Annotated in this window: 215 protein-coding genes, 5 tRNA genes and 1 other RNA gene (2 of these 221 running past the window's edge); 140 read left to right on the plus strand and 81 right to left on the minus strand. The window is 66.4% G+C overall.

Features of this window, described 5'->3' with window-relative positions:
- Positions 1–1,121 carry the 5' portion of a DNA topoisomerase IV subunit B gene (parE, locus tag AC3ITN_RS07295; RefSeq protein WP_313343830.1) on the minus strand. 769 nt of this gene lie to the left of the window's left edge, so 1,121 of the gene's 1,890 nt are visible here — the first part of the coding sequence; its start codon is at positions 1,119–1,121; the stop codon falls past the left edge of the window.
- A 163-nt stretch (positions 1,122–1,284) separates the two neighbouring features.
- Here parE and AC3ITN_RS07300 point away from each other — a divergent pair, with 163 nt between their 5' ends.
- From AC3ITN_RS07300 to truD, 8 genes are all read left to right on the plus strand, one after another.
- Positions 1,285–1,527: a hypothetical protein gene (locus AC3ITN_RS07300; protein WP_313343833.1), complete on the plus strand. Its 243-nt coding sequence runs from the start codon at positions 1,285–1,287 to the stop codon at positions 1,525–1,527.
- 369 nt (positions 1,528–1,896) lie between these two features.
- Positions 1,897–3,552 carry a CTP synthase gene (pyrG, locus tag AC3ITN_RS07305; RefSeq protein WP_313343836.1) on the plus strand — a complete coding sequence of 552 codons (1,656 nt, stop codon included), beginning with the start codon at positions 1,897–1,899 and terminating at the stop codon, positions 3,550–3,552.
- Complete coding sequence (locus tag AC3ITN_RS07310) at positions 3,549–3,974, plus strand: hypothetical protein (RefSeq protein WP_313343839.1); 426 nt, start codon at positions 3,549–3,551, stop codon at positions 3,972–3,974. Before pyrG ends, AC3ITN_RS07310 begins: the two co-directional genes overlap by 4 nt.
- Positions 3,975–4,039: 65 nt before the next feature.
- Positions 4,040–5,332 carry a phosphopyruvate hydratase gene (gene eno, locus AC3ITN_RS07315; protein ID WP_489392497.1) on the plus strand — a complete coding sequence of 431 codons (1,293 nt, stop codon included), beginning with the start codon at positions 4,040–4,042 and terminating at the stop codon, positions 5,330–5,332.
- Between the two features lie 5 nt (positions 5,333–5,337).
- On the plus strand, positions 5,338–5,688 hold the full coding sequence (gene ftsB / locus AC3ITN_RS07320; protein ID WP_313343845.1) for a cell division protein FtsB: 351 nt from the start codon (positions 5,338–5,340) through the stop codon (positions 5,686–5,688).
- The gene (gene ispD, locus AC3ITN_RS07325) at positions 5,685–6,383 is read left to right on the plus strand and encodes a 2-C-methyl-D-erythritol 4-phosphate cytidylyltransferase (protein WP_489392888.1); all 699 of its coding nucleotides are present in this window, start codon (positions 5,685–5,687) and stop codon (positions 6,381–6,383) included. The genes ftsB and ispD overlap by 4 nt, the downstream gene beginning before the upstream one ends.
- Before the next feature lie 36 nt (positions 6,384–6,419).
- Entirely contained in the window at positions 6,420–6,914 is a 495-nt protein-coding gene (gene ispF / locus AC3ITN_RS07330) for a 2-C-methyl-D-erythritol 2,4-cyclodiphosphate synthase (RefSeq protein WP_489392498.1), read from the plus strand.
- The gene (truD, locus tag AC3ITN_RS07335; protein ID WP_489392499.1) at positions 6,911–7,954 is read left to right on the plus strand and encodes a tRNA pseudouridine(13) synthase TruD; all 1,044 of its coding nucleotides are present in this window, start codon (positions 6,911–6,913) and stop codon (positions 7,952–7,954) included. The genes ispF and truD overlap by 4 nt, the downstream gene beginning before the upstream one ends.
- A 365-nt stretch (positions 7,955–8,319) precedes the next feature.
- Here truD and AC3ITN_RS07340 read toward each other — a convergent pair whose 3' ends face one another.
- On the minus strand, positions 8,320–8,859 hold the full coding sequence (locus AC3ITN_RS07340; RefSeq protein WP_489392500.1) for a Smr/MutS family protein: 540 nt from the start codon (positions 8,857–8,859) through the stop codon (positions 8,320–8,322).
- 187 nt (positions 8,860–9,046) lie between these two features.
- On the opposite strand from AC3ITN_RS07340, the gene surE reads away from it, so the two are divergent.
- Genes surE through AC3ITN_RS07360 form a run of 4 tightly spaced genes read left to right on the plus strand, consistent with a single transcriptional unit; the run spans position 9,047 to position 11,905 of the window.
- Complete coding sequence (gene surE, locus AC3ITN_RS07345) at positions 9,047–9,826, plus strand: 5'/3'-nucleotidase SurE (RefSeq protein WP_489392501.1); 780 nt, start codon at positions 9,047–9,049, stop codon at positions 9,824–9,826.
- Entirely contained in the window at positions 9,823–10,500 is a 678-nt protein-coding gene (locus AC3ITN_RS07350) for a protein-L-isoaspartate(D-aspartate) O-methyltransferase (protein ID WP_313343856.1), read from the plus strand. The genes surE and AC3ITN_RS07350 overlap by 4 nt, the downstream gene beginning before the upstream one ends.
- A gap of 20 nt (positions 10,501–10,520) precedes the next feature.
- Complete coding sequence (locus AC3ITN_RS07355) at positions 10,521–11,135, plus strand: YqaA family protein (protein WP_313343859.1); 615 nt, start codon at positions 10,521–10,523, stop codon at positions 11,133–11,135.
- A complete protein-coding gene (locus tag AC3ITN_RS07360) occupies positions 11,132–11,905 on the plus strand; it encodes a peptidoglycan DD-metalloendopeptidase family protein (RefSeq protein ID WP_489392502.1) in 774 nt (257 codons plus the stop codon). Before AC3ITN_RS07355 ends, AC3ITN_RS07360 begins: the two co-directional genes overlap by 4 nt.
- Before the next feature lie 185 nt (positions 11,906–12,090).
- Here the strand turns inward: AC3ITN_RS07360 and AC3ITN_RS07365 are convergent, their stop codons facing one another.
- Complete coding sequence (locus tag AC3ITN_RS07365) at positions 12,091–12,486, minus strand: Mth938-like domain-containing protein (protein ID WP_313343866.1); 396 nt, start codon at positions 12,484–12,486, stop codon at positions 12,091–12,093.
- Positions 12,487–12,493: 7 nt separating this feature from the next.
- On the minus strand, positions 12,494–12,799 hold the full coding sequence (gene yhbY, locus AC3ITN_RS07370) for a ribosome assembly RNA-binding protein YhbY (protein WP_313343868.1): 306 nt from the start codon (positions 12,797–12,799) through the stop codon (positions 12,494–12,496).
- Between the two features lie 65 nt (positions 12,800–12,864).
- Here yhbY and rlmE point away from each other — a divergent pair, with 65 nt between their 5' ends.
- From rlmE to AC3ITN_RS07460, 18 genes are all read left to right on the plus strand, one after another.
- Positions 12,865–13,497 carry a 23S rRNA (uridine(2552)-2'-O)-methyltransferase RlmE gene (gene rlmE / locus AC3ITN_RS07375; RefSeq protein ID WP_489392503.1) on the plus strand — a complete coding sequence of 211 codons (633 nt, stop codon included), beginning with the start codon at positions 12,865–12,867 and terminating at the stop codon, positions 13,495–13,497.
- A 53-nt stretch (positions 13,498–13,550) separates the two neighbouring features.
- A complete protein-coding gene (ftsH, locus tag AC3ITN_RS07380; RefSeq protein ID WP_489392504.1) occupies positions 13,551–15,491 on the plus strand; it encodes an ATP-dependent zinc metalloprotease FtsH in 1,941 nt (646 codons plus the stop codon).
- A 109-nt stretch (positions 15,492–15,600) separates the two neighbouring features.
- Positions 15,601–15,786: a hypothetical protein gene (locus AC3ITN_RS07385; protein ID WP_313343875.1), complete on the plus strand. Its 186-nt coding sequence runs from the start codon at positions 15,601–15,603 to the stop codon at positions 15,784–15,786.
- Positions 15,787–15,871: 85 nt separating this feature from the next.
- The gene (locus AC3ITN_RS07390; protein ID WP_489392505.1) at positions 15,872–16,369 is read left to right on the plus strand and encodes a hypothetical protein; all 498 of its coding nucleotides are present in this window, start codon (positions 15,872–15,874) and stop codon (positions 16,367–16,369) included.
- A gap of 158 nt (positions 16,370–16,527) precedes the next feature.
- Positions 16,528–17,427, plus strand: a complete 900-nt coding sequence (folP, locus tag AC3ITN_RS07395; RefSeq protein ID WP_489392506.1) for a dihydropteroate synthase — start codon at positions 16,528–16,530, stop codon at positions 17,425–17,427.
- Positions 17,427–18,380 (plus strand): tRNA (adenosine(37)-N6)-dimethylallyltransferase MiaA, encoded by a 954-nt coding sequence (gene miaA, locus AC3ITN_RS07400; RefSeq protein WP_489392507.1) that lies wholly within the window; start codon positions 17,427–17,429, stop codon positions 18,378–18,380. Before folP ends, miaA begins: the two co-directional genes overlap by 1 nt.
- A gap of 102 nt (positions 18,381–18,482) precedes the next feature.
- The gene (gene hfq, locus AC3ITN_RS07405) at positions 18,483–18,767 is read left to right on the plus strand and encodes an RNA chaperone Hfq (protein WP_313343887.1); all 285 of its coding nucleotides are present in this window, start codon (positions 18,483–18,485) and stop codon (positions 18,765–18,767) included.
- Between the two features lie 23 nt (positions 18,768–18,790).
- Entirely contained in the window at positions 18,791–20,101 is a 1,311-nt protein-coding gene (hflX, locus tag AC3ITN_RS07410; RefSeq protein ID WP_313343890.1) for a ribosome rescue GTPase HflX, read from the plus strand.
- 98 nt (positions 20,102–20,199) lie between these two features.
- Positions 20,200–20,694, plus strand: coding sequence for a CinA family protein (locus AC3ITN_RS07415; RefSeq protein WP_313343892.1), 495 nt, complete (start codon positions 20,200–20,202; stop codon positions 20,692–20,694).
- A 36-nt stretch (positions 20,695–20,730) separates the two neighbouring features.
- On the plus strand, positions 20,731–22,410 hold the full coding sequence (gene ubiB / locus AC3ITN_RS07420; protein WP_489392508.1) for a 2-polyprenylphenol 6-hydroxylase: 1,680 nt from the start codon (positions 20,731–20,733) through the stop codon (positions 22,408–22,410).
- Between the two features lie 533 nt (positions 22,411–22,943).
- Complete coding sequence (gene lexA, locus AC3ITN_RS07425) at positions 22,944–23,594, plus strand: transcriptional repressor LexA (protein ID WP_313343894.1); 651 nt, start codon at positions 22,944–22,946, stop codon at positions 23,592–23,594.
- A 202-nt stretch (positions 23,595–23,796) separates the two neighbouring features.
- Positions 23,797–24,840 (plus strand): recombinase RecA, encoded by a 1,044-nt coding sequence (recA, locus tag AC3ITN_RS07430; protein WP_313343897.1) that lies wholly within the window; start codon positions 23,797–23,799, stop codon positions 24,838–24,840.
- A gap of 111 nt (positions 24,841–24,951) precedes the next feature.
- Positions 24,952–25,443: a recombination regulator RecX gene (gene recX / locus AC3ITN_RS07435; protein ID WP_489392509.1), complete on the plus strand. Its 492-nt coding sequence runs from the start codon at positions 24,952–24,954 to the stop codon at positions 25,441–25,443.
- A 129-nt stretch (positions 25,444–25,572) separates the two neighbouring features.
- A complete protein-coding gene (gene alaS, locus AC3ITN_RS07440) occupies positions 25,573–28,221 on the plus strand; it encodes an alanine--tRNA ligase (protein ID WP_489392510.1) in 2,649 nt (882 codons plus the stop codon).
- Positions 28,222–28,362: 141 nt separating this feature from the next.
- Entirely contained in the window at positions 28,363–28,566 is a 204-nt protein-coding gene (csrA, locus tag AC3ITN_RS07445; RefSeq protein ID WP_019183311.1) for a carbon storage regulator CsrA, read from the plus strand.
- An 81-nt stretch (positions 28,567–28,647) separates the two neighbouring features.
- Positions 28,648–28,740, plus strand: a tRNA-Ser gene (locus AC3ITN_RS07450).
- A gap of 170 nt (positions 28,741–28,910) precedes the next feature.
- Entirely contained in the window at positions 28,911–30,059 is a 1,149-nt protein-coding gene (locus tag AC3ITN_RS07455; protein WP_489392511.1) for an aldo/keto reductase, read from the plus strand.
- A gap of 178 nt (positions 30,060–30,237) precedes the next feature.
- A complete protein-coding gene (locus tag AC3ITN_RS07460) occupies positions 30,238–30,540 on the plus strand; it encodes a hypothetical protein (protein ID WP_489392977.1) in 303 nt (100 codons plus the stop codon).
- 57 nt (positions 30,541–30,597) lie between these two features.
- Here the strand turns inward: AC3ITN_RS07460 and AC3ITN_RS07465 are convergent, their stop codons facing one another.
- On the minus strand, positions 30,598–31,299 hold the full coding sequence (locus AC3ITN_RS07465) for a pirin family protein (RefSeq protein WP_489392512.1): 702 nt from the start codon (positions 31,297–31,299) through the stop codon (positions 30,598–30,600).
- 139 nt (positions 31,300–31,438) lie between these two features.
- On the opposite strand from AC3ITN_RS07465, the gene AC3ITN_RS07470 reads away from it, so the two are divergent.
- The 3 genes from AC3ITN_RS07470 (at position 31,439) to AC3ITN_RS07480 (ending at position 35,302) form a co-directional block, all read left to right on the plus strand.
- Positions 31,439–32,362 carry a LysR family transcriptional regulator gene (locus AC3ITN_RS07470; protein WP_489392513.1) on the plus strand — a complete coding sequence of 308 codons (924 nt, stop codon included), beginning with the start codon at positions 31,439–31,441 and terminating at the stop codon, positions 32,360–32,362.
- 312 nt (positions 32,363–32,674) lie between these two features.
- Entirely contained in the window at positions 32,675–33,823 is a 1,149-nt protein-coding gene (locus AC3ITN_RS07475; RefSeq protein ID WP_489392514.1) for an alpha/beta hydrolase family protein, read from the plus strand.
- A 133-nt stretch (positions 33,824–33,956) separates the two neighbouring features.
- A protein-coding gene (locus tag AC3ITN_RS07480; RefSeq protein ID WP_489392515.1) for an IS3 family transposase occupies positions 33,957–35,302 on the plus strand; the annotation gives its coding sequence in 2 pieces (ribosomal slippage) (positions 33,957–34,425 and positions 34,425–35,302; 1,347 coding nt in all).
- Positions 35,303–35,446: 144 nt separating this feature from the next.
- Here the strand turns inward: AC3ITN_RS07480 and AC3ITN_RS07485 are convergent.
- The 9 genes from AC3ITN_RS07485 to AC3ITN_RS07525 form a co-directional block, all read right to left on the minus strand.
- Positions 35,447–35,523: transfer RNA gene (locus AC3ITN_RS07485), tRNA-Arg, on the minus strand.
- Between the two features lie 36 nt (positions 35,524–35,559).
- A tRNA-Arg gene (locus tag AC3ITN_RS07490) sits at positions 35,560–35,636 on the minus strand.
- 57 nt (positions 35,637–35,693) lie between these two features.
- Positions 35,694–35,770: transfer RNA gene (locus tag AC3ITN_RS07495), tRNA-Arg, on the minus strand.
- 61 nt (positions 35,771–35,831) lie between these two features.
- Positions 35,832–36,671, minus strand: a complete 840-nt coding sequence (locus AC3ITN_RS07500; RefSeq protein ID WP_489392516.1) for an alpha/beta hydrolase family protein — start codon at positions 36,669–36,671, stop codon at positions 35,832–35,834.
- The gene (thiD, locus tag AC3ITN_RS07505) at positions 36,668–37,477 is read right to left on the minus strand and encodes a bifunctional hydroxymethylpyrimidine kinase/phosphomethylpyrimidine kinase (protein ID WP_489392517.1); all 810 of its coding nucleotides are present in this window, start codon (positions 37,475–37,477) and stop codon (positions 36,668–36,670) included. The genes AC3ITN_RS07500 and thiD overlap by 4 nt, the downstream gene beginning before the upstream one ends.
- 70 nt (positions 37,478–37,547) lie before the next feature.
- Positions 37,548–38,051: a hypothetical protein gene (locus tag AC3ITN_RS07510; RefSeq protein WP_489392518.1), complete on the minus strand. Its 504-nt coding sequence runs from the start codon at positions 38,049–38,051 to the stop codon at positions 37,548–37,550.
- The gene (locus AC3ITN_RS07515) at positions 38,048–39,445 is read right to left on the minus strand and encodes a PhoH family protein (RefSeq protein WP_313343922.1); all 1,398 of its coding nucleotides are present in this window, start codon (positions 39,443–39,445) and stop codon (positions 38,048–38,050) included. Before AC3ITN_RS07515 ends, AC3ITN_RS07510 begins: the two co-directional genes overlap by 4 nt.
- Before the next feature lie 81 nt (positions 39,446–39,526).
- Positions 39,527–40,006, minus strand: a complete 480-nt coding sequence (locus AC3ITN_RS07520) for a peroxiredoxin (protein WP_313343924.1) — start codon at positions 40,004–40,006, stop codon at positions 39,527–39,529.
- Positions 40,007–40,087: 81 nt separating this feature from the next.
- Positions 40,088–40,648, minus strand: coding sequence for a glycine cleavage system transcriptional repressor (locus tag AC3ITN_RS07525; protein ID WP_019183297.1), 561 nt, complete (start codon positions 40,646–40,648; stop codon positions 40,088–40,090).
- A 163-nt stretch (positions 40,649–40,811) separates the two neighbouring features.
- Here AC3ITN_RS07525 and dapA point away from each other — a divergent pair, with 163 nt between their 5' ends.
- Both dapA and AC3ITN_RS07535 read left to right on the plus strand, forming a co-directional pair.
- Positions 40,812–41,705: a 4-hydroxy-tetrahydrodipicolinate synthase gene (gene dapA / locus AC3ITN_RS07530; RefSeq protein WP_313343927.1), complete on the plus strand. Its 894-nt coding sequence runs from the start codon at positions 40,812–40,814 to the stop codon at positions 41,703–41,705.
- A gap of 29 nt (positions 41,706–41,734) precedes the next feature.
- Complete coding sequence (locus tag AC3ITN_RS07535; protein ID WP_489392519.1) at positions 41,735–42,244, plus strand: hypothetical protein; 510 nt, start codon at positions 41,735–41,737, stop codon at positions 42,242–42,244.
- A gap of 992 nt (positions 42,245–43,236) precedes the next feature.
- On the opposite strand, the gene fdxA is transcribed toward AC3ITN_RS07535, so the two are convergent.
- The 6 genes from fdxA to AC3ITN_RS07565 form a co-directional block, all read right to left on the minus strand.
- Positions 43,237–43,560, minus strand: a complete 324-nt coding sequence (gene fdxA / locus AC3ITN_RS07540) for a ferredoxin FdxA (RefSeq protein ID WP_313343933.1) — start codon at positions 43,558–43,560, stop codon at positions 43,237–43,239.
- Between the two features lie 66 nt (positions 43,561–43,626).
- Positions 43,627–44,502 carry a 2-dehydro-3-deoxygalactonokinase gene (locus AC3ITN_RS07545; protein ID WP_489392520.1) on the minus strand — a complete coding sequence of 292 codons (876 nt, stop codon included), beginning with the start codon at positions 44,500–44,502 and terminating at the stop codon, positions 43,627–43,629.
- Entirely contained in the window at positions 44,499–45,404 is a 906-nt protein-coding gene (locus AC3ITN_RS07550; protein ID WP_489392521.1) for an SMP-30/gluconolactonase/LRE family protein, read from the minus strand. Before AC3ITN_RS07550 ends, AC3ITN_RS07545 begins: the two co-directional genes overlap by 4 nt.
- Positions 45,405–45,410: 6 nt before the next feature.
- Positions 45,411–46,559, minus strand: coding sequence for a galactonate dehydratase (dgoD, locus tag AC3ITN_RS07555; protein WP_489392522.1), 1,149 nt, complete (start codon positions 46,557–46,559; stop codon positions 45,411–45,413).
- A complete protein-coding gene (locus AC3ITN_RS07560; RefSeq protein WP_489392523.1) occupies positions 46,556–47,176 on the minus strand; it encodes a 2-dehydro-3-deoxy-6-phosphogalactonate aldolase in 621 nt (206 codons plus the stop codon). Before AC3ITN_RS07560 ends, dgoD begins: the two co-directional genes overlap by 4 nt.
- Before the next feature lie 2 nt (positions 47,177–47,178).
- On the minus strand, positions 47,179–47,928 hold the full coding sequence (locus tag AC3ITN_RS07565) for an SDR family oxidoreductase (RefSeq protein WP_489392524.1): 750 nt from the start codon (positions 47,926–47,928) through the stop codon (positions 47,179–47,181).
- A 218-nt stretch (positions 47,929–48,146) separates the two neighbouring features.
- Here AC3ITN_RS07565 and AC3ITN_RS07570 point away from each other — a divergent pair, with 218 nt between their 5' ends.
- The 10 genes from AC3ITN_RS07570 to AC3ITN_RS07615 all read left to right on the plus strand — a co-directional run bounded on the left by AC3ITN_RS07570 (position 48,147) and on the right by AC3ITN_RS07615 (position 67,708).
- Positions 48,147–49,109, plus strand: coding sequence for a LysR substrate-binding domain-containing protein (locus AC3ITN_RS07570; protein WP_489392525.1), 963 nt, complete (start codon positions 48,147–48,149; stop codon positions 49,107–49,109).
- A 220-nt stretch (positions 49,110–49,329) separates the two neighbouring features.
- Positions 49,330–52,032, plus strand: a complete 2,703-nt coding sequence (locus tag AC3ITN_RS07575) for a TonB-dependent receptor (RefSeq protein ID WP_489392526.1) — start codon at positions 49,330–49,332, stop codon at positions 52,030–52,032.
- Between the two features lie 122 nt (positions 52,033–52,154).
- The gene (locus AC3ITN_RS07580) at positions 52,155–54,383 is read left to right on the plus strand and encodes a WD40/YVTN/BNR-like repeat-containing protein (protein ID WP_489392889.1); all 2,229 of its coding nucleotides are present in this window, start codon (positions 52,155–52,157) and stop codon (positions 54,381–54,383) included.
- A complete protein-coding gene (locus AC3ITN_RS07585) occupies positions 54,380–56,293 on the plus strand; it encodes a sialate O-acetylesterase (RefSeq protein ID WP_489392527.1) in 1,914 nt (637 codons plus the stop codon). The genes AC3ITN_RS07580 and AC3ITN_RS07585 overlap by 4 nt, the downstream gene beginning before the upstream one ends.
- Before the next feature lie 17 nt (positions 56,294–56,310).
- A complete protein-coding gene (locus tag AC3ITN_RS07590) occupies positions 56,311–58,011 on the plus strand; it encodes a DUF5597 domain-containing protein (RefSeq protein WP_489392528.1) in 1,701 nt (566 codons plus the stop codon).
- 48 nt (positions 58,012–58,059) lie between these two features.
- On the plus strand, positions 58,060–60,906 hold the full coding sequence (locus AC3ITN_RS07595) for a TIM-barrel domain-containing protein (protein WP_489392529.1): 2,847 nt from the start codon (positions 58,060–58,062) through the stop codon (positions 60,904–60,906).
- A gap of 101 nt (positions 60,907–61,007) precedes the next feature.
- On the plus strand, positions 61,008–63,389 hold the full coding sequence (locus AC3ITN_RS07600) for a glycoside hydrolase family 95 protein (protein WP_489392530.1): 2,382 nt from the start codon (positions 61,008–61,010) through the stop codon (positions 63,387–63,389).
- Positions 63,386–64,879, plus strand: a complete 1,494-nt coding sequence (gene xylB, locus AC3ITN_RS07605) for a xylulokinase (RefSeq protein WP_489392531.1) — start codon at positions 63,386–63,388, stop codon at positions 64,877–64,879. Before AC3ITN_RS07600 ends, xylB begins: the two co-directional genes overlap by 4 nt.
- A gap of 26 nt (positions 64,880–64,905) precedes the next feature.
- A complete protein-coding gene (xylA, locus tag AC3ITN_RS07610; protein ID WP_489392532.1) occupies positions 64,906–66,246 on the plus strand; it encodes a xylose isomerase in 1,341 nt (446 codons plus the stop codon).
- 31 nt (positions 66,247–66,277) lie between these two features.
- Positions 66,278–67,708, plus strand: coding sequence for a sugar porter family MFS transporter (locus AC3ITN_RS07615; RefSeq protein WP_489392533.1), 1,431 nt, complete (start codon positions 66,278–66,280; stop codon positions 67,706–67,708).
- A gap of 132 nt (positions 67,709–67,840) precedes the next feature.
- Here the strand turns inward: AC3ITN_RS07615 and AC3ITN_RS07620 are convergent.
- Positions 67,841–67,915, minus strand: a tRNA-Glu gene (locus AC3ITN_RS07620).
- Between the two features lie 50 nt (positions 67,916–67,965).
- Between AC3ITN_RS07620 and pcnB the strand changes: the two genes are divergently transcribed.
- The 4 genes from pcnB to panC are packed head-to-tail and all read left to right on the plus strand — an operon-like array spanning position 67,966 to position 71,514.
- On the plus strand, positions 67,966–69,336 hold the full coding sequence (pcnB, locus tag AC3ITN_RS07625) for a polynucleotide adenylyltransferase PcnB (protein ID WP_489392890.1): 1,371 nt from the start codon (positions 67,966–67,968) through the stop codon (positions 69,334–69,336).
- A gap of 3 nt (positions 69,337–69,339) precedes the next feature.
- Positions 69,340–69,828, plus strand: coding sequence for a 2-amino-4-hydroxy-6-hydroxymethyldihydropteridine diphosphokinase (gene folK, locus AC3ITN_RS07630; RefSeq protein ID WP_313343978.1), 489 nt, complete (start codon positions 69,340–69,342; stop codon positions 69,826–69,828).
- A gap of 31 nt (positions 69,829–69,859) precedes the next feature.
- Positions 69,860–70,675, plus strand: a complete 816-nt coding sequence (panB, locus tag AC3ITN_RS07635) for a 3-methyl-2-oxobutanoate hydroxymethyltransferase (protein ID WP_489392534.1) — start codon at positions 69,860–69,862, stop codon at positions 70,673–70,675.
- Complete coding sequence (panC, locus tag AC3ITN_RS07640) at positions 70,672–71,514, plus strand: pantoate--beta-alanine ligase (protein WP_489392535.1); 843 nt, start codon at positions 70,672–70,674, stop codon at positions 71,512–71,514. The genes panB and panC overlap by 4 nt, the downstream gene beginning before the upstream one ends.
- Positions 71,515–71,557: 43 nt before the next feature.
- On the opposite strand, the gene AC3ITN_RS07645 is transcribed toward panC, so the two are convergent.
- Positions 71,558–72,202, minus strand: coding sequence for a hypothetical protein (locus AC3ITN_RS07645; protein WP_489392536.1), 645 nt, complete (start codon positions 72,200–72,202; stop codon positions 71,558–71,560).
- A 181-nt stretch (positions 72,203–72,383) separates the two neighbouring features.
- Between AC3ITN_RS07645 and panD the strand changes: the two genes are divergently transcribed.
- From panD to AC3ITN_RS07665, 4 genes are all read left to right on the plus strand, one after another.
- The gene (gene panD, locus AC3ITN_RS07650) at positions 72,384–72,764 is read left to right on the plus strand and encodes an aspartate 1-decarboxylase (RefSeq protein WP_313343985.1); all 381 of its coding nucleotides are present in this window, start codon (positions 72,384–72,386) and stop codon (positions 72,762–72,764) included.
- Positions 72,761–74,275 (plus strand): glucose-6-phosphate isomerase, encoded by a 1,515-nt coding sequence (pgi, locus tag AC3ITN_RS07655; protein ID WP_489392537.1) that lies wholly within the window; start codon positions 72,761–72,763, stop codon positions 74,273–74,275. Before panD ends, pgi begins: the two co-directional genes overlap by 4 nt.
- Before the next feature lie 315 nt (positions 74,276–74,590).
- Positions 74,591–77,188: a glycoside hydrolase family 3 protein gene (locus AC3ITN_RS07660; protein WP_489392538.1), complete on the plus strand. Its 2,598-nt coding sequence runs from the start codon at positions 74,591–74,593 to the stop codon at positions 77,186–77,188.
- A 93-nt stretch (positions 77,189–77,281) separates the two neighbouring features.
- Positions 77,282–78,844, plus strand: a complete 1,563-nt coding sequence (locus AC3ITN_RS07665) for a sodium/sugar symporter (protein ID WP_313343992.1) — start codon at positions 77,282–77,284, stop codon at positions 78,842–78,844.
- A gap of 4 nt (positions 78,845–78,848) precedes the next feature.
- Here AC3ITN_RS07665 and AC3ITN_RS07670 read toward each other — a convergent pair whose 3' ends face one another.
- Both AC3ITN_RS07670 and AC3ITN_RS07675 read right to left on the minus strand, forming a co-directional pair.
- Positions 78,849–79,427, minus strand: coding sequence for a response regulator transcription factor (locus AC3ITN_RS07670; protein ID WP_313343995.1), 579 nt, complete (start codon positions 79,425–79,427; stop codon positions 78,849–78,851).
- On the minus strand, positions 79,424–80,650 hold the full coding sequence (locus AC3ITN_RS07675; RefSeq protein WP_489392539.1) for a sensor histidine kinase: 1,227 nt from the start codon (positions 80,648–80,650) through the stop codon (positions 79,424–79,426). The genes AC3ITN_RS07670 and AC3ITN_RS07675 overlap by 4 nt, the downstream gene beginning before the upstream one ends.
- Before the next feature lie 144 nt (positions 80,651–80,794).
- Between AC3ITN_RS07675 and ispG the strand changes: the two genes are divergently transcribed.
- From ispG to AC3ITN_RS07690, 3 genes are all read left to right on the plus strand, one after another.
- A complete protein-coding gene (gene ispG, locus AC3ITN_RS07680) occupies positions 80,795–82,060 on the plus strand; it encodes a flavodoxin-dependent (E)-4-hydroxy-3-methylbut-2-enyl-diphosphate synthase (protein WP_489392540.1) in 1,266 nt (421 codons plus the stop codon).
- A complete protein-coding gene (locus tag AC3ITN_RS07685; protein WP_489392541.1) occupies positions 82,041–82,748 on the plus strand; it encodes a phosphatase PAP2 family protein in 708 nt (235 codons plus the stop codon). Before ispG ends, AC3ITN_RS07685 begins: the two co-directional genes overlap by 20 nt.
- 224 nt (positions 82,749–82,972) lie before the next feature.
- A complete protein-coding gene (locus AC3ITN_RS07690; RefSeq protein WP_313344005.1) occupies positions 82,973–83,620 on the plus strand; it encodes a response regulator in 648 nt (215 codons plus the stop codon).
- A gap of 260 nt (positions 83,621–83,880) precedes the next feature.
- Here AC3ITN_RS07690 and eda read toward each other — a convergent pair whose 3' ends face one another.
- The 5 genes from eda to zwf form a co-directional block, all read right to left on the minus strand.
- A complete protein-coding gene (gene eda / locus AC3ITN_RS07695) occupies positions 83,881–84,540 on the minus strand; it encodes a bifunctional 4-hydroxy-2-oxoglutarate aldolase/2-dehydro-3-deoxy-phosphogluconate aldolase (RefSeq protein ID WP_489392542.1) in 660 nt (219 codons plus the stop codon).
- A 465-nt stretch (positions 84,541–85,005) separates the two neighbouring features.
- Positions 85,006–86,922 carry a phosphogluconate dehydratase gene (edd, locus tag AC3ITN_RS07700; protein WP_489392543.1) on the minus strand — a complete coding sequence of 639 codons (1,917 nt, stop codon included), beginning with the start codon at positions 86,920–86,922 and terminating at the stop codon, positions 85,006–85,008.
- 46 nt (positions 86,923–86,968) lie between these two features.
- Positions 86,969–87,691 (minus strand): 6-phosphogluconolactonase, encoded by a 723-nt coding sequence (gene pgl, locus AC3ITN_RS07705; protein ID WP_489392544.1) that lies wholly within the window; start codon positions 87,689–87,691, stop codon positions 86,969–86,971.
- On the minus strand, positions 87,688–88,695 hold the full coding sequence (gene glk / locus AC3ITN_RS07710) for a glucokinase (RefSeq protein ID WP_313344017.1): 1,008 nt from the start codon (positions 88,693–88,695) through the stop codon (positions 87,688–87,690). Before glk ends, pgl begins: the two co-directional genes overlap by 4 nt.
- Positions 88,692–90,131, minus strand: coding sequence for a glucose-6-phosphate dehydrogenase (zwf, locus tag AC3ITN_RS07715; RefSeq protein WP_489392545.1), 1,440 nt, complete (start codon positions 90,129–90,131; stop codon positions 88,692–88,694). Before zwf ends, glk begins: the two co-directional genes overlap by 4 nt.
- A gap of 352 nt (positions 90,132–90,483) precedes the next feature.
- Between zwf and AC3ITN_RS07720 the strand changes: the two genes are divergently transcribed.
- Positions 90,484–91,578 carry an ABC transporter ATP-binding protein gene (locus AC3ITN_RS07720; protein ID WP_489392546.1) on the plus strand — a complete coding sequence of 365 codons (1,095 nt, stop codon included), beginning with the start codon at positions 90,484–90,486 and terminating at the stop codon, positions 91,576–91,578.
- A 482-nt stretch (positions 91,579–92,060) separates the two neighbouring features.
- Here AC3ITN_RS07720 and ygfZ read toward each other — a convergent pair whose 3' ends face one another.
- Positions 92,061–92,924, minus strand: a complete 864-nt coding sequence (gene ygfZ / locus AC3ITN_RS07725; RefSeq protein WP_489392547.1) for a CAF17-like 4Fe-4S cluster assembly/insertion protein YgfZ — start codon at positions 92,922–92,924, stop codon at positions 92,061–92,063.
- Between the two features lie 39 nt (positions 92,925–92,963).
- On the opposite strand from ygfZ, the gene AC3ITN_RS07730 reads away from it, so the two are divergent.
- The 10 genes from AC3ITN_RS07730 to AC3ITN_RS07775 all read left to right on the plus strand — a co-directional run bounded on the left by AC3ITN_RS07730 (position 92,964) and on the right by AC3ITN_RS07775 (position 100,160).
- Entirely contained in the window at positions 92,964–93,137 is a 174-nt protein-coding gene (locus AC3ITN_RS07730; RefSeq protein WP_313344026.1) for a DUF1674 domain-containing protein, read from the plus strand.
- 56 nt (positions 93,138–93,193) lie between these two features.
- Positions 93,194–93,586: a succinate dehydrogenase, cytochrome b556 subunit gene (gene sdhC, locus AC3ITN_RS07735; protein WP_313344027.1), complete on the plus strand. Its 393-nt coding sequence runs from the start codon at positions 93,194–93,196 to the stop codon at positions 93,584–93,586.
- Positions 93,583–93,969: a succinate dehydrogenase, hydrophobic membrane anchor protein gene (sdhD, locus tag AC3ITN_RS07740; protein ID WP_313344030.1), complete on the plus strand. Its 387-nt coding sequence runs from the start codon at positions 93,583–93,585 to the stop codon at positions 93,967–93,969. Before sdhC ends, sdhD begins: the two co-directional genes overlap by 4 nt.
- A 31-nt stretch (positions 93,970–94,000) precedes the next feature.
- Positions 94,001–95,791 (plus strand): succinate dehydrogenase flavoprotein subunit, encoded by a 1,791-nt coding sequence (gene sdhA, locus AC3ITN_RS07745; protein WP_313344033.1) that lies wholly within the window; start codon positions 94,001–94,003, stop codon positions 95,789–95,791.
- A gap of 163 nt (positions 95,792–95,954) precedes the next feature.
- Complete coding sequence (locus AC3ITN_RS07750; protein ID WP_489392548.1) at positions 95,955–96,740, plus strand: succinate dehydrogenase iron-sulfur subunit; 786 nt, start codon at positions 95,955–95,957, stop codon at positions 96,738–96,740.
- 284 nt (positions 96,741–97,024) lie between these two features.
- Positions 97,025–97,273 (plus strand): FAD assembly factor SdhE, encoded by a 249-nt coding sequence (locus AC3ITN_RS07755; protein WP_489392549.1) that lies wholly within the window; start codon positions 97,025–97,027, stop codon positions 97,271–97,273.
- Positions 97,224–97,661, plus strand: coding sequence for a hypothetical protein (locus tag AC3ITN_RS07760; RefSeq protein ID WP_489392550.1), 438 nt, complete (start codon positions 97,224–97,226; stop codon positions 97,659–97,661). The genes AC3ITN_RS07755 and AC3ITN_RS07760 overlap by 50 nt, the downstream gene beginning before the upstream one ends.
- A gap of 34 nt (positions 97,662–97,695) precedes the next feature.
- Positions 97,696–98,937 carry a lipoprotein-releasing ABC transporter permease subunit gene (locus tag AC3ITN_RS07765; protein WP_313344044.1) on the plus strand — a complete coding sequence of 414 codons (1,242 nt, stop codon included), beginning with the start codon at positions 97,696–97,698 and terminating at the stop codon, positions 98,935–98,937.
- The gene (gene lolD, locus AC3ITN_RS07770) at positions 98,930–99,643 is read left to right on the plus strand and encodes a lipoprotein-releasing ABC transporter ATP-binding protein LolD (RefSeq protein ID WP_313344046.1); all 714 of its coding nucleotides are present in this window, start codon (positions 98,930–98,932) and stop codon (positions 99,641–99,643) included. The genes AC3ITN_RS07765 and lolD overlap by 8 nt, the downstream gene beginning before the upstream one ends.
- 88 nt (positions 99,644–99,731) lie before the next feature.
- Positions 99,732–100,160, plus strand: a complete 429-nt coding sequence (locus AC3ITN_RS07775; RefSeq protein WP_489392551.1) for a DUF6491 family protein — start codon at positions 99,732–99,734, stop codon at positions 100,158–100,160.
- Positions 100,161–100,274: 114 nt separating this feature from the next.
- Here AC3ITN_RS07775 and AC3ITN_RS07780 read toward each other — a convergent pair whose 3' ends face one another.
- The 3 genes from AC3ITN_RS07780 to ftsY all read right to left on the minus strand — a co-directional run bounded on the left by AC3ITN_RS07780 (position 100,275) and on the right by ftsY (position 103,365).
- On the minus strand, positions 100,275–100,544 hold the full coding sequence (locus tag AC3ITN_RS07780) for an oxidative damage protection protein (protein ID WP_489392552.1): 270 nt from the start codon (positions 100,542–100,544) through the stop codon (positions 100,275–100,277).
- 4 nt (positions 100,545–100,548) lie between these two features.
- Positions 100,549–101,688: an A/G-specific adenine glycosylase gene (gene mutY / locus AC3ITN_RS07785; RefSeq protein WP_489392553.1), complete on the minus strand. Its 1,140-nt coding sequence runs from the start codon at positions 101,686–101,688 to the stop codon at positions 100,549–100,551.
- A 177-nt stretch (positions 101,689–101,865) separates the two neighbouring features.
- Positions 101,866–103,365: a signal recognition particle-docking protein FtsY gene (gene ftsY, locus AC3ITN_RS07790; RefSeq protein WP_489392554.1), complete on the minus strand. Its 1,500-nt coding sequence runs from the start codon at positions 103,363–103,365 to the stop codon at positions 101,866–101,868.
- A gap of 200 nt (positions 103,366–103,565) precedes the next feature.
- Here ftsY and AC3ITN_RS07795 point away from each other — a divergent pair, with 200 nt between their 5' ends.
- Complete coding sequence (locus AC3ITN_RS07795) at positions 103,566–103,865, plus strand: hypothetical protein (protein WP_489392555.1); 300 nt, start codon at positions 103,566–103,568, stop codon at positions 103,863–103,865.
- Between the two features lie 294 nt (positions 103,866–104,159).
- Here the strand turns inward: AC3ITN_RS07795 and htpG are convergent, their stop codons facing one another.
- Positions 104,160–106,058: a molecular chaperone HtpG gene (gene htpG / locus AC3ITN_RS07800; RefSeq protein WP_489392556.1), complete on the minus strand. Its 1,899-nt coding sequence runs from the start codon at positions 106,056–106,058 to the stop codon at positions 104,160–104,162.
- 63 nt (positions 106,059–106,121) lie between these two features.
- Here htpG and rsmD point away from each other — a divergent pair, with 63 nt between their 5' ends.
- From rsmD to AC3ITN_RS07830, 6 genes are all read left to right on the plus strand, one after another.
- Positions 106,122–106,802, plus strand: a complete 681-nt coding sequence (gene rsmD, locus AC3ITN_RS07805) for a 16S rRNA (guanine(966)-N(2))-methyltransferase RsmD (RefSeq protein ID WP_489392557.1) — start codon at positions 106,122–106,124, stop codon at positions 106,800–106,802.
- 7 nt (positions 106,803–106,809) lie between these two features.
- Complete coding sequence (gene coaD / locus AC3ITN_RS07810; RefSeq protein WP_313344065.1) at positions 106,810–107,319, plus strand: pantetheine-phosphate adenylyltransferase; 510 nt, start codon at positions 106,810–106,812, stop codon at positions 107,317–107,319.
- A gap of 49 nt (positions 107,320–107,368) precedes the next feature.
- Positions 107,369–107,860 carry a hypothetical protein gene (locus tag AC3ITN_RS07815; RefSeq protein WP_313344067.1) on the plus strand — a complete coding sequence of 164 codons (492 nt, stop codon included), beginning with the start codon at positions 107,369–107,371 and terminating at the stop codon, positions 107,858–107,860.
- A 127-nt stretch (positions 107,861–107,987) separates the two neighbouring features.
- Positions 107,988–108,269 carry a YfhL family 4Fe-4S dicluster ferredoxin gene (locus AC3ITN_RS07820; protein WP_313344069.1) on the plus strand — a complete coding sequence of 94 codons (282 nt, stop codon included), beginning with the start codon at positions 107,988–107,990 and terminating at the stop codon, positions 108,267–108,269.
- A complete protein-coding gene (gene ggt, locus AC3ITN_RS07825; RefSeq protein ID WP_489392558.1) occupies positions 108,266–110,002 on the plus strand; it encodes a gamma-glutamyltransferase in 1,737 nt (578 codons plus the stop codon). The genes AC3ITN_RS07820 and ggt overlap by 4 nt, the downstream gene beginning before the upstream one ends.
- Positions 110,003–110,116: 114 nt before the next feature.
- A complete protein-coding gene (locus AC3ITN_RS07830; protein ID WP_489392559.1) occupies positions 110,117–111,004 on the plus strand; it encodes an MBL fold metallo-hydrolase in 888 nt (295 codons plus the stop codon).
- Positions 111,005–111,045: 41 nt separating this feature from the next.
- Here AC3ITN_RS07830 and upp read toward each other — a convergent pair whose 3' ends face one another.
- Entirely contained in the window at positions 111,046–111,681 is a 636-nt protein-coding gene (upp, locus tag AC3ITN_RS07835) for a uracil phosphoribosyltransferase (protein WP_489392560.1), read from the minus strand.
- A 199-nt stretch (positions 111,682–111,880) separates the two neighbouring features.
- Between upp and AC3ITN_RS07840 the strand changes: the two genes are divergently transcribed.
- The 5 genes from AC3ITN_RS07840 (at position 111,881) to AC3ITN_RS07860 (ending at position 117,806) form a co-directional block, all read left to right on the plus strand.
- The gene (locus tag AC3ITN_RS07840; protein WP_489392891.1) at positions 111,881–114,388 is read left to right on the plus strand and encodes a TonB-dependent receptor; all 2,508 of its coding nucleotides are present in this window, start codon (positions 111,881–111,883) and stop codon (positions 114,386–114,388) included.
- Positions 114,388–115,476: an NHL repeat-containing protein gene (locus tag AC3ITN_RS07845; RefSeq protein WP_313344082.1), complete on the plus strand. Its 1,089-nt coding sequence runs from the start codon at positions 114,388–114,390 to the stop codon at positions 115,474–115,476. The genes AC3ITN_RS07840 and AC3ITN_RS07845 overlap by 1 nt, the downstream gene beginning before the upstream one ends.
- 5 nt (positions 115,477–115,481) lie before the next feature.
- Positions 115,482–116,852 carry a purple acid phosphatase family protein gene (locus AC3ITN_RS07850; RefSeq protein WP_489392892.1) on the plus strand — a complete coding sequence of 457 codons (1,371 nt, stop codon included), beginning with the start codon at positions 115,482–115,484 and terminating at the stop codon, positions 116,850–116,852.
- A gap of 20 nt (positions 116,853–116,872) precedes the next feature.
- Positions 116,873–117,502 carry an inorganic diphosphatase gene (locus tag AC3ITN_RS07855; RefSeq protein ID WP_489392561.1) on the plus strand — a complete coding sequence of 210 codons (630 nt, stop codon included), beginning with the start codon at positions 116,873–116,875 and terminating at the stop codon, positions 117,500–117,502.
- A gap of 79 nt (positions 117,503–117,581) precedes the next feature.
- Complete coding sequence (locus tag AC3ITN_RS07860; protein ID WP_489392562.1) at positions 117,582–117,806, plus strand: amidohydrolase family protein; 225 nt, start codon at positions 117,582–117,584, stop codon at positions 117,804–117,806.
- A gap of 211 nt (positions 117,807–118,017) precedes the next feature.
- Here the strand turns inward: AC3ITN_RS07860 and AC3ITN_RS07865 are convergent, their stop codons facing one another.
- Entirely contained in the window at positions 118,018–119,094 is a 1,077-nt protein-coding gene (locus AC3ITN_RS07865; protein ID WP_489392563.1) for a catalase family protein, read from the minus strand.
- A 207-nt stretch (positions 119,095–119,301) separates the two neighbouring features.
- On the opposite strand from AC3ITN_RS07865, the gene AC3ITN_RS07870 reads away from it, so the two are divergent.
- Together AC3ITN_RS07870 and AC3ITN_RS07875 are read left to right on the plus strand one after the other, a co-directional pair.
- On the plus strand, positions 119,302–120,711 hold the full coding sequence (locus AC3ITN_RS07870) for a cryptochrome/photolyase family protein (RefSeq protein WP_489392564.1): 1,410 nt from the start codon (positions 119,302–119,304) through the stop codon (positions 120,709–120,711).
- A gap of 117 nt (positions 120,712–120,828) precedes the next feature.
- Positions 120,829–121,524, plus strand: a complete 696-nt coding sequence (locus AC3ITN_RS07875; protein WP_313344091.1) for a YiaD family glycine zipper/OmpA-like lipoprotein — start codon at positions 120,829–120,831, stop codon at positions 121,522–121,524.
- 216 nt (positions 121,525–121,740) lie between these two features.
- Here the strand turns inward: AC3ITN_RS07875 and AC3ITN_RS07880 are convergent, their stop codons facing one another.
- Positions 121,741–122,763 (minus strand): LysR family transcriptional regulator, encoded by a 1,023-nt coding sequence (locus AC3ITN_RS07880; RefSeq protein WP_313344093.1) that lies wholly within the window; start codon positions 122,761–122,763, stop codon positions 121,741–121,743.
- A 141-nt stretch (positions 122,764–122,904) separates the two neighbouring features.
- On the opposite strand from AC3ITN_RS07880, the gene AC3ITN_RS07885 reads away from it, so the two are divergent.
- The 7 genes from AC3ITN_RS07885 (at position 122,905) to AC3ITN_RS07915 (ending at position 131,233) form a co-directional block, all read left to right on the plus strand.
- On the plus strand, positions 122,905–123,132 hold the full coding sequence (locus tag AC3ITN_RS07885) for a hypothetical protein (RefSeq protein ID WP_313344096.1): 228 nt from the start codon (positions 122,905–122,907) through the stop codon (positions 123,130–123,132).
- Positions 123,129–123,902, plus strand: a complete 774-nt coding sequence (locus tag AC3ITN_RS07890; RefSeq protein ID WP_313344099.1) for an SDR family NAD(P)-dependent oxidoreductase — start codon at positions 123,129–123,131, stop codon at positions 123,900–123,902. Before AC3ITN_RS07885 ends, AC3ITN_RS07890 begins: the two co-directional genes overlap by 4 nt.
- Before the next feature lie 97 nt (positions 123,903–123,999).
- Positions 124,000–125,205 (plus strand): efflux RND transporter periplasmic adaptor subunit, encoded by a 1,206-nt coding sequence (locus tag AC3ITN_RS07895; RefSeq protein ID WP_313344101.1) that lies wholly within the window; start codon positions 124,000–124,002, stop codon positions 125,203–125,205.
- A gap of 153 nt (positions 125,206–125,358) precedes the next feature.
- Positions 125,359–128,529 carry an efflux RND transporter permease subunit gene (locus tag AC3ITN_RS07900; RefSeq protein WP_489392565.1) on the plus strand — a complete coding sequence of 1,057 codons (3,171 nt, stop codon included), beginning with the start codon at positions 125,359–125,361 and terminating at the stop codon, positions 128,527–128,529.
- A 25-nt stretch (positions 128,530–128,554) separates the two neighbouring features.
- Positions 128,555–129,292 (plus strand): SDR family oxidoreductase, encoded by a 738-nt coding sequence (locus tag AC3ITN_RS07905; RefSeq protein WP_313344107.1) that lies wholly within the window; start codon positions 128,555–128,557, stop codon positions 129,290–129,292.
- Entirely contained in the window at positions 129,286–130,716 is a 1,431-nt protein-coding gene (locus AC3ITN_RS07910) for an efflux transporter outer membrane subunit (protein WP_489392566.1), read from the plus strand. The genes AC3ITN_RS07905 and AC3ITN_RS07910 overlap by 7 nt, the downstream gene beginning before the upstream one ends.
- A 151-nt stretch (positions 130,717–130,867) precedes the next feature.
- Positions 130,868–131,233, plus strand: a complete 366-nt coding sequence (locus AC3ITN_RS07915; RefSeq protein ID WP_313344112.1) for a hypothetical protein — start codon at positions 130,868–130,870, stop codon at positions 131,231–131,233.
- Between the two features lie 39 nt (positions 131,234–131,272).
- Here AC3ITN_RS07915 and AC3ITN_RS07920 read toward each other — a convergent pair whose 3' ends face one another.
- The 3 genes from AC3ITN_RS07920 to AC3ITN_RS07930 form a co-directional block, all read right to left on the minus strand.
- Positions 131,273–132,139: an endonuclease/exonuclease/phosphatase family protein gene (locus tag AC3ITN_RS07920; RefSeq protein ID WP_489392567.1), complete on the minus strand. Its 867-nt coding sequence runs from the start codon at positions 132,137–132,139 to the stop codon at positions 131,273–131,275.
- Between the two features lie 94 nt (positions 132,140–132,233).
- Positions 132,234–132,902: a hypothetical protein gene (locus AC3ITN_RS07925; RefSeq protein WP_489392568.1), complete on the minus strand. Its 669-nt coding sequence runs from the start codon at positions 132,900–132,902 to the stop codon at positions 132,234–132,236.
- Positions 132,903–133,029: 127 nt separating this feature from the next.
- Entirely contained in the window at positions 133,030–140,112 is a 7,083-nt protein-coding gene (locus AC3ITN_RS07930) for a deaminase domain-containing protein (protein WP_489392569.1), read from the minus strand.
- A 495-nt stretch (positions 140,113–140,607) separates the two neighbouring features.
- On the opposite strand from AC3ITN_RS07930, the gene AC3ITN_RS07935 reads away from it, so the two are divergent.
- Positions 140,608–140,919 (plus strand): hypothetical protein, encoded by a 312-nt coding sequence (locus AC3ITN_RS07935; RefSeq protein WP_313344122.1) that lies wholly within the window; start codon positions 140,608–140,610, stop codon positions 140,917–140,919.
- Between the two features lie 50 nt (positions 140,920–140,969).
- Here AC3ITN_RS07935 and AC3ITN_RS07940 read toward each other — a convergent pair whose 3' ends face one another.
- Positions 140,970–141,533, minus strand: a complete 564-nt coding sequence (locus tag AC3ITN_RS07940) for a TetR/AcrR family transcriptional regulator (RefSeq protein ID WP_489392570.1) — start codon at positions 141,531–141,533, stop codon at positions 140,970–140,972.
- The gene (locus AC3ITN_RS07945) at positions 141,530–141,874 is read right to left on the minus strand and encodes a DMT family transporter (RefSeq protein ID WP_489392571.1); all 345 of its coding nucleotides are present in this window, start codon (positions 141,872–141,874) and stop codon (positions 141,530–141,532) included. The genes AC3ITN_RS07940 and AC3ITN_RS07945 overlap by 4 nt, the downstream gene beginning before the upstream one ends.
- A 1,018-nt stretch (positions 141,875–142,892) precedes the next feature.
- Between AC3ITN_RS07945 and AC3ITN_RS07950 the strand changes: the two genes are divergently transcribed.
- The gene (locus AC3ITN_RS07950; protein WP_489392572.1) at positions 142,893–143,261 is read left to right on the plus strand and encodes a hypothetical protein; all 369 of its coding nucleotides are present in this window, start codon (positions 142,893–142,895) and stop codon (positions 143,259–143,261) included.
- Between the two features lie 127 nt (positions 143,262–143,388).
- Here the strand turns inward: AC3ITN_RS07950 and AC3ITN_RS07955 are convergent, their stop codons facing one another.
- The 6 genes from AC3ITN_RS07955 to AC3ITN_RS07980 all read right to left on the minus strand — a co-directional run bounded on the left by AC3ITN_RS07955 (position 143,389) and on the right by AC3ITN_RS07980 (position 146,309).
- Positions 143,389–143,859: a hypothetical protein gene (locus AC3ITN_RS07955; protein ID WP_489392573.1), complete on the minus strand. Its 471-nt coding sequence runs from the start codon at positions 143,857–143,859 to the stop codon at positions 143,389–143,391.
- Positions 143,860–144,033: 174 nt separating this feature from the next.
- A complete protein-coding gene (locus AC3ITN_RS07960; RefSeq protein WP_489392574.1) occupies positions 144,034–144,468 on the minus strand; it encodes a hypothetical protein in 435 nt (144 codons plus the stop codon).
- A gap of 8 nt (positions 144,469–144,476) precedes the next feature.
- A complete protein-coding gene (locus tag AC3ITN_RS07965; RefSeq protein ID WP_489392575.1) occupies positions 144,477–145,019 on the minus strand; it encodes a hypothetical protein in 543 nt (180 codons plus the stop codon).
- 232 nt (positions 145,020–145,251) lie between these two features.
- Positions 145,252–145,539, minus strand: a complete 288-nt coding sequence (locus AC3ITN_RS07970; protein ID WP_489392893.1) for a helix-turn-helix transcriptional regulator — start codon at positions 145,537–145,539, stop codon at positions 145,252–145,254.
- Between the two features lie 198 nt (positions 145,540–145,737).
- Entirely contained in the window at positions 145,738–146,022 is a 285-nt protein-coding gene (locus AC3ITN_RS07975) for a hypothetical protein (RefSeq protein ID WP_489392576.1), read from the minus strand.
- On the minus strand, positions 146,019–146,309 hold the full coding sequence (locus AC3ITN_RS07980; RefSeq protein WP_489392577.1) for a hypothetical protein: 291 nt from the start codon (positions 146,307–146,309) through the stop codon (positions 146,019–146,021). Before AC3ITN_RS07980 ends, AC3ITN_RS07975 begins: the two co-directional genes overlap by 4 nt.
- A gap of 476 nt (positions 146,310–146,785) precedes the next feature.
- On the opposite strand from AC3ITN_RS07980, the gene AC3ITN_RS07985 reads away from it, so the two are divergent.
- Positions 146,786–147,724 carry a DUF4760 domain-containing protein gene (locus tag AC3ITN_RS07985; protein ID WP_489392578.1) on the plus strand — a complete coding sequence of 313 codons (939 nt, stop codon included), beginning with the start codon at positions 146,786–146,788 and terminating at the stop codon, positions 147,722–147,724.
- A 46-nt stretch (positions 147,725–147,770) separates the two neighbouring features.
- A complete protein-coding gene (locus tag AC3ITN_RS07990; RefSeq protein WP_489392579.1) occupies positions 147,771–148,331 on the plus strand; it encodes a hypothetical protein in 561 nt (186 codons plus the stop codon).
- A gap of 733 nt (positions 148,332–149,064) precedes the next feature.
- On the opposite strand, the gene AC3ITN_RS07995 is transcribed toward AC3ITN_RS07990, so the two are convergent.
- From AC3ITN_RS07995 to AC3ITN_RS08015, 5 genes are all read right to left on the minus strand, one after another.
- The gene (locus AC3ITN_RS07995) at positions 149,065–149,544 is read right to left on the minus strand and encodes a hypothetical protein (protein WP_489392580.1); all 480 of its coding nucleotides are present in this window, start codon (positions 149,542–149,544) and stop codon (positions 149,065–149,067) included.
- Between the two features lie 327 nt (positions 149,545–149,871).
- Entirely contained in the window at positions 149,872–150,774 is a 903-nt protein-coding gene (locus tag AC3ITN_RS08000; RefSeq protein ID WP_489392581.1) for a DUF2971 domain-containing protein, read from the minus strand.
- Positions 150,775–150,892: 118 nt separating this feature from the next.
- On the minus strand, positions 150,893–152,164 hold the full coding sequence (locus AC3ITN_RS08005; protein WP_489392582.1) for a tyrosine-type recombinase/integrase: 1,272 nt from the start codon (positions 152,162–152,164) through the stop codon (positions 150,893–150,895).
- Positions 152,165–152,307: 143 nt separating this feature from the next.
- Positions 152,308–152,583, minus strand: coding sequence for a helix-turn-helix transcriptional regulator (locus AC3ITN_RS08010; RefSeq protein WP_489392583.1), 276 nt, complete (start codon positions 152,581–152,583; stop codon positions 152,308–152,310).
- Between the two features lie 78 nt (positions 152,584–152,661).
- Entirely contained in the window at positions 152,662–152,958 is a 297-nt protein-coding gene (locus AC3ITN_RS08015) for a hypothetical protein (RefSeq protein ID WP_489392894.1), read from the minus strand.
- Between the two features lie 605 nt (positions 152,959–153,563).
- Here AC3ITN_RS08015 and AC3ITN_RS08020 point away from each other — a divergent pair.
- Positions 153,564–153,794, plus strand: a complete 231-nt coding sequence (locus AC3ITN_RS08020) for a hypothetical protein (protein ID WP_489392584.1) — start codon at positions 153,564–153,566, stop codon at positions 153,792–153,794.
- Between the two features lie 4 nt (positions 153,795–153,798).
- On the opposite strand, the gene AC3ITN_RS08025 is transcribed toward AC3ITN_RS08020, so the two are convergent.
- From AC3ITN_RS08025 to AC3ITN_RS08035, 3 genes are read right to left on the minus strand one after another with little or no spacing between them, the layout of a single operon-like run.
- Positions 153,799–154,107 (minus strand): hypothetical protein, encoded by a 309-nt coding sequence (locus AC3ITN_RS08025; RefSeq protein WP_489392585.1) that lies wholly within the window; start codon positions 154,105–154,107, stop codon positions 153,799–153,801.
- Positions 154,100–154,396 (minus strand): hypothetical protein, encoded by a 297-nt coding sequence (locus AC3ITN_RS08030; RefSeq protein ID WP_489392586.1) that lies wholly within the window; start codon positions 154,394–154,396, stop codon positions 154,100–154,102. Before AC3ITN_RS08030 ends, AC3ITN_RS08025 begins: the two co-directional genes overlap by 8 nt.
- Complete coding sequence (locus tag AC3ITN_RS08035) at positions 154,393–155,334, minus strand: DNA cytosine methyltransferase (RefSeq protein WP_489392587.1); 942 nt, start codon at positions 155,332–155,334, stop codon at positions 154,393–154,395. The genes AC3ITN_RS08030 and AC3ITN_RS08035 overlap by 4 nt, the downstream gene beginning before the upstream one ends.
- A gap of 26 nt (positions 155,335–155,360) precedes the next feature.
- On the opposite strand from AC3ITN_RS08035, the gene AC3ITN_RS08040 reads away from it, so the two are divergent.
- Positions 155,361–155,873 (plus strand): hypothetical protein, encoded by a 513-nt coding sequence (locus tag AC3ITN_RS08040; RefSeq protein WP_489392588.1) that lies wholly within the window; start codon positions 155,361–155,363, stop codon positions 155,871–155,873.
- Between the two features lie 60 nt (positions 155,874–155,933).
- Here AC3ITN_RS08040 and AC3ITN_RS08045 read toward each other — a convergent pair whose 3' ends face one another.
- The 5 genes from AC3ITN_RS08045 to AC3ITN_RS08065 all read right to left on the minus strand — a co-directional run bounded on the left by AC3ITN_RS08045 (position 155,934) and on the right by AC3ITN_RS08065 (position 158,636).
- Entirely contained in the window at positions 155,934–156,704 is a 771-nt protein-coding gene (locus tag AC3ITN_RS08045) for a hypothetical protein (RefSeq protein ID WP_489392589.1), read from the minus strand.
- A complete protein-coding gene (locus AC3ITN_RS08050) occupies positions 156,701–157,204 on the minus strand; it encodes a hypothetical protein (RefSeq protein ID WP_489392590.1) in 504 nt (167 codons plus the stop codon). Before AC3ITN_RS08050 ends, AC3ITN_RS08045 begins: the two co-directional genes overlap by 4 nt.
- A gap of 289 nt (positions 157,205–157,493) precedes the next feature.
- The gene (locus AC3ITN_RS08055) at positions 157,494–157,676 is read right to left on the minus strand and encodes a hypothetical protein (protein ID WP_489392591.1); all 183 of its coding nucleotides are present in this window, start codon (positions 157,674–157,676) and stop codon (positions 157,494–157,496) included.
- Positions 157,673–157,945, minus strand: a complete 273-nt coding sequence (locus AC3ITN_RS08060) for a hypothetical protein (protein WP_489392592.1) — start codon at positions 157,943–157,945, stop codon at positions 157,673–157,675. Before AC3ITN_RS08060 ends, AC3ITN_RS08055 begins: the two co-directional genes overlap by 4 nt.
- A gap of 460 nt (positions 157,946–158,405) precedes the next feature.
- Positions 158,406–158,636: a hypothetical protein gene (locus AC3ITN_RS08065; protein WP_489392593.1), complete on the minus strand. Its 231-nt coding sequence runs from the start codon at positions 158,634–158,636 to the stop codon at positions 158,406–158,408.
- 335 nt (positions 158,637–158,971) lie between these two features.
- On the opposite strand from AC3ITN_RS08065, the gene AC3ITN_RS08070 reads away from it, so the two are divergent.
- A complete protein-coding gene (locus tag AC3ITN_RS08070; RefSeq protein ID WP_489392594.1) occupies positions 158,972–159,394 on the plus strand; it encodes a hypothetical protein in 423 nt (140 codons plus the stop codon).
- A 16-nt stretch (positions 159,395–159,410) separates the two neighbouring features.
- On the opposite strand, the gene AC3ITN_RS08075 is transcribed toward AC3ITN_RS08070, so the two are convergent.
- The 3 genes from AC3ITN_RS08075 to AC3ITN_RS08085 form a co-directional block, all read right to left on the minus strand.
- On the minus strand, positions 159,411–159,779 hold the full coding sequence (locus AC3ITN_RS08075; RefSeq protein WP_489392595.1) for a hypothetical protein: 369 nt from the start codon (positions 159,777–159,779) through the stop codon (positions 159,411–159,413).
- A 24-nt stretch (positions 159,780–159,803) separates the two neighbouring features.
- Positions 159,804–160,241 carry a helix-turn-helix domain-containing protein gene (locus AC3ITN_RS08080; protein ID WP_489392596.1) on the minus strand — a complete coding sequence of 146 codons (438 nt, stop codon included), beginning with the start codon at positions 160,239–160,241 and terminating at the stop codon, positions 159,804–159,806.
- Positions 160,242–160,583: 342 nt separating this feature from the next.
- Complete coding sequence (locus AC3ITN_RS08085; RefSeq protein WP_489392597.1) at positions 160,584–160,817, minus strand: hypothetical protein; 234 nt, start codon at positions 160,815–160,817, stop codon at positions 160,584–160,586.
- Positions 160,818–160,861: 44 nt separating this feature from the next.
- Here AC3ITN_RS08085 and AC3ITN_RS08090 point away from each other — a divergent pair, with 44 nt between their 5' ends.
- The 23 genes from AC3ITN_RS08090 (at position 160,862) to AC3ITN_RS08200 (ending at position 186,720) form a co-directional block, all read left to right on the plus strand.
- A complete protein-coding gene (locus AC3ITN_RS08090; protein ID WP_489392598.1) occupies positions 160,862–161,419 on the plus strand; it encodes a hypothetical protein in 558 nt (185 codons plus the stop codon).
- Positions 161,420–161,453: 34 nt separating this feature from the next.
- Positions 161,454–161,654, plus strand: coding sequence for a hypothetical protein (locus tag AC3ITN_RS08095; protein WP_489392599.1), 201 nt, complete (start codon positions 161,454–161,456; stop codon positions 161,652–161,654).
- A gap of 181 nt (positions 161,655–161,835) precedes the next feature.
- Positions 161,836–164,247: a DUF5906 domain-containing protein gene (locus AC3ITN_RS08100; protein WP_489392600.1), complete on the plus strand. Its 2,412-nt coding sequence runs from the start codon at positions 161,836–161,838 to the stop codon at positions 164,245–164,247.
- A 360-nt stretch (positions 164,248–164,607) separates the two neighbouring features.
- A complete protein-coding gene (locus AC3ITN_RS08105; protein ID WP_489392601.1) occupies positions 164,608–165,225 on the plus strand; it encodes a hypothetical protein in 618 nt (205 codons plus the stop codon).
- On the plus strand, positions 165,222–167,156 hold the full coding sequence (locus AC3ITN_RS08110; protein ID WP_489392602.1) for a phage terminase large subunit family protein: 1,935 nt from the start codon (positions 165,222–165,224) through the stop codon (positions 167,154–167,156). The genes AC3ITN_RS08105 and AC3ITN_RS08110 overlap by 4 nt, the downstream gene beginning before the upstream one ends.
- Positions 167,156–167,488 carry a hypothetical protein gene (locus AC3ITN_RS08115; protein WP_489392603.1) on the plus strand — a complete coding sequence of 111 codons (333 nt, stop codon included), beginning with the start codon at positions 167,156–167,158 and terminating at the stop codon, positions 167,486–167,488. Before AC3ITN_RS08110 ends, AC3ITN_RS08115 begins: the two co-directional genes overlap by 1 nt.
- 92 nt (positions 167,489–167,580) lie before the next feature.
- A complete protein-coding gene (locus AC3ITN_RS08120; RefSeq protein WP_489392604.1) occupies positions 167,581–167,796 on the plus strand; it encodes a DUF6148 family protein in 216 nt (71 codons plus the stop codon).
- Positions 167,796–169,328, plus strand: a complete 1,533-nt coding sequence (locus tag AC3ITN_RS08125; protein ID WP_489392605.1) for a phage portal protein — start codon at positions 167,796–167,798, stop codon at positions 169,326–169,328. Before AC3ITN_RS08120 ends, AC3ITN_RS08125 begins: the two co-directional genes overlap by 1 nt.
- A 2-nt stretch (positions 169,329–169,330) precedes the next feature.
- Positions 169,331–171,568, plus strand: a complete 2,238-nt coding sequence (locus tag AC3ITN_RS08130; RefSeq protein WP_489392606.1) for a ClpP-like prohead protease/major capsid protein fusion protein — start codon at positions 169,331–169,333, stop codon at positions 171,566–171,568.
- Positions 171,569–171,640: 72 nt separating this feature from the next.
- A complete protein-coding gene (locus AC3ITN_RS08135) occupies positions 171,641–172,006 on the plus strand; it encodes a DUF2190 family protein (protein ID WP_489392607.1) in 366 nt (121 codons plus the stop codon).
- Between the two features lie 78 nt (positions 172,007–172,084).
- Positions 172,085–172,516 (plus strand): structural protein P5, encoded by a 432-nt coding sequence (locus AC3ITN_RS08140; protein ID WP_489392608.1) that lies wholly within the window; start codon positions 172,085–172,087, stop codon positions 172,514–172,516.
- On the plus strand, positions 172,516–172,854 hold the full coding sequence (locus tag AC3ITN_RS08145; RefSeq protein ID WP_449325116.1) for a hypothetical protein: 339 nt from the start codon (positions 172,516–172,518) through the stop codon (positions 172,852–172,854). The genes AC3ITN_RS08140 and AC3ITN_RS08145 overlap by 1 nt, the downstream gene beginning before the upstream one ends.
- On the plus strand, positions 172,851–173,339 hold the full coding sequence (locus tag AC3ITN_RS08150; protein ID WP_489392609.1) for a lysis system i-spanin subunit Rz: 489 nt from the start codon (positions 172,851–172,853) through the stop codon (positions 173,337–173,339). The genes AC3ITN_RS08145 and AC3ITN_RS08150 overlap by 4 nt, the downstream gene beginning before the upstream one ends.
- An 88-nt stretch (positions 173,340–173,427) precedes the next feature.
- Positions 173,428–173,769, plus strand: a complete 342-nt coding sequence (locus tag AC3ITN_RS08155; protein ID WP_489392610.1) for a head-tail joining protein — start codon at positions 173,428–173,430, stop codon at positions 173,767–173,769.
- Positions 173,756–174,226, plus strand: coding sequence for a hypothetical protein (locus AC3ITN_RS08160; RefSeq protein WP_489392611.1), 471 nt, complete (start codon positions 173,756–173,758; stop codon positions 174,224–174,226). Before AC3ITN_RS08155 ends, AC3ITN_RS08160 begins: the two co-directional genes overlap by 14 nt.
- Positions 174,227–174,254: 28 nt before the next feature.
- Positions 174,255–175,058, plus strand: coding sequence for a phage tail tube protein (locus AC3ITN_RS08165; protein WP_489392612.1), 804 nt, complete (start codon positions 174,255–174,257; stop codon positions 175,056–175,058).
- A gap of 79 nt (positions 175,059–175,137) precedes the next feature.
- Entirely contained in the window at positions 175,138–175,746 is a 609-nt protein-coding gene (locus AC3ITN_RS08170; RefSeq protein ID WP_489392613.1) for a hypothetical protein, read from the plus strand.
- Positions 175,746–179,507: a tape measure protein gene (locus AC3ITN_RS08175; RefSeq protein WP_489392614.1), complete on the plus strand. Its 3,762-nt coding sequence runs from the start codon at positions 175,746–175,748 to the stop codon at positions 179,505–179,507. The genes AC3ITN_RS08170 and AC3ITN_RS08175 overlap by 1 nt, the downstream gene beginning before the upstream one ends.
- Positions 179,504–179,920: a hypothetical protein gene (locus AC3ITN_RS08180; RefSeq protein WP_489392615.1), complete on the plus strand. Its 417-nt coding sequence runs from the start codon at positions 179,504–179,506 to the stop codon at positions 179,918–179,920. Before AC3ITN_RS08175 ends, AC3ITN_RS08180 begins: the two co-directional genes overlap by 4 nt.
- Positions 179,921–179,923: 3 nt before the next feature.
- A complete protein-coding gene (locus AC3ITN_RS08185; protein ID WP_489392616.1) occupies positions 179,924–183,532 on the plus strand; it encodes a hypothetical protein in 3,609 nt (1,202 codons plus the stop codon).
- Positions 183,529–184,521 (plus strand): hypothetical protein, encoded by a 993-nt coding sequence (locus AC3ITN_RS08190; RefSeq protein WP_489392617.1) that lies wholly within the window; start codon positions 183,529–183,531, stop codon positions 184,519–184,521. Before AC3ITN_RS08185 ends, AC3ITN_RS08190 begins: the two co-directional genes overlap by 4 nt.
- Before the next feature lie 3 nt (positions 184,522–184,524).
- Positions 184,525–184,911 (plus strand): hypothetical protein, encoded by a 387-nt coding sequence (locus tag AC3ITN_RS08195; RefSeq protein WP_489392618.1) that lies wholly within the window; start codon positions 184,525–184,527, stop codon positions 184,909–184,911.
- A gap of 783 nt (positions 184,912–185,694) precedes the next feature.
- Positions 185,695–186,720: a hypothetical protein gene (locus AC3ITN_RS08200; RefSeq protein ID WP_489392619.1), complete on the plus strand. Its 1,026-nt coding sequence runs from the start codon at positions 185,695–185,697 to the stop codon at positions 186,718–186,720.
- Between the two features lie 252 nt (positions 186,721–186,972).
- On the opposite strand, the gene AC3ITN_RS08205 is transcribed toward AC3ITN_RS08200, so the two are convergent.
- From AC3ITN_RS08205 to AC3ITN_RS08215, 3 genes are all read right to left on the minus strand, one after another.
- Entirely contained in the window at positions 186,973–188,202 is a 1,230-nt protein-coding gene (locus AC3ITN_RS08205) for a hypothetical protein (RefSeq protein ID WP_489392620.1), read from the minus strand.
- A 177-nt stretch (positions 188,203–188,379) separates the two neighbouring features.
- Complete coding sequence (locus AC3ITN_RS08210) at positions 188,380–189,183, minus strand: DUF4145 domain-containing protein (protein ID WP_489392621.1); 804 nt, start codon at positions 189,181–189,183, stop codon at positions 188,380–188,382.
- A gap of 126 nt (positions 189,184–189,309) precedes the next feature.
- Entirely contained in the window at positions 189,310–189,975 is a 666-nt protein-coding gene (locus AC3ITN_RS08215) for an SOS response-associated peptidase (protein ID WP_489392622.1), read from the minus strand.
- 717 nt (positions 189,976–190,692) lie between these two features.
- Here AC3ITN_RS08215 and AC3ITN_RS08220 point away from each other — a divergent pair.
- The 4 genes from AC3ITN_RS08220 to AC3ITN_RS08235 all read left to right on the plus strand — a co-directional run bounded on the left by AC3ITN_RS08220 (position 190,693) and on the right by AC3ITN_RS08235 (position 192,670).
- Positions 190,693–190,875, plus strand: coding sequence for a hypothetical protein (locus AC3ITN_RS08220; protein WP_489392623.1), 183 nt, complete (start codon positions 190,693–190,695; stop codon positions 190,873–190,875).
- A gap of 409 nt (positions 190,876–191,284) precedes the next feature.
- A complete protein-coding gene (locus tag AC3ITN_RS08225) occupies positions 191,285–191,683 on the plus strand; it encodes a hypothetical protein (protein ID WP_489392624.1) in 399 nt (132 codons plus the stop codon).
- A gap of 76 nt (positions 191,684–191,759) precedes the next feature.
- Positions 191,760–192,179, plus strand: coding sequence for a helix-turn-helix transcriptional regulator (locus AC3ITN_RS08230; RefSeq protein WP_489392625.1), 420 nt, complete (start codon positions 191,760–191,762; stop codon positions 192,177–192,179).
- Positions 192,176–192,670, plus strand: coding sequence for a DUF6941 family protein (locus tag AC3ITN_RS08235; RefSeq protein ID WP_489392626.1), 495 nt, complete (start codon positions 192,176–192,178; stop codon positions 192,668–192,670). Before AC3ITN_RS08230 ends, AC3ITN_RS08235 begins: the two co-directional genes overlap by 4 nt.
- 223 nt (positions 192,671–192,893) lie before the next feature.
- Here the strand turns inward: AC3ITN_RS08235 and AC3ITN_RS08240 are convergent, their stop codons facing one another.
- The 3 genes from AC3ITN_RS08240 to AC3ITN_RS08250 form a co-directional block, all read right to left on the minus strand.
- On the minus strand, positions 192,894–194,108 hold the full coding sequence (locus AC3ITN_RS08240; protein ID WP_489392627.1) for a tyrosine-type recombinase/integrase: 1,215 nt from the start codon (positions 194,106–194,108) through the stop codon (positions 192,894–192,896).
- A 162-nt stretch (positions 194,109–194,270) separates the two neighbouring features.
- Positions 194,271–194,671: a transfer-messenger RNA gene (gene ssrA / locus AC3ITN_RS08245) on the minus strand.
- Between the two features lie 113 nt (positions 194,672–194,784).
- Positions 194,785–195,141: a hypothetical protein gene (locus AC3ITN_RS08250; RefSeq protein WP_313344129.1), complete on the minus strand. Its 357-nt coding sequence runs from the start codon at positions 195,139–195,141 to the stop codon at positions 194,785–194,787.
- 218 nt (positions 195,142–195,359) lie between these two features.
- On the opposite strand from AC3ITN_RS08250, the gene AC3ITN_RS08255 reads away from it, so the two are divergent.
- Positions 195,360–196,577 carry a hypothetical protein gene (locus tag AC3ITN_RS08255; protein ID WP_489392628.1) on the plus strand — a complete coding sequence of 406 codons (1,218 nt, stop codon included), beginning with the start codon at positions 195,360–195,362 and terminating at the stop codon, positions 196,575–196,577.
- Between the two features lie 65 nt (positions 196,578–196,642).
- Here AC3ITN_RS08255 and smpB read toward each other — a convergent pair whose 3' ends face one another.
- On the minus strand, positions 196,643–197,146 hold the full coding sequence (smpB, locus tag AC3ITN_RS08260) for an SsrA-binding protein SmpB (protein ID WP_313344133.1): 504 nt from the start codon (positions 197,144–197,146) through the stop codon (positions 196,643–196,645).
- Between the two features lie 56 nt (positions 197,147–197,202).
- On the opposite strand from smpB, the gene AC3ITN_RS08265 reads away from it, so the two are divergent.
- Together AC3ITN_RS08265 and AC3ITN_RS08270 are read left to right on the plus strand one after the other, a co-directional pair.
- Entirely contained in the window at positions 197,203–197,631 is a 429-nt protein-coding gene (locus AC3ITN_RS08265; RefSeq protein WP_313344135.1) for a type II toxin-antitoxin system RatA family toxin, read from the plus strand.
- A 3-nt stretch (positions 197,632–197,634) separates the two neighbouring features.
- Entirely contained in the window at positions 197,635–197,904 is a 270-nt protein-coding gene (locus AC3ITN_RS08270; RefSeq protein ID WP_489392629.1) for an RnfH family protein, read from the plus strand.
- A gap of 66 nt (positions 197,905–197,970) precedes the next feature.
- On the opposite strand, the gene AC3ITN_RS08275 is transcribed toward AC3ITN_RS08270, so the two are convergent.
- Positions 197,971–198,366, minus strand: coding sequence for an outer membrane protein assembly factor BamE (locus AC3ITN_RS08275; protein WP_313344139.1), 396 nt, complete (start codon positions 198,364–198,366; stop codon positions 197,971–197,973).
- Positions 198,367–198,469: 103 nt separating this feature from the next.
- Between AC3ITN_RS08275 and fur the strand changes: the two genes are divergently transcribed.
- On the plus strand, positions 198,470–198,886 hold the full coding sequence (fur, locus tag AC3ITN_RS08280) for a ferric iron uptake transcriptional regulator (RefSeq protein WP_313344142.1): 417 nt from the start codon (positions 198,470–198,472) through the stop codon (positions 198,884–198,886).
- Positions 198,887–199,004: 118 nt separating this feature from the next.
- Here fur and AC3ITN_RS08285 read toward each other — a convergent pair whose 3' ends face one another.
- Complete coding sequence (locus AC3ITN_RS08285) at positions 199,005–200,228, minus strand: SGNH/GDSL hydrolase family protein (RefSeq protein ID WP_489392630.1); 1,224 nt, start codon at positions 200,226–200,228, stop codon at positions 199,005–199,007.
- A 96-nt stretch (positions 200,229–200,324) separates the two neighbouring features.
- Here AC3ITN_RS08285 and AC3ITN_RS08290 point away from each other — a divergent pair, with 96 nt between their 5' ends.
- Positions 200,325–201,242: a LysR family transcriptional regulator gene (locus tag AC3ITN_RS08290; protein ID WP_489392631.1), complete on the plus strand. Its 918-nt coding sequence runs from the start codon at positions 200,325–200,327 to the stop codon at positions 201,240–201,242.
- A 99-nt stretch (positions 201,243–201,341) separates the two neighbouring features.
- Here AC3ITN_RS08290 and recN read toward each other — a convergent pair whose 3' ends face one another.
- A complete protein-coding gene (recN, locus tag AC3ITN_RS08295; RefSeq protein ID WP_489392632.1) occupies positions 201,342–203,006 on the minus strand; it encodes a DNA repair protein RecN in 1,665 nt (554 codons plus the stop codon).
- 153 nt (positions 203,007–203,159) lie between these two features.
- Between recN and hrcA the strand changes: the two genes are divergently transcribed.
- The 6 genes from hrcA to AC3ITN_RS08325 all read left to right on the plus strand — a co-directional run bounded on the left by hrcA (position 203,160) and on the right by AC3ITN_RS08325 (position 210,680).
- Positions 203,160–204,227, plus strand: coding sequence for a heat-inducible transcriptional repressor HrcA (gene hrcA / locus AC3ITN_RS08300; RefSeq protein WP_313344154.1), 1,068 nt, complete (start codon positions 203,160–203,162; stop codon positions 204,225–204,227).
- Positions 204,228–204,309: 82 nt separating this feature from the next.
- Positions 204,310–204,825: a nucleotide exchange factor GrpE gene (grpE, locus tag AC3ITN_RS08305; protein ID WP_313344157.1), complete on the plus strand. Its 516-nt coding sequence runs from the start codon at positions 204,310–204,312 to the stop codon at positions 204,823–204,825.
- 127 nt (positions 204,826–204,952) lie between these two features.
- Complete coding sequence (dnaK, locus tag AC3ITN_RS08310; protein WP_489392633.1) at positions 204,953–206,887, plus strand: molecular chaperone DnaK; 1,935 nt, start codon at positions 204,953–204,955, stop codon at positions 206,885–206,887.
- Positions 206,888–207,006: 119 nt separating this feature from the next.
- On the plus strand, positions 207,007–208,140 hold the full coding sequence (gene dnaJ / locus AC3ITN_RS08315) for a molecular chaperone DnaJ (protein ID WP_313344161.1): 1,134 nt from the start codon (positions 207,007–207,009) through the stop codon (positions 208,138–208,140).
- 522 nt (positions 208,141–208,662) lie between these two features.
- A complete protein-coding gene (gene pdxY / locus AC3ITN_RS08320) occupies positions 208,663–209,571 on the plus strand; it encodes a pyridoxal kinase (protein WP_489392634.1) in 909 nt (302 codons plus the stop codon).
- Positions 209,568–210,680 carry a prephenate dehydrogenase gene (locus AC3ITN_RS08325; protein WP_489392635.1) on the plus strand — a complete coding sequence of 371 codons (1,113 nt, stop codon included), beginning with the start codon at positions 209,568–209,570 and terminating at the stop codon, positions 210,678–210,680. The genes pdxY and AC3ITN_RS08325 overlap by 4 nt, the downstream gene beginning before the upstream one ends.
- Positions 210,681–210,817: 137 nt before the next feature.
- Here AC3ITN_RS08325 and AC3ITN_RS08330 read toward each other — a convergent pair whose 3' ends face one another.
- The 5 genes from AC3ITN_RS08330 to AC3ITN_RS08350 all read right to left on the minus strand — a co-directional run bounded on the left by AC3ITN_RS08330 (position 210,818) and on the right by AC3ITN_RS08350 (position 214,971).
- Complete coding sequence (locus AC3ITN_RS08330) at positions 210,818–211,015, minus strand: hypothetical protein (RefSeq protein ID WP_313342482.1); 198 nt, start codon at positions 211,013–211,015, stop codon at positions 210,818–210,820.
- Positions 211,016–211,086: 71 nt separating this feature from the next.
- Positions 211,087–212,853 (minus strand): ABC transporter transmembrane domain-containing protein, encoded by a 1,767-nt coding sequence (locus tag AC3ITN_RS08335; RefSeq protein WP_489392636.1) that lies wholly within the window; start codon positions 212,851–212,853, stop codon positions 211,087–211,089.
- Positions 212,846–213,454, minus strand: a complete 609-nt coding sequence (locus tag AC3ITN_RS08340) for an IMPACT family protein (RefSeq protein WP_313342487.1) — start codon at positions 213,452–213,454, stop codon at positions 212,846–212,848. The genes AC3ITN_RS08335 and AC3ITN_RS08340 overlap by 8 nt, the downstream gene beginning before the upstream one ends.
- A gap of 39 nt (positions 213,455–213,493) precedes the next feature.
- A complete protein-coding gene (locus AC3ITN_RS08345) occupies positions 213,494–214,420 on the minus strand; it encodes a hypothetical protein (RefSeq protein WP_489392637.1) in 927 nt (308 codons plus the stop codon).
- Positions 214,417–214,971 (minus strand): RNA polymerase sigma factor, encoded by a 555-nt coding sequence (locus AC3ITN_RS08350; RefSeq protein WP_489392895.1) that lies wholly within the window; start codon positions 214,969–214,971, stop codon positions 214,417–214,419. The genes AC3ITN_RS08345 and AC3ITN_RS08350 overlap by 4 nt, the downstream gene beginning before the upstream one ends.
- A gap of 242 nt (positions 214,972–215,213) precedes the next feature.
- On the opposite strand from AC3ITN_RS08350, the gene AC3ITN_RS08355 reads away from it, so the two are divergent.
- Positions 215,214–218,084, plus strand: coding sequence for a bifunctional diguanylate cyclase/phosphodiesterase (locus AC3ITN_RS08355; RefSeq protein ID WP_489392638.1), 2,871 nt, complete (start codon positions 215,214–215,216; stop codon positions 218,082–218,084).
- A gap of 1 nt (position 218,085) precedes the next feature.
- Here the strand turns inward: AC3ITN_RS08355 and AC3ITN_RS08360 are convergent, their stop codons facing one another.
- Both AC3ITN_RS08360 and AC3ITN_RS08365 read right to left on the minus strand, forming a co-directional pair.
- On the minus strand, positions 218,086–218,679 hold the full coding sequence (locus AC3ITN_RS08360) for an LOG family protein (RefSeq protein ID WP_313342495.1): 594 nt from the start codon (positions 218,677–218,679) through the stop codon (positions 218,086–218,088).
- 133 nt (positions 218,680–218,812) lie between these two features.
- On the minus strand, positions 218,813–220,309 hold the full coding sequence (locus AC3ITN_RS08365; protein WP_489392639.1) for an aminotransferase class III-fold pyridoxal phosphate-dependent enzyme: 1,497 nt from the start codon (positions 220,307–220,309) through the stop codon (positions 218,813–218,815).
- A 212-nt stretch (positions 220,310–220,521) separates the two neighbouring features.
- Here AC3ITN_RS08365 and queA point away from each other — a divergent pair, with 212 nt between their 5' ends.
- The 6 genes from queA to fabV form a co-directional block, all read left to right on the plus strand.
- Positions 220,522–221,589: a tRNA preQ1(34) S-adenosylmethionine ribosyltransferase-isomerase QueA gene (queA, locus tag AC3ITN_RS08370; RefSeq protein WP_489392640.1), complete on the plus strand. Its 1,068-nt coding sequence runs from the start codon at positions 220,522–220,524 to the stop codon at positions 221,587–221,589.
- A 58-nt stretch (positions 221,590–221,647) separates the two neighbouring features.
- The gene (gene tgt, locus AC3ITN_RS08375; RefSeq protein ID WP_313342502.1) at positions 221,648–222,778 is read left to right on the plus strand and encodes a tRNA guanosine(34) transglycosylase Tgt; all 1,131 of its coding nucleotides are present in this window, start codon (positions 221,648–221,650) and stop codon (positions 222,776–222,778) included.
- Positions 222,779–222,930: 152 nt separating this feature from the next.
- The gene (yajC, locus tag AC3ITN_RS08380; RefSeq protein ID WP_313342504.1) at positions 222,931–223,275 is read left to right on the plus strand and encodes a preprotein translocase subunit YajC; all 345 of its coding nucleotides are present in this window, start codon (positions 222,931–222,933) and stop codon (positions 223,273–223,275) included.
- A 61-nt stretch (positions 223,276–223,336) separates the two neighbouring features.
- Positions 223,337–225,193 carry a protein translocase subunit SecD gene (gene secD / locus AC3ITN_RS08385; protein WP_313342507.1) on the plus strand — a complete coding sequence of 619 codons (1,857 nt, stop codon included), beginning with the start codon at positions 223,337–223,339 and terminating at the stop codon, positions 225,191–225,193.
- Between the two features lie 16 nt (positions 225,194–225,209).
- Positions 225,210–226,190 (plus strand): protein translocase subunit SecF, encoded by a 981-nt coding sequence (gene secF / locus AC3ITN_RS08390; RefSeq protein WP_313342510.1) that lies wholly within the window; start codon positions 225,210–225,212, stop codon positions 226,188–226,190.
- A 241-nt stretch (positions 226,191–226,431) separates the two neighbouring features.
- On the plus strand, positions 226,432–227,062 hold the 5' portion of the coding sequence (fabV, locus tag AC3ITN_RS08395) for an enoyl-ACP reductase FabV (RefSeq protein WP_489392641.1). Its footprint extends 626 nt past the window's final position; 631 of the gene's 1,257 nt are visible here — the first part of the coding sequence; its start codon is at positions 226,432–226,434; the stop codon falls past the right edge of the window.

The following is a 227,062-nucleotide window of genomic DNA, read 5'->3' on the forward strand; positions in this document are numbered from 1 at the left end:
CGTTCGATGGCCAGCTGGGCAATCTGCTCGCCCAGCGCCACGTTCTGGTTCAGCAGCAGACTGAAGGCGTCATGCGCCGCACCCTCCACGAAGCCGGCCGCCTGGCGCGACGACAGGCGTTCCTTGGTCTGGCCACTGAACTGCGGATCCGTCATCTTCAGCGACAACACGAACGAGACCCGGTCCCACACGTCTTCCGGGGCCAGCTTCACGCCGCGCGGCAGCAGGTTGCGGAAATCGCAGAACTCGCGCAACGCCTCGGTCAGGCCCGTGCGCAGACCGTTGGCGTGCGTGCCGTGCTGCGCGGTGGGGATCAGGTTGACGTAGCTTTCCTGCACCAGCTCGCCTTCCGGCAGCCACGCCACCGCCCAGTCGACCACCTCGGTGTCCTTCTTCAGCTGGCCCACGAACAGGTCGGCCGGCAGCATCTCGCGCTCGCCCAGCTCCGCCTTCAGGTAGTCGCTCAGCCCGTCCTCGAAGTACCAGTTGTCCTGCTCGCCCGTGGCTTCATCGTGAAGCTTCACGGTCAGGCCCGGGCACAGCACCGCCTTGGCGCGCAGCAGATGGCGCAGTGCGCGCAGGTTGTACTTGGGTGTGTCGAAGTACTTCGGATCGGCCCAGAAGCGCACCCGCGTACCGGTGTTCTTCCTGCCGACGCTGCCCACCACTTCGAGCGGCGTGGCACGGTCGCCATTGCGGAACGTGATGCGGTGTTCGCTGCCGTCGCGTTTGATGTGCACCTCGACCAGCGTCGACAGCGCATTGACCACGCTCACGCCCACGCCATGCAGGCCGCCGGAGAAGGTGTAGTTCTTGTTGTTGAATTTACCGCCCGCATGCAGCCGGGTCAGGATCAGCTCCACGCCGGGGATCTTCTCCTCCGGGTGGATGTCCACCGGCATGCCGCGGCCGTCATCGCTGACCTCGCAGCTGCCGTCCTTGTACAGCGTGACCTCGACCGTCCGGGCATGCCCGGCCAGGGCTTCGTCCACGGCGTTGTCGATCACTTCCTGCGCCAGGTGGTTCGGGCGCGCGGTGTCGGTATACATGCCCGGGCGGCGCTTGACCGGGTCAAGGCCGGACAGGACTTCAATATCGGCGGCGTTATAGCGGGTGTTCATCTGTCTTCAAGAAGCGCAAAGCGACGGCGAAGTTTGCGGTCTGGCCGGTTTTTTTGCACGCCACACGTTCAGGGGCCGGCCGACCAGCCCGCGATAGACTGTAGGCGATGGCAAAAGCCGGACCCCCGGCCACCCCATCCCCAGCCACATGCGAGGAGACCCCATGAAGAAGTTGCTGACCATCGTTGCCATTGCCGCCGCCGTCCTGGCCGTGCCGCTGGCAATGGCGCAGAACGCCGGACAGGGCCAGTCCACCGCGCAGCAGGGCGACCAGGCCGACGCCAAGGCCCAGTCCGAGGCGGAAGCCAAGGCCAAGCGCCGTGCCGCCGCCGCCGCCGAAATGAAGGCCAAGGGCCAGCCGGCCCCGCAGCAGGAAGAGGAAGAAGAGGCCAAAAAGAAGCGCTGATCCCGCTTCCCGGGCCCTTCGACGCCCCGGCTTGTCCGGGGCGTCTTCGTTCGTGCCCCTTGGGCTTGGGGCCCTCAATCTGTAAACTATGGCTTTCCGGGAGCAGTGCGTGTCATCCATCAGCGAATGGACTGGTCTGGTCGTGCGCGGCCGCCAGCAGGGTAGGCAGGAGGTGACGGTCCCAACGGCGACCGGCACGGCCGACCCGACCTCGCAGACCGGAACGCGCTCCGCACATCCCCCGATCCCGGCCCCGGCGCGTGAACGTCCCGCTGCCGCCGTCCGGATCACCCCCGATTTCCCCTTCACGTCGTCCGTCGCCTCCCGCGCCGGCGTCGTTTCCCCCTTCCTGACAGGACACCCCCAGCCATGACTCCCTTGATCTTCGTAACCGGCGGCGTGGTTTCCTCGCTCGGCAAAGGCATTGCCGCCGCGTCACTCGCGTCCATCCTCGAAGCCCGCGGCCTCACGGTCACGATGATGAAGCTCGACCCGTACATCAACGTCGATCCCGGCACCATGAGCCCGTTCCAGCACGGCGAGGTGTATGTCACCGACGACGGCGCCGAGACCGACCTGGACCTCGGCCACTACGAGCGCTTCGTGCGCACCCGCCTGAGCCGCAAGAATTCGGTCACCACCGGCCGCATCTACGAGAACGTGATCCGAAAGGAGCGCCGCGGCGATTACCTGGGCGCCACCGTGCAGGTCATTCCGCACATCACCGACGAGATCCGCCGCTGCATGGACGAGGCCACCGAAGGCTTCGACGTGGCGCTGGTCGAGATCGGCGGCACCGTGGGCGACATCGAATCGCTGCCGTTCCTGGAAGCCATCCGCCAGGTGCGCACCGAGCGTGGCCCGGAGAAGGCGCTGTTCATGCACCTCACCCTGGTGCCGTACATCGCCGCCGCCGGTGAGCTCAAGACCAAGCCCACCCAGCACTCGGTGAAGGAACTGCGCTCGATCGGCATCCAGCCGGATGTGCTGCTGTGCCGCTCCGAGCAGGTCGTGCCGGATTCCGAGCGCCGCAAGATCGCCCAGTTCACCAACGTGTCCGAGCGCGCCGTCATCAGCGTGCCCGACGTGGACGTGCTGTACCGCATTCCGATGGGCCTGCATGAGCAGGGCCTGGACGAGATCGTCATCAACCAGCTCAAGCTGGGCGACAAGGCGGGCCCGGCCGACCTGCACGAGTGGGAAGCCGCCGTGGACGCCACCCTGCACCCGCTCGACGAAGTCACCATCGCCGTGGTCGGCAAGTATGTCGACCACCAGGATGCCTACAAGTCGGTCGGCGAGGCGCTCAAGCACGGCGGGCTGCGCCAGCGCACCAAGGTCAACCTGAAGTGGCTGGAGGCGCAGGACCTGGAGGGCACCGACATGGCCGCGCTCAAGGATGTGGACGGCATCCTGGTGCCGGGCGGCTTCGGTGACCGCGGTTTCGAAGGCAAGGTGCTCACCTCGCAGTTCGCCCGCGAGCAGAGCATGCCGTACTTCGGCATCTGCTACGGCATGCAGGCCGCCGTGGTCGATTTCGCCCGCCACGTGGCCGGGCTGGAGGGGGCAAACAGCACCGAGAACGACCGCCAGTCGCCGAATCCGGTGATCGGCCTGATCACCGAATGGCGCACCGCCACCGGCGATGTCGAGAAGCGTGACGACAAGAGCGACCTGGGCGGCACCATGCGCCTGGGCCTGCAGGAGCAGCGCCTGAAGCCGGGCACGCTGGCCCGCGAGCTGTACGGCAAGGACGTGGTCTCCGAGCGCCACCGCCACCGCTACGAATTCAACAACCGCTACCGCACCCAGCTGGAAGATGCCGGCCTGGTGATTGCGGGCAAATCGATGGACGACACCCTGGTGGAAGTGGTGGAGCTGCCGCGTGACCAGCATCCGTGGTTCCTGGCCTGCCAGGCGCACCCCGAGTTCCTGTCCACCCCGCGCGAGGGCCACCCGCTGTTCATCGGCTTCATCCGGGCCGCGCGCGAGCGCAAGGCCGGTGGCGCGCCGCTGCAGGCATGACGCAGGACCCGTGGACGGCGCTGGAGGCGCGCCGCCAGCGGCGCCACTGGCGCGCATGGCCGTGGGGCTGGGCGGCGCTGGGACTCGGTATCGGTGCCTGGGGCTGTGCGTTCCTGCTGACACTCCTGGTGTGGGCCAGCGTGGGCATGCCCGGTGACGGCAACCATGCCATGCGGGCCACGCAGCCCTACCTGGTGGGCACCCTGGTGCTCTCCGCAGCGGTGGTGCTGGCCACGCTGGTCGCCAGCGTGTTGTCGTTCCGGCTGCGCCGACAACCGGCGGGCGGGTTCCTCGGCCTGGCCCTGCTGGGACTGCTGGCGGCGATTCTGCTGCTGCCCAGCCTGCTGTCCCGCGCCGCGACCACGCAGGTACTGATCGGCCATGTCACGCCGATTTGGCAAGCGGGGGGCTGGCAGGGATAATCACGCGGCACGTTTTCGGCGCTACTGTTTGGCGTTCCCCCTTTCTGACTGGTAACCGGCCCGCTATGACCACGATCCGCAGCATCCACGCCCGTGAAATCCTCGACAGCCGTGGCAACCCCACGCTGGAAGCCGACGTCATCCTCGAGGACGGTTCATTCGGCCGCGCCGCGGTTCCCTCGGGCGCCTCGACCGGCTCCAAGGAAGCGGTGGAGCTGCGTGACGGCGACAAGACCCGTTACCTGGGCAAGGGCGTGCGCAATGCCGTCAACAACGTCAACACCACCATCGCGACCGCGCTGAAGGGCTACGACGCGGCCGACCAGGAAGCGCTCGACCGCCGCCTGATCGATCTGGACGGCACCGAGAACAAGGGTCGGCTGGGCGCCAATGCGCTGCTCGCCGTGTCCATGGCCACCGCGCACGCCGCCGCCGCCGCGAACAAGCAGGCCCTGTGGCAGTACCTGGCCGGCAAGACCGGCGTGAGCCCGTCGCTGCCGGTGCCGATGATGAACATCATCAACGGCGGCGCGCATGCCGACAACAACGTCGACTTCCAGGAGTTCATGGTGCTGCCGGTCGGCTTCACCTCGTTCTCTGAAGCGTTGCGTGCCGGCACCGAAATCTTCCATTCGCTCAAGTCGGTGCTCAAGGGCCACGGCCTCAGCACGGCGGTGGGCGACGAAGGCGGTTTCGCGCCGGACTTCCGCAGCAACGTCGAAGCGCTGGACACCATCCTCGAGGCGATCGGCAAGGCCGGTTACACCGCCGGTGAAGACGTGCTGCTGGGCCTGGACGTGGCCTCCACCGAGTTCTACGAAAACGGCAAATACAACCTGGTCGGCGAGAACAAGCGCCTGACCTCCGAGCAGTTCGTCGACTTCCTGGCCGACTGGGCCGCGCAGTACCCGATCATCACCATCGAAGACGGCCTGGCCGAGAACGACTGGGCGGGCTGGAAGCTGCTCACCGACCGCATCGGCAACAAGGTGCAGCTGGTCGGCGACGACCTGTTCGTGACCAACCCGAAGATCTTCAAGGAAGGCATCGAGTCGGGCACCGCCAATGCGATCCTGATCAAGGTCAACCAGATCGGCACCCTGACCGAGACCCTGGAAGCGATCGCGATGGCGCACAACGCCAACTACGCTGCCGTGGTCTCGCACCGTTCGGGCGAAACCGAAGACACCACCATCGCCGACATCGCCGTGGCCACCACCGCCACCCAGATCAAGACCGGCTCGCTGTGCCGCAGCGATCGCGTGGCCAAGTACAACCAGCTGCTGCGCATCGAAGAAGCCCTCGGTGCCGGCGCGCGTTACGCCGGGCGTGACGCGTTCGTGTCGCTGAAGCGCTGACCCGCATGCGCAGTTGGCGCTGGCTGCTGCTGGTGCTCGCGGTACTGCTGGCATGGCTGCAGTACCGCTTCTGGTTCGGCCCGGGCAATTCGGGAGAAGTGATGATGCTCGAAGCCCAGGTCGAGGCCCAGCGTCGCGACAACGCCGGCCTGCAGCAGCGCAACGATGCGCTTGCGGCCGAGGTCAAGGACCTCAAGGAAGGCGAGGCCGCCATTGAAGAACGCGCGCGCAGCGAACTGGGCATGATCAAGCCCGGCGAGACGTTCTACCGCGTCGTTGAAAATGCGCCGGTCGCCGCACCGCGGGCACCGGCGCTGGCCGCCGACCCGGACGCCCCTCACCAGGAAGTACCCTGATGGGCAGCGTCTGGGCCGTGGTTCCGGCTGCCGGCCGTGGCACCCGGTTCGGCGGGCAGATTCCCAAGCAGTATCTGGTCGCCGGCGACCGGGTGTTGCTGGCACATACGCTGGAAGCGCTGCTCTCGCACCCGGTCGTGGCCGGGGTGATGGTGGTCATCGCCGACGGCGATGCCGACTGGCCGGGCTGGCAGTCGCTGGCCGACAAGCCGATCCTCACCTGCACCGGCGGCGCCACCCGTGCCGAGTCGGTGCTGGCCGGTCTGCAGGCATTGCCCGAGAGCGTGCGCGCCGACGATTTCGTCCTGGTGCACGACGCCGCGCGGCCCAACCTGGCGGCTACCGACCTGGGCCGCCTGCTGGAAGTGGGGCGCAACGATCCGGTCGGCGCGATCCTGGCGTCGCCGGTGCGCGATACGCTCAAGCGTGCCGGCGACGATGGTGGCATCGACGCCACCGAGCCGCGTGCGCGCCTGTGGCGTGCGCTGACCCCGCAGCTGTTCCGCCGCCACCAGCTGGCGCGCGCGCTGCAGGAAGCGGCGGCCGCCGGTGTCGAGGTCACCGACGAGGCCATGGCGATGGAGCGGCAGGGACTGCGCCCTTTGCTGGTCGAGGGCAACGAAGACAACTTCAAGGTCACCACCCCGGCCGACCTGTCCCGATTCGAATTCGAGCTGTCGCGCCGCGGACCCTGATTCCGCGCGTGCCGGCCTTCACTGCAGGTTTTTGCCATGAACACCCCGTTTCCTCCGGTCCGCATCGGACAGGGCTATGACGTCCACGCCTTCGGCGAGGGCGACCACATCATGCTGGGCGGCATCCGCGTCGCGCACAGCCGCGGCGTGCTGGCGCACAGCGATGGCGATGTGATCCTGCATGCACTGTGCGATGCCATGCTCGGCGCGCTGTCGCTGGGCGACATCGGCCAGCACTTTCCGCCCTCGGACATGCGCTGGAAGGACGCCGACAGCAGCCGTTTCCTCGCGCACTGCAACGGCCTGCTGCGCGAACGCGGCTGGCAGGTCGGCAATACCGATATCACCGTGATCTGCGAACGGCCCAAGGTCGGTCCGCATGCGCTGGCCATGCGCGAGCGCATGGCCGGGCTGCTTGGCGTCGCGCTGGACGCGGTGAGCGTCAAGGCCACCACCTCCGAAACGCTGGGCTTCACCGGGCGTGGCGAAGGCATCGCCGCCCAGGCCGTCGTGCTGCTGGTGGCGCTGTGATCCCGCTGCCGCTGGCCTTCGGCGCGCCGCTGCTCAGCGCGAAGATCCGCACCACGCCCGAGGACTTCCAGGTCGACGAGCTGCCGTCCTTCGAGCCGAGCGGGGAGGGCGAGCACCTGCTGCTGACCCTTCGTAAACGGGGTGCCAACACCGTGCACGTGGCCAAGCTGCTGGCCAGGTGGGCGGGCCTGCCGGACATGGGCGTCAGCTACGCCGGCATGAAGGACCGCCATGCGGTCACCACCCAGCGCTTCAGCGTGCACCTGCCCAAGCGCATCGCGCCGGATATCGCGCTGCTGGCCTCCGACGAGGTCGAGGTGCTCGAGTCGACCTGGCACAACCGCAAGCTGCAGCGCGGTGCGCTGGCCGGCAACCGCTTCCGGCTGGTGTTGCGTGATGTACAGGGGGATGCGAAGGCGATCGACGAGCGCGTGTCGCTGATCGCCGCGCGCGGCCTGCCCAACTGGTTTGGTGAGCAGCGTTTCGGCCGCGATGGCGGCAACGTACCGGCAGCCTTGGCGATGTTCGGCGGCCGACGGGTACGCCCCGACCAGCGTTCGCTGCTGCTGTCGGCCGCGCGCTCGGCGCTGTTCAACCAGGTGCTGGCCGAACGCGTCACCCAGGGCAACTGGGACAGTCCGCTGGAGGGCGAGGTGTGGATGCTGGACGGCAGCCGCAGCGTGTTCGGTCCCGAACCGTGGACCGACCTGCTGGCCGACCGCCTGGGTCGCTTCGACATCCATCCCAGCGGCCCGTTGTGGGGCGAGGGCGAGCTGCGCAGCAGCGGTGCCGCTGCGGAACTGGAGCTGGGCGCGGTGAGCGACGAACAGTCGCTGCAGCTGCGCACGGGCCTGGAAGGCGCGCGCCTGAAGCAGGAGCGGCGTGCGCTGCGCCTGCGCCCGGCCAACCTGCAGCACCGCTGGCTGGCGCCGGACGTGCTGGAGCTGACCTTCGCGTTGCCGCCGGGGTGTTATGCCACCGCCGTGTTGCATGAGCTGGGGCCGGTGCAGGATGTGGGCGGGGCCGTCTCGAACGATTGAGCGCCGCGCAGCCACGCAGGGCGTGGCTCTACCGGCGCCTGCACCGCGCAGCCACGCAGGGCGTGGCTCTACCGGCGCCTGCACCGCGCAGCCACGCAGGGCGTGGCTCTACCGGCGCCTGCACCGCGCAGCCACGCAGGGCGTGGCTCTACCGGCGCCTGCACCGCGCAGCCACGCAGGGCGTGGCTCTACCGGCGCCTATACCGCGCAGCCACGCAGGGCGTGGCTCTACCGGCGCCTATACCGCGCAGCCACGCAGGGCGTGGCTCTACCGGCGCCTATACCGCGCAGCCACGCAGGGCGTGGCTCTACCGGCGCCTATACCCCGTAGAGCCACGCCCTGCGTGGCTGCGCGGTGCAGGCAATCACCGGTTCGCCAACAACACCAATACCGCGCCCGTCCCGCCTTGCCCGGCCGGTGCCGAATGGAAGGCCAGCACATCGTTGCGCTGGCGCAACAGGCGATCGACCAGGTTCTTCAGCACCGGCGCGCCACCATCGGACTGCAGCCCCTTGCCGTGGATGATGCGCACGCAGCCGTGCTCATGCGCGTGCGCCTCCAGCAGGAACTGGCGCAGCAGCGTCTCGGCCTGGGCGACGGTGGCGCCGTGCAGGTCCAGTTCGTCCTGCACCGAGTACTGGCCGCGCTTGAGCCGCTGGAACATCCGGGCCGGCAGGTTGTCCCGGCGGTAGCTGGCGGTGTCGCCGGCCTCCAGCGGAGCGCTGTCGCGCAGCAGCCGGGCGAATTCCCCGCGCGCGGCGTCCTCGTCCAGCTCGGCCATGCGCGCCCGCGGCTTCGGCCGGGGCGTGGCGGGCGGCGCGGTCACCGGCTTGCGCAGCGGCTTCACCTCGCCGATGGCGGCGCGGAACAACGCGGCCGGATCTTCGTCTTCAGGATGTGACATGCGTACAGCCTAATGCGCGGGAACGGTCGTGCCTACCTCCACCCGGGGTAGGCCGATCTGCCCGCTTGCGGCACAATAGCTGACGCACTTGCGCGGTCGGTGATCCCGGAACGGGTGAAGGCCGGCCCCGCCAACGCTGGAAAGTGATGGAAATGAAGTCTTGAATAATCAAGCGGTTAAATCGCAGATGCGGATCCTGGTCAGCAACGACGACGGTGTCGATGCCCCCGGCATCAAGATGCTCGCCTCGGTATTGCGTGACGCCGGTCATGAAGTGATGGTGGTCGCACCCGACCGCGACCGATCCGGCGCCAGCAACTCGCTGACCCTGGACCTGCCGGTGCGGGTCAAGCGCATCGACCACTACACCTGTTCGGTCGCAGGCACGCCGACGGACTGCGTGCACCTGGCGCTGACCGGCATGCTCGAATACGACCCCGACATCGTGGTCTCGGGCATCAACAACGCGGCCAACCTCGGCGACGACGTCATCTACTCCGGCACCGTATCGGCAGCGATGGAAGGGCGTTTCCTCGGCCTGCCTGCGGTGGCGATGTCGCTGGTCACGCACAACCATGACCCGCGCAATTTCGAAACCGCCGCGCGTGCCGCGGTGGAGATCGTCACCCGGCTCAACGCCGACCCGCTGCCGGCCGACACCATCCTCAATGTCAACGTGCCCGACCTGCCGTGGTCGGAGGTGCGTGGCTTCGAAGTGACCCGGCTGGGCAACCGCCACCGCGCCGAAGGCTGCATTGCCCAGCGCGACCCGCGCGGCAACGAAGTGTTCTGGATCGGCCCGGCCGGGCGCGAACAGGATTCCGGCCCGGGCACGGACTTCCACGCCGTGCGCAACGGCTACATCTCCATCACCCCGATCCAGGTGGATCTGACCCGGTACCAGGCGCTGGAAAAGGTCGCCAGCTGGGTAGGTGGCCTGACCGCCGCCCTGGACCGGCCGGCATGAGCCAGCGCCTGCGCCTGCAGCCTGAAGCGGTGGGGATCGGCATGACCTCCCAGCGCGTGCGCGATCGCCTGGTCGAGCGCCTGCGCGAAAGCGGCATTGCCGACGAGGCCACGCTCAACGCCATCCGCGTGGTTCCGCGCCATCTGTTCATCGACGAGGCCCTGGCCTCGCGTGCCTACGAAGACACCGCGCTGCCGATCGGGCATGGCCAGACCATCTCGCAACCCTGGGTGGTGGCGCGGATGACCGAAGCGGTGCTGCAGTCGGGGCCGAAGAAGGTACTGGAAGTCGGTACCGGCTCCGGTTACCAGGCCGCCGTGCTCGGCGCGCTGGGGCTGGAGGTCTACACCGTCGAGCGCATCGGCGACCTGCTGCGGCAGGCGCGCAAGCGCTTCCGTGCGCTGGGCATGAACATCCGCAGCAAGCATGACGACGGCCGCATCGGCTGGGCCGAGCACGGTCCGTTCGACGCCATCGTGGTCACCGCGGCCGCGCCGGCGCTGGTCGATGCGCTGGTCGAACAGCTGGCCGTGGGCGGCCGCCTGGTCGCGCCGGTGGGCGGGGCAGGGGCGCAGTCGCTGATCCAGCTGACCCGTCGCGAGGACGGCAGTGTCGAACAGCAGGTACTGGCACCGGTCACGTTCGTCCCGCTGCTGTCTGGCATGCTGGACTGATTCCAAGGAGCGTTTGCGTCATGAAGATTTTTGGTCCGCTGTACGAGCGGGCAATGAAGTGGGCCGCGCATGAGCGCGCGCCGACCTACCTGACGGTGCTGAGCTTCATCGAGGCGATCATCTTCCCGGTGATGCCCGAGGTCATGCTGGCCCCGATGTGCGTGGCCCAGCCCAAGCGCGGCTGGTGGTTCGCCACGCTGAGCCTGTCCGGTTCGATGGCCGGTGCGCTGGTCGGCTATGCGCTGGGACACTATGCATTCGAAGCACTCAAGCCGCTGTTCGCGGCGCTGGGCATGTTGTCGAGCATTGAAGGCGGTATCGCGATCGTGCAGGCCAAGATGGCCGAGTCGCCGTGGGCAGTGTTCACCTTCCTGGTCCTGGGCGGCTTCATGCCGATCCCGATGAAGGTCTTCACGTGGGCGTCGGGTATCGTCGGCGTGCCGCTGCCGCAGTACTTCCTGAGCATGTTGATTGGCCGTGGCAAGCGCGTGTTCGTGCTGGCGGCGGTCATCCGTATTGGCGGCGCGCGCGCGGAAGCGGCGCTGCGGCGTTGGATTGAACCGCTGGGCTGGGTCGCGACCGCACTTGTGGTCGGCCTGGTGGCCTGGCTTGTCTGGAGGTCGAAGTTCGCATGAGTGCTGATCGTTTGAGTGGAGGAGCGCGGTTGGCCGCACTGCTGCTGGTGGCAACCACGCTGAGTGCCTGTGGCACCGCCACGGTGGTCAAGCCGTCCACCGGTGGCCGGCCGACGGCGCACACCACGCCGCAGAGCTCGGTAGCCAAGCCCGGCCAGACCGCCGTCGTGCGTCGCGGAGACACCCTGTACGCGCTGGCCCGCATCCACAACATCACGCCCCGTGACCTGGCGGCGTGGAACGGGCTGGCCGAGCCGTACACGATCTATCCGGGCCAGACCCTGCGCCTGTACCCCGGCAACGGCCCGGCCCGCGCGCCGACCACGGTGGTGACCGCGCCGCGCCCCGGCACCACGGCACCCGCGCCGACCCCGTCGCCGACGACCGCCATCAAGAGCAACATCGACTGGCGCTGGCCAGCCGATGGCGCGCTTGTCGGCCGCTTCGTCGGTGCCGACGTCACCAAGCAGGGCGTGGACATCGCCGGCAGCAGCGGCCAGCCGGTGCGCGCCACCGCGTCGGGCGTGGTGGTGTACTCCGGTGCCGGCCTTGTCGGGTTTGGCGAGCTGATCATCATCAAGCACAGCGATCAGTGGCTGTCGGCCTACGGCCACAACCGCAAGCGGCTGGTCAACGAAGGCCAGAGCGTCAAGGCCGGCGAGCAGATCGCGGAAATGGGCCGCACCGGTACCACCCGCGACATGCTGCACTTCGAGATCCGCTACAACGGCAAGCCGGTGGATCCGTTGTTGTACCTGCCGCCCCGATAACCGGGCACCCGCGCAGGGCGTGGCTCTACCCCCGGCGTAGAGCCACGCCCTGCGTGGCTGCCGTACATCGCCGTGCCGCGTACGACGTGTTGCCACCCCGTAGGGGACTGCCACGTAGAACCGGCCGAACCCGCCCACAAAAAAGGCCGCCAACGGCAGCCTTTCCTGAACGAATCCGGGTGTCTTCAGCCGACCAGCAGGATCGCCGCCGCCACCTTGCGGCCTTCGCTGGCCAGCAGGTTGAAGGTCCGCGCGGCGGCCGCGTTGGCCATCACTTCCAGGCCGATGCCGCGGGTCAGGCAGGCGCCCATGACGGCGGCCGACGGGAACTGCTGCGTTTCCCCGGTACCCAGGATCACCAGCTCCGGCTCCAGCGCAAGGACCGGCGCCAGGTCGTCCGGCGTCAACGCGCGCGCGCCACCGTTCACGGCCCAGTCCTGCACCAGCGTCTGCGGGGTCAGGATGAAGCTCTGGCTCAGCTCGCGGGTACGCACCAGCTCGCGGTCCTCGATGACCACCGAGCGTCCACCCGCAGCGCGGAACGCGTAAGCGAAATCCGGGATCTCGTGGTTCAGCTGCATGGGGCGATCAGCCGCGCGGAAGCACGATCTGGCGCATTTCCTTGCTCGGGCGGTACAGCACGGCGACGTGGCCGATGCGCTGCACGAGGGCGCTTCCGGAGGCTTGGACCAGCTCGGCGATCATGGCGTCGCGGGTATCGCGGTCTTCCGCGCCCACCTTCACCTTGATCAGCTCGTGGCGCTCCAGCACCTCGTTCAGCTCGGTCAGGAAGGCCGGCGTGACCCCCTTGCCGCCGATCTGCAGCAGGGCTTTCAGATCATGGGCTTGGCCGCGGAGGAAGCGGGTCTGGGACGAGGTCAGGGCAATAGACATTCAGGAACAAGCGGTTAACTGGGGCGATCAGGGTATCATGACCACCCCGTCCGGCCCTATCTCCAATGGTTTCCCGTAGCAAGAGCAGTCAACGCTGGTTGAAAGAACACTTTGCCGACCCCTTCGTGAAGAAGGCCCAGGCCGAGGGCATGCGCTCGCGCGCGGCCTACAAGCTGGAGGAGCTGCTCGAGCGTGACCGGCTGCTGAAGCCGCATATGGTCGTGGTCGACCTCGGCGCCGCCCCCGGGGGCTGGTCGCAGCAGGTTCGGCGACAGATCGGCGACACCGGCCGGGTGCTGGCCCTGGACATCCTGGAGATGCCGCCGCTCGCCGGTGTGGAGTTCCTTCACGGTGACTTCAGGGAGCAAACCGTCCTATCGGAGTTCGAAGCCATGCTGGGGGATCAGCCGGTAGACCTTGTGCTCTCGGATATGGCCCCCAATAAAAGTGGCATGGACGCGATTGACCAGCCGCGGATGATGCACCTGGCGGAGTTGGCGTTGGAGTTTGCCGACAATCACCTCAAGCCGGGTGGCGCGTTCCTGATCAAGCTGTTCCAGGGCGTGGGCTTTGACGACTACGTGCGCGAGATGCGCCGCCGGTACGACAAGGTCGCTATCCGCAAGCCTGAAGCGTCCCGTAAGCGCTCGCCCGAGGTGTATGCCTTGGGGCAGGGCAAACGTGCACAGATCAAGTAAGCTCAACCATACCAATTGCGTCAGGCATTAGAGGAACACCGGAGCCAATGAGGATGAACGACTTGACCAAGAACCTCCTGCTATGGGTGGTCGTCGCCGTGGTGCTGATGGTGGTGTTCCAGAGCTTCTCGCCAAAGAGCAGCGGCGCGAACGCCCAGGGCGCAACCTATTCCCAGTTCCTCGACCAGGTGGACAGCGGCAACGTCCAGAAGGTGACCTTCAGCGGCGACCTGCGCGGCGGCACCAACCAGATCAGCTACACCACCCGGGGCGGCCAGTCGGCCACCATCACCGCGCCGCTCGATCGTGACCTGATCAACGTGCTGCGCGGCAAGAACGTGGAAATCGTCCAGGAAGAGCCGTCCAGCGGCATCTCGCTGGGCGCGATCCTGATGAACTTCCTCCCGGTGATCCTGATCATCGGCTTCTGGCTGTTCATCATGCGCCAGATGCAGGGCGGTGGCGGCGGCGCCAAGGGCGCGATGTCCTTCGGCAAGTCGCGCGCCAAGCTGCAGGGCGAAGACCAGGTCAAGGTCACCTTCGCCGACGTTGCCGGTTGCGACGAGGCCAAGGAAGAAGTCAGCGAGCTGGTCGACTTCCTGCGCGACCCGACCAAGTTCACCAAGCTGGGCGGCAAGATTCCGCGCGGCGTGCTGATGGTCGGCCCGCCCGGTACCGGCAAGACCCTGCTGGCCCGTGCCATTGCCGGCGAGGCCAAGGTGCCGTTCTTTTCGATCTCCGGTTCGGACTTCGTGGAAATGTTCGTCGGCGTCGGCGCGAGCCGCGTGCGCGACATGTTCGAGCAGGCCAAGAAGCAGGCCCCGTGCATCATCTTCATCGATGAAATCGACGCCGTCGGCCGCCACCGCGGTGCCGGCCTGGGCGGCGGTCATGACGAGCGCGAGCAGACCCTGAACCAGCTGCTGGTCGAAATGGACGGCTTCGAGGGAGGCGAGGGCGTGATCGTCATCGCCGCCACCAACCGTCCCGACGTGCTGGACCCGGCCCTGCTGCGCCCGGGCCGCTTCGACCGCCAGGTGGTGGTCGGCCTGGCCGACGTCCGTGGCCGCGAGCAGATCCTCAAGGTGCACATGCGCAAGCTGCCGCTGGCCGACGATGTCGAGCCGATGGTGATCGCGCGCGGTACCCCGGGCTTCTCCGGTGCCGACCTGGCCAACCTGTGCAACGAGGCGGCCCTGTTCGCCGCGCGCAACAGCGAGAAGGAAGTGCGCATGGAGCACTTCGACCGCGCCCGCGACAAGATCCTGATGGGCGCCGAGCGCCGCTCGATGGCCATGAGCGAGGAAGAGAAGACCCTCACCGCGTACCACGAGGCAGGCCATGCCATCGTCGGCCGTCTGGTGCCCGAGCATGATCCGGTCTACAAGGTCACGATCATCCCGCGCGGTCGCGCGCTCGGTGTGACCATGTACCTGCCGGAAGGCGACAAGTACTCGATGAACCGCGTGGCGATCGAATCGCAGCTGTGCTCGCTGTATGGCGGCCGTGTTGCCGAAGAGCTGATCTTCGGCGCCGACAAGGTCACCACCGGCGCGTCGAACGACATCGAGCGTGCCACCAAGATGGCCCGCAACATGGTCACCAAGTGGGGCCTGTCCGACGAGCTGGGTCCGATCGCCTACGGCGAAGAGGACGACGAAGTGTTCCTGGGCCGTTCGGTGACCCAGCACAAGAGCGTGTCCGACGATACCGCCCGCCGCATCGACGAAGTGGTGCGCAGCATCCTGGACAAGGCCTACGCCCGTACCACCGAGCTGGTCACCGCCAACCTCGACAAGCTGCACACGATGTCCCAGCTGCTGCTGCAGTACGAGACCATCGACGCGCCGCAGATCGACGCCATCATGGAAGGCCGCGATCCGCCGCCGCCGATGGGCTGGGGCAAGTCCAACAAGGACGGTGGCAACAACAACGACAAGGGTGGCGACGCCCGTCCGTTGCCGCCGATCGCCGGGCCTGCCGAGCAGGTCTGACGGTGAACAGGTAGAACACGAAGGCCGGGGCAACCCGGCCTTCGTCGTTTCTGCCGCCTCGTTCTGGGCGACAATGGCACCCCTGCCAGTACGCTGTTCCGGAGTCGCCATGTCCACGCCGCCGCCCCCGATTTCGCACACCACCGAAATGGTGATCGCCACGGTGGTCGGTGTCGCTATAGGCCTGACCCGTGACAATTTCCTGCTCGGTGCCATCGTCGGCATCGTGCTTGGCATCGGCCTGAGCGTCGGCAAGACCCTGTACCTGGATTACAAGCGCCGCAACAGGCGCTGACCCTTGCGCGCGTGCCCCGCAATAGGCACGATGCGCGGGCGCGGCTGCATGAGGCGGCCGCCAACACTGTTCCAGGGGGAATACCATGCGTCATTCGATGCGCGCGGCGGCTGCCGTGCTGCTGTGCTGTGCCTCGCCCGCGTTCGCGGCCACCGTCCACGTGCAGGATCCGGTGCCGTTCTCCGATTCGGCCTATATCGCCGACAACATCAAGACCGAATGCCGCATCGGCGCGCAGCTGGCCACCGCGCTGGGCGCCAGTGCAGGCAAGTTCGGCAACACGATTGCCTTCGGTACCGAACCGGTGGAGCAGGGCCGTGTGCTGAAGCTGGAGCTGGTGGAAGCACAGAGCGCCGGCAATGCCTTCACCGGGCACTTCAAGTCGGCCACCGTGCGTGGCGTGCTGCTGGATGATGGCCAGAAGGTCGCCGTCGTGACCGCGCGGCGCACCTCGCGCGGCGGTGCGTTCGCCGGCTTCAAGGGCTCCTGCGACGTGCTCGAGCGCGTGGTCACCGCGATCGGTGGCGACCTGGCCGAATGGCTGGGCAACCCGGTCGACAACGCGAAGCTGGGCGATCTCTGAGGCCTGGGCCGGCGCCGCGCAGCCACGCAGGGCGTGGCTCTACGACCGTTTCCCTGCCGTAGAGCCACGCCCTGCGTGGCTGCGCAATCCCGCAACGACCGACGGCCAACCTGATCTGCCGGCGTAAACTATGCGCTGACGCATTCCGTGGGTGGCCCATGTTCGACATTTCTCCCCAACTCGATTGTGGCGGCCGCCTGCTGCGGCTGGACCGCCCACGCGTGATGGGCATCGTGAACGTCACCCCGGATTCGTTCTCCGACGGTGGCGCGCACGACAGCACCGAGGCAGCCGTCGCGCATGGCCTGCAGCTGGTGGCCGAAGGCGCCGACCTGCTGGACATCGGCGGCGAATCCACCCGCCCGGGCAGCGCCCCGGTGCCGCTGGAGGAAGAGCTGCGCCGGGTGATTCCGGTGATCGAGGCGCTGGCGGCCCGCACCCAGGTGCCGATCAGCATCGATACCTTCAAGCCCGACGTGATGCGCGCCGCTGTCGCCGCCGGTGCCGGGATGATCAACGACATCCATGCGCTGCGCCAGGACGGCGCACTCGCCGCCGCCGCCGAACTGGGCGTGCCGGTGGTGCTGATGCACATGCAGGGCGAGCCGGGCAGCATGCAGGACACCCCGCAGTACGACGATGTCGTGGCCGAGGTGCACCGCTTCCTGGCCGACCGCATGTTCTCGGCCGAGATGGCCGGTATCGCGAAGAAGAACCTGGTCATCGACCTGGGCTTCGGCTTCGGCAAGAGCACCGAACACAACATGATCCTGCTGGCCCGTTCGGCGCGGTTCCTGGAGCTGGGCGTGCCGATGCTGGCCGGCCTGTCGCGCAAGCGCAGCATCGGCGAACTGACCGGACGCGACGTGCCGCGCGAACGGCTGGCCGGGTCGGTCGCCGCGCACCTCATCGCCGCCCAGCGCGGCGCGGCGATCCTGCGGGTGCATGACGTCGCCGCGACCGTGGACGCGCTGAAGGTGTGGGCCGCGGTGGATGCGGTGCCGATGCCGCGCGTGGATGCCGCCCCGGCGATGCCGCGCTGGCCGGACGAGGGCTGATGGGCGCCGACCAGCGACCGCTCGCGATCGCCGTGATGGGCCCGACCGCGTCGGGCAAGACCGCTACGGCCATCGCCCTGGCGCAGCAGCTGGGCGGGGAGATCGTGAGCGTCGACTCGGCGCTGGTCTACCGTGGCCTGGATATCGGCTCGGCCAAGCCCGATGCCGCCGAGCGCGCACAGGCGCCGCATCACCTGCTGGACCTGCGCGACCCATGGCAGACCTATTCAGCGGCCGAGTTTGCCGCCGATGCGGCGCGCGCCGTGGCCGATATCGTCGCGCGTGGCCGCATGCCGATCCTGGCCGGCGGCACCGGGTTGTACTTCCGCGCGTTGCTGCAGGGGCTGTCGCCGATGCCGCCCGCCGACCCGGCCACCCGTGGGCGGATCGGCGCCGAGGCGGCCGCACAGGGCTGGCCGGCGCTGCACGCGCAGCTGGCCCAGGTTGATCCCGTCGCAGCGGCGCGCATCCATGCGACCGACCCGCAGCGCATCCAGCGGGCGCTGGAGGTCTACCGCCTGACCGGCACCCCGATCACTGAATGGCAGAAACTGCCGGGCGTGGACCGCCTGCCGGTGCGCTGCCTGAAACTGGTGCTGGCGCCGCGCGAGCGCGCGGTGCTGCACCAGCGCATCGAAGCGCGGTTCGACGGCATGCTCGACCAGGGGTTTCTGGACGAGGTGCGCGCGCTGCGTGCACTGCCGGCGATGGCCGACGTGGCCGCGCCGCTGGACCTGCCCGCGATCCGCGCCGTGGGCTACCGCCAGGCCTGGGCGTTCCTGGACGGGCAGGGCACTGCCAGCGAGTTCCGCGACCGTGGCATTTACGCCACCCGCCAGCTGGCCAAGCGCCAGCTGACCTGGTTGCGCGGCGAGCTTGATGCACGCTGGTTCGACCCCCATCTAGACAAGGCTTCCCTGGCGGATGCGGTTGCGGCCTTTGTGGCCCGCTGAGCCACAGCGCCGTCCCCCCGGCCCGTGTACCATCGGGGGTTCCGGTGGCGGGGGCCGTGGCAACTGCCGGAAGACCATAAAAACAATAATCAGGAGTGTGCAATGTCCAAGGGGCAATCGCTGCAGGATCCGTTTCTGAATGCACTTCGGCGCGAACGCGTGCCGGTGTCGGTGTATCTGGTGAATGGCATCAAGTTGCAGGGAACGATTGAATCGTTCGATCAGTTCGTTGTCCTGCTGCGCAATACGGTCAGCCAGATGGTGTACAAGCACGCCATTTCGACCGTGGTGCCGGCGCGCAACGTCCGGGTCGGGCCCGGCGGTGGCTATGTACAGTCCAATGAAGGTGGCGCCGATGGCGTCCAGGAAGAAGACGACGTTGAATGAAGTAAGCAACAGCGGAGAAGCGCGTGTTTGACCGTTCCAAGCGAGGCGAACACGCGATCCTGATCCAGCCGCACTCCGGCCGGCTGGAAGAAGATGTGCTGGAGGAGTTCACCGATCTGGCCCGCTCGGCAGGGGCCAGCATTGCAGCGACCCTCACCGCGCGCATCGATCGGCCCAATCCCTCCATCCTGATCGGCTCCGGCAAGCTGGATGAGATCAAGGCCGCGGCCGACGCCACGGGCGCCGACCTGGTGCTGGTCAACCATGCGCTGTCGCCGTCGCAGGAGCGCAACCTGGAACGGTTCCTCGAGCGCCGGGTGATCGACCGGACCGGGTTGATCCTGGACATTTTCGCCCAGCGTGCGCACAGCCACGAAGGCAAGCTGCAGGTCGAGCTGGCGCAGCTGCGCCACATGGCCACGCGGCTGGTTCGCGGCTGGACCCACCTGGAGCGTCAGCGCGGTGGTGCCATCGGGCTGCGCGGCCCGGGTGAAACCCAGCTGGAAACCGATCGCCGCCTGCTGCAGAAGCGGGTGGAGCAGCTGCAGAAGCGGCTCGAGAAGGTCGAAGTGCAGCGCACCCAGATGCGCCGTGCCCGTGTCCGCAGCGAACTGCCGCGCGTGGCGCTGGTGGGGTATACCAATGCCGGCAAGTCGACCCTGTTCAACGCGTTGACCGGCGCGGAAGCCTATGCCGCGGACCAGCTGTTCGCGACCTTGGACCCCACCGTGCGCCGCATTGCGGTGCCGGGCGGCAACGTGGTGCTGGCCGACACCGTCGGCTTCGTGCGCGACCTGCCGCATGAGCTGGTGGCCGCGTTCCGCGCGACCCTGAGCGAAGCGCGCGAGGCCGACTTCCTGCTGCACATCGTCGACGCGGCCGATCCGCATCGCGAAGAGCGTATCGCCCAGGTGGACGAAGTGTTGAACGAAGTCGGTGCGGGCGAGTTGCCGCAGCTGCTGGTGTTCAACAAGATCGACCGCATCGAAGGCAGCGAGGTCCGCCACGATGGCCAGGACGGCATCCCGGACACCGCGCGCCGCGAACGCGTCTGGATCTCCGCCCGCGACGGGCTGGGGCTGGAGCTGCTGCAGTCGGTACTGGGCAAGCGCCTGGGCCTGCAGCATGTCAGCGGCGACCTGCGCCTGCCGCCCTCTGCCGGTCGCCTGCGCTCGCGCCTGCACCAGCTGGAAGTGGTGCGCGGCGAGCAGAGCGACGAGGAGGGTTGGCTGCTGCAGGTCGAGATTCCGATCGCCGAAGCCGAGAAGCTGGCGGCAGGCGATGACGGTGCCCCGATCCGCGCGATGCTGCCGGAGAAGATTCCGGAGTGGTGAGCGCCCGGCTGCGACACACCGTCGCACGGAACGGACACGACAGCACGGCGAAATTCCGCTAAAACGGGGGGCGTATTCCCCCCCGATCCAGGATCCCCATGACCGTCCCCACCGATGCCGAGCTCGGCGTCCTTGCCCGCGACGTCGGCCAGCGCCTGCAGCAGGCCGGGCTGCAGCTGGTCACCGCCGAGAGCTGCAGCGGCGGCTGGATCGCCAAGGCGATGACCGATATCGCCGGCTCCTCGGCCTTCTTCGACTGCGGCATGGTGGTCTACAGCTACGAGGCCAAGCAGCGCCTGCTCGGCGTGCGTGCGCAGACCTTGGAGCAGTTCGGCGCCGTCAGCCGCGAAACCGTGCTGGAAATGGTGTCCGGTGCGCTGGTCAATGCCGGCGCCGGCATCGCGGTGGCGGTGACCGGCATTGCCGGCCCCGGCGGTGGCAGCCCGGACAAACCCGTTGGCAGCGTCTGGATCGGCTGGAAGCATCGCGGGGGCTACGCCCGCGCGCAGCTGTTCCAGTTCGACGGCGACCGCGACGCCATCCGCCGGCAGACCGTGCAGCAGGCACTGACGGGAATTTTCGCACCGGTGTGACATCCTGCCCCCGAGTGTTGAAACGAGGGTGTGCCGATGTGGGAAACGCTGGGAACCGTCCGTGACCTGGGACGCCTGCAGGAAATCGCCTCGGTCCTGATCCGCTACGGGTTCGGCGACCTGGTGCGCCGGATCGGCCTGGCCGACGTGCTTGAACGTGCCGGCCGCCTGCTGCACTGGAACGATACCCAGCAGATCCTGCGCATGACCGCCCCGGTGCGGGTCCGCCGCGCCATGGAAGACCTGGGTCCCACCTTCGTCAAGCTGGGCCAGGTGCTGGCCACGCGCGTCGACCTGTTCCCGCCGGACTGGATCGTCGAGTTCACCGAGCTGCAGAACGCGGTGCCGGCGTTGCCCTATGCGCAGATCCGCGACCAGCTCGAGGCCGACCTCGGGGCGCCGCCCACCGAGGTCTTCGCCTGGCTGGACGAAACCCCGATGGCCGCCGCATCGCTGGCCCAGGCGCACCGCGCCACCCTGCATGATGGCAGTGCGGTGGTGTTGAAGATCCGCCGTCCCGGCATCCGCGAGGTCATCGAGGCCGACCTGAGGCTGCTGGCGCGACTGGCGGAGATCGTCGAAGCGCGCCTGCCGGACATGCGGCGCTATCGCCCGGCCGAGGTCGTGCAGCAGTTCCAGGTGTCGCTGCGGCGCGAGCTCGACTTCGCCGCCGAGTGCCGCAACGCCGAACGCATCGCGCGGAATTTTGCCGGGCGCAATGACATCCTGATTCCGCGCGTGCACTGGCAGTGGACCTGCGAGAGCCTGAACGTGCAGGACTTCGTTGACGGCATTGCCGGCCGCGACCTGGCTGGCGTCGATGCGGCCGGCCTGGACCGCGTGCGGCTGGCCCGGACCGGTGCGCGCATCGTGCTCAAGATGGTGCTTGAGGACGGCTGTTTCCATGCCGACCCGCACCCGGGCAACATCATCTACCTGCGCGATGGCCGGATCGGTGTGATCGATTTCGGCATGGTCGGTGCCATTTCCGAACAGCGCCGTTTCCAGGTCGCGCAGCTGCTGCACGGGCTGGTCAGCCAGGAACCCGAATCGGTGACCGACGTGCTGCTGGACTGGTCCGGCGGCATCGAGGTGGACGAGTCGCGCCTGCAACAGGACATCAGCGCCTTCGTGGACCAGTACCGGGGCGTGCCGCTGAAGGACCTGCACATGGGCCTGATGCTGGGCAACATCACCCAGCTGCTGCGCCAGCACGCGCTGACCCTGCCGGCCGACCTGGCGCTGATGATCAAGACCTTCCTCACCCTGGAAGGCATGGGCCGGCAGCTTGACCCGCAGTTCGACATGGCCACCGCGGCGCGCCCGTTCCTGGAACGGGTGATGTGGCAGCGCTACTCGCCGGGCGCCATGCTCAAGCGCGGCAAGCGCAGCCTGGTCGGGATGATGGACCTGGTCGGCGATCTGCCCCGCGACGTGCGCCAGCTGCTGCAGATGGCCCGTCGCGGCCGGCTCCAGCTGAAGGTGGAGACCACCGCGCTGCAGGGCTTCGGCGAGCAGGTCAACCGCGCCGCCAACCGCCTGGTGGTCGGGATCGTCACTGCGGCGCTGATCATCGGTTCATCGATCGTGATGCACAGCGTGGGCGGGCTCTCCAGCCGCTGGTTGCTGGCGCTGGGTGTGGCGGGGTTCGTGGGCGCGGGATTCTGCGGGGTGTGGATCCTGGTGTCGATATGGCGGTCGGGCAGGAATTCGTGAGGGTGGAGGGCGACAGGTGTAGAGCCACGCCCTGCGTGGCTGCCCTCCGTTCGGGGGTCATGACGCCTGGCAGGCGGCTTCGGCAGGTTTAAAGATCGGCGTAGAGCCACGCCCTGCGTGGCTGCCCTCCGTTCCGGGCTCATGACGCCTGGCAGGCGGCTTCGGCAGGTCTAAAGATCGGCGAAGAGCCACGCCCTGCGTGGCTGCCCTCCGTTCCGGGCTCATGACGCCTGGCAGGCGGCTTCGGCGGGTCTAAACGTCGGTTGGTGGACAGTGGCCGATGCCGGTGCGGCTTCGGGTAGTTGTGCCGCGCTGCGCGCGGTTGCCACGCTACCAAGCGTGCCCCGTGCCAAGCGGCCGGAGGTGGGCGCGTGGCGACGCGTTCAACGCATCGGCGCCTGCAGGTCTCGAGGCGCGGCGTGGCACTACGACCTTTTACTGGCTTCGTTGGGATACGGATACGGAGGCGTTGTCTTCGCTTTTTTTGTCTGGGCACTTGTGGAGGCTGGGTGTTAGTAGTAATACTACTAACCATGGACCTTACCGACACCCAGCAGGCGATCCTGCAGTTGATCGCCGAGCGTATCGAGACCGATGGCGCGCCGCCGTCGCAGACGGAAATCGCCCGCGCCTTTGGCTTCAAGGGCGTCCGTGCCGCGCAGTACCACCTGGAAGCGCTGGAGCAGGCCGGGGCGATCCGTCGCATTCCGGGCCAGGCCCGCGGCATCCGGCTGGTGCAGGTGCCGCCGCTGCAGGATGGCCTGCCGGCCTCGCTGTCGGTGCCCGCGCTGCCCGACCACGTGCTGCGCCTGCCGGTGCTGGGCCGGGTCGCGGCCGGTCTGCCGATCGGTGCGGACATCGGCTCGGACGACTTCGTGGTCCTGGACCGGGTGTTCTTCTCGCCCGCGCCGGACTACCTGCTCAAGGTCCAGGGCGACTCGATGATCGACGAGGGCATCTTCGACGGCGACCTGATCGGCGTCCATCGCACCCGCGACGCCCGCTCCGGCCAGATCGTGGTGGCGCGTATCGATGACGAGATCACCGTCAAGCTGCTGAAGATGGGCAAGGACCGGATCCGCCTGCTGCCGCGCAACCCCGATTACAAGCCGATCGAAGTCCTCCCGGATCAGGACTTCGCCATTGAAGGTCTCTATTGCGGCCTGTTGCGTCCGAACCGCTGATCTTCCTGCTGCACTACATGCACGGTCTTTTGTGGCGATTCTCTGGTTCCGCTGAGGTTGGTACGGATGTCCGATAATTTTTTTCCGAGCGCCGGGCAGAATCTCAGCCTGTGCGATACGCCAGCCTTAAAGTGAACCCATGGCCAAGAAGACTTCCAAAGACAGCACCTCCACCGACACGACCTCTGCAAGGACCCATCCTATGGACGAGAACAAAAAGCGTGCCCTCACCGCCGCGCTGAGCCAGATCGAAAAGCAGTTCGGCAAGGGCGCCGTGATGCGCATGGGCGACCGTGTCGTCGAAGCGGTCGAGGTCATCCCCACCGGCTCGCTGATGCTGGACATCGCGCTCGGCATCGGTGGCCTGCCCAAGGGGCGTGTCGTTGAGATCTACGGTCCGGAATCCTCCGGCAAGACCACCCTGACCCTGCAGGCCATTGCCGAATGCCAGAAGAAGGGCGGCACCGCCGCCTTCATCGACGCCGAGCATGCCCTGGACCCGATCTACGCCGCCAAGCTGGGCGTGAACGTGGACGACCTGCTGCTGTCGCAGCCGGACACCGGTGAGCAGGCGCTGGAAATCGCCGACATGCTGGTGCGTTCCAGCTCCGTGGACATCGTGGTGGTCGACTCGGTCGCCGCGCTGACCCCCAAGGCTGAAATCGAAGGCGAGATGGGCGACCAGCTGCCGGGCCTGCAGGCCCGCCTGATGAGCCAGGCGCTGCGCAAGCTGACCGGCAACATCAAGCGCTCCAACACCCTGGTGGTCTTCATCAACCAGTTGCGCCACAAGATTGGCGTGATGATGCCGGGCCAGAGCCCGGAAGTGACCACCGGCGGCAATGCCCTGAAGTTCTACGCCTCGGTCCGCCTGGACATCCGCCGCATCGGTGCGATCAAGAAGGGCGACGAGATCATTGGCAACCAGACCAAGATCAAGGTCGTCAAGAACAAGCTGGCGCCCCCGTTCAAGCAGGTCATCACCGAGATCCTGTACGGCGAAGGCATCAGCCGCGAAGGCGAACTGATCGACATGGGCGTGGAAGCCAAGCTGGTCGAGAAGGCGGGCGCCTGGTACAGCTACGGTGAAGAGCGTATTGGCCAGGGCAAGGACAACGCCCGCGGTTACCTGCGCGACAACCCGCAGATCGCCCAGCGCCTGGAAGCCGAGCTGCGCGAGAAGTTCCAGCCGGCCGAAGCCGCCCGTGAGGGTGGTGAGGACGACGGCGAAGACGACGCCGAGTGAGTTTCCTGCGGGGCAGGGCAGCGCCGTCAGTGACGCTTGCCCTGTCCCGCGGTTTCAGTATTCCCCCGACGGGGGGAGCGCCAGGGACGGCGCATTTCATCGAGAGCCGCCATGCAAGACGCCGACGCCCCGGCACCCGGCCGCAAGCGCCGTGTCCGTGAACAGACTCCCGTCCAGCGTGCGCTGGGCCTGCTGGTGCGCCGTGAGCACTCGCGCAAGGAGCTGACCCGCAAGCTGAAGGCCCGTGGCATCGAGACCGATGCGGCCGAAGCCGCGGTCAACAAACTTACCGAGGCCGGCTGGCAGGACGACACCCGCTTTGCCGAGAACCTGGTGCGGGTCCGCGCCAATACCGGTTACGGACCCCTGCATATCCGCGCCGAGCTGGGCACCCATGGGCTGGACAGCGAGCAGATCGCCGCCGCCATGGAGACCTTCGAGGGCGACTGGACCGAGAACGCGCGGGACCTGATCTGCCGCCGTTTCGGCGAGGCCGGGCCCCAGGAGCTGCCCCAGCGCCGCAAAGCGGCCGATCTGCTGGCCCGGCGGGGGTTCGATGGCGACAGCATCCGCCGTGCCACCCGCTACGACCCGGATGACTGATGGACGCATGCCGCGTGTCCCTGCGGCCCGGGCCTGATACCCTTTGTGGTTTCGGCGGTCCTGCTGTCGACACCCGGCCATTGGGGCTGTGTGCGAGGGACCGGCCGGCCCGCATGAAGCCAGCCCCCAATGAACGCACCCGTCAAATTCACCACCTCCCAGATCCGCAGCGATTTCCTTGAGTTCTTCAAGGGCAAGGGCCACACCATCGTGCCGTCGGCACCGCTGGTGCCGGGCAATGACCCGACCCTGCTGTTCACCAATTCCGGCATGGTGCAGTTCAAGGACGTGTTCCTTGGCGCCGAGAAGCGCAGCTACGTGCGCGCGGCCGACGTCCAGCGCTGCCTGCGCGCCGGCGGCAAGCACAACGACCTGGACCAGGTCGGCTACACCGCGCGCCACCACACCTTCTTCGAAATGCTCGGCAACTGGTCGTTCGGCGATTACTTCAAGAAGGACGCCATCGCCTGGGCGTGGGAGCTGCTGACCCAGGTCTGGAAGCTGCCGGCCGAGCGCCTGCTGGTCACCGTCTACCAGACCGATGACGAAGCCTACGCGCTGTGGCGCGACATGGTGGGCATTCCGGAAGCGCGCATCGTGCGCATCGGCGACAACAAGGGCGCGCCGTTTGCCTCGGACAACTTCTGGCAGATGGCCGACACCGGCCCGTGCGGTCCGTGCACCGAGATCTTCTACGACCACGGCGACCACATCGCCGGTGGCCCGCCGGGCTCGCCGGATGAGGATGGCGACCGCTACATCGAAATCTGGAACCTGGTGTTCATGCAGTTCGACCGCCAGCCCGACGGCACCCTGGTGCCGCTGCCGGCGCCGTGCGTCGACACCGGCATGGGCCTCGAGCGCCTGGCCGCGATCCTGCAGCACGTGCACACCAACTATGAAATCGACCTGTTCCAGGCGCTGATCCGCAAGGCCAGCGAACTGACCGGCATGGCCGACCTGGAAAACAAGTCGCTGCGCGTGATCGCCGATCACATCCGCGCGTGCTCGTTCCTGGTCGTCGACGGCGTGCTGCCGTCCAACGAAGGTCGCGGCTACGTGCTGCGCCGGATCATCCGCCGTGCATTGCGCCACGGCTGGATGCTGGGCGTGCGCCAGCCGTTCTTCAGCAAGCTGGTGCCGACCCTGGTCGAGCAGATGGGCGAGGCCTATCCGGACCTGCCGGCGCAGGCCGACATCGTCGTGCGCGCGCTGCAGGCCGAAGAGGAACGTTTCGCCCAGACCCTCGATTCGGGCATGAAGATCTTCGATGATGTTGCCGCCCAGGTGACCAACGGGATCATCCCCGGCGTGGACGCATTCCGCCTGTACGACACCTATGGCTTCCCGCTCGACCTGACCCAGGACATCGCGCGCGAGCGCGACCTGGTCGTGGACATCGAAGGCTTCGATGCGGCGATGAAGGAGCAGCGTGACAGTGGCCGCAAGGCAGGCAAGGGCGGCGCCGGCGTGGTGCTGTCCGCCGAACTGGTCGCCACCCTCACGCCGACCGTGTTCCTGGGCTACGACCGCCTGCAGGCCGACGGACTGACCGTGCTGGCCCTGCTCAAGGACGGCCGCCCCGTGGAAAGCGCGCAGGCCGGTGACGACGTCATCGTGCTGACTGACCAGACCCCGTTCTACGCGGAATCCGGTGGCCAGGTCGGCGATACCGGCACGCTCGCTGGCAACGGCGTGCAGCTGCAGGTCAGCGACACCCACAAGTTCGCGGGCCAGTACCACGGCCACGTCGCCCGGATCGCCAGCGGCAGCGTCAAGGTAGGTGACGTGCTCAGCGGCCAGATCGACGGTGATCGCCGTGGCGCCACCATCCTCAACCACTCGGCCACCCACCTGCTGCACGCCGCGCTGCGTGAAGTGCTGGGCACGCATGTGCATCAGAAGGGCTCGCTGGTCGCGCCGGACCGCCTGCGCTTCGACTTCTCGCACTTCGAACCGATCAGCGCGCACGATCTGGCGGTGATCGAGCGCAAGGTCAACGAGCAGGTGCGCGTCAACAACGCGGTCGAAGTGCACAACATGGCCATGCAGGAAGCGCTGGACTTCGGCGCGATGGCGCTGTTCGGCGAGAAGTACGGCGAAAACGTGCGCGTGCTGAAGATGGGGGACTACTCCACCGAACTCTGCGGCGGCACCCACGTGTCGCGTACCGGCGACATCGGCCTGTTCAAGATCACCTCCGAAGGCGGTGTGTCCTCCGGCGTGCGCCGTATCGAAGCGGTGACCGGGCAGGGCGCATTGGATCACGTGGCCCACGAAGAGGCGCAGCTCACCGAGGCAGCGGCGCTGCTGGGCGGCAGTGCCGGCGACGTGGTCGAGAAGATCCGCCAGCTCGGTGAGCGCCAGAAGAAGCTGGAACGTGAGCTGGAGGCGCTCAAGGCCAAACAGGCCGCCGGTGCCACCTCCGACCTGGGCGCCAGCGCAGTAGAGGTCAAGGGCGTCAAGGTCCTGGCCGCGCGGTTGGAAGGCTTCGACGCCAAGGCCCTCCGTGACGCAATCGACCGCCTCAAGCAGCAGCTGGGCGACGCGGTGATCGTGTTGGCCGGCACCCAGGACGGCAAGGCCGCCCTGGTCGCAGGCGTGAACGGCAGCGCAATGGGCAAGGTAAAGGCCGGGGAACTGTTGTCCCACATCGCCAGTCAGACCGGGGGCAAGGGCGGCGGCCGCCCGGATCTCGCCCAGGGTGGTGGTGAGGACGGGCCCGCCCTTGCTTCTGCACTGGCCGCCGTCGTGGACTGGGTTACCCCCCGTATCTGAACGCCTGAATCCTCCTGCTCCTTGATGGGGCAGGAGAGCTGACGGTACTATGGCGAATCTTTCCCCTTTGTCGTGTGGCGTTCCTTGGCTGGGCGCCGAGCCGGTGGGGAAAATCCACCGGTTCCCTGGAGACTTGAAAAAATGTTGATCCTGACTCGCCGTGTTGGCGAAACCCTGATGATCGGTGACTCGGTCAGCGTGACCGTGCTCGGCGTCAAGGGCAACCAGGTGCGTATTGGTATCACCGCTCCGAAGGACGTGGCCGTGCACCGCGAAGAGATTTACCAGCGGATCCAGCGAGGCGATGAGCCGAATGCATCCGGAAGTGAAAATTCTTCCGATTAAGGCTTTACCTCGGGGTGTGAAAAAAGTTATTCTTCGCGCCCCCGCTGAGAAGAAACACCGCAGCGACGGAACGAAAATATTGGAGCGGTGCCCGAGTGGCTGAAGGGGCTCCCCTGCTAAGGGAGTATAGGGCTTAAAACTCTATCGAGGGTTCGAATCCCTCCCGCTCCGCCAGTAATAGAAAAGGCCTTCGTACGAATGTACGAAGGCCTTTTTCTTTGCGTGATGCATGGGTCAACGATGCAGGAAGGGAAGGCGCTGTTGCCGCCACGTTGACGCCACCGCCGCGCTTCGTGCACCGGCCACCTGCGAGGGTAGATGCTTCCCCCGCAGCAGGAGCCGTCGTGAACGCACGCCGACACTTCCTTTCCGCCGCCGCCGCCGGCACCGCCGCACTCGCCAGCGCGCCGCTGATGGCGCAGTCCGCAGGTCCCGGCAGCGTGTTGCCCACCCGCGGCCGCGCCGCAGCGCAGGCATTGCCCACCAACGCGGCCAGCAAAGGCGGCCGCTTCCGGCCGCACACGCGCCTGGGCCTGGGGGGCGCGGCCGTCGGCAACGGCTTCGCGCCCGCCACCGATGCACAGAGCGAGCAGACCCTCGCTGCGGCCTACGCGGCGGGCGTGCGCTACTTCGATACGTCGCCCTGGTACGGGCTGGGACTGAGCGAGCGACGCTACGGTCACCACCTGCACACGCATCCCGCGCGCGAGTACACGCTGTCGACCAAGGTCGGCCGCCTGCTCACCGCCACGGCGGGGCAACTGCAGGACACGATGTGGAAAGCGCCGTCGCCGTTCCACTATCGCTATGACTATTCGGCCGACGGCGTGCGCCGTTCGATCGAAGACAGTCTCAACCGGCTGGGCGTTGCGCAGCTGGACGTGGTGTTCATCCACGATCTGTCGCCGGACAACGAGAAGGACCTGGGCATGCCCTGGGAGCAGCGCTTCGCCGAAGCGGCCACGGGTGCGATGCCCGCGCTGACGAAGATGCGCGAGGAGGGCCTGATCAAGGCGTGGGGCTTCGGCGTCAATCGTCCGGAGCCTGCGTTGCGTGCGATCCAGGAGGCCGATCCGGACATCTTCCTGCTCGCCTGCCAGTACTCGCTGCTCGACCATGAAGAAGCGCTGCATGACACCTTCCCCGCGATTGCGAGGCACGGTGCCTCGGTCGTGGTCGGCGCGCCGCTGCTGGCCGGCTACCTGGCCGGGCGCGACCGCTATCTTTACGACGGCAACGTGCCCGAGTGGGCACCGAAGAAGCGTGCGGCGGTGCAGGCGATCTGCGATCGCCACGGCGTCGACCTGCGCACCGCCGCACTCCAGTTCGCCGATGCCCCCGAGGTGGTGTCTGCGGTGATTCCGGGTGCACGCACGCCGGAACAGGTGCAGGCGAACGTGGCCTCGATGTCGGTGGCCGTGCCCGCCGCACTCTGGGCTGACCTCAGGCAGGCCGGCCTGATCGCCGCGGACGCCCCGGTGCCCGGCGGCTGAGTCCGCCCGCGGGGTGCGGGCCGGCAGGGTCGGCACCCCGCGGACGAAGGCGACGCACGCGCACGGCCCTGCGGTTGCGACCCGCAACGTCCGGTACGGGCGAAGATGCGCGATCATGGCGCCCATTCCTGCCTCCAGCCGCCGCCAGAGGATTCCCGTCCTGTCTGGAGGCGTTGCCGTGTCCGTTGCTTCACTGCGTGTTGTTTCCCCCCGTCCGTTCGTCCGTATGCGAGGTGTGCGGCTCTCCCCGCTGATGAAGGCGATCACCGGCGTATTGGGCCTGGTCGTCTCCGCAGGTGCCGCGCAGCCGTACTGGTTGCTGGACGCGATGGCGCGCTATGAATTCAACGACCGCCTCGCCGCGACGGTGAACGTCAACAACCTGCTCGACAAGCACTACTACACGATCTTCAGCTGGTACAGCACCTACACCTGGGGTGAGCCGCGCAATGTGCGGCTGTCACTGACGTACAGGTTCTGAGCCGCCTGCGCCCCGGTCACGCCGCCTGGCGGGATGACCGGGGTGCTGCCTCGCGGTTTACAGCGGCAGGTCGAACACCAGCAGTTCGGCGTCGTTGGCGTTCTCCAGCGTCAGCTGGGACTCGTCGCTGATCTGCAGGGCATCGCCGGTGTCCAGGGTGATGCCGTTGACCTGCAGCTGGCCACGGGCCACCTGGACATAGGCGCCTCGCTGCGGAGCGAGGGCCAGGTGCACGCGGTCGTCGCCGTCGAGGATGGTCGCGTAGATGTTGGCATCCTGGTGGATCAGCAGCGAGCCGTCGCGGCCGTCCTTCGAGGCGACCAGGCGCAGCTGGCCGCGCTTGGTTTCAGGGGCGAAATGCGATTCCTGGTAGCTGGGGGTGATGTTCTCGGCATCCGGGAACAGCCAGATCTGCAGGAAGTGCACGGTTTCATCGGCCGAGTGGTTGAACTCGCTGTGGCTGACCCCGCTGCCGGCACTCATGCGCTGCACGTCGCCGTAGCGCAGCACCGAGCCGGTGCCCATCGAGTCCTTGTGTTCCAGCGCGCCGCCCAGCACGTAGGAGATGATCTCCATGTTGCTGTGGCTGTGGGTGCCAAAGCCCTGGCCGCCGGTCACCTTGTCTTCGTTGATCACGCGCAGCGGGCCGAAGCTGGTGTAGCGCGGGTCGTAGTAGCCGGCGAAGGAGAAGGTGTGCTGGGAGTTCAGCCAGCCATGGTTGGCCTGGCCACGGGTAGCGCTCTTGCGGATCTGCAGCATGGTGTTCTCCTGGGTGTTCGATCGTTTCGATGGCGGTCCGGGGCGGTGTCTGCTGCCCCTTTCCTGTTGGCGCCAGTATCCGCTTGCACCTCCGGGTTGAAAAACGGATAGTTTTGCAAGCCATCATCGAAAAATTCGAATGCTCAAGCTCAGCCTCGATGCCCTGCAGATACTGGACTCCATCGACCGCCGCGGCTCGTTTGCCTCGGCCGGCAAGGAGCTGCACAAGGTGCCCTCGACGATCTCCTACACCGTCTCCAAGCTGGAGCAGGACCTGGGCGTGCAGCTGTTCGACCGGATCGGGCCGCGCGCCCACCTCACCGAGGCCGGGGTGGCGTTGCTGGAGGAGGGGCGGCACCTGCTGCGCGCAGCGCGGGAACTGGAGATGCGGGTGCGGCGGGTGGCGTCGGGGTGGGAGGCCGAGCTGACCGTGGCGGTTGATTCGATGTTCCAGCCGGCGCTGCTGGCCGAGGAGGTCCGCGCCTTCAGTGCGGTGGCCGAACAGACCCGCGTGCGGTTGATCAGCGAGGCGTTGTCCGGCACGTGGGAGGCCTTGCTGGACCGGCGTGCGGACCTGCTGGTCGGCGCGGCAGGCGAGGGGCCGAGCGGCGGGGGCTATGTGGTGGAGCCCCTGGGCGTGGTGCGCTTCGTATTCGCCGTGGCGCCCGACCACCCGCTGGCGTCGGTGCCCGGCGCGCTGACCCGCGAGCAGCTGGGCACCCATTGCGCGATCGCCGTGGCCGATTCGGCGCGGCGGCTGCTGCCGCGCACGGTCGGGCTGCTGATGGGGCAGGAGACGGTGACGGTGCCCGATACGGTGAGCAAGTTCCGGCTGCAGTGCGCCGGACTGGGGTTCGGGTTCCTGCCCGAACCCTACGTGCAGGCCGCCGTCGCCCAGGGGCGCCTGGTGCTGAAGCAGGTGGAGGAGCCCAAGCCTGATGAGACGTTCTGGCTGGCCTGGCGGACCGGCGAAGAGGGCGCGGCATTGCGCTGGTGGCGGGCGCGGATGCAGCAACCGGGACTGATGGAGCGGTGGTGGGGGCAGATGCAGGGGTGGTTGTAGAGCCGCACCCTGCGTGGCTGCGCTTCGTTCCGGGGTCATGAACACCTGACGCGTGGCTTCGGATCGTCTAAACGTCGGACGGATTGATGCGTGCGGGGGGCTCCGGTCTTCGGATGCTTGTGCCGCGCTGCGCGCGGTCTCCACGCAGGGCGTGGATCTACGCCCATTGCTGGGGGCTTCGGTACGCCCGCCGTAGCCCCACCTTGGAATCCTGAACGGTGGCTGGTGTGTCATGGATCGGTCATGTGGATGCGGTAGAGGGGGCTTCGGGCGGGCGCTAATCTGCGCGGCTTCATTGATCTTTTGTGCGCCATGAAACGCCTCCTGCTGCTGTTGCTGGCGGGCGCCGGCCTTTGGCTGGCGGCCTGTTCCTCACTCTCATCCTCCGCTGCCTCCACCTCGCTCAGCGATCGGCTGGTCGCGCCGGGTGGCGTGTCCACGCTGCTCGATACCGCGCGCATTGCCGAGGCGGTGGATGCGGTGCCCAACCGGCATGGGTTCGTGACCGGGCGCGCTGGCGTGCCGCTGTTCTGGCGCGCGTTTGATCCGGGCCGGTACGGTCTTCGCTACCACTACCTGGCGCAACAGCACGACAACGGCGCGCCGTTGAATACCGGTCTGCAGCTGGCGTTGCCGCATCCCTTCCAGCCGCAGGCGCCGCGCGGCACCGTGGTGCTGCTGCACGGCTGGATGATGAATGGTGATGCGATGCTGCCGTGGTCGCTGCAGCTTGCCGAATCCGGCTATCGCGTGGTCACCATCGACCTGCGCAACCATGGCCACTCCGGCGCCGGGCCGTCCGGCTACGGGACCTTCGAATCCGACGACGTGATCGATGTGATCGACGCATTGCAGCGCCGCGGCGAAGTGGTGGGGCCGCTGTATCTGTTTGGCGTGTCCTACGGTGCGGCCACCGCGCTGTTCACCGCCGACAAGCTCGGCGACCGGGTGACCGGGGTGGTGGCGATGGAGTCGTTCGCCAATGCCGGCGATGCCATCCGCAGCATGATTCCGCATCTGATGTCGCTGCAGCCCACCGCGTGGAAGGCGCAGGCCATGGCCGCCTACGGGCGCTGGCGCTACGGCGGGCAGGACATCGACAAGGTGATCGCGGCGGCAAGCCAGCGTTTGGACCTGGATCTGGACCGCGTGGATGTGACCCGCGCGGTGGCCGACACCCGCGCCTGCGTGCTGCTGCTGCACGGGCAGAACGACGCACATGTGCGGGTGGAGCAGGGGCGTGCCTTGGCAGCGGCCAGCCCGCGCGTGCACTACATCGAGATGCGCGGCGAAGACCACATCACCCTGCCGTTGCGACTGGACCTGTTGAGTGGCGTGGTGGACGACTGGCTTGCGCACGATGACCATGCGGGTGGCCGCTGCCCCGCGCCAGAAGTGCCGCAGGAAGCGGATCGCAGGGCGATGGCCGCGGTGCAGGCGCGGCTCCCCGCAAGGGCGTAGAGACACGCCCTGCGTGGCTTCGCGGTGCCTGATCGTGACGCAGCCACGCAGGGCGTGGCTCTACACCTTCGCAGCCACGCAGGTGAACTGACCCCCAGAAGTTGGACACCCATCCAACTTCTGGAGTCTGTTCATGATCCGATATGAAAGACGTTTCAAGCTCAAGGTTGCCCGGGCGGGTGCCGAAGGCGCCCGCCCGGTGGCTGCGCTTGCCAGCCAATATGGCTTGGGTCGCACCATGGTCCACCGTTGGATCGAGACCTATCGCCGGCATGGCCAGCAGAGTTTCAAGGGGTCTCGGGCACAACGCTATACGCCCGGGTTCAAGGTGGCTGTCCTTAAGCAGATCAGGCGGAATGGCCTGTCGCTTCGTCAGGCGATGGTCAAGTTCGATATAGGCAGCGCGACGGTGATCAAGGCGTGGCGGGATCAGTATGATTTGGGAGGCACCAATGCCTTGGCCCCTGCCCGAGATCGACCCCGAATGAAGAAGAAGCCTCCCGTTCCAAAGCGCCCTGAGGATATGACGCCCAAGGAGTTGTGCAAGGAGCTGGAGTACCTGCGCGCGGAGAATGCATTCTTAAAAAAAATGGATGCCTTGATCCGGGAAGAGCAGGCGGCCGAGCAAGCGCAGCAGAAGTCGTCCAAGGATTGAGGCACCAGCATCGCTTGCCGCTTTTGCTCAAAGCGGCAGGCCTTCCTCGCAGCACGTTCTATCACCAGGTGCATGCCGCCCAGCGGCCTGATGAAAAGGCGAAGCTGAAACGAAACATTGAGGCCATCTATCACCGCCACCAAGGTCGGTATGGGTATCGCCGTATTGCCGAAACGCTCAGGGCAGCAGGTGAGCAGATCAACCGCAAAGCAGTGCATCGTTTGATGCGCCTGATGGGCCTGAAGTCCGTCGTGCGCGTCAAGAAATACCGGTCCTATCGCGGTTCGGAAGGGATGGTGGCTCCAAATCACCTCGCTCGTAATTTCCAGGCGTCTGAGCCCAACCAGAAATGGGTCACCGACGTTACCGAATTCAACGTAGGTGGCAAAAAGCTGTATCTATCGCCAGTCATGGATCTATTCAACGCGGAAATCGTGGCCTATCAGACCAGTACAAGCCCTTCGCTGGAAATGATCACCACCATGCTGGGTAAGGCGTTCCGACGGTTGAAGTCGGGACAAACGCCGCTGGTGCACTCCGATCAGGGATGGCAGTACCGGCACCCCACCTACGTGCGACGACTGGCAGATCGAAACATCCCGCAAAGCATGTCTCGAAAGGGCAACTGCTTCGACAACGCTGCAATGGAAAGCTTTTTCGGAACATTGAAAGAAGAATTCTTCCGCCTCAAAAGATTTGCCAGCACTGAAGAGTTGCAGCGCGGACTGAAAACTTACATCCAGTACTACAATCACAAGCGCATCAAGATGGGCCTAGGTGGCCTGAGCCCGGTCCAATACCGGGCCCAAGCGTCTGTACCCTAGACCCCCGACCGTCCAACATTTGGGGGGCAGTTCAAGGGCGTGGCTCTACACCTTCGCAGCCACGCAGGGCGTGGCTCTACACCTTCGGGGAGAATCAGAAACAAAAAAGGCAGCCAGTGGCTGCCTTTCTTCTCATCGATGCAATGGTGCGCCCGGAGAGATTCGAACTCCCGACCGCCTGGTTCGTAGCCAGGTACTCTATCCAACTGAGCTACGGGCGCGCTTGCATTGTCTGGTGTTGCGTTGTCGCGATGTAATGGTGCGCCCGGAGAGATTCGAACTCCCGACCGCCTGGTTCGTAGCCAGGTACTCTATCCAACTGAGCTACGGGCGCATTTACATCACGTTTTTTTTACCGCTACCGGCAGAGGCGAAACTGCTGGCCTGTTGATGGTGCGCCCGGAGAGATTCGAACTCCCGACCGCCTGGTTCGTAGCCAGGTACTCTATCCAACTGAGCTACGGGCGCGTCAACAGGAGCGGAATTATGCGGATCGACGCCGCATCCGTCAACGCCTTTGTGAAGGACGTCATTCAAATGAATGAAAAAGTGCCTTCACCACGGCCTCCGGCGACGTCATCCAGGCGAAGTGGTCCGCCCGCGTTCCCAGTGCCGATGCCGGCACCACCGACAGTGCGGATGCCACCTGCGGCAGCTTGGCCAGCAGGCCCTGCATGGAGCCGGTGGGGGCGAACCAGTCGTCGGCCATGACCACCGCGCTGGCGCGGCCCTGCAGCCTGCGCATGCCGCCCTCCAGGTCCTGCGCCATGCCCGTGGCGGCGTAATGGTTGTTCAGGCCCACCCGCGCCCAGTCGCGGATCAGTCCGCGCGCCTCGGTGCCGCCGAAGCCGAGCCGGCGCCCATGCAGCACGCCCTGCCGCTGCGCCAGCCACGGCAGGAAGCGGTACACCAGCGGCAGGGTCCAGCCACGCGGGGCCGGGAAGGCGCGCCAGTACGGCGTGCCGGTGGCCACCAGCCAGAAGCGTTCGAACACGCCCGGGTGCAGGCCCGCGAACACGCACGCCAGCTGGCCGCCCAGGCTGTGACCGCCGATGACCAGCGGGGCCGTGCCGTGCAGGCGCAGTGCCTTCAGGCTGGCCGGCAGGTCATGCGCGAGGATCTCGCGGTAGCCCCAGTCCTGCTGCCGCGACGGGCGCAGGCGGCTGCTGCCGTTGCCGCGCCATTCGTGCAGGAACACGGCAATGCCGCGCGCGGCCAGCGCGTCGGCGAAGGGCTGGTAGTTGCGTGCGGACACGCCCAGCGCCGGGAGCCAAAGCAGGTGGGCGCGCGGTTGCGCCGGTGCGCGTGCGATCAGTTCGAAGCGGTGGCCATCGTCGGCCTCGACCGGTATGGCCAGGGCGCGCGTCATGCCGACCACGCCGCGCCGAAGTGGTCGATGACCCGTACCTCGCTGCGGCCCGGCGCGTATCCGCTCTGCAGGCCGCGTGCAACGTAATCGATCGCGGCCTCGCACGCGTTGGGCAGCGACAGCCCGCAGCATAGCTGTGCGGCGATCGCCGAGGCCAGCGTGCAGCCGGTGCCGTGTGCATCCACCGGAAGCCGGGCGTGGATGAACTCCTCGCGGGTCACGCCGTCGAAGTAGCGGTCGATCACCCGCGTTCCCTCGGCCATGTGGCCGCCCTTGAGCAGTACCGCACCGGCACCCAGGTCGAGCAGCGCGGCGGCGGCATCTTCGGCGTCGTCGGCGTTCACGATGCGGCGCCCGAGCAGCAGTTCGGCTTCGGGGGTGTTGGGGGTGAGCAGCGTGGCCAGCGGCAGCAGCCGCGTGCGCAGCGCGTGCAGCGCGCTGTCTTCCAGCAGCCGCGCGCCGCTGGTGGCGACCATCACCGGATCCAGCACGACGTGGGTGGGGCGGTATTTTTCCAGCGCGTCGGCCACCCGTCCGATCACCTCGGCGTTGGCCAGCATGCCCAGCTTGACCGCGTGGATGTCGAAGTCGGCGAAGCAGGCATCGATCTGCGCCTGCAGGAACGCCAGTGGGGGCACGTGCACGGCGGTGAGGCCGCGGGTGTTCTGCGCGGTGAGCGCGGCAATCGCCGAGAGCCCATGCACGCGGTGTGCGGCAAACGCTTTCAGGTCGGCCTGGATGCCGGCACCACCGCCGGAATCGGAACCGGCGATGGTGAGGGCGGAGACGGGCGTGGATGGGCTCATGCCGCGATTGTGCCGCCGGGCGGTGCAGGGCGCCATGGGCATGCCGGGCAGTGCCCGGCATGCAGGGGCGTCAGCCGCCCTTGCCGCCGTTGAACTGCAGCTCGGAGAACTGGCTGCTGGCCGGGTCGAACAGCACGCCCCAGAACTGCCGGCCGCCGTCGCAGGCGCGGATCGCTTCGCGGGCCGGGTCGATCTCGCTGTGGTCCGGCAGCCGGAAGGCGTTGAGGTAGATCAGCTGCCGGCCGTCGAGCTCGACACCCACGTACTGGCGGTCGAAGTCACCGGCATGCGGCACCTGCGCCTCCAGCGATGGCAGCTGCGCTTCGAGCTGCTCGACCTGCTGGCGGCTGGGGGCCCAGTAGCCGGTGACCCGCCCCGGCGGCTGGCCGGGGCTGGGGCGCGAGCAGGTGTCCAGGACCTGGGCGGCGATCACCGGACGGGTCACCACCCAGGACTGGCCGCTGCGCACGTCGGTCGGCACGCGGATGCCGGGACGGGTGTTGGCGGGCGTGCAGGCCGCCGCCAGCGCGGCCAGCGCCAGCGGCAGGACGGCACGGGGAAGGAAACGGTTCACAACACCTCCGAGGCGTAGTCGGCCAGGCGCGAACGCTCGCCACGGCGCAGCGTGATGTGCGCGCTGTGCGGCCAGTTCTTGAAGCGGTCCACCGCGTAGGTCAGGCCCGAGGTGGTTTCGGTCAGGTAGGGCGTGTCGATCTGCTCGACATTGCCCAGGCAGACGATCTTGGTGCCGGGGCCGGCACGGGTGATCAGGGTCTTCATCTGCTTCGGGGTGAGGTTCTGCGCCTCATCCAGGATCAGGTAACGCGAGAGGAACGTACGCCCGCGCATGAAGTTCAGCGAACGGATCTTGATGCGGCTGGCAATCAGGTCGTTGGTGGCCGCACGACCCCACGCGCCGCCTTCCTGGGTGTGGGTGAGCACTTCCAGGTTGTCGGTGAGCGCGCCCATCCACGGGGTCATCTTTTCTTCTTCGGTACCGGGCAGGAAGCCGATGTCCTCACCGACGCTGACCGTGGCGCGGGTCATGATGATCTCGCGGTAGCGCTGCTGGTCCATGGTCTGGGCCAGGCCGGCGGCCAGCGCCAGCAGGGTCTTGCCGGTGCCGGCGGTGCCGAGCAGGGTGACGAAGTCGATCTCCGGGTCCATCAGCGCGTTGAGCGCGAAGTTCTGTTCGCGGTTGCGCGCGCCGATGCCCCACACCGCGTGGCTGCCGCGGAAGTCGTTGACCAGGGCCAGGGTGACCTTGCCGCTGCCGTCGACCTTGGCCACGCGCAGCTCGACCTCGTCTTCGCCCGGCAGGTAGGCGAACTGGTTCGGGTGCCAGTCCTCGTCTTCGGTGGCGACGATTTCGTAGCTGGTGCGGCCCTTGTCGCTCCAGCTGCGCAGGTCGTCGGTGTGCTTCTTCCAGAAGTCTTCCGGCAGCTCGGTGGCGCCGGTGTAAAGCAGGCTGAAATCATCCAGTGCCCGGTCGTTCTCGTAGTCTTCCGACACGATCCCGGCGATTGCCGCCTTGATCCGCAGGTTGATGTCCTTGGACACGAACACCACCGGAATCTCCGGCACCTGTTCCTTCAGGGCCAGGATGGCACCGAGGATGGCGTTGTCCGGGATGACGGCGCCGAAACTCTTGCCCGCGTCGAAATGACTGGTCTGGAAGCGCAGCAGGCCCACGCTCTGCTTGCCGCGCAGCTGCAGCCCGTTCGGGCGCTGCAGGGGGATGCCATCGGCCAGGTTGTCCAGGCCCGAGGCCTGCACCAGCTCATTGAGGAAGCGGCTCACCTGGCGCGCGTTGCGGCTTGCCTCGGTGGTGCCCTTCTTGCCGTTGTCCAGCTCTTCGATCACCTGCATGGGCAGGTAGACATCATGCTCCTCGAACTTGAACAGCGCGGTTGGATCGTGCATCAGCACGTTGGTATCCAGAACGTAGATGCGCTTGCCTCGGGTCATCGTCATTTCCTGGTGGCAGAACAGGGACAAGCCATCACGACCTGCGGGGCAGGGTGATGGCCATTGGGGGTGCCGGGTTGATCACTGGGTTTTCGCGGCCTTCAGGGCGTCAAGGACGGTGTCTGCGTGGCCGGCCACTTTCACCTTGCGCCACGACTGCACGATACGACTGTCGGGAGAAATGAGGAAGGTGCTGCGTTCGATGCCACGCACCTGCTTGCCGTACATGTTCTTCAGCTTGATCACGTCGAACGCGGTGCACAGTGCCTCGTCGCCATCGCTGATCAGCGGGAAGGCGAAGCCCTGCTTGGCGCAGAAGTTGTCGTGGGATTTGACCGAGTCCCGGGAGACGCCGAACACCCGGGCGTCGAGCCGGGTGAATGCGGGCAGCAGGGCATTGAAGTCGATGCCTTCGGTGGTGCAGCCCGGGGTGCTGTCCTTGGGGTAGAAGTACAGCACCAGCCACTGGCCGGCGAGATCGCCGAGGGTGGTGTGTTCGCCGCCGGACAGGGCCAGCGGCAGTGCGAGGGTGGTGCTGTCCAGGGTATCGCCGTTGTTCATGAGGTCCTTGCTTCGGAGCCTGAGTGACACGTCTTACAACTGCATGAAACACCGCGCGTTCGTGACGAACGCGCGAAGCCGTCAGAACTTCATCGGGTCCATGATCGCGTCCAGGTTGAGGTGGTCGCAGAACTCGAGGAAATCGTCGCGCAGGGCGGCGATGTGCATGTTGGCGGGCACGCCGATGGTGACCTGCGCCGAGAACATCTCCGCGCCGGTCTGCATGGCACGGTAACGCGTGCTCTGCAGGTTTTCGATGGTGATGCCCTGGCGGTCGAAGAAATCGGCCAGCTGGAACAGGATGCCCGGCTTGTCGGCGGCGATCACTTCCACGATGTAGGGCAGCAGGTTGGACTGGGCCTGTTTGGCACCGGTGCGGTACCAGACCAGCTTCAGGCCTTCCTCGCGCTCCAGGCGGGTGAGCATGGCTTCGAGCTTGGCAACCGAGTCCCACGAACCGGTGGCCAGTGCAGTGACCGAGACATCGCGGCCGACGGTGGCCAGGCGGGCATCGACCAGGTTGCAGCCGCTGTCGGCGATGCGCCGGGTGACGGGCAGCAGGGGGGACTCCGGATGCGTCGTGTAGGCGTTGATCAGGAGATGATTTTCGGTCGGCGCAGGCCGCGGCGTGGTGTCGGTCAAGGTGGTTCCGGTAATGCGGGATGAGTCTGAACGGCGCCGGCGACGGCGCGTTCACCGGAGTCCAGCATACTTGCCCGCGCTTTCGACCCGCAAGTAACATGCAACGTACGTCCGGCTGCCGTTTACGTGGCCCTCGTCCCCCTTTCTTCCGAGCATCGTTTCCTTGTCCCTTTCCGGTCTCATCACCGCGCTGGCCACGCCTTTCCAGGCCAATGGCGCATTGGATCCCGACGGTTGGCAGCGCTTGCTGCAGCTGCAACTGGAGGGTGGCGTTCACGGGGTGGTGGTAGCCGGGTCGACCGGCGAGGCCGCGACCCTGTCCGATGACGAATATGACCAGCTGCTGCGCAGTGCGGTGAAAACCGTGGCCGGGCGCGTGCCGGTCCTGGCCGGCACCGGCCTGTCCGGCACCGCCAAAACGATCGACCAGACCCGGCGCGCGGCCGCGGGCGGCGCCAGCCATGCGCTGGTGGTGACCCCGCCGTACGTGCGGCCGACCCAGGCAGGGCTGGTCGCGCACTACCGCGCGGTGGCCGACCAGGGCGGGCTGCCGGTCATCCTGTACAACGTGCCGGGCCGCACCGGCTGCGACATGCTGCCGGAGACGGTGGCCGAACTGGCCGCGCACCCGAACATCGTGGGCATCAAGGAGGCGGTGGGCGACGTGGGCCGGGTCCAGGCCCTGCTGGCCCTGCGTTCGCCGGGCTTCGCCATCCTCAGCGGCGACGATGGCACGGCGGCGCGCTCGATCCTGTCCGGTGTGGACGGGCTGATCTCGGTCGGCTCGAATGCGCTGCCGGGCGCGTACCGGCGCATGTGCGACCTGGCCGCGGCCGGGGAGCGCGAGGCCACGGCGGCCTGGGATGCCCGGCTTGAGCCCTTCCACGACTTCTGCGGCGTGGAGCCCAATCCGATTCCGGTGAAGGACCTGCTGCGCCGGATCGGCATCGGCCACGGCCTGCGCCTGCCGCTGCTGCCGCTGTCCGAGGCCCACCACGCGGCCGCTGAACACCTTGCCACCGATATCGGTGCGCTTGAAGCACTTTCCAGCCACTGAATCGCAGTGGCCTGACCCAGGAGATTCACATGCGTCATTCTGTTTCCGCCATCCGCGTGCTGTCGTTCGCGATCCTGGCTACCGCCACCCTGGTGGGTACCACCGGTTGCTTCAAGCGCGGCGCCAAGGGCGACTACGCTCTGGCCCCGGAAATGCGGCCGCTGGAAGTGCCGCCGGACCTGAACGCGCCGGGCAACAACCCGTCCGCGCAGATTCCGGTACTGGCCTCGCAGGCCGCGAAGCCGGCCCCGTCCACCCCCGCCGCCAATGCGGGCGGGTTCACGGTGCCGGGCAGCAAGGAAGACGTGTTCGGCAAGGTCGGCACGGCGCTGGAGTCGATCGACGGCGTGAAGATCGCCAGCAAGGCCCAGCTGCTGGGCTCGTATGACGTGGGCTACGAAGGCAGCGACTTCCTGGTCCGCGTGGTGGGCGTCGAAGCCGGCGTCTACGTCTCGGCCGTCGACCCGCGCGGCCTGCCGGCCACCGGCCCGGCCCCGACCAAGCTGCTGGGTGAGCTGAAGGCGAAGCTGGCGCCGTAAGGGGTGCTTCTCGGTAGGGGCCGGCGGTTGGTCGGTGGCCTGCGTTGAGATTGCAGCGTTTCATGAAGCCGCCGGGCGTTGCCCGGCGGCTTTTTGCATTTGGGCGAACAGCCGCTGGGCTGGTGGCTTGCCGTGCAGGGCCGGCGGGTGCGGGGGTACGGGACACGCCGTAAACACGTCCAAGTAGCAAACGTGTTCGGGAAGGCGGTGGCTGGTCGGTATACCCTGGATCGCAACCTGTTCCGTAGAGCCGGGCCCTGCCCGGCTGCTTCACGCATTTGGGCGAACAGCCGGTGGGCTGGTGGCTTGCCGTGCAGGGCCGGCGGGTGCGGGGGTACGGGACACGCCGTAAATACGTCCATGTAGGCTCGTAGAAAACTTGCTCGTCTACGCAATCCTGCGTAGACGGCAAGACCTGGGTTGGGCGTCCTGCCCAACCCGCCCGGCGCATGCGCCGGGCCCATGTTTTCTACGGTCCCGTACCCCCGCACCCGCCGACCCTCTGTCAGTTGGTCGGTGGCCACCCGAGATCAAAAGCGCCCTCGATCGTTTCAATGCGTTAGCGGGTGTGGATAGTGAAATGGCGGTTGTTTGGGAACCAACCCTGGTCTTCGGGCCTTGGTGCCCACCCATACGCCAGGAAGCCGGGGCGCCGTAGAGCGACGCCATGCGTCGCTGCTCCTTCCCCCCGCACTACGCGATCCCCGAGGGGGAGGCCGGCGGGTAGTGTCCGTAGGGACTGTCAAAAACATGGGTACGGCGCATGCGCCGGACGGGTTGGGCAGGACGCCCAACCCCGGTCTTGCCGTGTACGCAGGATCGCGTACACGCGCAAGTTTTTGCCAAGCCTTGCGGCGTGTCCCGGAGGGGGCTGCCCGCCGGCCTCCCCAGCACGGAACAATGAAACGCTGCTCTTGTCCTTGTCTTTAGCTTTTGCTTTAGCCAATAAAAAACCAACAAACAAAAAAGGCGCCCAAGGCGCCTTTTTCGTTTCACCGCTCCAGATACTGGAGCTTGTCCGGCTTGCCGTCCCATTCGCCGGCATCGGCGGGCGGGTCCTTGCGTACGGTCAGCACCGGCCAGGCCTTGGCCAGCTCGGCGTTGAGCGCCGCGAATTTTTCCTGGCCGGCGGGCACGTCGTCTTCGGGGAAGATCGCGTTGACCGGGCACTCGGGTTCGCACAGAGTGCAGTCGATGCACTCGTCCGGGTCGATCACCAGGAAGTTCGGGCCTTCATGGAAGCAATCCACGGGGCACACTTCCACGCAATCGGTGTGTTTGCACTTGATGCAGTTTTCGGTGACGACAAAAGGCATGGGGAAATCCGGCGTTAAGCCGTGCAATTCTAGAGCAGGTTGAACCTGAATGCTGGTGTGGCGTGCTCAGCCATGCATGCCGCGGGCCTTGGCGATCCGGTACAGGCCCCGCGCCGCAAGGCTTTCAGGTGCCTGGGCCGAGGTGAAGCCCAGCTGTGCCAACGCCACTGCATAGCGCTCGGTCAGCCCTGCGCTGCCCACCAGATGCACGCGCTGCGCGGGATCGGCCAGCGCGGCGATTTCATGGCCCACCAGCAGACCCGAAAGATAGGAGGGCGCCGCGCTGGGCGACAGTCGGTCGAACAGGCCCAGCGCCCGCACCCCGAACAGGTGGTGCAGCAGGCCGCCTGGCTCGCCGCTGCGTTGCACCCCTCGCGCGAAGGCGGCGGCGTCCAGCGCCTGCCCGTCGTCCATCAAGCGCCCAAGCAGACTGTGTGTGCGCAACAGCGCGAACAGCTCACCGGTCATCGCCGTGGCGAATCCGGTGAGGGCGCCCGCGCGCAGCGTTGCCCACTTGCTGTGCGTGCCCGGCAGGCAGACCTGCGCGCTGCCGGCGTGCAGGTCCAGCCCGAACAGCTGGGTTTCCTCGCCACGCATCACGTCCGGCGGGGCATCAGACGCAGCCACCGCCACCCCGGGCACGAACCACAGCGCACGCCCCGGCAGCGCCGCGTCCTGGTGTGGGTGCAGCGCGGCGGCCACATCGTCCAGCGTGGCCGGGCAGGGCAGGTAGGGCTGCTCGATCCAGCCGTTGCGGCTGCCGATCATGCCGCTCATCAGGATCGTGCCGGGCCAGCCGTCGACCAGGTCGGCCAGCACCGCAGCGAAGTTGCCGTCGCAGCCCAGGATGCCGCGCGCATCCGCACGCTGGTCGAGGATTGCGCCGTGTTCGTCGAGCAGGTAGCCGCGCAGGCTGCTGCTGCCCCAGTCGACCGCGATCATCCGCGGATCCGGCTCTCGGGCAGGCCCGGCTGCGCCTGGCGCGCGCTGAACAGGCTGCCGGCGTGCGTGCTCGCGGCCAGTTCCTCCGGCGTATGGTCCAGCCGCGAGCTGATCACATACAACGTGCGCAGATCGGTGCCACCGAAGGCGGCGCAGGTGGGATGCTTGACCGGCACCGGCTGCACCTGCAGCAGCGTGCCGTCGGTTGCGTAGCAGCTGACCTGGCGTGCGCGCCATTGGGCGTTCCAGACCCGTCCGGCCGCATCCACGGCCGAGCCATCCGGTTCGGCGGCGGTGTTGGCCAGGGCGGTGAATTCCCGCACGTTGCGGGTGCTGGCCTGCTCGGGGTCGTAATCGCAGGCCATGATCCGCGGCGATACCGAGTCGCACCAGTACAGGGTGCGGCCGTCGAGGCTGAAGCTGATCGCGTTGGGAATCACGATGCCGGGCAACGGCAGTTCGCGCAGGCCGTGGCGGGTGGAGTACTGGTAGAAGCGTCCGTCGGCGGCGCGCGCGGGATGTTCGTTCATGGTGCCGAACACGAAGTTGCCGTCGCGGTCGGCGCGGCCATCGTTGCTGCGCGTATAGGGCTTGTACGGCTCCACATCGGCCAGCCATTGCAGTGGCAGGGTGCCGTCGGTGGCTGTGGCCAGATCGGCGCGGTGCAGCGAACTCACCAGCGCGATGAGCAGCGTTCCGTCCTCGAACAGGCCAATGCAGCCGGGCCGGTCGGGCAGCGTCCAGTGCTGGGTGGTGCCGCTTTCCAGGCGGTGCTGCCACAAGCGGCGCTCGGCAATGTCGACCCACAGCAGGCTCTGCCGCTGTTCGCACCAGACCACGCCTTCGCCATGGGTGCAGCGGCTGTCCACCGCCAGCGTGGCCGGGGCCAGTTCAACGCTCATCGCGGCTCACCATTCGGCAACGGAACCGTCGGCGTGGCGCCAGACGGGGTTGCGCCAGTCGGGCGGATTCTCATGGGCATGGCGCAGGCGCTCCTCATCGATCTCCACACCCAGCCCGGGCTTGGGCAGGGCGGCGATGCTGCCATGGTCGCAGCGGAAGTCGTCCTTGTTCAACACATAATCGAGCAGGTCGGCGCCCTGGTTGTAGTGGATGCCGATGCTCTGTTCCTGCAGCACGGCGTTGTGCGAGACGAAATCCACCTGCAGGCAGGCCGCCAGCGCGACCGGCCCAAGCGGGCAGTGCGGCGCCAGCGCGACGTCGTGCGCCTCGGCCATGGCCGCGATCTTCAGGCATTCGGTGATGCCACCGGCATGCGACAGATCGGGCTGCAGCAGCGACAGGCCACCCTGCGCCAGCACCTGCTTGAACTCGAAGCGCGAGTACATGCGTTCGCCGGCGGCCAGCGGAATCGACGTGGATGCGGCCAGTCGCGGGTAGTACTCGGCCTGTTCGGGCAGCACCGGTTCCTCGACGAACAGCGGGCGGTACGGTTCCAGCTCCTTGAGCAGCACCCGGGCCATCGGCGCGCCGACGCGGCCATGGAAGTCCACCCCGAAGTCGATGCTGTCGCCGAAGGCGTCGCGCAGCGCGGCGACTTTGGCGATGGCGGCATCCACCGCGCGCGGGCTGTCCAGCAGCTGCATCTCTTCGGTGCCGTTGAACTTGAAGGTGTCGAAGCCGAGCGCACGGTAACGGTGCACCTGCTCGACCAGGTCGGCGGGGCGGTCGCCGCCCACCCAGCGGTAGGTCTTCATGCGGTCGCGCACCAGTCCGCCCAGCAGCTGGTAGACCGGCACGCCCAGCGCCTTGCCCTTGATGTCCCACAGCGCCTGGTCGACGCCGGCGATGGCGCTCATCAGGATCGCACCGCCCCGGTAGAAGCTGCCGCGGTACATGGTCTGCCACAGGTCGTTGATGCGGGTCGGGTCCTTGCCGACCAGCAGGTCCGACAGCTCGTGGACGGCGGCTTCGACCGTGCGTGCGCGCCCTTCGATCACCGGCTCGCCCCAGCCGACGATGCCCTCGTCGGTCTCGAGCTTCAGGAACAGCCAGCGCGGCGCGGCGTGGTAGGTAACCAGTCGGGTGATCTTCATCCGTGGGTCGTCCGGTATGCCAGGAGGAAGGCCTGTGCCTGCTGCTGCGTACGCTGCAGGGGCTGGGCCGGTTGGTAGAGATCGCCGCCGATGCCGGCACCAACGGCGCCTGCGCCAAGGTAGGCGGCGAGGTTGTCCGGGGTGATGCCGCCGACCACGTACAGCGGCAGCCCGGCCGGCAGCACCGCACGCAGGGCGCGCACGTGGCCGGGGCCGTAGGTGGCGGCGGGGAACAGCTTGAGCATCTGCGCACCCGCATCGATCGCGGCGAACGCCTCGCTGGCGGTCGCGAAACCGGCCATCACCTGCAGGCCGGCCGCCACCGCATGACGGATCAGCGCCGGACGCGTGTTCGGGGTGACGATGAAGCGCGCACCGGTCTCCACCAGCGCATCCACCTGCTGCTCGTGCAGCACGGTGCCGCCGCCGATCCATGCACGCGACCCGTAGGCCTGCTGTGCCAGCGCGATGCTGGCTTCCCAGCGTGGCGAGTTCAGCGGGACTTCGATGGCGTCATACCCGCCGTCCACCAGCGCGCCGACGTGGGCGAGGGTGTCCTCGGGCGTGATGCCGCGCAGGATCGCGACGAGAGGCAGCTGGAAGGTCGGTGCGGTCATGGCTACTCGTGGTAAAGCTGGGAACGGCCACCGTCGATCAGGATGTCGGTGGCATTGATGAAGCGTGCCTCGTCGCTGGCGAGGAACAGCGCGGTGTGGGCGACCTCAGCCGGCTCGCCGATGCGCCGGCAGGGCAGCAGCTGCTCCTGCTCGCGTCGCTTGGCGGCCGGGTCGGGGCTGTTGGCGAACCACGCCTCGATGCGCGGCACCAGGATCAGGCCGGGCGAAATCGAGTTCACCCGCACCCCCTGCGCGGCGTACTCGATGCCCAGCGCCTTGCTCAGCCCGATCAGGCCGTGCTTGGCCACCGGATAGGGAAACGCATGCGGGATGATCCGGTGGCCATGCACCGAGGCGATGTTGATGATCGCGCCGGCCTGCTGCGCCAGCATCGACGGCAGCACCGCGCGGCACACGTTCCAGGCGCCCTTCAGATTGAGGTCCAGGCAGCGTTCCCATTGCGCGTCGTCGAGCTGCAGCGGGTCGGCGAACACATCGGCGCCGGCGTTGTTGACCAGCACGTCGACCCGGCCGTGCGCGATCACGACCGCATCCACCAGGGCGCGTACCGCCGCCCCGTCGGTGATGTCGGCCAACTGGTAGTCCACATCCGGGTGCGCCTGGTGCGGGGGGTTCAGGTCCAGCCCGATCACCCGGGCGCCGTGATCGGCGAACAGCGCGGCGGTGGCCGCCCCGATGCCGCTGGCGGCGCCGGTGACCAGCGCGATCTTGTCCTTCAGTCGTTTACTCATCGAACAGCGTGTCCATGCGAAGTGCCAACGGCAGACGGTACGACAAAGCAGCAGCGGACAAGGCAGGGCTCCAGTAAGCGACGGGCGCGCAGGGCGCGGCGACCGAGCGGTGAGGGTTGCCCGCGAAGGTATTCATATCAAATGAATTTTTTCGGGCGATCTATTCCTGTGTTGAATACCGTGATTCAATGCGGCCACCAACGCTGAGCGGAATCGTGATGGCTATTGCGCAGGGCCCGTGGGTCAACGCCTCCCGGCTGAAGACCCGGCATTTGATGTTGCTGTTGCATCTCCACGAGCAGGGCTCGGTACTGCGGGCCGCCGAAGCGGCGAGCATGACCCAGCCGGCCGCGTCCAAGCTGCTGGCCGAAATGGAAGACATGCTCGGGGTCAAGCTGTTCGACCGCCACGCGCGCGGCATCGAGCCGACCTGGTACGGCCAGGTGCTGGTGCGCCGGGCGCGCTCGGCCATGTCCGAGATCGGGCGGGCCACCGAGGAGATCGCCGCGCTGCGCAGCGGGCACATGGGCCAGGTGTCCATCGGCACGGTGGTGAACCCGGGCACCAACCTGGTGCCGCAGGCCATCGCCGAGGTGAAGCGCGAGTTTCCCGACATCCTGATCCGGGTCGAGATGGACTACAGCCGGCCGCTGGTGGCGCGCCTGCTGGATGGCCAGCTGGACCTGGTGATCGGCCGCATCCTCGGCCCGGAGGGCGCCGCCGACCTGGCCTTCGAGGCCCTGGCGGACGAGCCGCACTCGGTCATCGCCCGCGCCGGTCACCCGCTGGCCAACCGCGACAGCCTGCAGTACGCCGAGCTGGCCCGCTACGGCTGGATCCTGCCGCCGGCCGACAGCGTGCTGCGCGCGCGGCTGGATGCCCTGTTCCTGGAACAGGGTCTGCCGGCGCCGAAGAACATCATCGAAACCAGCTCGCTGCCGGTGATGACCAGCCTGCTGCGCGGCAGCGACCTGCTGGCGGCCCTGCCGGTGGAGTCGGTGGCGCCGTACATCCAGGCCAAGCTGCTGACCGTGCTGCCGATCGATGTGGGGGTGCGGATGGAGTCGTTCGGCATCATCTACCGGCGCGGGCACGTATTGCCGCCCGCGGCCGAACGCATGCTGATGGCCCTGCGCACCACCGCGCGCTGGTTGTACCCCGGTCTGCGCGGGGAGGGCTGAGGGGTATTCTCGGTTGGAATACATCCAGCCCAATATTTTATTGGCATGGAATGGCTGCCGCTGCCTAAGCTGCCGGCGAGCCAACACCCATGAAGTGATGGCGGTGTTGTATCCCGCAGCGGCCATGCCGGCGCGGGCATAACCATAAAAACCTGATTGATACAGGCGGCGCCGAACGCGCCGTCCACCGTCAGCACATGTGTCCTGGGAGGGAAACATCATGTCAGTACGTCGTTGCCGTGGGGCGACAGGCGCGTCCGTGCCTGCGCGCACCCCTACCGTCCTGCGCCGTCGTGCGCTGGCGGTCTGCGTTTCCCTGCTGATTGCCGCACCGGCCATCGCACAGCAAAGTGATCTCCAGGACACCTCGGCGGCGGCTACCCAGCTGGACACCGTGCAGGTGACCGGTACCCGTGGCAGCGTCACCAAGGCGCAGCAGATCAAGCAGAACGCCGAGCAGATCGTCGACTCGATCGTGGCCGAAGACATCGGCAAGCTGCCCGACAACAACGTGGCCGAAGCCCTGCAGCGCATCTCGGGCATCCAGATCACGCGCAGCTACGGCGAAGGCAGCACCATCGCCATCCGCGGCCTGACCCAGGTCCGCACCGAGCTCAACGGGCGCGACATCTTCACCGCCAACGATGGCCGGGGGCTGAGCTTCGAAGACGTGTCGGCCGAGCTGCTGGGCGGCGTCAACGTCTACAAGAATCCGTCCGCGGAAATGATCGAGGGTGGCCTGGGTGGCACGGTCGACCTGCGCACGCGCCTGCCGTTCGACTATGAAGGCCGCAAGATCGCCGGCAGCCTGCAGTACAACCACTACGACCTGGCCGACGACAGCAAGCCGGCGTTCTCGGGCCTGTTCAGCGACCGCTGGCAGACCGGCATCGGCGAAATCGGCCTGCTGGTCAATTACTCGCAGCAGACCAGCCCGTTCCGCCAGGACACCATCTCGCTGGAGCCGTGGTACTCGCAGACCGACCTGCCCGGTTACGAAGGCACCGAGGTGTTCGTGCCGCACGGTGCCGGTGTCAACACCACCGTTGGCGAGCGCAAGCGTCGCACCGGCGCGGTGGCACTGCAGTGGCGCCCGCGCGATGACATCGAAGTGCAGGCGCAGGTGCTGCGCTCGGACTACGACTTCCGCTGGCAGGACTATTCGTTCTTCGCCTACAGCGGCGGCGACGCCATGCAGGGTGCGCGCGACATCGTGGTCAACGACCGCAACGAACTGGTCAGCGGCGTGTTCCAGAACACCCCGGCCGATTCCAACACCAGCCTCACCAAGCGCACGTCGATCACCACCGACTACTCGCTGGGCGCGACGTGGACGGTCACGCCGAACCTGACCCTCAGTACCGATTTCCAGTACGTGGATGCGACCACCAAGGGCACGCGCTACATCGTGGGCACCGGCATGAATGCCACGCCGTTCTACACGATCGACCTGCGCGGCGACCTGCCGTACCTGGCGATCACCGACGCGGCCGGTAACCAGGGCTACCTGACCGATCCGGCCAACTATGTCGGCTGGAAGTTCCACCTGGACAACAAGGACGACAACAAGGGCACCCAGTTCTCCTGGCGGTCGGACATGGACCTGGCGTTCGAGGATGGCTTCGCCCGCAGCCTGAAGGCCGGCGTGCGCTACACCGACCGCAAGGCCGAGAACCAGGGCAACGTGTGGCGCTTCATGTGGCTCGGTGCGCCGTTCGCCGACTTCCCGAACGTGGCGCTGGTACCCAACCCGATCACCGATTTCTTCCGTGGCGACGGGTATGCCTTCGGGCCGACCCTGAGTGCCTCCAGTGATTCGGTAAACAACTACGAACAGACCCTGGCCGACTTCGGCGCCGATCCGCTGGAATTCTCGCCCAACAACATCAACACCCAGCGCGAGAAGACCTACGCGGCCTACGGTGTGCTGCGCTTCGGCGTGGATGACTTCGCCGTGCCGTTCGATGGCAACATCGGCGTGCGCGTGGTGCGTACCGAGGTGACCTCCGACGGTGTGCGTACCGGCACCGATATCGAAGGGGGCGGCCTGCTGCCGGTGAACGTCGCGCAGTCCTATACCGATGTGCTGCCCAGCCTCAACCTGCGCTGGATGTTCACCGACCAGCTGCAGCTGCGGTTCGCCGCGTCGAAGGGCATCTCGCGCCCCGGCTTCGACAAGCTCAATCCAAACCTGAGCCTGAGCGCGACCGACGCCGGCGGCGTGACCCGGCGCACCGGCTCGGCCGGCAATCCCAACCTCAAGCCGATGGAAGCGACCCAGTTCGACACCTCGCTGGAGTGGTACTTCGGCCAGGGCTCCATGATGTACGGCACCGCCTTCTACAAGAAGGTCGACGGCTTCATCGCCAATGCGGTGTTCAACGAGGTGTATGCCGGCGACACGTGGGAGATCACCCGCCCGGTCAATGGCGACGACGGCAAGATCAAGGGCGTGGAAGTGGGCTATACCCAGTTCTTCGACTTCCTGCCGGGCTGGATGAGCCACTTCGGCCTGCAGACCAACTACACCTACGTCGATTCGAAGGCGCCCAGCCCGAATGCCACCGACACCAATGGCAGCCAGCTGGTGGTGCCGCTGGAAGGCCTGTCCAAGAACAGCTACAACGTGATCCTCAGCTATGAAGTGCCGCGTTTCCAGGCCCGCGTCGCCTACAACTGGCGCAGCGACTGGCTGATCACCACGGCCGGCAACGGCACCGGCAACCTGCCGGTGTACAACAAGGGCTTCGGCCAGCTCGATGCTTCGTTGCGCTTCAACATCAACGACATCTGGTCGGTCTCGCTGGACGGCATGAACCTGCTCGATACCCGCAACGAAAGCTATCTTGGCTACACCTCGCGCTACCGCGACTTCGTGATCAACGATCGTCGTTACGGCATCACCCTGCGCGCCAGCCTGTAAGGCGCGTGATCGTCTGTCGGCCTGCCTGCTTCGTGGACCGTCCTCTCCACCACGAAGCGGGCCAGGCTGCAGTTTCTGCTCCACCGGGAGGCCCGTGCATGACCCCCGCCATGTATCCACTGTTGTTGTCGTTGCGCGTGCCGGCCTGGCGTGACCGGTGCCGGGCGGGGTGGCTGGCAGGCCTGATGCTGGTGTTCCCGCTGCTCGCCCCGGCGGCGCCGACGACCACGCCGTATGCGTGGCGCAACGTGGCCATCGGTGGTGGCGGCTTCGTGACCGGGCTGGTGTTCCACCCGGCCGAGCGGGATCTTGTCTACGCGCGCACCGATGTCGGTGGCGCGTATCGCTGGGATGCGCCCGCGCAGCGGTGGACCGCCCTGACCGACTGGCTCGGGCGGGACGACGCCAACCTGACGGGCATCGGAAGCCTGGCCGTGGATGCGCGCGATCCGCAGCGTGTCTACCTGGCCGCTGGCACCTATACCCAACCGCAGGTGGGCAATGGCGCGATCCTGCGCTCGGCCGACCGCGGCGCGACCTTCGAGCGCATCGACCTGCCGTTCAAGCTGGGCGGCAACGAGCTGTCGCGCGGCAATGGCGAACGGCTGGCGGTGGACCCCAACGCGGGCGCCATCCTGCTGCTCGGCTCGCGTGCCAACGGCCTGTGGCGCAGCACCGACCACGGCGCCAGCTGGGCGCAGGTGGACACCTTTCCCGCCATCGCCCGCAGCGAACAGGCCAGCGCACCGGGCTGGAACGGTCCCCAGCAGATCGGCATCGTGTTCGTGCACTTCGATGCGCGCAGCGGCCAGGCCGGCACACCGACGCCCGTGATCCATGCGGCGGTGTCGACCACGGGGACCTCGCTGTACCGCTCCGATGATGGCGGCCGGCACTGGCAGCCGGTGCCTGGCCAGCCGCTGGGCCTGCGCCCGACCCGGATGGCGCAGGGCAGCGACGGCCGCCTGTACATCGCCTATGCCGACCTGCCGGGCCCGGACGCCATGCACAACGGTGCCCTGTGGCGGTTCGACCCGGCACAGTCGCGCTGGCAGGACATCAGCCCGGTGCCGCAGTCCAGCGATACCCAGGGCGACGGCTTCGGCTGGGGCGGGGTCAGCGTGGATGCGCGCGACCCGGACGTGGTCATGGCCAGTACCTTCAACCGCTTCGGCCCGCACGACGATATCTTCCGCAGCACCGATGGTGGGCGCAGCTGGCGGCCGGTGATCGCCGGTGCCGCGTTCTCACACGACAACGCACCGTGGACCGGACAGGCGTCGCCGCACTGGATCGCCGATGTACAGATCGACCCGTTCGATCCGGGGCACGTCCTGTTCGTCACCGGCTATGGCCTGTGGGCGAGCCGTGACATCCGCGCCGCCGACCGCGGCACGCCGGTGCAGTGGGCGTTCGACAACGCGGGGCTGGAGGAGACCGTGCCGCTGGACCTGGTGAGCCCGGCGCAGGGCGCGCACCTGCTCAGCGCGCTCGGCGACATCGATGGATTCCGCCATGACGACCTGCAGCGGTCGCCGCGGCAGTACGCCGGTCCACGCCTGACCAACAGCGAGAGCATCGACGTGGCCGCGCAGGCGCCGCTGCGGGTGGTGCGCAGTGGCACCGTGCGCCATCGGCGGCAGGGTGAGGTTCGCGCGGCGTGGTCCGAGGATGGCGGCGTGCGCTGGCAGGCCTTCGCCAGCGAACCGGGCGACGGCGAGGGGGCCGGCCGCATCCGGCTCTCCAGTGACGGTGGCACCGTGATCTGGCAGACCCTGCACGGCAGTCACTGGCGAACCCGCGACCAGGGCCGTCGCTGGCAGCCGGTACGCGGATTGCCGGCCACCGCCGTGGTGGTGGCCGACAGCGCCAACCCGCTGCACTGGTTCGGCTGGGATGCGCCCAGCGGCGCACTGCTGCGCAGTGACGATGGCGGTGCGAGCTTCCGTGCCGCGGCGGCGACGCGACCGACGACGATGCCGCGCCAGCCCGATGTCCGGGCGGACCCGCAGCAGCCCGGCGTGGTGCTGATCGGTGCCGGGCCGCAGGGCCTGCTGCGCTGGTCGCGCGATGGCGGTGTGGAGCGCGTCGGCGGTGTCGACGAGGCGGACAGCGTCGGCGTCGGCAGGGCCGCGCCGGGCCGCAGCGGATCCAGCCTGTTCGTGTCCGGACGGGTCAACGGCAGCCAGGGCCTGTTCCGCTCCGACGACGGCGGCGGTCACTGGCTGCGCATCGACGACGCGGCCCACCGCTTCGGCCATATCCAACGCGTCACCGGGGATCCGCGCCTGCACGGGCGCGTGTACTTCGCCACCGGTGGGCGCGGCATCATCCAGGGAGATCCACGATGAAACACCTGTACGTCCTTGCCCCGGCGCTGGCGGCCTTGCTGGCGGCCGGTACCGTCCGCGCCGCGCCGGTGCTGCCGCTGCTGTTCTCCGACGGCGCGGTGCTGCAGCGCGACCAGCCGCTGCCGGTGTGGGGTACGGCAACCCCGGGGGCCCAGCTCACGGTGCGTCTGGACGGGCGAACCGCCAGCGCCACGACCGATGCAGGCGGGCGCTGGCAGGTGCTGCTGCCCGCGCACGCGGCCGGCGGTCCGTTCGAGTTGCAGGTGGAGGGCGACGGCGGCGCGCTGCAGGTGCGCGACGTGCTGTTCGGCGACGTGTGGCTGGCGAGCGGTCAGTCCAACATGGAGTGGCCGCTGTACGACACCCAGGATGCCGCCGCCGCTGTGGCGGCGGCCGACGATGGCCAGCTGCGCCAGTTCAAGGTACCCAAATCCTGGTCCGGCGCGCCCGAGCGCACGCTGGCCGGCGGCCAGTGGAAGGCCGCCACGCCCGCCAATGCAGGCACCTTCTCCGCCGTCGGCTACTACTTCGCGCGCGACCTGCGCGCGCACCTCGGCGTGCCGATCGGCATCATCGACAGCACCTGGGGGGGCAGCACCATCGAGGCATGGATGCCCGCCGCCCTGCAGGGCGTGGACGCGCGCGCGCTCGCCACCCGGATGCAGGCCCGGAAAGCACAGGATGCGCAGACCCTCGCCGAGGTGCGCCAGCGCCTTGCGCGCTGGACGGGCGTCGACGAACAGCCACAGTGGGCCGCGCCCGACCACGACACCCGCGACTGGGTACCGGCCACGCTGCCGGGGCTGTGGGAAACCACCGGCTACGCCGGCATGGACGGCGTCGGCTGGTACCGCGCCACGTTCACCCTCAGCGCTGCGCAGGCACGGCAGGGCGGCAGCGTCGGTGTGGGCCGCATCGACGATTCGGATCGCACCTACGTCAACGGCGTGCAGATCGGCGCCACCGCGATGGCCTGGAACACGCCGCGGGTGTATCCGGTGGCGGCAGGTCACTGGACGGCCGGGCGCAACGTGGTTGCGGTGCGCGTCGAGGACTTCGGCGGTGGCGGCGGCATCCACGGCCAGGACGATGAACTGTTCGTCCGCCTGGCCGATGGCAGCCGGGTGCCGCTGCAGGACTGGCGCTTCCACCCGGGCAAGGTGACGGTGGCGCTGGACGACGACAAGAACCAGACCGCCACGCTGCTGTACAACCGCATGATCCACCCGTTGCCGCCGTTCCCGGTCAAGGGCGTGATCTGGTACCAGGGCGAGAGCAATGCCACCAACAGCGGTGCGCTGGCCTACCGCGATCAGTTCAAGGCGCTCATCGAACAATGGCGTCGCGACTGGAGCGCGCCCGCGCTGCCGTTCGTGTGGGTGCAGCTGGCCAGCTTTGGCGCCGGCGAAGACCATGGCGATGAGAGCCCGTGGGCGGTACTGCGCGAATCGCAGTCCGCCGCACTCTCGCTGCCGAAGACGGCGCAGGTGGTGACCATCGACATCGGCAACGCCAGCGACATCCACCCGCGCAACAAGCGCGACGTCGGCGCGCGCCTGGCGCTGGCCGCACGCCACGTGGCCTACGGCGAAACCGGGGTGTTCAGTGGCCCGGTGCGGCAGGCAGTGCGCTTCGACGGCGACCAGGCCGTGGTGGCGTTCAACCTGCACGGAAGCGCGCTGGCGGTACGCGGCGGCGGAAGGCAGGTGCAGGGCTTCATGCTGGCCGGTGCGGACCGCCGCTTTCATCCCGCACAGGGGCGGATAGAGGGAGACCGCGTCATCGTGCGCAGCGCGGCGGTCGCCCAGCCGGTGGCCGTGCGCTATGCCTGGCGCGAGAACCCGGCCGACGCCGACCTGATCAATTCGCAACAGCTACCGGCGTCGCCGTTCCGCAGCGATACCTGGTGACCACAAGGAACCCGTGCATGTCCCCGACCACGCAACCGTCTTCGTTGTTCCCATGCCCCAGGCTGCTGCCCGCCGCACTGGTGTGCCTGCTGGCCGCCTGCCAGCCCACGCCGACGCCCGTGGAGGGGGCGGCGACCGCTGATGCGCCTGGCACCCCTGCGGCCAGCAAGGCGGCAGCTGCGGAGGCGCCCCTTCCACGGTTCACCAGCAAGGACGGCAGACATGCGCTGCTGGTCGACGGTGCGCCGTTCCTGGTGCTGGGCGCGCAGGTGAACAACTCCAGCAACTACCCGGCGGCGCTGGACGCGGTCTGGCCGGCGGTGAAGGTGATCGGCGCCAATACCGTGCAGGTTCCGATTGCCTGGGAGCAGGTCGAGCCCGAGGAGGGGCGGTTCGATTTCTCCTTCGTCGATACGCTGCTGGCGCAGGCGCGCGCGCATGACGTGCGGCTGGTGCTGCTGTGGTTCGGCACCTGGAAGAACAATGGTCCGGCCTACACGCCGCATTGGGTGAAGACCGACAATACGCGGTTCCCGCGCGTGGTCACCCGCGACGGGCGCAGCATCGGCTCGCTGTCGCCGCATGCGCAGGCCACGCTGGATGCCGACCGCAAGGCGTTCGTTGCCTTCATGCAGCACCTCAAGGCCGCCGACCCGCAGCGCACCGTGATCATGGTGCAACCGGAGAACGAGCCGGGCACCTACGGCAGCGTGCGTGATTTCTCGCCGATGGCGCAGAAACTGTTCGAGGGACCGGTGCCGGCCGAACTGCTGCAGAAGCTGGGCAAGTCGCCCGGCAGCTGGGCACAGGTGTTCGGTGCCGACGCCGACGAGTTCTTCCACGCGTGGTCGATCGGTCGCTTCATCGACCAGGTCACCGAGGCCGGCAAGGCCGTGTACCCCTTGCCGATGTACGTCAACGGCGCGCTGCGCGGGCCGTTCAACCCGGGCCAGCCCGGGCAGTACGCCAGCGGCGGGCCCACCGACAACGTGCTGGACGTGTGGAAGGCCGCCGGCCCGCACATCGATCTGCTCGCGCCGGACATCTACATGCCCGAGCACCGGATGTACACCACGGTGCTGCAGCGCTACGCCCGCCCGGACAACGCGCTGTTCGTCGCCGAGACCGGCAACGCGCCGCCCTACGCGCGCTACCTGTTCCCGACGCTGGGCCACGACGGCATCGGCTGGTCCACCTTCGGCATCGACTTCAGCCACTACAGCAACTACCCGCTGGGCGCGAAGAAGGTGGACGAGGAAACGCTGGCCCCGTTCGCCACCGGCTTCCAGCTGGTCGGCCTGGGCATGCGTGAATTCGCCAGGGCCTCGGCCGAGGGCAAGCTGCACGGCGTGGCCGAAGCGGCGGGGCAGGCGGTGCAGGACGTGCCGCTCAACGCACGCTGGCGCGCCACCGTCACCTATGGCGTGCCGCAGTTCTGGTTCCAGGGCCAGCCACCCGGGAACCCCGAGCCGATCGGCAGCGCGCTGATCGCCGAGCTGGGTCCGGATGAATTCCTGATCACCGCGCAGCATGCACGCGTGACCCTGCACCCGGCCAGCGAGGCCACCGCGAACATGGTGCTCGATCGCGTCGAGGAAGGGTTCTACAAGGACGGCACGTGGCAGTTCCAGCGCAACTGGAACGGCGACCAGACCGATTACGGATTGAATTTCACCACGGCGCCGCAGCTGCTGAAGGTCACGCTGGCAACGTATTGAACCGCCGCTGCCTGGCAGCGGCGACACGAACGGACGAGGGAGCATTGAATGCGTTACATGAGCGTACTGAGCATGCCATTGCTGGCACTGCTGGCGAGCCCGGCGCTGGCCCAGAGCCACCGGGTGCTGGACAACGGCGTGGTGGTGGTGCCAGCGCAGGCCGGCGCCGCGCAGGTCCGGCTGGAACTGGTGGATGACAACATCGTGCGGGTCAGCGCCGAGCCCAAGGGTGACTTCACGCGCACCCCCAGCCTGATGCGCGTGCCGTTGGCGTCCACGCCGCGCTTCAAGGTGGAGCAGGCCGATGGCAGCGTGCGCCTGGTGGCAGCGGGGATCACCGCCGACGTCTCCGAAGCCGACGGTCATGTCAGCTTCCGTGACGCGGCGGGCAAGCCGCTGCTGGCCGAGCGCGCCGGTGGCCGCAGCTTTGCGCCGCTCGGCGTGGACGGCAAGGCGTACTACAGCGTGCGCCAGCGCTTCGAATCGCCGGCCGACGAAGCCGTCTACGGGTTCGGCCAGCACCAGCAGGGCTGGATGAACCAGAAGGGCCGTGATGTCGAACTGCTCCAGAGCAACATCGACATGGCCGTGCCGTTTTTCGTCTCCAGCCGCAACTACGGGCTGCTCTGGGACAACAACTCGATCAGCCGCCTCGGCGATCCGCGTGGCCTGCAGCCACTGCAGGCGTCACTGAAGGTCTACGACGCGCAGGGTCGGCCCGGGGCACTCACCGCCCGCTACAGCGTGGGCGGCAAGGTCCAGGTGGAGCGCCGCGAGCCGGAGGTGAACTACCAGTACATCAAGGACCTGGCCGCCTTCCCGGCCAAGGCGAAGAACCCGGCCGAAGGCGGGCGCTCGCAGGTGGTCTGGGAAGGTGCGATCGAGGCACAGACCGCCGGTCGGCACACCTTCTCGCTGTACGGCAGCGAATACATCAAGCTGTGGGTGGACGGCAAGCCGGTGATCGACCGCTGGCGCCAGAACTGGAACCCCTGGCATCACGAGTTCGCGCTGGAACTGACGCCCGGTACGAAGCACGCCATCAAGGTCGAGTGGGACCTGATCGACCCCAGCTACATCGCGCTGCTGCACCGTGACCCGCAGCCTGCGGGCGAGGCCGCCGACCTGTCGCTGTGGTCCGAGGCCGCCCATATGGTGGACTACTACGTGGTGGCCGGTGCCGACGCCGATGAAGTGATCGCCGGCTACCGCACGCTGACCGGCAAGGCGGTCATGCTGCCCAAGTGGGCCTACGGTTTCTGGCAGAGCCGCGAGCGCTACAAGAGCCAGGACGAACTGCTGGGCGTGCTCGACGAGTACCGCCGGCGCAAGCTGCCCATCGACAACATCGTGCTGGACTGGTCGTACTGGCCGGAAGATGCGTGGGGCTCGCATGACTTCGACCCGAAGCACTTCCCCGACCCGGACGGCATGGTCAAGCACATCCATGACCAGCATGCGCAGGTCATGATCTCGGTGTGGCCGAAGTTCTACCCGACCACGGCCAACTACAAGGAACTGGACGCGGCCGGCTTCATGTACCACCGCAACGTGGAGGTGGGTGAGCTGGACTGGATCGGCAAGGGCTACAGGAACTCCTTCTATGACCCCTATGCCCTGCAGGCGCAGCAGATCTACTGGCGCCAGATCAACGAGAAGCTGAACAGCAAGGGCTTCGATGCCTGGTGGATGGACGCCGACGAACCGGACGTGCATTCCAACCTGGATATCGGTGAGCGCAAGGCGCGCACCACGCCCACCGCGCTGGGCCCGTCGACCGAGTTCTTCAATTCCTATCCGTTGCCGCATACCCAGGGCGTGTACCAGGGCGACCGCGCGGCCGACGGCCAGCGTGTCTTCATCCTGTCGCGCAAGGGGTATGCCGGCACGCAGCGCAACGCGGTAGCGGTGTGGAGCGGCGACATCGTGTCGCGTTGGGATGACATGCGCGAGCAGGTCTCGGCCGGCGTGAACACCTCGATGTCGGGGCTGCCGAACTGGACGTTCGACATCGGCGGCTTCTCCACCGAGAAGCGCTATTCGGAAGAAGATCCCGCGCACCTGCCGGAATGGCGCGAACTCAACACCCGCTGGTTCCAGTTCGGCGCGTTCGTGCCGCTGTTCCGTTCGCACGGCCAATACCCGTTCCGCGAAATCTGGAACATCGCCCCGGAAGGCACGCCGTACTACGACAGCATGGTGTACTACACCCGCCTGCGTTACACGCTGCTGCCCTACATCTACACGCTGGCGGCCGATACCTGGCACCACGACGGCAGCATCATGCGCGGCATGGCGATGGACTTCCCGGCCGACCCGGCCGTGCGCGACATCAATGACCAGTACCTGTTCGGTCCCTCGCTGCTGGTCGCCCCGGTGACCACCTTCGGCGCCACCTCGCGCAAGGTGTATCTGCCGGCCGGCACCACCTGGCTGGACTACTACACCGGCCAGCGCCTGCAGGGCGGCCAGACCATCGACGCCGCCGCGCCGCTGCAACGCATGCCGCTGTACGTGCGGGCGGGCGCGATCGTGCCGATCGGGCCGGTGCAGCAGTACGTGGACGAACAGCCGGACGCGCCGCTTACCGTGGTGGTCTACACCGGTGCCGATGGTCGGTTCTCGCTGTACGAGGATGACGGCCGCAGCTACGGCTACGAGCAGGGCCAGTTCAGCCGTATTCCCCTGCAGTGGGACCAGGCCCGCGGTGAACTGCGCATTGGCGCGCGCGAAGGTCGCTGGAAGGGCATGCCTGCGTCGCGCACCTTCAACGTGCGCTTCGTCGACGGCCCGCGTGCCGATGCGGGCGCGCTGGCACCGGCGAGCGACCAGACGCTGCGCTACGACGGCACCGCCGTGGTCGTGCGGCAGCGCAAGATGGCAGGCGCGCGCTGAGCGCCTACCATGCAGATGACTACCGGTGGACATGACGCTCGGGAGGGCGCCGACGTGGCAGCAGGCAGGGCAGGCAGGCCAGTGCAGGGCAGGAGGCGCGCGTGGCGCTGAGCCGTCGTGGATTGTTCAAGGCAATCGGCGCCGGGTTGGCGGTGTCGGCCACGGGGGGTGGCGCCGCCGCAGCGCCTGCGAACGCGCCGCGCCGCGCCGTTGAGGCAACGGCGGGACCGGACAGCACCGCGCTGCTGCTGTGGTATCGCGAGCCGGCCACCGAATGGGTGCAGGCGCTGCCCACCGGCAACGGTCGCCTCGGTGCCATGGTCTGGGGCGGCATCGCGCATGAGCGTATCGGGCTCAACGAGGACACGCTGTTTGCCGGCGGCCCGTATGACGCCACCAGCCCGGACGCGCTGGCGGCGCTGCCGCAGGTCCGCGCGCTGGTGTTCGCTGGGCGGTATGCCGAGGCCGAGGCACTGGCCGACGCGAAGATGCTGTCGCGGCCGCTCAAGCAGATGCCCTACCAGCCGCTGGCCGACCTGCTGCTGGACTTCGACCGCGCCGACCATATCGACGGCTATCGCCGCCAGCTGGACCTGGATACCGCGCTGGCCACCACTGAGTTCAACAGTGGGGGCGCGCGGCATCGGCGCGAGGTGTTCGTGTCCGCGCCGGACCAGTGCATCGTGGTGCGTTTGAGCGCGGATCATCCGGGCCGGGTATCGCTGCGCCTCGGCGTGGACAGCCCGCAGCAGGGTGAGCTGCAGGTGGATGCGCACGGGCTGCTGTTCAGTGGTCGCAACGCGGCATTCGCCGGCATCGAGGGCCAGCTGCGCTTCGCCCTGCGCATCCAGGTGCGTGCGGTGGGCGGCACGGTGCGCGTGGCACGCGACCGCCTGCACGTCGACGCTGCCGACGAACTGGTGCTCGTCCTGACGGCGGCCACCAGCTACAGGCGCTTCGACGATGTCGGCGGCGATCCGCTGGGCATCACTGCCGCGCAGCAGCGCCAGGCGGACGCGCATGACTACCCGGCGTTGCTGCAGCGTCACCTGGACGCACACCGGGCGCTGTTCCGCCGGGTGGCCATCGACCTGGGCCAGACCCCGGCCGCCCAGCTGCCCACCGACCAGCGCGTGCGCGCCTTCGCCGACGGCAACGACCCGGCGCTGGCCGCGCTGTACCACCAGTACGGCCGCTACCTGCTGCTCAGCAGTTCGCGGCCGGGCTCGCAGCCGGCCAATCTGCAGGGCGTGTGGAACGACCTCATGGCGCCGCCGTGGGAGAGCAAGTACACGATCAACATCAACACCGAGATGAACTACTGGCCCAGCGAGCCGAACGCACTGCCAGAGTGTGTGCAGCCGCTGGAGGACATGCTGTTCGATCTGGCCCGGACCGGGGCGCGCACGGCCCGGCGCATCTACGACGCACCGGGCTGGGTGGTGCACAACAACACCGACCTGTGGCGACAGGCCGGACCGATCGACGGCGCGCAGTGGAGCCTGTGGCCGATGGGCGGGGTGTGGCTGCTGCAGCAGCTGTGGGACCGCTGGGACTATGGCCGCGATCCGGCCTACCTGCGCCGCATCCAGCCGCTGTTCAAGGGCGCGGCCGAGTTCTTCGTGGCCACCCTGCAGCGCGACCCCGGCACCGGTGCAATGGTCACCAACCCGTCGATCTCGCCGGAGAACCAGCATCCCTTCGGTGCGGCGCTGTGTGCCGGGCCGGCGATGGACGCACAGCTGCTGCGCGATCTGTTCGACCAGTGCATCCAGATGAGCGATGTGCTGGGCGTGGATGCCGACTTCGCCCGGCAGCTGCAGGCGCTGCGCGCGCAGCTGCCGCCGGACCGCATCGGCAAGGCCGGGCAGCTGCAGGAGTGGCAGCAGGACTGGGACATGGACGCGCCGGAGATCCACCACCGCCACATCTCCCATCTGTATGCGCTGCATCCGTCCAGCCAGATCAACCGCCGCGATACCCCGGCACTGGCAAAGGCCGCCAGGCGTTCCCTGGAGATACGCGGCGATGAAGCGACCGGGTGGGGCATTGGGTGGCGTCTGAATCTGTGGGCGCGGCTCGGCGATGGCGAGCATGCGCTGGCGATCCTGAAGATGCTGCTCTCACCGCAGCGCAGCTACCCGAACCTGTTCGACGCGCATCCCCCGTTCCAGATCGACGGCAACTTCGGCGGCACCGCCGGCATCACCGAGATGCTGCTGCAGAGCTGGGGCGGCGCGATCTTCCTGCTGCCGGCCTTGCCGTCGGCCTGGCCCGACGGCGAGGTGCGCGGCCTGCGCGCGCGCAATACGGCAGGCGTCGACCTGCAATGGCGCAACGGCAGGCTGCATGCGGCCGTGCTGCGCAGCGAGCGCGGCGGGACCTATCAACTGGTGCATGGCGACAGCACGCTGACCGTGGCGCTCCCCGCCGGCGGGCAGCAGCGCATCGGCCTGCACGGCAACCAACTGGTGAAGCAATGAGTCTGTACGTAGGCCTGGATGTAGGGACCCAGAGCGTCAAGCTGCTGGCCTATGACCCGGCGCTGGGCGAGGTGGTGGCGACCGTATCGAAGCCGATGCAGCTGGTGAGCCATGACGATGGCACCCGCGAGCAGGAGGCGCAGTGGTGGACCGACGGCATCGCGGCCTGCTTCGCCCGGCTGACAGCCGAACAGCGTGCGCGCGTGCGGGCGATCGGCGTGTCGGGGCAGCAGCACGGCTTCGTGCCCATCAACGTGCGCGGCGAGGTCATTGCCCCCGTGAAGCTGTGGTGCGACACCAGCACGGCGGCCGAATGCGATCCGATCATGGACGCGGTGGGCGGGGTGGAAGAGTGCATCGCGCTGGCGGGCAACCCGATCCTGGCCGGCTACACCGCCTCCAAGCTGCCCTGGACCCGCCAACACCGCGCGCAGGCCTATGCGGCGATGGACGGCATCCTGCTGCCGCACGACTACATCAACTTCTGGCTGACCGGGCAGCGCTACGCCGAATACGGCGATGCGTCGGGCACTGGCTGGCTGGATGTGCGCAACCGCTGCTGGTCGCGCCCGCTGCTGGAGGCGATCGATCCGCAGCGCGACCTCGCCGCGCTGCTGCCGCCGCTGGTGCCGCTGGAAACCACCTTCACCCTGGCGGCTGACATCGCCGAACGGCTGGACCTGCCGGCCGACGTGCGGGTGTCCACCGGCGGCGGCGACAACATGATGGCGGCGCTGGGCACCGGCAACGTGGCGGCCGGCCGGCTGACCATGAGCCTGGGCACGTCGGGCACGCTGTTCGCCTACGCCGACCAGCCGGTGGTGGACGCGCAGGCGCGCTGGGCAGCGTTCTGTTCGTCCAGCGGCGGCTGGCTGCCGCTGATCTGCACCATGAACTGCACCGTGGCGACCGAGCGCATGGCCACGCTGTTCAACATTCCGCGTGGCGGCGGCGAGGCACTGATGGCGCAGACCGCACCCGGGGCCGGTGGATTGTTGATGCTGCCGTTCTTCAATGGCGAACGCACGCCTGACCTGCCCAATGCACGCGGGTGCCTGCATGGCATGGACCTGCACAACACCACGCCGGCGCACGTCTATCGCGCCGCGATGGAAGGGGCCACCTACAGCCTGCGCAACGGCTATGACGCCTTCACCAGCGCCGGGCTGGCCTTCGACACGGTGCTGCTCACCGGCGGTGGCAGCAACAGTGCGGCGTGGCGGCAGCTGGTTGCAGACGTCTTCGACCTGCCGGTCAAGGTGCCTGCCCAGGTCGAAGGCGCGGCCTTCGGCGCGGCGCTGCAGGCGCTGTGGGCTGATCTGCATCGGCAGGGAGGCACTGCCAGCCTGGCCGCCACGGTCGATGCGCACGTGCGCTTCGACGACGCGCTGTCGGCCACGCCCGACCCGCGCAACGTGCCGCTGTACGCCGATGCGTATCGGCGCTTCCTCACCCATCTCTCCGCGGTCAGCCCGTTGTACGCCGGCTGATCCGTCATTACCGCAAGGATCCACACATGAGCACCTCCGTTTACATCGGCGCAAAGGAATACTTCCCCGGCATCGGCCGCATCGCCTTCGAGGGCCGCGACTCGGACAATCCGCTGGCCTACAAGGTGTACGACGCCAACAAGCGGGTCGGTGGCAAGACCATGGCCGAGCACCTGCGCTTCGCCGTGGCGTACTGGCACAGCTTCTGCGGTGCCGGCCACGACCCGTTCGGCCCCGGCACCCGCGTGTATCCGTGGGATGCGGCCGGCACGCCGCTGGCCCGCGCCGAAGCCAAGGCCGATGCCGCGTTCGAATTCTTCACCAAGCTGGGCGTCCCTTACTACTGCTTCCATGACATCGACCTGGCCCCGGATGCCGATGACATCGGCGAGTACGAGGCCAACCTGCAGCACATGGTGCGCATTGCCGGCGAGCGCCAGCAGGCCACCGGGGTGAAGCTGCTGTGGGGCACCGCGAACCTGTTCTCGCACCCGCGCTACATGAACGGTGCCTCGACCAACCCGGACTTCGCCGTGGTCGCCCGCGCGGCGGTGCAGGTCAAGGCCGCACTGGAAGCGACCGTGGCGCTGGGCGGCGAGAACTACGTGTTCTGGGGCGGCCGCGAAGGCTACGCCTGCCTGCACAACACCGACATGCAGCGCGAGAAGGCCCACATGGCGCGCTTCCTGACCCTCGCGCGCGACCATGGCCGCAGCATCGGCTTCACCGGCACGTTCCTGATCGAGCCCAAGCCGATGGAGCCGATGAACCACCAGTACGACTTCGACAGCGCCACCGTGGTCGGCTTCCTGCGCGAGCACGGGCTGGACCAGGACTTCAAGCTCAACATCGAGGCCAACCACGCCACCCTGTCCGGGCATACCTTCGCCCACGACCTGCAGGTGGCGTCCGATGCGGGCCTGCTGGGCAGCATCGACGCCAACCGCGGCAACCCCCAGAACGGCTGGGATACCGACCAGTTCCCGACCGACCTGTACGACACGGTCGGGGCGATGCTGGTGGTGCTGCGGCAGGGCGGCCTGGCGCCCGGCGGGCTGAACTTCGATGCCAAGGTGCGGCGTGAATCCAGCGACCCGCAGGACCTGTTCATCGCCCACATCGGCGGCATGGATGCCTTCGCGCGCGGGCTGGAAGTGGCCCATGCCCTGATCGAGCGCTCGCCGCTGGAAGGCTGGCGCAGGGAGCGCTATGCCAGCTTCGACACTGGCGCGGGCGCCGATTTCGCGGCGGGCCGCAGCAGCCTCGACGCCTTGCGTACACTGGCCCTGGCAAGCGGTGGGCCGCAGCAGCGCAGCGGCCACCAGGAACGCTACGAGAACCTGATCAACCAGTACCTGCTGCGCTGATCCGCAGCTTCCCCTCAACCCAGGGATTCCCATGTCCAGTGCTTCGCTCAGCAGTACCCGCGCCGCCAGCGGCGAGAACACCGGCTTCATCGTGCTGATCAGCTGCGTGGCCACCATTGGTGGCTTCCTGTTCGGCTTCGACAGCGGCGTCATCAATGGCACCGTGGAGGGCTTGAAGGACACCTTCCAGTCCAGTTCGGCCGGCATCGGCTTCGAGGTCGCCTCGATGCTGCTGGGCTGCGCGATCGGTGCGTTCTTCGCCGGGCGCCTGGGCGACCGGCTGGGACGGCGCGGCGTGCTGATCATCGCCGCGGTGATGTTCCTCGGGTCGGCGATCGGCGCCGGTGCGGCGCACAGCTCGCTGGTCTTCATCCTCGCGCGGGTGATCGGCGGGTTTGCGGTCGGCGCGGCCAGCGTGATGTCGCCGGCCTACATCGCCGAGGTGGCCTCGGCCCGCTACCGGGGCCGCTTGGCCACGGTGCAGCAGATCGCGATCATCAGCGGTCTGTTCTGCGCGTTCCTGAGCAACTTCCTGCTGGCCAAGGCGGCCGGTGCGTCCACCCAGGAACTGTGGCTGGGCCAGGCCGCGTGGCGCTGGATGTTCTGGATGCAGGCCATTCCCTCGCTGCTGTTCCTGGGGCTGCTGCTGATCATTCCCGAGAGCCCGCGCTTCCTGGTGGTCAAGGGTCGGCGCGAGCAGGCCCTGGCGGTGCTGACCCGGCTGTACGGTTCAGCCGAAGCCCAGGCGAAGATCACCGAGATCGAAGGCTCGCTGGCCCTGGACCAGCATCGGCCCAAGTTCTCCGACCTGATCAGCAAGGCCACCGGCAAGCTGCGCCCGATCGTGTGGGTCGGCATCGGGCTGGCGGTGTTCCAGCAGCTGGTCGGCATCAACGTGGTGTTCTATTACGGCGCGGTGCTGTGGCAGGCCGTCGGCTTCTCCGAAAACGACGCCCTGCTGATCAACGTGCTGTCCGGTGCGCTGAGCATCGGCGCCTGCCTGATCACCGTGGTGCTGATCGACCGCATCGGCCGCAAGCCGCTGCTGTGGATCGGCTCGGTGGGCATGGCGGTGTCGCTGGCGCTGGTCACCATCGCCTTCGCCAGCGGTTCGCTGGATGCGGCCGGGAAGCTGCAGCTGAGCGACCAGATGGGCATGCTGGCGCTGGTGGCCGCCAACGTCTACGTGGTCTTCTTCAACATGTCCTGGGGCCCGGTGATGTGGGTGATGCTGGGCGAGATGTTCCCCAACCAGATCCGCGGCTCGGGCCTGGCGGTGGCGGGCGCGGCGCAGTGGACGGCCAATTTCGCGATCACCGTGACCTTCCCGATCCTGCTGGGCAGCATCGGCCTGGCCGGTGCCTATGGCATCTATACGGTGGCCGCCGCCGCGTCGATCTTCTTCGTCCTGCGCTACGTGTACGAGACCAAGGGCAAGGAGCTGGAGCAGATGGAGGGCTGACGCGGCCCTCCCGTGCATCGGGGCCGCCCGTGGCGGCCCCGGCCAGGCCGGGGCAGGGCGCGCGGATCGGCCCCGGCCCGGAACGCAAAAACCCCGCCGTGGCGGGGTTTTTGGCTACATGCACAACGACAATGGTGCTCCCTAGGGGACTCGAACCCCTGTTTTAGCCTTGAGAGGGCCACGTCCTAACCTCTAGACGAAGGGAGCATGCTTTGTCGCGAACTGCGCAGCGCGCTAGTATATGGACCTCGATGCCATTGGGCAATCCCGAAACTTCAACCGGAAGCGCCAACATCAATTCCTCCGCTACATCACCGTTCAGCCTGCGCGTGATCCCCCGCGACCAGCACACCATCTCCCGCAAGGACATCAGCCCCAACGCCCTGCGTGTCCTGTACCGCCTGCGCGACTCGGGTTTCTCCGGCTACCTGGTGGGGGGCGCCGTGCGCGACCTGCTGGTCGGCAGCAACCCCAAGGATTTCGACGTGGCCACCGATGCCACGCCGGAACAGGTCAAGGCGCTGTTCCGCAACTGCCGCCTGATCGGGCGCCGCTTCCGGCTGGCGCACGTGGTGTTCGGCCGCGAGATCATCGAAGTAGCCACGTTCCGCGCCAACATCGATGACGGCAGCGGCGACCGCGAGATGGAAAACGGCATGCTGTTGCGCGACAACGTCTACGGCAGCATCGAAGACGACGCGATCCGCCGCGACTTCACCTGCAACGCCCTGTATTACGCCATCGAGGACTTCTCGGTGCGCGATTACACCGGTGGCTTTGAAGACGTGCAGGCCCGCCTGATGAAGCTCATCGGCGACCCGGAGCAGCGTTACCAGGAAGACCCCGTACGCATGCTGCGCGCCGTGCGACTGGCCGCCAAGCTCGGCTTCCAGATCGACGATGCCAGCGCCGAACCGCTGCCGCGGCTGGCCGGCCTGCTCGGCGAGGCCGCCCCGGCGCGCCTGTTCGAGGAAGTGCTGAAGCTGTTCCTGTCCGGCCACGGCGTGGCCAGCTTCGAGGGCCTGGAGCGTTACGGCCTGCTCGATGTCATGTTCCCCGAGAGCGCCGCCGCACTGCGCAGCAACCGCAGTGGCGCCCTGCGCCGCATGGTGATCGAAGGCCTGCACAACACCGACCAGCGCGTGGCCAACGACGAACCCGTGTCGCCCTCGTTCCTGTTCGCGCTGCTGCTGTGGCCGGCGTTCTGCCGCGCGCTGGCGACCCTGCAGAAGCAGGGCGTGGCGCTGGAAGAAGCGCAGCGCCGTGCCGCCGACCGCGTCACCCTGCACCAGCTCACCACCATCGCTTTGCCGCGCCGGTTCTCGCTGCCGATGCAGGAAATCTGGCTGCTGCAGGGGCGCTTCAGCTCGCGCCAGCGCAAGCGCGTGATCCGTACCCTGACCCATCCGCGTTTCCGCGCCGCGTTCGACTTCCTGGCGCTGCGCCAGGTCGCGTCCAGCGAGCACGCGGCCGACGTGGAGTTCTGGCGCGAGGCCCAGCTGCAGTCCGGGCCCGAGCTGGACTCGGCACTGGATGCCGCGCAGGGCGACGGCGAGCTGGACGAGAACGGGGCACCGCGCAAGCGCCGCCGCCGTCGGCGTCGTCCCGGTGGCGCCGCAGGCGAGTAAGCCGTGACCCTGGCCTGTATCGGACTGGGCGCCAACCTCGGTGACGCCGCGCAGACCCTGCGCGCCGCGTTCGAGGCGATGGCCACGCTGCCGCTGACCACGCTGCGGGCGCGCTCGCAGCTCTACAGCACCCCGGCCTGGGGCAATGAAGACCAGCCGGCCTTCGTCAACGCGGCCGCGGTGCTGGACACCGGGCTGGACGCGCCGGCGCTGCTGGAGGCACTGCTGGGCATCGAGCGCACATTCGGCCGCGTCCGCGACGCGGCGGTGCATTGGGGGCCGCGCACCCTCGACCTGGACCTGCTGCTGTATGGCGAAGCGGTCATCGACCTGCCGCAGTTGAAGGTGCCACACCCCTATCTGCACGAGCGCGCCTTCGCGCTGCTGCCGCTGGCCGAGATCGCCCCGGAGGCGATGATTCCCGGGCAGGGCCGCGTGCGGGACGCAGCGATGCGCATCGAGGCCTGCGGGATCGCGCCAATAGGAGGATAATGCGGGGCTTATCGCCACCGGTTATGAGCTCATGAGTACCCACGCAGACAGCAAGCCCTGGACCGTCCCCGCGTTGGCCGAGGCCAAGCGCAACGGGCAGAAGCTGGTCATGCTGACCGCCTACGACGCGGGCTTCGCGCGCACCTTCGACGCCAACGGCGTGGACCTGGTGCTGGTCGGCGACTCGCTGGGCATGGTGGTGCAGGGGCACGATTCGACCCTGCCGGTGACCACCGACGACATGGTCTACCACACCGCCTGCGTGGCCCGCGTGCTGGAGCGTGCGCTGCTGATCGCCGACCTGCCGTTCGGCGCCGATGCCAGCCCGGAACGCGCCTTCGAGGCCTCCCTGCGCCTGCTGCAGGCCGGTGCGGAGATGGTCAAGATCGAAGGGGCCGGCTTCAAGCTGGACGTGATCCGTTACCTGGTGGAGCGCGAGATTCCGGTTTGCTCGCACCTGGGCCTGACCCCGCAGTCGGTGCTGCGCCTGGGCGGATACCGCGTGCAGGGCAGGGGCGACGCCGCCCGCCAGCTGGTTGAAGACGCCAAGGCCGTGGTCGAGGCGGGCGCCAGCATGATCGTGCTCGAATGCCTGCCGACCCCGGTCGCCGCCGAGGTCACCGCGGCGGTATCGGTGCCGACCATCGGCATCGGCGCCGGTCCCCAGTGCGATGGCCAGGTGCTGGTGCTGCACGATTTCCTCGGCCTGGACAGCGGCCATCGCCGTCCCAAGTTCGTCAAGGATTTCCTTGCCGAAGGCGGGTCGGTGGCCGGTGCGGTCCGTGCCTATGCCGACGCCGTGCGCGACGGCTCCTTCCCCGACGCAGAACACGCCTACGCCTCATGATCGACACCGTCACCGAACTGTCCCGCCTGCGCGCCGTCGTCAACGGCTGGAAGCGCGAGGGCCTGCGCGTCGCGCTGGTACCCACCATGGGCAACCTGCACGCCGGCCACTATTCGCTGGTCACCCTGGCGCGGCAGTATGCCGACCGCGTGGTCTCCAGCGTCTTCGTCAACCCGACCCAGTTCGGCCCCAACGAAGACTTCACCCGCTATCCGCGCACGCCCGAGGCCGATAATTCCGGGCTGGAGCAGGCCGGCTGTGACGTGCTGTGGCTGCCCACGGTCGAGTCGATGTACCCGTTCGGCGTGGCGCTGGCCGCCAGCGTGAACGTGCCGGGCATCTCCGGACTGCTTGAAGGCGCACACCGTCCCGGCCACTTCGACGGCGTGTGCACCGTGGTCTCGCGCCTGTTCAACCAGGTCCAGCCGGACGTGGCCGCCTTCGGCAAGAAGGACTACCAGCAGCTGGCGGTGATCCGCCAGATGGTGGAAGACCTGGCCTTCCCGATCCAGATCGTGGGCGGCGACATCGTGCGCGAGACCGACGGCCTGGCCATGAGCTCGCGCAACCAGTACCTCAACGGCGAGCAGCGCCAGGTGTCCACCACCATCCACCAGGTGCTGCTGGGCATGCGCGAAGGCTTCATCACCGGCAAGGCGCGCAGCCTCATCGAAGCCGAGGCCGCCGCCGCGCTGCAGGCCGCCGGCTTCCAGGTCGACTACGCCGTGGTGCGCAAGCCGGACCTGTCCGAGCCCGCCGACAGCGAGGTCGGCAATCGCGTGGCCCTGATCGCCGCGCGCATCGGCAGCACCCGCCTCATCGACAACCTCGAGTTCTGAGGCACTGCCGGGGCGGTGCGGTGCATTGAACGTGGCGGTTCTGCTAGTCAGACGTAGTGGAGATGCTGGCGATGTAGTCGGGGTTGAACGCGCTTGAAAAATAACTGGAGATTTGCTGGTAGGCGAAACTCCTGATCTGGCCGCTCTGCTCTGCTGCCTCGGCGAGTTCCAGGATCACTGACGCTTGCTCCATCAGCTCAGTCTTGTGGGCCGCGGTTGGGGTGCTGTGCTTTCGAAGCGCCTCCATGTCTTTCAGCTTGCCCCGCAGCTGCTCCGTTTGGCCATTGGATTCGCGGTCAAGCTCTGCGATGACGAGTGAGAACAGCACTTCGGTCTGGTGCGGATCGCGACCACCTTCCGCTCGGCCTGGTGCGGGGCTGCCGAGGAGAGACACCCGCCCCATCTCTGACGCAACGCGCAGCAGAGTTTGTGCCATTTGGTGATCGGCCAGCCGGTCTATGCTGCGCCTTCCATCAGGACTGTCACTGCCACTGCCAAACGCTTGAGCCAGGCGTTGCCGCAGCGATGGTTGGGGGGAATCCGCGAAGAGGCCGAACCATTCCTGATTGGACGCGGTCTCGAGCTGCTCTGCGACGGGTCGGGGTGCGGTGTCGGACTGATCTTCATCCGCACGTCCAACAGTGGGCAGCGAGGCGAGGGAATAAAGGTAATCTCCAATCAAGTTCATGCTGGGGGGTCTCAGTAAAATGTGACCGCACTATCGGTCCGATCCCGGCAGCGTGCTTTTACAATTCACTCGTTGGCTTACCTTCCTGAACGCGCGCTGATGGTGGGGCGTAGCGGGCGCGGTCCATCCCGGGCTGCCCCGGATGCTAGACTTTCGCTTTCCTTTACCGTTGTCCCGTGCCATGCACCTCTCCCTGCTCAAGACCAAGATCCACCGCGCCACCGTGACCCATTCGGAGCTGAACTACGAAGGGTCCATCGCCATCGATGACAACCTGCTGCTGGCCACCGGCATCCGTGAGTTCGAACAGGTGCACATCTGGGACGTCACCAACGGTGCGCGCTTCTCCACCTATGCCATCCGCGCCGAAGCCGGCAGCGGCGTGGTCTCGCTCAACGGCGGCGCCGCGCGCCACGTGCAGGTGGGCGACATCATCATCATTGCCGCCTTCGCCAGCATGAGCGAACAAGAAGCTGACAGCTTCCGCCCGAAGTTGGTATACGTGGACGGCAACAACCAGATCTCCCACACCAACGACAGCATCCCGACCCAGGCCGCATGACACAGACCAACGGATTCGACCCGCTCCACTCCCATGCCCAGCGCCTGCGTGGCGCGAGCATCCCCGCACTGATCGCCGCCGAACCCGGCCGCGCACAATCGCTGGGACTGCGGGTCGGTCCGTTGTATGCCAACTTCGCGCGGCAGAAATATGACCGCGCCGCGTTGGATGCATTGCTGCAGCTCGCTGCCGAACGCGATGTCGCCGGCGCCTTCCAGCGCCTGTTCCGCGGTGAGACGGTCAACGTCACCGAGGCGCGCGCCGCCCTGCATACCGCCCTGCGCGGTGACCTCAGCGGTGCCCCCGTGGCCGGCGAGGCGTTTGCCACCGCCGCGCAGGTGCGTGCCCAGATGGGCGAGCTGATCGCCGCGCTGGAAAAGACCAACGTCACCGACATCGTCAGCGTCGGCATCGGCGGCTCCGACCTTGGTCCGCGCCTCGTCGCCGATGCACTGCGCCCGGCCAGCGGCGCGCGCTTCCGCGTGCATTTCGTGTCGAACGTGGACGGCGCCGCCATGCAGCGCACGCTGGCCACCCTGGATCCGGCCACGACTGCCGGCATCCTGATCTCCAAGACCTTCGGCACCCAGGAAACCCTGCTCAACGGGCAGATCCTGCATGACTGGCTGGGCGGCAGCGAGCGCCTGTATGCGGTCAGCGCCAACCCGGAGCGCGCTGCCAAGGCGTTCTCGATCGCCGCCGGCCGCGTGCTGCCGATGTGGGACTGGGTGGGCGGGCGGTATTCGCTGTGGTCGGCGGTCGGCTTCCCGATTGCGCTGGCGATCGGATTCGAGCGCTTCGAGCAACTGCTCGAGGGTGCAGCGCAGATGGACGAACATGCCCTCACCGCACCGCTGGCGCAGAACCTGCCGGTGCTGCATGCGCTGACCGACATCTGGAACCGCAACCTGCTCGGTCACGCCACCCACGCAGTGATGACCTACGACCAGCGCCTGGCACTGCTCCCGGCCTATCTGCAGCAGCTGGTGATGGAAAGCCTGGGCAAGCGCGTGCAGCTCGACGGCAGCCCCGTCGCCAGCGACACCGTGCCGGTGTGGTGGGGCGGGGCGGGCACCGACGTGCAGCACAGCTTCTTCCAGGCGCTGCACCAGGGCACCAGCGTGATCCCGGCCGATTTCATCGGCTGCGTGCACAACGATGATCCCTACGTGGTGAACCACCAGGCGCTGATGGCCAACCTGCTGGCGCAGACCGAGGCGCTGGCCAACGGCCAGGGCAGCGACGACCCGCACCGCGAGTACCCGGGCGGTCGCCCGAGCACGCTGATCCTGCTGGATGCGCTCACCCCGCAGTCGCTGGGCGCGTTGATCGCGATGTACGAACACGCGGTGTACGTGCAGTCCATCGTCTGGAACATCAACGCCTTCGACCAGTTCGGTGTCGAGCTGGGCAAGCAGCTGGCCAGCCAGCTGTTGCCTGCGTTGCAGGGCGAAGCCCATGGCATCACCGACCCGGTGACGCTGGAACTGCTGGGCAGGCTGACGGGCTGAACCTCGCCACGCTGCATGACCACGAACCGCCGGCCCGTCCGGCGGTTCTGCGTTGTGGGGTCTGCGCAGTGGGGTCGCGGCGGCATACTGCAACGCAGCACGGTGGGGCTCGACAGTGGCAGCAGGTATGCCGCAAACCGCCGTGATTGAAGGGTGGGGCATCGGTTTGGCTATAGCACAATCCCATACCAGCGCCCGGCGATGGCATAGCCGCGGAATGGATTGACAGCATCGCGCGCAACGCCAAAGGTACGACGTCATGGCGCGGGGAGTCGCGCCATCTGTCTGCTGCCTGCGCACTACCTGGGAGGGTACATGCCGTTGCTTTCGCTTCGTTCCAACCGGCGGTCGATCCGCCATGCCCTTGCGCTGGCCACCTCGGCTGCGGTGCTGCTGCTGGCCGGGTGCGGCGGCAAGCCTGATGCCACCCCGCAGACGCCGTCGAGCGCCGCCGATGCCAAGACCCTCCATCCGCAGGACTGGCCCGAGGTGCGCTGGCCGCTGGCCGAAGACCCGGCGCTGGAGAAGCGCATCGATGCGCTGATGGCCGGCATGAGCGTGGAGCAGAAGGTGGGGCAGACCGTGCAGGGCGACATCGCCAGCATGACCCCCGATGACGTGCGCAGGTACCACATCGGCTCGGTACTGGCCGGCGGCAATTCGGATCCGGGCGGCAACTATGATGCGCCGCCGTCGGCATGGCTCACGCTGGCCGATGCCTACTACGAGGCCTCGATGGATCCCGCCAGCGGGGGTCCCGGCATCCCGATCATCTTCGGCATCGATGCGGTACACGGGCAGAGCAACATCGTCGGTGCCACGCTGTTTCCGCACAACATCGGCCTCGGCGCGACCCGTAATCCCGACCTGATGCGCCAGATCGGTCAGGTCACCGCCGTGGAGACGCGCACCACCGGCATGGAGTGGACCTTCGCGCCCACCGTGGCGGTGCCGCAGGACGACCGCTGGGGCCGTACCTACGAAGGCTATTCCGAATCCCCCGAGGTGGTGGCCAGCTTCTCCGGCAAGGTCGTGGAAGGCCTGCAGGGCGTGCCGGGCCAGCCGGGCTTCCTGGACGGGCACCACGTCATCGCCTCGGTCAAGCACTACGCCGGCGACGGCGGCACCACCCACGGCAAGGACCAGGGCGACACGCAGGTCAGCGAGGCGGTGATGCGCGATGTGCATGCTGCCGGCTACCCGCCCGCCATCCAGGCCGGTGCGCAGACCGTGATGGCTTCGTTCAATAGCTTCAACGGTGTGGCCATGCATGGCCACACGCCGATGCTGACCGATGTACTGAAGGGGCGCATGCACTTCGGCGGCTTCGTGGTCGGCGACTGGAATGGCCACGGCAAGGTGGCCGGCTGCAGCAACGACAACTGCCCGGCGTCGTTCAATGCCGGTGTGGACATGCTGATGGCACCGGACAGCTGGAAGGGCATCTACGAGAGCAATGTGGCGGCGGTGAAGGCCGGCGTGATCCCCATGGCGCGACTCGATGAAGCGGTGCGTCGCATCCTGCGGGTCAAGCTGCGGCTGGGCCTGTTCGAGGCCGGCAAGCCGTCGACGCGTCCGCTGGGCGGGAAGTTCGAGCTGCTCGGCGCACCGGAACATCGTGCGATCGCCCGCCAGGCCGTGCGCGAGTCGCTGGTGCTGCTGAAGAACCAGGACGGCGTGCTGCCGCTCGCGCCGAAGCAGCGTGTGCTGGTCGCCGGTGACGGCGCCGACGACCTGGGCAAGCAGTCCGGCGGCTGGACGCTCAACTGGCAGGGCACCGGCACCAAGCGCGCCGACTACCCGAATGCGGACAGCATCTGGGACGGGCTGAAGCAGCAGGTCACCGCCGCCGGCGGCAGCGCCGAGCTGGCGGCCGATGGCAGGTACCGCACCAAGCCGGATGTGGCGGTGGTGGTGTTCGGTGAAAACCCGTACGCCGAATTCCAGGGTGACATCGCCACGCTGGCCTACAAGCCCGGCGATGACAGCGACCTGCAGTTGATCAAGCGGCTCAAGGCCGAGGGCATCAAGGTGGTGGCGGTGTTCCTGAGCGGACGGCCGCTGTGGATGAACCGCGAGATCAACGCCGCCGATGCGTTCGTCGCGGCCTGGTTGCCCGGCTCGGAGGGCGCCGGCATTGCCGACGTGCTGCTGCGCAGGGCCGATGGCAGCGTGCAGAACGATTTCAAGGGCACGCTCAGCTTCTCGTGGCCGCGCACTGCGGTGCAGTACCAGAACAACGTCGGGCAGGAGGACTACGACCCGCAGTTCGCGTTCGGCTACGGCCTGCGCTATGCCGACAAGGGTGCGTGGGCACCGCTGCCGGAAGACTCGGGCATCCGCGGCGAGCAGGGCGAGGCGGGCGTCTACTTCAACAAGGGCAAGCCAAGCGCCGGCCTGGCCATGCGCCTGAGCGGCATCAAGCAGGCCGAGATGCCGGCCGTCACCTTCCCGGCGGTCCTCAGCGACGCCAGCCTGAAGGTGAGCGCGGTCGACCACAAGGCACAGGAAGATGCACGCCGGCTGCAATGGTCCGGGTCCGGCAAGGCCAGCATGGCGCTGGTGTCCAGCCGCGCGCTGGACCTCACCCGCGAAAGCAACGGCGACGTGCAGCTGCTGCTGACGCTGCGCCGCACCGGTGCGCTGGCCGGTCCGTTGGAGCTGGGCATCGGCTGCGGTGCCGGCTGCGAAGGCCGCATCGACCTGGCGCCGACGCTGGCCAAGGTGGCCGACGGCGAGTGGCGCACGATCGGCGTGCCGCTCAAGTGCTTCGCGGCCGCTGGCGCCGACCTGGCGAAGATCGAGCGGCTGCCGGTGCTCGCCTCGTCCACCGTGCTGGACCTGTCGGTATCGCGCATCGCGCTGGGCACCGGCAACGATGCACAGACCGTGGTTGCCTGCGCCACCCGATGACCGTACCGCCCCCGGCCGGCGCGGCGGGGGATCATTCCCGGCCGGGCGCGCACTGGCGTGCCGGCCGCTGCAACGCCGCACAAGGAGCATGACGTGGGATTGGCAACACTCGATGTGGCAATCGTGCTGGTCTACCTGGCCGGCATTTTCGTGCTGGCGCAGTGGGTCTCGCGCGAGAAGGCAGGGCACAGCAAGAGCGCCGAGGACTATTTCCTGGCCGGGCGTTCGCTGCCGTGGTGGGCCATCGGCGCATCACTGATCGCGGCCAATATTTCCGCCGAGCAGATCATCGGCATGTCCGGTTCGGGCTATGCGATCGGCCTGGCCATCGCGTCCTACGAATGGATGGCGGCGCTGACGCTGCTGATCGTCGGCAAGTACTTCCTGCCGATCTTCCTGCGCAACGGCATCTACACCATGCCGCAGTTCCTGCAGCAACGGTACGGCAACCGCATCCGCACGCTGATGGCGGTGTTCTGGCTGGGCCTGTACGTGTTCGTCAACCTCACCTCGATCCTGTGGCTGGGTTCCATCGCAGTCACCGAAGTGACCGGCATGGACCAGATGCTGGCGCTGGCGCTGATCGGCGTGTTCGCGCTGCTTTACCAGCTGTACGGCGGGTTGAAGGCGGTCGCGCTGACCGACATCGTGCAGGTCTCGCTGCTGATCCTGGGCGGGCTGCTGGTGACCGCGCTGACGCTGAAGGCCGTGGGCGGCGACGCCGGCATCCTCGGCGGCTTCCACAGACTCTGGCAGCAGCACCCCGAACACTTCGAGATGATCCTCGACCGGGACAACCCGTTCTACAAGGACCTGCCCGGCCTGAGCGTGCTGATCGGCGGGCTGTGGATCATGAACCTGAGCTACTGGGGCTTCAACCAGTACATCATCCAGCGTGCGCTGGCGGCCAAGGATATCGGCGAGGCGCAGAAGGGCGTGCTGTTCGCCGCGTTCCTGAAACTGCTGGTGCCGCTCGTGGTCGTGGTCCCCGGCATCGCCGCAGTGGTGCTGGCGCCGGACCTGGGCAAGCCGGACCGCGCCTACCCGGCGATGATGGGCCTGCTGCCCTCCGGCGTGCTCGGCCTGGTATTCGCGGCGCTGGTCGCGGCGATCGTCGCCTCGCTGGCCTCCAAGATCAATTCGGTGGCCACCATCTTCACCCTGGATTTCTACGCCAAGGCACGCCCGCAGAGCAGCCAGCCTGCGCTGGTGCGGGTGGGTCGCATCGCCGCCACGGTGGCGGTGCTGGTCGCGATTCTGGCGGCGCGTCCGTTGCTGGGCAGCTTCGACCAGGGCTTCCAGTACATCCAGGAATTCACCGGCTTCTTCACCCCAGGCATCACGGTGATCTTCCTGCTGGGCCTGTTCTGGAAGAAGGCCAGCGAGGCCGGCGCGCTGGCCGCGGCGATCGGTTCGTTCGTGCTGTCGATCGTGCTGAAGCTTGCATGGCCGGCGCTGCCCTTCATCGACCGCGTCGGCCTGGTGTTCCTGCTGGCGCTGGTGCTGGCGGTGGCGGTTTCGCTGGTGCGGCCGGCGCGGGTCGGCCAGGACCTGATCCGCACCGACGACGTGCGCTACACCACGCCGCCCAGTTTCAACATCGGCGGCCTTGGCGTGATCGCGATCCTGATCGCGCTGTACACCGTGTTCTGGTGACGGCTCAGCGGCTCGGGTCGCGTTCCGGACTCGGCCGCTTGGCCAGCTTGCGCTGCAGCGAACGCCGGTGCATGCCGAGCAGGCGCGCGGCGGCCGACACGTTGCCGCCGGTCTCGTGCATGGCCTGCTGGATGTGTTCCCACTGCAGGCGGCTGATCGGAGTCATCGCATCCGGCGGCTCCATGTCGCCGTCGTCGGCCGGGCCGTCGTCTTCCTCGCCCAGCGCACGCAGGATCATCGGCACCGTGGCGGGCTTGGGCAGGTAGTCGTCGGCGCCGAGCTTGATCGCCTCCACCGCGGTGGCAATGCTGGCGTAGCCGGTCACCAGCAGGATGCGCATGTCTTCGCGCAGCGCACGCAGCGGCTGGATCAGTGACAGCCCCGATTCCGAGCCCAGTTTCAGGTCGATCAGCGCATACGCCGGCGGTTGCTGGCGGGCCAGCAGCAGCGCCGAGGCGGTGTCGCTGGCCGTCACGGTCTCCAGGCCCTTGCGGGCCAGGCTGCGCTGCAGCGTGCGCAGGTACAGTTCGTCGTCATCGACCAGCAGGCCATGGCTGGCGGCGGGGAGGGCGGGGGTGGTCATGCGGAAGTCTCCGGTGAGGCCAGGGGCAGGCGGAAGCCGACGCGGGTACCGGCGCCCTGCGCCGGGCGCATCCACAGCTCGCCGTCCAGGCGCTCGATGGTGGCGTGGGACAGGGCCAGGCCGACGCCCATCCCCTGGGTCTTGCCGCTGTTGAACAGGGTGCCGGGCAGCACCGCATCGCGCGCGTCGAAACCGCGGCCGTAATCGCGCACCTCGCCGATCAGGTCGTGGCCCTCGATGCGCAGCGTCAGGTCGACCTGCGGCCGTTCGGCCTGTTCGCCGGCGTCGGCGGCGTTGTTGAGCAGCACCATGAGCAGGTGGCCGATGCCGGGATCGAGCGGCAGCTGCAGCGGCGCGTCGTCGTTGCGTTTGAGGGTGATGGTCGGGCGCACCAGCCGCCACTGTTCCAGCACCTGCGGCAGGGTCACCGAATCGCGTCCCGGCGCCTGGCCGGCAGCGGGGCGGGCCAGCGCCAGCACGCGTTCGCGGCATTGCACGAGCAGTTCGCGCAGCGTGTCCACGTCGTCGCGCAGTTCCGGGCTGTCGGTCTGGTCGGCGATGTCGTCGGCGAGCAGGGTCATGGTCGCCAGCGGGGTATTGAGCTCGTGCGCCACCGACGCGGCATGGGTGGCCAGGGCGACGATGCCTTCGTTGCGCACGAAACGCTCGCGCAGCAACGACAGCTCGTGTTCGCGCCTGCGCAGTGCGATCGCCAGCCGCGTGGCGAACACCAGCACCACCGTGGCCGACAGCAGGAAATTGCACACCACGCCCCACTGGTGCATCTGCATCGCCGTGAAGTAGCCGGCGGGCAGGGGCAGCCCGAAGATGCCGCTGATCGCATAGCCGATCAGGCACGCCGCCGCCACGGCCAGCGTCCAGCGCAGCGGCAGTGCGAGCGCGGCCAGGGCGATCAGGATCAGGAACAGCGAGCCGAACGGATTGGCCACGCCGCCGCTCCACGCCACCATCCAGGTGAGCACGGCGACGTCCACCAGGATGTGCCCGAACGCAGTCACCGGGGCGGTATCGGCGTCGTGCACGCGCAGCTGCGCGTACAGGTTGAACAGGGCCAGCGCGGCCACACCGGCCCACAGCGGCAGCGGCGGCAGTTCCAACCCCAGTACCCACGTGGCGACCAGGATGGTGGCCGCCTGGCCACCCACGGCCAGCCAGCGCAGGCTGCACAGGGTGCGGAGGAAAGGAGCGTCTTGGCCGGTCATCACGCCCATCGTATGCGCTCGCGCGCCTGTACGCCTGCGACAATCGGCCGCATCGGGGGATAGGTTGCCGCCCGAGATGAGTACCGACCAACGGTCGGCACCTACCCGCGCGCGCCGGTGCCCGGCGCGCGCTAAAATACCGGGATGCACGACGCCGTCAGCCAACCTACCCAACCGTCCGACACCACCGTGTGGGCCCGTCGCCAGACCCAGGCCGTCCGCATCGGCGGCGTGGTCGTGGGGGGGGGCAAGCCCGTGGTGGTCCAGTCGATGACCAACACCGACACCGCCGACGTGGCGTCCAGCGTGAAGCAGGTCGCCGAGCTGTGGCGGGCCGGGTCGGAAATGGTGCGCCTGACCGTCAACAACCCGGAATCGGCCGCGGCCATCCCGCGCATCGTGGAAAAGCTGCAGATGATGGGGATCGACGTCCCCCTGATCGGCGATTTCCACTACAACGGCCACCAGCTGCTGACCCAGGAACCGGCCTGCGCCGAGGCGCTGGCCAAGTACCGGATCAATCCCGGCAACGTCGGCTTCGGCAAGAAGAAAGACACCCAGTTCGCCCAGCTGATCGAGTTTGCGATCCGCTATGACAAGCCGGTGCGCATCGGTGCCAACTGGGGCTCGCTGGACCAGTCCCTGGCCGCGCGCCTGATGGATGAGAACAGCAGGCGCGATGTGCCGTGGGACGCCGGCCGGGTGCTGCGCGAGGCGTTGATCCGCTCCGCGCTGGATTCGGCGCATACCGCCGTCGAGCTGGGCCTGCCGCGCGATCGCATCGTGCTGTCGGCCAAGGTCAGCGGCGTGCAGGAACTCATCGCGGTGTACCGCGACCTGGCCCAGCGTTCGGACTTCGCCCTGCACCTGGGCCTGACCGAGGCCGGCATCGGCAGCAAGGGCATCGTCGCCTCGTCGGCGGCGCTGGCGGTGCTGCTGCAGGAAGGCATCGGCGACACCATCCGCATTTCGCTGACCCCGGAACCGGGCCAGTCGCGGACGCAGGAAGTCATCGTCGCCCAGGAACTGCTGCAGACCACCGGCCAGCGTGCCTTCACCCCGCTGGTCACCGCGTGCCCGGGCTGCGGCCGCACCACCTCCGAGTTCTTCCAGGAGCTGGCCAAGGTCGTGCAGAACCACGTGCGCGGAAAGATGCCGGAATGGAAGGTGAGCCATCCCGGCGCGGAAAACATGACCCTGGCGGTGATGGGCTGCATCGTCAACGGGCCGGGTGAATCGCGCCACGCCAACATCGGCATCTCGTTGCCCGGCACCGGTGAAACGCCGGCCGCGCCCGTGTTCGTCGATGGCGAAAAGACCGTGACGCTGCGCGGCGACAACATCGCCCAGGAGTTCGTGGCGCTGATCGACGATTACGTCGAACGCACGTATGTCCGAAGCATCGGATAAGCCCACGGTGCTGGCCAGCCCGGAGCCGGCCGCCGGATTCCGCCACTGGATGGCCCACAACGCCTGGCGCTTCGTGCTGCTGTTCGCCGGCGTGCTGTTGCCGCTGGCCGGCTTCGTGGCCCTGGCCGACGAAGTCCACGAGCTGGAGGCGTTCTATTTCGACGCGCCGCTGCTCTGGAAGATGCATGCCGTGGCCCGGCCCAGCCTGGACGCGGCCTTCGTCCTGATCTCGAAGATCGGCTACCAGTGGGGCGTGATTCCCGCCGACATCCTGATCGTGGCGGCCCTGCTGCTGCGCCGGCGCTGGCGCGAGGCCAGCTTCGCCGCGCTCAGCTTCGCCGGCTCGGCGCTGCTCAACCTGGGCAGCAAGCAGTTCTTCCAGCGCGACCGGCCGAGCCTGTGGGAGTCGATCGCCCCGGAAAGCACCTACAGCTTCCCCAGCGGCCATGCCATGGGTTCGATGACCCTCGCCGCCGTGGTCGTGCTGCTGGCCTGGAATACCCGCTGGCGCTGGCCGGCAGTGGCCTTCGCGGTCCTGTTCGCCGGTTCGGTGAGCCTCTCGCGCATCTACCTGGGCGTGCATTACCCGTCCGACATCCTGGCCGGATGGTGTGCCGCGCTGGTTTGGGTGGTAGGGTGCTTCCTGGTGATGTTCCGGCGCCGCCATCCCTGGCGCAGCCGGCACTGAGACCGGCCGCGCGGGAAGCAGGCCGGAAGCGGCATGGGTTTCCGCGGACCACGATAGGTCCAATAAACCGATACAGCTTGGGGTGAAAGGCTTGGGGAACGGGCCGTGCTGAATGCGTGTGACGTGCGGAGCAGAACACGCCGGGAAGGTGCGATCTTCCTTGTTAACGCAGGACCCCGCGACTAGGCTTGCCCCCGATTGCAGCGTTTGGAAGAGGTGCGTGGATGACGATTCGAGTGTATCTGGTGGACGACCACGCGCTGGTGCGAACCGGCATGAAGATGATCCTGTCCCATGAAACGGACATCGAGGTCGTGGGCGAAGCCGAATCCGGCGAAGACGCGTTGCCCGAGATCCGCCAGTTGCGGCCGGACGTCGTGCTGTGTGACCTGCACCTGCCCGGCGTGAGCGGCATGGAAGTCACCGAACGCGTCGTGCGTGGCGACCATGGCACCCGCGTGGTGATCGTCTCCGTACTCGAAGACGGCCCCATGCCCAAGCGCCTGCTTGAAGCCGGCGCCTCCGGCTACATCGGCAAGGCCTGCGACGCACAGGAACTGCTGCGCGCGGTGCGCGACGCCGCGCTGGGCCGCCGTTACCTTGGCAGCAGCATCGCCCAGAACCTGGCATTGTCCAACGTCGAAGGCAGCCAGTCCCCGTTCGACAGCCTGTCCGCGCGCGAGCTGGAAGTCGCCCTCCTGCTCACCCAGGGCCTGCGCCAGGAAGAGATCGCCAAGCGCCTGAGCCTGAGTGCGAAGACGGTCAACACCCACAAGTCGCGCCTGTTCGAGAAGATGGGCATCCACGACAACATCGCGCTGGCCCGCATGGCCAGCCAGTACGGATTGGTGGATCCGGCGCGGCCGATGTGACCGCGCCGCGTCTGACCCGCTTCGTCTTGGGCTAAACGTCGGCAGCGTTGTGCGGGGCGGTGGGTTGTGCGGCTTCGGATGCTTGTGCCGCGCTGCGCGCGGTGTCCACGCACGGCGTGGACCCACGAACCGTTACGTGCGCAGGACGATCACGTAGTCAAAAACAACCGCGAACCGCGAACCGCAAATCGCAAATCGCCAACCACAGATTTCCAACTGGGTAGAGCCACGCCCTGCGTGGCTGCGCCATCTTCGCAATCCTAGCGCGACCGGACACGCGCGACGATTTTGGCGGCGTCTGCCGCGCTGTCGCGCACCTTGTCCCATTCGCCGTTCTCGATCCAGTTGCCCGGCACCATCCACGAGCCGCCGATGCAGACCACGTTCTTCTGCTCCAGGTACTCCGCCGCCGTCGTTTCCGTGATCCCACCGGTCGGGCACAGCTTCAGGTCCGGAATCGGACCGGCCAGCCCCTTGATCATCGCCAGCCCGCCCACCGCCGAGGCCGGGAACAGCTTGCACACCCGGAACCCGCGCGCGTACAGCGCCAACAGCTCCGTCGGCGACGCCGCGCCCGGCACCACCGGCAGCGGTGCCGCCGCCAGCGCATCGGCCATGTGCGCCGGCGTACCCGGCGTCACCAGGAAATCCGCGCCCGCATCGATCGACTGCTGCATCTGTTCCACCGTCAGCACCGTGCCCGCACCCACCACCACATCCGGCAGCTCGCGCTTCAACATCGCCAGCGCCTCCATCGCCACCGGCGTCCGCAGCGTCAGCTCGATGGCCGGCAGGCCACCTTCCAGCAACGCCGCGCTGACCGCGCGCGCCTGGTCGAGCGTATGCACCGTCACCACCGGCAGGATGCCGGCAGCAAGCAGCAAGGTTTCAGCGCGTTTCTGATGTTCGGCAATTGCCATGAAAAACCCCTTTCCGTAAGTCGAAAATCGCATTCCGGCCGGTTTGCGGCCGGAGCAGACGATCCGTGGAGCCGGCCAGCGGCCGGCACTACTGTTGGTCAAGCAGACGATGCGTGGAGCCGGCCAGCGGCCGGCACTACTGATCAAGCAGACGATGCGTGGAGCCGGCCAGCGGCCGGCACTACTGATCAAGCAGACGATGCGTGGAGCCGGCCAGCGGCCGGCACTACTGTTGGTCAACATGCGGACGCCACAAAGGCGCCGCAATGTGTCGTGAGGCGGCGGCGGGGTCCCCGTAGGGACCGTAGAAAACATGGATGTTTTCTACGAGCCTACATGGACGTATTCACGGCGTGTCCCGGAGGGGACCCCGCCGCCGCCTCACCGCAGTGAAGCCCATCGCCGCTCTACCGCACCGCCGCTCCACCGCTCTACCGCTCCGCCGCTCCACCGCGTCGAAACGCGTCAGGCGTCCTTCGCCTCATGCGGCGCAAGCGCAGCCTCGGCGTCGTGCCCCAACTCGTACTCCGCGTCGTAATTCCAGATATCGCCGTCATCGGCCGCCGGCCCGCACGAAATCGAGATCGCCCCCTGGTCGGCCGGACCCACCAGACGGCGGTTCATCGCGAACAGATTGCGGCCCAGATCGTGCGCCGCCGGTGCCGTGTTCGGCGCCAGCGCGCGCGCTGCCCATTCCGCCGCATCCACCAGCACTTCCAGCGTGCCCGCTTCACCGTCCAGCCGGATCATGTCGCCCTCGCGCAGCTTGCCCAGCGGACCCCCGCGCGATGCTTCCGGCGTCATGTGGATCGCTGCCGGGAACTTGCCCGACGCACCCGACAGACGACCATCCGTCACCAGCGCCACGCGCCGCCCCTGGTTCTGAAGCAGCCCCAGCAGCGGCGCCAGCGAATGCAGCTCCGGCATCCCGTTCGCACGCGGACCCTGGTAACGCACCACCGCCACGAAATCCTGTGGCAGCAGACCGGCCGCATGCAGCTTGTTCAACACCTGCGGCGCATCCACCACCACCGCCGGTGCCTCGATCGTCCGGTACTGCGGCTTCACCGCCGACAGCTTGATCAGCGAACGGCCCAGGTTGCCACGCAGCAGCCGCAGCCCACCTTGCGCCTCGAACGGCTCCGACACACCGCGTACCACCTCCCGGTCCGCACTCTCCGTGATCCCGTCGACCCACGTCAGCCCACCGTCGCGCAGCGCCGGATCCTGCGTGTACTGGCGCATTCCGCCTTCCGCCACCGTCACCAGGTCCGCGTGCATCAGCCCCGCGTCCATCAGCTCACGGAACACGAAGGCCGTACCACCGGCGGCCGCGAAGCGGTTCACGTCCGCTTCCCCGTTCGGGTACACCCGCGCCAGCAGCGGAACCAGCTGCGACAGCTGGTCCATGTCGTCCCACGTCAGCACGATGCCGGCCGCCCGTGCCACCGCGATCCAGTGGATCGTATGGTTGGTCGAACCGCCCGTCGCCATCAGCGTGACCACCGCATTGACGATCGCCCGCTCGTCGATCAACCGGCCGAGCGGTCGGAAGTCGTCGCCCAGCGCACAGATCTCCAGCGCACGTACTGCCGCGTGGCGCGTGAGTGCATCGCGCAGCGGCGTGTCCGGATTGACGAAGGACGCACCCGGCAGCTGCACCCCCATCGCCTCCAGCAGCGTCTGGTTCGAGTTGGCCGTGCCATAGAACGTGCACGTGCCCGCCCCGTGGTAGGACGCCGACTCGGCTTCCAGCAGCTCCTCCCGCGTCGCCTGGCCGGCCGCGTAGCGCTCGCGCACCTCGGCCTTCTGCTTGTTCGGAATGCCCGGCGTCATCGGACCGGCCGGCAGGAAGATCGCCGGCAGATGCCCAAAGGCCAGCGCACCGATCAGCAGCCCCGGCACGATCTTGTCGCACACCCCCAGATAGACCGTGCTGTCGAACATGTCATGGCTCAGCCCGATCGCCGTCGACTGCGCGATCACATCGCGCGAGAACAGCGACAGCTCCATGCCGCCGCGGCCCTGCGTCACGCCATCGCACATCGCCGGCACGCCGCCCGCGACCTGTGCCGTGGCGCCCACCGAACGTGCCGTCTCGCGCAGGATGTCCGGGTAGTGCTCGAACGGCTGGTGCGCCGACAGCATGTCGTTGTACGCAGTGATGATGCCCAGGTTCGGCGTGACACCGCCGCGCAGGCGGCTCTTGTCCGTCGGGCCGCAGGCGGCGAAACCGTGCGCGAGGTTGCCGCAGCTCAGGCGCGAGCGGAACGGACCGTCGCGCAGGGAAGCGTCGATACCGGCCAGGTACGCGGCGCGCGATGCAGCGCTGCGCTGGACGATGCGCTCGGTGATGGCATGGAGTTTGGGGTGCAGGCTCATTGGCTACCGGCTATGAGAAGGCGAACGCAACGACATGGGCAGGGGCTCAGTCGCACCAGTGGATGCGCAGCTGGGCGCTCTCCAGGTTGATCGCATTGAGGATGGGATACAGCTGTGCGTTGTTGCTTTCCAGTGCCTGCTTCAGCACTTCCAGCTTCTGTTTGCCACGCAGCAGCAGCAGTCGCTGGCGGCACTGGCGCAGGCCGTGCGGCGTCAGCGTGATACGCAACGGCCACTGGTTCGCGCCCGGGCAACCGGTGGCATCCAGCGCCGCGTAGGGCAGGGTGCTCTCCAGTGCGCGGGCCAGGTCCTTCGAACCCGGGAACAGCGAGGCGGTGTGGCCATCGTTGCCCATGCCCAGCACCGCCACTGAGGGTTTCTCGGTGTGCTGCGCCTGCAGGTTGGCCGTGTACACGCATTCGGTGATGGGCTTGCCGACCCGCACCAGCGGGTCGAAATGCGCGCCGTCGGCACGATTGAGCAGGCTCTGTCGGACCAGCCATGCGTTGCTGTCGCGGTCCTGCGGCGACAGCCAGCGTTCGTCGACCAGGCTCACTTCCACCCGGTCCCACTGCACGTCCAGCTCGGCCAGCGCCTGGTACACCGGCGCCGGCGTCGTGCCACCGGACAGCAGCATGCGTGCGCGGCCGTGGGTCTCGATGTCGTAGTTGAGGATCTGCGCCATTTCGGCCGCAATCGCCTCGATCCACGCATCGGCATCGCCGTGCCGGACCAGGGTGAAACGGTCGGAAGTCTCAAGCAGGTTCATGCGGCGTCTCCGGGCAGGTCACGTTCGATATCGGCGGCGTACGCCGCCGCGCCGAGCAGTCCGGCGTGCGGATGCATCACGGCCAGCGACGGCACCCGGGCCATGATCGAAGAGAACCGGCCCTTGTGCTCGAAGCGCTGGCGGAAGCCCGAGTGCTGCAGCGAATCCAGCATCTTCGGCACCAGGCCACCGGTCAGGAAGACGCCGTCCCAGGCGCCCTGGATCAGCACCAGGTCGCCGGCGATCGCGCCGAACACCGCGCAGAACACATCCACGGTGCGCATGGCCTGCGGGTCGCCGTGCAGGGCGCGTGCGGTGACGTCGACCGGCTGCAGCTGGCCCGGATCGACACCCGCCATTTCGCAGACCGCGCGGTGGATGTTGACCAGGCCCGGTCCGCAGATCAGGCGCTCGTTGGAGACCCGGCCGAACTGTTCCGAGAGGATCTCCAGGATGCGGATCTCCTCCGGCGTGCCCGGCGGGAAGCTGACGTGGCCGCCCTCGGTTTCCAGCGGATAGCAGCGGCCATGACGCAGGATCAACCCGCCCACGCCCAGCCCGGTGCCCGGGCCGATGACCGCATAGTTGCGCGGCTGGCCAGGCTTGCCCGGCACCCACGCCGCGCCGCCGACCTGGATCACGTCCTGCGGCTGCAGCAGCGAGATCGCCATGGCCTGCGCGGCGAAGTCGTTGATCAGGTGCAGCTGGTCGAAGCCCAGCATGTGCGCGGTGCGTGCCCGCGAAATCACCCACGGATGATTGGTGATGCGTGCTTCATCGCCATCCACGCGGCCGGCCACGGCGAACACGCCGCGGCGCGCCTCGGCGCCGATCTGCTCCAGGTAGTGGCGCGCGGCCTCGCCGAGCGACGGGAAGTCGGCCACCCCGAATTCGCGGATGCTGTCCGGCAGCAGCGGCGCGGCAAGGCTGGTGTCGGCCAGCGCGAAGCGTGCGTTGGTGCCACCGATGTCGGCGACCAGCGCCGGTTGCGTCAACACCGTCATGCCGGATCCTTGCGGCCAGCGTCGGCATCCACGTCAGCAGGCAGGAAGCCCAGGGCTTCCTCGGGGCCCCACACGCCGGCCGGGTAGGGCTGCAACGGCAGCTTCGCTTCCTTCCAGGCATCGCTGACGCTGTCGATCCAGGCCCAGGCCGCGCGCACTTCATCGTCGCGCACGAACAGCGCATGGTTGCCGTTGAAGGCGTCCAGGAACAGGCGTTCGTAAGCGATGCGCCGGTGCAGGCCGGTCGGTACCGACAGCTCCAGCTCCAGCGGATGCAGTTCCAGCGCACCCCATTCCGGGCCGGCCAGGCTGCTCATCAGGCCCAGCTCGATGTTTTCCTGCGGCTGCAGCTGGAAGGTGATGCGGTTCGGCGTGGCATTGCCGCGGTCCGGGCGTTCGAACAGCCAATGCGTGACCGGCTTGAGTGTGACCACCACGCGCGTGGTGCGCTCGGCCAGGCGCTTGCCGGTGACCAGGTGGAACGGCACGCCGGACCAGCGCCAGTTGTCGATGTGCGCGGTGACCCCGGCGAAGGTTTCCACGTCGCTGCCTTCCGGCGGCTGGTAGGCCTGCGCGGGCTGGCCGTTGATGGTGCCGGCGGTGTAACGGCCGCGGACGCTGTCACGCGCGGCGTGCCTGGCATCGAGCGGGCGCAGGGCGCGCAGCACCTTGACCTTCTCGTCGCGGATGCGGTCGGCTTCCAGCGAGGCCGGCGGCTCCATCGCCACCAGGCACAGCAGCTGCAGGATGTGGCTCTGGACCATGTCGCGCAGTGCGCCGGACCGGGCGTAGTAGGCATCGCGGCCATCCACGCCTTCGCTCTCGGCGACCAGGATGTGCACCGATTCGATGTAGTTGCGGTTCCACACCGCCTCGAGCAGCGTGTTGCCGAAGCGCAGCGCGATCAGGTTCTGCACCGCGGCCTTGCCCAGGTAGTGGTCCAGGCGGAACACGCGGTCTTCGTCGATCCACTGGCCGATGGTGGAGATGATCTCCTCGGCGCTGGCGCTGTCGCTGCCGATCGGCTTCTCCAGCATCAGCCGGTGCGGGGCCGCCAGCGCGCCGCCCTTGGCCAGGCCTTCGCAGGTGGAGATGTAGAGGCCCGGTGGAATGGCGAGGTAGCTCACGCAGTGGCGGTCGACCAGGTCGCTGACCGATTCGGCCACCGATTCCGGATTGCGCAGGTCGACCGAGCGGTAATCGATACGCGACAGCAGCGACTGGATGTCGTCCTGGCTGGCCGCCGGCATCGCCTGCTGCAGGCGCGGACGCAGGATGTCGCGGAACGCGTCGGTGTCATGCGGGGACAGGGCCAGTGCGCGGACCTTGAAGTCCTCCGGCAGCAGTCCGTCGCCCAGCAGGCGCAGCAACGAAGGGAAGAGGTAGCGCTGGGCAAGGTCGCCAGTAGCGCCAAACAGGAAGAGGGTGTCGTGCATCGCTCGAGTTTCAGATCCGGGTGACATCGTTGTCAATCGCTTCTCGTCTATGTTCTCGGGGGTCTCGCCGGCCGTGCTGTCGTGTTGCTGCGACGCAACATGAACAGGTACGGGCCCGCCCATCATGGGGCATGTCACGGGCCCATCGGGAGAATGTGCTTCCCTTGATGCCACGCGGTCATGACCGATCATTGAATACTGCCACGTGAAAACGTTTACATGGCAGAATGGACAGACTGTATTCGATTGCAGTGGTCGTCGTCATGCGGCACCACGCCATCGACCTGCCATCGGGAGGGCCGAAGGCAGTTCCGCACAACAGCCCGGCAGCGGGCGGACTGGAATGGGTGATATGGCAAAAGTGCAGTTGCAGGGCGTACGCAAGGTCTACGACAACGGCCAGGTGGCTGTTCAGGGTGCGACCTTCGAAGTGGCCGATGGCGAGTTGATGGTCCTGGTGGGGCCGTCGGGGTGTGGCAAGTCGACCCTGCTGCGCATGGTCGCTGGCCTGGAAGAGATCAGTGGCGGCACGCTGACCATCGGTGACCGCGTGGTCAACGACGTGGCGCCCAAGGATCGCGACATCGCCATGGTGTTCCAGAGCTATGCGCTGTACCCGCATATGACCGTGGCCGAGAACCTGGCCTTCGGGCTGAAGCTGCGTGGCCACGACAAGGCCACCATCGCCAAGCGCGTCAACGATGCGGCACAGACGCTGGGCCTGACCGAGATGCTCGACAAGCTGCCCAAGGCGATGTCCGGCGGCCAGCGTCAGCGCGTGGCACTGGGCCGCGCGCTGGTGCGCGAACCGGCGGTGTTCCTGCTCGACGAGCCGCTGTCCAACCTGGACGCCAAGCTGCGCCACAGTGTCCGTACCGAAATCGCCCAGCTGCACCGCAAGCTCGGCACGACAATGATCTACGTGACCCATGACCAGGTCGAGGCGATGACCCTCGGCCAGCGCATCGTGGTGCTCAAGGATGGTGTGATCCAGCAGATCGACACGCCCATGGCGCTGTACGACCGGCCGGCCAACCTGTTCGTGGCCGGCTTCCTCGGCAGTCCCGCGATGAACGTGCTGCGCGGCGCCCTGGAGCGCGATGGCGACGGCGTCGTGGTCCAGGAGGCATCGCTGCGCGCGCCGCTGGGTGCGGCCACGATCGACCCGGCCTGGATCGGCCGCACGGTGGCCGTGGGCGTGCGCCCGGAGCACCTGCAGCCGGCGGCGGCCGGCGAGGCCACCGCCTTCGAGGCGAGCATCGAAGGCATCGAGCCGGTCGGCAACGAGATCTTCGTCAACATGCGCCATGGCCAGCAGGCGCTGGTGATGCGCGTGGCCCCGCAGGCCTTGCCGGCCGTAGGCGAGTCGATCCGCGTGGCGATCCAGCCGCAGGGGCTGCATTTCTTCGACGCCGAATCCGGCGAGCGGTTGAATCACGACGCGTGATGCGTCGTGGTGCCGACACCGCGCAGCCACGCAGGGCGTGGCTCTACGGAGATTGGCTTCGTTCGGCATGGCGTTGACACGCAGGGCGTGTCACTCCGCGTGGTGCCGACACCGCGCAGCCACGCAGGGCGTGGCTCTACGGAGATTGGCTTCGTTCGGCATGGCGTTGACACGCAGGGCGTGTCACTTCGCGTGGTGCCGACACCACGCAGCCACGCAGGGCGTGGCTCTACGGAGATTGGCTTCGTTCGGCATGGCGTTGACACGCAGGGCGTGTCACTCCGCGTGGTGCCGACACCGCGCAGCCACGCAGGGCGTGGCTCTACGGAGATTGGCTTCGTTCGGCATGGCGTTGACACGCAGGGCGTGTCACTTCGCGTGGTGCCGACACCACGCAGCCACGCAGGGCGTGGCTCTACGTCGGGTTGGTTGATGATCGGTAGAGCCACGCCCTGCGTGGCTGCACGAAGCGCCCGGCTGGGCTAGCGGGCCAGGCCGTCCAGCAACGGAACGCCATGGGCTTCAACGCCGCCAACGCTCAGGGCGCCCTCGGCCATCTCCAGCGGCAACACCGCCAACGCCAGGTCGCCCGCCACGCTGGCCACCGTGCCGATGGCCGCACCGTTCTGCTGCACCTGCGCGCCGCTCGCGGTGCCGTCGGCCACCCGCAGCAGCTGCAACGCACGTTTGGCCTTGCCCAGGAAATGGGTGCGCGCCACGATCTCCTGGCCGGGATAGCAGCCCTTCTTGACGCTGTACCCGTTCAACCGGTCCAGGCCGAGCTGCTGCGGGGTCCACTGCTCGCGCTGGTCGGCCGACAACCGCGGCAGCCCATAGCGCAGGTCGGACTGGCGCCAGGCCCGTTCAAAGGCGCCGTCATCCGCAGCGGTGGAGGCGGGCGGCGGGGCGATCTTCAGTGTGCGGGGCAACGCGTCGCTGCCCACATCCAGCTCCAGGGTCTCATCGGCAACGGCGATTGCCGCGCCAGATGCCGCTTCCGGCGCAGTGAAGCTGCCGGCGACCACCAGGTCGGTCCGGACCTCGATCTTCAGCTTGCGGCGGAACACGAAACGCTGCAATTGCGACGCAATCGCATCGGCATCGCCGTCAGCCAGCACCAGCAGCACGTGCTCCTCGTCCACGCGCAACAGCTGAAACACAGCCAGGGTGCGGCCCTTGGCGCTCAGCCAGGCGCTCCACTGCCAATGCCGCACGGGCAGGGCGGTGACGTCGCTGGAGAACTGGGCATGGGCGAACACCGCCGCCTCGGGGCCGCGCAGGCTGAGCAGCGCGTGACCGGAAAGGCGCGGAAAACCGATGAAATCGAGGGCGAGGTTGTCAGGCACGTGAACGGGGTCTAAAATTTGTGCGTTGCGAGAACACCCATGATAGGCCAAACAACCCCCACTCCAGATTCCCAACCTGAAGCTCCGCTGGTGCCGGACGAGCAGCCGCTCGCCCAGACGCCTGTGGCGCCTGTGGAAATCGGTGGCCGCGGCGGACTCGATCCGGTGCGGTATGGAGACTGGGAAAAAAACGGACGCTGCATCGATTTCTGATCAGCATTGAGCCAACGCGGCATTTTGCCGCCCAGCCGAGACAACGAGCCCAGCGAATGGCCGCCAGAGAACGTCCCCTTTCCCCGCACCTTCAGGTGTATCGCTGGCAGATTCAGATGGCCACCTCGATCCTGCATCGAGCGACCGGTATCTTTCTGTCTGTTGGAGCCTTGATCATCGCCGGCGGCCTGCTGGCCCTGATGATGGGTCCTGAATCCTGGAGCTGCTTCACCGGCCACGCCGGCAGCTGGTATGGAAAGCTCTTCCTGTTCGCATGGACGTGGTCGTTCGCCTACCACCTGTGCAACGGCATCCGCCACATCACGCAGGACTTCGCGATCGGCTTCAGCATCCCCGCCTTCGTGCGCAGCAGCTGGATCTCGGTCATCGCCAGCCTGGTGATCACCGCGCTGGTCTGGGCCTACGTCTTCGTCGGAGCCGCCGCATGAACAAGTTCCGTACCCCGCTGAAGAACGTGCGTGGCCTGGGTGCCGCCAAGACCGGCACCGAGCACTTCGTGGTGCAGCGCCTGACCGCCACCGCGCTGGTCCCGCTCACCATCTGGTTCCTGGTCTTCGTGCTGAGCCTGGTCAACGCCGATTACGTGACCGCCGCCGACGCGGTGTCCAAGCCGTGGAACGCGGTGCTGCTGGTCGGCTTCCTGGTCGCGATGTTCTGGCACGCCCAGCTGGGCCTGCAGGTCGTGCTGGAAGACTACATCCACAACTCGCTGCTGGCCCTGGCGCTGCAGACCACGGTGAAGTTCATCGCCGTGCTCGGCGCGATCGTCAGTGTTTTTGCGGTCGCCCGCATTGCGCTCGGCGTTGCCTGAGTCCAGGCACCAAGACAGGAATCCAGATTAGATGTCCGCTTACAAGATTACGGAACACAAGTACGACATGGTCGTGGTGGGCGCCGGCGGTGCCGGTCTGCGCGCCACGTTCGGTCTTGCCGCCAAGGGCCTGCAGACCGTCTGCCTGACCAAGGTCTTCCCGACCCGCTCGCACACCGTGGCCGCGCAGGGCGGTATTTCCGCCGCGCTGGGCAACATGGGCGAGGACGACTGGCGCTACCACTTCTTCGACACCATCAAGGGTTCGGATTGGCTGGGTGACCAGGACGCCATCGAATACATGTGCCGCGAAGCGATTCCGGCCATCATCGAACTGGAACACTACGGTGTGCCGTTCAGCCGTACCGAAGACGGCAAGATCTACCAGCGCCCGTTCGGCGGCATGACCACCAAGTACGGCGAAGGCCCGTCCGCGCAGCGCACCTGCGCCGCGGCCGACCGGACCGGCCACGCCATGCTGCACACGCTGTACCAGCAGTCGCTGGCGCACAACGCGCGCTTCATGATCGAGTACTTCGCGCTCGACCTGATCTTCGATGAGGAAGGCGTCTGCCGCGGCGTGCTCGCGCTGGACATGGCCGACGGCTCGCTGCACCTGTTCCGCGCCCACGGCGTGGTGCTGGCTACCGGCGGTTACGGCCGCGCCTACTTCAGCGCCACCTCGGCCCACACCTGCACCGGCGACGGCGGCGGTCTGGTCATGCGTGCCGGCCTGCCGATGCAGGACATGGAGTTCGTGCAGTTCCACCCGACCGGCATCTACGGCGCGGGCTGCCTGATCACCGAAGGCGTGCGTGGCGAAGGCGGCATCCTGCGCAACAGCAATGGCGAGCGCTTCATGGAGCGCTACGCACCGCATTACAAGGACCTGGCGTCGCGCGACGTGGTGTCGCGTTCGATGACCATCGAAATCCGCGAAGGCCGCGGCGTCGGCGAGCACAAGGACCACATCCTGCTCGACCTGACCCACCTCGGCCCGGGCGTGATCGACGACAAGCTGCCGGGCATCGCCGAAAGCGCGCGCATCTTCGCGGGCGTGGATGTGCACAAGCAGCCGATCCCGGTCATCCCGACCGTGCACTACAACATGGGTGGCATCCCGACCAACTACCACGGTGAAGTGGTGCGCAAGGTCGGCGACAACCCCGATGCCGTGGTGCCGGGCCTGTACGCCATCGGCGAAGCGGCCTGCGTGTCGGTGCACGGCGCCAACCGCCTGGGCTCCAACTCGCTGCTCGACCTGGTCGTGTTCGGTCGTGCGGTGGCCAACCGCTGCGCCGACACCATCAAGCCGGGCCAGCCGCACAAGACCCTGGCGTCGGATTCCTGCGACAAGGCGCTGGGCCTGCTGGACAAGCTGCGCTACGCCAATGGCGACACCCCGACCTCGGTCATCCGCGATCGCATGCAGCGCACCATGCAGAACGACGCGGCGGTGTTCCGGACCAGCAAGACGCTGGAAGAGGGCTGCACCAAGATGGCCGATATCTTCGACTCCTTCCAGGACGTCAAGGTGTCGGACCGTTCGCTGGTGTGGAACTCGGACCTGATCGAAACCTACGAGCTGAACAACCTGCTGCTCAACGCGGTGGCGACGATCAACTCGGCCGAACAGCGCAAGGAAAGCCGCGGTGCGCATGCACACGAGGACTTCCCGGACCGCGACGACGTGAACTGGCAGAAGCACACGCTGGTCAATGTCGACGACAACGGCAAGTGCAGCTTCGACTACCGCCCGGTCCACATGTACACGCTGAGCAAGGACGTGGACGTGGTCCCGCCCAAGCCGCGCGTGTACTGAGAGACCTGCGGCATGACCTCCGGCTACGCAGCGCCTGCTTCCGCCTCCGCCCGCACGGGTGGGGTGGTGCGTGCGCCGCTGGCCGGCGGGGTCGACTTCCTCATCTTCCGAGCCAGCCGCGCCTGCATTGCAGCGCGAGCCGCCTGAGCCAACGAGAACAGCCATGGCCGAGTTTTCCCTCCCCAAGAATTCCAAGATCGGAAAGGGCAAGCACTTCCCCGCCCAGAGCGGTGCGAAGAACACCCGCACCTTCAAGATCTACCGCTGGAATCCCGACGACGACAGCAATCCGCGCACCGATACGTATGAGATCGATCTGGACGCCTGCGGCCCGATGGTCCTGGACGCGCTGATCAAGATCAAGAACGAGATCGATCCGACCCTGACCTTCCGTCGTTCGTGCCGCGAGGGCATCTGCGGTTCGTGCGCGATGAACATCGACGGCACCAACACGCTGGCCTGCACCCGCGCCATCGCCGACTGCGGCAAGGCCGAAGTGCCGATCTACCCGCTGCCGCACATGAGCGTGATCAAGGACCTGGTACCGGACCTGACCCACTTCTACGCGCAGTACGCGTCGATCAAGCCGTGGATCCGCACCCAGACCCCGCCGCCGCCGGACCGTGAGCGCCTGCAGTCGCCGGAGGACCGCAAGAAGCTCGACGGCCTGTACGAGTGCATCCTGTGCGCGTGCTGCTCGACCAGCTGCCCGAGCTACTGGTGGAACGGCGAGCGTTACCTGGGCCCGGCGATCCTGCTGCAGGCCTACCGCTGGATCGTCGACTCGCGCGACGAAGACACCGGTGCGCGCCTGGACGACCTGGAAGACCCGTTCAAGCTGTATCGCTGCCACACCATCATGAACTGCGCCCGGACCTGCCCGAAGGGCCTGAACCCGGCACTTGCGATCGCCGAGATCAAGAAGCTGATGATGGCGCGCCGCGCCTGATGGCATCAGGTGACACGTCTGACGTGTCGCTCTGGCGCCGCGATGACACGCATGGCGTTTCGTTGTGGTCTGGCACCGCGATGACACGCATGGCGTTTCGTTGTGGTCCGGCACCGCGATGACACGCATGGCGTGTCACTACGGGCGGCGCCGCGATGACACGCATGGCGTGTCACTACGTGATCGACCCGCGTAGGGACACGCCATGCGTGTCCGCGGTGCAATGATCGAACCCGGTAGAGCCACGCCCTGCGTGGCTTTGCCACATCTGGAAACCCGGAAAAATGGACGAACAGACCCTCCTCAAGAAACTCCGCTGGCGCTGCCGCCGCGGCATGCGCGAGCTCGACCAGCTGTTCGAGCGTTATCTCGACCGCGAATGGGCCACTGCACCGACCGACGAGCGCGAGGTTTTCCTGCGCCTGCTCGACTGCGAAGACGATAAATTGTGGCGCTGGTTCATGGGATACGAGGCCTGCCCGGATGCCCAGCTCAGCATGCTCATCGCCCGGATCCGCGCCCTGCCGGCTTGAATGGCGTCCCTCGCGCTGGCAGGCCGCCGCGCACCTGCTGTTCGCGCTGCTGATGCCCTGGGTGGCGACCGCCACCGCGCTGCCCGCCGCCGCACACTGGCCGGTGGGCCTGCTCGCCGGGGCAGGGGCGGCACTGCAGGGCTGGCGTTACTCACGACAGTCGCCCTGTTCCATCCTCATCCCGGCCGGTGCGGCCCCGGCCCTGGTCGATGGCCACCCGGTGGACGCACTGTCGCTGCATGACCGCGGCGCGCTGCTGCAGCTCCGCTGGCGGCTGCACGGCCGCCGGCAGGCGCGGCTGTTCTGGCCCGACACGCTGCCTGCGGCCCTGAGACGTGAACTGCGACTGGCCGTGCAGGCACGTCCCATTCCGCGTTCACGTCCGTGATGGCACCATAGCGCGAATACTCCGGCGTACCTGCATGTTCAAACCCATACCAGTCGCTATCGGCCTGCGCTATCTGCGGGCCAAACGCCGCAACGGCTTCATCTCCTTCATCTCCATGGCCTCCATCCTGGGCATTGCCCTGGGCGTGACCGTGTTGATCACGACACTGGCGGTGATGAGCGGTTTCCAGAAGGAAATCCGTGACCGCCTGCTGCAGATGACCGCCCACACCACCATCACCGCCGATGGCGCGCCGATGTCGGACTGGCAGCGTGCCGTCGAGGTGGCCCACAAGGATCCGCGCGTGGCCGGTGCGGCGCCGTACATCGAGATCCAGGCCATGCTCAGCGGGCCGCGCGTGCAGGGCGCCATCGTGCAGGGCATCGACCCGGCGCTGGAGCCTGCCGTGTCGGTGATCAACACCAAGGTCACGAAGGGCAGCTTCGACAGCATCACCCCGGGCAGCTACAACCTGCTGGTGGGCAAGGAGCTGGCGACCTGGCTGGGCGTGGACGTGGGCGACACCGTACTGGTGACGCTGGCCGAAGTGCAGGGCACCCCCATGGGCGCCATGCCGCGGCTGAAACGCTTCACCGTCAGCGGCATCTTCGAGGCCGGGTACAACGAGATCGACCGCGGCGTGGCCTACGCCAACATGGCCGACCTGGAGCGCGTGCTGCGCATGGACGGCGTGACCGGCGTGCGGCTGAAGCTGCATGACATGGACAAGGCGCTGGAGGTCGGCGTCGACCTCGCGCACGGCCTGGGCGGCGCGTACCGGGTCAGCGACTGGACCCAGCAGAACGCCAACCTGTACCACTCGCTGCGCATGGAAAAAGTGGTGATGGGCATCCTGCTCTCGCTGATCATCGCCATGGGCGCCTTCAACCTGGTGTCCTCGCAGGTCATGCTGGTCACCGACAAGCAGGCCGACATCGCCATCCTGCGCACCCTCGGCCTTACCCCCGGCGGAATCATGCAGGTGTTCATGGTGCAGGGCTCGCTGATCGGCATCTTCGGCACCGTGCTGGGCGTGGTGGGCGGCATCACCCTTACCTTGAACCTGGAGCGGATCCTCGGCGCGATCGAGACGCTGTTCAACGTCAAGCTGCTGCCGGAAGACGTCTATTACATCACCGGCCTGCCTACCGACATGCAGACCCCGGACATCGTCATCATCACCGTGGTTGCCCTGGTCATGAGCTTCCTCGCCACCCTGTATCCCGCGTGGCGCGCCGCCCGCACCCAGCCGGCGGAGGCCCTGCGCTATGAATGAGCCGATCAACCGTGGCGACGAAGTCATCCGCGCCCAAGGGCTGGCCAAGACCTATGCCGAAGGCCGCATGCAGACCCCGGTGTTCAACGGCCTGGACCTGAGCGTGGCCGCAGGCGAAACGGTCGCGATCATCGGTGCCTCCGGCGCCGGCAAGAGCACCCTGCTGCACCTGCTGGGCGGGCTGGACACGCCCACTGCCGGCGAAGTGTTCGTGGCCGGCCAGCGCATGTCGGCCCTGTCGGACAGCCAGCGCGGCCGCCTGCGCAACCGCGCACTGGGCTTCGTCTACCAGTTCCATCACCTGCTGCCCGAATTCACCGCGCTCGAAAACGTGATGATGCCGGTGCTGCTGGCCGGCGAAGAGGTGGCCGACGCCAAGGGTCGCGCGCAGGCCTTGCTGGAGTCGGTGGGGCTGGGGCATCGGCTCGACCACAAGCCGGGCGAGCTGTCCGGGGGCGAGCGTCAGCGCGCCGCCGTGGCGCGCGCACTGGTCAACCGCCCGGCCTGCGTGCTCGGCGACGAGCCCACCGGCAACCTGGACGACAAGACCGCCGCCACCGTGTTCGAGCTCATGCTGGAACTCAACCGCGCCCACCACACCAGCCTGGTGCTGGTCACCCACGACCGCAGCCTGGCGCGCAAGCTGGACCGGGTACTGGAGCTGCGCGAAGGGCGCCTGCACAGCCTGGCCCACAGCCAGGTCTGAGCTGGGCGCTGAACGGCCGGTCAGGCGGGTGGAAGACCGGTCGTTCCCGGGTACATGATCCGGGTGTTCATCACACAACGGAGGGGCCATGAAGAAGCTGATCGCAGCGGTCGTTCTGGGTATGTCGCTGGTGGCCTGTGCCAGTACCGGCCGCCTGAGCAGCACCGAGCGGCTGGCGCTGTACCGCGCGCATGCCGGCCCGCCGCAGCAGGACATGCAGTATTTCGGTTCCCTCAACGGCTGGACCGAGCTGGGCGACAGCGCGCTGGCGGTCTGGACGCGCCCGGGCGAGGCGTACCTGCTCGAACTCCGTGGCGACTGCCAGGGGTTGAGCTATGCCACCGCGATCGGCCTCACCAGCCAGATGGGTCGCGTGTCCTCGCGCTTCGACAAGGTACTGGTACGCGACTCCACCAGCGGTCCGCAGGTGCCGTGCTTCATCGGCAGCATCCGCAAGCTGGATGTGCAGGCATTGCGCGCCTCCGAAAAGCAGCTGCGCCAGGCGCAGGTGCGGTAGTGCCGGCCGCTGGCCGGCTCCCCATGAACCCCGTATCTCGCGTGGATCCGGCCGCTGGCCGGCTCCCCATGAACCCATCATCGCGAGGATCCGGCCAGCGGCCGGCACTACGGCCTACGCCTCCGGCACGAACCCCGCCGGGGCCTCGGCGCCGCCGCCGAACAGGTACTTCACCAGTTCCTCTTCCAGGAACGCGCGATGCTTGGGATCGCGCGGCGAGAGGCGGTTCTCGTTGATCAGCATGGTCTGGTGCGCCAGCCACTTGCTCCACGCGCTCTTGCCGATGTGGGCGAAGATGCGCTGGCCCAGTTCGCCGGGATACGGCACGAAATCCAGGCCGTCGGTGTCGCGGTGTTCGTATTGGCAGAAAACGGTGCGGGACATGGGCTTACTCGAAATCGTCTGAGGGTGTTGCACCACGCATTGTACGGCGCTTGGCCCGGACGGGCGGGGCACCGCTCTCCAGCAGCTTGCGGATGGGCGCAGGCAGGCCCAGCGTGGGCAGGTCGGCGGCGGCCACCCAGCGCAACGCGGGGTCTTCCCGCCGCAACCCCTGCACGCGGCGCACCAGGACCTGCAGGTGCAGGCGGTAATGGCTGAAGGTGTGCTCCAGCACCGGCAACACCTCGGCGTCTTCCAGTGCGCCATCGACATGCGCGTCGAACCAGTCCTGCAGGTCGGCGCCACGCTCGGCCTGCGGCAGCGTCCACAGCTGCGCCCAGATGCCGGTGTCCGGCCGCTTCTGCAGCAGGATCCGGCCCTGCCCGTCGCGCAGCAGCAGCGCCACCGCCTCGCGTTCGGGCAGCACCTTCGACGGCTTGGGCGTCGGCAACTGGTCGCTGCGACCCTCGCGCCGCGCCACGCAATCGTCCTGCAGCGGACAGATCACGCACGCCGGCCGGCTGCGGGTGCAGACGGTCGCGCCGAGGTCCATCTGGGCCTGGGTGTAATCGGCCAGGCGGTTGGCCGGCACGTGCTGCACGTGCGCCTCGGCCAATGCCCAGAGAACTTTTTCAACCGCCGGCAGGCCGGGGAACCCGTCGATGCCGTGATAGCGGCTGAGCACGCGCTTGACGTTGCCATCGAGGATGGCGAAACGCGCATTCCAGGCCTGGCTGAGGATCGCGCCGGCGGTACTGCGGCCGATGCCCGGAAGCGCCATCAAGGCATCGACATCGCGCGGCAGCTCACCGCCATGCTGTTCGACACACCGTTGCGCGGCCGCATGCAGATTGCGTGCACGGGCGTAGTAGCCCAGCCCGGCCCACTGCGCCATCACCGCATCGTTGCTGGCCGCGGCCAGCGCGGGCAGGGTGGGAAACACGGACAGGAATTTCAGGAAGTACGGAATGACCGTGCTGACCTGGGTCTGCTGCAGCATGATCTCCGACAGCCACACCCGATACGGCGAACGCGGGTGCTGCCAGGGCAGGTCATGCCGACCGTGCCCGTCGAACCACGGCAGCAGTCGCGCGACGAAGGCGTCGTTGATGGCGGGCGTGTCGCGGGCGGGAGGCTGGCGGGGCATGTGGGGTGCGTTTGGCGAAGGGGGCGGGATGGCGTTCTGGTCCGAGGTTACGTGGGACACGCATGGCGTGTCGCTACGCGTTTTCATGCCGCGTCCAGCCAGCGTAGGGACACGCCATGCGTGCCCATGCCGCATCCGCCCAGCGTAGGGACACGCCATGCGTGTCCACGCGGTGGCTCAGCCGCCCAGCGCTTCCGGCAACAACGCATCCACGAACGCCTCCGGATCGAACACGCGCAGGTCTTCCGGGCGCTCGCCGATGCCGGCGAAGCGGATCGGAATGCCGAACTCGCGTGCCAGTGCGAACACCACGCCGCCCTTGGCGGTGCCATCCAGCTTGGTCACCACCAGGCCCGTCACGTTGACCGCGGCATGGAACTGACGCAGCTGCGAGAGTGCGTTCTGGCCGGTGGTGCCGTCGATCACCATCAGCACTTCGTGCGGCGCGCTGGGATCGATCTTGCCCAGCACGCGGCGGATCTTGCCCAGCTCGTTCATCAGCCCGCCCTGGGTATGCAGGCGGCCGGCGGTATCGGCGATCAGCACCTCGGTGCCGCGCGCCTTGCCGGCCTGCAGCGCATCGAACGCGACCGAGGCGGCATCGGCGTTCTGGCCCTGCGCGACCACGGCCACGCCATTGCGCTCGCCCCAGGCCTGCAGCTGGGCCACGGCGGCGGCGCGGAAGGTGTCGCCGGCGGCCAGCATCAGGCTGTGGCCGTCGTCCTTGAAGCGCTTGGCCAGCTTGCCGATGGTGGTGGTCTTGCCGACGCCGTTGACGCCGACGGTGAGCACCACGAACGGCTTGGCGCTGCGGTCGATGACCAGCGGCTGGGCAACGGGCTGCAGGATCGCGATCAGGTCCGCGCGCAGGGCCTTGAGCAGGGCATTGGCATCAACAAACTCGCGCGCCTTCATGCGCCTGCGCAGCCCTTCTACCAGCGCGGTGGTGGCGCCGACGCCGACGTCGGCGGTGATCAGCGCGGTTTCCAGTTCATCCAGCAGGTCGTCGTCGAGCTTGGGATTGCGCGCGAACAGGCCGCCGAAACTGCGCGCGATGACGCTGTTGCGCAGGCGGTCGCGCCAACCGGTCTTGCCGGGCGCGGCCGGGGCGGCTTCATCCGTGGCGGACGGCGTGGCCAGCGGCTGGGCGGCCTCTTGGACGATCTCGGTGGCGACCAGGGTCGGTTGCAGGGGGGCGGCCGGCGCTGTCGGGAATGCTTCGGGCGTTACCGCCGGGGCGGGTGTCGTGGCGGCGGGCGGGACCAGGGGGGCCGGAATCGGCGTGGTGGGCGGAGCCGCAATGGTGCTCGGTGCGGTTGCCGCCTGCGGCGCGACCGCGGGGGTGCCCGGTGCGGTCACCGCGGGCGGCGCGACCGGGGCGACGCGCGGCGCCGTTGCGGCAGGCGATGCCACGGGGGCGACGTGCGGCAGCGGCGCAACAGGCGCTGCGGCGGGGGCGAAGGTGGGCGCGTCCGGGGCCGGAATCGGCGTTGCCGGGGCCGCGCTCGTCCCAGCGGGCGCAGCGGACGCTGCCGGGTCAGCGGCCGGCGTCGCCGGGTCCGTGGCCGGAGCGGCCGACGGGAAGGCCGCGGCAAGCTCTTCAGTCGAGTAGTGCTGGGTCTTGGGCGCGTCCTGCGGAGCGTCCTGGGGCTTTTTGCGTCGGAAGAAACTGAGCATTGGGATCGGCGCTGAAATCAGGGGGATATGCTACCACCCGGGCCTGTAGGGCCCGCGTGCAATAGAGCGGACGGGTGAAACGGGCTGTGTAGAGCGGACCGTGTAGAGCGGACTGTTGGTCCGCTGTCCCCTCAATATTGTCCCTGGCATGCCGCTAACAAACGTGGAGGACCGTATTTTCACGGTCCAGGACGATCACCATGGGCAACATCCTGGCCATCGCGGGCAGCGGCATGCGCGCGGCACAGCAGGGCGTGCAGGTCGCCGCGCGCAACGTGGCCAACCTGGCCACCCCGGATGCGCAGCGGCTGCAGCTGCAGCGCAGCAGCACTGCTGACGGCGGCGTGGCCACCCAGGTGGCGGTGGCCGATGCCGACCCGGCCCCGCCCTTGGCCGATCTGGTCGCTTCGCGCACCGAGGTGCTGGCGTTCACGGCCAACGCGACCCTGATCCGGCGTGCCGATGACATGCTTGGGGCGTTGCTGGACGACAAGGCCTGACCGGTAATACGGGTTGATTCATCATCGCGGTTAGCCGGCCAGCGGCCGGCACTACGGGGTGATTCATCGTCGCGGCCAGCCGGCCAGCGGCCGGCACTACGGGGGGATTCATCGTCGCGGTTAGCCGGCCAGCGGCCGGCACTACGGGGTGATGCATCGTCGCGGCTAGCCGGCCAGCGGCCGGCACTACGGGGTGATTCATCATCGCGGCTAGCCGGCCAGCGGCCGGCACTACGGGGTGATTCATCATCGCGGCGAGCCGGCCAGCGGCCGGCACTACCGGTGCCGGCCTTTTCAGGCCGACAGTTCCAACAACAGCTTGTTGAGGCGGCGCACATACGCGGCCGGGTCCTTCAGCGTGTCGCCGGCCGCCAGCGCGGCCTGCTCGAACAGCACGCGGCTCAGGTCGCCGAAGCGGGTGGCGTCGGCTTCCTGGTCCAGCTTGCCGATCAGCGGATGGCCAGGGTTGAACTCGAACACCGGCTTGCTGTCGGGCACCTTCTGGCCGCTGGCCTCCAGGATCTGGCGCATCTGCAGGCCAAGGTCCTGTTCGCCGATGGCCAGGATGGCGGGCGAGTCGGTGAGCCGGTGCGAGACGCGCACGTCGGCCACATCGTCGCCCAGCGCGGCCTTGATCCGCTCGACCAGACCCTGCTTTTCCTTCGCCGCCGCTTCCTGCGCCTGCTTGTCCTCGGCGGTTTCCAGCGCGCCCAGGTCGAGGTCGCCACGCGCGACATCGACAAACGACTTGCCGTCGAACTCGGTGAGGTAGCCCATCAGCCACTCGTCGATGCGATCGGTGAGCAGCAGTACCTCGATGCCCTTCTTGCGGAACACTTCCAGGTGCGGGCTGTCCTTGACCTGGGTGTGGCTGTCGCCGGTCAGGACGTAGATCCTGTCCTGGCCCTCGACCATGCGGCCGATGTAGTCGGCCAGCGACACGCTCTGCTCGCCACTGGCGTCGTGGGTGGAGGCGAAGCGCAGCAGGCCGGCGATCTTCTCGCGGTTGTTGGCGTCTTCGGCGGGGCCTTCCTTGAGCACCTGGCCGAACTGCGTCCAGAACCCGGCATACACCTCGGGCTTGTCCGCAGCCAGTTTCTCCAGCATGTCCAGCGAGCGCCTGGTCAGGGCCGACTTCATCGAGTCGATGACCGGACCGCTCTGCAGGATCTCGCGCGAGACGTTCAGGGAAAGATCGTTGGAGTCGACCACGCCCTTGATGAAGCGCAGGTACAGCGGCAGGAACTGTTCGGCCTGGTCCATCACGAACACGCGCTGCACGTACAGCTTCAGGCCCTTCGGCGCGTCGCGGTGGTACAGGTCGAACGGCGCGTGGCCGGGCACGTACAGCAGCGAGGTGTACTCGAGCTTGCCTTCCACCTTGTTGTGGCTCCAGGCCAGCGGGTCCTGGTGGTCGTGCGCGGCGTGCTTGTAGAACTCCTGGTACTCGGCATCGGTGATCTCGGTGCGCGGGCGGGTCCACAGCGCGCTGGCGCGGTTCACGGTCTCCCACTCGACCTCGGCGGGGGCATCGTCGCCGTGGTGTTCCTTGGCCATCTGGATCGGCAGGCCGATATGGTCGGAGTACTTCTTGATGATGCCGCGCAGGCGCCAGCCGTCGGCGAAGTCCTGCTGGTCGTCCTTGAGGTGGAGGACGATGCGGGTGCCGCGATCGGGCTTGTCGAGGGTCTCGACGTCGAACTCGCCTTCGCCGCGCGAGGACCAGTGCACGCCTTCGCTGGCAGGCAGGCCCGCGCGGCGCGAATACACGTCGACCTGGTCGGCGACGATGAAGGCGCTGTAGAAGCCCACGCCGAACTGGCCGATCAGCTGCGAGTCCTTCTTCTGGTCGCCGGAGAGCTGGCGCAGGAAGTCGCCGGTGCCGGATTTGGCGATGGTGCCCAGGTGGGCGATGGCCTCGTCACGGCTCATGCCGATGCCGTTGTCTTCGATGGTGAGCGTGTGGGCCTGGGCATCGACGCTGACCCGGATGCGCAGGTCGCCATCGCTTTCAAGCAGGCCCGGCTGGGTAATCGCCTCGAAGCGGAGCTTGTCGGAGGCGTCGGCGGCGTTGGAGATCAGCTCGCGAAGGAAGATTTCCTTGTTGGAGTACAGCGAGTGGATCATCAGCTGCAGCAGCTGCTTCACTTCGGTCTGGAAGCCCAGGGTTTCTTTGTGGGTCTGCTCGGTCATCGGGGAGTGCTCCTTGGACGGTGCCGCGCCCGGCGCGGCGGCTGGTCAAGGGGTAGGGGTGGATTGTCCCGTTTTCAAGGTTGCGTCATCGCATGCGCGTTGCCGCAGCCACGCAGGGCGTGGCTCTACAATGCACCGATGAAATCTCGACCCTCTCCTGCGGCGGCCACCGGCCAGGTCCGCATCATCGGCGGCAAGTGGCGCAACACCAAGCTGCCGGTACCGCTGGCCCCCGGGCTGCGACCGAGCAGCGACCGGGTCCGCGAGACGCTGTTCAACTGGCTGATGCCGCGCCTGGGCGGGGCTCGGGTGCTGGACCTGTTCGCCGGCAGCGGGGCGCTGGGCCTGGAGGCGGTCTCGCGCGGCGCCGCGCACGCCACCCTGGTGGAGAAGGACGCGGCGTTGGCCCGTCAGCTGCGCGACTCGGTGGGCCGGCTGGGAGCGCAGGCGCAGGTCGAGGTGGTCCAGGCCGATGCGCTGCAGTGGCTGGGCCAGCGTGCGGCCGGGCAGGCCGACCTCGTCTTCATCGACCCGCCCTTTGCCGATGGCCTGTGGGAGGCCGTGCTGGCGGGGCTGGGGCCACACCTGGCCGCGGACGCCTGGCTGTACCTGGAATCGCCCGCCGGGCAGACCCTGCGGGTGCCCGCCGGCTGGCTGCTGCACCGCGAGGGGGCCACCCGTGAGGTCCGCTTTGCCCTGTACAGGCGCGCCGCTGCTACACTTTCACCAGATCAGAACGCGTAGCTTCCGCATGACCGTAGCCAACCGCCGCATCGCCGTATACCCGGGCACCTTCGATCCGATCACCAACGGTCACATCGACCTGGTGAACCGGGCCGCGCCGTTGTTCGAGAAGGTGGTGGTGGGGGTGGCGCAGAGTCCCTCCAAGGGGCCGACGCTGCCGCTGGAGCTGCGCGTGCAGCTGGCGCGCGATGCACTGGGCCACAACCGCAATGTGGACGTCATTGGGTTCGATACCCTGCTGGCGCATTTCGTACGCTCGGTGCAGGGCGGGGTACTGCTGCGCGGCCTGCGCGCGGTGTCCGATTTCGAATATGAATTCCAGATGGCGAGCATGAACCGCCACCTGATTCCGGAGGTCGAGACGCTGTTCCTGACCCCGGCCGAGCAGCACAGCTTCATTTCGTCTTCGCTGGTCCGCGAGATCGCCCGCCTGGGCGGCGACGTATCCGGCTTCGTGCCGGCGTCCGTGCTCGAGGCGCTGCGCAGGGTCCGCGAAGCGAAGTCGGGCCAGTCGTAAAACCCGTCAGATCCACACATACCAAGAATCACCAAGAGGGAGGAATTCCATGAACAACACCATGCGTGCCATGTTGATCGCGTCGTTCGCGCTGGCCTTCACCGCCTGCAAGAAGGAAGAGGCCGCTCCGGTCGCCGAAGCCCAGCAGGCGCTGGTCGCCCCGGCCAAGGACGACGATGCGGGCTGGAAGAAGTACCTGCAGTCCGTGGCCGTGCAGAACATGGGCAACATCACCAACAGCCCGTTCCTGTACTACCTCTCGCCGGAATCGGATCCGGAGTTCCAGGCCAAGTACGAGCGTCAGGTTGAAAGCGCCACCAACGCCGTCGCGCGTGGCGTGCAGCCGGGCAACATGCTGGCCTTCGGTTCGTCTGCCTCGGGCAAGATGGCCGACATGATCCAGGCCGTGTTCAAGGACGTGTCGCCGGACTCGATGAAGGGTGTGCGCGTGGTGTTCATCGGCCTGGCCGCTGACAATGCCCGCGTGCAGTCGATCATCCAGCCGACCGGCGCCGAGTACATCTTCGTCGAAGCCAAGTAAGCCGTGCCCTGGCGGCCGTGCCTTCGGGTACGGCCCGGGCGGTGTCCGCCAAGGACGCCGCCGTTGACCGGCCCGCGCGCATGTGCAGGCCGGTTTTCCTCTGCCGGCACTGGCGTGGAGTAACGCCATGTCGCTGAAAATCAATGAGCTCTGCGTCAACTGCGACGTATGCGAGCCCGCCTGTCCCAACCAGGCCATTTCGATGGGTGACACCATCTACGTGATCGACCCTGCACGCTGCACCGAATGCGTGGGGCATTTCGACGAACCCCAGTGCGTGGTGGTCTGCCCGGTGGAGTGCATCGATCCCGATCCGGACATCCCGGAAACCCAGGAAGCGCTGCTGGCCAAGCTGTTTGGGCTCCAGCGCGATCATCCCGAACTCTATGCGGAGTCTGCGCCCGAATGAACACCCCCTCCCGTCGCTGGTTGCTGCTCGTCCTGTTGTGGACGCCGGCGCTGTGGGCCGCCGAGCCCTCCCAGGCCGCGCTGGCTCCCCATCCCGAAGGTGCGGCCATCGCCAGTGGCCACCATCTGGCCACCGAGGCTGGCATGGAGATCCTGGCCCAGGGCGGCAATGCCTTCGATGCGGCGGTGGCGGTGTCGTCCACGCTGGCCGTGGTCGAGCCGATCAGTTCGGGGCTGGGTGGCGGTGGGTTCTTCCTGCTGCACGATGCGACCACCGGCAAGGACGTAATGCTGGATGCGCGCGAGACCGCGCCGGAATCGGCTACGCCCGAGGCATTCCTGGACAGGAAGGGTGAGCTGGACCGCGACCGTTCGGTGAACGGCCCATGGTCGGCCGGCATTCCGGGTCTGCCGGCAGCGCTGGTGGATCTGTCGGCCAAGCACGGCAAGCTCCCGCTGCAGGCCTCGCTGGCCCCGGCGATCCGCATCGCGCGCGAGGGCTTTCCGGTGTACGCGCGCATGGCCAAGGGCTATGCCTCGCGCCGCGAGGTCATGGAGCGCTATCCCGGAACGCGCGAGGTGTACCTGCGCAACGGCACGCCGATCGCCGAGGGCGACGTATTCCGCCAGCCCGAACTGGCGGCAACACTGGAGCGGCTGGGCGCCCAGGGCTTCGACGGTTTCTACCGTGGCCAGACCGGCAAACTGCTGCTGGCCGGGGTGAAGCAGGCCGGTGGCCGCTGGACCGCCGAAGAGCTGGCCGGTTACCGGGTCAAGCAGCGCGAGCCGATCGTGTTCCATTACCGCGACTGGAAGATCACCACGGCCTCGCCGCCGTCGTCGGGCGGCATCGCGCTGGCCTCCATGCTGCAGATCCTGGAAGGCTGGGACCTGAAGTCGATGGACCCGGCGCACCGCACGCACCTGGTGGTGGAGGCGATGCGTCGCGCGTTCCGTGACCGCACCTTCTTCCTGGGCGACCCGGACTTCGTGCAGATCCCGCAGAAGGTGCTGACCAGCCGCGACTACGCGCAGGGCCTGCGTGCCACCATCCACCCGGAGAAAGCCACGCCCAGCGACCTGCTGTCGGGCAATCCGACCCCGCTGGAAGACGACGAGACCACGCACTTCTCGATCATCGACCAGCAGGGCAACCGCGTCGGCGCGACCCAGACCGTGAACCTGCTGTACGGCTCGGGCCTGATTCCGTCGGGCACCGGCGTGCTGCTCAACAACGAAATGGACGATTTCGCGCTGAAGCCGGGCACGCCGAACGCCTTTGGCGTGATGGGTTACGCGGCCAACGCACCGAAGCCGGGCAAGCGCATGCTCAGTTCGATGACGCCCACCTTCATGGAGTCCAACGACAAGGTGGTGGTGCTGGGCACCCCGGGCGGCAGCCGCATCATCACCATGGTGCTGCTGGGTGTGCTGGGTTATGACGACGGCCTGACCGCACAGCAGGTTGCCGCGCTGCCGCGCTTCCACCACCAGTGGCTGCCGGATGTGATCGACGCCGAAAGCGGTGCCTTCGACGCGGCCACCATCAAGCAGCTGCAGGCCATGGGTCACAAGATCGACCTGCCTGGCGACAGCGCCGAAGGCGGCCGTGGCTCCAGCCATGTGTGGGGCAACCTGCAGACCGTGGAATGGAACCGCCGCAGCAACGCGCTCAGCGTGGGCAGCGACAAGCGCAACCCGGTCGGCTCCGGCGCCATCGCGCCCGCACGGTAACGCCCGTTGGCCGGCAACCACGCCGGCCTGGAAAACACGAAGACCCCGCCACGGCGGGGTTTCTGCGTTTTGCACATAGCGAATTATTAACGCCCGTCGCCGGATAATTTACCGATGAAACTATGGTCCATCCGCGGTAACTCACAAAAGCTCGACGGCGGTGCGATGTTCGGCAACGCTCCCCGTGCGGTCTGGGAAAAATGGGCGGAACCGGACGATCTCAATCGGATCGAGCTGGCCTGCCGTGCACTGCTGGCCAGTCCACTGGCGGGCAAGACGGTGCTGTTCGAAACCGGGATCGGCGCCTTCTTCGAGCCGAAGCTGCGTGACCGCTACGGCGTGCAGGAGCCCAGCCACGTGCTGATCGAGTCGTTGCGCGAAGCCGGCTTCGAGCATGAGGACATCGACGTGGTGGTGCTCAGCCATCTGCACTTCGACCATGCCGGCGGCCTGCTGGCGCCGTGGAGCGAAGGCCGCGATGCGGAGCTGCTGTTCCCCAACGCGACCTTCCTGGTCGGTGCCGAACACTGGGAACGCGCGCTGCATCCGCACCCGCGCGACCGCGCCAGTTTCATTCCCGAGCTGCCGCAGCTGCTGCGCGACAGCGGCCGGCTGGAAATCGTGCAGGGACCGTATTCGCGCACGCTCGGCGAGAGCGTGCGTTTCAGCTTCAGCGATGGCCACACCCCGGGCCTGATGCTGGCCGAGATCGTCGGCCCCGAGCAGAGCGACGGTCAGTCGCGCGGAGGCGTGGTGTTCTGTGCCGACCTGATCCCGGGCCGCTCGTGGGTGCACGTACCGATCACCATGGGTTATGACCGCAACGCCGAACTGCTGATCGACGAGAAGCGCAGCTTCCTCGAGGACAAACTCGCGCGCAACGTGCACCTGTTCTTTACCCACGACCCGCAGGTCGCGCTGGCCCAGGTCACCCGCGACGAGAAGGGCCGCTTCGGCACCGCCCACGAGCAGGGCGAGTTGAAAGCAAGGGCCCTGGCGTAGCGCCACGCCCCCGAATCAACGGGGTACGTCCCCGTTTCGTTCTAGCCCACCACGCGCGTCCCGAAAATCCGGTCGCCGGCATCGCCCAGGCCCGGCAGGATGTAGCCCTTCTCGTTGAGCCGGGCGTCGATGGCCGCGGTAAAGATCTCCACATCCGGGTGCACGGCCTGCACGGCGGCGATGCCTTCCGGCGCGGCGACCAGGAAGATGCCCTTGATCCGGCGCGCGCCCGCACGCTTGAGCATGTCGATGGTGGCGATCAGGGTGCCGCCGGTGGCCAGCATCGGGTCCAGGATCAGCGCGTCGCGCTCTTCCAGGCGGCCGGTCAGGCGCTCGAAGTAGGGCACCGGCTGCAGCGTTTCCTCGTCGCGCTGCAGGCCAACCACGCTCACCCGCGCCGCCGGAATCAGCGACAGCACGCCGCTGAGCATGCCCAGCCCCGCACGCAGGATCGGCACCACCGTGATCTTCGCCCCGGCAATGCGCTGGACCGTGACCGGACCGGCCCAACCGGCCATGGTGTGGGCCTCGGTGTCGAGGTCGGCGGTGGCCTCATAGGCCAGCAGGCCGCCGAGTTCGTTGGCCAGCTCGCGGAAGTCCTTGGTGCTCAGGGACGCGTCGCGCATCAGGCCGATCTTGTGCTGCACCAGCGGGTGGCGGACTTCGACGATTTTCATGGGAATGCCAACAAAACGGGGAGGGCACCATTTTGCCGCACCCGCGCTGTACCGGGCCAGCGGCATCGCCTGGCCCTCGCCGTCGCCACCGGTGTCATGCCCGTGCAACCTCGCGGACATACCGTGCTGACCCAACCTTTACACCGTTGGGGATGCTGTGCAGAAGAAATCGCCGTTGGGGCTCGCCATCAGCCTGTCATTGCTGGTCCTGTCCACCGCGCCTGCCGTGGCCGCCGCGAGTGGGGACCTCGCCGGCGCTGCGGCGGCCACCGAGCTGGACCGCGTTGAAGTGCGCCCGCAGCTGGAGTCGCAGACCCGTGCGGTCGACCTCAAGCGCAGCAGCGATGCGATCCAGGACGCGGTATCGTCCGACGCCATGGGCGTGTACCCGGACAAGAACGTGGCCGAATCGCTGCAGCGCCTGCCGGGCGTGAGCGTCACCCGCGACCAGGGCGAAGGCCGCTTCGTGGTCGTCCGCGGCCTGGATGCCAACCTCAACAGCGTCAGCGTGGACGGCATCGCCATCGGCACCCCGGAAGATTCCAGCCGCGCCGCGCCGCTGGACGTCATTCCGTCGGACTCCACCGAGCGCCTGCGCGTGGTCAAGTCGCCCACCCCGGACATGCCGGGCGACGCCATCGGCGGCGCGATCCTGGTGGAATCGGCATCGGCCTTCGACCGGGACGGGCGCAGCCTGCGCGGCAAGATCGAGGCCAGCCACCAGGACCTCTCGGGCCACACCAGCCCCAAGGCCGCCTTCAACTACAGCGAAGTCTTCGCCGATACCTTCGGCGTCGCGTTGGGTGTGAACTACCAGAACCGCAGGTTCGAGTCCGACAACAGCGAAGTGGAGTACGCCGAGTTCGATGGCGGCGACGAAGACGATCTGTTCGCCAGCAGTCTGCAGCACCGCAAGTACGAGATCGAGCGCAAACGCATCGGCGCCAACCTCAATCTCGACTGGCGCCCGAACGAGGACAGCCAGTACTACCTGCGCACCCTCTACAGCCAGTTCGACGATGCCGAAACGCGCCAGCGCACGATCTTCAACTTCGGCGATGGCGAGGTCACCGCGCTGGGCAACAACCAGTACCGCGTCGACGACCTGCCGGCCGATGCGATCCAGAAGCGCATGCGCTACCGCACCAAGAAGGAAAACACCTTCGCGGCCAGCCTCGGCGGCGAGAACCGCCTGACCAATGCGGTGCTCGATTACAAGATCGGCTATACCCGCACCGAAGAACGCGTCAACGACGAAATGGAAGCGCGCTTCGAATACAACGGCGACGACCTGGCCGCCACCGTGGACCAGAACAGCGGCATTCCGCGCTACACCCTCAGCGATGCGGGCTGGATGGACAACGGCAACTACGATTTCGACCGCTTCGTGGTCTCGCCCAAGCGCGTGGATGACAAGGAACACAGCGCGCAGGTCAACATCCGCTTCGACGGCGACAACAGCAGCTACAAGTTCGGCCTGCTCGGCCGCTGGCGCGACCGTGACGTGGATACCGACGAGCGCGAACTGCGGGTTGGCCCGGACGTGGCCCTGTCCGACTGGACCACCTCGACGCCCGATCACCGTGGCGGCAGCCTGGGGCAGGGCATGAGCTCGGACGCCATGCGCCGCTACTGGGCGCAGTTCGGCAGCCAGTACAGTGCCCGTCCGCAGGATGTCGGCGGCAATGCGATCACCTCGCTCGAAGAGGACTACACCGCCAGCGAAGATATCTTCGCCACCTATGCCATGGGCACGTGGGACGTGGGCAACCTGCGCATCATCGGCGGCGTGCGGGTGGAGAACACCCGGTTCCAGGCCACCGGCAACCGCGTGGATGTGGCCGCCAACGGCCGCAGCTACACCGTCACCCCGCTCAGCGCCGACCGCAGCTACACCAACGTATTGCCCGGCCTGCACCTGCGCTACGACGCCGGCAGCGACTGGGTACTGCGCGCGGCCGCCAACAAGACCGTATCGCGCCCGTCGTTCGGCGACATCGCCCCGCGCATCGGCTACAACCGTGGCGACGAGGAAGTGCGGCTGGGCAACCCGGAACTGGATCCGTACGCGTCCAAAAACCTTGACTTCTCCATGGAACGCTACATCGGCAGCACCGGCATTCTCTCGCTGGGCCTGTTCCACAAGTCCATCGACGGCTACATCGTCAACACGGTCAGCGACAGCGATCCGGACTACCCGGGCTTCGAGGTCACCCGCGTGATCAACGGCGACAAGGCCAAGGTGTACGGCGCCGAGTTCAACTGGCAGCAGCAGCTGAGCTTCCTGCCGGCGGGTTGGGACGGCCTGCTGGTCGGCGCCAGCGGCACCTGGCTGGAGACCGACTTCAACCCGGGCCTGGACGGCCGCGCCGATGACGATTTCACCCTGCCGCGCGCCTCCAAGCACGTCTACAGCGCCCACCTGGGCTATGAGAAGGCTGGCTTCAGCACCCGTATCGCGGCCGTGTACCGCAGTGAATACCTCGACACGCTGGGCGACAGCCGCGCGTACGACATCTACGTGGCACCCAACACCCAGCTCGATTTCAGCCTGGACTACAAGATCACGTCCAACGTGAGCGTGTACTTCGAAGCGCAGAACCTGCTCGACAAGCCGCTGGAGCTCTACCAGGGCGTGCGTTCGCGGACCCTGCAGAATGAAGAGTACGGCCGCACCTATGCGCTGGGCCTGAAGGTGGCGCTGTGATGCGCGCGCGCCCCGTGATCGGTCTGCTAACGCTCGCGGTGCTGGCCGGCTGCACGCCGGCACCCGTGGACCCGGCGGCGGCCACCACCGGCCGCGTCGTGGCCACCGTGGCCGAGGCATTCGTGACCCCGATGACACCCGCCGACAACATCGACTCGCCGGCCAGCTGGACCACGCCGGAGGGGCAGGTATGGCTGATTGCCACCGCCAAGGCCACCGACAAGCTGGTGGTGTATGACGGCCAGACCGGTGCGCACCTGCGCGATGTGGGCAGCACCGGCACGGCGCCCGGCCAGTTCGGGCGACCCAACGGCATCGCCGTGGTCGACGACCTGGTGCTGATCGTGGAGCGCGACAACCACCGCGTGCAGGTGCTGCAGCTGCCGGATTTCACGCCGCTGGGCAGCTTCGCCACCGACGACCTGCGCAAGCCGTACGGGCTGTGGGTCAACAAGCAGGCCACCGGCTACGACGTGTACGTGACCGACTCGTACGACGCGGGCGAAGACGCGCAGGGCAACGACGTGCTGCCACCGCTGGCCGAGCTGGACAAGCGCGTGCGTCGCTATGCGCTGCAGGTGAAGGACGGCACGCTCCAGGCCTCGCTCGCCGCGAGCATCGGCGACACCGGTGAAGCCGGTGCGCTGCGCGTGGTCGAATCGATCTGGGGCGACCCGGCCAACGACCGCCTGCTGATCGCCGAAGAAGACGAAACCTACGCCAGCGAAATCAAGGTGTACTCGCTGGAGGGCACGTTCAGCGGTACCACGTTCGGTCGCGATGCGTTCAAGGCGCAGGCCGAAGGCGTGATGCTGCGCACCTGCGGCAAGGACGGCTGGTGGATCACCACCGAGCAGGGCAAGCAGCGCAGCGTGTTCCACCTGTTCGACCGCCACACGTTCAAGCATGTGGGCGCGTTCCAGGGCAACACGGTCGCCAACACCGATGGCATCTGGCTGAGCCAGGCGGCGTCGCCGCGCTTCCCGCACGGCGCGCTGTACGCCGTGCACGACGACCAGGGCGTGGTCGCGTTCGACTGGGCCAGCGTGGCCAGACAGCTGTCGCTGCCGCTGGAGTGTGCGCCTTGATCGGCGTGCACGCCTGCGCCCGCGCACTGGCCGTGGCGCTGCTGCTCGCCAGCGCCTCCGTGTCGGCTGCGCCAGAGGGCACGGCCGAACCCAACACCCAGGTGCCGGCGGGCAACCGCCACTACGCCGCCACCGGTTTCCCGGACCGCATCGTCGCCTCGCCCGCGCAGGATGCCGCGCGCGGCTTCGCCGTTGCCTGGCGTACCGACACTACCGTGACTGCGCCCGTGCTGGAGTGGGTGGTCGCCGGCGATTCGCCCGATGTCGGCACGCCGACCCGCGTGACGGCCGTGACCACGCCGCTGGACACCGAGCTGGGCCGTTCGCACCATCACCGCGCCGACGTGGTCGGCCTGGCACCCGACACGCTGTACCTGTGGCGGGTGCAGGGCAATGGCACGTGGGGCGCCTGGAACCAGCTGCGCACCGCCGGTCGCGCCGGGCAGCCGCTGACCCTGTTGTACTTCGGCGACACCCAGAACAAGAACCTCAGCCATGTGTCGCGCGTGCTCCGTGCGGGCCTCAAGGCCGCCCCCGAGGCACGCCTGAGCCTGTTTGCCGGCGACCTGGTCAGCGGCGGCGATGGCCAGGACGACAGCGAGTGGGGCGAGTGGTTCGCCGCCGCCGGCTGGTTGCCTCAGGAAACCGCGGTGGCCCCGGCCATCGGCAACCACGAGTACTTCGAAGAGTTCGAGGACACCCCGCAGGAACGCCGTGTGCTGGGCCGGCACTGGCCGGTGACCTTCGCGCTTCCGCGCAACGGCGTGGATGCGGCCGACACCAGCACCTACTGGTTCGACTACCAGGGCGTGCGTATCGCGGTGCTCGACGGCACGTCGGCACTCGACCTGGGCACGGCCCAGGCGCAGGCGGCGTGGCTGGACAAGGTGTTGGGCGACAACCCGCACCCGTGGAGCATCGTGCTGCTGCACCAGCCGTTCTATTCCCCGCGCGAGGGGCGCGAGAATGCCGAACTGCGCGATGTGCTGCTGCCGGTGGTGCGCCGCCACAAGGTGGACCTGGTCCTGCAGGGCCACGACCACACCTACGGCCGGCGGGGCGAGGGCCAGGACGCCACCCCGCAGTACGTGGTCACCGTGGCCGGTCCGAAGCAGTACCGCCTGTCCGACGAGGCGCGCGCGACCATGGCACCGGTGGGCGAAGACACCCAGCTGTACCAGGTGCTCACGATCGATCCACGCCACCTGCGCTACGAAGCACGGACGGTGACCGGCAGGCTGTACGACGCGTTTGAACTGAACCGGTCGGCTGACGGCAGCAAGCGCAGGACCGAACTGACCGAGGGCCGCATCGCCCCCCGCGACTGCACGCGCACCCAGACCCTGAAGGGTCGCGCGGACCGTTGCTGGGAATGACGTGTCGTAACGGAGCTCCCATGAAACGCACGCTACCGCTCATCGCCCTGGCCAGCGCACTGCTCCTGCTCACCGGCGCCAGCCTGGCCAGCAACGCCATCCTGCACCCGTTCCTGGCCGCGCAGCCCAGGGAAGCGCCCGAGGAAGCCAACCTCGCGGTGGAGATTCCCGCCGGCAGTTTCATCAAGTACGAGATCAAGGACGACGGGCTGGTCCACGTGGACCGCTTCCAGTCCATGCCGGTCGCGTACCCGGCCAACTACGGGTCGATGCCGCGCACGCTGGCCGGCGACAACGATCCGCTCGACGCGCTGGTGCTGACCCGCGAGCCGCTGCATCCGGGCGTGATCGTGCGCTTCCGCCCGATCGGCTACCTCAGGATGATCGACAACGGCGAGCACGACGAGAAGGTGATCGGCGTGCCCACCGACAAGATCGACCCGACCTACGCCGACATCCGCGACCTGCAGGACCTGCCGTTGATCGAGCGCCAGCGCATCGAGGCCTTCTTCCGCGTCTACAAGGACCTGCCCGAAGGCCGCAACCCGGTGCAGCTCAATGGGTGGGGCAACGCGGCCGAGGCGAAGGCGCTGATCCGCGCGTCGATGCAGCGCTTCGACGAACAGCAACGGCGCGCCAAGGGCGATTGAAGGGCTGACCCACGGCGAGGCACCGACGCCGGCTACACGGAGGTGTACGACACCCGGCTGGAGTACCGTCTGATGGCCGGTGCGGGCATGGACTGGCGGCAGATCCTGGCCAGCCACCACCGCCCCGGCGCAGCGCTTCGGCCAGGCCGCCGGGCGCGGACGCATCGCAGACGGTTACGCCGCGGACCTGGTGGTGCTTGGCAGCAATCCGCAGCAATCACCGGAGGCATTCGCTGACGTGCGCATGACCATCGCCGACGGCAACATCATCCACCGCAGTCCCGACACGGCCACCGCGCCGTAGAGCCACGCCCTGCGTGGCTGCGACGGCCCATGACGGGCTCACGCACGCTGCAGCGTGTGGCGTGTCGAAACGGCGGTCAGGCGTGCCGCTTACGCCTCCTTCAACGCTGTGGCGGGCGACGTAGAAGCGATGACGCAATGCGCGCAGCGAGGCGCTTGGCGTGTTGCCACCCCGCAGCCACGCAGGGCGTGGCTCTACGGCGGGCATGGCGTCACGTCGGTTCGTGGATGGGACAGCGGTTGAACTGCGCGCGGAACTGGCGTGAGGCGGCCATCACCACGCGGCGCGCGCGGTTGAGGCTGCCCAGAGGGCGGTGTGCGGCCAGCGCATGCCACGGAGCGAACGCCAGGCTGTCTTCGTTCGCTTCAGCGTCCGGACTCCACGACGACTGTGCGCCTACCGTCAACCGGCCGACAGGCAGGTACGGGCTGAGATCTTCCGGCCAGACCACCGAGGCATCTTCAATCGGCATGCGCTCCAGGTCGCGGCACAACTGCACGCGCAGTTCCCACTCGGCCAGCGCGTCGGGCTGCGCGAAGAATGCCGCGATCGCATCGCGCTGCGTATCCGGTGCCGAGGTCAGCGTTTGCCCGCTCAGTGCGAGCAGCGCGGGTGAAATGGGCCGCCACGAGAACTTGGCGATGAAGGGACCATAGCGGAACGGCACTTGGGTGAAGAACGTCTCGCCCAGGGGATGGTGCTGCGGCTCGCCGCCCAGTGCCTTCAACGTGGCACTTTGACCGCCGACGGCTTCCAGCGCCGCCTCGGTACCGCGCAGGGTGGCGGACAGCACCTGCTTGGTGCGCGGCATGCGTTCGGTGGTGGCGGCGAGCAGCTTGGCCGAGCGCAGGAAGCCACGGATGCCGGGCGTGTTGAATGCCGGGCCGTTGACCATCAGGAAGTCCTGGCTGTGCAGCTCGTCGCCGCCTTCCACGCGTTCGCCCGGCACGTCCAGGATCTTCACCGCCATCGCGCGCGGGGTCGATACGGTGTCGGGCAGCTGCTCGGCCGGCGGTGACGAGAGGCGAACGAGTGCGTTGTACTCAGCCGGTGCCGCAAACAGGCCGTGGCGCAGCTCCGACGCCAGCCCGTCCAGCACGCGGAAGCGTCCCCGCAGCAACGCGTGGCCCTTGGCATGCACCGCACGGTGGGCGTGGCCTTCATGCTCGGCGACGACGCCGGCCATGTCGGTGAATACCTTCGCCAGTTCGGCGATGGTCGCGTCCTCGTCGGCGTCGCGGTGTTCGACGTCGGTGGAATAACCCACGGCGGGCAGGATAGGGGGCATGACGATGGCATCCAGGACATGGGGAGAGGGGAGCAATCACGCCCATGACCGGTGGCCTTGGCAACGTGCGGCTGGGGCAGGTCACACCTTGTCGCGGGTGGCGTGCAGGGCGGGTGCAGGCGGCATGGCGGTGGCGCGAAGGGCGCGTGTGTCCCCTTCACTGCCGGTCGTTATCATGTGGGCTCATTTCAAGCGTGGGCGGTGTCCGTGTCGGTAGCTCTGGTCTGGTTTCGCCGCGATCTTCGCCTTCAGGAAAACCCGGCGCTGCAGGCCGCACTCGATGCGGGGCATACCCCCGTGCCGGTCTACATCCATGCACCGCATGAGGAAGGGCAGTGGGCACCGGGCGGCGCCTCGAATGCATGGCTGCACCGCTCGCTCGCGGCACTCGATGCCGATCTGCGTGCCCGCGGCTCGGCCCTGGTGCTGCGCCAGGGTGACAGCCAGGCGGAGCTGCAGGCGCTGATCGACGCCACCGGCGCGGTGGCGGTGTACTGGAACCGCAAGTACGAACCGGCCACGCAACCGCGTGACGCACGCATCAAGCGTGAGCTGCGCGAGCAGGGCATCGATGCCGGGAGCCACAACGGCAGCCTGATGTTCGAGCCGTGGGACGTGGCCACGCTGCAGGGCGGGCCATACAAGGTGTTCACGCCGTTCTGGCGCAACGCGCTGACCCGCATGCACCTGCCGGCGCCCGTCGCGCTGCCGGACGCGCTGCCGGTACACACGGTCCAGGGCGCTCCCCTGGACGCGTTGCAGCTGGCACCCACCCTTGATTGGGATCGGCAGTTCTGGGACCACTGGCAGCCGGGCGAAACGGGCGCGCAGGAGGCGCTCGGGGTGTTCATCGACGGCGCATTGAATGGCTACCGGCAGCAGCGCGACCTGCCGGATCGGGTGGGCACCTCGCTGTTGTCGCCGCACCTGCATTTCGGTGAGATCTCGCCGTGGCAGATCGTGCGGCGGTTGGAGCAGGAGCGCAGTGCGAGCCGCGATGCCGACATCGACGGCTACATCCGCGAGCTGGGCTGGCGGGAGTTTTCGTACCACCTGCTGCATCACTTCCCGCAGACGCCGGAGGACAACCTCAATCCACGCTTTGCGACGTTCCGCTGGGCCGCGCCCAATGAGGCGCAGCTGCAGGCCTGGCAACAGGGTCGCACTGGCGTGCCCATCGTCGATGCGGGCCTGCGCGAGCTGTGGGCCACGGGCTACATGCACAACCGCGTGCGGATGATCGTGGCCAGTTACCTGTGCAAGCACATGCGCCAGCACTGGCTGCACGGCGCGCGCTGGTTCTGGGACACGCTGGTGGATGCAGACCTGGCCAACAATACGATGGGATGGCAGTGGGTAGCCGGCACCGGCGCGGACGCGGCGCCGTACTTCCGCATCTTCAACCCGGTCACGCAGTCACAGAAGTTCGATCCGCAGGCGCGTTACATCACGCGGTGGGTGCCCGAGCTGGCGGCGTTGCCGGTGAAGGCGCGGTTCGCGCCCTGGCAGTCGCCGGCGTTGCTGGCCGAGTCGGCACCGGGTTATCCGGCGGTACCGCTGGTCGATCTGGCGACCGGTCGTGACGCGGCGCTGGCGGCCTATCGGCACACGGGGTAGAGACAGCAACCTGAATGAACTGCCGAATATGTGCGTGTTCATCATGTCGGCATCGCGTCTGCGTGTTTATGCTTCTGGCCGTTCGCACGCCGACCGCCGGCAACTAGGAGAAAACACATGATCCGACCCGCACCCCGCAACGTGGCCCTGGCCCTGATGACCGCAGCCGCCCTGTCGGCCTGCGCCACCGGCGGTTCCTATGTGCAGAGCGACCCGTACGGCAACCCGACCGAGCAGCAGAGCCGCACCGGCCGCAATGCGCTGATCGGTACCGCGATTGGTGTGGCCGCAGGCCTGCTCACCGGCGACAGCGCCACCGAGCGCCGCCAGCACGCCATGGTGGGTGCAGGTATCGGCGCACTCGCCGGTGCCGGTGTGGGTGCGTACCAGAACAAGCAGGAGCGGGAGCTGCGCGAGCGCACCGCCAACACCGGCATCGACGTGCAGCGCCAGGGCGACAACATCGTGCTCAACCTGCCGGACGGCGTGACCTTCGACTTCGGCAAGTCCGCGCTGAAGCCGCAGTTCTATGGCGCGCTCAACGGCGTGGCCAGCACGCTCAATGAGTACAACCAGACCATGATCGAAGTGGTCGGCCACACCGACAGCATCGGCAGCGATGCGGTCAACAACAAACTGTCGAAGGAGCGCGCCGATTCGGTGGCGTCGTACCTGACCGCGCAGGGCGTGCAGAGCGTACGTATTGAAACCCTCGGCGCAGGCAAGGCGTACCCGATCGCCGACAACAGCACCGATGCGGGCCGCGCGAAGAACCGCCGTGTGGAGATCCGCGTGATCCCGTTGCAACAATAAAACGCGCCCGCGCGTTTTATTGCATTGTGTCGGCAATGCCGATGCAATGCGAAAATGCCGCCCAAACGGGCGGCATTTTCTGTAATGCCGACTGGGTAGAGCTGACTGTTAGTCAGCTGCCTTCGCGTCCGGAGAGCAGCCGACTAACAGTCGGCTCTACTCCGTCCGGAGGACAGCCGACCAACAGTCGGCTCTACCGAGCCGGCTACCCTCGGGTCATGCCGCCGTCACCGTCTCCAGAATCCGCTTCCCGGTCTCCTGCAGCTCCGCTTCCACCTGCGTCTGCTGCTGCTTGGCCAGCTTCGCGGCCGGGCACTGCGCCAGCATGTAGTTGGCATCGAAGTTCAGCTTCTCCACCAGGAAGTCGACGAACGCGCGCACCTTCGGCGATACCAGCCGGCCACCGGCAAACACCGCGTTGAAATCCACTTCCGGCCCGGTCCAGCCGGCCAGCACGCGGCGCACCATGCCCGATTCGACGAACGGCTTGGCCATCACGTCGCCGGTGAGCAACAGCCCTTCACCGCAGACCAGCGCGCCATTCAGCGCGGACGGATCGTTGGCCACCAGCAGCGGGTTGACCGGGAAATCGCGCAGGTCGCCGCCGTTCTCGCCCAGCTGCCAGAAGAACCGGTTGTTGTTGAGGTTGCGCGCCTTGCGCATTGCCAGGATGCGGTGGAACTGCAGCTCGTCCGGATGCAGCGGCTCGCCGTAGCGTTCGATGTAGGCCGGGCTGGCGAACACCTGCGTGCGCAGGCTGCCCAGCTTGCGCGCCACCAGGTTGGAGTCGGGCAGGGTGCCCACGCGCAGCGCCAGGTCCGCCTCGCCTGCAATCAGGTCCAGCTTTTCGTTGCCCAGATGCATGTCCAGCTGGATCTCCGGGTACTGGGCATGGAACTGCCCCAGCAGCGGTGCGATCCAGGTGATACCGATCGAGTAGGGCACGGTGAAGCGCAGCCAGCCGCGCGGCCCGGACTGCAGCTGGTTGACCGCACCCTCGGCTTCTTCCAGCTCGCGCGCGATGCGCTGGCAGTGCTCGTGATACACCGACCCGGCCTCGGTCAGGCCCAACCGCCGGGTGGTCCGGTGCAGCAGGCGCGCGCCCAGGCGCGTCTCCAGGTCCTGCACCTTGCGGCTGACGGTGGTCTTGGGCAGGCCGAGCGCATTGGCGGCGGCAATGAAGCTGCCTTGCTCGACCACCTTGACGAAGATCAGCGTGTCGTTGAGATCGTGGGCCATAACGGGATCCGATTCGGGGTGGGGGTAGGGTGCCCGAAAGATTGTGCCGGGTACGGGACGATTATTCCCCTTAATCCGGACTAATCAAGGGGGTGTTTGAGGACTAATCTGGCGCCATTCCCGAATTGAAGGACGCCAACCATGTGGTTGCGCAACATTCTTGGCCGCGTACTCAGCGGCCGCACGCCCTCGCTGGAGCTGGCCCTGACCGTTGAGAAGCGCCCGTCAACCTTCTCCCGCAAGGCTTTCCGCGAGTTTACCCCTCCCGCCAACATGCAGCGTGGTGGCAGCCTGAGCTTCGGCGCCCGCCATGGCGGTCAACTGGGTCGAATTGGGATTATCCCGACGACGGGAGTTAAAGTCCCATGAGTGGGACGCTGGCCCCCGAGGTGCTGGTGCTTGGCGGCACCGGCAGCGTCGGGCAGGGCATTGTGGCTGCGCTGCTGGAGGCCGGCAGCCCGGTCCTGGTGGTCGGCCGCGATCCCGGTCGGCTGGCAGCCCTGCAGGACCAGTTCGCCGATGAGCCGGGGCTTGAGACCCTGTTGGGCTCGCTTGGCGATGACGGGTCGGCACGCACCGTGGCCGAGCGCATGGGCGCCCGCCGGCGCCCGCTTGCGGCCGTCGTCGACGCGATGGGCGGCCCGTACAACCGTGGCCGGGTCACCGACCGCAGCGGCGATGCGCTGCTGCAGGCGCTGCAGGCCGATGTGATGCCCCACGTGCATGCCGGCCGCCACCTGCTGCCGTTGCTGCGCGGTGGCGCGCACACCCGCCGCTATGTGCTGGTCGGCGGGCCGGCGGGCTTCAAGCCGTGGGCCGGGCACGGTGAGTCGTCCATCACCATGTCCACCACGCGCATGTACGCGCAGGTGCTGCACCAGGAAGCGCAGGCGCTGGGCGTGCGCGCGCAGATGCTGGAAGTGTGCAACCCGGTATGCACCCCGACCAATGCGGCCAACGCCTGCATCGAATGGCCGAGCGCGCTGCTGGTCGGCCGCCGCCTGGTGTCGCTGCTGGACAACTGTACGGACAACCGCGCCATCGTCCGGTGCGACGCGCGCGATGCCGAACTGCCGCGCGGCCTGCTGCACCTGGACGCACTTCCTCCGCTGTCGCACAACACCGCCGGCACCGCTTGACCTCTACCAAGGTTCAGGTCTCAGGCTACCCACCCACGTCGCCCCGCACGCACGTCAGATTTCGTATCACCCCCCTTTCCGTACACGGATGCATGTCATGACCTCCCACATTCCCACTCCCTCTCGTTTCACCCGACGGCTGGCCATGGCCGGCGTGTCGATCCTCGCCGCTGCCGTGCTGGCCGCCTGCAGTGGCGGCCACGCCGAAGAGGCCGGCATGCCGCCGCCGCCGTCGGTCAGCGCCGCGCCGGTGCTGATCAAGCCGGTCAGCCAGTGGGACGACTTCAGCGGCCGCGTCGAAGCGGTGCAGAGCGTCGAGCTGCGTCCGCGCGTGTCCGGCTACATCGACAAGGTCAACTACGTTGAAGGCGAGGAGGTGAAGAAGGGCGATGTGCTGTTCACCATCGACGCCCGCAGCTACCAGGCCGAGTACGACCGCGCCCGCGCCGAACTCGCCCGCGCCCGTACCCAGTCCACGCTGGCCCGCAGCGAATCCGACCGCGCCAAGAAGCTGTCCGACCAGCAGGCCATCTCCACCGAGACCTGGGAGCAGCGCCGTGCCGCCGCCGACCAGGCCGGTGCCAGCGTGCAGGCCGCGCAGGCTGCGTTGGATGCGGCGGCACTGAACCTGGAATTCACCAAGGTACGCGCCCCGATCAACGGCCGCGCCGGCCGCGCGATGGTCACCGCGGGCAACCTGGTCACCGCCGGCGACAGTGCCAGCGTGCTGACCACGCTGGTGTCGCTGGACAAAGTGTTCGTCTACTTCGATGCCGACGAAGGCACCTTCCTGCGCTACGCACAGATGGCACGCAAGGGCGAGCGCCCGAGCGAGCGTGACAGCGAGCTGCCGGTGAAGGTGGGTCTGTCCGGCGAAGACGGCTTCCCGCACGAAGGCAAGGTCGACTTCCTGGACAACCAGGTCACCCGCAGCACCGGCACCATCCGCGTGCGTGCGCTGCTGGACAACGCCGACCGTGCATTCACTCCGGGCCTGTTCGCCCGCGTGCAGCTGCTCGGCAGCGGCGAGTTCCAGGCCGTGCTGATCGACGACAAGGCCGTGTTGACCGACCAGGACCGCAAGTACGTGTACGTGGTCGACAAGGACGGCAAGGCGCAGCGCCGTGACATCACGCTGGGCCGTACCGCCGAAGGCCTGCGCATCGTCCAGCAGGGGCTGAAGGCCGGCGACCGCGTGATCATCGATGGCGTGCAGAAGGTCTTCATGCCCGGCATGCCGGTCCAGGCCAAGGCGGTTGCGATGCAGCCGGCCGCGGCTGCTGCGCCTGTTGCATTGAATTAAAAGCAGCCGACCGACGGCAGCCGGCTGACAGTCGGCTGTACCGTCGGGTCAACCGAGTCTTTCAACGCCCCGTGGGGCACTGCTCCCGCTGTCGCCTGCGACAGCGGCAGGGGTGCTGCACGCCGGCGTTGGTGAAACCCCAGGAATCCACCCATGGACTTTTCCCGTTTCTTCATCGACAGGCCGATTTTCGCGGCGGTGTTGTCGATCGTGATCTTCGCCGCCGGCCTGATCTCCATCCCGATGCTGCCGATCGGCGAGTATCCGGAAGTGGTGCCGCCGTCGGTCGTCGTGCGCACCGTCTACCCGGGCGCGAACCCGAAGGTGATCGCCGAAACCGTGGCCACCCCGCTGGAAGAGGCGATCAACGGCGTTGAGGGCATGATGTACCTCAAGTCGGTGGCCGGCTCCGACGGCGTGCTGCAGATGACCGTCACCTTCCGCCCGGGCACCGACCCGGACGATGCGGCGGTGAAGGTGCAGAACCGCGTCGCCCAGGCGCAGGCGCGCCTGCCTGAAGATGTGCGCCGGCAGGGTGTGACCACCCAGAAGCAGTCGCCCACCTTCCTGATGGTGGTGCACCTGACCTCGCCGAAGGGCAAGTACGACACGTTGTACCTGCGCAACTACGCCCGCCTGCACGTCAAGGATGCCTTGGCGCGTATCCAGGGCGTGGGTGACGCGCAGATCTTCGGCGGTGGCGACTATGCGATGCGCGCGTGGCTGGACCCGGACAAGGTGGCCGCCCGCGGCCTGACCGCCAGTGACGTGGTGGGCGCGATGCGCGAGCAGAACGTGCAGGTCTCGGCCGGCCAGCTCGGCGCCGAACCCATGCCCAACAGCCAGTTCCTGACCCTGATCAACGCCCAGGGCCGCCTGCGCAGCGAGCAGGAGTTCGGCGACATCGTGCTCAAGAGCGGTGCCGACGGCGAAGTGGTGCGCCTGTCCGACGTGGCCCGCGTGGAGCTGGGCGCGGGCGACTACACCCTGCGTTCGCAGCTGGATGGCAAGAACGCGGTGGGTATCGGCATCTTCCAGGCGCCGGGCGCCAACGCGCTGGAGATCCGCGATGCGGTGATCGGCACGATGGACGAAATGCAGAAGACCTTCCCCGACGACGTCAAGTACGAAGCGGTGTACGACACCACCATCTTCGTGCGTGATTCGATCAAGGCGGTGGTGTCCACGCTGCTCGAGGCGATCGCGCTGGTGGTGCTGGTGGTGATCCTGTTCCTGCAGACCTGGCGCGCCTCGATCATTCCGCTGATCGCGGTACCGGTGTCGATCGTGGGTACGTTCGCCGCACTGTACCTGCTGGGTTTCTCGATCAATACGCTGAGCCTGTTCGGCCTGGTGCTGGCGATCGGCATCGTGGTCGATGACGCGATCGTGGTGGTTGAAAATGTCGAGCGCAACATCGAGGAAGGGCTGACGCCGCTTGCGGCCGCGCACCAGGCCATGAAGGAAGTGTCCGGGCCGATCATCGCGATCGCGCTGGTGCTGTGCGCGGTGTTCGTGCCAATGGCCTTCCTGTCCGGTGTCACCGGCCAGTTCTACAAGCAGTTCGCCGTCACCATCGCCATCTCCACGGTGATCTCGGCGATCAACTCGCTGACCCTGTCGCCGGCTCTGGCCGCACGCCTGCTCAAGCCGCACGATGCGGCCAAGGATGCGCCGACCCGCATCATCGACCGCCTGTTCGGCTGGATTTTCCGTCCGTTCAACCGCTTCTTCAAGTCGAGCTCGGAGAAGTACGAGCGCGGCGTGTCGAAGATCCTCGGTCGCCGCGGCGCGGTGTTCGTGGTGTATGCGGTGCTGCTGGTGGGGACCGGCTTCATCTTCAAGGTCGTGCCGCCGGGCTTCATTCCGACCCAGGACAAGCTGTACCTGATCGCCGGCGTGAAGCTGCCGGAAGGCTCGTCGATCGCACGCACCGATGAAATGCTGCGCAAGGTGGCCAAGATCGCGCAGGAAACCGAGGGCGTGGCGCACACCATTTCGTTCCCGGGCCTGAACGCACTGCAGTTCACCAACACGCCCAACACCGGCGTGGCGTTCATTCCGCTCAAGCCGTTCAACGAGCGTCACGGTCGTACCGCCGCGCAGATCAATGCCGAGATCAACCAGAAGATCGCCGGGCTGCAGGAAGGCTTCGCGTTCGCGATGATGCCGCCGCCGATCCTGGGCCTGGGCAACGGCAACGGCTACCAGATGTTCATTGAAGACCGCGGCAACCTGGGGTACGGCGCGTTGCAGACGGCGGTCAGCCAGATGCAGGGCGCGGTGGCGCAGACCCCGGGCATGGCCTTCCCGATCACCAGCTACCAGGCCAACGTGCCGCAGCTGGATGCCGAAGTGGACCGGGTCAAGGCCAAGGCGCAGGGCGTGCAGTTGACCGAACTGTTCGACACCCTGCAGACCTACCTGGGTTCGTCGTACGTCAACGACTTCAACGAGTTCGGTCGTACCTGGCAGGTGATCGCCCAGGCCGACGGCCAGTTCCGCAACAGCGTTGAAGACATCGGCAAGCTGCGTACCCGCAACGACCGTGGCGAGATGGTGCCGATCGGCTCGATGGTGACCGTCAAGGAAACCTACGGCCCGGACCCGGTGCTGCGCTTCAACGGCTACCCGGCCGCCGACCTGGCCGGCGAAGCCGACCCCCGCCTGCTGTCGTCTGCCGAAGCGATGAACAACCTGACCGCCATTGCCGCCAAGGTATTGCCGGTCGGCATGACCACCGAATGGACCGACCTGAGCTACCAGCAGGCCACCCAGGGCAAGGCTGCCTTCATCGTGTTCCCGGTGGCCATCCTGCTGGCGTTCCTGGTGCTGGCTGCGCTGTATGAAAGCTGGTCGCTGCCGCTGGCGGTGATCCTGATCGTGCCGATGACCCTGCTGTCCGCGCTGTTCGGCGTATGGTTGACCGGCGGTGACAACAACGTGTTCGTGCAGGTCGGCCTGGTGGTGCTGATGGGCCTGGCGTGCAAGAACGCGATCCTGATCGTCGAGTTCGCCCGCGAACTGGAAATGGGCGGCAAGGGGATCGTGGACGCCGCGCTGGAAGCCTGCCGCCTGCGTCTGCGTCCGATCGTGATGACCTCCATCGCGTTCATCGCCGGCACCATCCCGCTGGTGCTGTCGCACGGCGCGGGTGCGGAAGTGCGCTCGGTCACCGGTATCACCGTGTTTGCCGGCATGCTCGGCGTGACCCTGTTCGGCCTGTTCCTGACCCCGGTGTTCTACGTGGCACTGCGCACGTTTGTCAGCCGCAATGGCGGCGGCAAGCTGGTCGCCCACGGCGAATCCACCCTCCATCATTGATCCCGACCCCCACGAGGACTTACGCATGAATACCGCTACTTCCAAGATCGCTTTGGTCACCGGTGCCACCCGTGGCATCGGCCTGGAAACCGTGCGCCAGCTGGCCCAGGCCGGCGTGCACACGCTGCTGGCCGGCCGCAAGCGCGACACCGCCGTGGCCGAAGCGCTGAAGCTGCAGGCCGAAGGCCTGCCGGTGGAAGCGATCCAGCTCGACGTGGTCGATGCGGCCAGCATCGCCGCCGCCGTGCAGGAGATCAGCGACCGCCACGGCCGCCTGGACATCCTGGTCAACAACGCTGGCATCCTGGTCGACAACCCGGCGCTGGCACCGTCGGCGCAGACCCTGGACACCTGGCGCAGCACCTTCGACACCAACGTGTTCGCGGTGATTGCCGTGACCCAGGCGTTCCTGCCGCTGCTCAACCAGTCGCCCGCGGGCCGCATCGTCAACGTGTCCAGCATCCTGGGTTCGCTGACCCTGCACAGCCAGCCGGGCTCGCCGATCTACGGCTTCGCGGTGCCCGCCTACAACGCCTCCAAGAGCGCGGTGAACGCGTGGACGGTGCAGCTGGCCTACGAACTGCGCGAGAGCACCACCAAGGTCAATACCGTGCACCCCGGCTACGTGAAGACCGACATGAACAGTGGCGAGGGCGAACTGGAAATCGCCGACGGTGCGCGCTCCAGCGTGGGCATGGCGCTGATCGGTGCCGACGGCCCCAACGGCAGCTTCACCTACCTGGGTGAGGTGCTGCCATGGTGATCCGTGTGTTGACCGTCGCCGTTGCCAGCGCGCTGCTGGCCGGCTGCGTCAGCGTCGGCCCCAACTACCAGGCACCGCCGGCGCAGCCGGTGGTCCTGCAGGGCGCCGCCGCGCCGGTGTTCAGCACCACCTCGCCGGTGGCCAGCTGGTGGGCGCAGTTCGATGACCCGGTGCTGGAACAGCTGGTGCACGACGCGTTGGGCGACAACCTGGACCTGCGCATCGCGATGTCGCGGGTGCGCGAGGCCCGTGCGGTGTTCGTCGAGCAGCGGCTGGACCAGCTGCCGCACGTCACCAGCGGTGGCAGCTACGACCGCCGCAAGCAGCCGGACCTCACGGCCGGCGGCGAGCGTGTCTTCAGCGAGACCTACCAGCTCGGCTTCGATGCCGGCTGGGAGCTGGATCTGTTCGGGCGCCAGCGTCGTGCCGCCGAAGCCGCACGTGCGGACCTCGGTGCCGAGCAGGACAACCTTGCCGATGCACAGGTCACGGTGGCCGCCGAAGTGGCGCGCAACTACTTCGAACTGCGCGGCACGCAGAAGCGCATCGAGGTGGCCAAGCGCACGCTGGTGAACCTGCGCGACACCCAGAAGCTGACCGAAACCCGCTGGGAACTGGGCGCGGGCAGCGAACTGGACGTGCAGAGCAGCCGCGCGCGGTTGAAGGCGATCGAAGCCGACATTCCGTTGCTGGAAGTGGCCGAAGTGCAGTCGCGGCATCGCCTGGCGGTGCTGCTGGGTCAGCGACCGGATGCGCTGGATGCGCTGCTGGAACCGCGTGATGCCGCCCCGTATGCCAAGGCGCTGCCGTTGGGTGACACCACCGACCTGCTGCGCCAGCGTGCCGACGTGCGGGTGGCCGAGCGCCGCCTGGCCGCCGCCACCGCCCGGGTGGGCGTGGCCACGGCGGACCTGTTCCCGCGGATCAGCCTGAGCGGTTTCGTCGGCTTCCTGTCCGGCGATGCCAGCGGCCTGGTCAACGGCAGCAACAAGGCCTGGTCGGTGACGCCGTCGATCAGCTGGGCCGCGTTCGACTTCGGCACCGTCAAGGCACGCCTGCGCGCCAGCAAGGCACAGGCCGATGGTGCGGCCGCCGAGTACGAGAAGGCGGTGCTGCTGGCACTGGAAGACACCGAGAACGCGCTGACCCGTTACGCCAAGCAGCAGGCCCGGTTGGCGATTGTGGCCGAGCAGGCGCAGGCCGCACGGCGCGCCGAGCAGCTGGCGCAGATCCGCTATCGGGAGGGATCGGAGGACTTCCTGACCCTGCTCGACGCGCAGCGCACCCAGCTGGCGGCGGACGATGCACTGGCCGCGGCGGAATCGACCGTCAACGTCAGCGTGGTCGGCGTATACAAGGCGCTGGGCGGGTGGGGCCAGCAGAAGGATGCCGCACCGCCGGCCGTGGCTGGCACGATGCGATGAAGGACGGCGGGGGGCGGCAAGCGTCGCCCTCTGCCTGGTTTGTAATGGTTCGCCGCGACGGCGTACCGGGGAACCCCGCGCTGACGGCTTTGCCTCTGCCGGGCCCGACAGGCGCAGTGCTAAAAACACCGCCTGTACGGGAGACGCACTGATGCAACGGAACGGCGGTAGGTCGCAACGCGCGGCATGGGAAGAAGGCCTTGCGCTCGGCTCGGGCCTGTCGGCCGGCGTGATCGTGCTGTTGATCGTGGCCGCATCGACGGTGAGCCTGGGCTTTGCGCGGCTCCCGGATGGCCTGCTGGATATTGGCGTGGTCGGCGTCGGCCTGTTCCTGGCCGTGAGTGCACGGATCTGCCAGGCGCGCGAGCAGCACCTGGCCCTGTGCCGGGCGCTGGACGGCCTGCGCCCCACGTATCGTCATCGCGTGACGCAGTGGCCGTCACAACATCCAGGCGAAGGCGGCTGCACCGCCGCGCTGCAGGACGACACCCCCACCCACCTGACGCCCCCGGGGTAGGGGCGCGCCTGTCAGCGGATCAACCCTCCGCCCCTGCATTCAACGCGTCGGCGACGCCGGGAACACCAGCTCGGCCACCACCGGATAATGGTCCGACGGCACCACGCCGCCCGGTTTCTGGTCCAGTGTGCGGAAGCGGTTCACGCCGAAGCCACGCACCAGGATCCAGTCGATCTCGGCGGTGGGCGTGTCGCTGAAGTTCTGGAAGGTCAGCCGCGGGCCCTCGACCTTGCGTGCCAGCGTGCGTGCATCGCCCAGCGCGGCGGTGAACGCCGCATAGGTGGTGCTGCCCGGCTCGCTGTTGAAATCGCCGGTCACCACCACGGGGATGTCCTCCGGCAGCGCGGCCAGCCGCTGGCTGATCAGCTTGGCACCGAGCACGCGGCGCGGCTCGTCTTCGTCGCGGTAGGGCAGGTGGGTGTTGTACAGGTAGAAGCGTTTGCCGTCGGCCTGGCGCTGGAACAGCGCCCAGGTGACCATGCGCGGCATCAGGTTGCCCCAGGTGATGCTGCCGGCCACTTCCGGCGTGTCCGACAACCAAAAATTGCCGGACTCCACGACCTTCAACTGCGCACTGTCGTAGAACACGCCCATGTGTTCCTCGTTGTCCCCGGGACCGCGCGGCTCACCGAACCAGCGGTAGCCGGGCAGGTGCTGCACCAGGTAATCGGCCTGGTTGGATTTGAGTTCCTGGGTCCCGAACACCACCGGATGCTGCTCACGCAGCAGCGCCACCATCGCATCGCGACGGTCCTCCCAGCGCTTGTTCGGCTCGGTATCCACCGGCGTGCGGACGTTGAACGACATGACCCGCAACGGCTCGGGGCTCTTGGCCAGCGCGGAGCCAAGCGGCAGCGCCAGCGCGATCAGGGCCAGCAGGGCCGGACGACGAAAACGAGACAACATGGGAATCCCTCCATTCCGTGAAATCGTTTGCAGAGGGTCGCATGGAATCGCCAGGCGCGGATATGCGGAGGTTGGCGGCAACGCCTGTGCCGGCTCAGCCGGTCAACAGCAGCACACCCACGGTCATGTTGATCGCCGCACCCAGCGTGAATACCCACAGCGTGGACAGAAGGGTGTTGAGCCACGAGCGCTGCAGCGCCACCTTCAGCCAGCCGGCCTGCACCACGACGAACCAGACGGCGGACAACAGCGCGGTGGCCAGGCCGATGTGGGTGGACAGCTCGCCGGGCAGACGCACGAATACCATGCTGGTGGACAAGGCCACCGCGAACGGTGCGGTCAGGTAGCACTGCATGAAGAACGGCCGGCGCAGCGTTTCGCGGGTCATCGGTACGTGCTTGCGGCGCAGCAGATGCACGGTGGCCACCAGCGGCCAGATCGCAAACGTGATCGAGCGGTACAGCAGCAGGCTTTCCTCGTTGCCCATCACCGTGCGCGACAGCTCACTGGTGCCGGCCACGGTCTGGTGCATCAGCAGTTCCACGCCATGCGCCACCAGCACCGCCAGCATCAGGAACATCGGCGGGCTGATCGCATCGTCGAACTGGCGCTCCACTTTCTCCTTCAGTTCCGTGTTCACGTACTCCGCCATGCGCCGCGGGTGGACGATCACCCGGTACAACGTACGCGGGAAGAACAGGAACCAGGTACAGAGCTCGTAGAGAAACTCTTCCAGCGAACGCAGCAGCTTCAGGAAATCCATGGCCACCTCGGGCGCGGGGCAGGGATGACGGCGCACGGCCCGTCGATGTGGCCAGCATGGCCCACGGGCGACGCCGCTTACAAGGGCCGCCATCCCGGCTGCCGCATCCGGGCAGCCGGGCGGGCGCTCAGATCACGTGCCTGTCCTTCTGCCAGCGCTGGTAGAAGCTGACCAGAGCGGGGTCTGGTTCGGGGACGGGAGGGTTGAGCGCCACGCTGGACGGCGCCCGTTCCACCACCGGCGAGACGCGGTACTCACGCAGGTAGCGGACCGAGAAGGGCTTGGCCGTTTTGCCCATGCGGTCGAAGGCCTGCGTCAAGGTTACGCCTGCGCAGGTGGGGCACATGTCCAGCACGGAGTGCAGCTTGAACGAGACGACCTGCGTCTCATCAATGTCTGGATCACCGGCGATGGTCTGCAGGATCAGATTCTCTGAGTCCTTTCCGCGGTCGAACACGATTTCCAGGTCGGCAGCGTCCGCCCGCAACACCGGCAAGCTGGTGTAGGTGATTTCGACCGGCTTGCCGGCGACGGCTGCACGGGCATCGACGAGAGGCGTGCCACCCAGCTGCGACACCGGCTGCAGCTTCACGTTCGCTGCCTTCTTGCCGCCCGACAGCGCGTAATAGATCCTGCGCTGTCCATCCGCCAGCGTCACTTCGGCAACGGCCAGGTTGGCGCCATGGGTCTGGTCCAGGATCTGCCTGCTGCCCTGTTCGGTCGCGACGGTATCGGCATCCAGCGCTGTCCACGTGGCCTCCTTGCCTACGGTGGGGAACAGGGCGTTGAGGATGTTGGCCAACGACTGGCGTTCTTCCCGGCTGCCTGACGCCAACGGTGACCAGTCCGGAATGAGCTCGCGCGCCAGCCTGACGAAGGTGCGCTGGGAGGACGCTCCGTACAGCACGCTGTCGGCATAGCCGATCAGCACGTTCGGACGGCCTTGCGCCACGCACGCATCGCGGTAGGCGTCGTAGCTGGGATACTGCTGCAACTGCTCGCCGGTGAACTGCGACTGCAGGTGCCGGAATGCGATGCGGGCGATGTTCTCCCGGTCCTGTTCCATGCTGCCGCGCAGGCGCAGCATGCGATATTTTTCGACCTCGCGCAGGTAGGCGTTGATGTCGCTGCGGTCGCTGCCCGGCACGTTCACGTCGGGCAGCGGTGGATCACCTTCGTCGATGGCGACCATGAACCCGTCGCCGCGCTCAGGGCTGCCCGCGTTGCCATCGCCGGCGGGGAGGTGGTCGAGCGCCTGCATGTATTCGTCGCCCATCAGCGGTGCGCCGGCGTCGGCGCTCAACCGGATGAAGGTCAGTTCGGTGCCGTCCTGCAGGTCGGTGGGCAGCACCGCGCGATAGACCACACCCGGGTCCGGCTCGACATACACGTACCTGGGCACGGTGCCGGCGGGTGAAATGACCACGCCACGAAGGCGGCGGCTGTCGCCCAGGCCGGGAACCAGCTCGCCGATGTCGATGACAGGCATCTGGCTGTGCAGGGCATCGCCGGTGGCGGCATCCACGGCAGGCGGAAGGCCAAGCGCATGGTCGGTGGACACGGTGCCGCGCAGTTGCTGCGGATACACCACCGTGGGCGGCAGATTCAACGCGGCCAGTTCTTCAGCGGTCAGCGGCACCAGCCTGCCAACGCCCGTGCCGCGCCGGGTGGTGGGCACCTCCCACTTCTGGACCTTGCCTTCGTGGACCATCGCCTGGACCTCGGTGCGGGTACCATCCGCAGCTTCCACGGCATGCGCTGCCAGCGCGTACTCGCGGCGGGGAAGCACATGGGCGCCCAATCCGGTGAGGTCGGGGGAAGCGGGCAACGCGTTCCGCTGGTAAGGCACAAACTGCAGCCGCACCCCCTGCGCGCAGCCGATCGGCTCCAGTGCGCGCTTCGGCCTGCAGGTACCCACTTCCTGCAGGGTGCCGGGTTCGTCCGGCAGCGATTCGTGGGGCTGCGCGCGCAGCCAGGGGTCGGCGGCATCCAGCCGATACGGCTTGCCGTGGATCCACACGTCCCACTGTGTTGGGCTGCGCTGCAGGATCTCGACGTTCGCCGTGTCGCCCAGGTTGATGCGGAACCCGTCTTCGGTCGTTTCCACCGGAATGATGCGGGGCAGGTGGTCTCCGGTGAGCACGTGATGGGTCAGGGGCGGGCCGTAAGGGCGCTTGGCGACCGTGTCCCAACGGTACCATTCCGGACCCACGGCGCTGGCCAGCTGCGGGGTTCCATCCGCCAGCTGCACAACGGCGAGGCTGGGCTCATGCGCGGCGTGGGCCTGGAACGCTGCCGCGTCGCTCTGGCCCGCTGCCACCGCGCGTTCAAGGTCCATCGCGCCGTCCAGCACCGTGCCCGAACGCAACACCCCGCGCAGCCAGCCGGCGCCGTGCAGTGCGCTGTCCAGTGCGTGTCCGGCGATCCAGCGCGCGCCCTTGCCCAGCACAAACACACTGCTTTGTTCGACATACCCCTTCGCCAACTGCAGCAACGCGCCGCCGGCTTCGCTGGCGATGGACTGGATGGTGCGTTCCCCGGCCGTGCGCACGATCCGTACCGTACTGCCGATGAACTCGCCCACCGGGACCAGCAGCGACAGCGCGTCCAGCGTGCAGCCTGCGATGGTCAGGGGGGAATGGTCGCCGGCCTGCAGGCTTTCGGCGCACGCGTAACCCGGCACGGCGAACCCGGCGAGCTGGTTGAGCAGGTGCCGATCAGCACTCCACACCTGTTCCAGTGGCGTGTGCTGATCCAGCGCGTCCTGCTTCACCCGTGCCAGCAGCGGCTGCCAAAGATGGCGGGCTGCGGCCTGGGCGAGCTGATTCAGCGCGTCCGGGGCGTCGCCGCTGACGGCGACGGCACCGGGACTGAGGGTAAGGTGTGCCAGCTCCCCGAGCTGCTCGATACCGCGGGTCCGGCTCACCCTGCCGGTCATGAATCCCTCCACATCGACCATGGCACCGAACACGGGGTGCAGCCAGACGCGGCGTGCGACGCCGGCCATGGGAAACAGTTCGATGTCCACAGGCGTACCGCCGGGTGCCACGGGCACGCACCGCAGCAGCAGCCCTTGGTCGCCGTTCCGCTCGCCCAGCGCGACGCGTTGCGGTGTGCAGACCGCGGTGGCCAGCAGCTGGCGGTCAGCGTCCGGCAACTCGCCCAGCAGCGTGGCGATGATCCCGGCCAGCCCGGTTTCCACCGTGCGCTGGTAGGTATCGAATGCCGTGTCGAAACGGGCGGCGGTGGTGGGCCCGTTCACCGCAACGTAGGCATCGGCAACGACCAGGTCCAGCAGCGTGTCGCCGTTGGTGGATGCACGCAGCGCGTACCGTTCCTGGTCGAACGCGATCAATCCGGTGCCACCCTGTTCCAGCCGGGCCTGCTCCACGCGAAGCCAGCGGGCCGGGACGATGTCGTGCGCGAGCAGGTATCCCGGTTCGATATCGGTCGGGCGTTCGTTCCACAGCGTCCGGTCCACGCCGGCCGCGGCGAGGATGCGCGAGCCAATCTCCAGCCGCGTGGGCGGCGCCGTGCCCAGTTGCGCTACGTGCAGCGCATGCGCACGTTGTTGCTGCTGCAGGAACTCCAACGCCGTGGCCGCCTGCGCGGCGCTGAAGGCATCGATCCGGGTCACCCCGGTGACCGCGCCCTGGGCGAGGGCGTAGTACAGCGCCGCCGGCACCAGCGCCTGTGCCCAGGCCGCGTGCAGCGCATCGTGCTCGCCTGCGGTGTGCGGCGGTTTGGCCAGCTGCGCGGGCAGTGCGCTGACCTGCTCGAACGTGGCCCGGCTGCACGCGCCCGGCTGCACGCCTTCCAGCAGCGTTGCGCCGTGGAGCAGCGCGACGCTCTGCAATGAACGCCCCACGTACAGCCAGTCGGGAATGCCACGCACCAGCAGTACCGGCTGTTCCAGCTCGCTCGCCAGCAGCCAGTACAGCAGGTCCACCGCGGCAGTCGAGGCGTCTGGATTCTGCTGCACGATGACCGCGCGCAGTTCGGCGGCGAGCGCCACGTAGGTGGTGTTGACGATGTCGGGTGACTGCAGTTGAGTGCGCAGTGCATCAATGCGTGCCAGGCCGATGTAGCGCTCCAGCATCCGCCGTGCCAGCAGTTCCTGCGCACCGCGCGGCGATACCGCCACGTCCGCGCTGGCGTCGAGCCAGCCGGCCTCTGCAAGCAGTGGCTGGCAGACGTCGATGAACTGACGCGTGCGCGACATCAGGTCCCAGCGCTCCGGCGGCGAGAGGGGGGGCGTGTCGGTCGTCGGGTCGCCCGGCTGCAGCAGGGACAGGCCGAAGCCGTCGAGCAGCGTGTCCAGCGACGGAAGCAGCAGGGGATCGGACCCGGGCGGGACTGCCGGCGAAGCGAGCAGCGGGAATGGCAGCGGTGCGGCCGGCAACGCGGCTGCAGGCGGGGCTGTGGGCCCGAGCAGGGCGAGGGCAAACGCCAGCGCTTCGGCCGCGCTCAGCTCGGGATGTTGCCGGGAGAGGTCGATGGCCAGCGAGAGCACCGGCGCCCCGTCGGTGTCCATGGAATATGTCGCAGGGGTCTCTGCCGTGGTCAGCGACAGCTGCGCCTCCGCCGAGGCGGCCAGCAGCGCCGCGCAGGTGGCCGGCGTCAACGGCGCATGCGGGTCCAGCCGCGACGTGGGCAGTCCACCGGGACTGACCCGCTCGAGGTGGTGCCGGCATGCCTGCCGACCGGCTTGACTGTCGAGCCACGCGCCCAGAACGGCAGGGCCGTCGATGACATGCGTCCACAGTGCGGGTATTCCGAGGGTCTGGTTGGCGCTCACGGCATCCTGCAGTGCGGCGTGGATGACGGTCACCAGTCCCTCGCGGTTGTCGCCCGCGCCAGGCGGGTTCCAGAATGCGGCCAGCGCGGCCTCGGGTTGCAGGGTCAGCCATTCTGCCGGCGACAGCGTCCAGTGCGATCCGCCCAGCAACACCCCGCGCCACGCGCCGAGCGCAGCGGCCTCGGGCATGCCCGCCAGGCGCCGGAAGAACGCATGCGCCACCTCCGGTTCGATCTGTTCCACGTCCGCATCGAGAAGCTGCGCGATCAGGTGCCGGGCGGGCTGGCCGCGGTACAGACGGACCCGGTCACGGTCCTGCGCATCCGCATCCGCATCGGCGGGCAGCGCCAGATCGCCGAGCAGGTAGTGCAGCACCGCGCTGGGCAGCGGCAATGCGCCGGTGTCCTGCGGCAGCAGCGCCCGCAGCCGTGGCGAATTGCCGGCAAGATCGAAGGATTCCATCACGGCGAGCAGGGGCGATGACCAGGTGGCGCCGGCAAGATCGAAGAACGTCATCCACGCCTCGTACGCATCCGCATAATGAGGATCCGCCCGCTCCAGTGGCAGGTCGAGGTCGCTGTAGAGCTGCAGGATCGGCTCGACCAGCCGACGGACCATCACCCGCAGGTCATTGATGGCAGCGTTGATCGGCGCCCCGGCGGCTGGGTGCAGTTCCAGGTACCGGGCCAGTGTGGCGGCGATCTGGTGGAACAGGGCGCCGAGTTCGCCTTCCCATGGTGCGTGGTCGGCGTTGGCACGCGGGTCGAACCGTGCGCGCCAGTCCTGCGCGGTCGGCGCCAGGGTTCGCCAGTCCCAGTCCACACCAAACCGTTCTGCATCCAGCAGGCGGCGCAGGTTCACCGCAACATCGAGCAACAGTGCATCGGCAGCGGTGAGGTTCTGGAACGTCGCCACATCCAGCGGGGGATGGCGATTGTCAACCAGCCAGGCCCGCAGCGTCCGGCTGTCCACCTTGCCGGGCAGCGGCACGCCATAGGCGGCTCGAACGCGCCGCTGGATGGCCTTCAGGGTGTCGTCGGTGTACGAGGCTGCAGGCGTGCCGGGTACCGCTGCACTGCGCTCCATCAGCCGCGAAAAATGCGCTTGCAGGGCGTCGAGCGGGATCGGCTGGAGCTGCTGCAGATACGCGGCTGTCTGTCGTCCCATGGCGGCCAGCACATGCAGTGCGTGGCGTTCGTCGCCTGACGCGGGTATGCGCATGCGCCGCGTCAGGCGCTCAAGCATCCGGGCGAACACGTATACGCGCGTTTCGAATCCGCCGCTGCCGATGCTGCGTCTGGCGCCGCTGGGCACCGCGGGGAAACGCTGGATCGCATCGACAAATGCGGCGGCGGCGGGGGATGAGAGGAATGCCAGCAGAGCATCGGGCGCTGGTGGGCGTTGCTCCAGCGCGATCCCCGCGTTCTGGAACGCGTGCTCGATGGCAGCAAACAGACTGCCCGGCGTGTGCTCCACCTGCCAGTCGAATGCCTCCCACCAGGAGCGTGCAGGGATGCGGTCGATCAACGGTGCCAGCACGTTCAAGGGCAGGTGCCCCTGCATGGGCGGCATGGGCAGCAGGCCCTGGGCCATTGCCGCGCCCGGGAACAGTACCTGTTGCCCGCAAGAGGGATCGGACCGACCGACGTCGGTCAGTGCGCCTGCAAGCGCCTGCGGTGTGCGGACGCCTTCCGCAACGGCATGGGGGGTGTCTCCTGCCATCGCGGCACCGGTTCCATTCGGCGGAGAGTGCGCCCCTGTCGCATCGGGCAGCAGCGGCCATGCGACGTTGGTTGCAGTAGGGTGCGCAGCGCCGCCGAACAGTGCCCGGCCCATCCCGCCCAGTCCCGTCACGGCTTGCCAGCAGGCAGGCAGATTGGCCATCAGTTTCCCTGCGCCCTGCAGTCGCGCCGATGGCACGGGCAGGTAGCAAGAGAACAGCCAGAGCGGTACGGCCACCGCGAGAGCGGGTCCGACCCCGCGGATACCCAGGTCCGGGAGCAACGCGCGGTCAGTCTGCTCCACCCAGTCCTGCACGGACACCAGGCCGCTGCGTACCGTTTCCGGCAATGCCTGCAGGAGTGCGGCGACCTGCGGGTGGCCATGAAGCGAGGGCAGCAGCGGAAGCAACGAAGGGAGCGCCATCAGCATGCTGCTCCAGTTGCCACTGTCGAGTTCCCGCGCAACGTGCGCCTGCGCAATGAGGGCGGCCAACTCGGGTTGCGCGGCGGAGAACGTCGACCAGCAGAAACGGCCCGCCGTCGTTCGTGCCGCATTGAGCGTCAGCGCGGTCAACGCGTCGGGCAATGCTCCCAGGTTGGCCTCGCGGTCATCGAGTGCCTGCTGGAACCTTTCCACGATCTGGCTGCGTGCGTCCGCGTCGTCGGTCGCGTCCAGTTTCCTGCGCAGCATGCCGGCCAGGTTGGCGGCGTCGGGCGCGTTGATGGCCAGAAGGGCGCGCAGGACGCGCTGTTCCTTCGGGTTGAGCGGTCTCGAAGCGCATGCTGTTGCGTGCGGGCGGATGGGAGCATTGACTACCGATTCTGGCCCACTGCGCAGGGGCGTCTGCCTTGGCGCTTCCATTGAAGTGGGGGCCGCACGCCATGGCACTGCGGCAGGGTGGGCTTGCTGCGCGGGTGCAGGAGAAAAAGCGGTCGTCGGGGAAGGGGGCGGTGACATCGTGGCGATCAGCGGGCGGGGCGGGGGCGCCGAGGCTACCCAATACGTCTGCTCGTGCGGGGCGGTTGTGCCATGGGTTCGCGTGGCGTAAGCGGTGCGCCTTGTGGCGCATGGATTGCCGACGCAACGATGCGCGGATTCGCGTAGCCCCCTGCTGTCGGAATCGGAGTTGTTGTAGTGGATGTCGTACTCTTGTCCATCCCCTGTTGCTGAAGGACGCACCGTCCGATGGAATACCAGCTCGTCATCAAGTTCTGGAGAAAGTCGCTCGACGACGAAGCGTTCCTGGCCACGCTCGAGGCCGAGCTGAAGACGGCACTGGGCAGCGCCGCCACGCTGGATGGCTACGACGTCAGCGCGAAGGAGATCAACCTCTTCATGTTCACCGCCGACGCGCGTCCCGCATTCCGGCGTGCGAAGGACGTGCTGGAGCGGCTGGGTGTACTGCACAGCGTTTCGGCCGCCTACCGGCTGGTCGGCGGCGCGCAGTTCACCTCGGTCTGGCCGACGCGCATGGCGCGCAAGTTCACGTTGCCCTGAGCCAGCGGGCCCTCGGCGTGGCGAGGGTGCTGCGCCATCTTCGTCGTCTTCTACGCTGGCGAGGTGAGTGTGAGGATGCAGGCGAGCAGGGCGTCGGTCTGAACCGGCTGCATCTGCGCCGCAGGGTCGCTCAGCATCTGAAGCCAGAATCCATCGGCGGCCAGCCTCGCGGCCCGTTGTCTTGGATCCAGACGTTCTGAGGGTGCGTTTTCCAACCGCTGTGCGAGCCATTCGCGCCAGAGACCGGCGAAGGCGGGCTCGACAAGTGCGGTCAAGGAGAATCGGGCCCAACTGCGGTCGGGCGACGTCATGGCCTCGAAGGTGGCGGTGACGTAAGCCCGGGTGAATCGGCCCGCCTCCACCGCATCCCGCGCCATGCAGGCATCGAGCTCACTGCCGAAGCGCAGCAGGCATTCTGCATACGCGGCGTCCAGAAGCACCTGGCGGCTGGGGAAGTGATGGAACAAGGCGCCCTTGCTCACCCCTGCGCGTGCCGCGACCCCGAGCACGGTCACGCTGGCCAGGCCGCCCAGCACCGCTTCCTGGATCACGGCGTCCAGCAGAGCGGCGCGCACGAGGGCCGGCTGTCGGCGTCGCTTGAGGTCGGCGTTCAATGGGCAGCCGCCTTCGAGAACGCGTTGATCATGACAACGCCTGCGACAATCAGGCCGACGCCGGTGATGGCCTGCCAGTCCAGCGACTGCTTGAACACGGTCACGCTGATGATCAAGGTGAGCACGATCCCCACACCGCCCCAGAGCGCGTAGGCAATACCCAGCGGCAGGCTCTTCAGCGCATGGCTGAGCAGGTAGAACGAGAGTCCGTACAGCAGCGCCATCGTGACGGTGGGCCCAAGCCGGGTGAACTGCTCCGTCTTCTGCAGCAGCATCGTTGCGGTGACTTCAGACGCGATGGCACCGGAGAGGAAGAGATAGGCAGTGAAGAGGGGGGACATGGTTGCGCTCGCATTAGATACCGACCGGACGGTATGTTGCGGCATCAAGCGCTGATCGGCCATGAAGACTTTTGAGGACCAGGGGCGCAGTGGCGGCGTGGGCGCCGGAAAGCAAAAAGCCCGGGAACCCTCTGTGAGGATTCCCGGGCCGCATTTCGGCGTGCTTAGGACGATCGCAGCTTGATTTGCCGACTTTGCCCGACGAACTTGACAGGGGTGCCTCTGCTCGTCGCTAGGGTCACCGCTTGAAGGGCCTTCTCCAGGCTGGCGTTTTGCAGCCGAACCACGTCAGACCGCACTGCTTTTGATGCCTTGGCGGCTTTAGATGCGTTCGTAGCCATGGAATCCTCCCTGGTCAGCCGCCGGACGGGCAATCACGCGAAGCGCAAGGCCGGCAAGCCCTGGTGCACGGAAGTATCGTTCAATTCGACTATACCATCCCTCCAGAGAGGCTCCTGGGCGTACATCCGCACTGTCCGAACCAATGCGTCCTGAAACTGCCAACTGGTGAAGGGCTTCGGAAGCAGCCTCTGCCCTTTATCGAAGGGATCATTGACGGCATCCGTGGTCTGAGCAGAGCATTGGATGAGCTGACTAAAAGAGAGATAGACCTCACCAAATGGCCTACTGCGGACTTGGACCTGGCTGCCAGGGTCGCAATAGCAATGGAATCGACTAGGCGCTTTCAGAGCGATGCTGAGATTTTCGTTGACCCACCACTCGATCCATTGGGTGCGAATGACGCTGTTCGTCGCGGAGGTTCTTGGGAAAGCGATCCACGACGTTGAGGCAGCCAATGAAGCAGTGACCGTCGCGTCGAGGGGACTGAGGCGTAAGCGGCGGCACCGAATCTTCTGGTAGCTTCGCCGATCTCATGCGCCACATCGCAGAGCGGTTTTGTTTCGGCGCGACACACTTGGTCGCATGGCTGGCCGACGCGGAGCGCTGTCGATCCCCAAGGAGCATTTATGGGAACCAGTGCTCAGTTCTGAGAAGCAAGGCTAAAGAAGACCGGAAGGTGGCCGACAATCGACTTTTCGCTAGGGAAATTTTGAACATGCCTTGTTTCTCACATTCTCAGCTTCCGTACTGCCTTCAGAAGACCACGGACGGCAAATGGCTAACCCTTAACAGGAAGTACAAGCCCGTAGGAACAACCTCTCTCGACTGGGTCGATTACAACGCCCACCCCAATCGGATCGAGATTGACGACGGTGCGCTGCAGAAAATCAAGGGACTTTCTCCATGTGTCTACCCCGACACCCACGCTGAGCCAGGAACGATCTACTTGTTCGCTGACGCACCCACACCGCTGGGCTCGGACGAAGAATGGGAGAGCTACACGAAGATGCTAAAAATCCTAGCGGTGGCTACCACCGACAGCTGAGCAATGGGCGCTTGTCAGCGGACGTTGATGATCTCTAGCTGGCGTCGCGCGGCTTACGCAGGTGATCGCGGGGGATCTGCATAGTTGTTGTTTTTATTGATCTTCCGCGACCATGGTATGGTCGGGGTCAGTAACCGGAGCGCCTCTCCACAAGGAATTCATGCTCGCGCGCGAAGTCTAAGCCCGGTCCCTTCAGTCGGTAGGAGGGGCGGTACACGTAGTTCTGCCGATCGCTCACCCAGTCGGTGGCGGTCAATACCTCTAGGGCTTGTCGAACATCGGCGCGAGCTTCATGAGGGCCAACGCCGTTGACCACCTGGTCTAAGTGCACCCACTCATCGTCAAAGTCCCTGAGAACGCGGACGCAGGCGATCTGCAGCTCCGTGGGTTTGAAGGGCTCTCTGGCAATCAAGGGAGTTTTCATTGGCGCTGGTGCTGGCGCCGGTGTAGACAACTGCCTGGGCTTTACCGAGGTCCACTTCATCCAGAGCTTGTGTAAACCGAAGCCCGCGGGTCCGCCGGTGAAGAAGGTCCACGCAAATGCCCATGGATATCTGGAAATCAGTGGCCAATATTTTTCCAGGCTATCAATGTCCATTGCAGAATTCTGCGCTGTTGTCTGGGAGGGGCCAAATATTGGCACGCGACTCCGTACGCCAAGCCATGCAAATTCCGTGGTCTCTTATTGCTGAGAACCCTTAATTATGGTGGCGGGGATGGAATCGAACCGCCGACACGGGGACTTTCAATGCCGTTGTCAGGCGTGTGGCCGCTACAGGCTGCCCAGTGGCTTCGGAAGAGCCATTTGGGGTCCGGGGATGGCATTGTGCGTCTGGATGTGTGACTGCCCAACGGTAGCCTCGCCGAGCCGGAACAGGATTGGCTCGATTTCTGGTCGATCAAATGCAACGAACGGCATATTCCAGAACAAGCTGTGACTCGTGGTGCCGTTGCCGACCGGAAAGCTCGTATTTTGACCAATTCCTGTGTAAATGTTTAGGACGCTCCCTGCAAGCAACCAGGATGGGCCAAGCCAAAAAAGCCGGTCGGCAATCGGGACATAGGCTCCGGACACGTCTCGGTAGCCGAGCATCAACCCAACATTTGCGGTGTACGAATCCATGGTTGCCCGGACAACGATGCGCTCTTGATTCGGCAGGCCCCGAGCTAGGACGCTATCGATTGAAAGGTCTATGAGGGGAGCCATGCCAATAATCATTGATGTTCACCCAAGCCAAGAATTCGAAGTACTTTCGGGAAAAATCCCACAATGGCCGCGAGGGATCCAAACCCAATTAGGCCGGCACCGGCTAGTGTCTTATCGTTGAGTAATTGATAACCAATTGGGATCAAAAAGGCAGCGGTGCCGAGGGCAAGTGTTGTCAACTGCCGTTCGCTCTTTCGCATTTGGTTAAGTCGAAGTAATTCCGCTTCTAGTTTTATTATTTCGCCCTCTTTGCGGGCAAGGGCTTCGCGCGTCTCACTCAGTTTGTCGCGTGCTGAATCCTTCTCGTTTCCGAGACGCTCTGCCACGTCCTTCAGCTCGCGATTCCGAGTCTCCAATTGGTGGAAGAGCGCGGGGACCAAGGCGTTAAGGCGGGCGTCGCCCAGCCCTCGGCCTTGCCTGGTGAGATCCACAAGAGTAGGCGCCATGGCCTCATGGAATGGCGGGCTGGGCACAGGTGTGGGCACCGGCGCCCTTTTTTGCAGGGTCCCTGAGCCATCTTTCGTTGGTGGTAACAGTTCCTCGTCGCTCATGCCCCCTCCCTGACCACCGAAGCTTACATCAGACGCCCTCGGCGGAAGGATGAAGGGCGGTGGGGCGGTCGACAGAAGTGCTTCGGCCCTCCCGCAGTTGTTCGAGACGATCGGCCCATGCCTGCATCATCCGCGTCCGCTCCACTAAGTGGGCTATGCGGTTGTAAATTCGGCCATAGGGGTCTATCCACGAGAAGACGTCGTTTCCCATCTGGGCAACGACCTTCACAGACTAATTGGACACCGAGTCACGCTTGGCCAGCCACTCCAGCGCCGTGATCTCGAAGGTGTCCGCTCCCAGCTCGGCCTTGGCTTGAGCTGCTGCCTTCCGGTGTACTCCGGGGTCGATTCTGCGGGCGAGCAGCTGTCGGGCGTCTTCGCGCGGCTGACGCGCCAGAGCAAGCGGGATGTCTGGGTCCCGCTCCGAAACCCTCTCCGATATCCATGCCTCGACCTCCGATTCGACCCACCGAACCGACGTCCCGAGGGTGACCGGTTTGGGGAAGGTTCCAGCCGAAATGCGCTAGAGGGTGGACTTGGACAGGCCACCCCGGTTCATGACCTCTGCGCGGCGCAGCAGGCGGCGCGGGGCAATGGGCTGCGCGTTGGTGCTCATGTTGTCTCCTTCGCCGCGGCTTGCGGCTGATTCTTTGGCGTGGTGGGGCAAGGGGCGTGCGCGGCGCGCGCTGCGGCAGCGGCCAGGTGTCGCTGGGGCGTGTCAGCCACTGGCCGCTCGGCCTTCGCCTGGCATGGTCAAGCGCAGCTGGATGACGTTGTCCGCCGGTGCCGCGATCTCCAGCATCACTTTGCGCGGAGCCCGCGCCGGCCGGTTGATACGACGCCGTTCGGCAAGTGCCAGGGCAGGCTCCGCGTGCTTGCTGCTGGCGCGGCAGCGGCATTCAACGAAGTTTCCGACGCCGCCCTGATCGTGGATGTGGCGCGCGCTGTGCCCGTCGGCACACGTGGGCAAGCCCTCGGGGTGGCTGATGTGTCGCTGAGTCATGCTCGGATCTCCGGGTAGCAGTCCATGTAGGCGCCGATCACTTCGGCTGCGCCTTGCGGGACGATGGCATCGCCGTAGGCGCGCAGGCGTCCCGCGCGGCCGGGAATCCCATGAGCCAGCAGGGGAATTCCGGGTTCAATCCGACGCCCTTTGGCGTCGTGGCCGGTGATCCGTATGGCGGAACTCCAGAAGTCATCGCCACCGCCTGATTCAACGGGACGCCCGTGTCGTGCTCCCTCGGCGGTCGATAGCCGCGACGTGCATCTGCGGCTGTCGGCGTCGGCCATAGCCGCGCCTTCCGAGCGATCCAGAACACCTGCCGCGGCAAGAGGTCCAGCCTGCTCGCGCCATCCTTCCGCGGCGCGAAGGACATGCCCAAACTGTCCTTGTGGTCGGGAGGGGGCGTGGGAAGTGGTGGGAGAAGGGCTGATTTGCAACACGTAGATGTGAATAGGGGCGAGATGTTTCCTGTCGGTTTCACTCTGGAATGAGACTGTTCAGCTTCATAAAATGATCTTCAGGATGATGTATCGCGCCAAAAAAGTGACACCCGGCCGCGGGTAGGCATCCCTTTACTCTGGACCACGGTGGTGTCACGATGCGCGTACTTGGCCACGGGGACGACCAAGTGCGCATTAGAAGTTCCCCTTATTTGGATACACGGGAGACTCGCCATGAATGGTCTGAATCAAAACACCGGCGACTGCTAAAGCGCTAGACCAGGGCCCCGAAAGGGGCCCTTCCTACATACAGGGGTGTGTGCATGGACGCGAGTAAAAATACTGTACTTGAACATATCAGCATTCGTATGCGGATCGCGTACGGCGTGTTGGCGCTGTTCGTTGCGATGTGTGTTGGCCTGGAGCTGAGTGATCAGTCGGTATACGAACAGTACAAGGCCTTCATCATTGCTATAGCAGGCGCTTTCTTTGTTGGAACGTCGGCGTTAGCCGTGCATCGTTGCGCCTGTTGCGGCCCGCGCAGTATCGGCCAAGTGTGCTTCTACTCGATATTTCTGTTGATAGTGACCCTGGTAATTCTTTATTGGGTCTACTTCTTGGCGGTCGGGCCAATACTTCCGAAGGATTCTGACAAGACGCCTTATGGTTTGGACAAGCTGCTCAACGTACCTCCGGTAGTAGCCGCAATTTGGGCCGCAGGAGTGGGTTGGTACATCCATTTCCAAGCCACCGCTAAGGGGCACAGGACCAACAATGCTCTGTCGCTATTGATGCAGACGCGGACTAGTAAAGAATTTCTACAGCGCACAGAGACAGTTGCTTTGGTTTTCCCGCATGGGGTTGCGGTTCCTGCGGATATTGCGGGTTCTACGCTTTCAACGTTGGGTGCGCTTCAAGCGCAGCTGGCGGCTGCAACAGTTGACGCAATCCCGGCATTGAACAAAAAGATCCGCGATGTTGAGGGTGTGGTGGCGCTGCGATACATGCTGAACTTTTACGAATTCATGGCAGTTGGTATCGAGAAAAATGATCTGGATGATCATTTGCTTTACGATACGCTGGGAATTCACGTTCCATCTATTTTTCGACGTGGCACTGAGGTCGTTGCGGCTGCGCGCGGGCGTGGTGGCGCCGATGTCTTGGCATTCTCCAGTCTTGAGCCACTCGTGGTCCGATGGGAGCGGCAGGCCCTGAAAGAGACCCATGCAAGAGAGGCTAGCAGGTCCAGTCCGCCTGGTTGACGATTTTGGCCCAGGGTTCCATTCCAGAACTTTCAGAGCGATTCGCATGAGCCCGTCTGCTGTTTTGCGCAGAGTAGCCAGTGCCCTTGATCAACTGGCAATCGGCAATCTGGAGGCCGCGTTAGTCCAGATCGTCCCGGCATTAGACATTAGTGCCAAGCGGCGCAGACCTTCCGTCAGTAAGGTGGGGGAGCGCATGCGAGGATGGTTCAGGGATATGGAAGGCGTCATCACAGCGCTCGGGATGGGCGTAACGCTCATCAATGTTCGGGTCGATGGATTAACCGTTTCCGACGCGCTCTATAAGTTCCTGCGGAATGGAACTGCACACGATGGTGAGCTTGATCCCAGATTGAAGCTTAACGACCATGCGCAAGTGCGAATCGGATCTTCTTGGGAGCTACCGGAGGCTGTAGTCTCAGCTTTAGTGGTGGCAGTTATCGTGGCGAAGGAGAATCGTCACGAACGGCTCGACCGCGCAGATGGACTGCATCTTATGGGAAATTCGTATCAGGTTGACGCGCTTTGGGGGCAAGAGGACATGGTTCGTGGCATGATCCTCGGGCGTCTAGCACCGGGCGGGAATCCGCCGGCGTCACCGCCCTGACGCAAAGCCATCCGTGCAATCCCAAGGGAAAAAGGGCGCGCATTCCTGAGAACCCTTAAATCATGCTGGCAGAGGACGGAATCGAACCGCCGCCCCGGGCATTATCGAACCTCTCGGTCCCTCCTGGCCAAGGCGGACTGGCTAGTCAGCGAGCATTCCCCGAGGGTCTTGAGGGTGTATTCGGGGATGGACGTGGATCTCCACCTGTTCAGAGCCTCTCCGCAGCCACATGCAAAGGAGTCGTCGTCCTTGGCCGGGGCATTGAATGTCCTGACGGAGTAGATAGCCGCGCAGTGCTGGCACTGCTCGTCGCCTGACGTCTGCCAACTCCAAGTCTTGCCCATGATGCCCCCTCGCCTGTTTGGGGTAAGCATAGTGCTCCGCAATCGCGGGAAACAGCAGTCTTTTCCCGAGGATTGGAGATGCCCGTTTGCTCAAATTGGGGGGCAGATGAACCCTAAGTCATTGATATGTAAGGCTCTGGTTCCGAGCGTCCCAGGTTGCTGAAGCAGCTTCAACTACTTAGGGGCGCAGATCGCCCCATGTTGGTGCTTCTGTTGACATTCCGGCATCTGGCGACGGAGTTGCTTTGTGCGAGTTATGGCCCTGAAGCTTTTCCGGCGGCCCCGAAGGTCTTGCGCAACTTGTCTTTGTTGTCCTCCAAGTGCTTCGCCAGGTTGCCGAGATAGGAGGCATGCCCCATTAGCTTAGGAAGCTCTTCGCGGATATGCACTTATTCCATGATCCGAAATTCCGAATCCGCGTCGGGGTCACCTGGTCCAACATAGTGCCCCCCTACTGGGGGTTTGTGGTTGAGGCTCGTAGAAAGGAACATGAGCGCATCATGGCCCTTCACTCGACGGCCGGCCCAGTGAGCGAAGGTGTGCCGGATTTGATGATGCATATCGAGGGTAGCGGCGACCTTGGCAACACCTTCGCTGATTTCCTTCTTACCTGGCCAAGCCTTAGCGCCTGACGCGAGATGCTCAATCACGGTCTTGTCGGGAAGCTTGCGGATCTCAACAGACTTTTTCGCCACGATGGCTTGCATTGCCAGCAGCACTCGGCGCGCCTCGAAGTCAGCAACACAGAAGGCTTGGATGAAACGCCCCAGGAGCAGGTAATCCTCTTCCTGAAGCGGCTCGGTGTCGCGTTGAACGCTTTTGACGGAAGCGTAGATTGCTTCCAGGCGAGCTTGCTGCACAGGATCCATTGTCAACTCCGTAGGCGGCGCGTCAGGGTCAAGGCAAATCACAAGCTGAGCATCCGACATTCGAGTGAACTTTGCCACTGCGCCACCAATGTTGGCTCACGGGACATTGGTGAGGAGGCCTATGCGTTGGACGTCAGGTCGTTCCTTGCATTGGCCGGAGTCGTGCAAATTCCGTGCAACCGACAAAAGAAAAAGGGCTCGCATTGCTGTGAACCCTTAAAAAATGTTGGCCAAGGACGGAATCGAACCGCCGACACGGGGATTTTCAATCCGACCCTCGCCGACCGTTTCGCGCAAGCCAGCCGTGTTTCTTCAGCCTATGAGTTCTCAAGTAGAAATCGCTTTAAAGCACTTGATCCCATAGTGAGATGATCCCATCCTTGCCCTCAGAATCTTGATCGGAGGGAGTCCGGCGTCTCTTCGTTCTGCCAGGATGTGTTCAAGTTGAGGCCACTCTTCGGTCGGGAATTTGCACCCCAGTATGATCGCCGTTAGCGCCCTCGGTGCGACGCCAAGTTCCCGCTTGCTAACCCCTGCAATAGCGATTCGGTACTCGTTTTCGTACTCCCAGTTGCTTCCTTTCCGAAGCATCACGGCCCGTAACTCAGGGGCGGGAAAGCTTGGCCAGTGAACAATAGGGTACTCATCGGAGTACTCGACGGGAATTGCGGTCGCGAATATGCCCGGATCTAATGACGTGCGGAACTGTAGGCAAATGCCGCGATGGGACCGGGCGTAGTGGGCCCACATCAAGAGATTTTTTGGATGGGGAGTAAGGCACGTAACCCCGTGCAAGGCGCGGTCCCTACCTAGCCTCTCATTGTCCAAAACCTTTTCTAGGTTCAGCATTGCTTTGGAGACTCTTATCTTGGTTTCCGCCTTGCTGATTCCGCGCTCCCTTTTAACGGCGCGACCCATCCTCTCGAGTTCCCGTCGCACTGCCACCCGGTCGGCATCGGGCTCTACGCTGAACTTTATATCAAATGGATCGTTGAAATCCTCAGGGGAGCTTAGCCAGAGATTTGACGAGACAATGATTGAGCGTAGGTTTCGCAAGGATTTGGGATCTTCACGACTGATGCCCATGTACTTATACAAATGTCGTGGACCCTTAAACCATCGACGCGTGACATGACCGGGCGAGGTCTCGGCAGCCCTTCGGAGCCTGAGTTGCGCAAGGTTCGGACCGGGGTCTTGCAGTGCGGGTTGAGGAAATGCTTGGTTCTTCATGCGTCGTCCTTGAGAGCTATTTCCTCAATGTATCAAACCAAGGAGGATCACTGGCTTGTATTCTTGAAGGGGCCGGGTTTTGATCGGTGGTTACAGGAAGCTCACACTTGGACGGCGACTATGCTGCTCGGCTAAGCGGCAGCTGCAGCACTCGACCAGTGCGTAATTGTTCGAGGTAGTCCGCCCACTCCTGCATCATCCGCACTCTCTCCGCCATGTGCGTAGTCCGGTTGTAGGCCCGGCCGTTCGGATCTTTGACCGCGTGCGCCAGCTGGTGCTCGATGATGTCTGGCCGAAAGCCGAGGGCCTCATCCAGTAGCGTGCGCGCGGTCGCGCGGAACCCGTGCCCGGTGACGGTGTCCTTATCGAATCCCATGACGCGCAGCGCGGCCAGTACGGCCACCTCCGACATTGGCCGCTTGTCGGTACGCCCGCCGGGGAATACGTACTGCCCTTGGCCAGTCCAGGCGTGCAGCTCGCGCAGCACCGCCACAGCCTGAGTTGCCAACGGCACGTTGTGTGCCTGTCGCGTCTTCATGCGCGCGGCAGGGGTGCTCCATAGGCCAGCGTCCAGATCGACCTCAGTCCACTCCGCCTGCCGCAGCTCGCCGGGGCGGACGAACACCATGGGCGCCTTGAGCGCGGCCTGGACGACGGGCGTGCCGTGATAGGCGTGCAGGGCACGCAGCAGGCCACCCAGCTGCACGGGATCCACCACTGCGGCATGGTTCTTCTCTGGTGGCGGGATCAGGGCGCCGCGCAGGTCGGCGACAGGGTCCCGTTCTGCCCGGTCAGTCGCCACGGCGTACCGCATGACCTGTCCGCAGTTCTGCATGATCCGGTGGGCGGACTCGTAGGCGTCCCGCGCCTCCATCCGGCGGGCGACCTGCAGGAAGTCCGAGGCCTTCAGCTCGGCAGCGCTCTTGGCGCCGATGAAGGGGAGCACGTCCTTCTCGAACCATGCGGCGACCTTCTTCTCGTAGTTCGGCACCCAGGGCCGACCGGCTAGCCATTCGCGCGCGATGACCTCGAAGCTGCCGATGGTATCGGCAGCCCTCGTCGCTGCCGCCGCTTTCCGCTGCTCGCTGGGGTCGACGCCGCTGGCCAGCAGTCGGCGGGCGTCCTCGCGGGCCTCCCGCCGACTGCTGGCCAGGCTCACGTCCGGGTAAAGGCCCAGTGTCAGCAACTTCTCCTTGCCGGCAATGCGGTACTTCCAGCGCCAGCTCTTGGCGCCGGCAATGGTGATGAGGAGGAACAAGCCGCCGCCGTCCGCAAGCTTTTGTGGCTTATCGGACGGCTTGGCGCGACGGATGGCAGCGTCGGTCAATGGCATGGGGGTATCGGGTTTTCGGTAGGGCGGATACCTCCAGATATACCCCCAGCGTCTCATTGGCTGCAACGGAACAGCCCGGACAACCCCAGACAACAAAAAAGCCGGAACCCCTTGTTTGACGGGAGGTTCCGGCTTTCTGTGGTCCTTGTGGGACCGTCTAATGGTGGAGGTGGGCTCTATCGCATTCGGCTCGGAAACCTTTACGCAGCAATGGTTGCGGGGCTTCCGGAAACGCCTGTACCCCCAGCCGTACCCCCGGATTCAACCGCATGGTCCCGCTCAGACACTAAGGCCAGAATCCAGGCTTCGACCTCCGATTCGACCCACCGAACCGACGACCCAAGGGCGACCGGTTTGGGGAAGGTTCCGGCCGAAATGCGCGAATAGAGGGTCGATTTCGATAGGCCGACCCGGTCCATCACCTCGGCACGGCGCAGAAGGCGGCGGGGGGGGATGGGCTGGACGTTGGTGCTCATGATGTGTCCTTCGCCGCAGTGGGCGGCTGTTTCTTTGGCAAGGTGAGGCGACGCAGTTGAGTTGTTTGGCCGGCGGGTTCAGCCGCTAGCTGCCCGGCCTTCGCTTGGCATCTGCAGGCGCAGCTGAATCACGTTGTCCGCCGGGGCATCGATCAACGGAAGAACCTTGCGCGCGCTGCGGACGGGGCGGTTGATCCGGCGCCACTCGGCCAAGGCCTGGGCGGGGTCCGCGTGCTTGCTCGTGGCACGGCACCGGCATTCGACCAAGTGGCCGCCGCCGGCGGACAGGCCGCGCGGGTCGTGGATGTGGCGCGCGCTGTGCCCGGCGGCACACTGCGGCAGGCTCTCGGGGTGGCTGATGTGTCGTTGTGTCATTGCGCAGCCTCGGAATGCTTCTGAAATGCGGGTCTCGCCCATTGCTCATCAAACGACGGCGGCGCAGACTCACTCTTTCTGCCCGCAAGGCCGAACCCGTGGCACGCCAAATAGCTCCAGAGTCGCTTCACCGCGTGGATCTCACCGTAGAGGGAACTGGGTACTCGGCCACCATCTGGCGCGGTGGCGCCGCACAGTGGCGCCTTCTGTCTGTGGAAATCGATGGCGCGGGGAACTACGAGCCAGATAGAGCGGACCACGAGTCTTGCCGCAGCGCACTGGATGCAGCTGAAGGGGTCGTCAGGGTCTGGCTTTCGATGAGTCGAAGCTGAGGCCGCGAGTGCCCAGGTGAGTGGAGGCTGCTGTCGCTGGATATCGAGCGCCGCGCCACCCTGAAAGTGAGCAGGGCGGGCTTTGCGTCTTGCCGTGCGGCGCGTCAAGGGGCCGAGAAGCTTGCACTGGCAAGCATTAAGGTCGGCGGCAGCGCAGGCGCAGACGCCGCACAGGATCGATTGCGCCACGAATACTGAATTGATCAGGTTCCGCTCTTCACAGGAATCTTCGTCGTAGGTAGAGTTCGCTCGCCCATTCAGTTCTGGACCCAGATGACCGCCCCTAGCGACAGTGACACTCTCCGCAGCAGCATCCGTGGCTATGCCTTTGTCCTGACCGTCGTCGAGTTGGAGGACGCGTTGTTTGAGTACAGGGCGGAGATCGAAGGTCAGGCGTTGTGGGTAGGGAAGCACTCCCCCATACGCTCGAAGGGTGATGCATTGCAGCTCGGGTTGGCGGCCGTTGAGGAATCCATTGCAGCGCTTCCTGAAAAGCGCGGATAGAAGGTCAACCATGTGGCGCACCGTTCGGTAGCTGGGCGCGCAGGTCGCGAGGCGGTGCGACGTTGGCCGGCGTGATGGGTTCGCTGTGTCCGGGGCAACCGCCGCCGGTGTAGTCGAATCCCTCGCACGCCGTCGCCAGCGGGATGACTTCATGGCCTTTCGCCAGGTGGTCCAGCAGTACGTCCTTTGCCTCGTCGGCCGTCAGGCGGCGCCCGGTCTGGCTGTTGCTGAACATGCTTCCCAGCTCGCGGCGGCTGGAACTCTTCAGGCTGCCCCGGACGCTGAGCGCGACGTGGAAGGTTGTGTCAGCCACGGGCCACCCGGCCTTCGCACGGCATCGTCAGGCGCAGCTGGATCACGTTGTCGGCCGGCGGCGCGATCTTCGGCGGCACCCTGCGCGGCGCCCGCGCCGGCCGGTTGATACGACGCCACTCGGCCAGTGCCAAGACAGGCGCCGCGTGCTTGCTGCTAGCGCGGCAGCGGCAGTCGATGAAGTGTCCGCCCCCGGCGGCGAGGCCACGCAGATCGTGGATATGGCGCGCGCTGTGCCCGTCGGCACACGTGGGCAAGCCCTCGGGGTGGCTGATGTGTCGCTGAGTCATGCTCGGATCTCCGGGTAGCAGTCCATGTATGCGCCGATCACTTCGGCTGCGACTTGCGGGACGATGGCATTGCCGTAGGCGCGCAGGCGTCCCACACGGGCAGGAACCCCATGAGCCAGCAAACGAATGCTGGGTTCAAAGCGCCGGGACTGCCCGTCGTGACCGATGATTCGCTCTGCGCCGCTCCAAGCGCTGCGGGCCGCTCGCGAGCTATCCAGTAGACCTGTCGTGGGACCAGGTCCATGCGGCCCGCCCCGTCCTTCCTGGGTGCGAAGGACATTCCCGCCGAATCCTTGTGGTCCCGCGTCGTTGGCGTTGGCCACATCGCCCGTGCGGTCTCCAATCGGGCTTGAATTGCCAACCCGATCTCCCGGCCAGCTGCAATCCGCTTGTCGATTCCTGGAAGGTGGCAATCCAGCTTCGTCCCGTCGCTCGCCAGAGGCGTGCGCCAAAAACCAGAGCCGGTCGCGCCGGTGGGGCGCGTCGACGGCACAAGCCGGGACAACGGTCGCCCCGCAGGCGTAGTCGATTCCTTCCATGTCAGCGAACACTCCGTCGATCCAGTCCTTGCCAACCGCCGCCGCAACCTGCTCTCCCATGAGGACAGCGGGCCGGCGGGCACGGGCGAGCCGGAAAAGGTGGGGCCACAGGTGCCGATCGTCAGCCTGGGCTTTGCCCTTGCCCGCGACGGAGAACGGCTGGCAGGGTGCCGAGCCGGTCCACAGCTCGCGATCATCGGGCCACCCAGCAAGTCGGGCTGCGAGGGGCCATCCGCCGATGCCGGCGAAGAAGTGACACTGCCGGTATCCGGCGAGGTCATCGGGTTGAACATCGGTAATGCTCCTGGTGTCGACGTCGCCAGCGGGGATCAGCCCCTCGGCGATCAGGTTGCGCAGCCATTGCGCGGCGAAGGGGTCCCGCTCGCTGTAGTAATTCACCCGACTATTCCTCACCGGCAGAACATGTGAGCATCAAGCAATTCCCAAGCAAGGAGAGCGATGTGGATCGACGGCAAAGAAGGGTGAAGCGTGGAAAGGCGTACAAGCTGATAAAGACAATCTGCGAGGGATTACTCGCGGTTATGTCGATCGCCGGTGGTCCAGCAATTGTCTTGCTCGCGTTTGACCCTGCAACGAATTTTGTGCCGTACGCGTCACGCAACATCGTAATTGCGGCCTTAGTCTTGGCTGGTGGGATTCTGCCGATGATCCCAGTCGTTTCATTCGTATTTGGCACTTGTCCGAAAAAACTCGGAGATGGCGCGGGCGCCGTCCGTATTGCATCCGTTTTTGTCGTGGCTTGCGCCTGCATATTCTTGAACTCTGCTGCGCTGGATTGGCATGATGGAAGGGCTGCTGAATCCCGCGAAAATGACCGACGCATCGAAGATGGAAAACGCGCGCAGTCGACAGCTGAAAAGACAGAACTTCGAGAGTTGATCGAAGCGGCAGTGGCAGCCAGGTGTGGACGTCCCTGAGGGGCGCCATAGCCAACGCCATCGCGCGCTGTAGCAACATTGGGACGGAGTTGAAGCGGATCAGCCATTGTCCACCCCCGGCGCTGCATCGAGCGCGTCCAGCTGTGCCGCGATCAACGCTCCAGCGCGCACCAGGTCACTGCGAACGTCGTGTGGCTTCCACCACAGGCGGTGCCACGGCCAGCAAGCGGGCGGTGTGCTGGTGGCAATGTGTTCGCGTCCGCCGCTGGCGAGGTCCATCGCCGCAAGCTGGACGTAGGCAAGGGCGGCCTTCGCCAGTTCGCCCGCCTTGTAGTCGGCGTCGTTGCTTGGGCTGAAGCCCTCGATATCGACCTGGCGTTGGCGCTCTTCGGCGATGGCGCGTGCACCGCTGCTCGCGCCGATGGCTAGCGCAGGGTTGTCGATCATCGGCAGCCAGCCAACAGGAGTGCCGGAGCCATCCGTGAAGTGGTCGTGCGTCCAGCACCAGCCGACCATCTGCCAGTCTGCGTCTGCGTCTGAGTCGTTGTCGAGGTTGCAGCTTCCGATGGTCCAGGCAGGCTCTATGGTGTCTTCGATTTGGTGCTCATCGAAATCCACGAGGAGGCGGACTAGCGTCCCGTCTCGCGGCGCGGTGTCCATCGAGCGCGGCGTCACCGTTGAGGCCGGCACCAGCGCGATGGTGAAGCTGCTCTGGCTGTGTTCTTCGATCAGGGCCTTCTCGCGCGGTGTAATGGCGCGCTCGCCTCCGTCCCACCACATCGCCGCCGAAGGTGACGAAGGTGGCGCTTTATCCAGGCATTCGCGGAGCGACTGCGCCATTTTTGGCGCGTTGTGCGGACTGGAGGTCATACGGATGCTCCTACGGTCTTCATCTGCTTGTTGCGGGCCTCTGCGCTCGCGTCGTTGATCTGGCGGCGGGTCATGCTTGGCCGAATCCCGGTGTTATCAAGGACTTCGATCTTCCCGCCGGCTTGCTGGAAGGCGCGCACCAGAAGCGCCAGCTTCTGGCGCTCCTCGTCCTTGTGGAGCACGGTCGTGCTGTTGTTGCTGCCGGTAGGTGCCGAACGCATGACGCGGGCGGCAGCCTGGCGGGAGGGTTCAGCGCCTTCGCCGCGACCACGCATAAGCCTCTGCATGGCGGTCGTGAGACTCCAGACCCTGTTGCCCGCGACAGTAGTCGAGCGCACCTGTTCCGAATCACACATCGCCTTGAGGGAGTTGTTGAGCTGCTTGAGGCTGCAGTCGATGCCAGCGGCGAGAAGCTGCTCATCGGTTGCACCAGCGGGAAGCGCAGCTAGAACTTCGCGAATGAGCGCGGCGCGGCCGAAGCGTTGGATCTTTCCGGTCATGCTGTTTCCTTGGGATTTGCGTCGCGCACGCGCACGCCGCTGCGATCCAGCCAACGGCGCGCTGCCTGGAGTGACTTCTGGGAGAGCGGGAATCGACCCGCGCCGAGGTGGAGAAGACGGCCGCTCACCGATACGGTGCGGCGGGTTGTCGCCGACACCTCGGTTGGCCTGATGCTGTGTGGGCTGGCATACACACCCGCCCATAGCCAGCCAGCGCAGACCATCAGAACCAAGGTTGTGCCCTGGCTTCCTGTTGCGAAAGACTGCTCCATGGGAAGTGGTTGGGCGCTCATGCTTTCACCGCCATTGACCGATAGGAACTCGACAGCGCGTCGTATTCGATGGCCAGCTGGAGGTAGTGCTGGACCATGTCCTGACTACCGCACAAGGCTGCTGCTTCGGCTTCAATCCGACAGGCGGCGGCGTGTGTCGCAAGCGCTTCGGCCTTTTTCACCTCGTAGGAGGCGCTCACGCGGCGCCAGCCTTGGCCCGTGCCTGTGCGATCAAGGATTCAGCCTGCGCTCGCCCCCGACCGGTCAGCGTTGCCTTGGTCGGAAACAGGGGGTCGTCGTAGTCGATCATTGCCCGCTCGTAGAGCCAGTTGACGACCCGCCGGGTGAAAATGGCGGCGGGCTGCTTGGGTGAGTAGAAGCCGCCGCGCGTGCGTTTGAGGGCATGGCCCGTGGCGCCGCTCGCGGTGATGAGCGCGGCGCGCTCGAGGGGTTTGAGAGGGGCGGCCATTGCGTTCTCCAGGTCAAGCCGCGTGCTGGGCCGGAAGGCGCGCCAGCACGTCGCCACGAGCGCGGGCGAGGTGGGAAATCGGGATCAGCTGTGCTGCCAGGCCAGGGTCGGTCCAGCGCAGCTCAGCAATCGCGAGCGAAGGACTGGGCACAGTGGCTTTCTGGCAGAGGTGGCACTCGAAATGGATCAAGGCCGGGCACGGAGCGCCCAACTGGTGGCCAGTGGGGGCGCCAAGGGTGGTCACGATTTGCGGTCGGTGACCCGGCTTGCACAAGGGAATCGAAGAGGGGGTGGGGCGGGCTGTCTGCATGGCGTCAGCCTCGAACAGACGAAAAGACGGCGAAGCGGGCCCCGGCGGCTTCGCGATCCGCGTGCGCTTGGCTGATCTCAACCAGGCGTAGCGGGACAACCACTGCCGCTACAGCGGCAAGGAAGGCCCATGCGACCCGATACCGGCGGCTCATGCCCTCACCTCGGCAGCCATGTCACGCGACTCGGCTTCGGCGCGGTGGCCGGCAACGCCGATGCGACGCGAGCGGCGAAGCTGGTTGCGGCCGTGCTCGCCGGCGCTGCGGGCACGCAGGACGTTGGCGCGGGTGTGGTCCCGAGCGGCCTGCGCCAGCAGGCACGACGCGGCCTGGATCGGCAGCGGGGGCTTGGGCAGGGAGTCGGCAGCGGTTCGGTAGGACATGGCGCTCTCCAAGAAAAGGAGGGCGCCGGCGGGCCTGGTGCCTGGGGAGAGGCGTCTTCCGGCCAGCAGGGGAGGGCTGGCCGAGAGGGGCGGCCTGCCGGTCGCCCGCCGGCGGTTCGCCGGCGACGCAAACATTAAGCGGGCTTTACACGCGGTGTCAAGCGCACTTAGCAATTCGATGGGTAGCCGTCTCCCTGCGGTTGGTATGATGGGCCTGCGGCAGGATGCCGCCTGAGACCGGAGAGCTTATGAGGGTGTGGGTAGCAGCAGTGATCGCGCTGGGTGTAGCTGGGGCCGGGGTAGGGCTGTGGCGGAAGCTTGGGTCCACGGAGGGCGTGCCGATCGCGCAGCCTAGCGAGTGGCGGCCGGCAAAACAGATAACCTTGGCCACCGCTGGTGGCGGCACCAAGACAGTTCACCTGCAGCCGGATGAGAAGGCAGTTCGCGATGCCTCCATGGGTCGCATCGTCGCCTTCGATCAACGGTGGAATGACGCAGTGCGTCTCGCATCGACAACGCCCCAGCTCCAATTGGCTGGCCCTATCAGGGACCTACAGAGCCTGGTGAGGCAGAGTGCAGTAGTTGAGCTGTCGCCGTGCTTCGAACAGGGACGGCTGTATTGGACGGGTGGCTTGGATGCGGAGGCGCGCGCGATGATGGCGTTCATGTCATCGCAGTGGCGGGCCAAGGGCGAGGCTGAGCAGGACGCTCGCGCCAATCTGTCCAACTGGACAAGGGTGGTGGACGCCTGTCGTTAACAGGCGTCCTGAGGCCTCAGATGGCAGGGGGCGCGTCTGGCGCGCCCAGGCCCTGCTGAGCACAGTCCTCCAAGCACTTCATGCGCTCCAGCAATTCGTCTAGGTCGTCATCCGGCAGCGAAGACATGAACAGCGCGTTGTTGCGGTCCAGAATCCGTTGAATTTCATTAGTCCAACCGTACCATCCGGCAATTCGGGTGATCTCGCGCGCCGCTACGGCGCGCCAGTCCGACTCCAATGGCACCGGCGCGCTGTAGGTCTCGAAGTGCTGGAACCTACGCCAGGCTTCCGTCTTGGTTTGAGCTTGGTCGCGCGGCTCTGCGCGGGTTGGTGTTGCTTCGCTGAGTAATTGCCGCAGCCGCGAAACCTTTTCCCGAGACGACATCCTTCGTACTCCCTGTTGCCGCACTCACGCTGCGGCAGCTTGAACGAAGCGCAGCACCTTCGCCCGTGGCAGTTCCTCTTGAAGCAGGTCGTACGCTAGGAGCGTCACTTGTGCCCGCTTGTCGGGTGGCAGCTCCAGACCTCGCTCATCGAGGGCCTCGGCTACCAGCTGGAAGGCAACTATCCAGTTATCCAATGTCACTGGTTGAGACGGTGTCGAATTCTCGGCCGCAGCGGTGGTGCTGCACTCACCCAGCAGCAGCTCTCGCGCGTCGATCTGGACAGCGTCGGCAATCTTGAATAGCTGCACCGCCTTGACGTGCTCCGACACGACGTTGTCGTTGAGCCAGTTGCTGATGGTCGCTGTAGTCGTATCGGACGCGCGCGCAAGGTCCGCCGGTTTGTTTATCCGTGCGGCTTGCATGGCGCGCTGTAGGCGCTGTCCGAGGCTGGTATTAGGCATAAGCCAGCTTAACAATTGGACTGATAAGGGGGCTTGACTCAAAGTTAAGACCTCTTAATACTATGGCTCGACATGACCCAGCCACCTACCAAGCATGAAGTGAGGACCGCTCTCGGCTTCGAAACCGATGCGGATTTGGCCGACCTGTTCGGTATCTCCCGTGCGGCCGTTGCCCAGTGGGACAGGGACAAGCCCATCCCAGAATTGCGGTGGCTCCAGCTCAGGGACCTGCGCCCTGGCGTGATCGTAGGAGAGGCGAAGTGAACGAGCCCGATGTGATTCCACTTGATCCCGGCCTGAGTAACAGCGAGGTCGGTCTGCTTTTGGATCCTGGCCTTATCGTCACGCGCCACCCTGATGGTGTGGCCTTTGATGCCGACGGATGGGCGGTGCTTCGTTGTGCGCGACAAGCCGCAGCACGACCGCTTCATTGGTGGGAGGTTCCGACACATGCATGACCCCTGCATTGGACGGAGTGAAGAAGACCGCCACGACTCCGCCGACGCCAACACCCTCGCTGAAGTGGCGAAGTGCGGTGAAGGAAATGTGGTTCTGGAAGAGAATGATCTCGCTCATGGCAAGCATGGTGCGGGTGTCTATGCCAGGGGCGGAACGATGAAATGCGCCACGTTTCAGTGGGTGATGAAATGACCTGCGCGCGCTCCGATATCTACTGGCGCGATGCTGCATACAACGCTGTTTCCAAGATGCCCGGAAGCGTGGTCGCCGCCGCTGCATACCTGACTGAACGACGCGGGGTGAGTATCAAAGGTGAGACCCTTCGCAAAAAGTTGCGTGGCATAGAGGGCGAGTCGCTCTCGATGGAAATGCTCGAGATGCTCACCGAGTGGATGGTCGAGCAAGCGGCGGGTACCGCGATCGCCACTGATTGGATACTGTCCCTCGCAGCTCAGTTCAACTTGGCCGTTGACCACGTGCCTGCCGCCCCTGATGCGGGATGGCCTGACGAGATCGCGGCGATAAAAGACAAGCTTCTGCACGTCTCGAAGTTCTGCGGTCAGCTTTCCGCTGTCGCGCTCGATGTGCTTGAGGACAGTGAGGTGACGTTGAGCGAGGCCGATAGGATGCTCGACGCGCTGCAGGCCCTGCGTACGATGTGCCATCGCATGGAACGCAACCTCCGACGTGCGCTGACGAAGAGTCGGCGGCGCGAATGATGTGGCCATCTACCGCGCGCCCCGGGCTAGAGCTATGAGCGGCCGCAAGAGCATCACTCCCGTCGCCCGCGCCGAGATGGAGCGCATCGAGCGCCTGCTCAGTGGCAGCGAAGCCGGCCCCGTCGGTGACGAGGCGTTGGCCGAGCGAGAACGGCTCTGGGCCCAGCATCGAAAAGCCACGGACATGCAGTCCGAAATGCCCTTGGGGAATCCGCTCCGCCATGACCAGCACTGACCTCTCCCCGTCCCCCCGGGTTGGCAAGGAAGAGCCGCACGAACGGTTCAGTTTCATCTGCATTTCGGACCTGAATGTCGACCCTGAACGAGCGCCAGTCGATGGGTCCTCCCTAGGCTGGCTGCGTGCGGGTAATCAAACGCGCACTGCTCGTGTACATAGCGGCTCTGGAACTTACTGAATGTCTGCCAATTACACTGATGTGCTCGGCCAGCTCACCGATGCTGGCCTGATCCTCGACACCTTAGATACCAGCGGGCGCATGGTGCGCTGCCGCGTCGAAGGCTCGCGCGAGCGTCGCGGCTGGTACGTGCTCCATGAGCTCAACACCAGCAGCGGCGATACGCTGATCGTCGGCACCTTCGGCGTTTGGCACGGAAACGACAACGGTGCGCAAAAGGTCGAGCTGCACAAGCGCGACAGTGCATTCAGCCAGGAGCAGCGTGAGGCCCTCAAGCGCCGGCTGGCCGAGGACCGCCGCAGGGCAGAAGCGGCACGGTTGGAGCAGAACCGACGCGCGGCGGCGCGGGCGACGGCGGCCTGGAACAAGGCGCTGCCCGAGGGCGAGGCCGACTACCTGGCCGACAAGGCGGTGCAGGCATTCGGCCTGCGCTACGGCCGCAGTGGTGTCGCCCTGGTGCCGCTGCTGGACCCGAATGGTTCCGTACACGGCTTGCAGGTGCTGCGCAGTACCAAACAGGCCAAGGCCACCAACAAGCCGGCCAAAGAATTCTGGCCGCCCGGACTGGCCAAGAAGGGCCACTTCCACCTGATCGGCGGCACGCCGCAGTGGATCCTGCTGGTAGCCGAAGGCTATGCCACTGCCTCCACCCTGCATATGGCTACCGGCTATCCGGTCGCGGTCGCTTTCGACGCCGGCAACCTGATGCCGGTCGCATCTGCGCTTGCCAAGCGTTACCGCAGCACCAAGGTGCTGGTCTGCGGCGACGATGACGTGCTGCAGAAATGCCGGCGCTGCAAATCCCGCCTGGTGCTGGCCGACGCGCCGGGGATCTGCCCCACCTGCGGGGAGTCGCACGGCGCATCCAATGCCGGCTTGCTCGGCGCGGAAGCAGCGGCGATGGACGTGGGCGGGGCAGTGCTGTTGCCGGGCTTCTCCGACGAGTCCGGTCGCCGCGAGCGCTTCATCGACACCGGCCGCAAGATGAGCGACTTCAATGACCTGCACGTGCTCGAAGGCCTGCATGTCGTGCGCAGTCAGGTCGAGGCCCGCATCACGGAGCTTTCGTGGCGCCCGCGTAGCGAAAATCGCGCGCCGTCGGTCACCACCACCGGGGGCGCGGGGCAGGCACCGCTTAAGCCCATCGATTCGCTGGACGAACTGCTGGAGCGCTTTGCGCTGGTGTACGGGCAGGGCGGCACGGTGTTCGACCACAAAGAGCACATGTTGATGGCGCTGGGCGACATGGGTCATGCCTGCGTGCGCCGCGAACTGCATCGGGCGTGGATGGAGCATCCCAACAGATCCATCGTGCGGGTTCGCGAGGTCGACTTCGACCCATCGGGCACGAAGGAGGGGGTTACCTGCAATCTGTTCGCCGGCTGGCCGACCACGCCCAAGGCCGGCGAGTGCTCCAAGCTGCTGCACCTTCTGTGGCACATGTGCGGTAACGAGGCCAACCAAAAGGCCCTGTACGACTGGGTCCTGAAGTGGCTGGCATATCCGCTGCAGCATCCTGGGGCAAAGATGAAGAGCACCATCGTCATCCACGGCCCGCAGGGCACCGGCAAGAACATGTTCTTCGACGAGTACATGAAGCTGTTCGGGGACTACGGGCGCGTGCTGGACCAGGCCGCGCTGGAAGACAAGTTCAACGACTGGGCTAGCCGCAAGCTGTTCCTGCTGGCCGACGAAGTGGTCGCCCGCACTGAGGTGTATCACCTCAAGAACAAGCTCAAGGCGTTGATCACCGGCGACCGCATCCGGATCAACCCCAAGAACATCCAGGCGTACGAGGAAGACAACCACGCCAACCTAGTGTTCCTGTCCAACGAGGCCATGCCGGTTGTGCTGGAAGAAGACGACCGCCGCCACGCGGTGATCTGGACCCCGGACAAGCTGACCCAGGAGTTCTATCAGGAGGCGATGGCCGAGATCCGCAACGGCGGCACAGCGGCGTTGCACGATTACCTGCTGCGGCTGGACCTGGGCGACTTCTCCAACGGCACCAACCCACCGATGACCGATGCTAAGCGCGAGTTGATCGGGTTGAGCCAGGACAGCCCGCAACGGTTCCTAGACGAGCTTTATGGCAATGACATTCCAGGCGTCAAACCCCGGCCTGCGCTGTCAAAGGAATGGTACGAGCTCTACAAGGTGTGGTGCGGCAAGGAGGGGGTGCGCCCTGCGCCGAACCCCAAGTTCGTCAACGCCCTGGTGCGCAAGCGGCAGATCGTACACCCGGACCGGGCGCGCAAGCGTTACACGGTCGGGCAGACCACGCTGGGTCCACATGGGTTCTTGCTGCTGGGCGCTACCGCGCCCAGCGATGATCGCAGCGAGCAGGCCTTCCTGGGCGACGAGCTCGTCGCGTTCCGCAGTGCGTTCAACGACTACCGGGGACGTGCATGAGTCGCTCGCCTATAGACGTGCGGGACGTGCGGGATGGCGTGCGGGCCTCTGTGCGGGCATTTGGCCTTGTGGCAGTAGGCGTGTGCGGGACGTGCGGGACTTCCCTTACACACCTGTGCGGGCGTGCGCGCAGCGGAGCCCCGGGCATCACCTGCATGCATGCGCCCGCCCGCGCGTATAGGTGCCCGCACGTCCCGCACGTCCCGCACAACGAAGGCGCAGCAATCGTTTCGGGCATCTTCGTCCCCGCACACCACACCGCACGTGCCGCACCCACGCTCGCGCGCGCGCTTTCTCCTGTCACTGCTCTTTTGAAAATAATGGAAGGGGAGGCTGTCAATGGCTTCTGAGGATGTGCAGGTGTCGGGCAAAGACCTGGCGTTGCTGATTGGCTGCAGGCCGTCATACATAGTGGAACTGAAGAAGAAGGGCCGCTTGGTCTGCGCCGAGGACGGCAAGGGCTACATGCGCGACGCCTCTCTGGAGCTGTATGGCCAGACCCAGGACCCGGCATACAGTGCCGTCGCGGCTCGCCATGCGCAGGCGCGGGGCTCTGCCTTGGCGAGGGCGGGGGAAGGGGGGGTGTCCGACCTAGATTCTGACCAGGATGACGTGGACGTGGACGCGGACGGCGAAGGCGAGATCGGGGAGGGTGCCGCTGTGCCGGTCACGCCTGACGCCAAGCGCAAGGCCAAGGCGCTGGCCGACAAAGCGGAGATCGACGCCAAGGCCGCAGCCCGCGATTACGAAGTCAGCATGGGCAAGCTGCTCGATGCAGGTCAGGTCGAGCACGTGCTGGCCGAGGCCGCCACGGCGATTCGGGTGGAACTGGAGCGCATGGCTGACGCCTTGGCGCCGCAGCTTGCCGCGACCGCCGACGAGGTACGCTGCCGTGAGATGATCTGGAACGAGGTGAGCCACGCACTGGAAGAAATGAGCCGTGGCTTCCGCACCGCCTCGACGGCGGTGGCGGAATGACCGCCCAAGCTCGCCTGCACACTGTGCTCGCCCGCTCGCTGCAACCACGCCGTCCTCTGACCGTGTCGCAGTGGAACGATGAGCACATGCGCCTGTCCAGCAAGGGCAGCAGCAAGCCCGGCCGCTGGGTGACCGACCGCAATCCACCGCTGCGTGAGCCGATGGACAACATGTCTGCGCGCAGCCCGGTGCACGACCAGGCCTGCATGTTCCCGATCCAGTTCGGCAAGAGCCAGATCGCCACCAACTCCATTGCCTACTGGATGGACTATGCGCCCGCTCCGATCATGTACGCGCTGCCGGGTGAGGCATCCATGAACAAGTGGGTGAACCAGAAGCTCAACCCAATGATCGAGGTGTGCAACGCGGTGCGCCGGGCGTTGAGCAGCACCGCAAGCCGCGACAGCTCCAACCAGCGCACCTTCAAGGACTTCGCCGGCGGCCAGCTCTACGTGGAGCACATGGGTAGTCCCCAGCGACTGAAGTCGACCACGGTCAAGAACCTGGTGGTCGACGAAATCGATGAAGCCCCGCAGGTGCTGCTGACCGGCGATGACCCGGTCAAGATGCTGGATGGGCGCACCTCGTCTTTCCCCACAACCTACAAGCGCCTGTACATCAGCACGCCGGGTATCTCGGGTCTGAGCCGCATCGCGAAGCTGTACGAAAAATCGGACCAGCGCCGCTACCACGTACCGTGCCCGCACTGCGGACACTTCCAGCACCTGCAGTGGAGCGGGCTGCATTGGTCGCCTGATGCCAAGCATGCCTGGTATGCCTGCAACGACTGCGGCGCTTGCATCGAAGAGCACCACAAGGCGGATATGATCGCCGCCGGTCGCTGGGTGCCGGCCAACCCGGATTCGCCTATCCGCGGCTATCACATCAATTGCCTGTACTACCAGTTCGGGCTGGGCCCGCGCTGGGTCGACCTGGTGCGGGAGTGGCTCGATGCGCAGAACGATCCGGCCTCGCTGAAGACCTTCGTCAACGACCGCCTGGCCGAGACGTGGGAAGACCCGAAGATGCGGGCGGTCAAGCACAACGTGATCGCAGATCGCGTCGAACCGTACCGGCTTCGCTGTGCCCCGCGTGGGGTGCTGGCCATCACCGTAGGAGTGGACACCCAGGACAACCGGCTTGCGGTTCACGTGGTCGGCTGGGGGCGCGGGATGATCGCCTGGACCCTGGACTACGTCGAGCTTGCCGGTGACCCAGCAGAGGAAGGGGTGTGGGTCGCGCTCACGGATCTGCTCAATCGTCCCATCGAGCGGGAGGATGGCGTGCAGCTGCGGGCCTCGGCCACAGCCATCGACGCGGGTGGCCACCGCACCGAGGCGGTCAAAAACTATGTGCGGCAGCGCAAGGTCACCCGTGTCATGTGCATCTTTGGCGCGGTGCCAAACAACGCGCCGATTCTTTCCAAGGGCAAGCTTGCTGACGTGACTTGGAAGGAGCGGACGGACAAACGCGGCATCACCATCCATCACGTGGGAACCGTGGCCGCCAAGCACTACCTCTACAGCCGGTTGGCAGCTGACGCAGAGCGGCAGGCGGACGCGCGCTTGGTGCGCTTTAGCGACCAGCTATCGCCGGAGTTCTTCCCTGGTCTGGTCTCGGAGGTCTACAACCCGGTCAAGAATCGGTTCGAGAAACGCGTGACCCGCAACGAGCCGTTGGACACTTGGGTGTATGCCTACGCTGCTGCCCACCACGCGGAGGTGCGCCTGCATCGTTTCACCAAGACTGACTGGGATGCCCTGGAGGCAAGACTGGCCGGATCAGCCGCAGCACCAGCACCGGATCCCCGTGAAACATCGCTGGGTGGGGAAGGGGCCGCCGGCGCCGCCGTGGGGGTGGCCGCCGGACACCCTGCACCGGCTGGGCGATCGCGTAGCTCGGGCTTCGCCCGCGACGGCTGGGGACTGTAATGGCAAAGCGAAGAGAGACCAGCGAGCAGCTTCGAGAACGAATTCTGGCGGCGATGCTGGCGGACATCGGGATAAGCGAACGGATGGCGCAACCCTTCGTGGATTCGGTCATGCAGTGCTTTGCAGGCGAGCAGCCCTACTTCCCGGCAGTTGCCAAGAGATATGCGGTCGAGGAAATCCGTGCCGCGCTCAAGAATGGGATTCCCGTGAAACACGTGATGCGACAGTTCGATGTTTCCCGATCCAAGCTGCATGAACTGTTCCCTGGCGGGCTGCCAAAGCGCGAAGAAGGCGAGGTGTCCACGGTTTCAATGAAAGTGGCGACAAATTAGTTTTTCGTCTCTTTCAAATCAGTAACTTGCGATAGGCGGTGTCCACGAGTTTATTGAGTTCGTGGACAGCTAAGTCCCTAGCCTATGTAGTCATGAAGACTGCGCAGGAAATGCTGGATCTGTATATCGCCGCCGAACAGGCTGTCCTGCTTGGGCAGTCAGTTCGCTTCGGCGAGCGACAGTTGACCCGGGCAGATCTTGCGGAGATTCGCAACGGTCGCAAGGAATGGCAGTCTGCTGTGGCTCGAGCGGCAAGCGGCGGACGTCGCGCTCGTTGGGCGAACGCTGATTTCGGCGGTGTCACCTGATGTCCTCCGCGCTCACCGCCAAGACACGCCTAGCCGCAGCACTGAGCGCTGACCGGGCCGTTGCCACAGCGCGGGCCCAACTGGCTCCGGTGTTGGCGCGCGCCCACGAGGTCACTCGTCCATCGCGCAATCGTAAGCTCGCCCGGGACTGGGGCAGTGGCAACGCCATCGCGGGCATGGACGCACGTCAGCTTCGCGACCAGGCACGGCACCTTGAGCGCGATCTGGACTTGGCGGACAACGCCCTCAACGTCCTTGTCCAGAACACTGTTGGGTCTGGAATCGACGTACTTTCTGCGCCGCGCCTGCCGGGCCAGCCCATTCATCGCGCTCTGGCCCTGCAATTGGATGAGTTGTGGGACGCATGGTGGGATGCACCGGAAGTCACCGGCTCCCACGACTACGGCATGTGCCAGCAGTTGCTGGCCCGCAGCTGGTTCCGCGACGGCGATGCGTTCTACCAGGACCTGATCGGGCCAGTGTCGTATCTGGAGCACGGGTCGGTCGTGCCCTACAGCTTTGAGATGCTCGAAGCGGACCTGGTGCCACATGACTTCAACGATCCGGCGCGCAACATCAGCCAGGGCGTGGAATGCAATGCGTGGGGCAGGCCAGTGGCGTACCACGTATTCAAACGTCACCCGGGCGACCCGATGGGTGCGCGCACCGAGACCAAGCGTGTGTCGGCTGACTTCATGCACCGTATCGCCTTGGTGAAACGGTTGCACCAGCTGCGGGGGTTGAGCGTCTTCGCCAGCTCGATGTCGCGCTTCGAGGACGTGAAGGATTACGAAGAATCCGAACGCATCGCTGCGAAGGTTGCAGCGTCGATGACGTTCCAGATCAAGAAGGGCTCGGGCGAATCCTATGCTGGTGATCTGGGCGGTAATGCGTTGATCCAAGACGACGTGCCGATCCGTGAACTGCGCCTGGCACCTGGTGCAATCTTCGATGATCTCCTGCCCGGCGAGTCCATTGAAAGTCTGGGCACTGACCGGCCCAACCCCAATGCAGCGACGTGGCGCAAGGAACAGCTGCGTGCGGCTGCTGGCGGGATAGGCGTGAGCTATTCCAGTTTGTCGCTGGACTACAACGGCACCTACTCGGCACAGCGCCAGGAGCTGGTGGAGAAGTGGGGTAGCTACCTGATGCTGGCCGAACGTTTCATCGCGCTGTGTGTCCGACCGCAACGCATGCGCTTTGTCGAGGCCTGCGTTCTGTCCGGTCGCGTGAAGCTGCCTAGAGGCTGGACCCTGCGCGACTTGGCCGCTTCGACGTACGTGCGTCCGGTCATGCCTTGGATCGACCCACTGAAAGAGGCCTACGCCCGTGGCGAGGCTGAAGATCGCGGCTGGGTCTCTCCGCAGCAGAACACGTTGCAATACGGCAATAACCCGGCCGAGGTCCTGCGCCAACGCCAGGATTGGCAGCAACAGAACGAAGACCTGATGCCACCGGCATCCAACACCAGCGCTGAAGCCCGTGCCCGCGTGGTGGGCTCGCTGCAGCACGACCTCTCCAGGAGCGAATGACCATGCGTGCATGCCTGTTGGCCGCCGCCATCCAAACCACCATCCGGGCCGACGCTGGCCATGAGCCCGAGTTGGGGCCCGCGCTGTATCAGATCCGCGCCGAGGCCGACACGGCCGAAGTCATGATCTACGGCGCGATCGGCGGCTTCCTGTTCGAAGAATCGGTCTCAGCCAGCGACCTGGTCGATCAGATCGGCCAGATCACTGCCTCCACGATTCACGTACGCCTGAACAGCGTAGGCGGCATCGTTGCTGATGGACTGGCCATCCACAACGCGCTCAAGTCCCACACCGCGCGCAAGATCGTCACCGTGGAAGGGCAGGCGGCGTCCATCGCGTCGCTGATCCTGCAGGCCGGCGATGAGCGGCAGGTCTACGCCAGCTCGCTGGTGATGGTGCACGCCCCGCGCACGGTGGCCGCCGGTAGCGCCACTGCCTTCCGCCAGAACGCGGACGCCTTGGACGCTCATGCGGCCGCGATGCTGGAAGCGTACGCGGTCCGCTCGGGTCGCCGCGAGGACATGGAGCGCCTGCTTACCGATGACGTGGACCACTGGTACTCCGGCCCGCAGGCCGTGGAGGCCGGCTTGGCCGACACCGTCGTGGACGCCGAGCCGGGCGCCAGCGCTCGCTGGCAGGGGGCATCGGCCGTGGCCATCAGCGGCTACCTGCAGTCCATCGACGGTGCGGCCTCTTCGGTCACCGCCCAGCTTCGCCGCCACATTACGGCGTGCCTGTCGCCACACGTTTTCGCCTCTCTCCCTGAGGTCAGCCAGTCGGCCGTCATCGGCCATATCGAGGATCCAACCATGAACCAGCAGTACCGCCACATCCTCGCCAATGCCGGCCGCACCAGTGCGACTCCGGCAGGCGCAACCACCACCCCCGCCTCGGTCGCCGCGCCCGTAGCAGCACCGCCGGTGACGGCCGCGGCCGATCCGGTCCAGGTCGCGATGGGGGCACTGCGCGAGCGCAATTCGCAGATCCAAGCGATGGCCACTCCGCATATGGGCAACGCCCAGGTAAGCGAATACGTGAACAGCGTGATCGCGCAGGCTGACTCCAATGTCACCGCCGATGCGGTGGGCCGCCACATCCTGGCGCTGCTGGCCACCAATGCGGGTCCGCTCAACGGTGGGGCCAACTTCACCGCGGGTACCGACCAGCGTGAGCTGGCCCGCTCCGCGATGGCCAATGCCATCCAGGCCCGTGCCGGTCTGGTGCAGCCGACCGACGCCAATCCCTATCGCGGAATGACCATGGGCGAGATCGCTCGCGCGTGCGTCCAGGCCACTGGCACCAATGTGGCCGGCATGGATCGGATGCAGATTGTGGGTCTTGCCTTCACCCACAGCTCCTCCGATTTCCCTTCGCTGCTGGGCGACGCCTCGCGCCGGGCCGTGCTGCAGGGGTATCAGGAAGCGGAGGAGAACTTCGACCAGTTCACCCGCGCCGTCAACGTGCCGGACTTCAAGCCGACCAACTTGGTCGGACTGGGCGCCTTCTCGGATCTGGACATCGTGCCGGAAGGTGGCGAGTACAAGCACGGCACCTTCAGCGAACAGTCGCAGGCGATGAAGATCGTCACCTACGGCAAGCTCTTCACCATCACCCGTCAGGCGATCATCAACGATGACCTTGGCATCTTCAGCGACGTGCCGCGCAAGATGGGCCAGGCTGCCCGACGCACGCTTGCAAAGGCGGTTTTCGAGCTGATCAACGGCAACCCGATTCTGGCCGATGGCAAGCCGCTGTTCCACGCCGAGCACGGCAACCTCCTGCCGGCGGCGCTGATCAGCACCTCCAGCGTTGGCGGCATGCAGGCTCGGATGCGCCGTCAGAAGGACAAGGACGGCAACCTGATCCAGGTGCCGATGAAGGGGCTGCTGACCCCCGTTGCGCTGGGCGAACGCGCCCGCGCCGTACGCACTGCGGAGTTCGCTGTCGGGAGCGGCGGCGAGCGTGACCCGAACACCGTGCGTAACACCTTCGAAGTGTGGGACCACGGCCGGCTGGATGAAAAGAGCGCGGAGGCCTGGTACGGCGTGGCCAACCCGGCATTCGTGGACGGAATTGTGGTGGGTTACCTGGACGGTAACCAGTCCCCGTATCTCGAACAGGAACAGGGCTTCACCGTCGACGGTGTTGCCTGGAAGGTTCGCCTCGATGCTGCGCCGGCTATTGCCGATTACCGCGGCATCTACAAGAACCCGGGCAAGCCTGAACCCGCCGAAGCCTGATCCGAACCACGGTCAGGCGCTGCCATCGCGGCGCGCCTGATTGCCATTCATATCGAAAGTGAGGACTGAACCATGAAGAACGCACATCAGGACGGCCGCGTGCTGGATGTGACCCTGACCAGTGACGCCAAGAGCGGTGAGCTGGTGGTCGAGGGCAAGTTGGTCGGTGCTGCCGTCACGGACGGCAAGGTCGGCGAGATCATCGCTGTCCATGTGGAGGGCGTGTTCGAGCTGCCCAAGTTGGCTGCAGCGGTCTTCGCTGTGGGCGCGCCAGTCAACTGGGACGCCACTGCCAAGCACGCCATTGCGGCGGCGGCGGGTGCAGACCAGGTCGGTGACATCGGCTTTGCCGTGTACGCGGCGGCCGCAGGGGCAGCGACGGTGTACGTGCGCCTGACGCCGGGCACGGCTGCGGCTGGCGAGGCCGGCGGCGCGTAGAAGCTTGGCCGGTATCGCCCACATGCGCCGGGATGGCGTGGGCGATATCGGCATTTCACCACGGGCAAGGGGAACCTCATGAACACCACCACCACGCCGCGCGGCGTTCGCAACAACAATCCGGGCAACATCGACCGCACCAGCGTGGCTTGGCAGGGCGAAGACCGTTCCGCGACAGCCGTGGCCCGGGAGCATCGCTTCTGTGTGTTCACCACGCCGGAGGCCGGCTTTCGCGCCCTTGCCAAGACCCTGCTGACTTACCAGCGCAAGCATGGGCTGCGGACGGTAAAGGAGATCATCAACCGCTGGGCCCCGCCGGTGGAAAACAACACGGCCGCCTACGTCCACCGAGTGGCGGACGAAGTCGGCGTCGGAGGGACCGAGATCATTTCGTTGGACCGGCCCGTGACGTTGTTTCGCCTCGTGCGGGCCATTGCCCGGCATGAGAACGGCCGCCTGTACTGGGACGACGCTGTGATCGAGCGCGGCGTCACCGAGGCCTTGCAGTAATGGCCGGGCCGGACATTGGCGACGGCGCGCCTTGGTGGCTGGCTGGGAGCGTGGTGGCGTTCTGGCTGCTGCGGGAAACTTGGGGCGCGGTGCTGTCTCGCAAGAAGGAACGCACCGAAACCGATGCCAACATCAGCTTGATCGACGGCCTTGCCAGGCGCATCGAAACCCTGGAGAACCGCCTGTCCACTCAGGACGTGCGGCTCCAGCAAGAGGTGGATCTGCGCCTTCGCGCTCAGGAAGAAGCCAGCGCGCTGCGGACCCGGATCCGGCAGCTGGAGTCGGTCCTGCGCCAGCTGGGCGCCGTAATACCGGAAACCGATGGGGTGTCGGCATGATCCGCGCCCTGGCCATTGTCTTGGCCATCCTCTTCGGCGTCATCGTCTGGCAGCGAGGAAGCGTCTGGAAGTCCGACGCCGCAGAGGCGGCCGCCATCGCTGCCCGAGACGACGCAAACACCAAGTTGTCCGCAGCCAAGGCCGAGATTGGCGCGCTGGGCAGCACGATTGCAACCGAGCGCGGCAACGTCAGAGCAGCAAATGCATTGGCTGCGCGCTATGAACAGGAGAAGAAGCATGCGCAGGATGAGTCTGATCGCCTTGTCGATGATCTGCGTGCTGGCCAGCGTCAGCTGCACCAGCGCTGGCAAGCGGCCCTCCACACCGCTGCACTGTCCCAGGCCGCCTCCGCCGCCAGCCAACCTGATGGTGGCGCCGACGACCGGTTCCAAAGTGCGGGCCGAATTATTGGCGCCGCCGACCAGTGTGACGCCCAGGTAAGGGCGCTGCAGGCCTATGCCATTCACTGTGGAGGCGAGCCGTGATCCTGATGCTGCATCTGATCGCCTTGGCCGCATCGGTCGCAGGGCTGTACCTAGAGCGGGAAAATCGGCGCGTAGGCGGTGGACGCCGATGAATCAGCGTGAGTTCCTCTCCCAGCTGGATGCCGACCTGCATGCCAGCTTCGCCACCGCCGGCATGGCCGATCTCGCCCTCTACACCGCCCCGGGCGGCGCCTCAGCGCTGCCATGCCAGGTCTACGTCACTCGCGATGTCGAGACTGTCGGGGATCTCCGCCAGTTCAAGGCGCTCAGCGTTGAGGTCGACTATGTGCTCGGCAGCCTGGCGCTGGTCGGGCTGCAGCCGGCGCAGAAGGGCCGTCTGCTGGTCGATGGCGACTTGTATGAGAACGCCACCGAGCTCTCCAACGATGGCTCTTTAAGCCGCTGGAAGGTGCGCCGTGTCCAGCCCTGATAAGCAAGATCCAGCCAGCTGGCAGCTGGTCGAGTTCCTCGCAGCCCGCGTGCGCTTGATCACCAAGGCTGCGGGCTATCGCACCGACATCGGGAATGGCTTGGTGGTGGTCGACGACTCGGATGTACCGGCTGAGTTCGAAGGCCCGTCCACCGTCATCGAGGTGGACCGCATCAGCGCCACCTCTTCGGGTCGCTCCCAGGCTTCCTCGGATGTCGGGGTCGTGATCGAGTTCAGCGTACCGCGCGGGGGTGACCAGGAGAACCCCCGTCGCCTTGTCCATTGCGCCAGAGCAGACCTGCGCAAGGCTCTGAGCTTCGACATCCGCGCGCTGCCGAAGGGCGTGACCACCTTTGAAGTCACCGAAGCAAACCTGGCCACCGTCGGCGACGACGCGGGCCATTCCAGTGTTGTCGCTCAGATCACCGCACGGGCCGGTCTGACCGAAGTTTTCTAGCCCGTGTCCATTTCCCAGGAGAATCCCCATGGCCACACAGCCCAAGGTCCGCAAGTTCGCAGGCGATCTGCGGTTCTATGAGATTGGCAGCGGCGCCAATCGTATCCCGCTGATCCCCGACCCTGACGACAAGTTCGGTAACAAGCCGCTCGAACAGAGCTCGCTGACGTTTGGCTATGAGGCCGGCGACACGACCGAAGTGAAGAGCAAGCGCCGCGATGATCGCTACGGCCAGATCATCCACCGCGACGCAAATCCGGGCACCACCAACGTGACGGTGGGTGCGCTGGAAGTTCCGGTCGGCTTCCTCGCCCGCATGCTCTACGGCAGTGCGGTCACGACCACGGTGGCCGAGGGTGAGGTGACGGGGCAGGCTGTCACCATCCACAGCAAGGATGCCCCGGTCGAGTTGGGCCACCGCTTCGTGCTGGCGTTGCCGGCGCCTGTGGTCAAGAAGGGGAGCACCTCGTTGGTGGTTGGCACCGACTACACCATTGATAACCGGCAGGGGTTGCTCATTCCCAAGGCGGGTGGTGCTATCGAGCATGGCGATCTGCTCAGCGTTGACTACAGCTACGACGGCTACCTGGAGACTGCCATCAATGGCGGCGCGGTGCCGAACAAGTCCTTCACGATCCTGGGCGACGTCCAGGACCGCATTGGCGGCGACGAGGGCTTACTGCGTATTCCGCAGGTTGACCTGACCGTCGACGGGGATGTTGACTGGTTCAGTGACGAGCCGATCCAGCTGACCCTCACCGGGCCGGTGGTCTTCCGCTCCGAGGAGACCGCGCTGTACACCTTCAAGGTGTATGAGCAGGCATCCGCCTGATGGCGGCGCAGACCCACTGTGGTCTGCACGGGACGGCGCCCCTCGGGGCGTCGGTTCTCGCGTGCGGCGACAAGAACTGATGGCGAAGTTCGCGAACATTGATGCGCGCGGGAACGGGGCTGCGTTGGCACGGCTGGCAGCGCAAGTGAACGGGCTAAGCGCGACCGCCATCGCCAAGGCCGACGGAAAATCGATTGCCTCGGTTCGCAGGCGGTTCGAGCCGGCTGCAAAGCGGTCCATTCGAGAGGTCTACAACGTTCGCGCCAGCGATTTGTCAGGTCGCTTCACGGTGCTGTCCGGTGCTGACTCCAGCGGGGAGTTTTTGACACTCAACGCGTCAACGAAGCCGCTGCCGCTGATCGGGTTCGGCGGCCGATGGGGTGGGCGTAAGACCCCCGGTGCGACGGCCGGTATCCAGAAGGGCCAGCGCAAGGTTTATGCGTCGGCATTCATCGCCAAGGTTGGAGGCCGGTTGCGCCTTGTTGCGCGGCAATTCTCGCGTGACGCCACTGCGCCGTCCGGTCGCGATGGACGCAACAAGCTCCGGACGCTCACCGGTCCAAGCGCCTACCAGATGGTGATGGGCGAGGGGGACGCAATCGCTGCCCGGCTGGCACGGGAAATGAACGCGTTTCGTGGCAACGAGCTGATCCGTCAGCTGCAGCTGGCAAGGAAGAGGAAGGTCTGATGGCGAGCAATGCTGCATATGAAGAAGCGCTGCGGCTGGTGCTGGAAACCAGTGGCACCCAAGGTGTTGATGAGCTGCGCCAGGCGCTTGAGGAGATGGGCGTCGCATCCGAGGAGGCTGGCGCTGACACGGCCAAGCTGATCGACAGGCTGTCCGATTTGAATGCCGCGGCTGGGAAGGCCGAAGCCTTCAGCGGGATGATGCAAACGCTGGGTGAGCTGGAGCAGCGGTATGACGCCAACCAGCGCGCCGCCCTGCAGTTGGGCTTGAAGATCGGTGAAGTCGAGGAGCCCACGCGTGACCTGCTCAATGCACAGAAAGCCCTGCGCGCTGAAGGCGACAAGCTGCAAGCAAGCCTGAACAAGCAGTGGGAGGCGGTTGCCAAGGCTGATACCGAACTTCGGGAGCTCGGGGTTGACACCGCCCAGTTGGAATCGGGGCAGCGCGGACTGCGCAACGAAGCAATGCGCACCGCGCAGGCCTTCACCGATCAGGCCAAGGCATCTGCCGAGGCTGCGGCCGAAACCCGTAAACGCAACGACCAGATCGAACAGAGCGATGCGGGCTTTCGAGCGCAGGCCAAGGCCAGCACGGCCGCCGCGGAATCGCTCAAGGCATATCGTGAGCGCGCGAACCAAGCAACGCGTGACACTGCCGAGCTGGGCACGGCCGCCGAGGCCACCGGCTCCCTGATGAACAAGCTCAAAGGCGTGGCCGCCATGGCCTTGGGCTTCATTGGCTTCAGCAAGATCGTAGATGGCATCAAGAGCATCATCACGGAGGGCAGCGACGCCGAGCAGGAGCTGGGTCAGCTGGAAGCGGCACTGGCTGCAACTGGGCGGCAGAGCGAGTTCACCGCCGAGCAGCTTGCTGAGATGCGCCGCCAGCTGCAGGGGGGGCTGTTCGATGACGGCGAGATTTCCAAGGCGCAGGTGCGCCTGCTGTCCTATACCAATATCGTCGGCGAGCAGTTCCCGGCCGCCATGCAGATCACCATCGATCAGGCCCAGCGTCTGGGCATGAGCCTGGAACAGTCCGCCGAAGTGGTGGGCAAGGCGCTGCAGACGCCATCGAAGGCGATGGAATCGCTCAGCAAGCAAGGCTTCACGCTGGATGCGAGCCAGAAGCAGCTGATCACCCAGCTGGAGGCGACCGGCCAAGTCGCCCAAGCTCAAACCATCATCCTGGACCTATTGGCCGAGTCGTACGGTGGTGCCGCTGCCGCAGCAAAGGTAGGCACCATCGCCGGACTGTGGAAGGCGGCGACCGAGCGATTTAAGGATTGGAAGCAGGAGGTTGCCGATCAAGGCGTGCTGGTCTACTTCAAGGCGCAGCTCAGCGAAATGCTGGCCCTTGCCGACCGGCTCGCCAAAGACGGAACGCTGACCCGGTGGGCCAAGCAGACGGCCGATGGCATCGTGACCATGGCCAATGCCGCGCGCACGGCGACCAGCTGGCTGGTCGAACACGCAGGGGCCTTGGCGACGCTGGGTAAAGCCTTCGCGACCTTCGCGATAGTCCGTGCCATCGTGCAGATGAACACCTGGCGCATTGCGCTGATGGCGTCCACCCGGGCGCAGATCGCGAACGTCGCTGCCATGGATGCGGCTGGCAAGGGCGCCATGACCCTTGGCAACATCCTGAAGTCACTGCCTCGCGCGGTACCCATCACGATCGCTCTGTTGGGGCTGGAGCTGGTCAGTAAAGGGCTTCAGTCGATGGGTCAAGCCCTCGGCGAAGAGATTGGCAAGTGGAGCCAGTCCAGCAAGGATGCCGGCGCCGCTGTCGCGCTGATGCGTGAGCAGATGTATCTGCAGGGTGTGGAGTACAAGAAGCTCGCTGTGTCAGTAGCCTCTTACGGGCAGGTGTCGGTCAAGACCTCGGCCGAGGTGGCGGCCATGGGCGAGGAGGAGCGCAAGTCGTATGAGTCCCGCCTTGAGGGACTCAAGAAGTACCTCAATGCGCAGTTCGGGTTCCTGTTCACTCAGAAGGAGCTGGGTCTCGCCACGCAAGAGCAGCTGGCTCAACTGGAGCAGGTCAAGGCGCGACTCTCCGAAGTGGGCGCGGGCTATCAGGCACTTTCGGCCGGGTCACGACTGGCCGGCGAAGCGTTGAAGACGGGCATCGGCGCTGGCGCGCAGTTGGTGGTGGAACAGCTCAAGGGGATCGGGAACGATGCCAAGCTGGCGGTCACCGAGATCGGTAAGCTCTTTCAGAGCCTCAACTACTCGGACTCCAACGCGCTCGGCAACGTCGGCCTGGCGCTCGCTTCGATCGCGGAGCAGGGCGCCGGCGCGGCGCGCAACGTCCGTGACGGGCTGATGGCGACCCTGCAGCAGCTGAGCGGCGAGGAGCTGTCCCGGTTCCAGGCCGCCGCCCAAGCTGCCTTCGCCTCGCTTCCATCAGCGGCAGCGAACACAGCTGTAGTGCTCGAGCAGACGTTGATGGCGGCAATGACCAAGTTGGGGGTGTCGGCAGACCGCATGGGCGCCAGCTTCACGGCCGCCGGACGCGACGCCAACGCCGCCTTTGCCACCGTGGTCGAAAACGCGCTTTCCACAAGTGCGCAGATCGAGACTGCCTTCAAATCAGCCCTTGGGAAGGTCGCGACTCTGGATGAGGCCAAGGCCCTGGGCGCGCAGCTGCAAGCAGCCGGTCAACAGGGCAAGGTCGGTTTTGACCAGGCGGAGCGTTCAGCGTCAGCGCTGAATGCACGGATTCGCGAGATCACCAATGCCATGAATCCGCTGAACGATGAGTTCGGTCGGTTGGGCATCCAGTCCCAAGCTTCCTTGAACGCTGCCCGCGACTCGGCGAAGGAGGCGTTCGAGGCCATCCGGAGAGGTGCTGCATCGGGCAAGGCAAGCGTGGAGGACGTACGCCGAGCATTCACGGCTTACTCGAACACCGCGAGGGCCGCGGTCGCCAACAGTGATAGGTGGAAGCAGGACCAGGTGAGCGCACAGTTGGAGATTCAGGGCGCGCTGTACTCGACCAATGCCGAGTTCGACCGACAGGGAGCCAAGGGTGCTGCGGCTGCACAGGCCGTCGTCCAAGGCAGCAGCCAGGCGGTGGCGTCGCTTCAGCAGGTTCAGCAGGCGGCCGCCGGTGCTGCTGATAGCGTGGCTGCGGTCGGGGACGCAGCCGGAGGTGCGAGCGGGAATCTGAAGAGCGCGTCCAGTGCGGCAAGTGGCTTCTCCATGGATATGGGGCAGATCTCGGCCAAGACACGCGAGCTGCTCAGTCAGATGAATGGTCCCCAAGGTATGCAGCAGTTCGCCAATATTTGGAATGGCTTGGCGAAGCAACGCCGTGACATGCAGGCCTACAAGGAAGAACTGCAGGGCGTAGCCAATGGCATGGATGAGCTGTCCAAGAAGCGACGGGAGCTCGCATCGCGCTTCGACATGGTTGGCGAGGGCGAGCTGGAAGAGCTGGTGCAGCTCGAAACCCAGATCGAGACGAAGCGCGCGGAGCGTCGGCGTGCGGCGCGGCAGGAGACGCAGGAGCGGTTGGATGCGGCGAAGCAGGAGGCCGAGCTGCAGGCGGCCACAGATGCCAAGCGGGTGGGCAATGGCGAAGGAGCGGGTGCCAGCGTGCTGCGGATCGAGTGGGTCTCTCCTTCGCGCGCCGTGGTCGCCAGCGCTTCTGCAGCTGAGCGTGAGCAGGCGGAGCGCATCGCTGGCTTGGTGACGCCGTTGGTCATGGAAAGGGTCGCTCGTAGCAAGAGCGTCTCGGTTCGTGGAGGGGCGGCGCGATGAGTCGGATCGTTCTGGCAGGCATTGAGCTTCCCGCTGACTTGCAGTGGACCGATGAGTTCACGTCCTGGCGGGTGGGTCAGCAGGTCAAGACCAGCCTGAAGGGTGCCCGTATTGTCCAAGAGTCGGCGCTGCAGGCGGGGCGTCCGATTACGCTTCAGACCCAGCGCGACGGCAACGCCTTCGTGGCGCCCATCACGCTCTCCGTGCTTCGCGCGCTCCAGGCAAGCGAAGAGCAGCCGCGCAATGAATCTCTCTCCCTGGTGCTGCCGGCGCACAACGGCGGAGATCGACCCTTCAACGTCCGCTGGCGGCGCATCGATGGTGCCGCGCTGGAGGCCGAGCCGATCCGGTTTGCCGTACCGGCGCTGGACGGCGACTACTTCTCAATCACTCTCCGACTGATGACGGTGTAACCGATGACGATTTCCGCTACAGATATCAAGATGCGCCAGTCACAGCGCCTTACCGACAACCCCGACGGTGGCGGGCGTATGGTGCAGGCCGAGATCGTGGACGGACAGATGAACAACCTGTTCCCCGACATCGGTGATGAAGAGCGCACTACCGGCCGCGCCACTCTGCGCAAGATGTTCGTGCACGTGGATACCCCCGGCACGGACGTGCTCAAGGATGCCATCGGCGTGCTGTTGGACCCGCCGACAGATCCGAAGGTGCAGGTCAGCATGTTCGCCACGGGCAGCTACAGTGACGTGCGCAGTGACGCGCGGAACCGCGTGGAGAGCTACATCACGCGCGGGGTCGAATCGCGCTACGTGCTACTGAGCAACCATTTCATTGGGCAGCAGGCCTTGCAGTTCTACTGCATGAAGGATGCGCCAAGCCCAGACATCAACGACAACCTGTGCTTATTCGTGACTGCTGCGGGCTACACCCCGAATGAGCAGTATGTGCGGGTCAAGAGCGTGCTCTCGCGCTCAGCTCGAACCTTCTACGACGACCTCGGCGCGTTTGAGCGCGACGTGATTATCATCGAAACGGTGACCGCGCTGCTGTACGACTTCTCCGGTCAGGAGGCCACGCGCCTCACCAGCATCAAGCCGCCGACGCGCATCTATGAGACCAACGTGGTGGAGGCCACCAGCTACCACAGCGTCAAGCGCCTCACTGCGGCTGCCAAACCGGGCGATCTGTCGGTTCAGGTGGACACTCCGTACGTGACCATCGTGCCGACCTCCACCGCCGAGACCCCGGTGAGTGATGTACTGGCAGGGCTTGGAACGATTAGCTACGTGCCAGCCGGGCCTGCCGGCGCCCTGGCGCTGAGCTACAGCACCAACTTCCCGGCAGGCACTCCAGTAACCCGGTTCCTGGGCACGCCAATGGTGCTGGGATCGGTCAAGGTTCTGGCGGGCAGCGTCGAGCTTTCCGACGACGGCGCGGGCGCCCTTACGTCGGCCAGCGCGTCTACCTGGTCCGGCTCGGTCGACTATCAGTCCGGCTCGATCACCCTGATCAGCGCCAACACCATTGGTTTTGCGAGCGTCAACGTTACCGCTCGGCCAGCCGGTGCGATCGTCGCGCAGGGATTCTCGGATGAGATCACTGTCACTCAGAACAACCAAGGCTACAACTGGCTCTTCCAGCTGACCCCACTGCCGGCGGCAGGCACCGTGGTGGTGGACTACCGTGCTCTGGGCAAGTGGATCCGTCTGCAGGACAACGGCCAGGGTCAGCTCGTTGGCAAGCCTGGGCAGGGCAGCGGCTCGGTCAACTACGCTACCGGCGCGGTGGTCCTGACCACCGGGGCCCTGCCGGACCTCGACAGCAGTGTGATCCCCAGTTGGGGAACTCCTGTGCTGGCAGAGGCCCGGACGGGCGATGTGGCCATCGAGCCGCCCGCGCTGCATTTCATGTTGGGCAACTCCGGCGTCGTGCCGGGCTCGGCCACGTTCACTCTGCGCGTGGGCAGCTCGAACGTGCCGGTGGTGGACGACGGTGCTGGTGGTCTGCTGATTGGTGGTGTCATCCGAGGCTCCATCGCCTACGCCACCGGCGAGGTGATGATCCGTCCGGTGTCGTTGCCTGACGCCGATAGTCAGCTTGCGTGCGAGTACGACTATGGCCAAGCCCTTTCCGCCACGGCGCAGCCGGTACCGGATGGAGCAGGTGTTGTGGCGTTCGCGCTTCCGGAGGGCCCCGTGCGCGCAGGCAGCCTGCGTCTGGACTGGCTGATTTCCGTGGCCAAGGATGAGGCTGGAATGCCCAGCAACCCCCAGGTCATGCGCGTGACGGCCAAGGATGACGGGCAGGGCAACGTGGTCGGTGTGAGTATCGGCGGCCAGGCGTTTGCGACCACGCTTGGCTCGATCAATTACACCACCGGCGCGATCAACTTGCAGGCGGGCAAGTTCACCGTCCATGAAGTCTCCATGCCCCTGTATCAGGTTGTAACCGGACGCGACGAACTCCGGATCATCGGGTATCACCGCGCTGATGTGCCGGCGCAGTTTTCGGCCGGCACGATCATCTCACTGGGCTGGATGATCGCAGGGGCTGCGCAAACCACGTCCAGCGAGTCTCTGGCCCTGCCGCCGGTGCAGCTGCTGCTGACCCCCACCATCAGCGACAGCATCGTGCCGGGAAGCGTCCGCTTCACCTACAAGGGCCGGACGTACGTGGACCGCAACGGCGGGCTGTACTACAACATCGACCCCGTATCCGGTGGCGGGATCTACGGAGGTACCATCGACTACGCCGCCGGCGCAGTGACCCTTACCCAGTGGGTGCCCGGGGGCTCCAATACCGTGACGGTTCAATCGTTGCTCACGCGCATCGCCGATCACGGAGTGGCCGGGGTGTACTTCCGCGCGCCAGGTTCGCCGTTGCGCCCAGGTGTGTTCACGCTTCGGGCGGTGGTGGTCGACGGTACCCAGCTGACGGCCACGGCCGACATCAATGGCAACATCACCGGACCGCAGGTTGCTGGCAAGATTGACTGGGAAACAGGGGTGGCGAAGGTCGCCTTCGGACAGCTCGTGACGGCGGCCGGCAACGAGGGCGCGCCATGGTTCGATCCGGCTGCGGTGGTCGGCGACCAGGTCTGGAAGCCCACCCTTGTACTGCCGGGCACGATCTTCATTGGCGCAGTGGTGTTCCGTTCCATCCCGCTTTCAGCCGTGGTTATCGGCCTGGAGTCGGTCCGCTTGCCGGCAGACGGGCGGGTTCCGGCCTTCAAGTCGGGTCAGACGGTCCTGATTCACCACACTGCCAAGCACGCAGTTGCCGCGCCGCAGGCCAACCAGGTGGTGCCATTCGGGCGCACCCGCGTGGCTGCTGTGGAGGTGGTGGATGCTGCCGGCGCCCCGGTGGACAGCGCCTGGTACACGTACGACCTGCAGCAGGGGAGGTTGACCTTCAGCGATCCGCTGAACCTTTCGGCCTACCAGCTGCCAATCGTGGTGGCGGACCGGGTGGAAGACCGCAGGCTGGTGGTTCAGCCCCAGATTACCGGTGAAATCGAGATCAACACTGGACTGACCCACGACTACCCGGCTGGGGAGGCGCTGATCAGCACGGCCCTGCGCCTGGGTGAGGCAAATGGCTCCCTGGACCTGCAGGCCCGCGTGGTCAACCTGTTCGACCAAGCGACGTGGGCAAACACCTGGTCCGACCAGCTGGTGGGGAGCGCCGCGCCGGGCACTTACAACGACACCGACTTCCCTCTGGTCGTTGCCAACAGCGACACCATCACCGAGCGCTGGGCAATCCGGTTTACCAATGCAACTCAGTTCGAGGTGATCGGCGAAACCGTGGGCGTGATCACCACCGGCAGCATCAGCGCGGATTGCGCGCCCCTCAATCCAAGAACCAACCGGCCCTACTTCACGATTCACCGCCAAGGCTGGGGCACCGGCTGGGCTACCAACAACGCGGTGCGCTTCAACACCGTTGGCGGCTTGGCCCCGGTCTGGATGGTGCGCACCACGCTTCCTGGCGCACCCGAAGGGATCGTCGATTCCACCCGTTTCATGGTAGTGGGCAACATTTCTGGAGATAACGCATGAGCTTGATTCCAACCGTCTACAAGAGCACCGACCCGGGCGCGCCCATGATTTCCGGCCAGCCTGGCGCGCTGGCCATGCTGCTCGACGCGCTGCTGGTGGACGGCTACGGTACCGGTGCCAACCAGAAGCCTGGCATGGGCTGGACCCGGGCATTCACGGGCTCGAACGTCCGTGTCTTCCGCAACAATTCCATCGTCGGAACCGGCTTCTTCCTGCGGCTCGATGATACGGCCCAGCGTTCAGGGTTGCTGCGTGGCTTCGCCACGATGTCGGATATCGATACCGGTACCGATCCTGCCCCGGCGACTTCGCTCAAGCCCACGGGCTCACGTTGGGACAAGTCATCGACGGCAACGTCTGAGGGCAGGGCATGGGTTGCTGTTGGAAATGAGCGATTCTTCTACCTGTTCGTTGACACGTCCGGGCAGTTCGCGCAATACGGCGGTGGGGCGATGCATCCGCATTACGCAGGTGACATTACGTCGATGAAGCCCGGCGACAGGCACCACTACGTGGTGTCCTACAAAGGCTCAGACAATGAGCTGTCGAGCAGCATTGGGTATGCGCTCAAAGGTCAGAGCGGCTGGAGCAACAGCATCACTGCTGACACAGCCACCGCGTGCTTCATCGGGCGCAATACGGCGGCGATTCCAGGAGCTGTACGATGCGGCGTCTCCGCAGACGGCATGTACAGCGCTGGCTCGTTCGGTAATGCGACGATCTATCCCCCCTATCCTTATGCAGCCAACAACGGACTGCTCTACGCGCCCGTCGTGGTGTTCGAAGGCGCCTATGCACCTCGCGGCTTCCTTCCGGGGCTCTACGCGCCGATCCATCGTCGCCCGTTCCCGGAGATGACCGTAGTCAGCGACATTGGTGGTCTGCCAGCTGGTACCCAGTTGCTGGCGAAGGGGTACATCGTCGATACGACCGGCTATAGCGATTCGTACCACGGTCAGGTGCTGATCGACATCGCCAATGCGTGGTGACGCATGAGCCTCGCTGCGATCCGATTCGGGTTCCGCGCCTCGCCAGTCAAGTGGGCGCCGTTGGGTACTGGAGTATGCTTTGGCGCGCTCGTTTCCAGTGCACAGGCATACGCGGGTAGGGGGTTCCTCGCCGGTGAGGCGCCCTCGAGTTCAGAGCCTGGTGAGGTCGATGGCCGCTTCCGCATCCTGAATCAGCCTGCCCAGGGGCGGATCATTGTCTTCGATCGCGGCACCACCAACTGCATCGCCAGCGTGCTCAGTAAGCCCGATGGCACGTGGCGAGTTGACCGGCTGCATCCAGACCTGTTGCTGACCGTGATTGGCTACGACGATTCGGGCAAGCAGAACGCAGCTGTCCAGGACTGGGTGCGCCCGGCCGTGGAGGAGTAGCGCGTGGTGGTCGAAGGTCCCCGTGTCCCGTTGAACCTCGGCCCGCTCTCGCTCGGGACGGGCGTGCGCATCAGCTTGAACCTTGGCGTGGAGTGGGCGGAGGTGGATCCGCCGGTCTCGACCGTGGAGGCGCTGCGCAGCTCGGCACAGATGAGGTGGAAAGGCACCGCGAGGCTGGGGCGCCTGTGCACGGCTCGCTGGCAACAAGCAGACCGTTCCCGCAATAGCGCGTCGCTTGCCTGGGGCCAACAGCAGGGGGGCGTAGGCGCGGTCACATCGCTGCCGTGGTCTATGGCCGACGCTGCGGCCGCCAATATCACGCTGACGTGGTCGGCGTCGATGCAAGCAACGCGAGCTAGCCAGGCCATCGGCTGGATCGGCCTTGGGCGGGAGCGCCGGGGCGTCTCCCTGCGCTGGCGGGCCAGCGAGCGGGTGGACGCAGCCTGGCAGCTGCCTTATGGATCCTTACCTGCCGTTGCTCAGGAACTGGGCATGCGCTGGGGTGTACCCAGCCGCTCGCACCAAGCTCACGCCCTCCGCTGGCAGCTGCCGGGGCGGTGGGCGGGGAAACGCGATCTGCCTTGGGGGTTGGCTAAACCGCTGCCATGGATCGTTCGGCCGCCAGTCAAACCACCGGAGCCGAATCCGGATCCGCCGCGCCTTCCAGGTGACCGGGTGGGACTGAACCTATCCTGCCTGGCGCCGGGTGTGCGAGGCGTGGCCCCTCTCAATCTGGGTGTGGCAGCGTGCTACGTGGTCCGCCCTCATCAAAGGACGTACGTTGTGATCAACAGTATCTCTGTGGTCCGCCTTCCGGACCGCACTCCCATCGAAGTGTCATCGGTTGCGATCAGTTCTAGCTGCGATGCTTGGGGTTCGACCTTCGACTTCGAGCTGGCCGACGTTGCCCAGCTGACTCTCCTGAAGCCCTCTGCGGCCGGGCCGCGCCAAGTGGAGGTCACCCTCAACGGGTACGTTTGGACGGCGCTGGTCGAGAGCTATAGCAGTCGTCGGGAGTGGGCCAGCAGTGGGATCAGCCTTGCGGGTCGGTCGCGCACCGCGCTGTTGGCCGCGCCCTATGCGCCGGCGAGGGTCAAGGTCACGACTGAGGACAGAACGGTCGCTCAGCTGGTCGACGAGGAACTGGCTGACACCGGCTTCTCCGCTTCCTACGACACGGTGGACTGGGTGGTCCCTGCGGGTGCGTGGTTCTATGACGCCACGCCTCCACTGGAAGCCATAAGTCGCCTCGCCGAAGCCAGCGGCGGAGTGGTGCAGTCCGACCCCGCCGATCCACTGCTGCGCATTCGGGCCCGCTACCCAGAGAGCCCATGGCACTGGAAAGAGCGCACGCCGACGCACCTAATCCATGAGGACATCGTCACCAATGAGAGTCTGCAGGTGCGTAGTGCGCCGCTCTACGACGCGGTTGTGGTTACCGGGGAGCTGGCAGGGAAGGGTGTGACCTGTAAGGTTCGCCGAAGCGGAGAGGCGGGAGAGTTGTTTGCACCCCAGGTCAGTAGTCCACTGATCAACACCTCCGCAGCCGGCGCCGAGCGCGGACGGAATATTCTGTCGGACCGTGGCGAGCAAGCATCAATCGACCTGGTGATTCCGCTGTTCAGCAGTCCAGTGAAGCCGGGCGAGGCGGGGAGAGTGCTCCCGCTGGACTTGGTGGAGGTAGTTGGCGGGGAGGGTACGTGGCACGGTCTCTGTACGGCCGTGCGCACGGAAGCAAGGGCGGGCGACGGTGCGATTGTCGTCGAGCAGACCATCACTTTGGAGAGGCACTACACCGATGCGGACTGAACTGTGGGACGAGTTCAGCGGATTGATCGCTGGTAGCCCGGCCCTCTTGGCAACGGTAACCGCGCATAACGCTGATGGAACCAGTAGCCTGACCAATTACGATGGCGCGGAAGTGCGGGCAATGGGAATCTTGGGTGGAACAATTCCATACAATGTGTGGGTCCGTGGCGGCCGAGTCGTCGAGGTGGCCCCAAATTTGCCGTTGATTGAGCTGGATGTGTAGAGCTTCCATCAAGTGGCCCGGGCGAGCGATCAAGCTTCCGGGCCTATGAAGCGCTTTGCACGTCTCGCTCGCAGGATCACCTTTTCCAGTTCGTGTGATGAGAACGGCCCCGCCAAGAACGCAAGCGCCTCTTCGAAGTTGGAGAAGTCTCGTTGGTGGTGGAGATGAAAGATGAGTGCCCGCGAGAAATATCCTTGCACAAGAAAGCAAAACGTCCTGGACAGAGTTCCGTCGGAGACTCGATGTACGCTTGCGTTGCGGTGGTCGGCTAGCTGCTTAAGTACGGCCTCGTGATAGACGCGATCTCGATAGAGGAATACGCACCTCCTGATAAGAAGTGGGTAGTCAGCCTGCTTGTCCGTAAGGATAGATTCAAGTGCTGACCAACTCTTGATAAATGCAGTGTCGGGATCCGCCTCATCAAACGCTTCGGCGATCCGGATAATGGCGTTCTCAAGGCGACCTTTGTAGGGCTTTGCGCGTAGCAGCCTTAGGATTTGGCGAGCCGCCCTCAGTAGTCTGACGGGATCGCGAGGCTCGAATACTCGCTTGGGTCTGTAGTTCGGCTCGTACCATACAACGTCTGCTGCAGCTGATCCATCGGACTTATGAACAGTGTGAAAACTCCCAGTTCGCAGCACGTTGATCGGCTTGTGCTCCGAGCCGGTCACGGTAATCTCAATGCCGGGGTTGGATAGGAGGCAAATAATGCCGCGGAACAAATCTAGCTCACGCTTTGCGAGAGAGTATGCGGCTGAGGCGTTTACCGAGCTAACATCAATCTTGACGAAGCAATAGTCCTCGCGGTCATCATGTATATTGCCGAACTTAATATGTTCGGCGGCGGTCTCATTCCTGTGTTTGAGGAATCGACTCGGCAACCCTTTGTGAAAGCTGATCTTCATACCACCCAAGCTGAGACTTTTGGGCAACCATGAGGTCGCTGTGGAGATGGTGGTGACCACCGTAAAGACGCTTTGACCTTCTCTTTTCTGGGCAATTTTTGACTTGTTGAAGTAAGAAATGATGGATTCTGGGGTCCGTTCAGCACCTGGCGACATGAGGGCATCCCAGAGCGTGTCCACGCTGTTGATTCCGTCATCTGCCTGTGCGCCATCCAGCATGGAGGCGAGAACTGCAATGTCGGAATGGATGCCTATATCCCGGATGCTGGCAGTTCCATCGTAGAAGCTGGCCGACTCCAAGATTGACTCAATCACTGGCTTGGGATTTGAACCCGGCTTCCATTTAAAGGCCATATAACTCTCGCGCACTTTTCGTAGGATCGGACCGGGCCCCTCAGGCAGGAATATGCTGGCGAGCCCTTCGTAAGCTGAGTCTAGCCCAGCAATGCGGTTCGTTTTCGCTCCGTCTGCTGGCTTCCGTGCCCTCAGCATCGACGCAGCTGGCGCGCGGCTCTATGCGGTGCCGCCGCACTAGGCGCACCCAGGCGATTCGCCATCTCGCCGCGCGATGGCTTTGAGCTTTTGCTCCGGTAGCGATTGATACAAAGAGTCGATTGACTTGGGAATGGTGATCATCTGCTCTGCGATGAGGTTGACTAGCTTGAACAACTTCAGTGCAGTGTCGCGGTCATCATGCAAATCCATCGTGCCGGGGTGGACTGAGTCGTTGCCAACTACGCGTACCACATCTAGTGATCGCTGCACGAGCGGATTGAGCCCCTTCTTCACTAGTGACGCGATGTCTGCGTCAATATTGGCCCCCTTCTCGCCGAGCGCTTTGCACAACTTCTGAATGCAAAGTCTGAGCAGTGCTGCGGCTCCGCGTGGGGATCGTCCGACGATCGTTCGTGCCTCCTCGAAGTCCCTTATCACCTCTTCGGGCATATCTTGATTCGGGGCGTCTGCCTCTCGTGCCGCTGGAAACGCTAACTGATCATGTATCCATACTGCGATCTTCCTGCAGTTGTAGCAGCTGCTTAGCCAGATGTTGTTAGCTTCAATGCGTACATACTTCCCGTCTCGAAATTCCTCAAAGAACACGAGTCCGCTCTGCATCTTTTCGGCCCAGCTAGTCAGAGAGCGCTTAGTTTCTTCTGGAAAGTCCAAGTCGTTCGTGAGCCGCGATGTCCACTCCGCGTCAGGCGTGAGTGGTAGACGTGATTCGGTGTCTATGTCGGCAGCGTAGAGCTTGTACCACTCCTGGGAAGTTAGGACGCCACAATGGGGGCAATTGAATCCCGTTTCATTGATAGACGGAGATACGTAAGCGGTCATACTTCCCTCTGATAGGTTTGGATCGAAGTGGCAGGGATGACACGCGAAGGCACTGTTGGTACACAGCGCTCTACGCAGGCGGAGCATATCTTCACTGGCGTAGCCGGGGCCCCGGATACTTAAGGTTCATTGGACTGGCGTGAGCAGCGATTCGGTGTTGTTACGCGGCGTGTTTACCGCGCGGCTAACGCGATAGGCCTCCATGTGCGGTGGTTCGCTGGCCAGCAGCATCGCCATGGCGTCATCAGCGTCCGCCTTCATCCACTCTTCGGCCTGGCCAGGTGGGAGCCACACCGGCATCCGGTCATGGATATCGGCCGAGACGCCGCTGCTGTCACCGGTGATCACGGTGAAGGTGCCCAGGTTGTCCGGGGCGAGTAGGGGGCTGGTGTCTTCCCACAGGCCGGCGGCCCACAGCGGCGCGGCTGCGTGGATGAACCACGGATCCTTCTTCTGATCCTCGGCGTTGACCGACCACTCGTAGTACCCGGCCATGGGGATCAGGCACCGATGCTTCTTGAAGGCTGACCGGAACGCTGGCTTGGTGGCCACCGTCTCGATGCGCGCGTTGATCGTAGAGCCCTGTAGCTTCTTGGCCTTGGCCCAGAAGGGCAACAGGCCCCAGGCCAGCCGCTGCACCTGCAGGCCCTCACCGCGATCCAGCACCACGGATGCACGCTGGGTCGGTGCCAAGTTGTAACTGGCGGGCAGGGACAGCAGATCGCCCACCAGTTGGGGGAAGCCCAGGCTGGCAGCGTCTCGGATAGGGGTCTGGACGAATCGGCCGCACATTGGGTGACCATACGCGGGGTGTCTCTTCAGGCCTTCGCGCTGCCTTCACCGGGGGAGGCGCAATTTTTTCCTCAGTCTCGGGGGAGACATCCATCCACCACTTGCACAGTTGGGATGGAAGCATGCAGTGCATAGAACGAGCAGTTCTTGAACGCTGGCAACAGCAGCCCGGGTTTCGCAGTCAGGCATTAAGAGATGCCACTCAAAGGCAGCGCCGGATGTTGCCTGCGTATCCGGGGACTGGTGATCAACCGGTCGCGATTTGCGCTCTGGGATTCCGTTGGTTCCCATCCCCGGCAGAAGCAATGGCGGATGCCATTCATCGTGCGGGGCAGATAGAACCGGACCGCGACTGCACCTTGGAAGGCCCAGAGTGGGATCTTCGGGAGGGCCTCGGAGGGCTCTGGTGCGTACCGGGCCGACCGTGGGCGAGGGCGCTCGTGGTGGTGGACTTCATTTCCAGAACCAGACGGAAGCATCTGCGCAGCCGCGTCCCTGATTCATAATTGACCTCTTAGAAAGCGCTGCCTCTGCGCAATCCTTGCGACATCAACGGGGGAGACGCCACCCAGCGTGGGTGGGCTCCAGCTGGACGCGGCGCGGATCCGCAGGCGCTCGGGCGGTAATAGATTCGCCCTGAGGCCTTGCGGGTCCGCGATGCGGACGGTGAGCGCCGCCGTCGCAGCCCCTGAGCCGACCGGACAGTACGGTGAGGGCATGGACACCTCCAACAAACCCAAGCCAGCCCCGGATCGCCCCGATCCCACGAAGATGGTCCCGAGCGTCGGGCATTTGTTCCTGCGCGACGCCCGCACGCCTGAAGAGAAGCGGGCTGCCTCGCTCAAGGAGTCGGCCAGGCGGAAGGGCAGGGGGCGCAGCAAGTGGTGGGAGAAGACCTGAGGCGCTGCGAGCAGGGCTGGCCGGCGCCGAGCTGTGGGCGGAGCGCCACCAACCTGGTCCGAGCTGAGGTGGATCAGCGGATCAAGCAGCTGAAAGCCGGCAGCCAGTTTTGATGCTCTCATGCGGGCCCGCGCTACTCCGGCCCCATCGTCTCGCTAGCTCCTTGGCTACCCGGCTGGCCAGTTCATAGTCGCCAACTAGTCGGGGAGGCCCAGACGGTCGGCTTCTCAGCCCGATTCCTGTTCTCCCATTTGGTGCCAGTAGCGCGCTAGCCATCAGTCTGTTAAGTTCCGGTGATCCACGGAAGCTACGCGACAGGGGGGGCAGGGATGGGCCCGGAAGACAGAAGTGAGCCTGAACGGCTGCACATGGCTTTTATACCGTGAGCGGTATAAAGTATGCTCTATACGTGCATGATGAGGCCAAGAGCGACCTCAAGGGGATCCGGCTGGCGGACCCGAAAACGGCGGCGGACTTGGTGGTTTTCCTACAAGAGTTCCATGGCGACCAAGACCTCCTTGACCGACTCTCTCAGCATGGATTTGAAGACTCGTGCAATCCGGAATGGATTCTGAAGATCAGCGTGTCTCGTTGGCAGCGCCAATGGAACAAGGGGCGCAACCTCTGGCGTCTGAAGAACCTCGACCTGGAAGAAGACGGTCTGAAATACCGTTTTATTTATGCTTTTCTGCCCGCCAAGCACATGTACGTGGTGCTTGGAATATTTCTGCGATCGAGCTTTGACTATGACAACCTCAGCGATCCTCGTGTCCAGCGAGTACTGGCAAGCTACGACGAGCTCGTCTAGCTCCGCCACGCCAATAACGTTCTCCACGACGCTCCTTGGGGGGGCTACACAAGCGAAGGTGGAGCCCGCCTCCGAAGTGTCGTACCCGACTCGCACCGTCGGGATGCCGGGCTCTGTTGCGGTCACCAACATCGCGTTTATTGCTTCGGTGGTTAAAGAGGATTTGTGCCCTCCGAAGACTTCGAGTTTGAGCGACTTCGTTACGGAACTAGAGATGGACGGTTTCGGAGACGAGATCAGGGCTGCGCGTGGCCGCCTGTCAGGTCGCGTCCGGGAAAAGAGCGGCGGTGAGGTGACTCTGAAGGCGCTGCGTCTTCAGCACGGGTTGTCCCAAACGGACTTGGCTGAAAAACTTAGGACGAGTCAGCCGCATATCGCTCGCCTAGAGAGCGGTCGAGCCGAGCCCGTACGCACCACTATGAGGAAGCTCGCAGAGGTGTTCGGATTGGACATGAACACAATCGACGACGCATTTGAAAAAGGAATGGCATCGTGAAAGCAAGGTCGCTGAGTGGCTACTTCTGTGACGACATTCGACACGAAGTTGATGGAAAGATGTCGTTGATAGGATGCTATGGACCGGAGATGGTAGTCCCTAGCTTTCCTGTCACTCTGTCCAAACTGTGCGCAGTAGTGAAGGTCTCTTCACGTGATGGATTGTTTGAAAAACTGCGAGTAGTGGTGCTAAAAGGGGATGAGGAAATTGCCGCCGCAGAGGTGCCTCACGTTGCCCTTGCTGAAATGAAAAGAGTTTCGGATGCGGCCATCGATCCGATAAAGGATACGCAACACACGCTTGCGATTAACTTCGTGATGTCGCCAGTGACTATAGAGGCGCCCGTTGCACTCAGGGTGCGCGCGCTGGCTGACGGGCAGCTGCTTAAGGGGTTGTCTCTTAAGGTTGTTAGTACAAGCGCTGGCTTATCCGTAACGGGCGTTATCCCTGAGACTAAACTGCGCCAGAAACGTAAAAAGGTCACCGACTAGATTTTGGACCTGCGTGCTACGTGAATTGGGGTCGCTTGCTGACACTAAGGACTTCCGACGGGCGCGCACTCCTTTGTCACTATTGCCCGGCCTGGTGACGGATGGACTTGGGCCGTAGCGGCCGCTAGTGCGTAGCGGTGCTGAGGTGCGGCACGGCTACGCTCCGCGCCGAGGCTGCCCCGTTCGACGGCATCGCGAACCGGCTGGCGCCCTTCAGAGACGATCAGGCAGCCTGGCCCGGTCGCAGCGCCACGACGTCGCCGGCTCGTAGTTGGTCCAGGTAGTCCGCCCATTCCTGCATCATGCGCGTGCGCTCCACCAGATGTGTGGTGCGGTTGTAGGCCCTGCCGTTCGGATCTTTGACCGCATGGGCCAGCTGGTGCTCGATGATGTCGGGCCGGAAGCCCAAGACCTCGTCCAGCAGGGTGCGCGCGGTTGCGCGGAACCCGTGACCGGTGACGGTGGTCTTGTCGAACCCCATGACGCGCAGCGCGGCCAACACGGCTACCTCCGACATGGGCCGCTTGTCGCTGCGCCCGCCCGGAAAGACGTAGTGCCCTTGCCCAGTCCAGCCGTGCAGCTCGCGAAGCACCGCCACAGCCTGCGTCGCCAGTGGGACGATGTGCGCCTGTCGCATCTTCATGCGCGATGCCGGGATGCTCCACAGCCCTGCGTCCAGATCGACCTCCGTCCACTCCGCCTGCCGCAGCTCTCCCGGGCGGACGAACACCATCGGTGCCAGCTTGAGGGCGGCTTGGACCACTGGTGTCCCGTGATAGGCATGCAGGGCGCGCAGTAGGCCACCCAGCTGTACCGGGTCCACCACTGCGGCATGATTCTTTTCAGGCGGGGGGATGAGGGCGCCACGCAGGTCGGCGACTGGATTCCGTTCTGCCCGGTCGGTAGCCGCTGCGTATCGCATGACCTGGCCGCAGTTCTGCATGATCCGATGGGCGGACTCGAAGGCGTCGCGGGCCTCCATCCGGCGGGCGACCTGCAGGAAGTCCGACGCCTTGAGATCTGCGGCGCGCCGTGAGCCCAGCAAGGGGAAAACGTCCTTCTCGAACCAGGCGGCTACCTTCTTCTGGTATCCCGGCACCCACGGCCGACTGGCCAGCCACTCGCGCGCGATGACCTCGAAGCTCTCGACCAGGTCGGCGGCCTTCGCGGCAGCCGCGGCCTTTCGCTGCTCGCCAGGGTCTACGCCGCTGGCGAGGAGCCGCCGAGCATCTTCCCGGGCCTCCCGCGCCTTGGCCAGGCCCACGTCGGGGTACAGGCCGAGGGTCAGCAGCTTCTCCTTGCCGGCGACGCGGTACTTCCAGCGCCAGCTCTTGGCGCCGGCGACGGTGATAAAGAGGAACAGGCCGCCGCCGTCAGCAAGCTTCTGGGGCTTGTCGGCAGGCTTGGCGCGACGAATGGCAGCGTCGGTCAGAGGCATGGGGGTATCGAGGTTTCGAGCAGGGTGGATACCCCTAGATATACCCCCAGCGTCTCATAGGCTGCAACGGAACAGCCCGGACAACCCTGGACAACAAAAAAGCCGGAACCCCTTGTTTGACGGGAGGTTCCGGCTTTCTGTGGTCCTTGTGGGACCGTCTAATGGTGGAGGTGGGCGGAATTGAACCGCCGTCCGAAGGCACTCCATCCCCGGTACTACATGCTTAGCTCACCGTTGAATCTCGCCCTGTGGCAGCACGGTGTGCAAAGCGCACCCCAGGACCAGCCTGCTTTAGTTAAGCCGTGACTGACAGGCAGCCATCACAGCCGGTTCCGTGATAATGACCCTACATCTACGAGCACGGGCACAAGTAGGTTCGGGGGTTCGCCTTAGGCGGCTGTAGAACTTAACGCACTTGCTGCTGTTTAGGCGGCGAGGCGGAAGTCCGAACCGTAGTTGTCGTCGTTGGCAACTAAAAGTTTGCTGCTGGATTAACGAGGAAAGCTGCCCCCTCGGCATGCACCAAGTAACTTCACAACCCCCGTCGAAACCAATGCACCCCCGGTTTCTTCAAGAACCGCAAGACGCCTGGCGAACCAGACGCTACTTGACGGGGCCGATGCTACTCCAGTTCAGCTGAACAGTCACCTGAAGCGTGCAGCGACCCTGAATGGACCTACCTGCCTTCGCGCTGGCGCTTGCTGTCGGCCTGGTGCTTGGCCCGCACCTTGCGGTCGTGGTTCTGCGCGTTGCGCTGGGTCATGGCCTGCTTGCGGGCTTCGGGCTGGACCTGGGCCGTCAGCGCGTCCACCAGGGCGACCAGGCGCCGGTGCTCCAGCGTGTCGTAGGTCTGGTTCTCGGACGCGTCGCGCTTGGCGTTGCGCTGCGTATAGGTCAGCACCTTGAGCAGGGCGGCCGGGTCCATCGCGCGGGTCAGCTCGGCGAAAATCGACTCGTACGCGGCGACATCGGCCTGGAGCTCGGCCATCGGGTCCGCGGTCACGACCGTCTCCTGGGGGATTTCCTGTGTCACGCAACGCTCCAGTACTGGGTAATAGGCGGGGATTCTGACACTTGTGGGGCTGCGGCGGGAAACTTCGACAAGCCAGCGCAACCTGCGGCCAAACCGCGCCCGCCGCGTGGATCGATGCTGGCCGTGTCGTTGCTGCCACCGGCGGCGCGATGCGGCGGCGGCGTTTGCCCCCCCTGAGCAGGCGCCGCCGCCGCTCCTTCCACTGGCGGAGAACGAGCATGGGCATCATCGATGGACGGCCCCTGGGCCTGGGTGAGGTGGACGCGCGGCAGGCGCAGCTGGAATCGGACGTGATCTTCGGTTGCGTGTTCCTGGGATTGATGCGCGATGCGCTGCAGGACGGCGTGGTACTGCGCTGGGACCTGGAGTCGGGCGACGCTGCGGTCACCGCGGCGCACGTCAAGGAGCTGCAACAGGTGCTGGGCAGGCTGCAGGACCTCACCGGCGTGGAGTCGCCGCGTATCGAGGCCGGGCGCAGTCCGCAGTACGACGATGGGCGGGTGTCGCAGGTGGCCATCGCGGCGACCGCGCGCCCCCTCAGCCAGCAGGCCTCGGACGAGGCGCGACAGCCGATCGAGTGGTCGCCGAACGTCGCTGCCCATATCCGCACGCTGCTCGACACCCACACGCTGATGCGCCCGGAGCCACCCCCCGTGCCTGGCGCATTCGCCGGCATCGACGAAGAGTTCGGGGCCTATTACGGCATCGTCGATGCCGCCGACAACGTCGTGCCGAAGGTGATCAGCTCCACGCGCCGGCTGATTCCCTACGCCAGCGAGGGCGGGCGCTGGGATCGCCAGGTGGCATGCCATGGGCTGATCGGCTACGACGATCCGCGTCGCGCTGGCACCGCCCGGCAGGCGCCGAAGCAGGCGGGATCGATCGAGCCGACCGAGCTGATCAGCCGTTGGGACGGGCAGGGCGAGGTGTGCGGCTACTGCCATGGCATGGTCTGGGCGGTGGCCGAAGTGCGCTGCGATTTCCCGAAGGGCCGGCCGTTCGAGCTGGCGCTGGGGGCGAAGACCCACAAGCTGTCATCGTGCTTTGGCTGCAGCACGTTCCTGCATGCCAATGGCTATGCGCCCAGTTCGATGCACCTGGGAAGGTCGGATTCCTGGGTGCCGCTGCCGGAGGGTCCGGACGCGACCGCGCCGTTCAGTATCAGCAAGACCAAGGAAACCGCCGACCGGAAGGTGTTCGCGGGGTTGAACGGCACCTGGGCAGAAAAGGTGTCCGGCTGGCTGACGTCGGGCGTGCACCGGGTGGTGGAGGCACCGGAGGGGCGCTTCCCGGCCGGGGTGGTCAAGACCGCCTGGCGGCTCATGGAGGCCAGCAGCGAGCGTCGCCAGGCCCGGGCAATGGCCAATCTCTTCCTGGATGCACTGACCGTGCATGACAAGGACCTGGTCCGGCTGAAGCGGTTCGTGGGTCTTTAGCGGCCGCGACCGGGCAGGGCCCGGCGCTGGAGGGAGAAAGGGCCGGCATTGGGCCGGCCCTTCGCTCAGGCGTCGCGGTTGTGGCGGCGCATGGTGCGCGACTTCTCGCGCGCCCAGTCGCGGTCCTTCTCGGCATCGCGCTTGTCGTGGGTCTGCTTGCCCTTGGCCAGGGCGACTTCGAGCTTGATCTTGTTCTTGCTCCAGTACATCGCCGTGGGCACGATGGTGTAACCGTCGCGCTGCACCTTGCCGATCAGCTTGTCGATCTCGCTGCGATGCAGGAGCAGCTTGCGATCACGCCGGTCGTGGGCCACCACGTGGGTGGAGGCCTGGATCAGCGGGGTGATCTGGGCGCCGATCAGGAAGATCTCGCCGTCCTTGACGTAGGCGTAGGCGTCGATGATGTTGCCGCGCCCGGCGCGGATCGACTTGACCTCCCAGCCCTGCAGGGCCAGGCCGGCTTCGAACCGGTCCTCGAGGGAGTATTCGTACCGCGCACGCTTGTTGAGCGCGATGGTCTTGTTGGCCGTCGCGTTCTTTGCTTTATCCTTGCCGCTGTTCTTGCTCATTTACCTATTGTCTCCGATTCGGGCCCCCGTGGTCGATTCGCCAGCCAAGCCTTCGCATGCCAACTATCCGACGTAGTGCCCTGGTCGAACATTCGGCTGCCCGCATGTTCGACCTGGTCAATGATATTGATGCCTACCCGCGCCGCTTCCGGTGGTGCTCGGCTGCGCAGATCCTCGAGTCCGGTCCGGACCGCCTGCTTGCGCGGCTGGACCTGGGGCTGGGTTCGTTTTCGACCTGGTTCATGACCGAAAACACCCTGCAGCGCCCGAATCACATCGACATGCAGCTGCGCGACGGGCCTTTCAAGCGGCTGCATGGCCGCTGGGAGTTCCACGCACTGGCCGAGGACGCCTGCAAGGTGACCCTCACCCTGGAGTTCGAGCCCACCTCGCGCCTGCTGGGACCGGCTCTGGCGCTGGGCTTCCAGGGGCTGGCCGATCGCATGGTGAACGACTTCGTCCGCGTCGCCGACGCCCAGGACTGAGCGGTGATCCGGGTCGAGGTAGTGCTGGCCTGGGCCGACCGCGCGCTGTCACGGCGGCTGGCGTTGGCCGATGGAGCGACCGTAGGCGAGGCCGTTGCCATGGCCGCCATCGATGGGGCACAGGACTGCCCGGCCGTCGCCGTACACGGTGTAGTGGCGAAGCCCGACCAGCCGCTCAGGGACGGTGACCGGATCGAGCTGCTGCGTCCGCTGCTGGCCGACCCGAAGGACAACCGCCGCCGACGCGCTCGCGCCGCGCCCCAGTCACGCTGAAGCGCAGCAACGATGAACGCGTCGCCACGCGCCCGGTCAATCAATGACCAGGCGGTAGGCTGCCCGTTACCGGCCGCGCTGCTTCTTCTTGTCCTTGGGCAGGTTGCGGCCGAACTGGCGCACCGTGTCCTTGGCCAGCGCCGCATCACGGTTCGGGAAGAACTCGCCTTCCCAGCGCGTGACCAGGTCGTTGTCGAAGAAGACCGTGAAGTTCTTCACCTCGGTGGTGCCGAGGCGGTTCACCCGCTCGCTGGCGGTGTAGTCCCAGCGCTGGGCATGGAACGGGTCGTCAATGGAGGGGGTGCCGAGCAGGGCGTTGACCTGCTGCTTGCTTTGGCCCACCTGCAGCTGACCGACGGCCTGCTCCCGGACCAGGTTGCCCTGGTAGATGGGTTGCTTATAGATGATGCCGCAGCCCGTGGTGGACAGGGCAACGGCGGCGACCAGCAGGAGATTGCGCATCGGGAATGGCGTTTGGGGAAATCGAGTCGATGATACACTCCTGCCGTGTCGCCGCGACCCAATCCGAGGCAGCTGGCGCTAAATCGCCAATGAACGGAGAACTATGGAAACCCACGACCTGCGTAAAGTCGGCCTGAAGGTGACCCATCCGCGGATGCGGATCCTTGCCCTGCTCGAGCAGCGCAATGCCGAGCACCACCAGCACCACATGACCGCCGAAGACATCTACCGCCAGCTCCTCGAGCATGGTGACGAGATCGGCCTGGCCACCGTGTACCGGGTGCTGACCCAGTTCGAGGCGGCCGGCCTGGTGCTCAAGCACAACTTCGAAGGCGGCCAGGCCGTCTACGAACTCGACCGTGGCGGTCACCACGACCACATGGTCGATGTCGATTCCGGCAAGATCATCGAGTTCGAAAGCCACGAGATCGAGGAGCTGCAGCGCAAGATCGCGGCGGATCACGGCTACGAGCTGGAAGAGCACTCGCTGGTGCTCTACGTGCGCAAGAAGCGCAAGTAACGGTATCGCCGTTACGGTAGGTCCTGACCGTTGGTCAGGACGTGATTGATACGATGCAGGACCTGACCGTTGGTGAGGACGGCATTGATACAGGAAACCCCGGCCCCGCCGGGGTTTTTCATTTCCCCAGCACCGTACGCTCCGCCGCCTCGGCCATCGCCGCGTTGCCGGCATCGCCGGGGTGCAGGTGGTCGCCGGAGTCGAACGCCGGCGCCAGGCGGGACGGGTCGGCCGGATCGCGCAGTGCGGCATCCAGATCGATCACCGCATCGAACGGGCTGCCCTCGCGCAGCCATGCATTGACCTGGCGGCGCAGGGCGTCCTTCCCGGGCTGGTAGTAGTCGTCCAGCGGCGTGCCCGGCAGGGCACCGGCGACGGGGGGCAGGGTCGCAGCGACGATCCGCACCCCATGCGCGTGGGCGCGCTCCACCAGTCGCCGATAGCCATCCTCCAGCTCGGTCAGCGACGGGCGCGCCTCCCCTCGGGCGAAGGCTGTCCCCGGCCAGCTGATGTCGTTGATGCCGATCAGCACCACCACGCTGGCCACGCCGGGTTGATCCAGCACGTCGCGCTGGAAGCGCGCGAGCGCCGACGCGCCCATGCCATCGCGCAGCAGGCGAGCGCCGGAGATGCCGGCATTGACCACGGCCACGCCGTGGGGGGCCAGCCGCGCGGCCAAGTGGTCGGTCCAGCGCTGGTCCCGATCGAGGCTGGCGGTGGCGCCGTCGGTGATCGAATCGCCGATGACCACCACGCTGCGTGCGGTTGCCGGGGCCTCGACGTCGATCCCGGACAGGAACAGCCGCGCGGTGGTGGAGCTGCTGCCGCGCAGCGCGACGGCTCCAGTCTGGTTGCCCGGCGCGATCGCGCTGGTCTGGCGCCCGTCCCAATGGAAGGTCTGAAGCGGCGTGCGCGCCGGCACATGGACGTCGACCTGCACGGCCTGCAGGTCGCGGGTGGGCAGGGCGAGTGGATCGCTCAGGCGTTCCTGCCCCGGTCCGATCACCGTGCCTGACTCCCCGTCGAAGGACAGCGCCAGGGCCGTCGTACCGCCATCGCCGGCCACGCTGGCCGCACCGATCCGCAGTGGCGCGGTGCCGTAGGCATTGCTCAGGCGCACCCGCAGGCGCGGGCCGCCCAGGCTGATCCGCGCGGTCTGGCGAAAGGTCTGGTCGTCCAGCACCTGGGGGATGCCGCTCGGAAACAGGAAGGCGTCTTCCCAGACCGGCTGCGGGCTGGCCTGCCAGCTGGCGACCCAGTGCGGGGGCACGGCGGCGGCCGTGGGCGCGACGACGGACAGGGTGAGCAGGGCGACGGTGGCAAGGCGGGTGAGTCGGTTCATGGGGAGATCCGGGGGAAGGGGATCGCCATCGTGCGCGGCGCTTGATCTGTGAACTAGACTGCCTGCGGACAATCATCTGTGAACTGGATTCATCCAATGTCGTCGCCTGACATCAACCGCTCCGGCCAGCTGGAAATCTTCGTCCGCGTCATTGAAGCCGGGAGCTTCTCGGCGGCGGCGCGCGCGCTGGACATGAGTCCCTCGGCGGTCAGCAAGCTGGTGGCCAGGCTCGAACAGCGCCTGGGAACGCGGTTGCTGCAACGCTCCACCCGTCAGCTGCAGCTCACCCCGGAAGGTTGCACGTTCTATGAGCGCGGGCTGCGCGTGCTGGCCGACCTGGACGAGGCGGAACGCTGCGCCGCCGCCCACGACGAACCCCGCGGGCGGTTGCGGGTGAATGCCAATGTCCCGTTCGGGCACCACTTCCTGCTGCCGTTGCTGCCGCAGTTCCTGGCCCGGCACCCGCAGGTGGGGGTCGACCTGGTGCTCACCGACGAGGTGATCGACCTTCTTGAACAGCGTACCGACGTGGCCGTGCGCGCCGGGCCGTTGAAGAATTCCAGCCTGGTGGCACGCCGCCTGGGCGCCAGCCGGATGATGATCGTGGCGGCGCCGGCGTATGCCGCCCGGCAGGGTCTGCCGCAGGACGCCGATGCGCTGCTGGCGCACAACCGGCTGGATATCGGGCATGCGCGCACGCAGACCGGCTGGCCGCTGCAGGTCAACGGCGAGCGGCGGGTGGTGCCGATTCAGGGCAATGCACGCGCCAGCGACGGTGAAGGGCTGCGCCGGTTGGTGCTTGGCGGGGTCGGCATGGCGCGTCTGGCCGCCTTCCAGGTCCAGGCCGATGTGGCGGCGGGGCGATTGCTGCCCGTGCTGGAGCAGGCCAATCCAGGCGATCTGGAGGAGGTGCACGCGGTGTTCGTGGGGCAGGGCGGCCCCCTGCCGTTGCGGGTGCGCGCGCTGTTGGATTTCCTGGTGGAACACGTGGATCTGGCCCGGCCGCTGGCGTGACCGCCATCGGTGGGTGTGCAAGGTTGGCAGGCACCCGCCGTAGGCAGGTACCCACCCTGGGTGGGTACGCCGCCAGGTACAGCCACGCGTGGCGTGGCGCTATGACTCCTGCAGCAGCTTGCGCGCCGCTGCGCGGGCTTCCTTGCTGACTTCCACGCCGCCCAGCATCCGCGCCAGTTCTTCCTCGCGGGCACGGGGGTCCAACTTCTCCACCGCGCTCTGGGTCATGCCGTCCACCGGTGCCTTGCTGACCCGGTAGTGCGCGTGCCCCTTGGACGCCACCTGCGGAAGGTGGGTGACGCACAGCACCTGGCGCTTCTCGCCCAGCGCACGCAGCGTCTGGCCGACGATGTCGGCGACGGCGCCGCCGATGCCGGAATCGACCTCATCGAAGACCATGGTCGGCACGGCGTCCAGGCCCAGCGCGGCAACCTCGATGGCCAGCGAAATGCGCGACAGTTCGCCACCGGAGGCCACCTTGCGCAAGGCGCGTGGCGGCTGCCCGGCATTGGCGGCGACCAGGAACTCGACCCGCTCGGCGCCATTCGGGTCCGGCTTGACCACCGCCTGCGGTTCGATATCGATCAGGAATTGACCGCCGCCCATGCCCAGCTCACCGATCAGGGTGGTGGTGGTGTCCGACAACGCCTTGGCCGCCTTCCGGCGACTGGCGCTGAGTACCTCGGCCACGGTCTTCCATTGGCCGGCGGCGCGGTCGATCTCGCCCGCCAAGGCCTGCAGGCGCTCATCGGCGCCGCGCAGCTGCTCGACTTCGGCGTCCATTGCATCGCGGTGTTCGCCCAGGGCCTCCATCGGCACCCGGTGCTTGCGGGCGAGATCGTGCAGGCGACCCAGCCGGCGCTCGATGTCCTCGAACTGCTCCGGGTCGGCATCCAGGTCGTCATGGACCCGGTCCAGCAGCGACAGTGCCTCGTCCAGCTGGATGGCGGCGCTGTCCAGCAGGGCATCGACCTCCACCAGGCGACCGTCGTGCTCGGCCACGCGGGCCAGGTCATGGCGGGTCTGCTGCAGCAGCTGCAGCACCGACACCTCATCGTCGCCGTTGAGCCGGCCAACGGCCACGTCGCAGGCGCTGATCAGCGCGCTGGCATGGGCCTGGCGGCGGTGGCTGTTGCCCAGGGTGGCGATCGAGGCCGGGTCCAGGTCCTCGCGCCGGAGCTCACCGAGCTGATGCTCCAGGTAGCCGATCCGGTCGCTGACATCGCCCTGGCGGGACAAGGCGTCGGCCTCATCGACCAGTGCCTGCCAGCGCGCCGCGGTCTGGCGGACCTGGGCGCGCTCGGTGTCATTACGGGCAAATGCATCCAGCAGCGAAAGCTGGGAGGGACGCGAGAGCAGTGCCTGCTGCTCGTGCTGGCCGTGAATCTCGACCAGCATGCTCGCCAGCTCGGTCAGCTGGGAGAGGGTGACCGGACGGCCATTGATGAAGGCGCGCGAGCCGCCGTCGGCGCGGATGATCCGGCGCAGCTGGCACTGTTCGTCGTCGTCCAGTTCATTTTCGCGCAGCCAGCGCCGGGCGGGGGCGTCGGCGGTAGGGGCGAATTCGGCCGACAGTTCGGCGCGCGCGGCGCCATGGCGGACCACGCCGCTGTCGGCGCGCAGGCCGGACAGGAAGCCCAGCGCGTCGACCATCAGCGACTTACCCGCGCCGGTCTCGCCCGAAACCACGGTCATACCCGGCCCGAACTCCAGTTCGGTGGCGCGGACAACGGCAAAATCTTTGATCGATAGATGTCTAAGCATGGTCTTCGGTTCTCAAGCCGCGCAACGCTAGCATGGGCGAGGGGCAGCTCCAATCGGGATGTGCCGCTCCGTCGCCGCGGATCGGCGTGAAGGGCTCACTTGCCAACGCCTGGCCCAGCCATTATCTAATGTGGCGTCTCACAGGCTGATTCCATGCATCCCTCCACGACCCAACTCGCTCCGCGCGCCCGCCACCTGCTGCGGACGCTGATCGCGCGCCACATCCAGGACGGCGAACCGGTCGGGTCGCAGACCCTGGCGCGGCTGGCCGGGCTGGATGTCAGCCCGGCCACCATCCGCAACATCCTCGGCGACCTGGAGGACCTGGGGCTGCTCAGTTCGGCGCATGTCTCGGCCGGGCGCGTGCCTACCGCGCACGGCTACCGGGTGTTCGTCGACAGCCTGGTCAAGATGCAGCCGCCCGGCGAAAGCGAGCTGAACCGGCTGCGCAGCGAGCTCTCCACCGGGGCCGGCACCCAGGCGCTGCTGGGCAGTGCGTCGGAGCTGCTGTCGGCGATGAGTCACTTCGTCGGCGTGGTCGGCGCACCACGACGCGAGCAGTTCGCCTTCCGCCACATCGATTTCGTGGCGCTGGACGCGCGCCGGGTGCTGGCCATCCTGGTGTTTGCCGACAACGAGGTGCAGAACCGGGTCATCGAGCCGCGCCGCAGCTGGGAACCGGCCGAGCTGGAGCAGGTCGCCAACTACCTCAACGCCCACTGCGCCGGCCGCCCGCTGGCCGAGATCCGTGCCCGCCTGCTGCTGGAGCTGCGCGATGCCCGTTCGGAAATGGAGCAGCTGCTGGCCCACAGCGTGGAACTGGCCGAGCAGGCCATGGCCCCGCCCGCCGATGACATGGTGCTGGCCGGGCAGACCCGGCTGATGGGGGTGCAGGACCTGTCCGACCTGGACCGCCTGCGCGAGCTGTTCGACGTGTTCGCCAGCAAGCGCGAGATACTGCAGTTGCTTGAGCGCACCATCCAGGCGCCCGGCGTGCGCATCTTCATCGGCGAGGAGACCGGCGTGATGCCGCTGGAGAACGTCTCGCTGGTCACCGCGCCGTATTCGGCCGGCGGCCAGGTACTGGGCGTGCTGGGCGTCATCGGGCCCAAGCGGATGGCCTACGACCGCATGATTCCGCTGGTGGAGGCCACCGCGCAGGTGCTCGGGGCGGCGCTGGATGCCCCCACCGGGGGCGGATTGTCCCGGGATCGCGCCTAAACGCGCCGCCAGCTCTTGAATCGGGTCCGGCCGCCCACATAGGGGTGGGTGGAGGCGGAGAGTCACCGCCAAGGATCCGGAAATGAACCAAGATCAGCCTGATATCGCATCCCAGAGCCCGGCCGGCGACGCCGCCCCGGGGGATTCCCTGCAGCAGCAGCTGGACGCCCTGCACAACGAGCTGGCCCTGCTCCGGTCCGAGTCGCTGCGCGAGCGCGCCGACCTGGACAACCAGCGCAAGCGCGTGGCCCGCGACGTCGAGCAGGCGCGCCGTTTCGCCAATGAGAAGCTGCTGGGCGAACTGCTGCCGGTGTTCGACAGCCTGGACGCCGGCCTTACTGCCGCTGGCGCCGAGGCCAGCCCGCTGCGCGACGGCCTGGAGCTGACCTACAAGCAGCTGCTCAAGGTCGCCGCCGAGAACGGCCTGCTTCTGCTCGACCCGACCGGCCAGCCCTTCAATCCCGAACACCACCAGGCCATCAGCCAGGTCGACGCGCCCGGCGCGGCGCCGGGCAGCGTGGTCCAGGTGTTCCAGAAGGGTTACGAGCTCAACGGTCGCCTGCTGCGCCCGGCGCTGGTCGTGGTTGCCCGCGATTGACCTGAACGCGTTCGGCCGCCATCGGACACAGCGTTCGATGGATGGCTTGAAAGTGTTCGCAGCGTCCCACACATCCCATTCATAACCCGGCAACTGCCGGATGTTCCCAACTTTCAGGAGTCTCCCCATGGGCAAGATCATTGGTATCGACCTCGGCACCACCAACTCGTGCGTGGCGATCATGGACGGCGGCAAGGCCCGCGTCATCGAAAATGCGGAAGGCGACCGCACCACGCCGTCCATCGTTGCCTTCACCAAGGACGGCGAAGTGCTGGTGGGTGCCTCGGCCAAGCGCCAGGCGGTCACCAATCCGAAGAACACCTTCTACGCCGTCAAGCGCCTGATCGGCCGCAAGTTCCAGGACGCTGAAGTCCAGAAGGACATCTCGCATGTGCCTTACAGCATCCTGGCCCACGACAACGGCGATGCCTGGGTGCAGAGCAGCGACGCCAAGAAGATGTCGCCGCAGGAAATCTCCGCCCACGTGCTGACGAAGATGAAGAGCACCGCAGAGGCGTTCCTCGGTGAGAAGGTCACGGAAGCGGTCATCACCGTGCCGGCCTACTTCAACGACAGCCAGCGCCAGGCGACCAAGGACGCCGGCCGCATCGCCGGCCTGGACGTCAAGCGCATCATCAACGAGCCGACCGCGGCCGCGCTGGCCTATGGCCTGGACAAGGCGGACAACAAGGATCGCAAGATCGTGGTGTACGACCTGGGCGGCGGTACGTTCGACGTGTCGGTGATCGAAATCGCCAACATCGACGGCGAGAAGCAGTTCGAAGTGCTGGCCACCAACGGTGACACCTTCCTGGGCGGCGAAGATTTCGACGCACGCGTCATCAACTACCTGGTGGAAGAGTTCAACAAGGACCAGGGCATCGACCTGCGCAACGATCCGCTGGCCCTGCAGCGCCTGAAGGACGCCGCCGAGCGCGCCAAGATCGAGCTGTCCACCAGCCAGCAGACCGAAGTGAACCTGCCGTACGTCACCGCCGATGCCTCCGGTCCGAAGCACCTGAACATCAAGCTGACCCGCGCCAAGCTGGAAGCGCTGGTCGAAGACCTGATCAAGCGGTCGATCGACCCGTGCCGCACCGCACTGAATGATGCGGGCCTGCGTTCGAGCGACATCAGCGACGTCATCCTGGTCGGTGGCCAGACCCGCATGCCGAAGGTGCAGCAGGCCGTCACCGAGTTCTTCGGCAAGGAACCGCGCAAGGACGTCAACCCGGACGAAGCCGTGGCACTGGGTGCGGCGATCCAGGGCGGCGTGCTGGGCGGCGACGTCAAGGACGTGCTGCTGCTGGACGTGACCCCGCTGTCGCTGGGTATCGAAACCATGGGCGGCGTGTTCACCAAGATCGTCGAGAAGAACACCACCATCCCGACGAAGGCCTCGCAGGTGTTCTCCACCGCCGAGGACAACCAGTCGGCCGTGACCGTGCACGTGCTGCAGGGTGAGCGCGAACAGGCCCGTTTCAACAAGTCGCTGGCCAAGTTCGACCTGTCCGGCATCGAGCCGGCCCCGCGCGGCCTGCCGCAGGTGGAAGTGTCCTTCGACATCGACGCCAACGGCATCCTGCACGTGTCGGCCAAGGACAAGAAGACCAACAAGGAACAGAAGGTCGAGATCAAGGCCGGTTCGGGTCTGTCCGAGGACGAGATCGCGCGCATGGTCGCCGACGCGGAAGCCAACCGCGAAGAAGACAAGAAGTTCCAGGAGCTGGTCCAGGCCCGCAACCAGGCTGACGCGCTGATCCACGGTACCCGTACCGCGATCAACGAGCACGGCAGCAAGGTCGGTGGCGATGTGATCGGCAAGGTCGAATCGGCCCTGGCCGATCTGGAAACCGCGATGAAGGGCGACGACAAGGTGCAGATTGAAGCCAAGTCGAAGGTGCTGGAAGAGGCCGGGCAGTCGCTGTTCGCCGCTTCGGCCGCGGCCGAGCAGGGCGCTGCCGCTCCGGGCGCCGATGCCGGTGCCGGCACGGGCAACGGTGCCCACGATGACGTGGTCGATGCCGAGTTCACCGAAGTCAAGGACGACAAGAAGTCCTGATCCGGACCAGACGCGGGACGTTGCGCAGGCAACGTCCCGTTGTCGTTTCCCCTAGTTCCTGACAACCGTACCGCGGTGTGTCGGGGGTGAATCCCGACTTCCGGATACCGATTCAAGCCATGAGCAAGCGCGACTACTACGAGGTGCTGGGCGTTTCCCGCACTGCGACCGAAGAAGAACTGAAAAAGTCCTATCGCCGTTGTGCGATGAAGTACCACCCGGACCGCAATCCGGGCGACAGTGCCGCCGAAGCCTCCTTCAAGGAGTGCAAGGAGGCCTACGAAACCCTGTCCGACGCCAACAAGCGCCGCATGTACGATGCCCACGGCCACGCTGCGTTCGAGCACGGCATGGGCGGTGGCGGTGGCGGTCCCGGTGGCCCGGACATGGGCGACATCTTCGGGGACATCTTCGGCAACATCTTCGGTGGTGGTGGTGGCGGCGGTCCGCGCCAGGCGCGTCGCGGTGCCGACATCGGCTACGTGATGGAGCTGGACCTGGAAGAGGCGGTGCGTGGCATCGAGCGCCGGATCGACATCCCGACCCTGGCCGAGTGCGACGACTGCCATGGCAGTGGTTCGGACGACGGCAAGGTCGAAACCTGCAGCGTGTGCCGTGGCCAGGGCCAGGTGCGCATCCAGCGCGGCATCTTCGCGATGCAGCAGGCCTGCCACAACTGCAACGGCCGCGGCCAGATCATCCAGAACCCCTGCAAGACCTGCCACGGCAACGGTCGCGTGGAGGAAGACAAGGTGTTGTCGGTGAAGGTGCCTGCGGGTGTCGATACCGGTGACCGCATCCGCCTGGCGGGCGAGGGTGAGGCCGGTCCGGCCGGCACGCCGCCGGGCGATCTGTACGTGGAAGTGCGCGTGCGCGAGCATGCGATCTTCCAGCGCGATGGCGACGACCTGCACTGCGAAGTGCCGATCCGTATCTCGCAGGCCGCGCTGGGTGACACCGTGCGCGTGGCCACGCTGGGTGGTTATGCGGAGATCCGCATTCCGGCCGAGACCCAGACCGGCAAGCTGTTCCGCATGCGCGGCAAGGGCGTGCGTTCGGTGCGCAGCCGCAGCGAAGGCGACCTGTACTGCCGCGTCGTGGTGGAGACTCCGGTCAACCTGACGGTCGAGCAGCGCAAGCTGCTGGAGCAGTTCGAGACCACCTTCACCGGCGAAGAAGCGCGCAAGCATTCGCCGAAGTCGGCGACCTTCATCGACGGGGTGAAGGGCTTCTGGGACCGGATGACGTCGTAAGTGGTTGGTTCCAACGATAACGAAAACGCCGGGCACGTCCCGGCGTTTTTTTTGGTTGTTTGCCTGATCGGGTGGAGCGCTTGAGCAGACGCGGCTGCCGGTGCGGCGAGCGCGGGGCCGCCTTTCCCTTGCCTGCGATTTTCCGTCCACAGCGGCTGCCGGTGGAGCGAGTGCGGGGCCGCCATACCCTTGCCTGCGAATGTCCCCCGGCGTCGGCCTTCGGCCGCCCCCTCCTCCTTTACTTCGCCGCAAGGGCATGGCGGCCCCGCACTCGCCCCACCGGCTTGCGTCGTGCTCCGGCTTTTCCCTGCGTGCCGCAAGCCGAGCCCCGTCGCGGCCGGCAGGTCCCTGGCAAAGTAAAGGAGGAGGCGGCGGCGCAGGCCGACGCCGGGGGACATTTGCATAGGGGCCTGCCGGCCGCGGCGGGGCCCTCAACGCTCGCGGCAGATCCGATCGAAGACATTGCGCCAAGCTTCAAGCGCATAGAAAAACGCCCCTTTTTTATGGGCGTAAAATGTGGGCATGAACGAATCCCTCGAAAGCCACCTCGTCCACGGGCGCCGCCAGCGCCCGGACGGTCCGTCGCCGGTCGACGTCATTTCGGTCCAGTCGCAGCTGGTGTACGGCCATGCCGGCAACAGTGCGGCAGTGCCGCCGCTGCGCGCGCTGGGTGTGCGTGTGGCTGAAATACCCACGACGCTGCTGAGCAATGCGCCGTTCTATTCGACCACGCGCGGCCGCGTGCTGCCGGCCGACTGGTTCGCCGAATTGCTGCTGGGGGCGACTGAGCGTGGTCTTCCGGCGCGCGCGAAGATGCTGGTGTCCGGGTATTTCGGCAGCGTCGGCAATGGCGCCGCCTTTGCCGACTGGCTCGACACCGTGCTGCCGGCCTCGCCGCAGCTGCGCTACTGCCTGGATCCGGTGATCGGTGACACCCATACCGGCCCCTACGTGGAGCCGGGCCTGGAAACGATCTTCGCCGAACGCCTGTTGCCGCATGCGTGGCTGGTCACGCCGAACGCGTTCGAGCTGGGCCGCCTGACCGGCATGCCCAGCCTGGCCGAGGCCGACGCCATCGCCGCCGCGAAGGTGCTGCTCGCGCGCGGACCGGAGTGGGTGCTGGCGCACAGCGTTGGCGGCGCGCCGGGACAACTGGTCACGCTGGCGGTCAGTCGCGATGCAATCTGGCGCTGGACCTCGCCGCACCTGCCGGTGGACGTGGCCGGCACCGGTGACGTGCTGATGTCGCTGCTGGTGGCTTTCCTGCTGCGCGGTGAGCGCTTCGAACAGGCCCTGTCGCGCTCCATCGCCGGGGTCCATGCCGCGCTGGAAGCCACGCTGGCCAACGACCATGAAGAGTTCGATGTGCTGGCCGCCGCGCCGGCCGCACTGGCGCAGCCCACCCGCTTCGTTCCCGAGCGCCTGGCGTGAGCCTGCGTCCGGTCGTTGGCATCGTTGGCAGTGCCGGCGCGTATGGGCGCTGGCTGCGCCAGTTCCTGCAGCAACGCATGGGCCTGGAGGTGATCGGCCATGATCCGGCCGACCCGCAGTCGCAGGACCCGGAGACCGTGCTCGCGCGTGCGGAGGTGCTGATCTTCTCCGCACCGATCCGCCACACCCCGGCGCTGATCGCCGATTACGTGACCCGTTCTGCAGGCCGCGAGGCTGGCCGCCTGTGGTTGGACGTGACCTCGGTCAAGAGCGCCCCGGTGGCCGCCATGCTCGCCTCGCAGGCGGAGGTGGTGGGGTTGCACCCGATGACCGCACCCCCGAAAGCGCCCACGCTCAAGGGCAGGGTGATGGTGGTCTGCGAGGCGCGCCTGTCGCACTGGCAGCCATGGGTGCAGTCGCTGTGTGACGCGCTGGAGGCCGAATGCGTTCGCGCCACGCCCGAACATCACGACCAGGTCATGGCGCTTGTGCAGGCGATGGTGCACGCCACCCATCTTGCCCAGGCTGGCGTGTTGCGCGAGTACGCACCGCTGCTGGGGGCGCTGCCGGCGCTGATGCCGTACCGCTCGGCCTCGTTCGAGCTGGACACGGCGATCATGGCGCGGATCCTGTCGATGAATCCGGCCATCTATGAAGACATCCAGTTCGGCAACCCGCACGTGGCGCCGATGCTGGATCGGCTGTTGGCGCAGCTGCAGCAGTTGCGGGGGCAGGTGGCGCAGGGCGACGATGCGGCGCGCGCGGCTTTCCGCGAACAGCTGCTGCATGACAACCGCGAGCACCAGGGTGAGGCCTTGCTGGCCGAAGGCAACTACACCTTCGAGCGGGTCGGCTACCTGCTGGCGGACCTGACCGAGCGCAATGCGATCAGTGTGCACCTGCCCGAAGACCGGCCGGGCTCGCTGCGCGAGCTGCTGCACGTGTTCGAGCGGCACGGGGTGAGCCTGGCCTCGATCCATTCCTCGCGCACGCCCGGCGGTGAACTGCATTTCCGGATGGGTTTCGTGGCCGGCAGCGATGTGCAGGCGATGCAGCGGGCCGCGGTGGAGATCGACGCCACCGGCATCGGTCGCGTCCTGCCTCGCTGACGCGACGCAACATTCATCCACAGGGGGTGTGGATGAGTTGCGCACAACCATGTGGATAACCGCGCGCAGCCCCCGGGGCACAACGCTGTCAAGATGGGTGGCTATTTATTGGCCAGCGACCCGTGGGCGCGCGCTGCCTACGTGCTCAGCGTAAGCTCACCGCCGCTGGTGCGGAACACGTGGCCGTCGCGGACAAGATGGCGGCCATCGGCGAGCTCATAGCGCGCATGCGCGTCGGATGATGCGTTGGCATCGCCGGCCGGCTCATCCTTGAATTCGATGATGACGTAGTCATCGCCATTGGCGTCGGTAGCGGGGAACTGACGGAACGACATGCAACACCTCCTTCAGCAACTGGGACATGGGGCGTGAGCACCATGCAACCTGGGCCGTTAGCGGTGTGTCATCAATCGATGAACTGCAGTTTCGCCAGTTCAGCGTACAGGCCGCCCTCGGCCAGCAGCGCCGCGTGCGTGCCCTGCGCGACGATGCGGCCGTGGTCCATCACCACGATCCGGTCGGCCTTGAGCACGGTGGCCAGGCGGTGCGCGATGACCAGCGTGGTGCGGCCGGCCATCAGCCGCTCCAGCGCCTGCTGCACGGAGCGTTCGCTCTGCGCGTCGAGCGCGCTGGTAGCCTCGTCCAGCAGCAGGATCGGCGCGTCCTTGAGCAGGGCGCGCGCAATGGCGATGCGCTGCTGCTGGCCGCCGGACAGGCGGGCGCCGCGTTCGCCCAGCTCGCTGAGGTACCCTTCGGGCAGCGCCTGAAGGAACTCGTCGGCTTCAGCCGCCTCGGCTGCCCGCTGCACCTCGTCGTTGCTGGCGTCCAGTCGTCCATAGCGGATGTTCTCGAGCGCACTGCTGGCAAACAGCGTGGGCTGCTGCGGGACCAGCGCCATCTGCGCGCGCAGCAGCGCCGGATCGACCCGGCGCACGTCCACGCCATCCACCTGCACGCTGCCGCTGGCGGGGTCGTGGAAGCGCAGCAGCATCGACAACACCGTGCTCTTGCCCGCGCCGGAAGGACCCACCAGTGCCACGGTTTCGCCGGGGCGCACATGCAGGTCGAAATGGGCCAGCGCGGCGGTGTCGGGCCGCTGCGGGTAGTGGAAGACCACATCCTGGAACCGGATCTCGCCGCGCAGCGGCTGCGGCAGCGGCAGCGGATCGGCCGGGGTGGAAATCTCGATGTCTTCCTGCAGCAGCTCGGCGATGCGGCCCATGCCGCCGGACGCGCGCTGCAGTTCGTTCCACACTTCCGCCAGCGCGCCTACCGAACCGCCACCGATCAGTGCATACAGCACGAACTGGCCCAGCGTGCCCGCGCTCATGCGCCCGTCGATGACGTCGTGCGCGCCCAGCCACAGCACGCCGACGATCGCCCCGAACACCAGCACGATGGCGGTGGCGGTCACCAGCGACTGCGCGCCGATGCGCCGGCGCGCGGCGCGGATCGACTCGGCCAGCGCGGCGTTGAAGCGGCCACGCTCGTACGGTTCGCGGGCATGCGCCTGCACCGTGCGTACCGCGCCCAGCGTTTCGGCGGCCAGGCTGTTGGCGTCGGCGATCCGGTCCTGGCTGGCGCGCGAAATGCCGCGCAGCCGACGCGCACCGATGATGATCGGCAGCACCGCCAATGGAATGCCCACCAGCGACCACGCCGCCAGGCGCGGGCTGGTCACGAACAGCATCACCAGGCTGCCCACTACCGTTACGCTGCTGCGCAGCGCCACGGACATGGTGGAGCCGATCACGCTGCGCAGCAGTTCGCTGTCGGCGGTAAGCCGCGAAACCAGTTCGCCGCTGCGGCTGCGGTCGTGGAACCCGGCACCCAGCGCGATCAGGTGGGCGTACAGGCGGCTGCGCAGGTCGGCCACGACCTTTTCGCCCAGCAGCGAGACGAAGAAGAAACGCGCGGCCGTGGCCAGCGCCAGCACCACCGCAACCAGGAACAACAGGGCGAAGGCGCGGTTGATCTGCCCATTGCTGTTGAAGCCATGGTCGATCATCTGCTTCACCGCCGGCGGCAGGCTCAGCGTTGCCGCCGATGACACCGCCAGCGCCACCAGCCAGGCGCTGAACAGCCCCGCGTGGCGGCGCACGAACGGCCACAGCGTGCCCAGGCTGCCAAGACGGCGCAGCGGAGGGGCTGGCGGGGAAGATGGGTCAGTCATGGGCAAGGCCTGGTTCGGTGCGCGGATGGATCCGGATACGATCACGGGTGGCGTCGCGCAGGCGGGTTTTCAATGGCTCGACCTGATCGGCGGGCAGGCGGAGGTGCAGTTCGACCCCGGCGGCGGTGAAGGATTCGCCCCGTTTTTCGGCACCGTGGGCGGCCAGCATCGCGTGCAGCGTGCCCAGGTCCTCGAAGCCGGCCTGCACGTCGAGTTCGGCAAGCGCCACCAGCGGCAGGCGTGGCGCGGTGCGCAGGCATTCGGCCGCCGTACCGCCGTAGGCCCGCACCAGGCCGCCCGCGCCCAGCTTGATGCCGCCGTACCAGCGGGTCACCACCACCATGACGCGATCGAACCCCTGGCCGTCGATCGCGGCCAGGATCGGCCGGCCGGCGGTTCCGGCGGGTTCGCCGTCATCACTGGAACGGTACTCGTTGCCGTGGCGGTAGGCCCAGCAGTTGTGGGTGGCGTCGGCCACGGCCACCTGCTGCAGGAAGGCCAGCGCATCGGGGGCCGCATCGATGGGGGTGGCATGGGCGACGAAGCGGCTGTGCTTTATGTCCAGGCTGTGGCTGACGGCGGTGGCGAGCGTATCGGACATCCCGGCCATTCTAGTGGGGATGGCGCGGTGCAGCGCCGCTCACGGATCGAGCAGCTGGCGCAGGTCGCGCGGCACGCGCACTTCCGGATAGTGCTGCAGATAGCGTTCCAGGCTGGCGCGCGCGGTGTCCACGTCACCGGCGTCGCGGCGTTCGCGGATGCGCTTGATCCACTGCGTGCGCGGCAGGGCGGCGTCGGCCTCGACGGCCGCATCCAGCGCACGCGCCGACAGCGCGCCGCTGGCATCGTCCTGGGCCGGTGCCGGACGCCTCATGATGCCCGCCGCGCCGGCGGTGCGCGCTGCCAGTGCAGGCGCAGGGGCAGCCTTGGCGCGCTCGCGCGAATCGGCCACCTGCGAGCCGGTGGCAGCAACGCTGTCCAGCTCGCTCTGTGTGTCTGCCAGCATCGCCTTGCTCTGTGGGGCGGGCGCGGCCATGGCGGGCGCCGGCGGGGGCGGGGGCGTTGCAGGCGCAGCCATCTCCTGCACCACCGCAGCGGCCGGGGGCGGTGGCAGCGGGACGGGCTTGGCGATGGGCTCGGCAGCGATCTCCGCCACGGCGGCGGGTGCCTGCGCGACCCTCGCCATCGCCGTCCCGGCGTCGCTCTGGGCAGCTGGCATCGGCGCGGCAGCCGTATCGACGGCGGCTTCGACGGCCGCTTCGGGCATCGCTGGCGGCGGTGCATCCGGCTTGAGCTGCCAGGCAATGCCCACCGCGAACACCAGCGACGCGGCGAGGCCGAACGCGGCCGGCAGGCGCGAACGCGGGCGGCGCACGGCACGCGGCGCGGCGGCTGCCGCCGGGGACGCAGCGGCGCTTCCAGCAGCCACGCCGGCGGGCTGCACCGCGGCGCGCGCGGCCGCGAGCACGGCGTCGTCCAATGCCGCCGACGGCGCGCTGGGCGCGGCACGCCCGAGCAGGCGGGCCAGCTCGCGTTCTTCCGGCGTCAGTGGTTCAGGGCGGTTCATGGGTTCAACTCCGCACGCAGCTTGTCCATCGCGTAGCGCAGGCGCGATTTGACCGTTTCCCGGCCGACGCCCGTGATCTCCGCGATCTCTTCCAGGCTCAGCTCCTGCTCCAGCCGCAACTGCAGCACCGTGCGCTGGTCGTCCGGCAGCTGTTCCATCGCCAGCTGCAGCCGGCGGCGTTGTTCGAAGTCGGACAGCTGGGTCTCCGGCGTGCGGCTGTCGCTCATCCGTGCCACCCGCTCGTCGGCATCGCCGGGCGCTGCGGGCCGGTGGCGTGACGCGCGCCAGTGGTCATTGAGCCGATTATGGGCAATGCGGAACAGCCAGGTGGTGAAGGCGGCCTCGGGCTGCCAACCGGCCCGCGCGGCAATCACCCGCTGCCAGACGTCCTGGAACATCTCGTCGGCCAGTGCGGCATCGCGCAACTGGCGCAGCAGGAAGCTGTACAGGCGGTTGCGATGGCGCGTGTACAGGGTCTCGAACGCGCGCAGGTCGCCCTCGGCCCAGGCCAGCATCAGCGACTCGTCGGTTGGCAGGGCAGGGGCATCCACGGCGCACAGAGTAAGCGCTGAATGCGCCTGCGCATAGCGGGCGGGCCGGGGGATGGGTTGGGCCAGGCCCTGCCTGGCCGCGCGTGCAGTGGGCATCGAAAGGGAGTGCCGGAACGGAGAACACAGAAAAGAACGTCCATCGGCGGCAAATGGGGTCGATGGGCTTCCACAGCCCCCCGGTGGGCGCGCTATGCTCGGCGCACAGGGGAGGTGCCGGTCTTCCGGCGCCAGAAGAGATCAACATGTTGGCCAGCCAGGTAGTGACGTCCTCGGGGCATCCTGACCGTGGCGCGGTGGTTTCCACCGCGCTTGCACAGGCGCTGTGCGCGCTGCTGCCTGCCGGCGCACAGGTGGCGCTGGGCTGGTCCGATGCGGGGCTGGGCGAGGGCTGCGTGGAGCAGCCGGCGACGGCATCGGCCGAAACCGCGCGTGTGGATGCACTGCTGGCGACGGTGCCTGCGCCCGACGGCCCGCTGCGCCGCTGGCAGCACCAGGGCGGGGAGCTGGCCATCCGTGCGCTGCTGCCCGACGGCGCGCCGCCGGACGAGACCTGGTGGGCCGTGGCGGCGCGCTGGCTGCAGGACGCGCTGGCCCTGGCCCGGCAGCGCGAGCAGATCAGGTCGCTGGAGACGTCCAAGCGTCTGCAGCAGGCGCTGTACGAAATCGCCGACCTGGCCGGTGCCGACCTGGAAATGACCGAGATGCTCCGGCATTTCCACCGGGTGCTCAATTCGCTGATGTACGCGCAGAACTGCTACATCGTCGAGTACGACGACGTGCGCCGGCGCATCCGCTTCCTGTACTTCGCCGACCAGCGCGACAGCTTCGTGGCCGATCCGGACCGCAGCTACGAAGAACATGAAATGCCGCGCAGCCTGACCTTTGCCCTGCTCCGTCATGGGCAGCCGCTCAGTGGGCCGTCCAATGAGCTGCTGGCGGCGATGAGTGACGAATACGACCCCAGCCGTGGCCCGGAAAGCCTGGACTGGCTCGGCGTGCCGATGCTGCGCGAAGGCCGCGTGTGCGGTGCGATCGTGGTGCAGAGCTACGAGCAGCGGGTGCGCTACAACGAGGCCGACCGCACCCTGCTGGGCTATGTGGCCCAGCACATCCTCACGGCGATGGACCGTCGCCAGGCGCAGGTGCAGCTGGAGCGCCAGGTCGAGCGGCGCACGTTGGAGATCCAGCGCGCCAACCACAGCCTGCAGGAGGAGGTGATCGAGCGCCGCCGTGCGGAGAAGCTGCAGCTGGCCCTGTTCAACATCGCTGAAATGGCGATGAGCGCCGGGAGCCTGGCGCAGTTCTACGTGCAGGTGCACGGGGTGGTCGGCACGTTGCTGGATGCGCGCAATTTCTACATCGCGCTGGTGGATGAAAGCGGCGAAGGGCTGGAGTTCGTCTATTCCGTTGACGAGTACAACCCGGCGCGCGCCTCCCGGCCGTTCAGCAAGGGACTGACCGAATACATCGTGCGCAACCGCCAGCCGCTGCTGGCCTCGCGTGCGCACATCGATGCGCTGCGCGCGTCCGGCAGCGTGAACGAGTTCGGCGCGCGTTCGCACTGCTGGCTGGGCGTGCCGCTGCTCAGCGACGACGACGTGGTCGGCGTGATCGTGGTGCAGAGCTACTCGCCGGAGATCAGCTTCACCGCGCACGACCAGCGCCTGCTCACGTTCGTGGCACAGAACATCGGCAACGGACTGGCCCGCCAGCGCGACCAGCAGGACCTGCGCAACGCGCATGCGGACCTGGAGAAGCGGGTCGAGGAGCGCACCCGCGAGCTGGCCGAGGTCAACGACAAGCTGCTCGGGCAGATCGGCGAGCGCCTGCGTGCCGAACAGCGCCTCACCCACCAGGCCCTGCACGATGCGTTGACAGGATTGCCCAACCGCGCGCACCTGCTGGACAGCCTGGAGGACGCCATCGCGCGTGCCCGGGGCCGTGGCGGCCTGCGGTTCGCGGTGCTGTTCCTGGACCTGGACCGCTTCAAGCTGGTCAACGACAGCATCGGCCACGCGGCCGGCGACCAGATGCTGGTGGAGGTCGCCAAGCGCATCGTGTCGATGGTGGGCGCCGACGACGTGGTCGCGCGGCTTGGCGGCGACGAATTCGCGATCCTGCTCGAGTGCGAGCGCGGGCTGGAATCGGCGCGGGAGTTCTCGCAGCGCATGCTGGTGGCGCTGGAAGAGTCCATGTGGGTGCAGGGGCGCGAGTTGTTCCCCTCCGGCAGTCTGGGCATCGCGATGTGGAGCCCGCGCTACCGCAATGGCGAGGAGATGGTGCGCGACGCCGATGCGGCGATGTACCGCGCCAAGGCGCAGGGCAAGGATCGCTGCGCGGTGTTCGACGAGGCCATGCGCGAGGAGGCGCTGCGCAGCCTGGACCTGGAGGCCGACCTGCGCCGGGCCATCAACAACCGCGATTTCGTGCCGTACTACCAGCCCATCGTGCGCCTGCAGGACGGCGAGGTGGTGGGCTACGAGGCGCTGCTGCGCTGGAAGCATGAACGCCGCGGGCTGCTGCTGCCCAGCGCGTTCCTGGACCTGGGCGAGGAAAGCGGGCTGATCGAACAGGTGGACTGGCTGCTGTATGAGGACGTGATCGGGCAGCTTGCGCGCGGTGGCGAAGGCTATCTTTCGGTGAACGTGTCGCCGCGGCACTTCCGTTCGGCCGACTTCAGCACGCGCCTGTTCGGCCTGATCGAGGCGGCCGGCGCCGATCCGCGCCGGCTGCGGCTGGAGATCACCGAGGTGGCCCTGCTCGACGACGGCCCGCGCACGCTGCGCATCCTGCAGGCGCTGCGCGAGCGCGGCGTGCTGGTCCAGCTGGATGATTTCGGCACCGGTTTCTCAGCGCTGTCCTACCTGCACCGCTTCCCGATCTCAACGCTGAAGATCGACCAGAGCTTCATCGCCGGGCTGCATGGCCAGGACATCCAGAGCACCTACGCGCTCGTGCAGGGCGTGCTGTCGCTGGCGCGCACGCTGGGCATCGAGACGGTGGGCGAGGGCATCGAGAACATGGCCCAGCGGCAGACGTTGCTGCAACTGGGCTGCGATTACGGCCAGGGCTACCTGCTGGGCCGCCCTGCACCGATGGACACGTTCGTTTGAATCACACCAGCGCGTTGCGCCGCTTTTCGTCGATCCACTTCGACGCCTGCGCCGGCTCATAGGCGCGCATCCAGTCCAGCATGGCGTCGATGTCCGAGCCGTACCAGAGGTCGGCTCGCTGTGCCGGGTGCAGGAAGCGCTCTTCGACCATGCGGTCGATCATGCCGATCAGCGGGGCGTAGAAGCCGTCCACGTCCAGGAAGGCGCAGGGCTTGTTGCCGATGCCGAGCTGGCGCCAGGTGAGCATCTCGAAGATCTCTTCCATGGTGCCGAAGCCGCCGGGCAGGGCGACGAAGGCGTCGGAGAGCTCGAACATGCGCGACTTGCGTTCATGCATCGAACCGACGATCTCAAGCTCGGTCAGGCCGCGGTGGGCCACTTCCCAGTCCGCCAGCTGCTGCGGAATGACCCCGGTCACTTCGCCGCCGCCGGCCAGCACGGCATTGGCGACGGTGCCCATCAGGCCCACATTGCCGCCGCCGTAGACAAGGCGCAGGCCATCGCGGGCGATGCGGTCGCCCAGCGCGATGGCGCGTTCGGTGTAGACGGGCTTGCTACCGGCGTTGGAGCCACAGTAAACGCAAATCGACTTCATTGGATCTTCCTGGAAACCCCCGCCGATGACCGATGAACCGGTTTCGTGGCGGGGTAGGTTGCGTGATGCGGGCGCGGATTATCGCATGACGTGGCAGTACGACCCTCTACGTGCGCAGGAAGATCCGGAGACGTCAGGCGGCTTCCGATTGTTCCCTGCGCGGTCCTTCCTTCAGCGCACGGCCCACCAGGCCCACCAGCAGGTCCAGCTCCTCGCTGTCCATGCCGAAGTGCGGGGTGAACCGCAGCGAATTCTCGCCGCCGTGGATGACATTGATGCCATGGTTGCGCAGCCATTCCTCGGTGGAATGGGTGCCATAGCACTTGAACTGGGGCGCCAGCTCGCAGGAGAACAGCAGGCCGGTGCCCTGGACCTTGGTGATCAGCCCGCCCAGCTCCGCCTTGAGCTGTTCGAGCTTGCGCACCGCTTCTTCGCCGCGGACGCGGATGTTGTCGCGCACGTCCGGGGTCAGCAGCGACAGCGTGGCGCAGGCCACGTCCAGTGCGCGCGGATTGGACGTCATCGTGTTGCCGTAGATGCCCTTGCGGTACAGCTGCGCCGCGTGTTCGGTGACCGCCAGGACCGAGAGCGGGAACTGCGCCGCGTTCAGGGCCTTGGAGTAGGTCTCCATGTCCGGCACGTCCAGGCCTTCGAAGCCCGGGTAGTCCACGATCGACAGCACGCCATGCGCGCGCAGGCCGGCCTGGATGGAATCCAGCAGCAGCAGGCTGCCGTGCTGGCGGGTGAGCTCGCGGGCCAGCGCGTAGAACGACGGCGGCACCGAGCGGCCGGGGTCGCCTTCGCCCATCACCGGCTCCAGGAACACCGCTTCGATGAACCAGTGGTTCTGCTCGGCCTCGGCGAACACCCGCTTCAGCGCGTCCTCGTCGTAGGGCGCGATGGCGATGACGGTATCCTCGCCGCGATAGCTGGCCAGGTGCTGCATGTAGGTCTTGCGGCTGGAATCGGAGTACAGCCCCGGGCGGTCGGTGCGGCCGTGGAAGCTGCCCTTGACCACCACGCGCTTGATCCGGGCGCCGGCATGGCGGGCACCGGGGTCGGTCTGCAGCTTGGCATTCACGTCGGCGATGCGCGCGGCCAGGCCGACCGCTTCGGAACCGGAGTTCAGGCACATGAAGTGGCTGTACGGGCAGCCGCCACGGCGGTGCCCGATCTCGCGCCGCAGCGCCTGGATGAAGCGCTGCTGGGACAGGTTCGGGGTCATCACGTTGGCCATCACCTGCGGGGCGGACATCGCCTCGAGCACCGGCGCCGGGGTGTGCCCGAAGCCGAGCATGCCGTAGCCACCGGCGTCGTACAGCACCGCACCCTTGAGCGTGACCACCCACGCGCCGCGGGCGGCGAGGGCGACGTACGGGGTCACCGCGTCATCGGCATAGAAATTGACGAAACCGTCCTGCATGGCCTCGATCTGGGCACGCTCATCCAGCGGCAGAAGGGCCGCCAGATCGGCGCGGACGCGCTCGAATTCGGCGGCGGCAGCCTCCACCGCGGCAACCAGCTGCGGGTGGCCGGCGGCCAGGCGGTCGAGGGTCGCGTCATCCAGGCCGGCGGTGAGACGGGTGCCGGGCTGGGCGCGCAGGGGGGCGAGGCGTTCGATGAAGCTCATTGCAGATCTCCTGACACGATTGGCGGCACGGCGGAAAAGCAAAACGCGCGTCTATTCGCGCGCGCTTCGGGCATTCCTGCTCGTGCATCAGACTTCCGGTTCGATGCTAGCACGCGGTTTTTCGCGCGATAACCCCGGCGAAAACTGTTGCATAGCAGCATTTTGCGCGACGTTTGCTGTCACTCGCATGGCCACCGAGGGCCAGTCGTACAATGCGCGACATTGTCGACCTGTTGCCGTGCGCTCCCTTGAAGAAGTCCGATTTCCATTACGACCTGCCTGCTGAACTGATCGCCCAGGCCCCGCTCGCCGAGCGTTCGGCCAGCCGCCTGATGCTGGTGCCGCAGGCGCCGGCGCCCTTCGAACACCGCCAGGTGCGCGACCTGCCGGGGCTGCTGAACGCCGGCGACCTGCTGGTGTTCAACGACACCCGGGTCATTCCGGCGCGGTTGTTCGGGCAGAAGGCCAGCGGCGGCCGGGTCGAGATCCTGATCGAGCGCCTGCTCGGCGGCCAGCAGGCCCGGGCCCAGGTGGGGGCCAGCAAGTCGCCCAAGCCGGGCAGCCGGATCGCGCTGGATGCCGGCGGCGAGGTCGAGGTGCTGGGCCGTGACGGCGAGTTCTACGTGCTGCGCTTCCATGTGCCCGAGGCATTGGAGCAGTGGCTGCTGCACGCCGGCCGGCTGCCCTTGCCGCCGTACATCCAGCGCGAGCCGGGCGTTGACGACCGCGAGCGCTACCAGACCGTGTTCGCGCGTGAAGTCGGTGCCGTGGCCGCACCTACCGCCGGCCTGCATTTCGATGAGGCCCTGCTGGCGACGCTGCAGGCGCAGGGCGTGGACGTCGGCCACGTGACCCTGCACGTGGGGGCGGGCACCTTCCAGCCGGTCCGGGCCGACGACCTGAAGGACCACGTGATGCACCGCGAATGGCTCAACGTGGGTGCCGAGCTGGTCCAGCAGGTGCGCCGCACGCGCGCCGCCGGCGGCCGGGTGATCGGCGTGGGCACTACCGTGGTGCGCGCGCTGGAAAGCGCCATGCGTGAGGGCGAGCTGCTGCCGTACGCAGGGGAAACCCAGATCTTCATCACGCCCGGGTACCGGATCCGCAGCGTGGACGCGATGATCACCAACTTCCACCTGCCCGAGAGCACGCTGCTGATGATGATCTCGGCCTTTGCCGGCCAGGCCCGCGTCTTCGAGGCCTACCAGGCCGCGATCGAGGAAAAATACCGGTTCTTCAGCTACGGCGACGCCATGCTGCTGTTCCCGCAGGCGGATTGAAGGCGGGCACGGTCATTTTCGGCGACAATAGGCAATTATTTGCCCGAATGACCGTTCCATGTCCCGACTCCAGTTCCAGCTCCAGACCACCGACGGGCGCGCCCGCCGCGGCCGCCTGACCTTCCCGCGCGGAACCGTGGAAACCCCGGCGTTCATGCCGGTGGGCACCTATGGGTCGGTCAAGGGCATCCTGCCGGAGCAGATCCGTGCGCTGGGCGCGGAGATCATCCTGGGCAACACCTTCCACCTCTATCTGCGCCCGGGCCTGGACGTGATCGCCGACCATGGCGGGCTGCACGGCTTCGCGCGCTGGAGTGGCCCGATCCTCACCGATTCGGGCGGTTTCCAGGTGTTCTCGCTGGCCCACCGCCGCAAGATCACCGAACAGGGCGTCACCTTCGCCTCGCCGACCGACGGCGCCCGCGTGTTCCTCGGGCCGGAAGAGAGCATGAAGATCCAGAAGGTGCTCGATTCGGACGTCGTGATGATCTTCGACGAGTGCACCCCGTACCCGGCCACCGAGCCGGTGGCGCGCACCTCGATGGAACTGAGCCTGCGCTGGGCGCAGCGCAGCCGCAACGCGCACGATGCGCTGGGCAACGATGCGGCGCTGTTCGGCATCGTCCAGGGCGGGGTCCATCACGACCTGCGCAGCCGCTCGGCCGAGGGCCTGCAGCAGATCGGCTTCGACGGCTATGCCATCGGCGGCCTGGCCGTGGGTGAGCCCGAGCACGAGCGCAACGCCATGCTCGACCACATGCATCCGATCCTGCCGGCCGACCGCCCGCGCTACCTGATGGGGGTGGGGCGCCCGGAAGACCTGGTCGAAGGCGTCGCGCGCGGGGTGGACATGTTCGACTGCGTGATGCCCACCCGCAATGCCCGCAACGGCCACTATTTCACCTCGTTCGGCACCGTTCGCATCCGCAACGCGCGCTACGAGCGCGACATGGACACCATCGAGCCGGGCTGCGGCTGCCATGCCTGCACCAGCGGCTACACCCGCTCGTACCTGCGCCACCTGGACCGCTGCAATGAAATGCTGGCGCCGATGCTGGGCACCATCCACAACCTGTATTACTACGAGAAACTGATGGCCGACATGCGTGCGGCCATCGCGGCGGGAACCTTTACGGCCTTCCGCGAGTCGTTCTACACGGCCCGGGGCATGGCCACGCCGTCGCTGTAACGCACGGCCCGACCCCGGATCCGGCGCGCCGACCGTGCCGAACGGCCCAAGGACGAAGTCCCGGGGCCGTGGCATACTTCGCGGCTGACCACTGTTTCGCGGCGACATCCAGCCCCACAAGGGCCGGGCGCCTCCCAACCCAAGGACACACCATGAACCTGCTCGCCTTCCTGATCCCCGCCGCACACGCCCAGGCCGCTGGCGGCCAGCCGCAGGGCTTCGGCCTGACCACGCTGCTGTTCCCGATCATCCTGATCGCGATCATGTACTTCCTGATGATCCGCCCCCAGATGAAGCGCCAGAAGGAACACAAGGCGATGCTGGAGAAGATCAAGATCGGCGACGAAGTGCTGACCAATGGCGGCATCGCCGGCGTGGTCAAGGCCATCGGCGACAACTTCATCACCATCGAAGTGGCCGACAACGTGAACATCCGCGTGCAGAAGGGCGCCGTGGGCAACGTGCTGCCGACCGGCACCCTCAAGTCGGCCAACTGAGCCGTTCCCTTTCCGATGCACAACCGCGGCGCCGGGACTGGCGCCGCGCAGGAACCTGGCAATGCTTGAATTTCCACGCTGGAAGTACGTCGTCATCCTGATCGTACTGGCGCTCAGCACCCTGTATGCGCTGCCCAACATCTACCAGAAAGACCCCGCCGTGCAGATCACCGCCAACCGTGGCGGGCAGGTCGACAACGCCCTGCGCGATCGCGTGCTGGCCGACCTCAAGCAGGCCGGCATCAGCACCGTCGGCGCGGAGGTGGAGGGTGACAGCCTGATCGTGCGCCTGACCGACCTGCAGACGCAGGCGGCCGCCAGCGAGAAGCTGCGCGACAGCGTGGGCGAAAACTACACCGTGGCCCTGAACCTGGCCTCGACCGTGCCGGACTGGCTGTCCAGGCTGGGTGGGCGCCCGATGGTGCTGGGCCTTGACCTGCAGGGCGGCGTGCACTTCGTGCTGCAGGTGGACCAGAAGGCCGCGGTCGACAAGCGCATGGACGCCTACGCCGAAGACGTGCGCGGTACGCTGCGCGAGTCGCGCGTGCCGTTCCAGTCGGTCGAACGCCGTCCGGACAATTCCATCGTGGCGTCGCTGAGCCCGTCCACTGACGATGCCGCCGTGGAGCGTGCCCGCGTGGCGCTGGCCAAGGCACAGCCGACGCTGGGCTATGACGTGGTCGGCAAGCGCATCACAGTGACGGTGCCGGAATCGGAGCTGAGCCAGATCACCAACGGTGCGATCGAGCAGAACATCAACACGCTGCGCAACCGTGTAAACCAGCTGGGCGTGGCCGAACCGATCATCCAGCGCCAGGGTGCCGACCGCGTGGTCGTGCAGCTGCCGGGCGTGCAGGACACCGCCGAAGCCAAGCGCATGATCGGCGCCACCGCCACGCTGGAATACCGTGCCGTGGTGGAAGGCAACGCGCAGGACGCGATCGCCTCGGGCCGCATTCCGCCGGAAGCCAAGGTGTACCAGCGCCGCGACCAGGGCGGGCCGATCCTGCTGAACAAGCGGGTGATCGTCACCGGTGACCAGATGGTGGCCGCCCAGGCCGTCACCGATGCCACTACCGGCACCCCGTCGGTCAGCGTCACGCTGAACAGCGTCGGCGGCCAGCGCATGTTCGACTTCACCAGTGCCAACGTGAACAAGCCGATGGCCGTGGTCTACACCGAGCGTGTGCCGACCGTGACCGAGGTGGATGGCAAGGAAGTGCGCAGCTTCCGCGTCAACGAGGAAGTGATCTCGGTGGCCAACATCAACGGCGTGTTCGGCAAGCAGTTCCAGACCACCGGTCTGGAGAAGAAGGAAGCCGAAGACCTGGCCAAGCTGCTGAAGTCCGGCTCGCTGGCCGCACCGATGGACTTCGTCGAAGAGCGCGTGGTCGGCCCCAGCCTGGGTGCCGAGAACGTCGAGCGCGGCATCACCGCGGTCATCTACGCGTTCATGTTCACGCTGATCTTCTTCACCGTGTACTACCGCATGTTCGGCCTGATCACCTCGGCCGCGATGCTGTTCAACCTGCTGATCGTGGTGGCGGTGATGTCGCTGTTCGGTGCCACGATGACCCTGCCTGGCTTCGCCGGTCTGGCGCTGTCGGTCGGCCTGTCGGTGGACGCCAACGTGCTGATCAACGAGCGCATCCGCGAAGAACTGCGTGCGGGGGTGCCGGGCAAGACGGCCATCGTGACCGGTTACGAGCGTGCCAGCGGCACCATCCTCGACGCCAACCTGACCGGTCTCATCGTCGGCGTGGCCCTGTTTGCCTTCGGCACGGGTCCACTGAAGGGCTTCGCCCTGACGATGATCATCGGCATCTTCGCCTCGATGTTCACGGCGATCACCGTATCGCGCGCGTTGGCGACGCTGATCTACGGCCGCCGCAAGAAGCTCCAGAACGTGGCCATCTGACGGGACGACACGCACAATGAAACTGTTTCCGCTGCATATCCTCCCGAACGACACCAAGATCGACTTCATGCGTTGGCGCCATGTTGCAATGGCCGTCACCATCGCGTTGTTCCTGGCCTCCGTCGGCATCGTTGCCTTCAAGGGCTTCACCTTCGCGCTGGACTTCACCGGCGGCACCCTGATCGAAGCCCGCTTCGAACGCCCGGTGGACGTCGAGCAGGTCCGTTCCCGCCTGGAAGCCACCGGCTTCGAGGGCACCCAGGTGCAGAGCTTCGGTGGCAACACCGACGTGCTGATCCGCCTGGCCCCGCACGGCGAACACGCGCCTGGCACCGGCGCAGCCAGTGCCGAGGACAAGGCCACGGGCGCGGCCGTACTCAAGGCGATTTCCAGCACTGAGAATCCGGCCACGATCCTGCGCAACGAGTTCGTTGGTCCGCAGATCGGCAAGGACCTGGCGATGAATGGCCTGTACGCCACCATCTTCATGCTGGCCGGCTTCCTGATCTACATCGGCTTCCGGTTCGAATGGAAGTTCGCGGTCACGGCCAGCATCGTGGCGCTGTTCGACCTGCTGGTGACGCTGGCGTACGTGTCGCTGCTGGGTCGCGAGTTCGACCTGAACGTGCTGGCCGGTCTGCTGTCGGTGATGGGCTTTGCCATCAACGACATCATCGTGGTGTTCGACCGCGTCCGCGAAAACTTCCGCAGCCTGCGGGTGGAACCGCTGGAAGTGCTGAACCGTTCGATCAACCAGACGCTGTCGCGTACGGTGATCACCGCGGTGATGTTCTTCCTGTCGGCGCTGGCGCTGTACATGTACGGCGGTGCGTCGATGGAAGGCCTGGCCGAGACCCACATGGTGGGTGCGGTGGTGGTGGTGCTGTCGTCGATCCTGGTGGCCGTGCCCATGCTGACCATCGGCTTCCTGCGCGTCAGCAAGCAGGACCTGCTGCCGAAGGCCAAGGACGTCGAAGCATTGGCTCGGCGGCCGTAACGGCGCCGGCCTCTGGCCGTCAGCCCGCTTTGGAAAGGCCGCGCTCTGCGCGGCCTTTTCTTTTGCCGGCTGGGTTTACCGCGTTGCCACGCAGGGCGTGGCACTACCGTACCCACCCGTCGGTTGTGCTGCGCCGCCGCGCGCACTACGATCCCATGCGTTCCGCGCAGCCGTTTCGATGGCGCGCATCCCCCCTTTCAATACGCAGGCCAGGCCTGCGTCTGTTCCCATCGAGGTCTACATGGTCATCAAACCGCGTGTGCGCGGCTTCATCTGCGTCACCACCCATCCGGTCGGCTGTGACGCTGCGGTCAAGCAGCAGATCGACTACATCCAGGCACAGCCGAAGATCCACAACGGTCCCAAGCGCGTGCTGGTGCTCGGCGCCTCCACCGGTTATGGCCTGGCCGCGCGCATCACGGCCGCGTTCGGCAGCGGCGCCGCCACGCTGGGCGTGTTCTTCGAGCGTCCGGGCACCGAGACCAAGCCGGGCACTGCCGGCTGGTACAACTCCGCGGCGTTCCACAGGTATGCCGAGCAGGCCGGCCTGTACGCCAAGAGCGTGAATGGTGATGCGTTCTCCGACGAGGTCAAGGCCAAGGTCATCGCGCTGATCCGCGAGGACCTGGGCCAGGTCGACCAGGTGGTGTACAGCCTGGCCGCGCCGCGCCGCAAGCACCCCAGGACCGGTGAAGTGATCAACTCGACGCTGAAGCCGATCGGCGCGCCGATCACGCTGCGCGGCCTGGACACCGACAAGGAAGTGATCACGCAGACGACGATCGAACCGGCGACGCCGGAAGAAATCGCCGGCACGGTCGCGGTCATGGGCGGCGAAGACTGGCAGATGTGGATCGATGCGCTGCTGGAGG

The organism is Stenotrophomonas sp. KH_036_B (genome assembly GCF_057839485.1).

Coding starts and splice junctions, on each gene's coding strand:
- AC3ITN_RS07300 (WP_313343833.1), top strand. CDS start 1,285: ATGAAGAAGTTGCTGACCATCGTTGCCATTGCCGCCGCCGTCCTGGCC.
- pyrG (WP_313343836.1), top strand. CDS start 1,897: ATGACTCCCTTGATCTTCGTAACCGGCGGCGTGGTTTCCTCGCTCGGC.
- AC3ITN_RS07310 (WP_313343839.1), top strand. CDS start 3,549: ATGACGCAGGACCCGTGGACGGCGCTGGAGGCGCGCCGCCAGCGGCGC.
- eno (WP_489392497.1), top strand. CDS start 4,040: ATGACCACGATCCGCAGCATCCACGCCCGTGAAATCCTCGACAGCCGT.
- ftsB (WP_313343845.1), top strand. CDS start 5,338: ATGCGCAGTTGGCGCTGGCTGCTGCTGGTGCTCGCGGTACTGCTGGCA.
- ispF (WP_489392498.1), top strand. CDS start 6,420: ATGAACACCCCGTTTCCTCCGGTCCGCATCGGACAGGGCTATGACGTC.
- AC3ITN_RS07340 (WP_489392500.1), bottom strand. CDS start 8,859: ATGTCACATCCTGAAGACGAAGATCCGGCCGCGTTGTTCCGCGCCGCC.
- surE (WP_489392501.1), top strand. CDS start 9,047: ATGCGGATCCTGGTCAGCAACGACGACGGTGTCGATGCCCCCGGCATC.
- AC3ITN_RS07350 (WP_313343856.1), top strand. CDS start 9,823: ATGAGCCAGCGCCTGCGCCTGCAGCCTGAAGCGGTGGGGATCGGCATG.
- AC3ITN_RS07355 (WP_313343859.1), top strand. CDS start 10,521: ATGAAGATTTTTGGTCCGCTGTACGAGCGGGCAATGAAGTGGGCCGCG.
- AC3ITN_RS07360 (WP_489392502.1), top strand. CDS start 11,132: ATGAGTGCTGATCGTTTGAGTGGAGGAGCGCGGTTGGCCGCACTGCTG.
- AC3ITN_RS07365 (WP_313343866.1), bottom strand. CDS start 12,486: ATGCAGCTGAACCACGAGATCCCGGATTTCGCTTACGCGTTCCGCGCT.
- yhbY (WP_313343868.1), bottom strand. CDS start 12,799: ATGTCTATTGCCCTGACCTCGTCCCAGACCCGCTTCCTCCGCGGCCAA.
- rlmE (WP_489392503.1), top strand. CDS start 12,865: ATGGTTTCCCGTAGCAAGAGCAGTCAACGCTGGTTGAAAGAACACTTT.
- ftsH (WP_489392504.1), top strand. CDS start 13,551: ATGAACGACTTGACCAAGAACCTCCTGCTATGGGTGGTCGTCGCCGTG.
- AC3ITN_RS07385 (WP_313343875.1), top strand. CDS start 15,601: ATGTCCACGCCGCCGCCCCCGATTTCGCACACCACCGAAATGGTGATC.
- AC3ITN_RS07390 (WP_489392505.1), top strand. CDS start 15,872: ATGCGTCATTCGATGCGCGCGGCGGCTGCCGTGCTGCTGTGCTGTGCC.
- folP (WP_489392506.1), top strand. CDS start 16,528: ATGTTCGACATTTCTCCCCAACTCGATTGTGGCGGCCGCCTGCTGCGG.
- miaA (WP_489392507.1), top strand. CDS start 17,427: ATGGGCGCCGACCAGCGACCGCTCGCGATCGCCGTGATGGGCCCGACC.
- hfq (WP_313343887.1), top strand. CDS start 18,483: ATGTCCAAGGGGCAATCGCTGCAGGATCCGTTTCTGAATGCACTTCGG.
- AC3ITN_RS07415 (WP_313343892.1), top strand. CDS start 20,200: ATGACCGTCCCCACCGATGCCGAGCTCGGCGTCCTTGCCCGCGACGTC.
- ubiB (WP_489392508.1), top strand. CDS start 20,731: ATGTGGGAAACGCTGGGAACCGTCCGTGACCTGGGACGCCTGCAGGAA.
- lexA (WP_313343894.1), top strand. CDS start 22,944: ATGGACCTTACCGACACCCAGCAGGCGATCCTGCAGTTGATCGCCGAG.
- recA (WP_313343897.1), top strand. CDS start 23,797: ATGGACGAGAACAAAAAGCGTGCCCTCACCGCCGCGCTGAGCCAGATC.
- recX (WP_489392509.1), top strand. CDS start 24,952: ATGCAAGACGCCGACGCCCCGGCACCCGGCCGCAAGCGCCGTGTCCGT.
- alaS (WP_489392510.1), top strand. CDS start 25,573: ATGAACGCACCCGTCAAATTCACCACCTCCCAGATCCGCAGCGATTTC.
- csrA (WP_019183311.1), top strand. CDS start 28,363: ATGTTGATCCTGACTCGCCGTGTTGGCGAAACCCTGATGATCGGTGAC.
- AC3ITN_RS07465 (WP_489392512.1), bottom strand. CDS start 31,299: ATGCTGCAGATCCGCAAGAGCGCTACCCGTGGCCAGGCCAACCATGGC.
- AC3ITN_RS07470 (WP_489392513.1), top strand. CDS start 31,439: ATGCTCAAGCTCAGCCTCGATGCCCTGCAGATACTGGACTCCATCGAC.
- AC3ITN_RS07475 (WP_489392514.1), top strand. CDS start 32,675: ATGAAACGCCTCCTGCTGCTGTTGCTGGCGGGCGCCGGCCTTTGGCTG.
- AC3ITN_RS07500 (WP_489392516.1), bottom strand. CDS start 36,671: ATGACGCGCGCCCTGGCCATACCGGTCGAGGCCGACGATGGCCACCGC.
- thiD (WP_489392517.1), bottom strand. CDS start 37,477: ATGAGCCCATCCACGCCCGTCTCCGCCCTCACCATCGCCGGTTCCGAT.
- AC3ITN_RS07515 (WP_313343922.1), bottom strand. CDS start 39,445: ATGACCCGAGGCAAGCGCATCTACGTTCTGGATACCAACGTGCTGATG.
- AC3ITN_RS07520 (WP_313343924.1), bottom strand. CDS start 40,006: ATGAACAACGGCGATACCCTGGACAGCACCACCCTCGCACTGCCGCTG.
- AC3ITN_RS07535 (WP_489392519.1), top strand. CDS start 41,735: ATGCGTCATTCTGTTTCCGCCATCCGCGTGCTGTCGTTCGCGATCCTG.
- fdxA (WP_313343933.1), bottom strand. CDS start 43,560: ATGCCTTTTGTCGTCACCGAAAACTGCATCAAGTGCAAACACACCGAT.
- AC3ITN_RS07545 (WP_489392520.1), bottom strand. CDS start 44,502: ATGATCGCGGTCGACTGGGGCAGCAGCAGCCTGCGCGGCTACCTGCTC.
- AC3ITN_RS07550 (WP_489392521.1), bottom strand. CDS start 45,404: ATGAGCGTTGAACTGGCCCCGGCCACGCTGGCGGTGGACAGCCGCTGC.
- dgoD (WP_489392522.1), bottom strand. CDS start 46,559: ATGAAGATCACCCGACTGGTTACCTACCACGCCGCGCCGCGCTGGCTG.
- AC3ITN_RS07560 (WP_489392523.1), bottom strand. CDS start 47,176: ATGACCGCACCGACCTTCCAGCTGCCTCTCGTCGCGATCCTGCGCGGC.
- AC3ITN_RS07565 (WP_489392524.1), bottom strand. CDS start 47,928: ATGAGTAAACGACTGAAGGACAAGATCGCGCTGGTCACCGGCGCCGCC.
- AC3ITN_RS07570 (WP_489392525.1), top strand. CDS start 48,147: ATGGCTATTGCGCAGGGCCCGTGGGTCAACGCCTCCCGGCTGAAGACC.
- AC3ITN_RS07575 (WP_489392526.1), top strand. CDS start 49,330: ATGTCAGTACGTCGTTGCCGTGGGGCGACAGGCGCGTCCGTGCCTGCG.
- AC3ITN_RS07585 (WP_489392527.1), top strand. CDS start 54,380: ATGAAACACCTGTACGTCCTTGCCCCGGCGCTGGCGGCCTTGCTGGCG.
- AC3ITN_RS07590 (WP_489392528.1), top strand. CDS start 56,311: ATGTCCCCGACCACGCAACCGTCTTCGTTGTTCCCATGCCCCAGGCTG.
- AC3ITN_RS07595 (WP_489392529.1), top strand. CDS start 58,060: ATGCGTTACATGAGCGTACTGAGCATGCCATTGCTGGCACTGCTGGCG.
- xylB (WP_489392531.1), top strand. CDS start 63,386: ATGAGTCTGTACGTAGGCCTGGATGTAGGGACCCAGAGCGTCAAGCTG.
- xylA (WP_489392532.1), top strand. CDS start 64,906: ATGAGCACCTCCGTTTACATCGGCGCAAAGGAATACTTCCCCGGCATC.
- AC3ITN_RS07615 (WP_489392533.1), top strand. CDS start 66,278: ATGTCCAGTGCTTCGCTCAGCAGTACCCGCGCCGCCAGCGGCGAGAAC.
- panB (WP_489392534.1), top strand. CDS start 69,860: ATGAGTACCCACGCAGACAGCAAGCCCTGGACCGTCCCCGCGTTGGCC.
- panC (WP_489392535.1), top strand. CDS start 70,672: ATGATCGACACCGTCACCGAACTGTCCCGCCTGCGCGCCGTCGTCAAC.
- AC3ITN_RS07645 (WP_489392536.1), bottom strand. CDS start 72,202: ATGAACTTGATTGGAGATTACCTTTATTCCCTCGCCTCGCTGCCCACT.
- panD (WP_313343985.1), top strand. CDS start 72,384: ATGCACCTCTCCCTGCTCAAGACCAAGATCCACCGCGCCACCGTGACC.
- pgi (WP_489392537.1), top strand. CDS start 72,761: ATGACACAGACCAACGGATTCGACCCGCTCCACTCCCATGCCCAGCGC.
- AC3ITN_RS07660 (WP_489392538.1), top strand. CDS start 74,591: ATGCCGTTGCTTTCGCTTCGTTCCAACCGGCGGTCGATCCGCCATGCC.
- AC3ITN_RS07670 (WP_313343995.1), bottom strand. CDS start 79,427: ATGACCACCCCCGCCCTCCCCGCCGCCAGCCATGGCCTGCTGGTCGAT.
- AC3ITN_RS07675 (WP_489392539.1), bottom strand. CDS start 80,650: ATGACCGGCCAAGACGCTCCTTTCCTCCGCACCCTGTGCAGCCTGCGC.
- ispG (WP_489392540.1), top strand. CDS start 80,795: ATGCACGACGCCGTCAGCCAACCTACCCAACCGTCCGACACCACCGTG.
- AC3ITN_RS07685 (WP_489392541.1), top strand. CDS start 82,041: ATGTCCGAAGCATCGGATAAGCCCACGGTGCTGGCCAGCCCGGAGCCG.
- AC3ITN_RS07690 (WP_313344005.1), top strand. CDS start 82,973: ATGACGATTCGAGTGTATCTGGTGGACGACCACGCGCTGGTGCGAACC.
- eda (WP_489392542.1), bottom strand. CDS start 84,540: ATGGCAATTGCCGAACATCAGAAACGCGCTGAAACCTTGCTGCTTGCT.
- edd (WP_489392543.1), bottom strand. CDS start 86,922: ATGAGCCTGCACCCCAAACTCCATGCCATCACCGAGCGCATCGTCCAG.
- pgl (WP_489392544.1), bottom strand. CDS start 87,691: ATGAACCTGCTTGAGACTTCCGACCGTTTCACCCTGGTCCGGCACGGC.
- glk (WP_313344017.1), bottom strand. CDS start 88,695: ATGACGGTGTTGACGCAACCGGCGCTGGTCGCCGACATCGGTGGCACC.
- zwf (WP_489392545.1), bottom strand. CDS start 90,131: ATGCACGACACCCTCTTCCTGTTTGGCGCTACTGGCGACCTTGCCCAG.
- AC3ITN_RS07720 (WP_489392546.1), top strand. CDS start 90,484: ATGGCAAAAGTGCAGTTGCAGGGCGTACGCAAGGTCTACGACAACGGC.
- AC3ITN_RS07730 (WP_313344026.1), top strand. CDS start 92,964: ATGATAGGCCAAACAACCCCCACTCCAGATTCCCAACCTGAAGCTCCG.
- sdhC (WP_313344027.1), top strand. CDS start 93,194: ATGGCCGCCAGAGAACGTCCCCTTTCCCCGCACCTTCAGGTGTATCGC.
- sdhD (WP_313344030.1), top strand. CDS start 93,583: ATGAACAAGTTCCGTACCCCGCTGAAGAACGTGCGTGGCCTGGGTGCC.
- sdhA (WP_313344033.1), top strand. CDS start 94,001: ATGTCCGCTTACAAGATTACGGAACACAAGTACGACATGGTCGTGGTG.
- AC3ITN_RS07750 (WP_489392548.1), top strand. CDS start 95,955: ATGGCCGAGTTTTCCCTCCCCAAGAATTCCAAGATCGGAAAGGGCAAG.
- AC3ITN_RS07755 (WP_489392549.1), top strand. CDS start 97,025: ATGGACGAACAGACCCTCCTCAAGAAACTCCGCTGGCGCTGCCGCCGC.
- AC3ITN_RS07760 (WP_489392550.1), top strand. CDS start 97,224: ATGCCCAGCTCAGCATGCTCATCGCCCGGATCCGCGCCCTGCCGGCTT.
- AC3ITN_RS07765 (WP_313344044.1), top strand. CDS start 97,696: ATGTTCAAACCCATACCAGTCGCTATCGGCCTGCGCTATCTGCGGGCC.
- lolD (WP_313344046.1), top strand. CDS start 98,930: ATGAATGAGCCGATCAACCGTGGCGACGAAGTCATCCGCGCCCAAGGG.
- AC3ITN_RS07775 (WP_489392551.1), top strand. CDS start 99,732: ATGAAGAAGCTGATCGCAGCGGTCGTTCTGGGTATGTCGCTGGTGGCC.
- AC3ITN_RS07780 (WP_489392552.1), bottom strand. CDS start 100,544: ATGTCCCGCACCGTTTTCTGCCAATACGAACACCGCGACACCGACGGC.
- mutY (WP_489392553.1), bottom strand. CDS start 101,688: ATGCCCCGCCAGCCTCCCGCCCGCGACACGCCCGCCATCAACGACGCC.
- ftsY (WP_489392554.1), bottom strand. CDS start 103,365: ATGCTCAGTTTCTTCCGACGCAAAAAGCCCCAGGACGCTCCGCAGGAC.
- AC3ITN_RS07795 (WP_489392555.1), top strand. CDS start 103,566: ATGGGCAACATCCTGGCCATCGCGGGCAGCGGCATGCGCGCGGCACAG.
- htpG (WP_489392556.1), bottom strand. CDS start 106,058: ATGACCGAGCAGACCCACAAAGAAACCCTGGGCTTCCAGACCGAAGTG.
- coaD (WP_313344065.1), top strand. CDS start 106,810: ATGACCGTAGCCAACCGCCGCATCGCCGTATACCCGGGCACCTTCGAT.
- AC3ITN_RS07815 (WP_313344067.1), top strand. CDS start 107,369: ATGAACAACACCATGCGTGCCATGTTGATCGCGTCGTTCGCGCTGGCC.
- AC3ITN_RS07820 (WP_313344069.1), top strand. CDS start 107,988: ATGTCGCTGAAAATCAATGAGCTCTGCGTCAACTGCGACGTATGCGAG.
- ggt (WP_489392558.1), top strand. CDS start 108,266: ATGAACACCCCCTCCCGTCGCTGGTTGCTGCTCGTCCTGTTGTGGACG.
- AC3ITN_RS07830 (WP_489392559.1), top strand. CDS start 110,117: ATGAAACTATGGTCCATCCGCGGTAACTCACAAAAGCTCGACGGCGGT.
- upp (WP_489392560.1), bottom strand. CDS start 111,681: ATGAAAATCGTCGAAGTCCGCCACCCGCTGGTGCAGCACAAGATCGGC.
- AC3ITN_RS07845 (WP_313344082.1), top strand. CDS start 114,388: ATGCGCGCGCGCCCCGTGATCGGTCTGCTAACGCTCGCGGTGCTGGCC.
- AC3ITN_RS07855 (WP_489392561.1), top strand. CDS start 116,873: ATGAAACGCACGCTACCGCTCATCGCCCTGGCCAGCGCACTGCTCCTG.
- AC3ITN_RS07865 (WP_489392563.1), bottom strand. CDS start 119,094: ATGCCCCCTATCCTGCCCGCCGTGGGTTATTCCACCGACGTCGAACAC.
- AC3ITN_RS07875 (WP_313344091.1), top strand. CDS start 120,829: ATGATCCGACCCGCACCCCGCAACGTGGCCCTGGCCCTGATGACCGCA.
- AC3ITN_RS07880 (WP_313344093.1), bottom strand. CDS start 122,763: ATGGCCCACGATCTCAACGACACGCTGATCTTCGTCAAGGTGGTCGAG.
- AC3ITN_RS07885 (WP_313344096.1), top strand. CDS start 122,905: ATGTGGTTGCGCAACATTCTTGGCCGCGTACTCAGCGGCCGCACGCCC.
- AC3ITN_RS07890 (WP_313344099.1), top strand. CDS start 123,129: ATGAGTGGGACGCTGGCCCCCGAGGTGCTGGTGCTTGGCGGCACCGGC.
- AC3ITN_RS07895 (WP_313344101.1), top strand. CDS start 124,000: ATGACCTCCCACATTCCCACTCCCTCTCGTTTCACCCGACGGCTGGCC.
- AC3ITN_RS07900 (WP_489392565.1), top strand. CDS start 125,359: ATGGACTTTTCCCGTTTCTTCATCGACAGGCCGATTTTCGCGGCGGTG.
- AC3ITN_RS07905 (WP_313344107.1), top strand. CDS start 128,555: ATGAATACCGCTACTTCCAAGATCGCTTTGGTCACCGGTGCCACCCGT.
- AC3ITN_RS07910 (WP_489392566.1), top strand. CDS start 129,286: ATGGTGATCCGTGTGTTGACCGTCGCCGTTGCCAGCGCGCTGCTGGCC.
- AC3ITN_RS07915 (WP_313344112.1), top strand. CDS start 130,868: ATGCAACGGAACGGCGGTAGGTCGCAACGCGCGGCATGGGAAGAAGGC.
- AC3ITN_RS07920 (WP_489392567.1), bottom strand. CDS start 132,139: ATGTTGTCTCGTTTTCGTCGTCCGGCCCTGCTGGCCCTGATCGCGCTG.
- AC3ITN_RS07925 (WP_489392568.1), bottom strand. CDS start 132,902: ATGGATTTCCTGAAGCTGCTGCGTTCGCTGGAAGAGTTTCTCTACGAG.
- AC3ITN_RS07930 (WP_489392569.1), bottom strand. CDS start 140,112: ATGCTGCGCAGGAAACTGGACGCGACCGACGACGCGGACGCACGCAGC.
- AC3ITN_RS07935 (WP_313344122.1), top strand. CDS start 140,608: ATGGAATACCAGCTCGTCATCAAGTTCTGGAGAAAGTCGCTCGACGAC.
- AC3ITN_RS07945 (WP_489392571.1), bottom strand. CDS start 141,874: ATGTCCCCCCTCTTCACTGCCTATCTCTTCCTCTCCGGTGCCATCGCG.
- AC3ITN_RS07955 (WP_489392573.1), bottom strand. CDS start 143,859: ATGGACATTGATAGCCTGGAAAAATATTGGCCACTGATTTCCAGATAT.
- AC3ITN_RS07960 (WP_489392574.1), bottom strand. CDS start 144,468: ATGGCTCCCCTCATAGACCTTTCAATCGATAGCGTCCTAGCTCGGGGC.
- AC3ITN_RS07965 (WP_489392575.1), bottom strand. CDS start 145,019: ATGAGCGACGAGGAACTGTTACCACCAACGAAAGATGGCTCAGGGACC.
- AC3ITN_RS07975 (WP_489392576.1), bottom strand. CDS start 146,022: ATGACTCAGCGACACATCAGCCACCCCGAGGGCTTGCCCACGTGTGCC.
- AC3ITN_RS07980 (WP_489392577.1), bottom strand. CDS start 146,309: ATGGCCGACGCCGACAGCCGCAGATGCACGTCGCGGCTATCGACCGCC.
- AC3ITN_RS07985 (WP_489392578.1), top strand. CDS start 146,786: ATGGACGCGAGTAAAAATACTGTACTTGAACATATCAGCATTCGTATG.
- AC3ITN_RS07990 (WP_489392579.1), top strand. CDS start 147,771: ATGAGCCCGTCTGCTGTTTTGCGCAGAGTAGCCAGTGCCCTTGATCAA.
- AC3ITN_RS07995 (WP_489392580.1), bottom strand. CDS start 149,544: ATGGATCCTGTGCAGCAAGCTCGCCTGGAAGCAATCTACGCTTCCGTC.
- AC3ITN_RS08000 (WP_489392581.1), bottom strand. CDS start 150,774: ATGAAGAACCAAGCATTTCCTCAACCCGCACTGCAAGACCCCGGTCCG.
- AC3ITN_RS08005 (WP_489392582.1), bottom strand. CDS start 152,164: ATGAGACGCTGGGGGTATATCTGGAGGTATCCGCCCTACCGAAAACCC.
- AC3ITN_RS08010 (WP_489392583.1), bottom strand. CDS start 152,583: ATGAGCACCAACGTCCAGCCCATCCCCCCCCGCCGCCTTCTGCGCCGT.
- AC3ITN_RS08015 (WP_489392894.1), bottom strand. CDS start 152,958: ATGACACAACGACACATCAGCCACCCCGAGAGCCTGCCGCAGTGTGCC.
- AC3ITN_RS08020 (WP_489392584.1), top strand. CDS start 153,564: ATGACCGCCCCTAGCGACAGTGACACTCTCCGCAGCAGCATCCGTGGC.
- AC3ITN_RS08030 (WP_489392586.1), bottom strand. CDS start 154,396: ATGACTCAGCGACACATCAGCCACCCCGAGGGCTTGCCCACGTGTGCC.
- AC3ITN_RS08045 (WP_489392589.1), bottom strand. CDS start 156,704: ATGACCTCCAGTCCGCACAACGCGCCAAAAATGGCGCAGTCGCTCCGC.
- AC3ITN_RS08050 (WP_489392590.1), bottom strand. CDS start 157,204: ATGACCGGAAAGATCCAACGCTTCGGCCGCGCCGCGCTCATTCGCGAA.
- AC3ITN_RS08060 (WP_489392592.1), bottom strand. CDS start 157,945: ATGGCCGCCCCTCTCAAACCCCTCGAGCGCGCCGCGCTCATCACCGCG.
- AC3ITN_RS08065 (WP_489392593.1), bottom strand. CDS start 158,636: ATGTCCTACCGAACCGCTGCCGACTCCCTGCCCAAGCCCCCGCTGCCG.
- AC3ITN_RS08075 (WP_489392595.1), bottom strand. CDS start 159,779: ATGTCGTCTCGGGAAAAGGTTTCGCGGCTGCGGCAATTACTCAGCGAA.
- AC3ITN_RS08080 (WP_489392596.1), bottom strand. CDS start 160,241: ATGCCTAATACCAGCCTCGGACAGCGCCTACAGCGCGCCATGCAAGCC.
- AC3ITN_RS08085 (WP_489392597.1), bottom strand. CDS start 160,817: ATGAGCGAGATCATTCTCTTCCAGAACCACATTTCCTTCACCGCACTT.
- AC3ITN_RS08090 (WP_489392598.1), top strand. CDS start 160,862: ATGCGCCACGTTTCAGTGGGTGATGAAATGACCTGCGCGCGCTCCGAT.
- AC3ITN_RS08095 (WP_489392599.1), top strand. CDS start 161,454: ATGAGCGGCCGCAAGAGCATCACTCCCGTCGCCCGCGCCGAGATGGAG.
- AC3ITN_RS08100 (WP_489392600.1), top strand. CDS start 161,836: ATGTCTGCCAATTACACTGATGTGCTCGGCCAGCTCACCGATGCTGGC.
- AC3ITN_RS08110 (WP_489392602.1), top strand. CDS start 165,222: ATGACCGCCCAAGCTCGCCTGCACACTGTGCTCGCCCGCTCGCTGCAA.
- AC3ITN_RS08115 (WP_489392603.1), top strand. CDS start 167,156: ATGGCAAAGCGAAGAGAGACCAGCGAGCAGCTTCGAGAACGAATTCTG.
- AC3ITN_RS08120 (WP_489392604.1), top strand. CDS start 167,581: ATGAAGACTGCGCAGGAAATGCTGGATCTGTATATCGCCGCCGAACAG.
- AC3ITN_RS08125 (WP_489392605.1), top strand. CDS start 167,796: ATGTCCTCCGCGCTCACCGCCAAGACACGCCTAGCCGCAGCACTGAGC.
- AC3ITN_RS08130 (WP_489392606.1), top strand. CDS start 169,331: ATGCGTGCATGCCTGTTGGCCGCCGCCATCCAAACCACCATCCGGGCC.
- AC3ITN_RS08135 (WP_489392607.1), top strand. CDS start 171,641: ATGAAGAACGCACATCAGGACGGCCGCGTGCTGGATGTGACCCTGACC.
- AC3ITN_RS08140 (WP_489392608.1), top strand. CDS start 172,085: ATGAACACCACCACCACGCCGCGCGGCGTTCGCAACAACAATCCGGGC.
- AC3ITN_RS08145 (WP_449325116.1), top strand. CDS start 172,516: ATGGCCGGGCCGGACATTGGCGACGGCGCGCCTTGGTGGCTGGCTGGG.
- AC3ITN_RS08150 (WP_489392609.1), top strand. CDS start 172,851: ATGATCCGCGCCCTGGCCATTGTCTTGGCCATCCTCTTCGGCGTCATC.
- AC3ITN_RS08155 (WP_489392610.1), top strand. CDS start 173,428: ATGAATCAGCGTGAGTTCCTCTCCCAGCTGGATGCCGACCTGCATGCC.
- AC3ITN_RS08165 (WP_489392612.1), top strand. CDS start 174,255: ATGGCCACACAGCCCAAGGTCCGCAAGTTCGCAGGCGATCTGCGGTTC.
- AC3ITN_RS08170 (WP_489392613.1), top strand. CDS start 175,138: ATGGCGAAGTTCGCGAACATTGATGCGCGCGGGAACGGGGCTGCGTTG.
- AC3ITN_RS08175 (WP_489392614.1), top strand. CDS start 175,746: ATGGCGAGCAATGCTGCATATGAAGAAGCGCTGCGGCTGGTGCTGGAA.
- AC3ITN_RS08180 (WP_489392615.1), top strand. CDS start 179,504: ATGAGTCGGATCGTTCTGGCAGGCATTGAGCTTCCCGCTGACTTGCAG.
- AC3ITN_RS08185 (WP_489392616.1), top strand. CDS start 179,924: ATGACGATTTCCGCTACAGATATCAAGATGCGCCAGTCACAGCGCCTT.
- AC3ITN_RS08190 (WP_489392617.1), top strand. CDS start 183,529: ATGAGCTTGATTCCAACCGTCTACAAGAGCACCGACCCGGGCGCGCCC.
- AC3ITN_RS08195 (WP_489392618.1), top strand. CDS start 184,525: ATGAGCCTCGCTGCGATCCGATTCGGGTTCCGCGCCTCGCCAGTCAAG.
- AC3ITN_RS08205 (WP_489392620.1), bottom strand. CDS start 188,202: ATGGCCTTTAAATGGAAGCCGGGTTCAAATCCCAAGCCAGTGATTGAG.
- AC3ITN_RS08210 (WP_489392621.1), bottom strand. CDS start 189,183: ATGACCGCTTACGTATCTCCGTCTATCAATGAAACGGGATTCAATTGC.
- AC3ITN_RS08215 (WP_489392622.1), bottom strand. CDS start 189,975: ATGTGCGGCCGATTCGTCCAGACCCCTATCCGAGACGCTGCCAGCCTG.
- AC3ITN_RS08220 (WP_489392623.1), top strand. CDS start 190,693: ATGGACACCTCCAACAAACCCAAGCCAGCCCCGGATCGCCCCGATCCC.
- AC3ITN_RS08240 (WP_489392627.1), bottom strand. CDS start 194,108: ATGCCTCTGACCGACGCTGCCATTCGTCGCGCCAAGCCTGCCGACAAG.
- AC3ITN_RS08255 (WP_489392628.1), top strand. CDS start 195,360: ATGGGCATCATCGATGGACGGCCCCTGGGCCTGGGTGAGGTGGACGCG.
- smpB (WP_313344133.1), bottom strand. CDS start 197,146: ATGAGCAAGAACAGCGGCAAGGATAAAGCAAAGAACGCGACGGCCAAC.
- AC3ITN_RS08265 (WP_313344135.1), top strand. CDS start 197,203: ATGCCAACTATCCGACGTAGTGCCCTGGTCGAACATTCGGCTGCCCGC.
- AC3ITN_RS08275 (WP_313344139.1), bottom strand. CDS start 198,366: ATGCGCAATCTCCTGCTGGTCGCCGCCGTTGCCCTGTCCACCACGGGC.
- fur (WP_313344142.1), top strand. CDS start 198,470: ATGGAAACCCACGACCTGCGTAAAGTCGGCCTGAAGGTGACCCATCCG.
- AC3ITN_RS08285 (WP_489392630.1), bottom strand. CDS start 200,228: ATGAACCGACTCACCCGCCTTGCCACCGTCGCCCTGCTCACCCTGTCC.
- AC3ITN_RS08290 (WP_489392631.1), top strand. CDS start 200,325: ATGTCGTCGCCTGACATCAACCGCTCCGGCCAGCTGGAAATCTTCGTC.
- recN (WP_489392632.1), bottom strand. CDS start 203,006: ATGCTTAGACATCTATCGATCAAAGATTTTGCCGTTGTCCGCGCCACC.
- hrcA (WP_313344154.1), top strand. CDS start 203,160: ATGCATCCCTCCACGACCCAACTCGCTCCGCGCGCCCGCCACCTGCTG.
- grpE (WP_313344157.1), top strand. CDS start 204,310: ATGAACCAAGATCAGCCTGATATCGCATCCCAGAGCCCGGCCGGCGAC.
- dnaK (WP_489392633.1), top strand. CDS start 204,953: ATGGGCAAGATCATTGGTATCGACCTCGGCACCACCAACTCGTGCGTG.
- dnaJ (WP_313344161.1), top strand. CDS start 207,007: ATGAGCAAGCGCGACTACTACGAGGTGCTGGGCGTTTCCCGCACTGCG.
- pdxY (WP_489392634.1), top strand. CDS start 208,663: ATGAACGAATCCCTCGAAAGCCACCTCGTCCACGGGCGCCGCCAGCGC.
- AC3ITN_RS08330 (WP_313342482.1), bottom strand. CDS start 211,015: ATGTCGTTCCGTCAGTTCCCCGCTACCGACGCCAATGGCGATGACTAC.
- AC3ITN_RS08335 (WP_489392636.1), bottom strand. CDS start 212,853: ATGACTGACCCATCTTCCCCGCCAGCCCCTCCGCTGCGCCGTCTTGGC.
- AC3ITN_RS08340 (WP_313342487.1), bottom strand. CDS start 213,454: ATGTCCGATACGCTCGCCACCGCCGTCAGCCACAGCCTGGACATAAAG.
- AC3ITN_RS08345 (WP_489392637.1), bottom strand. CDS start 214,420: ATGAACCGCCCTGAACCACTGACGCCGGAAGAACGCGAGCTGGCCCGC.
- AC3ITN_RS08355 (WP_489392638.1), top strand. CDS start 215,214: ATGTTGGCCAGCCAGGTAGTGACGTCCTCGGGGCATCCTGACCGTGGC.
- AC3ITN_RS08360 (WP_313342495.1), bottom strand. CDS start 218,679: ATGAAGTCGATTTGCGTTTACTGTGGCTCCAACGCCGGTAGCAAGCCC.
- AC3ITN_RS08365 (WP_489392639.1), bottom strand. CDS start 220,309: ATGAGCTTCATCGAACGCCTCGCCCCCCTGCGCGCCCAGCCCGGCACC.
- queA (WP_489392640.1), top strand. CDS start 220,522: ATGCGCGACATTGTCGACCTGTTGCCGTGCGCTCCCTTGAAGAAGTCC.
- tgt (WP_313342502.1), top strand. CDS start 221,648: ATGTCCCGACTCCAGTTCCAGCTCCAGACCACCGACGGGCGCGCCCGC.
- yajC (WP_313342504.1), top strand. CDS start 222,931: ATGAACCTGCTCGCCTTCCTGATCCCCGCCGCACACGCCCAGGCCGCT.
- secD (WP_313342507.1), top strand. CDS start 223,337: ATGCTTGAATTTCCACGCTGGAAGTACGTCGTCATCCTGATCGTACTG.
- secF (WP_313342510.1), top strand. CDS start 225,210: ATGAAACTGTTTCCGCTGCATATCCTCCCGAACGACACCAAGATCGAC.